This is a genomic window from Clostridium amylolyticum (genome assembly GCF_900142075.1).
Taxonomy (GTDB): Bacteria; Bacillota; Clostridia; order Clostridiales; family Clostridiaceae; genus Clostridium_AA; species Clostridium_AA amylolyticum.
The window spans coordinates 1-230,686 of sequence record NZ_FQZO01000006.1; the positions used below are offsets into that span (position 1 = coordinate 1).

Here is a 230,686-nt window from a genome sequence, read left to right on the forward strand (position 1 = left end):
TCATAATCTCTTTCCAAATACCAAACTCTTATTTTATCTTTATAAGCATCAATCTTTGTATAAGTTACTTTTCTTGAATACCTCGGTTCCTCCTCCTGCTTAATCAATTTCTTAACTGTATTTCTGGCTATTCCCAGTTCCCTGGCTATTTGTTTTATCGGGACCCCCTTATTATGCATGTTCTTTACTGTATACCAATCTCTCAAATCCTTCACCTTCACTTTATGCCTCCCTTGTATGATGTGTTTTGTTACCATACAAGGTTATAATTTTAAAGTGAGGGGGTCAATTTTCGTTGTAAAAAGGGGGTCAATTTTCATTGTAAATCAACATTAACTACTAAAAAAATAATAAACTAGCCTACTCAACCTTCAGCTAGTTCATTTCATCTTCTTACTGCTTTATTACAATTATGCTATCAATCTATTTTACTATTTTATTCATATTACAATGGTTTATAAAATAACATTTTTATGCAGCTACTTTTTTCATTATTATGCATTCTATCATTATTAACTCAAATTAAACTTCTTACTATATTCTTGATTTATTTTTAGTAATTCTTCAGCTGGCACTATTTTTTTATCTGCTTTTTCTAATTGTATTTCATTAGACCATAAAAATGGATATATCAATATAGCCTCATTGAATTTAACATTTTTACAATCTTCTTTCCATGTACTCCACCTCATGGTACTATAAAATTCATCTATATTTCCTTGTGCAATCCAAGCTATAAACTCTGAGTATTTCATTTCTAATGACTCCCACTCTAACGTATCTGGAGCAAAATACCATACCTCTCCTATTCCTTCAGAGAATTTTCCGGCATTTAAAGCGAAAAGCCCTCCAACAACATCATCCGCAACTATTAACATTTTATCAATCTGCGTTGCAACTCCATTTTCTCCAATTGAATTATATGACAGTATACCTCTGTTAATATTACTGTCGTGTCCAAGTATTCTAATCCAATTATCAATTACTATCCCAGATGTATTTAATATTATTGAACCTAATGCTGATTTTGATGTTATTTGTAAAGCATCAAGTGATTTTATCCCATCCTCTAATTCATCTGAATTTAATACTAATTGTCTATTAGAACTTATGAACATGTTATTTATTTCTTGCCATAAATTATTATCTATATTACTCATTTTTCCTCCTATATTTTAAAATTTAATCATCAGTTATTTTATACTTGATTTTGGTTCCATTCGGATATGGTCTCAACTTATGTCCGAAAGTTGATCCTGCCCCTCTATTATCAGAAGGATTAATAGGTCTAACACTTGCACCATTCCCACCTTCTTTGAACATAGCTGGTGGATATTCGTCTAAATCCTTTCCTGGAACTTTATCTATGCCTTTCAATGATGCCTTACGATTAGCTTTCGAACCTGCTCTATCAATTGTTAAAACTTCTGGTTGCGCCTTAACTATTGCATCCTCAATATGCTTTGCCGATTCTGGGTATTTACTTCTCGAAATTTCAACCTCTATTACATTAGGGTCTCTTACCCCCTTTGGGCAGAGTCTATCTTATTATGTTTTAGTAGTAGAGTTGAGTATTTTCAATGTCTACCACTATTTTATCACTCTAAAAAACAATGAACCAGCATACTTAAATTCAACTGGTTCATTTCATCTTTTCACTGCATTATTTAGATTATGCAGTATTAAATTTTCTTACTTTTATTGATTTAATACTATTCTGCTATTATTAATTTTTATGCAGTTAATCAACTCTTTATTATGCATTTACTTATCCCTATAAATTTATATTACTTAACCTAATTGAATCACAATTTATTTCTACCCATTCATTTAATATATCTTGCTCAATTTCTTCTATATCAATTAATACAATACTATCATAAACTTTTAATGTAGCTAAGTTATCTTCGCTATTATAATCCAACTTCGCTACTATTTTAATTCCCTCATCTTTCTGGATTATTAAATTGCCATTTTCACTTGAAAAGTATGTATTAGCTTTCCATATAAGTTCATCATCTATATCCATTTCTACGGCATAGCTTTCATTTATTTCTGGTTTATCTCCACCCCACTCAGCAATGAATTCATTATTTTCTACTTGAACGACTACCCTACGCTCATCTAATATATCTGCTATTTTAACATTCATTGTTTATCACTCCTAATTTTTATATGGAACTCTAACAACTGTATTGTCAATATTCATAACATTATTTATTGGGTCATAAGTCCATATTTTTTCATTAAGACTACTATATTCTGATTTCGTTATAGTGTCAGACACTCCCTTGGGCATACTCTGTCTTTTCTATCAACCTAGTGTTTTCAATGTTTTACACTACTATGCAAAAAACCTCTAATTCAAGTAAAGACTTAGATTCCATTCTAATTTCCTAAATTCCAGTATTCTGCAGTTAGTTATATTAAAATATTGCAGTTAGTTACATTTGACTAGATTAAGTACTTATTCTTTTGATTTGTTAGTTATATTATTTATTCCCTCAAATAACGCATCTCTTAATATCTCTGTATAATTATTATAATTTTTATTTCTTATCTTAATCAAATCCAATACTTCTTTTAACTTTCCATCAACTATTATTGTTATTCCTTCAACTTTCTCGCCTGTTTTATCATTTTCAAATTCTTCACTTAACATTGTTACAGTATTTTTATCGCTCATTCATAACACCTCTTATCTTTAATGCTTTAAAAATATATTTTCATTAGTATCATCTACCCAATATTTTTCTTTATCCGGGATTAAATTGGTAAAATCCATATATTCTCCCGTCCATCCTTCTGGGACATAATCTTCAAATGATGCAGGTTCAGGGAACATTGAACAAAGCCTTTTACTATCGAAATCCACAAATATAGTTGGGCTAAAATCTAATAAGTCATCAAACTCACCTTTACTCTCAGCTTTGTTTTTTAACATACTATTCAATTCATCTGTAGTAACTAAGTACTCCTTGATATTACACAAAAATGACTCTGCGTTCTTCCTATCTAATACTTTGATTCCTATTCTTTCATTATCATCAATAATGTCTTCGATATTAAATCCTTTATCCAAGTAGGCTTTCTCCAGTTTTTTATAGTCTAAAAACCATAAATCTTTCTCTGTTACATACCATTGCCAAGCCTTATTATATACTACTCCAACTATAATATTCTCAGCATATATCGGTTCTACTTTCATAAACTAACCTCCAGTTATATTTAGGTTAAAAGGGGTATTTTCTCTTTTAACTTAAAAAATCATTTTCTACCATTAGTCGCATATTCCTCTAGCCATTGAATCCATGGAGAAGGTATCTCATAGGATTTTCCTGGTGTAGTAGGGTCAACAATTTTAGGTGCTGTTCCTCCCTGATTCAATGGATTAGACTTGTATCCCTTTTGTGGAATTGCATATTCATTTAGCATATCATCAAACCATTTCGGAACATCAAATTCCACAACTTCAGCATTTGGTCCCCTCTTACTTAGGAAGTAATTTGCATGCTCAGCATTACCTGTACCAATATTAAGATTAGCAGACTTATTTGGAATACTTACATTTCCATTGCTATCAACATTTATACGAGTTCTACTTGCATTTAGCAGAGTCTGTCTTATTATCTTTTAGTGATAGAGTTGAGTATTTTCAAGCCTTGCCACTAATTTATCACTATAAAAATCAATGAACTAGCCTACTTATTTTTCAGCTAGTTCATTTTGTCTTTTTCTCACTGCATTATTACAATTATGCAGTATTAATTTTTATTACTTTTATTAATTTATTTATATTTTTGATTATACTTTATTATGCAGTGAAACTCTCTATTAGTTAAGCATTTAGTTATTCAAAAGTTATTACCAAATGAGAATTTTTAGTTTCATCATAAACTTTCTGTATAATTTCTTGCTTTAATTTTTCATCGATTACTTCATTTTCATATGGTGGTTCCCAATTTTTCATTGTATTTTTAAAAGCAATAAACCCCCCAATTACTTTTTCACCTTCAATTTTAACTGTTTTACCATCAATCTCAACCTTTATATATGACATTGTTCCTGTTATCTTCATACCTAATCACCTTTCAAATATAATTTTTTCTATTCCTGTTTCCGGGTCTATAATTGTTATTTTCCTTACACTAGGGTTTTGTTTTAACCTTGGTAATTCAACATTTTCCCATATGTTACCTTCTCTTAATTCTTTTCCTACAACTGCTCGAATCTCTCCCGATACTTGCTTCGCATACTCTGCTGAAGCATCTTCCCATGCTTTAATTGAATCCGGATTGTTAAAATCCCATTCTGGCATCTTAATATTCTTATCAGAAATTGTAGATTCTAACGTTACTCCACCTTTTGTTTTTGCAATTTCTGCTGCCCTATCTGCGCCACCAATTCCATTGGTTCTACCCGACCAGAAAAACGCTGTATCTGGTTCTGTTTTTAACAACTTAGATATTTCTTCAATATCTATAGCTTTACTAATCCCCTTAGTAGCAACCTCAACTGTCTCATCCACACCCTTTGCTATATCGCTTATTTCATCTGAGCTCTTTAAACTTCCCTTGATTAAGGTACTTGCTTCATCTGTATTCTTTAAAGCTCCTTTCATCAAGGCAGATGCTTCATCCGTATTTTTAAAAGCCGCCTTAGCTAATGAACTCGCTTCGTCTGTATACTTTAGGCCACCGATAATAGGAAATACTGCTAGAAGATCCATGCCAGCTTTTCCAGCGTGTTCCCAGGACCATTTCCAATGAGTAAAATCATAAAGTATATCTCTAAGATCCATAGGTAAATCTACACCTAATAGCCCTGTACCTACTTGCATAAGTGTGCCTAGTAAAGTTACATCTTCAGTATAGTTTCCTAAGATAAGCTGATTTCCAGATTTCTTTAAATAATCTATTACTCTAGAATCCATCTCTACATTGTTTGCAGAATTTATACCTTCTATATCGGCTCCTTCAAAAATGTTTAAATTCTTAATATAATTATAATCTGAGTATTGTTCATCATACAATCTATGGCTATCTTCAAAGCGTTTACTATTACTTACTATTTGTTCCTCTGCATTTCTATAGTTTTCTGCAGCTGAGTATAAGAATTTACTAATATTATACATCTTTTGCTGCGCTTCTTCTATTCTCTTTTGAAGGCTAATCATAGATTGTCCTATTCCATTTCTGCTTTTTACCTTAGGGTCAAGGGAATAATATATGCTATTAATCTCATCTACCTTTATCTTCAACTGTATAGAAAGAGATTCAGCATATTTTGCTTTGCTCTCCAGCTCTGAAATATTTACTCTAATAACCATACTTTTTCTCCTATATAATAATTATCAGGGTACAATTTATTGTGTAATTTCTTTTTTACTTTCAAAACAATCACTTAATTACATCACATAACATTTATATTTATTATATACAATTATTACATTATATTCCATAGTCAACCTATACTTTTTTATGCAGTATCTAATTTATAACTTTCTTAAAACTTTACCTACCCCACGTGGCTTTATATATTGACATTGATCCAGCATTCATAAAACTCTTTCATTATTTAATTAATCTTATCTATTCGCACTAATATAAAATTCTTCATCAAATTCAATACTAACATTAATTTGTGGAAAGTATAAATCTATTAATGCATATTTTCCATCTGTACGTTTTACATATTGTTGAGTAACTGGCTGTATATCCAATCTACCAAGTTTATGCCAAATAGCATTGATTATATAATTTTCGTAGTCCTTTCTCTTTGTTCGGGATAAAGTTTTAACCAAATATTCTCTTTTCTTATCCTATGTGATTTATACACCTCAAATTAAATTTTCTTTAGGGAACTGTTATAACTTGATTATCTTCAAAGCTTTAATAGTTCCATTAATTTTCCGCGGAGTTTTCTTTCTTCGCCACTCTCATTAGTTTTAATTCTTATTATTGGGATACTATACTTCTTTAGAATATCATCCTTCATTTTATCTCTCTGTAGCTGTTTAGGATTATTTGCATGATATGCATATCCATCAACCTCAACCACTAAAACAGGCATTTTATCAAGTTTATTGAAAATAACAAAATCTGTATGGGTTAAAATATTCATTGCGTACTTATACTCATCATGATTAAGTTTACTTGGATCTTTTATGAGCATTTTAAGTGGCTGATGCATAATTCGGTGAAGGCTTTGAAACTCTGGTGAACCTAATACTTTTTCAATAACCGTATTCATTAAATTTTCTGATTTATACTCTGAAACATTCTTACTATTTTTCATAGTAGATAATAGTTTTTCTGAATAACTGCTATAGAGTAAGTCAAATACAGAATATATCTGACTTTCTATTATTTCAAAATTGTTATACTGTATGTATCTTACTAAATCACCGATATTAGTTCCCTGCCATCCTTCACTTCCGTCGGAAACTACTACAATCAATCTATCTACAGCACGAGAAACAGCAACATTTATGAGATTTGAGTTATCAACAAAATCATTTGCAGCTACTTCATTTGCAACTGTAGTTAGGATTATTACATCTTTTTCTCTTCCTTGGTATTTGTGAACAGTATCAGCCTCGATATTACGTGTTCCTATTACTTTTTTTAGTTCATCTGTTTGAAGCCTGTAGGGTGAAATAATTCCTACGGATTGTTTATGGCAATTAATTTTTTGTTCTGGAATTATCTCTTCAAATACAACATCAATCTGCCGTTGATTTAATTTTCCCCTTGCATGATTACCTTTAGCAGTTCTATATAGAACTAGTGGCTTATCATTATCCTGTTCATTTGTTAATATTATTAACTCATTATTATAAAACTTTTGATTACAAAACCCAATTATTTTTGGATGGCATCTATAGTGCTCTTTCAATAGGGTTTTCGGGATATCTGTATATAAATTAATTATTGAAGACAGCAAGCTATTGTCTGCATAACTATATGCTCTTTCAAGATTGAAAGATTCAAATACCTGCTTTGCATATTCTGCTGCTTCAAAGGTAATAACATTAGGAAGCTGTTTTATATCTCCTACAATTACAGCATTCTTAGCGCAGGATAAGGCTAATGCTCCTGTAACTAAGTCAACTTGTGAGGCCTCATCAATTATCACATAGTCAAATAAATAGTTTTCACTTGTACAACTACGTAAGGAATGAGTAGTGCTTAAAATAACAGGATATTCCTTTATAAAAGAATCAAAATCTTTCCAAAGTGCATTGTCAGAAAATATAATTCTATTTTCAGAAGTTCCGTATCTTTCGGCTAATTTGGCCTTAAATAGCTTCATAGAATTTCTACTATACTCTTTCATTGCATTATCAAAGTTATAGCTTTCAAGTTTATTCGATAATGCTTCAATCTCACTCTTAACCTCTTTGAGTTTTTTATCATAATACGTTTTTTGTAAGAAAGAGATAACTGCTTCAGGTGTATTATTATAAAAGGATAAGTTGTATATTCCATGCACAAATAGATTATATAATTTGTATACAAATGAAATACTCCCTTTTTCAAGTTTATGTTGATAATTAATCATTAAAGATATAACTCTATCTGAGCCAACCGGGAAAAAAGAGCGCAATTTTATGGACTTGTCTTCTGTCTCAGCATAATATTTATCGAAGTACTCTATCTCCGTTTGCATAATTGATAGTTCATTCTTTAGTGCTGCCAGTCTATTACTATATTCAAGCATTTCATTTAACTTTTGCTGTGATCTATTTAAGTTAGTTTTAATTAATTGGAAGTCCTTATTTGGCAAAGTCCATGTGGTCATATTAGGATAGATGTTTTTCTGTTCATCAAAGAATTTTACTTTATTATCATAATTCCCTAAATATGCGGCTATAAAATCCACATCATACTTTTGCAATTTTTCAAGAACATTAGCTGTAGCAGAGTTATTATTTGATACTACTGCAACTGTTTTGTTGTTCACTATTGCATTAGCAATGATGTTCAATATAGTCTGAGTTTTTCCTGTACCTGGAGGACCTTCTATAACACTGACTTGTTCAGATAGAGCTTTTTCCGTTGCGGCCTTTTGGCTTAAATTGAATCCAAAGGGGAATATGGGGTCTGTATCTACGCTCTCTTTCTGAAGAGGTTTCTTCTCTAAGTAAGTTGCTAATACACTGCGGGGACTAATGGTGGTAAGTTTGCTGTATTGCTTACTCAAAAAACTTATATCATCACTGGTGGGAGTAATATGTTCTGCTAACTCTTTAAAGTACTCTAGACAATCTCTTGACTTTCTATTGCTTAAGGAAGTTTCTTCAACAATAATATTTGAACTCTTATATAATTTTTTATACCCACTCTTAAAGAAAATTCTTATATACTCACCAAAATCAAGTATTTTTATCACGCCAGATAATGGTTGATCAAATTCGTAAACAATAGAAGTTTCATGGTTTATTATTTTTGGGTTTTTGTGCCACTCTATATTATGATAATTGTAAGAATACTCTGTGCCATTATTATGATATCTAACTATCCATTTACCGTTAATATATTGACAGTATTCTATTTGTTCTGTTTTATCCTGGTCTTTTACAAGAATAAGATGTTTCTCTACATTCAATGCTACCCCACCTCTTGCTTTATAGTAATGCTTTTATATACTGCATAAGCAAAGCTTATAAATTCTATTATTACCTAATAATCTTAAAGATAAATTACTCAATTTGATTCTTTCAAAAGGATATCTGGCTCTTTCTTCCCTTCAATAAGTTCTATTGTCTTATCATATAATTCCTGTGATATCAAGTTTGGCATCTGTTTTACCACATTTGTAAGTAACTCATTATTCTTCTATAAATGAAACGCATCTCTTACTTATTAAATAAAGATAATTGTTCATTAGCCTTTATTTTATAACTCTTAACATCTTTTCGTTCTTTTACTTTCTCCTTAATGAAATTACCTGATAAAATTGGTGAATTTGGATCATGCATTTTAAAATTAGAAGCAGCTTTATTCTTATTAGTATTTGCATAACAATATATGCAATTATGTATACAAGTATTGTATACACCTATATCGATACATTTCATGCAGCCACAATCTTTCCTGTTTCCATCTAAGTGATCTTTGTTTTTAATCTCATATCCGATTATTTTTTCAATTAAATCACCATCGATGCACTTAGTATGACTTATACCAATATCCTGTAAGTCTATTTTTTCAGCACAGGTTTCTAATGCTATACCATATTGGTTCGTTATTTCTACTAATTTTAAAGATATATTTTTCATTTCTTTCTCTGTCAGTTCTTTTACACCTATATTTTTCATATTCATAGAGACTTTTCTATAATCATCTAAGAAACTAAATACTATCTTGTTTGTATATTCATGAATTATTAAACACATTTTCTCAAAAGCTTTTAGATGAAAATCCACAGAATATTTATCCGTTACAATTATTGGGTCATACCTAAGTATTACCTTATCTTTTCCTATCTTTTCTGATAATTCTATAAAGGTATTTATAATACTCCTTTTATCAATCACATCAGTCTCCACCTCTTTATCATAGGGAGTTATGGTGTAGTGAAAATAATATTTATAACCTCTATCATCTAATTCTTTCAGTCTAGGGAGTAAAGGTTTGGGGTTTTTAGTCCAAAAAACTATACAATCCACTTTATCAGGGTTAATATCTATATTAGAAATTTGATTGTAATTAAATGGATTGCGCACATAAACATAACCAGCATTTATTCTGTTCATAAACCATTCACTGTAAAATGCAGGAATATCTGTTCTTCTACTAACGCTTAATATCATAATTATTTCTCCAATAGCTAATTTTATATACTTTCATCACATAAGGAAAATACATAGCTAAAATAATTATCTAATTAGTCATTAGATAATTATCAATAATTTTATTTAAATCAGGCCTTTCTATCTCATTGTTAATTAAATATTGTATAAAAAAGTTTTCTATATCTTCACCCTTGATTTTTGCTAATAGTATAAAAATATCATGCAATATACTACCAAACAAACCATAACTACAAAAATGAAAAGCAAGTTCCTTAAATCTTGGATGTTCTAATTCAGATAATGCTGATAATAGATTTAATACTTCGGCATCTGTCATAGCCACTTGGTGATTAACTATTTTATCTAATCTTTCATCAGTAATTTCACCAGCCCAATGTATTCTTGCAAGTGTCATAGCATCTGAAGAATTGTCCGTTTCCATCTGATGGATATAACTCAACATCAACAAGCTCATAATACCCTGTTCTCAATAATCCTAATAAAGGCTTTAAATTCTCAAAAGAATTTTCTAGCGATACAAAGGGAGAATTAAATAACTGCCTCATTTCACGAATATTGTTATCATTAGCCATATCTAACCCATACCCTGCTGAAACAAGCTTTTCACAGGTAGGGCAAAAATACTCATCAGCATGAAACTTAATTAAAGGAGTATTATCATAAGTAAGTGTAAATAATGCTTTGTCCTCGTAATTGCCATACTTGTGGCATAGTAACCCTTTACCATCTTTTATATAAAAGATTATACCATTGCCATCCCATTCTTTTGGTTTTTCATTTACAGTCTTTACAGGTATAATTTCTAATCCTTCTTTTTTAAACAATCGCTTAAACATATAAGAAACTCCTTTAACTTATCTTCCAATAACTCTATAAGTCAGTATATTTCCTTTCTATCTCACTTATAACGTCTGAATAGTGGCGAACTCCACTGATCTTGTCAGTAGATAACGCTTCTGATACTACCGGAAATTCATCTATAAAATTGAGGTATTCCTGCTCTGATATATTAAACTTATTTAGTGTTTTAACTAATTCTTTACTAGCTGTAGTCCACACTTGTAAATACTTAAAGCTGGTTATAAATATTTCATTCAATGATGATTCATCATAATAGGCTATTCCAAATTTAATACATCCATCATTAGCTAATTCAAACCTATAATTATCTAAAATGTCAATAATCCTTTGTTTTTCTGTAAAGTTACTCATAGTTGGTTCTTCATCTTTAAACCCAATAATTCCGTAAGCTGTATTACCTATTAAGATATCTGACAACCCAACAAATAAATTCCAAAGGTTATCTACATCAATATTAATCTCAGCAAAATGCGTAAATTTCTCTCCATCTACTTCTACTAGCTTATAACCTTCTGTTATATTGGCTGACTCTCTTTTCCTATTAATTTCTTCAACATTGTATCCATTTGGATATTCATCAAAATCAGGTATTCTTATACCTATAGGTAATTTGTAAGTATTCATTGCTACCTCTCCTCTAATCAAGAATGAATAACTGCATTTAAAATCTTAACAATTCTTTTATTGGCACAATACATCTATTACTTGACTCTACATTTCCCATTGCTCTTAATCTAAGTACGATTCCTTTTATCATAATAATATGCTTTGACCCAGGAATAGTTTTTTTTATTATCTTTACACCATTCCAAGAAAGAAATATTTCTATTTTCACTTTTGTACTTAAACCAACTTTTATATAAGTCATTGTAATACTTTATATCTTCTAATATAGACCTTTTATTCTCAATTCTACTTTCATATTTCTCTATTAAATGATTTACCTTATTAAATAAAACATTTACTTCCTTCTCATTTATTAAAATATATTCAGGTAAATGGTGACTTCCAAACCATAATCCATCCATATATAATTCCAATAATAAATTAACAGTCTTAATATCACTAGGGTCTATTTCATTTGCATGTATAAGTATATCTTCTGAACTATAATACTCAATGTTTTCAATGTTCTTATAATTACAGCAACTATATAACTGTAATTGATATATCCATCTTAAATATGGCATTTCTTCATGCTCGACAGCCTCAACTATAACAGGTAATATTATCCCTTCTACTATCGGCTGTTGAAAGTCTTTTATACTTCCTTTTTCAAATCTTTCAATGCAAAGATAATCAACAAACCTTTGTTTATCTTCTTTAGTCTTTGTCTCCGAATATTCAACCAACTTTTTCAACTTAACATTTGCAATCTTTTTTAATCCCTTGTTTCTAGTCTCAGCATAATCATTCCAAAGACTTGATATATCAGAATCTGGATAATCTATTAAATTCATTTTATCTCTCCTACTTCATAGCACTATACAAGGTATTCTATCTGCTTAGGTTTACCCATACTTTAAATAATTGATTTTATTTTCTCTTCATCTCCACTTTGAAAAAGTTCTTTATGTTCATCCTTTAAAAAACTTATATGTGGCTAAATAGAACCACCATTAATTAAAAAATCTATTGTAATAATTCTATCATGGTCGTATATTTTCCTTCAAAAATTATTTCTTTCCCATTAGGTTTACTTACCCCCTGTGGGCATAGTCTGTTTCATTATATTTTACCGTTACAAGCTAGTATTTCCAATACTTATCACAGAAAAGAACTAGAAACTAGCCCATTTTATTTTTCAGCTAGTTTCTCTCTCTTAAACTTACTGCATTGTTAATATTATCTAGTAACTTTTTTCTATTAACTCTGTATTAATTATTGTTATTAAAAATTTTAAACATTTTAAAATGCTATTCACTTATTTTTGTAGTAAGTTTACTAAAAATTTTGCAGTAAAAATATTTTATTTACTATTTACCATATTCAACTGAACTTATAAATTTAAATTCATAGTCTTTATTATTTATACTTTTCACATTTCCATCATATTGAAAATTATAAAGCAAAATCCCTGAATTGCATTTTACTATTGAAACGCCATCAGTTATTTTCTCATATCTTGGTATTACTATATCCTCATATGAACACCCTGAAATAAGTTCAGTTATTGAAGTAACATTTTGTTCAAGACATACTCTCTCAATACAATCATCATCAAAATCGTCTATATCAATATTAAAATCTTTTAAAAATTGAGAGGGTAACCAATCTCCAGCATCTGTATAAACAAGTTCAACATATTCTAAAAGTTCATCATCAGTTTTTATGTTGCCAATCCATAAAGATACATATCCTTCTCTTTCCATTATTTCCTACACTCCTTTACTTTAAGCTAAGACTTTCTGGTAATGAAAAGATTTTAATCACCTATCAATTTCTATTAAATCAGCCTTTATTCAACACTTTTAAAATTTAATGACACACTTGTTTACAGTCTTTAAAACCTCTGTTTTCTGATGTGTTATCGTCGCTTTTTAATATAGTTCTTTTGAATGATGTGTTTACAGCATATATTAACTACTGTAGCCCACACATCCAATAAACTCCAGCTCATTATCTCCATCTTTATAATTATCTCCATTATACTGATATTCAAAGTCATATAACAATACTATTGAATTATACATTCCTCCATTATATTTTTCATTTAATCTAGGTATTATCTCATAATCATTAGAAAAGCCCTCTAATAAAACCTGCAAATCACTTGACTTTTCCTCCATATAATCTATTTCTGAAAAGTCTATATCATAATAATCTATCTTAAATTGCTTTTTAAATTTTGATGGTATTGAGTCCCCATCATCGGTATATTTAATCTCCATAAATTTTCTGAAAGTTTCTTCATCATTAAAAATTCCTAGCCATAATGATACTTCACCTTCTTTTTGCATACTCATCTCTTCTTTAATTTATTTCAATTGTAATTCCTTAGGTAAAGATTCTACGCCTCCATCTAGTCTATAATTTGCCCAATTATTCAACCTTCTTATAAACGTATCATAGTCTGCTGAACTATCAATTATCTTTAACAATTCATTATGAGCAGTTGTTGGACCTCTACCCTATGTATTCCTTTAGGATTCACGAATTTAACATCTGTTGTTAAGCTTCTTAAATTTTAGTGGTTGAGCCTACTATTTTCAACATATACTACCATATTATCACTATAAAAAGTAATGAACTAGCCTACTTATTTTTCAGCTAGTTCATTTACACTTTTCTCACTGCATTATTTAGATTATGCAGTTAATATAATCACTACTTCCATTGATTTTTCTTACTTCACATAAATAGTTTTCTTGCAGCAAGTTATAACTTGATTTTGAATTGAGATTTTAACCTACTCTCCTATAACCTCACAACTTAAATTAAACCCTGCTTCAACTATACTTTTATATGCAACATTTAAAAACTCTTCTGCCTTTTCAGTAAAATCATATTTTGTATATATTATTATTTCTATATTTTTATCTTTTGCCTTAGGATAACTTTCATATATTTCTCCACTTTCGATAAAATTCAAGTATGAATTTATCTTGTCTTGAAGCATTATTAGATGCTCATATTCATTACTCCAATCTAAATGGTCTGAAATTCCAATCATTACATTCCCATTTTCTTTATTTATTCCTATGCTATCAATTTTATCTTTATCAATTATTGACATAATTTCACCTCTATTTCTGGATGTGTTATCTTTTTATTTTTAGTTAATGGTGCTGTTGATGATGCTTTATATTCTTCAATTAATATTTCACCAGTTTCTTTATCCATTCCAATAGCATCTAACCTTGTTCTAGTTCCACTTTTACTTTTTATAGTAATTTGTTCAACAACGTCACCAGCACTTTCTTTTATTTTTCTAATGCTTTTATCTCAAAATTCCTTCCATTAACTCTATTCTGTTTTAATATGTCAGCTTTAGTCTCCCCCTTAGGGCAGAGTCTGTCTTTTAATTTTTAGTAGTAAAATTGAGTATTTTCAAGCCTTGCCACCATTTTATCACTATAAAAATCAATGAACTAGCCTACTTATTTTTCAGCTAGTTCATTTTGTCTTTTTCTCACTGCATTATTACAATTATGCAGTATTAATTTTTATTACTTTTATTAATTTATTTATATTTTTGATTATACTTTATTATGCAGTGAAACTCTCTATTAGTTAAGCATTTAGTTATTCAAAAGTTATTACCAAATGAGAATTTTTAGTTTCATCATAAACTTTCTGTATAATTTCTTGCTTTAATTTTTCATCGATTACTTCATTTTCATATGGTGGTTCCCAATTTTTCATTGTATTTTTAAAAGCAATAAACCCCCCAATTACTTTTTCACCTTCAATTTTAACTGTTTTACCATCAATCTCAACCTTTATATATGACATTGTTCCTGTTATCTTCATACCTAATCACCTTTCAAATGAAACATTAACCTTTTTAACTTCTTTCACTGCATTATTACAATTATGCAGTATTAAATTTTTCTATTTCTATTGATTTAACTACATTCTACTTTATTTATTTTTTATGCAGTTACTTAACTCTTTATTATGAATTCACTTACTACTCTTCTCCATACATTAGGTCATCTAATTCTTGATTTTGTTGTGAAATTTCTCTAAATCTGTTTATTCTACTTAATAAGTAATTTACTGTTAATTCTTCTGTTTTATGATTTTCTTCTTTTATTATTGCTAATTTTGCTTCTTGATTTATTAGTTCTTTTAATACTGCTTCAACTACTTCTTTACAGTCATCATTTTTAAATAACTCGCATTTAAGAACTGGCTTTTCATTTTCTATAGCACTCTTTATTTCCGCTATAGATTTACCAGTGAATTTTCTAACAATTACTATATATTTAGAACTATTATCATCTTTTTTAATTATAATTGAGATACTCATATATTGTTATTCCTTCCACTTTAAAAATCATCTGGATATAATGGATTTATTGGACTTCCTGGATTACTATTTCTATAATTTCTTCCATGCCATTTATTTAAATGCTCGTTAAATGTAGCTGGATAGATGACCTCACCTTTATCAGCTAAGTGTGGATATTTACTTGAACTATAACTATGATGTCCTATAATTACTTTGCTATTTATCAGAAATTAATTAAAGGAGCTTCGTGTGAGTTTATCTATGATAAAATCAGCCCTATTAGATGAATGTTCTTTATTGCACCTACATATTTCCATATATTAATTTATACTCATTAATTGCATAGTTATCAGTCATACCTGAAATATGGTCTACTATATTTCTTACAAGAATTTTTCTTTTTATTATGTATTCATTGGCTAAATCTATATCACCGTCTTCCATCTTTGGCTCACTAAAGCAAATTGAATACAATTCATCAGTAATCAGTTTAGGATCTCCATTCCTAAAATCTATAACATTTTTGCTTACTCTCCTAATATCCCTATAAATGCGGGTAAGTGTTCCATCCGGTAGAAGTTTAGGATTATTATAGTATGCTTTAAAGAGAGAAATAACAATCATTTTAGCTTTATCATCAAACCTTGCAACTTCAAAGCTATTGATAACTTTTTTTGATATTATAGTCTCAAGGTAATTCAAAATAAATTGGCCCTCATCGCTAAACTTAATTAATTCTTCATCAATTCTATGGTATTTGTTATAAAATTCATTGTCAGTGTTATATGAACTTATATTAGTACTAGACTGACTTACAATATCTTTCATAAAATAGGCCAATACTTCTGAAACTAATCGGGATCTCATCATACTATTTTCATCTATAAATACTTTATTCTCATTTTTCATCCTATTCAAATCCGATTTTATTTTATCTAAAATATCTCTAATTGGTTTCATTTTTCTTATTTCACAGCAAGACAACAATTCATCAAAAGTTAAGTCTTTAGCTGCAAAAGCATCATCTAAATCATGTCCTCTCTGCGCAATTTCGTCAGCTATACTAACTATCTGACCTTCCAAAGTAGTTGCAAATTCATATTTTAGGAATAAATATTCTTTATCAGCATTAATTAAAAATTCATCCACATCAAAGCATTTTTTTGAACACGATTTCATATTACATTTTTCACAATTCTTAACTTTACCTTTAGTATGTTTAAGAACTCCTTCTAACACCTGATACGTAATGTCCAATCCCTCGTATTCAAAATATTTTTCTTCTAGATATGTAAGCACTCTTAATCCTTGGAAATTATGTTTAAACCCACCAAAGTCTATTTTATCACCACATGGTATTACTTTAAGTTCATTGCGCAATATACTATTTAATGTTCTCTCACCTTGGTGCCCAAAAGGTGTATGTCCAATATCATGAGCTAATGCTATTGCTTCTGTTAGATCAGAGTTCAAGTTTAAACTTAAAGATAATCCTCTTGCTATCTGTGATACTTCTAAAGTATGAGTCATCCTTGTTCTAAAGTGATCTCCTTTTGATGCTGTGAAAATTTGAGCTTTATCAACTAACCTTCTTGAAGCCTTAGCATGCACGATACGTTCACGGTCTCTCTGAAATTCATTTCTATTCTTATCAATTTCATTTATCGCAATTGGTCTTTTACAGTGTTCATTCTTTTGACTTAAATCGCTTAAATTATTATCGTGAAAATTAGGTTCATATTTTTGATCTTCATATTGCATTCTATTTACAATATAACTCTCTTTTAATGCAAATTTTAGATGTTTCATCAATTCTTTAGATGTCTCAATGCTTAAATATGAGTTAAACATGAAATCATTTTTTAAATCTAACCCTGAGTTCTTAATAAAGTTATCAATAATTAATCTCGAATCTGTAAAGTTAGAAACTTTATATTCCAACCTATTAGTTCCATTAATGTTTCCATATGCTAGATACAGTTCCAAAGGATTAAACTCAGACTGCTTTTCATTAAAAACAATAAATACCACGTCAAAACCATCGTGAAGTTTCAATTCTTGAAGAATTAAATTATCGTTATTCCCTTTTATATAATAATGTCGATTGCTCTTAGTATTTAAACTCTCTCTGAGAAAGTTAATAATTTGACTTTGATCTTTTTTAAATTTAGCAATAAGATAAAAATTATTATTCACCCTTATTAATACCCCCTTAACAATTATTATCTAATCTTCTTTAATTTAATCTACCACATTATTTTTTAGATTTAAGAATGAGAAATTACAATTATAAATTCTAATCCTATATATTAAATTTACATTTTAATATAGTAAAAGATATATGAAACTAAAATAAATTAATTACACCCTCACTCTTGCATTTGCTAATATAGTCATTATGTTATTCAAGAAATAAATCACCCATTATTTAAATTTAAATTATTGAATTGCTAATTTTTTTAAAAGGAGAGCATTTTCTCTATCTAAACAGCTTGTACATAACATACAATGCCTATTACCAACTGAATTACATGAGAAAGTTAATTCTATAGGCACATTGTATCTTATTGCATCCTCAATTACTTTTTTTCTATCCATATTCGCATAAGGTGCAATTATATTGTACTTACCTAAAGAAATTTCGAGTGTTTTTTTCATCTCATCTAGGAACTCTTTTGAAGTATCGCTATAAGAATCTCCAACAACACCTATCGCAATATTTGTAGCATTTATCTTATATGCATATGCCGCTGCTAAAGATAGCAATATTAGATTTCTATTCGGGAAAAACTCATCCTTATACCAATCTTCTCTTGAAGTTACATCATTGGGATATTCACCAACAAGTGACCCACACCCAATTTTACTAACATCCTGAATATTAATTATCATTAATTTATTATTTATTAATCCTTCAATAATTTTTTCAATTGCTGCTATTTCTCCTTCATATGATGTTTGTCCATAATTAATATAGAGTGGAAATATATCGTATTTTTTTCTAATTAAATAAAATAGAAGAACTGTTGAGTCAATTCCACCTGAAAAAAGTAAAACAACTTTATTATTGTACATACTTTTCCACCTCTTCAATAAGATTATCAATATTACTAACTATTGCACTACATCCACAAGATATCATATTATTTAAACCACCAACGCTAGTTTTATAACCAATTATGGGCACTCCTTTCTTTAATGCGTAACCCATTTCAAAATATGTCCCAGGATCGTTATGGTCGATTAATGCAATTACTATATTAGCTTTTTCTAACAATTCAATGTCTAAATTGAAAACTCTTTTTCTTTCTTCATAAGTCGAGTCCAATTTAACAATCCCATTACTATGAAATGGAGATAATACTTTTATTTTTCTCAATTCTAACATTTGTTTCACATAGTTTACCCAATAAAGTTCTTGCTCACTAAAAAAAGGTCCTGCTAAATATGCAACTACTTCTTTAGTTTTATTAATACTATTTCTTTTTCTTTCTTTTAATTCCAACTTTATTGCTAGTTTATTTGGCATTCTTTCTATTTCAAATTTTTCAATAAAACTTGCTGCAAGACACGAAGCTACTTCTATGCTATAAACAATATCTTTGGTTTCTAAAAAAGTGGCAGCTAACGCTCCATCAAAAACATCTCCTGACCCCAATGTGCATATAGCATTACTTCTAAATGAAGGAATCTTAGTTATTTTTCTATCTTCGCTAATTAATATACATCCTCTGATACCTCTTTTAATAACTATATGCTTTATCCTTTCTTTAGATAATATATTAATGGCATCTTTAATATTTCGAGAATTAGATAATAACATTGCTTCATCTTCATTTACTAAAAGAATATCTGTATATTTCAATGCTTTTTTCGCCTCATTTATCGATATTTCATTAGGTTTTGGATCCAAAAACACAAGAATATTATTATTTTGAGCATACTCACACATATAAAGTGGTATAGTATGGCCTATTGGAAAAATCAAAATTGCTTGTGATTTTTTAGGAATTTCAGGATAATAATTATAATTATTCTTAAAAAAACTCATAGGCCTACTAATTTTATGCTCATAATTTCTATAACCTGTTACCAAATACTTTGGCAACTCGTACTCTTCATTCTTTAATGCATGGTCCAAAGTTACTCCTATAGAATTCCATATAAAAATTTGATAGTCCAAAATCTCTGAATTATAGACCGTTAGGAATTCAACCTTCATGTCTTGCTTAGCAGCTGCTATTGAAGCATATAGTCCTGCTCCTCCACATCTATTATAAATATCATTATTAGAATGTACTAATAAATCTAATGCTATTTCTCCATAAACTGCTAAACTCATACCTACTCACACCTCACATGTTCTAAATATCCACATCTGCCTAAAGTCCAAAGCAAATAATCCATCTTCCCCAAAGTTACTCCTATGTTGTCACACAAGTTCCTTAAAGTATCTTCAACATATAAATATGACTTTTCAGACAGATTTTTTGGCACTTCAATACCCATTTTTGAAATAAACCTTAAAATATGCACATCCAACACAGCATAATTCTCACAATAACCAATATTTCTAAGTAACCAACTTGCCGATTTCAAACCAACACCTGGACAATTACAAAGCCACTCTCTAGCTTTATTTCCTTCTGTCTGTAGCTTTTTATCAATATTCCATTGACATTCACTCCATAACCAATAACCAGCTTCAGCCACAGTTATTGATTTAGTATCAATAAATCTATACTTCCTTAACTCACTAGATTTGGTTCTAGGTTCAAATTGTTTTGTATTAAATTCATTTTTTAGCAATTCTGAAGTAATAATCAAATCTTCTTTATTAATAAATAAATTACTATTAAGTAGTTTTTTATGTTTTAACACTCTCAATGCTGATATATTTAATTCATAACTTATTCCAAATCCACCTAAAACTATAAAAAAGAACTCTTCAATTAACTTCGTATTATTTAATTTTATATTAAAGTTTAAGTTTTCTTGTACGTATCCTCCATACATTTGCCATAGGTCATCTAATACTCTTTCGGCATTCAGCGAAACCATTTTATATTACACCTTCAATCTTAACATCTATTTCTGGACTATATCTATTTCCTGAAATATTGACAATATAGCCATCATATCTCCATCCCTCTTTTATACAATTAATTAAATTTACTAATCTAATCGGTAGATATCCAATAAAAAAATTATCACTTACTCTTCTTATTTCAAGTCTTGGTAAAGTTTCCTCAATCAAAATGACTTGTATACAATCTCCTTCCCTAACTTCATTCCATATTGACTCTACTTGTTCTACACTATCATTAATTACAACGCCAAATTCATATTCCCCCCCACAATAATTTGATTGTGCTACGCCTCCACTATGAATTGGTGAATAAGGGCTAGATCCTCCCATCCTATTCTCCTCCTTGAAATATGTTCTAAAGTATTACATTATATGAATATACTACAAAAAATTCAAATTTCCTCTATATTAATAATTATTTGTAAATTATTTAAAGTAATAGCTCTCACTTTTAGATTATATAAATTTATGGACATAATACTAGAAGTTAATTAATTTCATACTAGTAATCGTTATCAAATTCTCTATGTCATCTTTTTTACATAATAATTTATACTCCCATACTCTATAACATTTTGTGTATTAAACTATTCTTCTTTTTGTTATTTAATTTAATAACACTTTATAGCTTAATTTATTATTTTTATATTCTCATTTTTTAGTTGTATATTTTCACCAATTATTTTTCCCTATAATTATCTATTCGTTTCATTAAATAATTTTCCGATTTTCAGTTATTAAATTTAATAAATATACTAACAAAAAGTTTATATGCTGGATTTTTTCTTACTTTAATCCCATTGCTAACATTAAGAAACTTTATTCGTTGAACTTAACTTATTAAAAATGATTGAAATAAATTCACTATAAGTTGCCTTACCTTTTCATTATTAATAGTGTATGCAATAGCTTATTCATAGCATCAACTTGTCAGCTACCCCAAGCAACTCAAAATTATTTTCGAGATATTTAGCTCCTTGATAGGCTGCATCTAGGTTTATACAAAATATGCAATTTCCAGCAACGCATTCCCAGTAAATAATAATCTCATTTTTTCACTTTATTAAGCACTCAAGACAATTCTTTATAAGCTTAAATGGTAAAATATTCAGATACTAAAGATATTTTTCAACCTGTCGTAATGTTGCTATTAAATTGATGCCCAATTTTTCCAAATATCTTATCATTCATTTTTTATGTTGTTCTAGATTGTAATCCACCCCATAACTACAATATTCTCCCTATTATTGTAACATTTTACGAAATAATTTTCCATGATTTATTATATAGACCATTACTTATTATAATTAGGCAAAATTTTACCACCATTTTTAATGGTGGTAAAAAACTGCGCAACAAAATTGTAAGCACCTATTTATCTATTATGTTTCCATAATGCAAAACCTTGGTTTAGCATGCAACAACAAATTCACTTTGCAAAACTTTAAGCAAAGTGTAATGGTATATTTATTGATCTGACAATTTCTTACGTTACCTCACTTCTTCCACTTAATAATACTTTTCTATAGAGCTCCATAAACCAGATTATATCTCTCAAGAATTTTTCAGGATATAACTTAAGCATTTCTATATCATAATAAATAGCTTTTATATTTCCTTCCTCATATGATTTTGGTCTCTTCAAATTTCCATGTATATTACTTGTAAGATCAATATCATCAATTATATTATTCTTATATTCAATACCATAAGTTGCTATTATATCATTAGCTTTACGCTTAAATTTATTTTTATCGTTTAATATATCAATTTTTTTCCTATTTTCTGTACCTTGATTTAAAGAAACATAAATTCCTTCATTTCTCTTTATTAATAACGCTACATATATACCTTGTGTCATATATTTTGAGAATTTAGGATCTCTTAATGCATATAATGGTATAAATGGTTTATTAGGTTTTCCTTCAATAGTATTGTACTCTACTTCATAGTCCTTCAGAAATCGAGTTAGCTTATCACATACTTTGTCAAATATAGGTTTTATACTATCTAAAGGCATACCTGCTTTAGTATATAAATCATAGTTCTCTATAATAAAGATAATATCATTACACAAATCATTCATAAAACAATACCTCCTATAAAATATTTAGCATATTTTATAGGAGGTATTATTCCCATTTTTAGTCTATACTATAACAAGCCTATTCTTCTATTAGCATAATCAGTATATTTCTTAGATAATTCAAATCCTATATAATTTCTTCCTAACTTCTTTGCAACTACACAGGTTGTACCATTTCCACTAAAAGGGTCTAAAACTATATCACCTCTATATGAGAACAATTTGATTAACCTACTTGGTATCTCCTGAGGAAATGGCGCTGGGCAATTATCCATTTCCCGACCTCTTACTTCTCCATTAATTACCCAGTGTCCGTTGACGTATTCTTTAAACTCTTTATCTATCATTTCATTCACATTTGTTCCCATTTTCTGCTTTTTCTTTGTTTGCTTATATAATATTACAATTTCTTCAAATGGTAGCAATATGTTAGGATCAGATGAAGATTCATAACTTCCCCACGCTGTTAAATTTTTTAAGTTTTGTTTATCCCAATATATTTTATCTCTATATTTAAAACCTGCATTATAAAAAACATTTTTTATTATATAGGATATATCGCATTTTATTTTAACTCTAGCATCCACTTTCATACTTCCATCACAGGGAATATTTAGACATACTCTTCCCTCTGGTTTAATAATTCTAAATAACTCTTTTGATACTTTATTAATAAAATCAGTATACTCATCAATTGTTTTATTATCATCATATTCGTCATAATCTATGCCTAAATTATAAGGTGGTGATGTTACTACTAAGTCAATACTATCAGATTATATTTTCTCTAAGCCCTTTAAGCAATCAATATTTATTATATTATTAATAAGACTATCCATTTATACCTTCCAAGCTAGTAATATAGTAATATATATTTTTAAACTTATTAAACTATGCATGCGTAATTAATATTTATGGATATCTTTAAGAAACAACATTTTTTCTTTACAGAATATTATATTGATACATTTCTATTCCCCTATACCCTATCCTAAAAAAATATATTTTCTTTAGTTCATTAAGGTCATTTAGAAAATGAATTAGGAAAACAAACTTCTAAAGTGCAAGAAATTTAACTTACCAAAAATAGGTATCCCCATTATTAGTCTTTTTAGTATATCTTTAATATTTCTATTGAAGAATTTTTAATTAATTCAGTTATCCTTTCAATATCATATACATAGTCAGCCAACATCTTTTTTCTGAGCCGTTCAGGTAGATATTTTTGATATTTTGATAAAGAAATATCTGGTACCCGTTCTACTAATTTATCGTAATTCTCCTTAAAATAATTTTCATTATTCTTTATCTCTTCAATAACTTCTAATATTTCTTTATACTTCGGCTTAAAGTCTTTATCTGCTGCTACTACCTTAAAACCATTCCATGTTATACTTTTGATATCTATCATTTTATTTATTAAAGATAAAGCCATAGCCAGTGTATAGTTCACACCATTGCCGGCATATGTGTAAAAATGATATCCGTCTTTTATTTCTTCTATAATGATTTTACCTACTTCAAGTCCAAATGCTTGCTCCTCATATCTAATATCTTTTAATACTGATTTTTCATAACTATTTAAGAAAGGATAATCTTCATTTGTACTTAGAACCTTTAATATTTCTTGAGATAACTCATAAGAATAAAAACCTTCTCCACTCATCCATCTTGGTGGCATTGCTGATTTTGCTTCTTCTACATGTATTATAGAATTATCATAATCTATTTTATCTGTTTGCCAATACTTTCCCGCTAAAATAAATTGAAAATTTTCTCCAAGTGCATTTACAAACCATCTTTCAAGGGTTCCAATAGATTTATTTCTAAACTTTACTGTAAACTCCTTATTTGTTTCAAAAACTGAATAAAGTGTCATAAAATTTTGTCTTCCAAAAACTCTCTCAGTTTCTGTATCTATGTGTATCATATTCCTATTTATCTGTATAAATTTCTTTTCAATCATATAATTGAGTAAGTATTCATACTCTGACTTACTTATATCTGAAAATGAATAAACACATTTTAAAACTTCATAAACATTATCCTTATTTACTCCAAATTCACCTATAGACATAGTTAATATTTGGTGAAACAATATGTCATAAGAAAGTTTACTCACATAAACATTTTCAACCCATCTCCTAATAGCAAGATTCAATATTGCTATAGAAAGAATTAACTTTGCTGGCTTTGTAGGAAAAAATACATAATGAGCAATAGTCCCTTTTCTTCTACCTGTTCTTCCCATCCTCTGTAAAAATGAAGACACAGTATTTGGTGAATCTAATTGAAGAACAACATCAAGATTTCCAATATCTATGCCAAGTTCTAATGTATTGGTTGCTATAATGCAATTATTAGTTCCAGTCTTAAATCTTTCTTCTGCAACCTCTCTAAATCTCTTATCTATAGAAGAATGGTGGACATATGTATCTATTCCTTTTCCTTCTATCTCTTTCTTTAATCCTTCTGCAGCACTTCTGCTGTTAGCGAAGAATAGTGCTTTTTTCCCAAATATTCTTTTACATACCTCAACACCTAACTCTTCATCTTTCTTGACCATTTTAATTTCAATAAGTTTCTGACCTGTTGGCTTTGGCGGATCAATAACAATACTTTCCCTTTTACTGCTTCCCTGCATCCAATCGCATATTTCTTTAGGATTTCCAACTGTAGCACTAAGACCAACCCTTTGAATATCATACTGGGAAAAAGCCTGTATTCTTTCTAAAATAGACATTAAATGAGAACCTCTTTCACTGTCCGCAAATGCATGTATCTCATCAATTACTATAAATTTTATATTTTTAAATATTTCTTCTTTACTAACCTTTTGGCTCATAAGCATAACTTCAAGTGACTCAGGTGTAATAATTAAAATTTGAGAAAGTTTTTTATAAAATTTAGTTTTCTCATTACTTTCAACATCTCCGTGCCACTTAAATACATCAGCATATACAAAAGAAGAAAGTAATTTTAATCTTTCTTCTTGATTATTAAGCAATGCTTTTATTGGAGAAACATATAAAACAGATATAGAACTAAGTTCTTCTTCATATATCAAAGATAAAATTGGGAAAAATGCTGCCTCAGTCTTACCACCTGCTGTTGGGGCAAGAATTACAGCATTTTTTCCACTTAAAATCTCTGGGATTGTCATTTCTTGTACTGGAGTAAGATCCTGCCAGCCTAGCTTATTGATAATTTTACTCTTAAGAGGTTCACATAACATATGAAAATTTGACATAATAATCACCTAAAAATTCACTATATGTGCAGTTTCATTTTCAATAGTTTCAACCATAGTTATTATTTCTTCATTGAACACAAATTGTTCCTGTGGTCTATAATTATCATACATTTGAGATTTATCTAAAATATCTACAAAAGTCCTTAAAAAACCTCTTGGTCCTATATTAATTTCTCCACCAAAACCTGAAGTCATATCATTCACAAGTCTTTCTATAAAACTATCTGTTACCTTATCATTAGGAATCCAAGAATAAACTTCTCCATGTATACTTCTTATCTTACAAGCAACCTCAAATAATTTTTCTTTATTAAATCCATCTAAAAACATAACAGGCTGCCTAAGGTTCTTAAATTTTTTATCTCTATCTACTTTAACTCTCTGATATAAAGGTTCAAGAGATTTAAAACCTTTTTCACTTTCCATTAAATCAGTAGTTCCAGTATACAAAAAGAAACAGTTGGGGAATGAATTCTTATCTGATTCATCTATAAAAAACCTTAAATTTTCATATGCATCACTTCTCATATCTTTTCTCAATAATTTCTGAACAGTTTCAACTTCATCTAAAATAACAGTTAAACCTTCATACCCAGCAGATTTAATCATATGTAACAATGCTCTAAAGAATTCAAAAGAGTTTTCCCTTGTCACCGATCCTGTAACTCCCAATTTCTTTTTAAGTTCTGGTCTTACACTTTCACCTTTAAGCCATGCAATAGCCCCTTGTGAAAGTACTGTATCACCTTCATATTTAGCATTATAAAAACCTCTTATAGCATTTGCAAATGAAGCAGCAATTGAACCAACTATCAATAACTCTTCGTTAATTCGGTTACTCATTTCTACTTCAAACTTCTCTCTATCTGCTTCGGGGTCTAATCCTTCAATTTCAATAACTTTATCTTCAATATTTAAAAGCCATTCTTCAAGTATTAATGTAAAAGCAGGTATCTTTTTATTTTCTGATGTTCTCATACCATCCATTATTTTACGATACAATTCTTCAAACTTGTGAAGAGGCGCTTCCTGTGAAATTACAACAGAAGATACAACAAAATTTTTATCATACGACATCTCCCTAACTGCGGTACTAAAAAAAGTCTTTCCGGAGCCATAATCGCCTATAATAAACTTGAATGAAGATTTATTGTTTTTTATACTCTCTAATCGATTTTCAATTTCTACTAACTCATCAGCAATTCCAACTGCAATATTTTCAGTACCCTCTGCTGGTACCGTTCCATTTCTCAATGAATCTATAATTTCTCTTAATGTATCACTCAATTATATCTCTCCCCTTAATCCTTTGTCATTCAATTTATAAATGATCAAGTCTCCTGCAGATGAAGTTTCTATAATATCTAGTCCATCTTTTTTTAACTTCTGTATAAGCCTTCTGATAATTCCATCTACAAGACCAGATTTTCCAATCTTATTTTTAAGTATCTTTTCAATGTCCCTGTTACTTACATTTTGATTTTTTAAATTGTACAACGAAACTAATATTATCTTTTCTTTTTCATTTGGCTTAAAACTTAACTTTAATTGAACATTATCATCTAGCACTAAATTTTCTTGTGCTAATATTACAGAAGATATTTTTTGTGTATTTACATTATTTCTTTGAGAAAGTTTAGTTTCAGATATCACAAAGGGAAGTAATATTTCTTCAATACTTGCTCCTCCGTGACTATAAAAATCTTTCTCTCCACCACCTAAGAAGTAGCCCTTATTATCATAAGGCAATAGATAATCTTTTATATTTATACAATCCTCTTTTTTAATGGTATCATCTACTATTAAGTATCTTGACTTAACTGTTTTAACATATTGCGCATCTTTCATATTAATATTTTCATCTATTCTCATTAAGCCATGATCCGAAGCAATTACTATGTTTGCATCATTTGGTATCAACTTTATAAGTTCACTTATGCTCTTTTCAAAAACCTGTCTTTGTTTCTCATAGAAAATATAAAAATCTTCTGTGGCCTTATGACCATCTCTATCAAACATATTAAATACAAAAACATTAATCTTTTTATCTTGAAGAATACTTTCTTTTAGCAGTTTCTCATTCTTCACACTTTCAGACTTTGTAATATAATTAACATCATTCTTATAATCTTTAATAATATTACTATATATTACCTCTCTTGATATAGATGTAATACTTGGCAACAATGCATAAGAACTTTTATACTTAGTATTTCTTTCACTTAAGGCTGTTTCAAAATAAGGTCTAACAATATGTTCCCACGCGTCATATCTCATACCATCAAATATGATTATAAAAGTTTTGTTGTCTTCAAGATTTAATAAACTTTCAATATCACTATTTAAAATAGGCCTAGATACTCCATACTCCGTATTCTCCCACGATTCATAGTTCTTCTCGATAAATTCAGCAAATCTTTTTCTATATTCATTTAATATCCTACTTATTCTTTTATCTATGTTTTCATATCTATTAGATTCTATAAGATTTTGACTATCTAAGTACACTATTTTACTAAATCTGTACTGTAAATCATAAAGATAATTTTTATATAGGTTCTCCCAATCTGAATAACTATTAATTACATATTTTATTTGTTTTTCAATATAATCAATATCTTTAAAAACATTTATGATTAAATTAAATAAATTCTTTGTATTATTAATGTTTTCTGTTGAGTAATTATTATTTTCGTCTATGAGTACTTTAAGTTCCGTTAAATCGTTAAAATCATATTTAAATATCTTTTTAAATCCTTCTAAATTAAATCCTTTAAGCAGAGTTTTAATACTTTCAATTACACTTATATAAGTTCCATTACCTTCCCTTATAATAGCTCTATAATCTTTTTCACTTTCATAGATGTTTATACCTGATTTATAAATAAGTTTTTCGGCTGCATCTTTCTTTTGAATGTATAGTATCTTATCTTTTTTACTTATTACTTTAGCAAATTCTACAAGTTCCATTAAATGTTCCTTAAAATTTGATAACTTATCTAAATCTTGGCCTAAAACTTTTTCTACATTTTCATTGGTCAATTTATTAAATTCATAAAGTGCAGTGCATATCCACAATAAGTTTTCAAACTCAGGAAACATGTCATTTTTTATTATATTAGCAATTAAAGAACCATTTTCATTAAAAACTTTATATATAAGTTCCTTTATATCGCATTCATACTTGAAACCCTGTAAATTGGAATAAATTTCACTAAGGTTTTTATAATATAAATAACAATCTACATCATTTTTTATTTTAGTAGCATCTAAATCAATAAATGCAGATAATACTACTTTATCAACCTCATTTTTTTCTATATTACTTTTTCTAAATAACTTTCTATAGTATAATAATTCCCTAAACCTCTTCTTAATGTCTTCACTATTAAAATTATTTATCTCTTCATTCCAATTTACATCATCTTCTATTGAATCCAGTATTGATTTAGTATCTATTTCAATAATTCTTGCTGTCTCTGAACGCTTTATAAAGTCTAATAATTTATTTTCCAATCCCTTATTCTTTAAAACCAATATATATTTTTCGTCTTTTTTATGCTTTATATCTTCATATTTAGCCCTGAATAAAACATTCTCATTAACTGATATTACTTTATGAGGATATAGATATAAATCTATATCCCCAATACCATCCATTACCCCCGTACTATCATGTAAAAAAAGTATATTGCTTTCTAAGTCAGTAATCTCCTCAAGATATCTCTTTAAACAATCCTTATATATCCCATTCATACTATCACCTAGTTATCATTTCTTAAGTTAGTAAACTTAATATAATTGTTTCTATTTAATGTATCATTTCCTTCGATCAGCGCTGTAAACTTCTCAATCATTTCTTCTTTGGAATAGGTTTTATCGTTAAATATCTCTACTAACTTATTTATATCTCTTTGAACAATATTTATATTCACCTTTAAAGCCTTATCTATGAAAAGAATAATTTCTGGGTTCACAGTTAAATACTTTTTATAATTATCTAATCTATTTTCATCTAAAGGTATTTCGTACATTTTTTCAACCAATTGGATAATGTCTTTCTTTTCCCCAATTTCTTTTAAATCTCCAATGTACTTAAACACTTTTTCTTTATTTACCTGTAGATTTAATTGATCTATATATCCTAAAACTGCATTTGTTATTGCTTCTAGATATTCTTCCTTATCATCTATAAATTTCTTCTGCCCTAGTTTAAAAGAGCACTTACACGCACTTTCATTTTCATTTAAGAACTTAATAGAAGATAGGTTACACTGAAGCCTTAATTGACTATCTATATCATTTTTTATGTTCATATAGTCATAGTCCATATTAATTCTTTCAATTTCATTCAGTAATTTTAAGAATTTAAAATTATCTTCTTCAAGAACATTTCTTAATTTATCAAATTCAGGTTTTCCATTTTCTCTATTATGTTCTTCTACATATAATGATATATAATCATTTTTAAATACGGTAAATTTCTTATTAAGTTCACTTACATAACCACTAAATATAAATTCATCTCCATTATTTAAAAGTTCTTTTATAGAGTTATATTGGTTTAAAAGTTCCTTGTATTCTTCCTTTTCTGGAATAAATTCTCTATACCCCTTAATAGTAATATTCACTTTACGAATCTCTACAGGTATTGGTGATTCTATCCATTCATAAATTTTATTTAAATTTTCATAGTATTTCTCTAATAGTCCTTCGGATATTTCTGCATTGTTTTTTTCTATAAAATACTCTAATCCGTCCTTTGAACCATTGTCTTCTGCTATATCTTCAACTAAAGTTTTCATAAAATTAATTGTTTCATATGTCTTAGATAACTTGTTATCTTCTAATTTAAGAGGTTCCTTAAATTCATTTAGTTTATTCTTAATATCACTTATTTGATTCAATTTTGCCTTTTTAAATTGAATCAGTTCTTCCCATAATTCTTCTTGGAAAGAAAGATCCTGTTTTTCAAATTTTTTATTAAAGAATAATTTTGTTATTCTTATTAGACCTTCATGATATTTTTCTTCCACAAATTCTCCCATTTTGAATTTAGTAACCGAAGAATTAAGCGGCGCTTTTACATTAGCAATACTTACAGGCATATCGTTCTTTATAGGTAATAAAAATCCCTTTTTAATCATCATTGCAAGTAGTATATCTGTAATGTTTTTATCTGGACCAAAAGTAGATTTTCTTACTTTATTATATATATTCTTATATATAACTTCTCCTTTTCCATTAACTTCATCAATAATTAGTTTAACTAAATTATTATTTTTAGCATCAATATTAAATTTAAATGAATCGAACTTAATTTGTGTTTCTCCAAATTTCTTCACTATATTTTTTGCTATACTCAAATCAATGCCTGATAGATCTGTTTGAGTTCCTGTGATGTAGTTGTTCATAAATTTATTTGTAACTTTATCTGTAAGACCTATATTTTCATCTGGAGAAATAAATTTATTATCTTTATAAACTTTACTTAAAACAGTGCCTACTACTGTATTCATAATTTTAGTAAAAGAATCTTTTCCATAAGCAGATATATCTATATCAATATCTCCATCAATATTATAAAAACTACCATTTAAATAAAGCCCTTTAAGTATTTCAAATACTTCATCTTGTAAATTTAATATTTTTTCTTCAACTTTTCCTAATAATTCTCTATTTTCATTTGAATTTGTTTCTTGATAATTTTTTTCATATTCCTTGTATAGTTCTGTATAAGCAAAATATTCTTTTAGTCTATAAAGTTTTTCCTTACCTTCTTCTCTTTCTAATTCATTAGAAGGTAACCAATATATTATTGATTTAATCATTCTCTTTTCTATCTCTTTTGAGGAATCATCTTCATGATTTCCCCACAATGAGAATGTCTGGTTACTACCTGCACTACTAACTTCCTTTAAAGCCTTTTCTATGTATTCTTTCTGTTTTTCTGTATTTAAAAATGTGCCAATATACATATAAAAGTCATTTTCAGAGTCTTTTAGATTAGTAAGTGACTTAGATAAGCCTTCCTTTGTTCCCGTCTTGGTTAAATTATTAAATAAAACAACACCTTCACGACTTATATTATTCCAATTCACTCTTATACTGGATGGTTCATTATAATACCCGTTTATACTTAACGGTTCTTGCGATAGTGTAGTTACTATTTCATCAACAATAGATACTATACTTTCCCCTTCAACTAAAGCAAGTTTCTTCTTCATATCTTGTATAATCTTCGTTGCAAGACTTACATCTTTATTTATAAAGTATATATTTGCTCCAACACTATTTTCATCCTCTTCAAACTCTATAAATCTACCTTTATCATACATTTTGAAAAGAATTTTATTTACCTTTTCTTCTGCAAAATCTCCTTCCATCTTAGGATATTGAATCATATAAGTTAAATCTCTTACAGTATATTCCTTTTCTAAGTCTAATATTTTTAGAAGTGTCATAACATCTATAAGTTTACACGCTGTCTCTTTATCAGATTGATTTTCTTTAAACAACTCTTTGATTTTACCGTTTCCTAAGCCTTCTGGTCCCATATAATAAGCGTATATACTTTCAAAGTATTCTCTCTTATCACTAAGTTCTCTTATTCTTTCTTGGAAATGGTTTAATATTCTATCAGGAGTTACAAGGTTTAGAAAATCCTCATCTAAAATGCCCTTGCTATCTCCTTGTTCGTCTACATTTCCTTTTACTTCACTTAAAACAAAATCCACTATAGATCTTTGTCTTGATAAGAAACGAACAGACTTAGATAATATATCTAAACTTTCAGGATGAAGAGGATATATCTTCATAAAAGTATCCTTTTCTACTTTATCAAAAGCATTATATTTCTTTTTTAATGTAATATACGCTTCTTCAATTTTTTCAGGTTTCTTTTTTATTATAAGTCTTTGATCTATAATATCTTCTACATCATCAACTTTTAAAGTAAATTGATTTTCACTTGGAAATCTATCTTTCATTAAATCGTATACTTCTGGTACTTTAATATCATTTAATGAAGATAAAAAGGCTCCTACTATCCATGCAGGTATAACTTTGCCATTTCGTTCTTGCTGAGCATTTTCTAAAAATGTTTTTAAAAACAATGCATCAGTTCTTGCTCGTCCACCTCTATCATTTAAATACTCAGAAAGTTCATCAACTAAGACAAGTACTGCATCATAATTTTCTTCAGCAAGCCATTTATATAAATTATCTAGTCTCTCTTTTCTGCCCCTATTAGGTTTAAAGAAAGTTATTTCATATTTATCTACAAAAGATTTTATTAATCTAGTTATTCCTTCTTCACTTTTTATTTTTGCTCTAAAATCAGCCCAAGTTAAAAATTTTCCTTTTGAATCTTCTTGAACGAAATTATTTACTTTCTGTTCATAGTTACTATTAGCCACTATTGCTTCTTCAAATTGTTTTATATAAAAACTAGCATCACTAAAAGGAAAACCAGTTATATTTTCTGCTGCATCAAAAAACATCTCTTCTAAAGATATTTCTGGACCACCTTCTTCTGCCATAAGAGGTACTACAAATATCTTTTTATCTTGAAAAAACTTCTTTGATTTATCAATTGATTCACTTTTCCCACCCATAATATCAAAGGCTTCACTGTTTTTAGCCAAAAGCCCCAATACAGACATAAAATGAGATTTACCACAACCCGGAAGACCGGAGATTAAAAAACCATGTCCTTTGTCTTTAAAACTTGTTACCTTATAAAAGAAGTTAGAAAGATTTTTTTCAACACTTTCTGTAATTACATAGCCTTTTAATAATCCTCTTAATTTTTCAGCGTCTGCCTTGTCAGACATATTATCTGTAAGTCTAACTATCTTATCTATACGCGGTACTTCAACAACCTCTCTTATCTTCATTGCCATTTACCCTCCATTACATTTCTATATACTTATATGCTCTCAGCGGTAAACTATCTTTATACTCACTTGGAACAATTACTATTGCTGTATTTTCTTCCATGGCCTTTTTATCTAATATCCTAATCCATCCTGTATATTTTTCTGATAGTAAAAACTCCATGTGATCAAATACAATAATATTAGAATCGTTATATTTTTCATCTACAAGTTCTTTGAAAAAAACTTCTGCATCAGCCTTAAATTCCTCTGGGTAAATTTCATAGGTATCTAGGTATCCTTTATTTACCCTATCCTTTATATAAATTCCAACGTCTATGTAATGTTTATGAATATTTTCTTCTCCATAATTATTTTTTAAAAATTCCTTTATCAGTTTTGTCTTTCCGATTAAATGATCTCCTATAATAAATAAAACTTTCCTCTGCCCCATACTTTTCAATGCATTTTCTATCGCTTTAATCATTACTTATCACCTTCTCCACCAAAAGATCTAGTGTATCATAAGCAAACTGATATTTTGAATTTCCACCCATAACATAATGTTCAATATAACCTTTATCCATAATCCATTTAAGATATCTCTTTTTCATTAAATTGCTCATTAAAAAGTACTTAAATGTATCACAATCTAATACTGCTTCTTCTTCAGGCATTTTATTTCCTTTTATCTTTATAAACTCATAATACAAATTAAAAAGTATAGCCTCATTATTAGGTCTTAAATTTGTATTAAGAATATACTTCTTATTTTTTGTATCTTCATCTTTCTTGCTGCTTAAAATATTAAAATCAGTTAATATAGTAGTTGAAACACTATATGTTTTCTTAATAGAGCTTTCTTTAGCATCTTTCATACTTTTAGTAAATGCCTCCAATAACTCTTCCGAATCAACAATTTCAGGTATCTTTTTATCATTAAAAGCCTTTACTATCTCCCCAACAGCACTAGATGTTGAACATACTATAAAATAAATAATATCTTTTTTAGTTTGGAAGTTATCTATCTCATTAATAAATCGAAGTAAAGGGGAATATATAATCTCTTCCCCTGTTACCTCTATAAATCTTTGGATAAATTTATTTCTATATTTAACCGTTGTCTTTTCTCCAAAAGGCATAATATCATCTACATAGGATTTAAGTTTTTCTATGTTTCTTTCATATTTTACATATTCAATTGCTCTTATAGTTTCTTCTATTGGTATTCTTTCTGGTAATGATTCTATATTCACTTTTTCACCCCTTAATTAAAGGCCCTTTTTATCTTGCCTTCAATAACATCTATATAGTCTTCTTTATCTTCTATATCTAAATCTAAAAATAACTTTAATATATCTTTGGCTTTCTTTTCATTAGGATTATTTACTGTGTATTCATCTATAGCATCCATAAAGTATTGCTTGTGTATTTCATCAGACCATTCTGATAACCCATAATAGTTGTTATCATAATATTTTACAAAAGTTTTACTAACTTTATCTTTGGCCTTATCTTTTCTGTATGCATTCCAAGTATATGTCTCTTTACTAAGAGAATCTTTTATTATGTCTTGTGTTTTTCTAATTGCACTAGTTCTATTTCTTAAAACATCAATATACTCATAATAATTAGAAATTTTTTCATCTAATAATTTTATAAATTCTGCTATCCTCATGTATTTTTTATTGTTATTTGCTAAGAACTTACTTATTATTTCTATAAAAAACGTGTCAATAGATTTATAAAGATTTGCTAAACTGTATAAATCTAATACTTCATAATACTTATTTTTAATATGTGAATTCCTCATTTCGATAATTTTATCTAATTTAACCCCAAACTTCTTAGAAACTTCCATTAAACTCAAATTATTTTTTACATGTTCATTTTTCAAAAAATCAATTTCTAACACTTGATTTGTTAATGGCTTGATATTGTATCTTTTATTATAGTATTCTTCAATTAATTCAATTGCCTCTTCATCCATCCCAAATAATTTATATATTTCATTATTTAATTTTTGATCTAATTCAATAATTTTGCAGTTATTTTTTTCTATCATATCAGTATTTTTAATGTAATTATTTAATATATCTTTTTCTACAAGAAATTGATTATATTTTTCTTTATTTTGTAAATTAAGATCCATTATTTTTAAAACTAGTTCATTTATATTTTCAATTTGAAATTTATCAATATACGGTATAGGTAATTCTTTAACTACTACTGGCTTAACTTCTGCAAACAATTTCCCATTTTCTTGTACAAGCAATTGATAATATACATTCATTAATTTTGAATTTAAAATTGCACATATATATTCTTCTGTTATATCAACACTTTTCTTTAATACAATATCTATTATACTATTTAACGTATAATATTTATCCTTATCTACAGTAGCAATTAATTCATCTCCTGTCTGCCTACATATTACTTTTTTTGACTCAAACAATTCTGAATTTCTTGGCCAATGTAATTCATACCATCTCATAATTCCTTTTTTGGCTTCTCTCCTAGAACTTAACTGTTCTTTAAATGTTGAAAGATGCTCTATAGTATTATTTAAGTTATCCATATCAGTTTCTCGATTTATATACAAAATATATTTATCTGAATAATTTATATAATATCTATTTATATCACCACCAACTAGTAATTTTTTTAACAATATATTATCTACCTTATCAAATTCATTACTTTTAATGACAAAAGCCTTATCATTTCCACTTGCTATTCCAACTGAAACATTATCACAAAAATCTATAAGTTTTTTATGTTTTGACTTAATCTTAACCATTAAATTTATAAATTTTTCATCAATAATTAAAAACTTATAATTATCTACATGTTCATAATTTTTTTGATTCATTTCTTTATATAACTTAATATCATTTATCATTTTTTCTTTTTCTTCATTATTTAAACTATTACTTATATCTAATATTTTAATTTTTTCATTATCATTATATCTACTTAAAATAATAATAATAGTAGGGTATGAGTTATCATCAAAAACATTTTCCCCCAAGTTTATAATTCTTTTAATATTATAATTATCCATCATATATTTTCTACATTGTGTATATTCATATTGAGTTAATAATGTACTTGGAATTATATACCCCAGTTGTTTGATTATTTTTTTTGTTGCCCTTGAGTTAAAATAATTATATACGTCAATTGTTCTCATATGAACATCACTGTAATTTCTCATATAATAATCTTTTAATATAGAACTTTTAACTTCAGATCCATATGGCGGATTTCCTACCACATAGTCAAATCTATTCTCCCAAAATTCACATAAATCCAATATTTCTTGCGCTTTTTCTCTACTGATTACGTCTAATCGTCCAGTTCCTGATAAATCTCTATACTTTAATTTATAATTTTCTTTTCTTTGCTTGATTTCAATTTTTTCTTCTTCTCCAAATAAATTAGATTGAGTAGTACCTATGACTTCAAATTCTTCTTCTAATTGTTCTTTTAATCCTTTCCAATCATAATCCTCTTCCCATTTAATCAAACTATCACATTCAATAATGTTTAATTCATCAGTAAAGTTATCTAAATCCTTAAGAAGTAAGTTTATAGTGGTTAATTGCACAGCAAAACTATCTATATCTGCACCATATATGCAATGCTTTAATATATGGTAGTGAACATGTTCTTTCACCCAATATTCGTTTCCTGTTAGTTGTATCTCTTTTCCATATTTCTTTATTGTATAAATTTTATCAGCATATTTTTCTTTTAATATATCAAGGTTACCTAAGAACTTTTCTCTTAAAATATCATAAGCCATTATTAAAAAGTGTCCAGAACCACAAGATATATCTGCAACAGTTACAAATGGATTTTCTACTACATCTGCTTCTGCTACTGTATTTTTTAATATATATTCTATTACAAATCCTGGAGTATAAAATTGCCCTATTGCCTTACGGGTCTCCCTGTCCATAAATTTTTCATAAACATCACCCAAAATATTTCCATCTGTGTACTTAAAATTAAAGTTGTTAGTATCTAGTTTTTCTATAATATCATTTAATACCTTTTCAAATTCTAAAACTAACTCCTTAGTATCCTTATCTCCCTCTATATACTTTAAATTAAATTCTTCATCTTTGGGATTAAGTATTTCATACTTATCTTGTTTATATAGAACTATATTACTATAGGATTGCTTCATATCATCAAAAGCAAATTTAATTAGTTCACCTAATGTATAATTAGTAACTAATGCACCCCACTTTTGAAGTCCTACTTTAGATAACTTTTCTCCTATATGGGGATCTTTTACTTCTCCTGCTATATAATCCTCAGCGTTTCGCATAAAGCCTTTATCTTCACATATTCTTACAAATAATATCTTGTTTAATAAAGTATAAGATGCTCTATGACAAAAATTATCATTCCACACTTTTTTTTCTTTGCTTACTACGCCATTTTCTTTATATTCATTATCTATAAATAACTTAAACGCTTCATCATGCTTATATTTAAAATCAAATAGTTTTTTATATACTTGAAATAATTCACTATGAATATCTTTTAATTCCGAGATTAATTTCACTTTATCAACTGTATTCTCAGCCCTCATTTTTTCACTCCTTATATTAATCCTAAAGATTTCATAAGATATGTCGTAACTTTTGAATCCTCTAAAAATCCTTGTAGATTTTCTCTATCTCCACTTGGGTATAATTTATCAAATAAACTTACTGCAGTATTTGGATCTAATGTTTTGAAGTCATATTCTTTTAATATTTCAATATGATTATTTTCTTTTTTATTAAATACACTGTACTCTAATTCCTCTATATAATTATCATAGATACAAGGTGTAAATATATCTCCTAATTCTTTTGTTCTTCTAATATCTTCTGATGCTATGCTAAAAAGCCTATGGTAATCATTACGATAGTTTTTGCTTATCTCATTCCAATTTATTATCCCTTCTTTATTAAATTTGGGATTTACGATTTTTTGCAAATCTTCACTAATTCTTATAAGAATATATTTAAATATTATATGTAAAGTAGTCTTTTTTACAAAATATTCTTTAAACCTTTCTTTACTGTACTTTCCTTGATAATTATTTCTTTCTTCTTCTAATTGTGTTGAATTTATATGGCTATCTAATGATTCATGTATATCATTTCTAAAATTTAAAATATCATCTATGAATTTAGGCTTATTTTCATTAATCTGCATTTTCTATCCCCCTCACAATCTTTGAAAAATCTATATTTAGAATAGTCCTACCCACTATTCATGATATCATATTTTTACAAACTTTTCATTTGTTGAATTAACACAAGTAAAGCAAAAAAATGAAAATAGTAAAATAAATGATATAAAAAGTTTAATTATCTGTTTCTACATATTGACATAAATCAAAAACAGCAATAATACTTTATTAAGTACTATTGCTGTCTTATCTGTCCTATTGAATATACACTGCAAATATAATTTCGATATTAACTGTAACATTTGTATGTGCCCACCATTTAGTATCTTAACCTTACAAATTCCACTTAAACTCTGTCCAATATCCACCATTTGCTATACTATACTTTTATTAGCCCCTTTCATCATCCCTGCTGGAAGCTCCTCTTGTAATCGCCACACAAAGCTGATAGGCATATTTCCATTATGGCTTACATATTCTCCTTCTCCCACATAAACATAAGGAGCTGTTATCCCATCCTGCTTCTTATTTTCTCTTATAAATAGAACAATCTTATTTTTAGCTTTTATATGATTAATATATCTCTGCCCTGTTTCACTTTCCACGGAAGTCCTGCTTTGGCTTTGCCAGTGAAAGAGTTTTTCATTTATTGCATAATCCTCGTATAAAGTTGAAGGTGAATAATCCTTCTCTGATTTATTTAAAGTTATAAAGAAGGCATCTAACTTCTTTTCCTTAAAATATTTTACCCCTTCCCTGAAAGATGGCTTTTTATCCTCATTAAAATAACCAAAGGCAGCCATAATTTGATCCGTACTGTAGGAACAATGCAAGTCCAGTGGACAAACAAATCCTAAATCCAACTGCTTATCAATAAAATCGATGTGCATATAATTATATTTAAGTATCTCCAAGGCTTCTTCCATAAGCTCATTATTATTAATATAAAGAGAAGTTAATCCTTCTTCAAAAGAATCAAAGCCTAATTTTGATGGTAAATCCAAGTAAAAACTATAGTATAACATCCCTACCATTAGTTTTTCTTCTTCATTAAGATTTTTAATTTTCTCTCCTGAAGTTAATATATTTAAAGAAAATTCAATGAGTTTTCTAGAATTTATGTGAAATAAGTTTTTAAATCTCTTACATATGGTTTCTTCATCTTTATTGTGGAAATCATCTATTAATCCAGCTTCAACCTTCATTCTAGTAAAGCTTCTATCTCCATTTTTACCATAGATATCAATTAAAGTATATCCATAATGGTTCATAAAGTTGCTTAAGGTAAGGCTTTGTCCTGTATCACTTTCAAAGTGCTTAAGCTTACTTATAAGTGCAGCTTTTGTTAACTTTGCACTTTTAATATTTCTAAGGATATAATCCTTAGCCTGCTTTTCTAAGTGAATATAGCACCCCTTTGGAAGATTCAAAAAGCCATTTTCAATGTTGTATTGCACAGAATGCTTTGACTTTCCCATAAGTACCTTAAACTTTTGCTCAAAATCATAATTTTCATGTGCCTGACCCACAAAGTCTAATACCGTTAAACATTCTTTACCTTCACTAAGTCTAAGCCCTCTACCCAGCTGCTGCAAAAATATAGTTAAGCTTTCTGTAGGTCTTAAAAATAATACGGTGTTTATTTCAGGTATATCTACCCCTTCATTATAAAGATCTACGGTAAAAATAAATTTAACATCTCCGTTTACCAGCATTCTTTTAGCATTGCTTCTTTCTTCATGGCTGCTCTCACCAAGTACAGCCATGGAAGGTATACCATTTTTATTAAATTTATCAGCCATATATTTTGCGTGCTCAACACTGACACAAAATCCAAGGCCTATAACCTCCTCCATATCAGTGACATACTTATAAAGACTAGCTATAATTTGATTTACTCTAATATCATTACCGGTATAGATCTTTTCAAGTTCTTCCTTATCATAGCCTCCCCTAGTCCATTTTAACTTAGATAAGTCTGTGAGATCAGGAACTCCAAAGTATTGAAATGGGCTTAATAGCTTTCTATCAATAGCTTCCGGAAGTCTCATCTCCGCTGCAATTCTATCATCAAAATGTTCTAATACGTTTTTTCCATCCATTCTTTCCGGAGTAGCTGTAAGCCCTAACAATATTTTAGGCTTATAATAATCTAAAAGCCTTTGGTAGGAGGGTGCTTCTGCGTGATGAAACTCATCTACTATGATAAAATCATAAAAATCTTCTGTGGTCTTTTCATAGAGCTTAGTTGAATTAAAACTCTGTATGCTCATAAATAAATTATCTATAGAATCCGGAACCTTGCCTCCCACATATAAATCTCCAAAATTTCCATCCTTTAAAATGGCTCTAAAGGTATCCCTGCTTTGTTTAAGAATTTCTTCCCTATGGGCAATAAATAACAATCTGTTTTTGTGTTTTCTATGTTCCTTCACAAAATCCTTATAGTCAAAAGCCGCTATTACTGTCTTTCCTACTCCTGTAGCTGCCACTATAAGATTTTTATTTCTATGGAATAGAGTTCTTTCAGCTTTAAGCTTTTCTAATATCTCCTTTTGATAGTAGTATGGCTTTATATCAAAATTAAATATAAATTCATCTTCAGAATTCCCTTTACCTTCCTTATTTAATGAAACCTTAAGTCTTTCCTTGTGTGCTTTTTCTTCTCCATTGAAGGTTATAAATTCATCATCATTCCAATAGCTTTCAAAGGTTGCCTCAAACTTTTTTATAATATCAAAGGAAGCCTTCTCCGTTACCTTTAAGTTCCACTCAAGACCTGAGGTTAAGGCAGCATTTGATAAATTTGAAGATCCTATGTACGCTGTGGTAAAGCCTGTTTCTCTTTTAAAGAGATAAGCCTTTGCATGGAGCCTTGTTCTCTCTGTATCGTAGGATATCTTTATTGCTGTATTCTTTAATTTACTCAATTCCTCTACGGCTTTAAGATCTGTGGCTCCCATATAAGATGTGGTTATTATCCTAAGGTTGTGATTGTCATGGTCAGTAAACTCTCTAAGCTCATCAATAATGCATCTCAGTCCGCTCCACTTTACAAAGGACACAAGCATGTCTATTGAGTCTGAGCAAAGTATCTCTTTCTTCAATTCGCTCATCATATTTGGCTCCTGTGATGAACCGGTAAAAAGGGAGCTTTGAGAAAGAGGGGTTACTGGCCTTGTGGACTTCTTTTCTTTTACTGCCCTAGAATTATTTATCTTAGAATATAAAGCCCGGAGCATCTCCCCTTCTTCATCAATTTTAAACCCTTCAATATTTCTTTCCACCGCAAGCTTACCTAGGCTATTTATAAGTTCATTGCAGGCTTTTATCTGTGAAAGCAGAGCCTCCTTATCATTTTGCTTGTTATCTTCTCTTATAAATCTTAAAGCCTTTTTTACTACTGAAGATATATAAGCTGACAAAATTGTCTTTGCTTCTTCCACATCCAAATTTTCTTTTTCAATTAAGTATTTATCTAAATTTAATTCTTTCAATCTCTCTTTTAATTCCTTATTAATAAGCTGCTCATATACCCCTTCTCTAATCACTTGTTCATACACTCCCATCCTACCCTATGTCTTTATATATAATATTTTACCATAGGCACATTAAATATCATAAGCTTTGAAAATTTCAAATTTTAAATTATCAGTGGCTTTCTATTATCCATTAGTATAACAAAAGAACCCCCTCAAGAATATCATCCCCAAGGAGGTCCTAAACTTATCATTTTATTAAATTACTTCATTGACTCTATAATGCTGTCTGCAAGACCAGCTAGGGAGTCTCCGTCTTCTTCTCTCATAGAGGAGTTTATGGATATCTCTGGATCTAAGATATTCATATCCTTCATTTGTCCTAAAAGTTCACGCATTAACTTGCCGGACTGTGGAGCCCAGGATCCGTTTTCTAGTAGGGCTACAGTACGTTTTTGTAGGTTCAATGCTTTCATATCTACTAGATAGTCGTGCATTGGTGGGAATATGTTTAAGTTGTAAGTTACGCTGGCAAGTACTAGGTGGCTGTATTTGAAGGTTTCTGAGATCAAGTAGGATACATGAGTCTTGGAAACGTCATATACTGCTACGTTGGTCATGCCTTTTTCCACTAATTGTGTTGCTAAATAGTTAGCAGCAGTCTCAGTGTTGCCATACATGGAAGCGTAAACTATAAGTACACCCTTTTCCTCTGGCTCATATGTACTCCATTTTTGATATTTGTCTATGAAGTATCCTAAGTTATTACGCCATACTGGTCCATGTAATGGGCAGATATATTTAATATCCAAACCGCCAGCCTTTTTAAGTAAAGACTGTACATGAGGGCCATATTTACCTACTATGTTTGTATAATATCTTCTTGCTTCCTCTAACCAACCACGGTCAAAGTCCATTTCATCATTAAATAGTTTACCACCTAATGCTCCAAAAGTTCCGAAGGCATCAGCAGCAAATAATACACCGTCAGTGGTATCAAAAGTTACCATAACCTCTGGCCAGTGCACCATAGGAGCAGTTACGTATACCACGTTATGTTTTCCAAAGGACATGGTATCTCCTTCTTTAACCACTACAGCTCTGCCATCTATATTAAATCCGAACTGCTGCATAAATAATACAGCTTTTTCAGTACATACTACCTTAACCTCTGGATATCTAATTAAAATCTCTTCAATACTCGCTGCATGGTCTGGTTCCACATGATTTATAACCATATAATCTAAAGGTCTATCTCCTAATACACCTTTAATATTATCTAAAAACTGACGGCATATAGACCAGTCTACAGTATCAAAAAGTACAGTTTTCTCATCCACTAATAAATAGGAGTTATAAGAAACACCTTTTGGAATAGGATGAATGTTTTCAAATAGTGCTAAACGATTATCGTTGCCACCAACCCAATAAAGATCATCTGTAATTTTTCTAACGCAATGCATGGATTTTATCCTCCTTTATCAAAAGCTGAATATTAATGTTCACTTTATTATACCAGTTATGCCTCTATAAATATAGCTTTTTCTTCACCGCAAGCAGGGCATGTCCACTCTTCTGGCACCTTATCAAAGAGTGTACCAGGAGCGATTTCTCCTTCAGCATCACCCACGCCAGGATCATATTCGTAACCACAACCTCCACACACATAGTGCTTCCATGTTGGTGCTACTTTCTGAGGAGCTGCCTTCTTCATTTTCTTCATTGGTGGAGCATCTTTCTTTGCTTCTCCATTATCTAAGGCTGCAGTAAGAAGAGGTAAAATTTCTTCCAAATCTCCAACTATACCATAGTCTGCATTCTTGAAAATCTTGGCATTAGCATTATTATTTATAGCCACAATGGTAGTAGCATCCTTTATACCTTTTAAATGTTGACCTGCTCCAGAAATACCACAGGCAAAATAAAGATTTCCATTAAACTTTTGTCCTGACATACCAACATATCTATTTAGTGGTACATATTTTAAAGTTTCAGCTACAGGACGTGAAGAACCTATGGCTGCACCAGCTTGTACTGCCAAGTCTTCTATTAGGTGCATATTTTCTTTCTTACCTATACCCATTCCTGCACTAACCACTCTATCTGCCTTACTGATAGGTGTATCTAAAGGAATTCCCACAGTAAAGTCATATCCATCTTCTTTAAGAGCTTTTACAAGTTCATCAACTTTTTCTTTAGCGCTGCCTTTCTTAAATATCATCTTTTTACGATATCCGGTAGCTGGTCCTTGTGGAGCAGCCTTTGCTGCGCTTTGACTCTTTGGCATCTTGCCTATTATGTGAGCTGAAATAACTAAACGTTGAATTTCGTTAGTTCCTTCGTATATAGTACAAATCTTAGCATCTCTATAAGCACGTTCTACTTCCATACCCTTTAGATATCCGCTTCCTCCAAAGATTTGAAGAGCATCATTTACAATCTCAAGACAAACGTCAGAAGCATATTGTTTTGCCATAGCTGCTTCCATGCTATAATTTTCATGGTGTTCCTTAAGCTCTGCTGCGCTATAAACTAAGAATCTAGCTGCTCTAAGCTTTGTAGCCATATCAGCTAACTTAAAGGCTATAACTTGATTTTGGCAGATAGGCTTTCCAAATTGAACTCTTTCCTTTGAATAGGCTAGAGCATTTTCATAAGCTCCTTGAGCTATACCTAGGGCTTGGGCTGCAATACCTATACGGCCTCCGTCTAGGGTAGCCATAGCTATTTTGAAGCCTTCCCCTTCTTTACCTAAAAGATTTTCCTTTGGAACTTTAACTTCGTTGAAGATAAGTTCTGCAGTGGCAGAGGAACGAATACCCATCTTATCATAATGCTTTCCAAAGGTGAAACCTTCCCAGCCCTTTTCTACTATAAAGGCACTGATTCCACGAGTTCCAATGTTTGGTGTAGTAACAGCAAAGATAACATATATATCAGCTTCACCACCATTAGTGATGAAAATCTTCTCTCCATTTAATATATAATGGTCACCTTCTAATACCGCAGTAGTCTCTGTACCACCAGCGTCGCTGCCTGCATTTTCCTCTGTAAGACCAAAGGCTCCTATTTTTTCTCCTTTAGCTAGTGGAACCAAGTATTTTTTCTTCTGCTTTTCAGTTCCAAAAGCAGATATAGGATATGCACCTAGAGAGGTATGGGCGGAAAGAATTACTCCTGTTCCTCCATCTACTCTTGATAATTCTTCTACAGCTATAGCATAGCTGATTACATCTGCACCAGCTCCACCGTATTCTTTCCCATAGGGAAGCCCCATTATGTCCAATTTACCTAATTTATGAATGGCTTCTGTTGGGAACTTATTTTCCTGATCCAACATAAATGCTATAGGCTTAATTTCCTCTTCAGCAAACTGTCTGACCTTCATTCTTAAATTTTCATGTTGCTCAGTAGTCTTAAAAAACATATTCCTGCCTCCTCCTGTAATACGTTTACACTAATATCCTACCGTGAAATATATAGACAAAAATAATAAGGTTAAGAGTCGCTAGCAAAACCTCTTAACCTTATAGAACTTCTAGTGACTTTTCTATTATGTAAAAATTTAATATACTTCACAGTATTATCATATTTAAAACTTTTTCTTTAAATGTATACCTTTATTATCTACTTTTATTATATTCCTTAAAATTTTACAATGCAAACCTATTTCCAGCCAATTTCCCCCAATATCTCTCATAAAAGGGTAAATATATCCTTTAATAACTATTTCATTGCTTGTACATCTTTTTTTAGCTGTTTCTTTGCATATTCTTGCATTACCTTTTTATTTCTTCCAATGGTATTTACAGGATATACTTCTTACAGGCTATTTATAAATTAGTTAAGACAGAGACCATCACTTAGTTACATAAGCCATATACGTATACATATTAACTCCATTATGTTTACCAAAATAACCTCCAGAAACTGCACATGATTTATCTGGAAAATCTTTTTTCATCAACTCTATTAATTGTTTAGAATATTTTGTACTTTTACTATTATCCAAATAATTGCTAGAATCTAAAATAATATTCCATGTTTTATTATAGTTATCAAAGAAAGGGGTAAATGGCTCTTTAGACTGAATATTTATACCATGTCTACTCCACCAAGCCTCTTTCTCTTCAGTAAGCTCATATCTCTTGCTAGGTGAAGTCGGTTTAGTAGGTGTAGTTGGTTTAGTGTTAGGTGTTTCAGTAGGCTTTGATGCTGGTGTACTAGGCTTAGAACTAGTGCCGCTTGTACTTCCTGAGCTTGTCCCTTTACTAGATTGAGAACTAGTGTTGTTTGCACTTCCCGAACTTGTCCCTTTACTAGGTTGTGATGTTTTATTTGATGAGTTTCCACTAGCTATATCTTTTTCAGCTGTGCCTTCTTCAACGTTCTCTTTTTCTGCTATCTCCTTTTGTACTAATGCCAAGGATGTCATTGTTTCATCTATAACTTTTTGTGCATCTGTAAACTTATTTTCAGATATATGAGTGTTACAAGATTTTTTAGTGTCTTCAACTTTAGCTTCCCACTCTTTAGGCAGTTTGTTAAAATCTATTTCATCTAATTGTTTTAGATTCTTTTCTATCAACTCTCTATTATATTTAACTAAAGTTTCTATTTGTTTATCTGCTTCCTGTTTTATTTCTTCATATTTACCAAAATCTTTATTCTGTATGGCAGAATCTAACTGAACTATAAAATCCTCTAAACTCTTCTTTGCGTCACATCCTAAAGAGTTCTTTACATAAGGCTCCAAGGTTTGTGCATATTCTTCAATAGTCTTAATTTTCTTTCCTAATACTTGTTGTTCTTCTAATTCAAGCTTAGCAATATTTTTTTGCTTATAGTTATTATATATAGTAACACCACCTACAATACCGGTTCCCACAATAATAACGCTAATACCTCCTATTAATACTCTTGCTTTTGAGCTCGTTTTAATTAGCTTTAATAAATTACTTATTCTCAATTAATACATCCCCTTTTATGTGAAAAATTAAACACCTACACTATAATATCATGTTTGTAACATTATGTAAAATTATGCGATAGTTGCCTGATAACAAAAAAAGGAGCTGACACCCATGAACTAATATAGTCCATTAAGCATCAGCTCCTTTTATTCTAACTATCTACAGAAAAGCAATAGCAGCCATATCAAAGATGAATCATTACATCCAGAACCAAAACCAGAACCAAAGCCATTGCCACAACTGTTGTTACAGCAGCAATCACGTCTTCTTCTGCAGCATCTTCTTGACATTATAGTATCCCCCTTTCTCTTCTTATGTTAAAGTTGCTTATATTAAGGGTTGAGCTAAGATATCATTTAGATTTAATTTTTTCACTCTATTTTTTATTTCCTCTACATCAGTACTATATAATCCTAATTTATTCATTCTCTCAAAGTATTCTGCCCCTGCAAAGGTGTATCTGTTTTTCCTTCCTTTTCTGGTGAGAAGTTTATGATTAGCATAGGATATAATATCTCCTATGGCAGTGCTGCTAGGCAGTATAAGCAGTGGTATGCCTAGATGATATCTTACTGCATTATGACCTGCTAAGGCACCAGTGCACATAGCTTCAGTATGCCCTACAAAAAGCCCGGATTTTTCTCCTGCGCAAAACATGTTGTCTATGCCTTTAATCTTCATATCGTCAGTTCTTGGAGCCATGGAAAGGTATCTAACGGAGTTTCCTTTGCCTCCTGCATAGGGGTCTATATATTTTGCTTTTTCTAGTCCTTTTATTTTTCTTAATTTCTCTAAGAGGTAGTAGGTGGTCATTAGCTTGGCACTACCTGTATCTAACAAAATTATATTTTCAGCAAATTCTTTTAAGGCATATTGCTGACACACCTTAGATTTTAGCTTTTCTAAATTTACATCCTCAGGTGGTATATCTATAATCATAACTCCGTCTTTATTCAGCTTTTCTCTAACCTCTTCAGAAAGGCTTTCTTTATCTAATTTGCAGGATCCGCTAAAGGCTCCTAGGGAACCATCTTCTCTTTCCCCTTGAAAATCCTCTATACCTGCTCTGGCGCTTAAGCTTACCCTGGGACCAAAGGCTGGACATCTTAAAATGCACATGGCACAGCCGTTGCCGTACTTTAAGCAATTTCCCATGGGTCCTGTGGAGCCTGTGGTCTCTATAAACACATCCCCTTCTACAAACTCTTCATTTTCTATGAATATTCCCTTTATTTTGCGGTTTTCTATGGAAACATCCGTAACTCTAGCTATTAAGTGAATATTGATGCCTAAATCCTCTAAATGCTTTTTTACCGCAGGTTCTATTTCATTTACATCATAGAGCCATGCATGTTTATGGCCAGGAAAACTGATGTTTTTATGCCTGCTTAAAGCATCTGTAATATTTATTAAATCTCCGGCTCCCATTTCAATTAGTTCTTCTGCCGCAGTAAACCTACCGTTATTTCTCATAATTCCGCCTACATTACCTAAGCCTAAAAGAAGATCTGTCCTTTCATAGATATGCACCTCAGCCCCAGCTTTTCTAGCTGATATTGCTGCTGCGCATCCTGCCCAACCTCCACCTATAATAATCACTTTCATATAAGTCTTCTCCCCTCAAATAAATTACTAGGCTCACACTGAACCTTGCATAGCCTTTTAACTATATGACCGCTGTATCTGCTGCTGCAGCTTCCGCATACTCCCTCACCGCAACACATTTTAGCGTTATTACAACAAGATAATTTAATGCTATCTTGAAACTTTTTTGTGATCTTATAGGATAATATGTCTGCCGCTGAGCAGTGAAGCAATTTAAATTCTTTATTCTTAATAAGATCCTCTACATAATTTATAAACTCTTCTGTAAGCTCACCTTTCTCTAGCATTTCAATATCATGAATTTCAATATTATATTTCTTAAGATATTCTTCTGATATAAAACTATTAAAAGGTGTCTTATCCAGTAATAAAACTACTTGGTTATTATTAGCTATTAATTTGTCTATTACCGGTACCATAGGAGCCGCTCCTATGCCCCTAGCTGCAATGATGGCTTTGGAGTTTTTTAAAGTATATATATTCTTCAACCCAAATATTCCATTCCAAAAGGGTCCTCTTACAAGGATTTTTTCTCCCTTTCCTAGAGCTAGGATGTTTTTAGTTTTAATCCCTCTTATTTCGATAGCTACTGTGATTATATTTTCATCTAAGTCTACATGCATTATGGATATGGGAGTATCATAAAATTGCATGGTATTTGGCTTTCTTATAAAAATATAGCTTCCTGGGTAGGATAAATCTTGAGCTAATTTTCTAGGAACCTTTATTTTTAGTTTAAGCACCTCTTCCTCTAGCATAATCCTATCCTCTATTTGAGCATTATAAGACTTTCTTTGAGCTTTAGGATTACTTCCATTAGATGAATACTCCTGTAAAATGCATGTACCTTTCCAGTTAATACAATCACAAAAGGATTTTCCTGATAATTGAGAACATATAATACATTCATTGGCTGCTGCAAGATGGCATGGGCAAAACTCTGTGCCTGCATCTATACAGTCTCGCACTTCATATTTCAATTTATAACCACCCCTCTGATGGATATGATGTTTACTGCTTAATAATAGGGTATTTTAAATATTTTATTTTGTTACACATAAAATAAAAAAGCTCTTAATAAGAGCTTTTTAAGGTAAATCTATAACTTTTAAGGTTTCAGAATAAAGGCATATATCCCCTTGGATAAAATCTACTTTACCTAGAGGCAGGTTTATATCAAATTTTTTCACAGGTATATTATTAACACTAATTTTCACCTCTATATCACTGCCTTTTTTAATGGGTAAAATTATATCTTTATCAAAGCCTAAATTATATACCTTATTGCCTACTTTTATATCTTTTACCACTTCTCCTTTAGTAAAGAATTTTTTGTATTCATATTCTTCATTGATGTGCTTATAAATCTTCATGGTTTCATCAAATCTATTATTACTGTTTAAAGTAACTATTATGGTTTCTCTATCTCCTTGTTTAAAAGAACTCACCAAGCACTTTCCAGCTTTCCCAGTATATCCTGTTTTAACACCGTCTGCATCCTCGCTCCTCCAAAGGATCTTATTTATATTGTGATAATCCCTGGTAAAACCCATCTCTTCTTTTTTAACATCCTTAGCGGAAGCTATTTTATTAAATTCAGGGATTTCTTTGGCTTTTATAGTGGCTAATGCTAAATCATAGGAGGTGGAGAAATGGTTATCTCTATCTAAGCCATGAGGGGTTTCAAAAGAGGTATTTAAAAGCCCTATCTCTTTACCATATTCGTTCATAAGCTTTGCAAAGTTTTCCACACTGCCGCTGATGCCTTCTGCCAGGGTTATGGCAGCATCATTTCCAGACCTCATCATAAGTCCGTAGGTAAGCTCTCTTACGGTGATTTCCTCGGACACCCTATAGCCCACCTTAGAGCCTTTAATGGATGCGGCATTTTTGCTCACTTTAAACTTCTCCTCTAAATCACTGTAATTTAACGCTACTAAGGCTGTAACAATTTTAGTGGTACTAGCCATGGGTACCAGCATGTGAGGATTTTTTTCATATAAAACCATTTTAGTCTTACCGTCTATGGCTATAGCTGACACGGCATTGGCATTAAGGGGTGCCGCAGGAATGATTTTCATAGTGAATAAAATAAACATTAGCGTGGTAATTACTATTTTTCTTTTCATAAAGTCACCTCATCTTAAGAAAATATAATTCATTAGAATATTAAAGGATTATTATGGTTATAATATCAATGTTGTGGTTAAGGAGGAATTATATGACTATCTTTGCTATTATTATTTTTTTCATATTAGTAATTTTATTTATTCCTCTAAAGATAAGAATAACCTTATCTTTTGATAAATGCTCCGGCCTACAAATATTTATCTACAACTACAATGTTAAAACCAGTAAAATATATAAAAATTTAACCTCCAAAAAGAAAAAGACAAAAAAAGCAAAAGAGCCTAAAAAGAATATAAATCTAAACACCTTATGGCTGTTATTAAAAAAATTAGATAATAATTCTTATAAATCTAAGCTATATCTAAATTCAAATATAGATTTTCAGGTGGAAGATGCAGCATATACAGCTATGATTTATGGTATTTCCAATGCTTTAATCCCTTTTATAGAAAGATTCATAAATGTATTTTTCTCTATATCCTCATTTAAAATACATGTAAACCCTTTGTTTAAAAATGAGAACTCAGTAAGCTTTAATATTAAAAGTATAATTAAGGTTAATTTAGCTAAACTTATATATATGGCTATTATTATCTATAAATATGGAGGTGAAGCTCTTAAAAGAGCATAAGTATGGGAGAAAATCATCCAATAGAAAAATTAATGAAAAGTACCCTAGAGAGCATGAAAGAAATCATCGATGTTAACACTATAGTAGGAGAAGCTATTGAATGTAAAGATGGAAGCACCATAGTACCTATATCCAAGGTATCTTTTGGTTTTGCTTCTGGAGGCAGCGAGTTTTCTAACAAAGATTGTGACATGGAAGATAAGGATTTTCCTTTTGGCGGAGGTTCTGGTGCTGGAATAACCATAAGACCTGTAGCATTTTTAGTGATAAAAGATGATAGTATAAGGTTATTTCCAGTAGATCAAGCAAACACCTATGATAGAATCGTAGATAGCATTCCTCAAATTATGGATATGTTCAAAAATAAAGTTACCCCATAGAAAAAATCCTATAGTTATTCTATAGGATTTTCTTCATCATTATTTATTCCACTTATGGCAACTTCCTTATTACCCTCTTCCCTTAATAAACTTTCTAAAGGAGGAAGTCCATTAATACTATCTAGTCCAAACTGTCTTAAAAACTCCTCCGTAGTAATATATAAAATTGGTCTTCCAGGCACTTCAAGACGACCTCTTTCTTTAATAAGACCTTTTTCCATAAGATTTTGCACGGCGCTGTCGCTTTTTACTCCCCTTATTTCATCTATATCTATCCTTGTTATAGGCTGCTTATAAGCTATTATAGACAAGGTTTCTAAAGAAGCTTGAGAAAGGTATTGTCTAGTGCTTGTCTTTAATAATTCCTGTATATAATCGCTATTTTGAGGTTTTGTAACTAACTGATAGTTATTATTTATATTAATAAGCTTAATACCCCTTTTTGAACTTTCATATTCTTCAGATAAAGCATTTAAAAGTTCCTTTGCATATTGAGGAGAACACTGTAATATAGAATGTATTTCTTTAAGAGACAAGGGTTCACCGCTTACAAATAATAAGGATTCAATTATAGACATAAAGTTTTCTTTATTGGAAACCTCTTGAAATTCATATTGTTCAAAGTTAAAATTATTCATCGATGGCTATCCTTTCAATCAATATCTTATTAAAATTTGTTTCTTGGGTAACTAATATCTCTCTTTGTTTAATAAGTTCTAATAGTGCTAAAAAGGTTACTACCACTTCTAATTTACAACTGCAGCTATTCATTAACACATGAAAATCCACTATTTTCTTGTCTCTAGTAAAAGCTTTTATCTCATTTACCTTATCTTCAATCTTATAAAGGTCTACAGCTATTTTATCACTAATTAAATCATCTTTATTTTGTTTACTATTATACTTTTCTAATAAACTCATATAAAGATTATATAAATCCAGCATGGTTATATTAATAAGAAAATCTTTATGCTCCTTCCTATCTTCAATAACCTCTGGTTTCTTTGTAAAAACCGTACCTGAATATTGTTTTATACCCTTTAAATATTCTGCAGCAGCTTTTATCTTTTTGTATTCCATAAGACGCTTTTTTAATAATACTCCTGGATCTTCTTCCTCTTCTTCCTCTTTTACTATCTTAGGCAACAGCTCTCTGGATTTAATTTCAATCAAAGTGGCAGCAATAACTATAAATTCTGAGGTAATTTCTAAATCCAGCTCTTTCATTTCATCTAAATAAGCTAAGTACTGTCCAGTTATTTCCGATATATTAATCTCGTAAATTTCCATTTCATTTTTTTGTATTAAATGTAATAACAGATCAAAAGGCCCTTGAAAGTTATTAATTTTAAAATTTAATTGAGTCATTTAATCACCTAATTTCTTTTACTCACACTTAATAATATCAGTTTATTTTTTTATTATCAATAAAAAAGGTGTCAGGCACGTGACAAGTGGAATGAAACTCTCCACTTGTCACGTGCCTGGCACACTAGCACCCTAAATTCCCCCCTTAAATAGTCCTTTTAGATTATCCTTCATGTTATTTAAAATGCCTGATTTCTTTACGTCTCTATCGCAGTAGATATCTACGGTGCCTACTTTAACGTCTTTTAAAAAGAATTCGCAATAACCTATTACATCACCTTTTTTATAGGATTTTTGCTCATTGGTTATAACTATTTTTTTAGTGATAGATTTTTCATCCCCTCTATCAATGGTTATGGATAGGTCTTCCTTAGCCTTTGCCATGAAAAATTTATCCCCTTGCTTATTTAACACTATTTTTTCCACATCTTCATCCTTAGATAGCACTTTTTTGCTTTCAAATTTGGAAAATCCAAAATTCATAAGCATGCTGGCATCCCTATTTCTTATTTTATAGGTAGGAGCTCCCATTATAACGGTTAAAACTCTTACACCATCCCTTACTGCTGTAGCGGATATACAGTATTTTGCCTCGTCGGTAAATCCTGTTTTTAATCCATCACACCCTTTAAAAAATCTTACCAGCTTATTATGATTAACTAATCCTATAGGGCTTTTTCTTCCTTCAGAAATAGTTTCCATATATGTACCTGTATATTTTAGTACTTGTGTATGCTTTAATAACTCTTTTGACATTAAGGCTATGTCATAAGCTGTACTTAAATGCCCTTCACTAGGGAGTCCAGTGCTGTTTTTAAAGGTGGTATTTTTCATACCTAGCTCTTGAGCTCTGTCATTCATTAGTTTTACAAAGGCATCTTCAGTTCCAGCTAAGTATTCTGCCATAGCTACTGCAGCGTCATTCCCTGAGGCAATGGCGATACCTTTTAATATTTCTTCTACTGTTCTTATCTCTCCAGTATCTAGGAGCATAGTACTTCCACCCATTTTTTTGGCATTCTCACTGGCTGTGACTTTATCTGTTAATTTTATTTTGCCGCTGTCTACTGCTTCCATGGCCAGGAGCATCGTCATTATTTTAGTTACAGATGCAGGCGCAAACTTTTCATGAGGATTTTTTTCAAAAACTATTTTACCGCTGCCCGCTTCCATTAATATAGCAGATTTTGCCTCTACATTAATATTCTCTCCCTGCACCTTAGCCTGGGTGGCTATTAATGGGGTTAATAAAAAAGCTATCATGAGACTTGACAAAAATTTCTTAATTTTCATAGTAAAATTCCTCCCTTCCCATGTATTTTTACCAATAAAAAATTTTTTATCCCATGTTTACCCCAGATAAAAATCACTTAATTAAAGCAAAAAACCTTGGATAAACCAAGGTTATTCTACTACTCCATATATAAGAGGTATTTCTTCTAACTTTTCATTTTTTATTATATAATTTTCAATTATTCTTTCACTGCACTTTTGAATATTACCTTCATCATTGGAATGAATATAAGCTATTACATCACCTTTTTTAACGCTGTCTCCACGCTTTTTGTTTAGTACAATACCCACAGCTAAATCTATGATGCTTTCTTTAGTAGCACGGCCTGCACCCAGCTCCATGGCAGCGAGTCCAATGTTCTCAGCATGTATTTTATGAACTATACCTTCTTCACGGGAAACTACTGGAACAACATATTTTGCTTTAGGCAGCTTATCTGTGTCATCTATGGAAGCTATATTGCCTCCTTGAGCTTTTATAAATTCTTTTAATTTTTCTAAGGCTTTACCAGAGGTAATGGTGTTCATAAGCATGGCTTTAGCTTCTTCTTTGGTGTTAGCTTTTTTAGCTAAGACAACCATGTTAGCTCCTAATTCTAGGCAAAGATTTAATAGATCTTCCGGTCCATTTCCTTTTAAGGTATCTATGGCTTCTTTAACCTCTAAGCCGTTACCAATGGCTAGTCCTAGTGGCTGATCCATATCTGATATTACCCCTATGGTATTTCTTCCGATATGCTTACCTATTTCCACCATTTCATTGGCTAGTAAAAAAGCATCTTCTTTATTTTTCATGAAAGCTCCACTGCCCACTTTAACGTCTAAAACGATGGCATCTGCCCCTGCAGCTATCTTTTTACTCATGATGCTGGAAGCTATAAGAGAAACGTTATCTACTGTACCAGTTACATCCCTAAGAGCATATAATTTTTTGTCAGCTGGAGCTAAATCACCAGTCTGACCTACTACAGCTAGTTTAATTTTATTAACGTTATCTATAAACTTATCTTCTGACATTTCCACAGAAAAACCTTCAAAGGATTCTAATTTGTCTATAGTACCTCCGGTGTGTCCTAAACCTCTTCCAGACATTTTAGCCACAGGAATGCCTAAGCTTGCTACCATAGGTCCAAGTACTAAGGTGGTAGTGTCACCTACGCCGCCGGTACTATGTTTATCCACTTTTATCCCTTGGATATTTGATAAGTCTAATATGTCCCCGGAATTTACCATAGCCATGGTTAAATCAGAAGTTTCTCTTCTAGACATCTTATTAAAATAAATAGCCATTAATAAAGCGGAAACCTGATAATCAGGTATTTCACCTTTTGTATATCCATTTACGAAATAATTTATCTCTTCAGTGGATAGTTCTTTATTATTTCTTTTTTTCAATATAATATCGTACATTCTCATAATTTATTTCACCCTATTCTACATTTTATTTATGATACCAGCAACTAATTTAACAAATTTATCCGTTGCTTTATTGGCGGTTTCCATAACTCTTGTATGATCTAAGGGCTCCAAGTTATCAGCAAGGGCCATATCTGTGATAACTGAAATGCCAAGAACTTTCATAGACATGTGGTTTGCTACTATCACTTCAGGAACCGTAGACATACCCACAGCATCCCCTCCAATGAGCCTTAAGTACCTAAGCTCAGCAGGAGTCTCGTAGGTAGGGCCACTTACAGGGGCATAAATTCCATTTCTTACCTTTATATTTAATTCTTCTGCCACAGTATTAGCTAAACTTATGTACTCCTTGCAATAAGCTTTTGACATATCTGGAAACCTAGGTCCTAGTTCATCATAGTTTTTACCTATAAGAGGACTGTCTCCCATGACATTTATATGATCATTTATAATCATTAAATCCCCTGCTTCAAAATTAGGATTCATGCCACCAGCTGCATTGGTTATAATTAGCTTTTCTATGCCAAGATTTTTAATAACCCTTATAGGAAAGGTTATAGTATTTAATGAGTAACCTTCATAATAGTGAAATCTCCCATTCATAGCTAGGATATTCTTTCCGTTAATTTTACCTATAATCATTTCACCAGCGTGACCTTTAACTGTAGATTTAGGAAAACCTGGTATATTAGAATACTTTATCTTTATAGGTTCCTCTATAAACTCCACAAGCTTTCCTAGACCTGAGCCTAAAACCACAGCTATATCTATATTATCTTTAAATATATCTTTAATATACAGAGAAGCGGATTCTATATCCTTTATGCTTTTCATGTGCTACCCTCCTACTACATTTTGCTAATGATATTAGATACTAAATCGATAAAGCTTGCTTTTACCTTATTTGATGTCTCTATAACCTCTTTATGATTTAATGGCTGATCTAATATACCTGCTGCCATGTTAGTAATACAAGATATTCCTAGCACCTTTAACCCGCAATGATTAGCTGCTATAACCTCTGGTACAGTGGACATTCCTACAGCATCAGCGCCTAAGGTTCTTGCCATCTTAACTTCTGCAGGTGTTTCATAAGTAGGACCTGAGAACATCATATAAACGCCTCTTCTTAGTTTTAGTGATAATTCTTCTGCACAGCTAAAAGCTGTTTTTATTAATTCTTTATTATAAGCTTCAGACATATCTGGGAATCTAGGTCCTATTTCCTCATAGTTTTCACCTATAAGAGGGTTGTCACCTGAAAAATTAATATGATCTGTGATTATCATAAGATCTCCTGGGTTAAAGGATGTATTGGATCCTCCAGCAGCATTGGTAACTATAAGCTTTTCCACTCCAAGAAATTTCATAACATATACAGGCATAACTATAGTCTGCATAGGATTTCCTTCATAGTAATGGAATCTTCCCTGCATCATTATAACCTTTTTGTTTTTATAGTCACCAATGACAAATTGTCCTGCATGACCTTGTACAGTAGATACAGGAAAATTAGGGATATCATTATACTTAATAATAATCTTATTTTCTACTTCCTCTGCCATATCCCCTAAACCAGAACCTAATATTACCCCTATTTCAGGGCTATAGTTTACTTTACTCTTTATAAACTCCACCGCTTCTTTAATTTTATTTAATTCCATTTCTTGTTCCTCCTTTGATAGTAAATATTTTAATTTATCTCATAGCTAAAAACTCTTAGTATCCCACTTCTTCAAGTAGGAATAATGAGAGCCAAGCTTCTGGATAAGTTCTTTTAAGCTTCACTTAATGCTACTTGGATATAAAAGGCGTGCTTTCCACGGAATATTAAGCTCTTGGATGAGTATTATTATATATTTCTCTAAGCTTTTTCTTAGGAAGCACATCAAGATATACCTGCAATACATTGACACCCTTTAGTCCCAATAGCTCTTGAATGATATTAACATCTGCACCGTTAAGAAGAAGATGTAGAGCAAAGGAATGTCTAAAGGAGTTTAAATTTATTTCTTTATTTATACCTGCTTTTGAAATATAGTATTTAACTATTTTCCATATGCCTTGCCTTGTTAGTATATCATAATTGTTGTTTAAAAATAAATTATTAACTTTTGTATTTATCTTTTTTCTTTCTTCTAAATATGTCTTTAAGCTATCTATAGACTTGGTGCCTAAAGGTATAACCCTTTGATTTTTACCCTTATTTCTCTTTAAAAATTTAAAATCTATATCTATGTCATTAACCTTTATATCTATAACTTCATTAACCTTTAACCCTGTGCCATATAAAACTTCTAATAAGGCTTTATCTCTAATTCCCTTAAAGGTGGAGGTATCCGGCAGATTAATTATTCTATCTATTTCCTCCTCCGTTAAAAAATCAGGAGTTTTTCTTTTAGGGCTGGGTGCATTATAAAGCAAAATACCTTTGTCTATCTTGTAGTTCTTATGGAGCAAAAACCTATAGAATTTTTTAATGGTGTTGATTTTTCTAGTGATGGTAGCCTGAGACTTATTAATTAAGGAACTATGCACATAATTATATATATCATCAGTACCTACTCTTAAATAATTTATATTATTTTGTTCCATATACACCTTAAAATCAGTAATATCACTTACATAAGCCTTTATTGAGTTTTCGCTTAATCTTTTCTTAGTTAAATACTCATAGAATTCATCTAACAAATCATCCATATTAACCACCACAATATAATATATTTTACTTAATATAGTTCTACATTTAAAGTAAATATCCTTTTATCTAGCAATGATATATCTAATTAGATTAGGAGTAAATAACCCTTCTATAAAAAAACCTAGAAACATAAATACTGATATTATAATAAAACAATATAAATACTGTACTACATTTTTATTATTAGCATAAGGTGAAGATTTAATAAATTTATTTTTAAGTTTTTCTAAGGAGAGTTTAAAAGATACCACAGAAATTATAAACATACAGGCCACATATATTATATTTTGAGGTATTAAAGATAGTATGGCAATCCCTAAGGATTTATAGCCCATGGTGGCAATAATAAAAGAAAATGCAAAGCCTAAAGTATATCCTTTAATAGTATTTACAATTAATATAAAAGGCACTCCCAAAATAGTAAATCCAGAACACCATATTACAAGTATGATAATAGCGTTGTTCTTTACTGCTTCCATGATTAATTCCCTGCTATTAAAGTTTTTTTCTTTTATACTCTGTAAAAATAAAGAAAAATAATCATTTAGATTATTCATGTCATAGTTATTCATATATTTTACCGTATAAACCCCTAATACCATGCCGATGGTAAAGAACAAGATAAATAACATTATCATCCATAAGTTCTCTTCCATTAACTTTAAAATACTATTTTTCTTAAATACGTTTTCCATTTTTACCCCCTGTATAAAATATTTTTATCCGATAGCTAACCGCTCCTAATACCCCACTTCTTCAAGTGGCGGAATAATGAGCGCTAAGCTCCTGGATAAGTTCTTCTAAGCTTCAAATGGAGAAAGTATTTCTTTTAAGAAAACTCCATCTGAAGCTAAGAATCACTTTATATATAATATGTCAATGGAAAACTATATATGATAATATGCCTTGAGTTTATAAGTAAAAAACAATGGTACTATGAAAATCCCCCATTTAAAATAATAGACTTTCTCCGCTAGCTTTGTATTCATAAACGAAGAAAGTCTATTAGTATTTTTTAATAAATTAACACATTTTTTCTTATAGAAACTGTATTTTCATGACTCTTTTTATACAGTTTATTGCTTTATAAAATCTACAAGCCCTTGATATTTAAGCTATATTAGCTTACCTTATTTTTAAGTCTAAGCTTATCAGCTACCATGGCGATAAACTCTGAATTTGTTGGCTTGCCTTTATCATTATGAACGGTGTAACCAAATAATTTATTAATAGCATCCACTTGTCCTCTGCCCCAAGCCACTTCTATGGCGTGCCTTATGGCTCTTTCCACCCTGCTGGCTGTAGTGTTGTACTTTTTAGCTATGGAAGGATATAATTCTTTAGTTACTGCGGATAAAAGCTCCATGTCGTTAACTACCATAGTAATAGCTTCTCTTAGATACATATAACCTTTAATATGAGCAGGAACTCCTATTTCATGTATAATTGTGGTTATTTCTGTTTCTAGGTCCATAGGTTCTTTTTTCGTTGGTCTAACTTCCGTTGTGTCAATAAGAGATATGGATTTTTTAGAAGTATCGCTAGATATGGTGTTGTTGAACATCTGTCTTATTCTTTTTGTAAAAACATCCATATCAAAGGGCTTAACCACATAATAATCCGCCCCTAGAGTTATTGCTCTTTGAGTAATTTTATCCTGGCCCACCGCAGATAATACTATTATTCTTGGCATAGGATCTATGTCCATGGTGCTTAGTCTCTCCAATACACCTAATCCATCTAAATGTGGCATTATTATATCTAAAACTACTAGATCTGGTTTTCTTTCTTCAATGAGTTTTAAAGCTTCTAATCCGTCTTTTTCGATACCTGTAACCATGATATCTCTTTGGTTTAATAAATAATCATTTAAGATATTACAGAATTCTTTGTTATCATCAGCAATTAGCACTGAAATTCTATTTTCTTGCATAAGATTATCTCTCCCTTTTATATTATTCCATTAATTAACAATTACTAATTCGACAAAAGTAAAATAATTCCTTCTATATTAACAAAAATATTATTAAAAAATTATAAAATATAAAAAGATATCATAATGATATCTTTTTATACTATATATACTATTCTACTATTAAATTGAAAACATTTAAACTCATTTTGATAAAATATTTCCATCTTTTATCATCCAATGTATATAAATGCCATATCCTGTATCAGGTTTGTTAATAAGAACATGAGTTACCGCACCAACGATTTTATTATTTTGTATTATGGGACTTCCACTCATGCCTTGAACTATACCTCCTGTTTTCTTTAAGAGCTCGCTATCTGTGACCTTTATTATCATACTTTTAGAACTAGGAGCATCTTGAGGTAAAAGCTTTACTATTTCTATATCGTAATATTTGGGGCCATTTTCATCAATGGTAGTAATTATTTGAGCCTTACCTTCTTTAATTTCATTCTGACTGGCAACTTTTAATGGTTTGGTGTTTCTACCATCAATTAATTTTTCATCACTAACACCAAATATACCGCATTCTGTATTTTTAGTAACCTTAGCTAAAGGAACATCTTCATTAATAAATATCCCTTTAAGCTCTCCAGGATTTCCTTTTTCGCCCTTTTTAACGCTTATTATGGAAGAGTTTATCAGCACACCTTTACTTATTTTTAATATGGAATTAGTATCTACGTCTGTTATAGGGTGGCCAAGAGCACCGAACTTTTTACTTTTTGGTTCATAAAAGGTTAAGGTTCCTACTCCTGCTGTAGAATCTCTTACCCATAAACCTATTTTATATTTACTATCCTCTGAGGATTTAATAGGGGATAATTTTTTTATAATATTTTCACCATCTCTATCTATTAATATGTTTAACTCTTTTCCATCGCTTTTATTTATGATATTCATCAAATTACTTGAACTTTCTATGTTTATTTCATCCACCTTTAATATGGAATCTCCTACCTGTATTCCCGCTGTAGAACCTGGGCTTTCAACATTACCTCTTTCAGTGCTAACTTCAGCATAACCTACTACCAAAACACCTTTTGTAGAGATCTTAACTCCAACACTTTTACCTCCTGGAATAAGCTCTAAATCATTATAAAAGGTTTGCATGGCAGCTTGAGCTTCATAATTTTTGTTTAATTTATTTATAAAACTAAAAAGTTTTTTATTACCTTTATTATTTTGGTAATTTATAGCATGATTATTATCTTCTATGTTTTTTGTTATAGTGGCATTAAAGGGCAAAATAGTGAACAATATTGCTATAATAGGAGTTATGATGCTTTTAACCCTAGATTTATTTAATTTATTCATCTTTCCTCCTCCTTTTTTCTTTTCTCTATTTAAGTTGCCCTTATTATTTGCTACTTATGCTGTAGTAAAGCTGCTATTATATACAAAGATAATTGTAACTAGTAGGTTTATGAAAAATTGAAAAATAAAGACCATAGACATTAATAAAATTAAGCCCATAGTCTTATAATTCCATATATAATGGTTAATTATGTATTTTTAACATTAATTTTTTTGATTCAGCTAAGCGTATCATTTCTTTTGAGTTTTCTAAAGTTACTTTTGTAACTTCTACTCCACCTATCATCCTAGCTATTTCTTTTTCCTTCTCTTCAGACTTTAAATAAGATATTTCAGTAAAGGTCTTATTATCAATACTATATTTAGAAACTAAAAAATGATTATCCGACATGGCTGCAATTTGGGGTAAATGAGTAACGCATAAAACTTGATGAGTTCTAGAAATTAAAAACATCTTTTCAGCGACACTTTGAGCTATCCTTCCGCTTATGCCAGTATCCACCTCATCAAATATTATGGAAGGTATTTCATCATTATGCACAAATACGGTTTTTAAAGCCAGCATAATCCTTGAAAGCTCGCCACCAGATACAACTTTTTCTAAGGGTTTCAAAGGCTCTCCAGGATTGGTAGATATTAAAAATTGAACTTTATCCTTACCGTTAAAGTATAACTTCTCCTCTAGCTTTACCTCCACCTTAAAGGTGCTTTTTTCTAATCCTATCTGTTGCAATTCATTCATGATACTCTTTTCAAGCTTAACTGAATTTTCTTGTCTTATTTCATGTATTTCTAAAGCCAGCTTTTCTAATTTTTTTGTTAAAATAACCTTTTCTTTTTCAAGACTTTCTAAAATCTCTTCACTATTAGTGAGATTTTCATACTGATCAATAAGTTCTTCTTTGTATAGCAAAATTTCCTTTACAGACTTACCATACTTTTGTTTATAGCTGGAAATCTCAAATATTCTATTATTTATTTTTTCTAGCCTATCTTCATCATAAACTATATTCTCTTTTAAATTTCTTATATCATTTATTATTTCTTCTAAAGAATAGCTTATGGAAGTAAGATTTTTATTTAATTCCTCTACTTTAGTTAAATGCTTTTCTATAGAAGACAGCTCTTTAACGGATAGAGAGATAAGATCATAAGCAGATTGTCCTTCTGAAAGCTCATTTAATAAGGAATAGGAATTATTTAAAGCTAAATTAATTTTTTCTGAATGGCTTAAAGTTTTATATTCTTCATTTAGCTCCTCTTCTTCATTTTCCTTTAACTTACCAGCTTCTATATCTTCTATTTGGTATTTAAGAAAATTAATTACATTTTGTAAGTCCTTGCTGCCTTTTAGTTCATTTATTTTATTCTTAATATTAGTATACTCTTCAAATAAGTTTCCATACCTTTTAAAAACATCCTGAAGTTCTTTTTCAGCAAAACCATCAAGATAACTTATATGGTTGTTAATATCTAATAAATTTTGATTTTCATGTTGTCCATGAATATCTAATAAGGTTTTAGATACTTCTCTTAATGCAGATAAAATAGTTGCCTTTCCGTTGATTTTACTTATACTTCTTCCATTTTGAAAGGTTTCTCTACTTAATATAACTATATTATCTTTTTCTATATTAAGCTCCTCTAATAAAGCTGAGGTCTTTTCCGATTCTAATGTAAATACAGCTTCTACATAGGTTTTATCTTCCCCAGTTCTAATAAGATCTTTATTAAATTTACTTCCCATGACAAAGTTAATAGCGTCAATAAGTATGGATTTTCCGGCACCTGTTTCTCCAGATAATACATTAAAACCTTCAAAAAAGGAAATAGTAATATTATCTATTAAGGCAAAATTATTAATAGTAATTTGTAATAACATAAATAATCACCTGTACTCTAAGAGATTAATTTTTTAATTTTACTAACCAATTCTTCTGCACTTTCTAAAGTCCTAGTTAATATAAAAATAGTATTATCCCCGGCAATACTTCCAGCAATGCCTTGAATTTTCAAAGAATCTATGGCTTCTGCCGCTGCGGAAGCTGACCCGGAAATAGTTCTAACTACAACAAACTTATCTATATTTTCAATGCTAATAGTAGTGTTAGAAAGTATATTTACCAATTTATGAGATATATCGTCCTCTTCTGGAGCTATGGCAACATACTTATAACTGCCTCTAGGAGTTAAAACTTTAATTAATTTTAACATTTTAATATCCCTAGACACCGTGGCTTGTGTTACATTAAAACCTGAATTTTTTAATTCTTCTGCCAGCTCTTCTTGAGTTTCTATCTCTTTTTTATTTATTATTTCAAGAATTTTAGAATGCCTATTAGACTTCATCATTCTCACCTGCACACTCTCTCGTTTTATTAATTAATTTTGTTCTTAAAATAGTAAAATAATCAATTTCTTTAAAATTAATTAGATTTATCTTCTCTTGAGACTTAGATATTATCACTTCGTCACTTTCCTGCAGCTTAATAAAATTTTGTCCATCTATACTTAAGAAAATATTTTGTTCTAATTTTTCAAATTTGATAGTAATCTTCTTATTACTATCAAGAACTATTGACCTTAAAAGCTGTGTATGAGGACAAATAGGTGTAATGCATATATTATCTAAATCAGGATATATAATTGGTCCACCAGCTGAAAAAGAGTAGGCTGTAGATCCAGTAGGAGTACTTACAATAATACCATCTGCTGTATATGAAGTATAAAATTTATCATCGATGAATATTTTATACTTTAAAATCCTAGATAGGGTTTCTCGTGCAATAACCACATCATTAAGAGCAAAATTACCTTGCTTTCCATTAATGCTGCATTTTAGCATCATTCTTTGGTTAATGATAAAATCTCCTAATACCCACTTCTTAAAATAATAATTAAAATTTTTCAAGTCACAGCTGCTTAAAAAACCCAAATTACCGATATTTACACCAAAAATAGAAACCTCTGAGCCATATATACTTCTAGCGGTATTAAGTATGGTGCCATCTCCACCTAGGGCTAAAAGTAAATTAAGCTTTTGGGAAACATCTTTAGTAAGACCCTTAGAATTCCTAAAAATCATTATGTTTGCTTCAGGCAAAATCTCTTTAATACTGTTTTGGATTCTATTTAATACAATTTCTTCAGGGTCCTTAGAAAGATTAACATTAATTCCTATATTATATTCTTTCATGCAACCTCCATTAATTGTTCAGGCCCTCATGAGATGCTCTAACGAGATTATCTATTATATCTCTAGAAAATATCTTAAGAGGATCATATATTTTGGAAAAATATATTAAATATTCAATATTTCCTTCTGGACCTTTTATTGGTGAATAATCAATACCTTTTATAGTCAAATTGTTTTTTTCTAAGAAATCCACTATTTTATTTATTACTTCCACATGAGTTTTTTCTTCTCTTACTACTCCTTTTTTGCCCACCTTTTCTCTTCCTGCTTCAAATTGAGGCTTTATTAAAGCCACAATCTCCCCTTCTGGTTCTAATAATTCCAGTATAGGTGGTATTACCGTAGTAAGGGATATAAAGGACACATCTATGCTGGCAAACTGTGCCAGTTCCTCTATATCATTAGGGGTTACATATCTTATATTGGTTCTTTCCATACAAACCACTCTAGGATCAATCCTCAGCTTCCAAGCTAACTGTCCATAGCCTACATCTATAGAGTAAACTTTAGAAGCACCATTTTGCAGCATACAATCTGTAAAGCCTCCCGTAGAGGAGCCTATATCCATGGATACCTTGTTATTTAATGATATATCAAAAGAATTTATAGCCTTTTCTAATTTAAAGCCGCCTCGGCTAACATAGGGCATTTGCTCCCCTCTATATTCTACCTTAGCATCTTCATGTACCTTTTCTCCGCATTTGTCCACTTTAATGTCATCTACATAAACTTTACCTGACATTACCGCTGCTTTAGCTCTTTCTCTAGATTGGAAAAGGCCTTTTTCTACCAGTAATTGATCTAGTCTAATTTTCTTAGAAGTCATAAACTCCTCCTTGTAAGTACTAATACAGTTTCACAACTTCCTCACAGATAGAATCCGCATCTAAATGATACAATTTATATAGTATACCTAGCTCTCCATGAGGAATAAATTTATCTTTAAAACCCATAATAGTAATTTTAGATGAATAATTCATAGTGTTAGCAAACTCTAACACTAAGGTTCCTAATCCACCATGAACCATATTATCTTCTACGGTTATTATTTTATAACCTTCTTCTATAAGCTTTGCTATTAAATCCTTATCAATAGGCTTTATAAAGCATGCATTGATTATTAAAGGATTTATACCCATTTTAATGAGTTTTTCCTTTGCCATAATGGAATGCTGCACCATTTTTCCAGTGGCTATGATAGCAATTTTCTCTCCTTTGCTTACCACTTCCCATACCCCTAGTTTCACTGTTTCTATGCTTTCCATATCTATAATATCACAGCCCCTGGGGTATCTTATAGCCACTGGAGAATTTTGATTTAAGGCCCATCTTAACAGTGTCTTTAATTCCTCCATGGATTTTGGTGCCACAATGGTGATATTGGGTATATGTGAAAGATATGATAGGTCAAAAACCCCTTGATGAGTCTCCCCATCTTCTCCTACAATACCTGCTCTATCTATGGCAAAAACCACAGGGAGCTTTTGTATACAAACATCATGTAGTATCTGGTCATAGGCTCTTTGAAGAAAGGTGGAGTAAACTGCAAATACCGGTTTTAATCCTTCCTTTGCCATGCCTGCTGCAAGGGTAACAGCATGTTGTTCTGCTATACCTACATCAAAAAACCTATCTGGAAATTTCTTAGAAAAGCCTTTTAAGCCAGTACCATCAGGCATTGCTGCAGTTATAGCTACCACCTTATCATCTTTTTCCGCAATATCTTCCAGTTCCTTTCCAAAGGTCTTTGAATAGTTTTTTCCACTACCGCTGACACACAATTCTCCACTGGCTAAATCGAAGGGTCCTATTCCATGGAACTTATTAGGATTTTCTTCAGCAAAATTATAACCTTTCCCTTTTTGAGTTCTAGCATGAATTAATACAGGACCTTCTAAGTTTTTGGCAAGGGATAACATTTTAGATACTTCTTTAATATTATGCCCATCTATGGGACCTAGATATTTAATGCCCATTTCTTCAAAAAGCATGCCTGGTACCACAAACTGTTTTATACTACCCTTTAGCTTCTCTATGGAACTAACAACATTTTTTCCAATGGTAGTTCTCTCCAGGGTACTATTAAAATCCTTCTTAAGCTTGTTATAACTAGGGTCTATCCTTAGTTTGCTTAAATATGAAGATAAACCACCTACATTTTTTGAAATGGACATCTGATTATCATTAAGAATAACAATTAATTTTGTCTTATGAAAACCAGCATCGTTAAGCGCTTCTAAAGCCATACCACCGGTAAGAGCTCCATCACCTATAACCGCCACCACGTTATGATTTTTCTTCATTATGTCCCTAGCTCTTGCCATACCTAAGGCTGCAGAAATAGAGGTGCTGCTGTGGCCGGTATCAAAATGATCATAAGAACTTTCCATTATTTTGGGGAATCCACTCATTCCACCATACTTTCTCAGCTTTTCAAACTGTTTTTTTCTCCCAGTGAGGATTTTATGTACATAGGACTGATGTCCTACATCCCATACTATTTTATCCTTACTAAAATCAAATACGTTAAATAAACTTATGGTTAGCTCCACTACTCCTAGATTAGAAGCCAAGTGGCCACCGGTTTTAGACACCTTGTCAATTAAAAAGCTTCTGATATCCTTAGCTAATAGATTTAGCTCTTCTATGGACATATCCTTGATTTCTTCAGGAGAATTATATTTATCTAATAATGTATACATAAGATTACCTCTATTTTAATAGTTTCTTTCTAATAAATAATTTGTAAGATTTAATAATGATGATGTATCATACTTCAGTGAGGTTAAGTCTTCAATACATTGATTTGTTAGATCTACACATTTTGCCTTACATTTTTCCATTCCAAATAAACTAATATATGTATACTTGTGGTTGTTTAAATCACTGTTAGTATTTTTTCCTAATAATAAAGCATTACCTTCTACATCTAAAATATCATCTTTTATTTGAAAGGCTAGCCCTAAATTCTCCCCAAATCTCTCTAAAATGGCAATTTCCTGTGAAGATGCACCAGAGAGAATGGCTCCTGCTAATATAGAAGCTTTTATTAATTCACCGGTCTTTTTGCTGTGAATATAATTTAGCTCCTCAAAGGTGGATTTTTTATTTTCATTTAATATATCTACTACCTGACCGCCTATCATGCCTTGGCATCCAGCGCTTATGCCCACTACCTGCATAGCCTTAAGGGCGTTAATACCTTCTTTCAATGCATATAGAGTCATAAGGTTAAAGGCTTCATTTAATAAACCATCCCCAGAAAGTACTGCCATAGCTTCTCCAAAAACCTTGTGATTAGTAGGTTTACCTCTTCTTAAATCATCATTATCCATACAAGGCAAATCATCGTGAATTAATGAATAAGTATGGATCATTTCTATGGCACAGGCAAAAGGTATCACTTTCTTCCACTCTTTTGGGTTAAATAATTCATAAGTTAATACCGTTAATATAGGTCTTATTCTTTTACCTCCTACATTTAAGCTATAACTTATAGAGTCATATATAACTTTATTATAGGTACCTTTATCTTGAAAGTATTCTTTTAAATAATTATCAATTGCTAATTTTATTTCTTCAATATTTATCATTGTTCTAATTCCTCTATAGAATCTCCCTTTAGGATTTTAATTTTTGCCTCTGAATCTTTTAACATAGCATAAAGTTTATTGGTAAGCATAATGCCCTCTTCATAAAGCTTCATAGAATCCTCTAATCCTAAACTTCCTGCTTCCATCTTTTCTATTATAGCTTTTAGCTTATTTACTAAATCATTATAGCTTTCACTTTTTCTAGGCATTACTTATCTCCTTTTTATCTACATTAAATTTTCCTTCCACACTGCCGTCATAAAATTTTAATAGGGTATTTTTGCTATTTACGAAATCTTTAGCAGACTTTACAACGGTATTATCCTGATAAACCACAGTATATCCTTTATTGAGTACATTCAATGGATTATAAGCGTCTAAAAGGTTTTTATACCCTGATAACTCCTGAACCTTTCCTTGAATGTGGCTTTCTATAATATGGTGTAGCCTAAGGGCATAACCATCTATTTCTTCATACTTATGAACTATAAAATTAATAGGATTATAATTTTCTAAAGTTCTCTTGTAAATCTCAAGAGCATTGCTTTCACTGTTAACCCTATCTAAAATATATCTAGTTAACTCTTCTTTAGATATATTAATGAAGTTTATGAGTTCATCATAAAGCTCTACTGCAATTTCCGCTGCTTGGGAAGGAGTGGCAGCTCTTCTGTCTGCTACCATATCACAAATAGTAAAATCTGATTCGTGACCTACTCCAGAAATTACTGGTATACTGCAATTATAAATAGCATAAGCTAATTTTTCTTCATTAAAGGACCAGAGTTCTTCAATGGAGCCTCCACCTCTAGCTATGATTATTACATCTACATCTTTTTTCTTATTAAAAAAGTCTATACCTTTAATTAAACTCTCTACAGAGCCATTGCCTTGAACTAATGCAGGGTATATAACTATCTCTACATAGGGGTTTCTTCGCTTTGATACATTAATAATATCTTTAATGGCAGCACCTGTAGGTGAGGTAATAACCCCTATTTTAAATCTATAGGGTGGTAATGCTTTTTTAACTTCTTCATCAAATAAGCCTTCTTTGCCAAGCCTTTCCTTTAGCTGGTTGAATTTTACATAAAGTTCCCCCAGGCCAATATCATTGACTTCACTGCAATATAGTTGATAAGAGCCGTCTTTTATATAAACGGATATCTTACCTGCAGCTTCCACCTTCATGCCCTCTTTTAAAGGGGTATTCAGCATCAAAGCATAGGTTTTAAACATTACGCAGTTTATTTTACTATTTTCATCTTTTAATGAAAAATATATATGTCCACTGCTATGATATTTTAAGTTAGACACTTCACCTTTTACCCTAATATTGTTAAGGATAAAATCATTGTCCATTACCTTCTTTAAATATCCATTTAATTCAGATACGCTTAAACTTTTAATATACATGGTTCTTGTAAGCCTCACAAACATTATATAATAGCAATGTGGTGGTAAGAGCTCCTACTCCCCCTGGTACAGGAGTTATAAAGGAAGCTTCATCAATTACATCTTCATAATCTACATCTCCTGTAATCTTACCATTTACACTGGAGGTTCCCACATCTATGACTATAGCATCTTTTTTTATAAATTCTCTATTTACAAATTTTGGTTTTCCTATGGCAGAAACCAATATATCCGCTTCTCTGCAAACAGCTTTTAAATCTTGGGTTCTAGAGTGACATATGGTAACCGTAGCATTTTCTCTTAATAAGAGGTGTGCCACAGGCTTACCTACTATGGTGCTCCTTCCAATTACCACCGCTCTTTTGCCTTGAATATTGCTATTAGCGGTTTTAATTAAGGTTAAAACACTTTCTGCAGTACAAGGCACAAAGCTTTTTTCATCTTTATATAATTTGCTTATATTAATTTCTGATTGACCATCTACATCTTTTTTATAGGATATAGCGGATATAACATTATTTACATTCATGGACTTAGGAAGAGGCAGCTGCACAATAATACCATGGATATCATTGTTTTCATTAGCTTGCTTAATTCTTTCTATAAGCTCTTCTTCCATTATGGTTTCTGGATAATTTGCAGATACAAAATTAATACCTAACTTTTCAGATAATTTCTTTTGATTATTTATATAAAAATCTGAGCCTTCATCTTCACCAACTTTAATAGATAATAAAGATGGTGTGGGTTTTCCCTTAGCTTTTAAATCTTCAGTAAACTCCTGTATGCTCTTTCTTATACCTTCTGCAACTTCCTTACCATTTAAATTCTTACCCATAAATTCTCACTCCTATTTAAATATTCTTTGACTTAGGCATCTTTGACTGTTTATTTTTACGATGCCTTAAATATCCTATCTAAGATTCCATTTACGAAAGATACTGACTTCTCATCTGAATATTTTTTACATAATTCTATAGCTTCGTTTATAGATACTCTTGCGGGTACTTCTTCATCAAATAGCATTTCATAAATAGAAATTCTTAATATTGCCAGATTAATTTTGGATATTCTGCCAATCCTCCAATTTTCTGAATTCTCTTCAATTATATCATTAATTTTTGTAATATTACTATTTACACCTATTACAATTTTTTTAACAAACTCCCTATCCAATTCCTTTAAATCTGCGTCTTCAAAATACATCTCAATATCTTCAAAAATATCTTCTATAGAGGTATCGTTAATGGAGTTTTGAAATAATATTTTCATAGCGGCTTCTCTAGATTTTTTTCTATTCATAGCATCCTCCTGTAGGGCGAAATTTAAAACTTATCATTATTATCAACATAATACATTAATTTAAAACACAAGGAAACACCCTCTGGAATTCAGAGGGTGTAAAATTACTCAGCTGTTATTTCTTGATTTGCTGTCTTAGGAACAACTATGTTTTGTACAAATACATTTACAGAAGCAACGGTAAGACCTGTCATGGCTTCTACAGTCTTTTTAACATTTTCTTGTACTTGAAGCACAACTTCCGGTATTTTAATTCCGTATTCTACTGCTATAGTAAGTTCTATACTTGTAGAATCTTCTTCTACTGCAACTTTAACTCCTTTAGCAAGGTTTTTCTTGCCTGTAAACATTTGAGTTATTCCACCTGTAACTCCTTGATTTATTTCCACAATCCCATTTATTTCTGCAGCCGCAATACCTGCTATTACGCATACTACCTCGTCAGAAATCTTTACAATACCAAGGTTTGCGTCATTATTTAAGGTTTCGTTCATTTCAGTTAACCCTCCTATTTTGCTTAGCAAAACTTGTTAATCTTAGGTACATTATATCAAAAGAATTAAGGTTTTACAATTATTCTTTTGCTTCTATTATAACATCTTTAATTTGAGAAATTCCAACTATCACTTCTTGTATTTGGTTTGTCTGTTTTTGAGTTAATTTTTCCTTTGATTTAACAAATACTCTAGCTTGATTGTTCTCAATTAAGCATATGGCATCATCATAGCCCTTGCCTTTTAAAGATAGCTCAATGGAGTTTGCGTGTTTTTGGTCAGTGGTTAGCTTTGTAAATTCTGCAGTAGCTTTATCTTTATTTTCTTTAGAGGTATTCTTATCATCTATTATCCCTTTTAATGTTTGTATAGCTCTGGTTTGAGTTTGCTCTTTTTCAGCCTTTGCGTAAGTAAAGTAATCGCTTTTACTAGTTTGCTTTGTATCTTTTAAATTTTTTAATGCAGAAAGATCTGTAGTGCCCACATCACCTATAGGTCCATTTACTTTGGCTGCCAATATGCCTGTACATATTATTAATGCCATGAGTGTTAATATTATACCTGCCTGTTTTTTGTTCATATTAAGATTCCTCCCATCTTATATTCTAATGAATTATATGCTACTTTTTCATTGGATATACATAAACTTTCTCTAGTTCAATATCATAAAGTTTTGAAACCGCCTTACAAATATTGAACTTTATAATTTCATCTCCTGCACCTTCAGCTATGACCACTACCCCTGTAATCTTTGGCTTATTCACTTTAAGCACAAAGGGTTCGTTTTTCATACCACTGTTTGTCATAACTACTTTACTTCCGTCATTATTTTGATTATTTACTCTCTTCCCCCCTTCATTATCAGTTTCTTCTGTGATATTTGCGCTTTTGGTTATATCAATGGCTGGCACTTGTTCTTCTCCACTTTGGAAATATAACATAACATCTACCCTTCCCACTCCATCCATCTGAGTGAGGATATATTTTAAGTCATTTTTTTGATTCTGTTCATAATTTAATAATGCATTTACCACCTTGGTTTCCTCTTCCTTAACGGCATTGGCTTTAACATTTTTACTGGTGTTAAAAAAGTCCATTACAATATAGCAAAGTACTAGTAGCAGTAATATTATTAAGTAGTTCCAATTCATTTTTTTCTTATCAAATTTAACCATATCTAACAGCTTTTTAATGTCCACAATCTACACTCCTCACTTTTTATAATTTGTATACATTAATTTTATCTAAGGGAATCTTAGTTTTTGTTTCTATAGAAGCCTTTATTTTTTCACTTTTTATATCTTTTGTATTATTGGATTTTAAGGCAGAGGTGGATTTTCCACCTATTTTAACCTTTTCTATGCTGCTTATGGATTTATCAGAATATCCTATATTTATCTCTTTTATTTCCACCATTTCTTTTTTTTCATTGTAAGCAGAAGATACTTCTATATTAAACCTGCAATCACCAAATTCATCCTTTAATAGCTCTATTAAGCTTAACTTAAGACTTTCATTAAACTTTTTTTCTGTTACTTCCACATTCTTAAGCTTATAATCCTTTTGAGTTTTTGAAGTATATTCTAAATTCACATATTTTTCTAGAGCCCTATCGATGTTAATATCTTTATTTAATAGAGATAATAATGGATTTATAACCACTATCATAAGTATTAAGCCTAAAACTAACTTAGAGTATTTTTTTAAGTTATTATCCGGGAGTATCAGCTCCACAGCAGTTAAAAAAATTAGTGCAGCGCATATATTACCAATCCAGCTTTTAATCATTACCATTAACATCACCTCATCCCGAAATAACGAACTTTCCAGCAGAAGACATTATAGAAATCATTATGAAAAACATCACGGATACGCTGATAACACAAGACATAATAAGTATTAATGAATCCCCTGCAGAAGCGATGCATCTTACTATTCTTGAGTCACTGATAGGTTCTATAAAAGCAGCTGTAAGCTTGTACACTAAAGCACATAAAAACAACTTCAAAATTGGCACTAAAACTATAAATATTATAACTATTAACCCTAAAGTACCCGTAGCGCTTTTTAATATTAAAGAGTACCCTGCTACAGAGCTTATAGCGTCGGACATAGCTTTTCCTACAATAGGAATAAAGTTATCTACTGCAAACTTAGCTGTTTTTAGAGTTACAGCATCTATGGTACTAGAAGTTACCCCTCGTATGGTAACTACAGCAATAAATATGGTAATCATTATTCCTTGTATCCATATAACACTTTGTTTTATAAGCTTACTTAATCCGTCAAGCTTAAAGCCTTCTGATATATTATTGGCAAATTGCAGCATAAATCCCATCAATATTAGGGGAATTATTATATCCATATATATTTTGGGACATAAGTTTACTGCTATTATAATAACGGGATCCATAGCTGCTGCTTGAGCAATCCCTCCCACCGTAGCCAGCAAAGTAATTAATACTGGAATTAAAGCCATCATAAAGTTAGATATTTTTTCTATGGTGCTCTTTGCAATTTCTACAGAAATTATAAAACTCTTACTCAAAATTATTATAAGGAGAGCATAACAAGCAAAATAAGCTATATTACTTAAGGAATCATTAGAGAAGGCATTTTGTACATTCTTAAGTAGGGCTGCTATAAGAGCCAAGATAATTATTAAAATTGAAAGCTTAACAAAGGATATCAATTCTCTAATCATTATGCTAGAAACCGTTGCTATGATCTTTTTAACGGATAAATTACCTTGTCCATTTTTTAAATAAAAATCTAAATAATCTTTTATATTTAATGAATTTAACAATTCTTCCTGGAGCTTAATATTATTTATGTAGTTATATAAGTCATCCATTTTTTCCACTTCTACTGTTTCCTGGACTTCTGTTTCCTGGATTTCTGATTCCTCAGCTCTAACCCCAATCCCCATAGGTAATAATAAAATCAGTAATACTAGAACTATTAGCTTTTTCATGTGTTCACCCCTTACATTATTTTAAGTATAGAATCCAAAAGCGACATTAAAATAGGTATAGCTAAGGTAAGGATTAAAATCTTACCAGACAATTCTATTTTATTGGCTATGGTATTAGCCCCTGCGTCTTTACATACTTCACTGCCTAAAGAGGAAATAAAAGCTATGCCTATTATCTTTAATACAATGTTTAAATAAACAGTGTCTATATTTGCTTTAACAGCTATCTCCTGCATAAAATGAAATATCATAGATATCTTATCTAAGATAAACAAAAAAATTACGATGCTGGCTATTAAAGCGATTAGCACTGAAAGGTCACTGCGCTTATCCTTGAAAAGCAAGAATAGGAATACCGCTACTAGTCCAAAAGAAACTATTTTGAATATCTCCATTTTCTCACCTAAAACACAAACATTGTCTTCACTGCAGAAAACAACTGACTTATAAGATTTATAACCATAAGTAATATGATTACCACACCAGCTATATTGGTTATAGCAGCTATTTCACTTTTACCACTAGTGGTTAAAACCTTATCTAATATAACTAGCAGTATTCCCGCGCCACCTATTTTAAATAACAACCCCACATCCAGCATTGCTTTCACTCCTTACAATATTATAATTACGATTCCTATACCTAGGCATACGCCTAAGTATCTATACATCTTTAAATTCTTTTTCATGGAATCCTCTGACTCTTCTATATTTTTCTTTATACTTTCAGAAACTAGTGAAAATAACTTTTCATGACCAACAATATCCACTTCTCCTAAACTCTTAGATAAATCTCCTATTAGGTTTATATCGTCATCATTAAAGTATAATTTTTCTTTATATCTTTCATAAGAAAAGGAAAAAGCGTCATACACCGTATCAAACTTGTTTTCACTTAAATTTTCAGAAACTTCTTTTAAAAAATTTTTAATTTCCCCTTTGCTCTTTTTGCTGATGTTATCCACTGCTATGGGCAAAGAGGTGTAAGAGAATAATATTTCATTTTCTAATTGTAGCAATGCCCTCTGAAGTTCCTTTAAGTTATAATATCTTTTTCTATATCTTTCGCCGTACATAAAGCCTAAATATGAACAAGTGAGCACTATTAAAACACAAAGTACAGACTTAATCATTATTATCCCTCCACAAAATGCATTCTTTGCTCAAGTCATATATTTCTGATATCTTCCCTGGCTTCTTTCTATTAAAAAGTAATACTGCTATTTTAAATATATTATTAGTTACCAACTCGTGGAAAACTAATCTTTCCTTATAATCATTTAACGATTCTCCATGAAGGGAGCATATTAAGTTAACTCCGCAGTTATATGCCATCATAATACTTTCAGTATCCCTCTGGGTTCCAATTTCATCACAAACGATGACTTCTGGTGACATGCTCCTTATGGCCATCATAATTCCTTGGCTCTTTATGCAGTTATCAAAGACATCCGTCCTGCTTCCTATATCCATTTGAGGTATGCCCATGGAGCATCCTGCTATTTCACTTCTTTCATCTATTAAGGATATCTTTTTACCATTATTTTTATATCCGTTGGAAAGGTTTCTAGTTAAATCCCTTAACAAGGTGGTTTTACCACATTTAGGGGGAGATATAATTATGGTATTCATTATTTTATTGCCTCTTTGAACAAAAGGTAAAATCATATTTGAGCATCCTATAAATTCTTTGCTTATCCTTATATTCAAAGAAGAAATATTTTTTATAGTTTTAACTTTTTTATCATCCATGACACATTCTCCGGAAATTCCTATTCTATGTCCTCCTTTAAATGTAATAAATCCTTGCCTTATATCTTCTTCAAAGGCATACATAGAATAATTGCTTATCTTTTGAACCACTGAATTCAAATCTTCCCTGCTGCTTACAAAGGAAGATATGTGTTCTTTATCATCTGTTTCAATAATAATTGGCCTATTTACTCTCATGCGTATTTCTTGAATCTTTTCCTGATTTCCTATACTAGATATTAAGCTTATAACTTTTCCTGGTAATAATCTGAATATTTCTCCCTGGTTTATCATTTTTATCTCCTCTTCAAGAGGATAGTCACCTCTCTTTCTTTATATAAATCTTATTTATAATCTCTTAAATTTATTACAAAAAAAAAAAAATAGAACTCAGAATTAATTCTGAGTTCTATTTAAAATAACTTATTTTCACAATTAGGGCAAAACAGATGTTCCTTCATCAAATCATTTTCTACGTATATATTTTCCCCGCAATTATTGCATTTTACTTCAACATAAGTAAATTCTTCCTCTTCATCAAAGGTATCAAATATTTCTTCTCCAAACATCTCTTCTTTAATATTATCCATATCCTGTTCTAAAAGCTCTGCATATTCTAAGGTTTCACTAAGTCGTTTTTGCAGATCCGTTATCTCATTGGACATATCATTTATGTGAATCAATAAACTATTTAATATTGTTTTGGTATCTTGGTCCATGCTGTCATTATCACTAATTTTATTCTTTATGTCTTCTAGTGAATAACAATCTTTCATAATCATCACTTCCCCATATAAAATAAGCTAAGTCCAAGACTTAGCAGTATTTTAATTATTAAACTCTTTCCATGTATTCTCCGGTTCTTGTATCTATTCTTATAGCGTCTCCTTCATTTACAAATAAAGGCACGTTTATTACTGATCCAGTTTCTAAGGTAGCTGGTTTGGTAACATTAGTAGCTGTGTTTCCTTTAACTCCTGGTTCAGTGGCAGTAACCACTAATTCTACGAAGTTTGGTGCTTCTACTGAGAATGCTTCACCTTTATAGAATTTAATTATTGCAAACATATTTTCCTTTAAAAATCTTATGGCATCTTCAACTTTTTCATGGTTAAGTGGTATTTGTTCAAAAGTTTCCTGATCCATGAAATAGTATAATTCTCCATCAGAATATAGGTATTGCATTTCTTTTCTTTCTATTACAGCTTCTTGAAGCTTTTCAGTTGGGTTAAAAGTTCTATCTGTAACTCCACCAGAAATTACGTTTCTTATCTTTGTTCTAACAAAGGCAGCTCCCTTTCCAGGCTTAACATGCATAAAATCTACTACTGTAAACACTTGTCCATCAAATTCAAAAGTTGTACCTTTTCTTAAATCACCTGCTGATATCATCAGTATCCCTCCAAAATCAATTAATTCATTTATATTATAACCCTTTCAGGTAAATTAATACCAAACTTTATTTGTTCTCAATGTAATTAATTATTGCTAAAGCTCCTAGATAATAGGAATATGCTCCAAAGCCGCTGATACAGCCAATACATCCTGCTGCGGTTATCATATTCTTTCTGTAGTCTTCCCTATTACTGATGTTAGTAAGATGAACTTCCACCACTGGAACACTCACTGCCCTTATACTATCCAATATAGCTATGCTATAATGAGCATAAGCTCCAGGGTTTAATATTATACCATGATATTTATCTACACTGTTTAAGATTTCGGTTATAATATCTCCTTCATAATTAGTAGTAACAAAATCAAAAGTCACAATGCCTTGAAACTTAGATTCTAAATTGCTATTAATATGTTCTAAATCAGCATCTCCATATATTTCAGGTTCTCTTTTACCTAGGGCACACAAGTTTGGTCCATTAATAACTAATATTCTCATAATCATCATCCTAACAATTATTTGCAAAATTATACAAGAATACAACAATGTTATTTTATCAAATGTATTTTGTTTTTGCAATTACAAATATAATTTTAACTATAATTCTTAATTTTTTCTTTTATCAACTCTGCTATGAATTCAGGTGATTCTTCCATAAGGTCAATATGAATGTGGCACTTAGAATAATAGGATTTTCTAGAATTATAAAGGTCACTAATAACATTATTTTTATTTCCATTTCCTTTGATTAGAGGTCTATTAATATCATTTTCCAACCTCTTTTTAATTACTTTTAAGTCTACATCTATAAATACTGTAATACCTATTTTCTTTAGTATTTCAATATTATTAAAATAAGCTGCCATACCTCCGCCAGTGGCTATTACCGTTTTTTTAATATTATAATTTTTTAATATCCACTCTCTTTCTTTTTCCCTAAAAAAGGTTTCCCCATATTTTTTAAATATATCCTGAATAGATAGTTGTGTATCTTTTTCTATGACCTTATCCGTATCTATAAACTTTAAGTTTAGCTTTTGTGATAATATTTCCCCTATGCTGCTCTTTCCACTGCCTGGCATACCCACAAGTATTATGTTGTTAAACACTTTTTTTCCCCTCTTTTCTTTGAAATATTAAATCTAATTTCAAATTATATAAATCCTCACGAACTAATACGATATTGTATGTATTTAAGTTACACTTATTATTTTCTTTTACATAGTTTAAAATACTTATTATTTCATTAAAATCTCCAGTATACTCTAATAATACTTCATAATTTTCTTCACGAAATAGTATTTTTTTAAGCTTAATGTCTTTAAAAACCTTTAATTCATTAATATAACTATTTACGTCAACTACGGAATATGTTGAAATGCTTTCTTTGTTATCTTGTTTTTTTGTAGCCTTAATACTACTCTTATTATTCTTATGGTTTGTGGTGACAGTTATTTCATAAGCAATAATCATAGATATAATTATCATAATTATTAAAAGCTGATTTTTTTTCATTTTATCTCCTTGTAATTACCAATGATATTATATCCTGAGAAGCTTCCTGAAATTCAACATCCACTATTTTTAATCTAGTACTCTTTTCTACTTTACTTATGAAATTACTTATATTTACATTACTGGACACCTTAATATCAGCATTACCGTTATTTATGTTTACAGCCTTAACGCTGCTTTTTTCCAAGTTAAGTATAACTTCAAAAATTTCTTTATTAAAATTATACGCCTCTTCTTTTAATTTACTTTTGTTATTAATTTCTTTATTCTCATTATCATGAGCTATTACATGATCCTTGACACTTTTTTCACTTAAGTCCTCTTTATAAGAACTTAAATAATCTGGCAGCAAAAAACCGCAAATAATAATTTGAAAAAGAATTATTAATTGTACATTTTTTAAAGTGACAATGGTTTTTTTATCATATTTTGTTAGAGGAAGAAAGTTCTTATATTTGCTTTTTGACATAATCTCTTATTAACTCACTTTCTGAAACTTCTAAAAATATAATTTTATCTATTGCTTCGTGATAAGTTTCTTCATTTAAATTATTTTCCATATTAATGTTTATAAGTATCATAGAATTTTTACTGCATTCCATAGATAAAGTGTTCTTTCCTTCTATAATGGCTTCATTAATGTAGTCATTCATATTAAAAGCCTTAAAGTCTTTAATAATAGAAGTATAGATAAGTAAATTTTTAAATATCATCAATAGCATTACTACACTTTTATATTTATAAAAAACTACCTTTTGTTTATCTGAAGGAACTTTGGTTTTAACATATTTAGTAATTATGTTTTGTATGGGAACAATACTAAATTTATTATAATTTTGTAGAAAGTTAAATAAAGTATCATTATAATTTAAACAGTATAAAATTATAGCATTTTCTTTTTCATTTATACTTATTATTTCATGGTGAAAAAGCATAGATTTATAGTTATAAAAATTTTGAGCTATAAAGCTTTCTATAATGCTATCTACATTTTTATTTTTCCCTTTTAAAATCACAATACTTTTTATAATCATATCTTCACTATGAAGAATAACCTTTGCATGGATGATTTTTAACATTCTACTGAGCCTATTATTACATTGTGTTAAATATTCCATATGGTTTTTATAAACTTTAATAATATCCCTTTGCATTTTATCCCCTTAGAAAAAAAATTCATTTAAAGTAATCTTATTGTTTAAATATATAGGTTTATAATATTTTGTATCCTTCTTACCTATTATATCTTCTAGATAAAACATCTCTGAATATATGTCATATCTAAGCCTGAAATCCGGTAAATATATGGTACTATACTTTTCTTTTAAGTACTTTTTCAAATCTTCTTGGGAGGTTATTTTTTCCTTTATCATTAAAGCAGTTAACTGTTTTTCCCCATATAATATATTTTTATTATATAAGGCATAGTTAATTATTTTTTGTTTTTTTAAGCTTATTAATTCATGATTAAATTTAATAATATAAAACCAAAATCCAGAAATAATTATAACTATGGATAGTAACAAAGCTACTTCGATTATGGAAGAGCCTCTTTTTATTCTTTTATGAGTTAAATTATAGAAACACCCTTTAATGACTCTATGCCCCCTTTAGTTTTAACTTCAATATACAATAACTTATTCTTCACTGAGAAGTTTATAGATGTAACATTATCCAGCAGCAACTTTGAAGTAACTAATCTATCCTTGCCATCATATTTAATAAAATACTCTATTATAATTTTATCTTCTTTTTTTCTAATAATGCTCTTATCATATACCAAATCTGAAGGCACATCATTTTTTAAAAGTACTATTTGGTTATTTTGTATATCAAAGGACTTAATTTCATTTTCTTTTATCCTTACATCTACAAACCTTATAAACTCATCTATTAAAAACCTTTCTTTATTGTATTTTATATACTCATTATTAAATCTAACTAAGTAGATAAGGGTCATGGTTATCATTGATGAAACTAAAAGCATTATGGCTAAAGCGGTGATATTTTCAATAAGCAGGTATCCTTTTTTCTTAATTTTTTTCATTTACTATTCCTTAAATAATTGAATTTTAAATATTTCTTTATGGTTATCTATAATGCTCACATATATTTCATTAACTTCTTTTTTAAAAAATTCCAGTTGGATGTCATATTCTTCATCAACTTGGCTATTATCAATTAAAAAACCCACAATATCTGAACTAAGCAGCCTTTCCAGGTTAATAGTTTTAGAATTGAGCTTAATAATAGTATTGTTAAGATTATTAACATCGCTGGAATTGGCATTCATAGTAAGTTCTTTACTTACTGTATCCACTATTTCTAACCTTCTGTGCATGGTTTTTAAACTGTGCATATCTTTAATTGCAAATACCACCATAGTGGTTATTAAAGAGCCTATAATCATTAAAATGCTCATAGATAATAATATTTCAATAAGAGTATTTCCTTTATTCTTGGTCATTTATATATCCACTACCAATCTGAATAGCAATCCTATGAATATTCCTTTTCTCGTCTCTAAAATATAAGGATCCGCTAGTTGTAATCTTTCCCGAGGATTTTATCTGTATTTTATTGCTGGCAAAATTAGTCATGTATAAGGTTTTCTTTTCTAGGTCATAAGTATCTATTTCAGCTATTTTAGAGCTGAATACTAACTTATTTTTATCCATATCTATGAATATAAACCCCTCCATATTATTAGAGTAACAGTAAAATTTAGCTTTAGAGATAAACATTTCAATGCCATTAATACAGATTTTATTGGTAAGATTGGATTTATATTTTAGATAACCATTTATGGAAGCATATATAGCTGCAGTGATAACTGCTGTTATAGCTAAAGATAAAGTAAGTTCAATTAAGGTAAATCCTTTTTTCATTTTATTCCATTCCTATATGTTGTACATACTATTTAGAAGAGGCATGAATATAGTATATATAAGTGTAAGTATTATGCATCCCATTAACATTATCAGCACAGGTTGTATTATGGATATGATCTTATTAATCTTTTCGTAGTATCTTTTTTCCAAAATACTGCAGCATAAATTAATATATTTTTCCACATTTCCACTTTCCTCCCCTAAAGAGATGAATATAGGTATTATTGGTTCTATATACTTGTTTTGCTTTAAAGAAAAGGAAAGTAGATTTCCATAAGCAAGGCTCTTTAATATACTTTCTAAGATGCTTTTATTTATGGGATTCTTTTCGCTTTTAATAAGTATATTAAAACTATTTTGTATAGAGCAGCCTGAAGCTAATAATAGTTCCAATAGCTTTAATATATTTATCTGCCATAGTTTTGAAAGAATTTTAGTATTAATAACAGAGATAAGTTTAAAGTTATTGCTTATAAAGGCAAATATAATATACAATAATAATCCTAGTAAAAATACTCTATAAAATACCGCATATATATTGTTTTTAATATATAGGGTGGTATTGAATATAATCTTTGTATACCAAGGCGCATTGTTTAACGAGTTATCCATAATGGAAAAAAGATTTGGCAATAGGAAAAATAATATGAAAATGGTTATTAGCATGGTGGTTACAAGTACTACTATTGGATATATAAGGGCTTTTATTATCTTCTTTTTAATCTCTTCTTTTTCTTTATAATAAGCAGAAAGCTTATAAAGTACATTTTCTAAACTCCCTGTTTCTTCACCTATTTTTATTAAATTGACATAAAAATCACTTTTTTCCTCCTGGGAAAGGGCTTCGCTTAAGCTGCTGCCCAAATTAATGGAGTGATGTATATTATATAATAATTTTTTGATTTTAGTGTTATCTACAGTTTCTGTTAATATTTCTACCCCTCTTAATAAGGTCACCCCGGAGGAAGTTAACAAGGCTATATTATAAAACAAAAAATCTAAATCTACATTGCTTAATCTATTCCATCTATTAATAGTGAGTTTAAAACTTAACTTTTTTATCATCATTTCTCCTAAAACTCTGCAGCGTTCTTCTTAGCTTCCAGGGTATCTATAGTGCCTTTCTTAAGTAATAAATCAATATTTTCCTCTAACATCTTTCCATATTTGCTTTTATGCTTTTCTTTTAATTCATTAAAATCAATGTTTTCCTCTAATAAATAAAACTCAGGAAAGTATATGGTTTCGCTAATTAATGCCCTTCCTTTATATCCTGTATAATTGCATTCAGAACATCCTACCGCACTGTAATATTCTTCCTTATTCTTCTTGGCTTTACATTTTGGGCATAGCTTTTTTACAAGGCGTTGTGAAATACATCCCACCAGAGCATCTTTTATTAAATATCTTTCCACCTGCATATCTAAGAGCCTGGTAACTACCCCAAAGGCACTGTTGGTGTGTATGGTAGATAGCACTAAATGTCCCGTTATGGCTGCTCTTATGGCTATTTCAGCAGTTTCTTCATCCCTAATTTCTCCTATCATAATTATGTCAGGATCTTGTCTTAGTAAGCTTCTTAGACCAGCTGAAAAGGTTATTCCTGCTTTTGTGTTGACGCTGGTTTGGTTTATACCTTTTATGTTTATTTCTACTGGGTCTTCCACGGTACATATATTAATATCACTTTTATTAAGCTTGTTTAGTATTGAGTATAAAGTTGTGGATTTACCTGAGCCAGTAGGTCCATTAACCAGTATTATGCCACAATTATGCTTTAACATTTTTTCTATGAGTTTAAGTTGAATTTTCTCAAAGCATAAACTTTCCAGGTCTATAACTAAATTCTCATTATATAAAAGCCTAAGCACCATTTTTTCCCCCAGTATGGTAGGCATGGTAGCTACTCTAATATTGATGCTATTATTATAAAAATGAACCATTTTACCATCTTGAGGCACTCTTTTTTCAGCTATATTCATGCCAGAAAGTATCTTAAACCTGGATATTATATTTAAGTAATTGGTCATTTCAATGATGCTGCATACCATCAGACTTCCATTAACCCTGCATCGTATGATAAAGTCTTCTTCTCTTGGCTCAATATGTATATCACTAGCCTTCATATCTATTGCCTTGTTTATTATATAATCACAGATAATACTAATATCTTTATCTTGAAGCCTTAATGAATTTGACTGTTTTTCCTCTTTATGTATTTTTTCTATCATATATTCTATATGTCCAAAATATATGGATATAAGTCTTTTTATAATATTTTCTGGCATGGATTTAATAACTACATCTTTTCCATATAAAAATTCCAGATACTGAATTACCTCAGTTTGACTCTTCCCCACTGCCCCCACTTCAATATAATTATTATCTTCATATAAAGGGATAATCTTATTTCTTTTTATATAATCCATAGGAACATTCATAATTCTATTAATTGAAATATCTCTTAAATCCATGGTTTAAAATACCTCCTATTATTTTATAGACAACTTTTAAGACTTTTAATCAAATTTTTTCCTATTATTTTCATTTATGTACTTATGCCACAAAGTTTGTTATTATAAATTATGATAGTTCCATATAAAAGGAGAAGTGAGATCATGGCCTTAGACGGTATATTCCTTAGTACCATCACTAGTGAAATAAGAAATGAAATAATAGATTGTAAAATTGATAAGATTAACCAGCCTGAAAAAGATGAATTATTAATATCCATAAGGGGTAAAAAAAATATAAAGCTTTTAATCTCTGCCAATGCAACTTATCCCAGGATTCATTTAACGGATATATCCAAGGTTAACCCCATGCAGCCTCCAATGTTTTGCATGGTTTTAAGAAAATATCTTACCAATGGTAGAATTAAAAATATATACCAATTGGACAGCGACAGGATTTTATGTATGGATATATCCAATACTGATGAGCTAGGCTTTGATTCGGTATATACTTTAATAGTAGAAATCATGGGAAGGCATAGTAACATAACCCTAATAAGGGCAAGGGACCATAAGATAATGGATTGTATAAAACACATAACTCCAGAAATCAACAGCTTCAGAACGCTGCTACCTGGAATGGAGTATAAATATCCTCCTAAAAGCGAAAAATTAAATCCCTTTAATTTTTCTTATGATGAAGTAACTGCCAGAGCAAAAGAAAATAACTTTATTTTAGATAAGAATTTTTTATTTAATGTATTCACTGGTTTCAGTAAAATTATATCTAAAGATTTGTTTATAAGAGCTTCTTTTAAGGAGCCCGTAACCATCCCTAGCCTCCTCCATGAAGTGGAAGAACTTTTAAATAGTTTAGGTAATAATAAATTTCATTTCGTAATTTATTATGATGGTAATAAACCTATAGATTTTTACTGCTATCCCTTAATAAATTATGAAGATAGCATAAATAAAGAATTTCCTACAGCCTCAAAACTTTTAGATAGTTTTTACTCAGAAAAGGATAAGCAAGATAGAATTAAGGGAAGGACTCAGGATATTGAAAAATTAATATCCACTAATCTAGATAGATGCTATAAGAAAGTAGAGATATTAAATAGCATTTTAGAAGAAGCTAAAGAAAAAGATACTTATAAAATATTTGGTGAATTACTAACTGCAAATATCTACTCTATAAAACTTGGAGATAAAAATGTAAAACTATGGAACTATTATAGTGAAGATAATGAGTATTTAGATATTAAGTTAGAGGAAAATTTAACCCCTTCTGAAAATATACAAAAGTATTTTAAGAAATATAATAAGCTGAAAAAATCTGAAATATCTGCCTTAGAACAGATAAAACACGCTGAGGAGGAAATTAACTACCTTACTTCAGTGTTAAATAGTATTTCTCATATAAATAGTTATGATGAAATCCATGAAATAAGGGAAGAGCTAATTGAAGCAGGTTATATAAAATTTAAGAAGACTAAAATAAAAAACAAACCTACCAAACCTCACCATTATATTTCTTCTAATGGTTTAGATATATATGTAGGTAAGAATAATATTCAAAATGATTATTTAACCTTAAAATTTGCTAATAAAAATGACCTTTGGTTCCATACTAAAAACATTCCTGGTTCTCATGTAATAATTAGAGGGAAAAACATCTCAGAAAGCGACATTATGGAAGCTGCCATACTGGCTGCTACCTTTAGTAAAGCACAGAATTCTTCCAATGTCCCTGTAGATTATACCGAAATAAGAAATGTTAAAAAGCCTTCCGGGGCAAAACCCGGCATGGTTATATACTCCACTAATAAAACCATTTACGTGAATCCAGGTGAAATTAAAATAAAGAGAGCGGAATAATAAAGTGCACCTCAGAGGTTACACGCATATAACCTTTGGGGTGCACTTTTACTAATAGCTCTTATTTTAAATCATATATTTTTACTGAGTCTTCATTATCTATATCGGAGATATTTACTGAAACAAGTTCATCTTTTGATGTGGGTATGTTTTTGCCTACATAGTCGGCTCTTATGGGAAGCTCCTTATGGCCTCTGTCGATTAACACAGCCAGCTGGATACATAATGGTCTTCCGGCATCTATAACTGCATCTATAGCAGCTCTAGCTGTTCTACAGGTATATAATACATCGTCTACAAGTATTACATTTTTATCTTGCACCTCTACCCCAAGATGCTTATCTTTTAATAAAGGCTTATCTCCTAAGGTGGTTAAGTCATCACGGTACAAGGTTATATCTACACTTCCTACAGGAACCTGAACTCCTTCAAATTGCTTTATATTTTCAGCAATTTTTTCAGCGATAGGATATCCTCTTCGTTTAATACCAATTAAAACTATATCTTCCACGCCTTTATTTTTTTCGATTATCTCATGGGATATTCTCCTAAGGGTTCTTTTTATTGCATCTTCATCTAATAAAGTGGCTTTATACTTCATAATATCTACTCCTCATTAATAAGGCATCTCCAAAAAATAACTAGTCAGTGTACTACTCTATTTTTTTACCATGCCTAAAATAAAAGTCTTATTCCTAGAATAAGACATGATATATTAACTAAATTTTAACATGAAAGCTTATAGGTTTCAACTTTGCCTTAATTTATTAAGTACTGCTGTAAAATCTTCTGGCAAAGGAGAGGTAAACTCCATATACTCATTTTTAGTAGGGTGAATAAATCCCAATAATCTTGCATGTAAGAGTTGTCCTTTGGTCTTAAAGTTCTGCTTTTTAAACCCATACAAAGGATCTCCTACCAAAGGATGTCCTATAGAGGCCATATGAACTCTAATCTGATGGGTTCTTCCTGTTTCCAGTTTACATAATACCAAAGTATATCCTGAAAAACATTCCATAACCTTATAATGGGTAACAGCCCTCTTCCCATCTTTCACTACAGCATATTTTAATCTATCCTTAGGGTTTCTTCCTAAATTAGCATCAATAGTGCCCATTTCATTTTTTAATCTGCCTTCTACTAAAGCTAAATATTCTCTATTCATGGTATGATTTTTAAATTGTTCAGCCAATATGTTATGTGACTTATCATTTTTTGCTATAACCAGTACTCCAGAAGTATCTTTATCTATTCTATGTACAATACCAGGTCTCATAACTCCATTAATCCCTGATAAATCATGACAATGAAAAAGAAGAGCATTTACTAAAGTTTCATCTTTATTACCTGCTGCTGGATGAACTACCATACCTTGTGGCTTATCCACTACTACCACATCACTATCTTCATATAATATTTTAATAGGAATATCCTGGGGAACCACTTGAAGCTTTTCAGGCTCTGGTATAGAAATCTCCACCTCATCTGAAGCTTTAAGCTTATAATTACTTTTAACTTTTTTGCTATTTACCCTTACTAAATCTTTATTAATTAAGTTTTGTATAAAAGATCTAGAACTATCCTGAAGCATAGAAGCAAGGTACTTATCAATCCTCTCCCCAGAATATTCTAGCTGAACAGTGTATTTTTTTATATCCATTTACTCAACGCCTTTTACTACGTATAATATCATAAGTGCTGTACCTATAACCACAAAGGTATCAGCCATATTGAAAGTGGGAAAATAGTAGACATCCTTATAATGGAACTGAAGAAAATCCACCACAAAGCCTAACCTTACTCTATCTATTAAATTTCCTATGGCTCCCGATATGATTAAATAAAAACTATATTTTAATATTTTTGATTCAGGCTTATATTTAATTAAGTAAACCACCATAATTAAAATTACTATAGAGGTTATTAAAGCTAAAAATATAACTTTATTTTGTAATATTCCAAAAGCCGCACCTCTGTTTTCAAGATAAGCTAAATCAAAAAATCCTTTTATCACTGTAATATCATTACCCTTTGCTAAAACATTAATAGCCCACTGCTTTGTTAATATATCTATGGCTAATAAAATTAAAATAACTATAAAACCCATTTACATCCCCCTTGTTTCATTAATCTGGCAATTGATTCTTATATTGCTCATTGCTTATTTTTTCAATTGGCTCTACACATGATTCTTCTTCATCATCATAATCATACTCTTCTATATATCTACGGTCTTCAAACCGTCCTACGGCTTGGTAAGAATCTTCCGCATCAAACCCCACCTCATCATGAATGGAAAAATCGTTATATCCATATCCAAAGGGTTTTCTCATGAGTGTATCTTCTTGTCCCATATCAAGATTATTATTCCATTGAGATTTCTTTGCAATTTCTTCTTGACATTTTACACAAAACTTTGAATAGGGTAAAAACTCTAACCTTTCCCTATTTATAGAAGTACCGCAACTTTGACACACTCCATACTTTCCTTCGTCTATTAAGGATAAAGCTTCGTCTATTTTGTTAACTAAACTCATTTCATTTCTTTTTAGTGCCCTTCCCTTTTCCATTTCAGTAAGTTCATCTCCAATATCTGCTGGATGATTATCATAATAGGAAAGCTCACTAGATATCGCTGCTATAGAATCACTAAATTCATTATCCTTCATTTTAGTTATAATATTATTTAGCTTCTTTTTTTCAGCTAATAATTTTAATTTAAAATGCTTTAAATCCTTTTCATCCATACAAACCTCTCCTTTGTCATTGAAAATAATATATTATTCATTTATATTACTATTCTTTCAATGAAGAGATTTTTTATTACTTACTTTTAAAAATATTTAATTTTGACACTATTTTTTCTAGTTCTTCCATAGAAATAGTTTGACGAGCATCGGATATAGCTTTGTCAGGAGAAATATGGGACTCTATAATTAATCCATCTGCTCCAGAGGCAAGCGACGCTAAGGACATAGGATACACAAGCTCGCTAAGTCCAGTACCATGGCTGGGATCTACTATAACCGGTAGTGAAGTATTGTGCTTTAGATAAGCTACTGCATTTAAATCTAAGGTGTTTCTAGTGGCATCTTCAAAAGTTCTTATTCCACGTTCACACATTATAATTTTATCATTTCCTTGTTTGGCAATATATTCTGCAGCAAATATCCACTCTTTAATGGTGGCTCCCATACCTCTTTTTAGAATTATAGGTATATTGGTTTTTCCCACCTCACTTAAAAGGGTATAGTTATACATATTTCTAGAACCTATCTGTAGAGCATCTATATAATCTAAAGCTTTCTCTACGTGCCTAGGATCCATAATTTCAGTGGAAACCGGCATATCCACTAATTTCCCTACTTCTTTAATCACTTCTAATCCCTGAAATCCCATGCCTTGAAAATCATAGGGTGAGGTTCTAGGTTTAAAAACTCCTCCCCTAAGCATATGTACACCTAAATCTTTTAATTTCTTAGCTATAGCTAGCATGATATCATAGCTCTCTACAGCACAAGGACCAGATATGAGGATTTTTTCATTCCCCCCTATTTCAACATTCTTTATCTTTATTAAGTTAGTAATTTTAGCATTTTTTTCAGATATATCTATGTTCATTTCTATATTTCACCTATACCTTCGTTAATAGCTTTAAGGAGATCTACCTCCGTAACCTTGGTTTTTATTTTACACTTCCCAAAATCTTCTAACAAAACAAATCTAATTTCTTCATCATTTTTTTTATCTCTTTTCATTATGGAAATAAATTCTTCTATATTGTTTATATTATAATTATAATCAATTCCTAGTGTAAAATACATTTTTAAAAGCCTATTATAAATATCCTTTGAAAGGGACAACTTATATTCAGATAATTTAACAGCTATTAACATTCCCAGTGCTACTGCTTCTCCATGCATTATATTAAAATTTGATATTATCTCTAAGGCATGGCCTGCTGTATGTCCAAAATTTAAAACATTTCTTTTGTTTTCATCTTTAAAATCTTCATTAACTATATGCATTTTAATCTCTAAACATTTTTGTATTATGTATAGCAATGTTTCTTTGTCCCTATTAATTATACTTTGAATATTCTTCTCTAAAAACGCAAAAAAATCTTTACTATATATTAATGAATACTTTATAACCTCACATATTCCATTAATGTAATTTCTATTATCCAATGAATTTAATGTTTCCAAAGGGATAAAAACTGCTGTAGGATTATAAAAACTTCCCAGGATGTTTTTAATTTTACCATAATTATACCCTACTTTTCCACCTACAGAGCTATCAGTTTGCGAAATAAGGGTAGTTGGTACATTAATATATTTCACCCCCCTCATGTAAGTAGAAGCTGCAAAGCCTACAATATCGCCCAGGACTCCACCACCCATGGCTACAAGGGTGCTATCTCTATGAATATTCTTTTCTATTAGAAAATCATATATAAGAGTAATAGTTTCATAATTCTTATTTTCTTCTTTTATATCTATGGCCAATATTTCACAGCGGCTTTCCTCCACAAACACATGAATAAATTCACTATAAATATCATAAACATTTCTATCCACTATTAGTACATTGCGTTTTTCTTTAACTATTAATTTATTAATGTCACTTAATACATCTTTTAAATAATATTTAATGGTTATATCATAATTACCTGAGATTTCTTTTAACTTACATTGAATCATAATAATCAACTCCAATGTATATAATATTTAATTACGAGAGAATAATCAAGTAAACAAAAAAAAATCTCACTGGGAGAGTGAGATTATTTGTTTGCAAAAAAACTTTTTATAGTATTAAGATCATCATTATGCAAATTATCTTCTTCTATGTACTCATTTTTATCTTGTTCTTGTATTTCTTTCTCTTCAATATCCTCTTGAACTAATTCACCTATGTTATAATTTTTTACAAGGTCTTTTTCTAAGTCTTCGAAAGTCTCCATTTGAGCATTAATAAAGTTTCTATACTTTGCTCTAAACTTAATAAACTCTTGTCTTACCTTATCATACTCATCATTAATAGATACCACATCATTATGAGCTTTATCTATAATCTTTTGGGCAGTTTCATTGGCATTTTTTATCACCATATCAGCTTCTTTTTGCGCGTTGGCCCTTGCTTGCTCTGAAGCATTTTGAGCTAATAATAGAGTGTTTTGAATAGTGTTTTCTATTTTAGTATAATGATCTACTTTCTCATTAATTGATGACACCTTTTCTTTAAGCAAGGAATTTTCCTTATAGATAGCTTCGTACTCCTCCACTATCTTATCAAGGAACTCATCCACCTCGTCAGGATTATAACCTCTTAAACCTCTTTTAAATTCTTTGTTATTTATATCCATTGGAGTTAATCTCATTACTACCACCCCTTATATGTATTTCTGAATTTTTACAACCTGTCTATCACTTTTAGTGTTTTTAATGGTATCTTCAATGTAAAACTTGCCATAGCCTCTAACAGTTATAGTAGAATTGCTTTTTATAAATTCACTCTTTTCTCTGGTTTCCATATAATCCACTAAGACTTTTCCTTGATCTATAAGTCTTATAGCCTCCGACCTTGAAATGTTGCACATAGAACTTAAAAAGTTATCCAGCCTTCTAGATGTTACAATTATGTCCATGCTTTTCTTATTAACCTTTGGTAAAACAGTTAAATCATCCAAAAGTTCAACTTTGCAAGGATTTTTTCCAACTGTTTCAAGATTATAAAGCAAATAATCAGAAATATCCTCCACCACTGCAACATACGCTTTATCATTATCTACAATAATATCGCCTATTACATCTCGCTCTATTCCCAAGGATAATAATGCTCCAAGATAGTCCCTATGATTCAAGGTCTTAAACTTGGACTTATTGGTTATCCTTAAAACCACTGCTGGTATCTTTTCTCCCTTTTCATAATTAAATATAAATATTCTACGCTCCGCTTCCTGAAAGAAGCCTTCTGCAATATAAGGAACATTATTATTCACACAGTACTTTTCCAGGGAATGCCAGTACTGTGGTGTCAAAAATATTCTCAAAGGAGAAATGTTGTTTGTTTTTTCAGATATTAAAAACTTTTCATATATTCTAGAGATAATATCTTCTTCAGCTTTAAATGGGAATATTTTTATAAAATTTTCTTTTATTATCATAATGCTATATCAATGATAAAACTATTCTTTTTATAAAATCTAAAAGTATTATTGCAAAAATTGGTGAAAGATCAAACATCAAATTTGGAAATAGAGATCTTTGAATCTTTTGAAAAGGCATTAATATAGGCGCCGTCAAACTATTTATAAAGCTTTTTACTCCAGATAAAGTACCTGGAGGCACATATGACAATATCACATCTATGATAATTGCATATTGGATTACATCAAACAACATTCGTATTATATTAAAAAGTAAAATAATATTCTCCTCCTAACTTATTTATTCCAGTTAAACATACCTTTTGAGCTAAGTTCACTCTTTAACTCTTTAGTAACCTCAACATTGGAAGGAGATAAGATGTAAACACCTTTTTCTATTTCTTGGAACTCTCCGCCTAGTGCATAACAAGCACCACTAACAAAGTCTAATAATCTTTGTGCAATTTTTATATCAAGGCTTGTTGTATTGATTACTACTATTTTTCTATTCTTAAGATCATCGCATACTTCAGTAGCCTCAGCAAAATCTAAAGGTCTTATTATGGAGACTTTTGCTGAAGTAGCTGTATGAATATTAACTACCTTACTTTGGCCCCTTTTACTAGAAGGTATAACAGGTTCAAAATCATCTTGTTCTTCTGTTTCTTCTTCATATGCGTCTTCATAATCTTCCATCTCATCATATTCGTCAAGTCCTAAGAACTCTTTCATTTTATTTATCATTTTCGCAGCCATTTATATTCCCTCCTATTTATTTCTTTTTCCAAAGATACCTTCGCCTACTCTTATTATATTAGAGCCTTCTTCAATAGCTATATTATAATCATTTGTCATACCCATTGATAGATATTTCATGTTAATATTCTGGTAATTCTCTACAGAAAATTCATCCCAAAGCTTTTTCATCCTCTTAAAATAGTATCGGCACATTTTCTCATCACCTTTAGGGATAATAGCCATAAATCCATTAATTTTAACAAATTTGCACTTTTCTATAGCCTTTACAAGCTCCTCCAGATCATTAAGCATTATACCAGCTTTAGAAGTTTCTTCTCCAATGTTTATTTCAATAAGCATATTAGCAATTTTATTTTTCTTGCCATACTGCTTTTCTACTTCTTCCAGCAATGAAACACTATCTAATGAATGAATAAGGTATGCTTTATCTACTAGATATTTAACTTTATTCTTTTGTAACTTTCCTATAAAATGCCATCTTACATCTGGAAACTCATCATACTTTTCCATTAGTTCTTGAACCTTGTTTTCTCCAAAGTCTCTAATTCCAAAATTATACGCTTCTTGCATTTCAGATATACTTCTAGTTTTAGTTACAACCACTAAAGTTACTGAAGGAGTTAAGTTATGTATTATACTATTTATGTTATCACTTATGTTCAAGATATCCTCTCCTCTTTCAGCTATCATTTGCTTTATCTATTATTAATGATATTCTCCGTAAAGTGAAAATTTCCTTCAACAATTACAAAGTTTTTGTATTATGAAGGAAATTATTTTACTCTTTTAATATAATTGGTTTTTATAGCTCCTCCTATGGAAGGCATGACAATTTCATTGGACGGTTCTATATAAACATTTATTCCTCTATTAATTAATTGTTTGGTATAACTTTCTGACCTATTAAGATAGTTTTCTAAAACATCTTTATCTCCTATGGCAGTAACCTTGAAAGGTGATGGCAGTTTTACTTTATTTATGCTTATAAAAGCCCAACTGCAGTATATTTCGGAATTAGGAAGTATTCTTTGATCGTTAATAGATATAGCTTCAGCACCAGCTAGCTTTAGTTCATTAATAATCTGAATCATATCATAATTATGCACGGTTCTTAATTCTTGAAGATAAGGATCGTCTATACCTAATGTAAATTCCACACTACCATCAGCTATAGTGACCTTTACCCCCTGACCTTTTACCGAGGAATAACCAAGAAGCATTTCATTTCTCTGTATTTCACCCTTTATATCCTCTAACACCTTTTCATTGGTAGCTGTAGAGGCTCTATACTTTTCTATTTTTCTAACGTTATTTTCATACTCATCCCTTAATCCTCCGATTTCTTGATACAACTTATTACGAGTATTAAAAGCTTCTTGATACTGTTTTGCGGTTAATACAATCCTGGTAGTATCAGTGTCCTCGTAATTTAAATTTATGGCCACTAATACTCCAACAATTAATGTAGCAATAAATATAAAGAATGTAGATGCATTTTTTTTCATTTATTCACCTCTTTGACGAGACTTTGCCTTTTCAATAATTAATCTTCTTATTATAGCAAAATTATCAAATATTCTTCCTCCAAAAACTATTACCGCTGCTATGTATATAGGTATACCTAATTTATCTCCAAGATAAGCTAGTGCCGCAGCTAAGGCAGCATTACCAAAGAATCCAGAAATAAAAATATCCGCTTGAAAATTTTTTGATAAGGATGCTCTAATTGCTCCAAACACCGAGTCCACACAAGCTAATATAGCTACAGACATATAAGGAGAAAACTTTTCTGGTATATTTATTTTTGCCATAAGGCCTATTGCAATTCCTATAAGTAAACCTATGAAAGCTATCATTTAATCACCTCTATTATTTAACTGGTTTCATGAATTCATATTTTGGTATTTTATTATATTTTAATATTTTTATTTCATCTACTTTTTCATATTTTTTATCATAACTGGATAATGCTTGAAAATCTAGTGCACCATTAAAGGTTAAAGCACTATAAAGATTTGTTTTATCACCTATGGCTTTTATTACTATCTTTTCCTTAGGGGATATTCTTTCATCATTAATCAAAATATAGTTATTGTTAGATGAACTCTTTATGCCTGTTTGAAGTGATATCCTTTTATCGTTTATAGAAATAGCTTCCGCTCCAGAAAAGTTCAGCTCATTTATTATATAAACTAGTTCTGTATCTGTAAGGTAGTGCATATCATTACTAAATACTTGGGATTTTGGTGTAAGATTTAAGACAATTCCTGGTCCTACCACGTCATCAGTACCTATTATCATCCTGGTTTCATCTAATTCTTTTTTTATTTCTTTTGTAGCAGTTCCTTCGGTGGTAGCAGCTTCTTCGTATTTTTTTAATTGTTTAGAAAGCTCATCATTCTTTTTTTGAATATCCTCTTTCTGCTTTTTTAATTGATCTACTTCTGCAACTATATCAGTTCTATCATAGTTATTGGTTACTATTTCTTGGTCTTTACTATTAAGAATTCTAAATTGATAGGAAAGTAAAAATCCTAAAATTGCACAAACAAAGGCTAAAGAAATCTGTGATTTAATTTTTATCATGTATTTACCCCCTTTTTGTTTATTTTTGAATATAAATTACTGGATTACCACTAAAGCTTACGTCAATATAACCTTTAGATTGGGCATAAGAAGGATTCATCTCAAGAATATTAATAACTTTGTTAATCTTTTGTTTAAGTTCTTCTTCGTCGCCAACTTTTATAGTGATATTTGCCATATGTATTTGTATGTTTAAAGTATCTGTTAAATCTATGGCATTAACATTTAGAGGCTTTATAGCTGTATTCATTAAATCTATAAAGTTACTGGTGAAAAACACCATTCTATCATTATCTATAGCTATTTTCCCCGCCTCTTTTTCAGATAACTTAATGCCCTTCAATTCTATTAAATTTAATCCTGAATCTGTTCTTTTTTCTAGTATATTTAAGTTTTTATCTAATATATAAAAATTATTATCTTCCGAGATAAAATATTTAGCTTCCCTCTCAGTTACATTAATTATTAATGTGGATGGCAGCTGCCTCTTAATATTTACCTTTTCTATATAAGCATTATTTTGTATTCTTTCTTTAGTGTCCTTGGTATTAATATATAGTATGTTAGAGGTTTCACTAAGACCTGAACTCTCCACTATATCTTCTGCTGATACTATTTTATTATTCTCCACCACTATCTTTTTTACCAGAAAATAATCCGTTTTTAAAGTTAATAAAATCATTATGGCTATAATGAAAATTAAAAACAATATTAACCTTCTTCTAAGAATAGCTTTTTTTCTTTTTCTAATAAGTTCATTGCTTTTATTAGTGACAATCTTATTCATAGGTCCCCCATTTTGTTAATATATAATTTAATGATAACATTTTGTTAACAAAAATTCATTACATTTTAATGACAACTTTATTATAATAATAAAATAAACTCCAAACAAATATTTGGAGCTTATTTTATTAAATATTAACATTAGTTTGTCTAGATATATTCAACAAAACACCCATAGCCATCATATTAAGTAGTAGTGAAGAGCCCCCGTAACTTATAAAAGGAAGGGGAACGCCTGTTACTGGCATAGAGCCGGTTACCACAGCAATATTTATAATAGCTTGTATGGCAATTATGGAAGTAATACCTGTAGCAAGTAATGTTCCAAAGGTATCTTTAGCTTTATAGGCTATGCTAATGCCTCTCCACACAAATATTACAAATAAGGTTATAATAAACAAGCAGCCTATAAATCCTAACTCTTCTCCAATTATGGAAAATATAAAGTCATTATGAGGTTCCGGCATGTAATGAGCTTTTTGTCTTGAATTGCCTATGCCTAATCCTATTAGCCCTCCAGAACCTAAAGCATACCAGGATTGAATCAGCTGATATCCTTTCCCTGCTGGATCTTTAAAGGGATTAAGAAAATTCAGCACTCTTTCTCTTCTATAATCAGCAGAAAAAGCAAAGAATACTCCTGCTGCTGCCACTAAAGGCGTTACTATACCAAATAATTGAGAGGCCTTTACCCCTCCTACAAATAGCACTATTAGTGTCACTATCATAATTACCGATGCAATACTTAAGTTCTTTTCTTTTAATATCAGTGCCGCATAAAACCCTGAAACCAAAAGATAGGGCAATACCCCATAGGTAAAAGTTTTGATTTTTTCTCCTTTATTGTCAATGCTATCTGCTAAGTATAAAACCACCACGTATTTAACTAGTTCTGAAGGTTGGAAGCTAAGAGGACCAAGTCTTATCCATCTATGTGCTCCATTAGTATCAGGAAATAAAAATACAGCTAATAACAAAGGGATACTTAATATCATAAACCATACAGTGTATTTTCTTATTTTATGATAGTCTATAGCCATGGTAAATATCATGGCAGTTACAGATAAAAACGCCCACATCAATTGCTTTTTTAGATATAACATAGAGTCATGTTCTTTACCGTAGAGAGCCACGTAGGAACTAGCAGAATATACCATGACAACCCCCACTGCCAGAAGCAGAAGCATAGTTGAAAATAGCACGAAATCTACCTGTCCCATCTTCTTTCCTTTTTTCATTAATTAACCTCCATCAATTAATTAAAGAGACAAAAAGCCTAATAGGCAAAGTATAACAGTTATAATGGAAAATGTAGAAACAATTTTTGTTTCACTCCATCCTAGCTGCTCAAAGTGATGATGCAGTGGAGCCATTTTAAAAACTCTTTTACCTGTAAGTTTAAAGGATCCCACTTGAATTATCACGGATAAGGTTTCTATAACATATATACCTCCAACTATAACAACTGTTAAAGGCATTTTAAGTAACATGGCTACAGCTCCCACAGCTCCGCCTAAAGCTAAAGAACCTGTATCCCCCATAAAAACTCTAGCAGGAAAAGCATTAAACCTTAAAAAACCTAGTAATGACCCTGCTACTATGACACAAAAAATAGATAAGGTATAATGTGTAAGATTAAAACTCACAATAGCAAAGAAAGTCATAACCAAAACCGTTATAGAAGATGCTAAACCATCTAACCCATCCGTTAGATTTACTGCATTGGTGGTGGCTGCAAAATATATTATAATTAATGGAATATAAAATATTCCAAAATCCCAAGTATATTTAGTAAAAGGCACAGCTATGGAAGTTCCAAGGGTTTTGTAGGAATAATAAGCTAACGCACTGGACATTAGCAATAAAAGAATCATTTTTTGCCATGCTCTTAACCCTAAATTATTTTTTCTTATAATTTTTAGTATATCGTCTAAAAAGCCTATTATCCCAAAAGCTATTAAAGCATATAATGCCACCATAGCTTCATCGTTGGGTTTTTGAATCATAATAACCATGGCAATGGCAGTGGAAAATATAAAGATAACCCCTCCCATGGTAGGTGTTCCTGCTTTTTTCAAGTGAGTTTTAGGTCCATCTTCTCTAATATTTTGTCCAAATTTCATTTTGTGAAGTAAAGGAATAAATAAAGGAGCTAAAACAGAAGATATTAAAAATCCCAACGCTACTCCTAATATTAACTTTGGATTTAAAATTGATTGTAAATTATTCATATAATGCTACTCTAATGGAGTAGTTCACCTCCTTAGTTTAATTGCTCCAATAGTCCATGAACTATTCTTTCAAATTTTTCACTTCTAGATGCTTTAATAAGAATGCTATCTTGTGGTTTTACCATATTATTTATTCTTTCAATGATTTCTTCTATGGAATCACATATTATAATATCTTCTCCATATCCTTCTTTATATAAGGAAGAATACTCACCTAAGGTTATAAGCACATCTATCTTATTTTCTTTAGCATATTTTCCAATTTCCCTATGAGATTTAGGGGCATAATCTCCTAATTCCTTCATGGTGCCCAGTACCGCTATCCTTCTTTGCACTTTTAAAGATTTTTCCACATCTATGGCAGCTTTCATAGAAGTAGGACTAGCGTTGTAGCAATCGTTAATTATTACCACTCCATTTTTTTCCACTATTTCTAACCTCATAGAGGTGGACTCTAAGTTGCTTATGCCTCTTTGCATATCTTCAATGCTTAATCCTAAACTCTCTCCTACCCCTATAGCCAGCAGAGTATTTTCAATATTATGTTTCCCTATTAATGGAATAAAAAATTCATCTACTTTGTTATTAATAATAACATTGAATTTCATTCCATGTTCTAAGTTCTTTATATCTTTGCCTATTATGTTATTTTGTGATGCAAATCCTGTTTTAACTACCTTATAAGGTGTTTCCCCTATGGTTTTAAGTAAGTCATCCTCTCCATTAACAATAAGTACATTAGAATCTTTAAAAAAATCAGTAATTTCCATCTTAGCTTTAAAAATATTTTCCCTGGTCTTTAAATTTTCTATATGTGTTATCCCTATATTTGTAATAACAGCTAAATCAGGAAGGGAAGTTTCAGCTAATTTATGAATTTCATTTAAATTGCTCATGCCCATTTCTAATACTGCAATATCAATGCCCTGCTGCATATTTAATATAGTTAATGGCATTCCTATTTCATTATTATAATTACCCTTGGTCTTATACACTTTAAACTTAGAGCTTAAAATAGCTGCTATAATGTCTTTAGTAGAGGTTTTACCAGTAGAACCAGTAACCCCTACTACTTTAATATTTAATTTTTTCCTATAATAAGCGGCTAATTTTAATAATGCCTCTCTAGTGTTATCTACTTTTATGATATTTTTATTATAAAGATAGTTAATATTATCATAAACTTCATCTACTATGCACACTGATGCTTCTCTTTTTAAGGCATCTTCTACAAATAAATTACCATTATGATTTTCCCCTTTAATAGCTATAAATAAACTATCTTTGCTTAGGGTTCTGGTGTCTGTAGATACTCCGCTAATGGGAAGTTTGTTTGAGGCTTGAGAAATCAATTTACCTTCTACAGCGCTTAAAATTTCTTCTAAAGTTAAATTCAACAAATTTATCACCACTTTCTAGTAAAAGTTTATTAATAAGTAAATTTAATAGTATAATCGTAATATTATTTAAAACCATATAACCCTATAAATAATTATGCAAACACCTCATTAATAATTACTTATTAATAGCCTGTCATAATATTAGCATGTAGTATCACAAAACTGTGAACTACATGCTAAATTAAATTAGTCACCAACTTCATGATCTAAAATCAGTTCGATAGTAGTTCCCTTTTTTACAAACTCATTGGGTTTGATATTTTGTTCTGTAACCATGCCTTCTCCCGTTATGGAAGCTTTTAAATTTATCTTACTTAATAAATCCAAGGCACCTTGTTTACTATAGCCTTTAAGATCAGGAACAACCACCTCTTTATTATAGTTTGAGCTATTTCCCAAGTAAAGGTTTATTTTACTTCCTTCTTTAACTGAATACCCTGGTTTAGGACTTATATCTACAATAATTTCTCCTGTACCATCAATATCATAATTTAAGTTATCCTTTTTTAAATTCTTAACAGCTTCGTCTTTTTTCATACCTCTAACATCTGGTATAACAACATCTTTTAGTAAACTATTAGCAGTTCCTTCTGCTGTGCTGTCAGATTTTATAGATAAATAGTTAAATATATCGTTAAAAACGATCTTTGCTACGGGTGCTGCTATTTGTCCTGCATAATACTCTCCAGAATTAGGCTCATCTATGGTTACCATCATGGTAATCTTAGGGTCATCTATAGGAGCCATGCCTACAAAGGAGGAAATATACTTCCCTGGCGCATATCTACCATCTATAACCTTCTGAGCTGTACCTGTTTTTCCACCTATATGATAGCCCTCAATAAGAGCTTTTTTAGCTGAACCTTCTGTCACAACCCTTTCAAGATAAGTTCTAAGGAGTTTAGTGTTATTTTCATCCACTAATTGCTTTTTACCATAATCCTCAAACTTTTTATCTATTATTCTAGTACCATTTTCATCTGTATGGATTATTTCCTTCATTAAATGAGGTTTTATCCATACACCATTATTTGCCACTGCGTTAAAAGCAGCCATAAATTGCATAGTACTTACGGTGTTCGCTTGTCCAAAAGATATAGTAGCCAAGTCAACCTCTGACATTTTCTCCAAGGGTCTAATAATTCCAGTGGCTTCTCCTGGTAAATCTACTCCAGATTTTTGTCCGAATCCAAATAGTTTTATATACTTACTAAGATTTTCTTTTCCTAGTTTTTGTCCTAGCTGTATAAATCCTATATTACAAGAATTTTTAATTATATCGGAAAAATGTTGACTTCCATGCCCCCCTGCTTTCCAGCACTTTATAGTCCTGTTGGCTATAGTCGTACTACCTCCACAGGTAAAAACATCTTTATCACTGACTACCCCTTCCTGCATAGCGCCTGCAGCAGTAATGACCTTAAATATGGATCCTGGTTCAAAAGTATCACTTACAGCCCTATTTCTCCAAATCTTTTGAAGCTCATTATAGTCAGCTGCTCCTTGCCTGGGATTATTAGGATCATAATCCGGCTTATTCACTAAAGCTAATACTTCTCCAGTCTTAGGATCCATAACCACCACAGTAACCGCTTTTGCTTTATTATCTATTAAAGCTTGATTTGCTGCTTTTTCTGCAAAAAACTGTATTTGTTCGTCTATAGTAGTAACTAAATCCTTACCTTCCACAGGTTTTGTATATTCTGAAATTGTATAAGGAAGTTCCTCACTTCTTCTATCTATTTCAGCCAGCCTTACTCCAGGGGTTCCTTTAAGTACATCTTGATACATATATTCTAATCCTGTAAGCCCTTTGCCATCATTATCTGTAACTCCCAGCACGTGAGCTAAAAAGTTCTTATTAGGATAGAATCTCATAGTATCTGGAGATATTAAAATTCCATTTATCTTTAAAGCCTTTAGCTTATCCGCTTGGGGTTTTTCAATTCTTCTAGCAAGTATAGCAGATTGCATAGGTAGTCCACTAGGAAGCTTGCTTTCCAGCTTCTTTAACACTTCAAATTTATCCATCCCCACTGCTTCACCTATTGAAGAAGCTATATTCTCATTAGAAATTTTTTTATCTTTATTTTTTTCATTATAATTAGCAATATAATTTTTTATAGCATTTAAATCTAAGTCTACTCTATATACATTGCCACTAACCGCCAATTCATTGTAGTTAGTATCTAAAATACGACCTCTTTTTGCGTCAATTATTACACGGCTTGTCCATTGCTCTTGAGCCATAGCTTTATATTTAGGTCCTGCAATGAGCATAAGATACATTAGCCTTACAATAAGAAATATAAAAAGTACTGTAATTCCCATTAGCGATATCATCATCCTGCGACGTGTAATTCCTTTGTCTTTATGTTGTTTCCCTGCCACTACTTCTACCTCCAATCTTCCATCCATGCTTATACAATTTCTTTAGGTTTCACTTGATACTTATTTATATTATAAAACTGCCATATCTATTCTCTTTAATTAAAATATGGATGCACTAAAATAGCGCATCCTTTATTTTTGATAATAATGTTTTATTTATATTAGGCTCTGTTTGTTCTGTAAAATTATTTTTTGAAATATCATGGCGTATTATAGTAGATTTATCAGGGTTTACCATCTTTAATTTTTTTTCAGCATAATTTTTAATATTTTCTAAACTGGAAACTTTAAGAAGTTCAATCTTTAAAGATTCATTATCGTTTTTAACTTCTTTTATCTCTGAATTAATACTTACCAACTGTTTTTGCATAGAATATATGGTTGCATTTCTTCCGATGATAATTATACCAAAAACAAATACCAATGCTACTATCTGCATTATATTTTTCTTTTGCTGCCTTTGTTTAGTAAGTTCTCTTAATCTTCTTTCCTTTTTTGCCTTTTCTAACTTTTCGTTTTTTTCCAATTCACGTTTTTCTATTTTTCTTTCCGTAACTACCGCGCTGCTACCAAAGACTTTATATTCATTATATTTATCATCTCTCATATATCTACACCTCAACTCTCTAATTATAGTTTTTCAATGATTCTAAGTTTTGCACTTCTACTTCTTGGATTTGTTTCTACCTCTTCTTTAGAGGGTTCTATTGGTTTTCTAGTTATTATCTTAATAATAGGTTTCTTATTGCACACGCAAATAGGAAAATCCGGTGGACACTCACAAGGGGACTCAAGTTTTTTAAATTTATTTTTAACAATTCTATCCTCTAGGGAGTGAAAAGTAATAATAGCCATTCTCCCACCTTGGTTCAATCTGTTTATGCCATCTTCAATGCTTTTATTTAATATTCCTAATTCATTATTAACTTCAATTCTTATAGCTTGAAAAATTCTTTTGGCTGGGTGAGGTCCTTCCCTTCTTGCTTTTGCTGGAATTGCCGCTTTAATAATGTCCACAAGTTCTAAGGTGGTATCAATAGGTTTTTCTTTTCTATTATTTACTATAAAATTTGCAATTCTCTTAGAAAATTTTTCTTCACCAAATTCATAAAATATTTTTGTAAGCTCTTCCTCTGAGTAGTCATTTACTATATCATAAGCAGTTAAACTGCTTTCTCTATTCATTCTCATATCCAGGGGCGCATCATTCATATAACTAAAACCTCTTTCAGAATTGTCTAATTGATAAGAAGATACACCTAAGTCCATTAATATACCATCTACTTTAGGAACATCAATATTTGTTAAAACATTATCTATATTATTAAAATTATCGTGTACATATTTAATATTGTTATAGGTTTGTAATTTATTTTTTGCTGCGTTTAGAGCTTCAGTATCTTGATCTATGCCTATAAGCATTCCTTCACTGCTTAATCTCTTTATTATTTCCGAGGAGTGACCTGCTCCTCCCATGGTACAATCCACATAGATACCATTTTCTTTAATATTTAAAGCTTCTATACATTCTTGCAGCAAAACTGAAATATGTTTAAATTCCATAATTATTTCTCCTTATATTCCAAGTTCGCTCATTTTTTCAGCTAATTCATTATAATCAATGTTATCGTCATTATAATCTTCCCATTTTTCCTTGCTCCAAATTTCAACCTTAGTAAGCACTCCTATACTTATTATCTCCTTACTAATCCCTGCATATTCTAATAAATTCTGAGGAATTAACCCTCTTCCTTGCTTATCTACCTCAATTTCAGAGGCACCTGAGAAAAAAAACCTTACAAAGGCTCTGGCGTCTTTATTGGTTAATGGAAGGGATTTTAGCTTTTCTTCTAATATTTTCCATTCTTCAATAGGATATGCATATAGGCAACCATCTAAACCTTTAGTGATTATAAATTTCCCGCCTAGCTCTTCTCTTAGTTTTGCTGGTATTATCATTCTGTTTTTGTTATCTAAGGAATGGCTATATTCACCTATAAACATATTCTACTATTCACCTCCACTTTCAACCACTTTCAACCACTTTACATAATAATTCTCCACATAATTAAAAAATCCTTCTTATTTATTAAGAAATATTTCATCCTTTACAATTTGTTTAAAGAAATTGACAAAGATATTAAGATATTGTAAAATACAGTTGTTGTACATGGGGGTAGATAGGTGCTGGTGTGCCTGCCGGTCTTCAAAACCGTGTTGTGGTGCTAAGACCACCATGGGTGGGTTCGATTCCCACATACTCCCGCCAAATAAAAATGAGCTCTAGCATTTGCTAAAGCTCATTTTTTTATTATTTATTATACGTTAAATCTAAAATTAACTACATCTCCATCTTTCATGATATATTCCTTACCCTCTAATCGATAAAGACCCTTTTCTTTTGCAGCTGCTTCGGATCCACATTCAATAAGATCATTATAAGAAATTATCTCTGCCCTTATAAATCCTCTCTCAATATCTGAATGTATTTTACCTGCAGCCTGTGGTGCCTTAGTTCCTATTTTTATTGTCCAAGCTCTTACTTCCTGAACCCCTGCTGTTAAAAAGCTCATAAGGCCTAATAACTTATAGCTAGAATGAATAAGTTTATCCAAGCCAGACTCACTTAAACCATATTCGGATAGCATTTCAGCTTTTTCTTCATCACTTAATGTAGATAGCTCTTCTTCTAACTTAGCGCAAATAACCACCACTTCTGAGTTTTCCTTGGCTGCATGTGCTTTTACTATATCTACATATTTATTGTCCTTACCTCCATCAGCTATATCATCTTCTGATACATTACAAGCATATAGCACTGGTTTTGAAGTAAGTAAGAATAAAGATTTTACAAATTCACTTTCATCTTCTGTAACTTCCATAGTTCTTACAGGTTGTTCTCCTTCAAGATGACTTTTAATTCTTTCTAGAAGATCATACTCTGCCTTAGCTTTCTTATCACCAGATCTTGCAGTTTTTACTGTTTTTTCTATTCTTCTTTCAAGAACTTCTAAATCTGATAATATAAGTTCAAGATTTATAGTTTCTATATCTCTAATAGGGTCTACGCTACCTTCCACATGTACCACATTCTCATCATCAAAGCATCGAACCACATGGACTATAGACGCTACTTCCCTTATATGTGAAAGAAACTTATTTCCTAAGCCTTCACCTTTACTAGCACCTTTTACAAGGCCTGCAATATCATAAAACTCTATAGCTGTATAAACCTTTTTTCTTGAATTATACATTTTTTCTAATACATCTAATCTGCTATCCGGTACATTAACTACACCAACATTAGGTTCTATAGTACAAAAAGGATAATTTGCAGATTCAGCGCCGGCTTGTGTAATGGCATTAAACAAAGTACTTTTACCTACGTTAGGTAACCCAACTATTCCTAATTTCATTGCGTACATTCCTTTCTACATTTGTAACTCTATAAAATTATACTCTAGGAAGTAGGTTATTTCAATATTAGATGTATATTTATTGCCCCTTGCCTATTTCACTGTTATAATAGTTGCAGACATAAAAATATATTTTGTGAGGTGGTTATACCATGGAAATGTGGTTAGGGGAAGCCCAAATCAAAGATGCAGTGATGACATATAAGGTAAAGGAAACTCTTGTCACAAAAAAGACGCCTTATCAAGAGCTAGCAATAGTGGATACATATGCTTTAGGAAGAATGCTGCTTTTAGACGGCATAGTTCAAACTTCCATTGAAGACGAATATGTTTATCATGAGATGATTGCTCACATTCCTCTTTTTACTCATCCAAACCCTAAAAAGGTTTTAGTAGTAGGTGGCGGGGATGGAGGTTCTATAAGAGAAATATTAAAACACCCTTCCGTTGAAAAAGCTGTACTATGCGAAATTGACCAGGTGGTTATAGATGAATGTAAAAGATACCTTCCTGAAATAAGCTGTGCATTAGATGATGAAAGATGCGAGATTTTCATAGGTGATGGAATAAAATATGTTCATGAACATAAAAATGAATTTGACGTAATTATAGTGGACTCCACTGATCCTTTTGGAGCTGCTGAAGGTCTATTCGGAGGAAGCTTTTATAAAGAAATATCTGAATGCTTAACAGAAGATGGAATCTTTGTAGCACAGACCGAAAGCCCATTCTACCTTCCTGAAGTAGTTAAGAGGGTATACAATGATGCAAAAGCTGTATTTCCTGTAACTAAGCTATTTATGGCTGGTATTCCTACATATCCTAGCGGATACTGGAGCTTTACTGTAGGCTCTAAAAAGCTTGACCCTGAATATGCTGAAATAGATAACAAATATGATATTGAAAATTTAAAGTACTATAATAAAAGGCTTCATAAAGCAAGCTTCGTACTTCCTCAATTCATAGAGAAGCTTACCAGGGATGGGAAGTAATTGAGAATTTAAAATGAATGATGAAACTCCTGGCGGAGTTTCTAAAAATTAATATTTATTAAAAAACTCTTTTAGGAGTTTTTTGATTTAAACAGAAGCTTCAGCTGAAGCTTCTGTTTTTTAATATAAATTTTAAGTTTTTCTCATGCTTTTTCAAAAAAACATCCTTCATTCTTAATTCTAAATTCTCAATTCTCAATTAAAAAACCTGGTTTTTTCCTCCAACATTGGTGATATTTTTATTGATATTTATATTGATGCTACAAATACTAAGTACATATTAAGGAGGTGTTATTTTGAAAGTAAAGCTTTTTAGTTTCGCTGCTGCCATTTTTATAGCTTTTACACCCTTTAAGGATTTAATAAATAAGTATCTTCCTATTTATAATAATTCTTATGAAGGATTAAGCAGTAAAGAGTTAGATTGGTATTATGAAAGCAGAAAAAACGGAGAAGTACCCCTTCCTCCAAAAGAAAGCAAAAATTTCATTTCAAATTATGATGTTTATTATACTGGAGATACATCTAAAAAAGAAATCTATCTTACTTTTGATGAAGGATATGAGAATGGGTATACAGAAAAAATTTTAGATATTTTAAAAAAACATAATGTGAAAGCGGCTTTTTTTGTAGTAAAACCCTACATAAAAACCCAGCCTGAATTAATTAAAAGAATGACAGAGGAAGGCCATTTAGTATGCAACCATAGTTCACATCATCCCTCCATGGCAAAGGTTACTAATAAAGAAAAATTCAAATCTGAATTCACAGAAGTAGAAGATATATATAAAGAAGTTACAGGAAAAGAAATGGTTAAATTCTTTAGACCACCCATGGGTAAATACAGTGAGCTCTCACTAAAAATGACTCAAGATTTAGGCTACAAAACAATTTTTTGGAGCTTTGCCTATAATGATTGGATTCCGGAAAAACAGCCTTCCAAAGAGTACGCCTTCAACAAAATAATATCCAAAACCCACAACGGAGCTATTATCCTCCTCCACGCCGTATCCAAAACCAACACAGAAATCCTAGAAGACCTCATCCTCAAATGGAAAGAAGAAGGCTACGAAATAAAGAGCATAGAAGAGCTGGGGAGTAATTGATAATTTAAAATTAAGAATTTAGAATGATGGTGAAAACTCCTAACGGAGTTTCTGTGAATTTATGTAAATAGCCCAAAGGATTGAAGCCTTTGGGCTATTTACTTAAAAAAGCTAAAGACTCCTGAAGGAGTTTTTAGCTTTTCAATTATATTTGTAAGTTTTTCTGATGCTTTTTCAGAAAAACTTTCCTTCATTTTAAATTTTAAATTCTAAATTCTAAATTGAATTAACAATTCTAAATTTAAAAGAAGGTTATATAAATTAAGTGTGCTGATATTCCGGCGCATAGTCCGCCGATGGTGTGACTTAGAATGGCTTTTCCTGTTAGTTTTCTGCAGTCTAAAGCATCCATCATGGCTACATGTGTGCTTAAATAACCGCTCCAGCACATGCCCATGGCTGTGAATACAGCTATATCGTTACCAGAAATAAGACCTTTTTGAAGAAAATTAGGGACTAAGCTTATGGCTGCCCCTACTGCTCCCAAAGAAGTTATAGGGAAAGCAATGGCTTCTGGACTAGTAAATCCAAATAGAGGTTTTAATATAAAGGATAATTTTTCTCCAACTAAAGGTAATAAAGGAACGCCTTCATTGGCAGCACCTGTATAAACTCCATTACTTCCAGGTCCATTAGTTAACATTAATACTAAAGTACAAATAATAATTACACCAGGTATAATCGCCATCCCCATATCTACACCACTTTTTCCACCCTCTAGCATAGAGGCTAAAAGTCTTTCTCCAAAGCGTCCTTCACGAATTTCTCTATAATTCATCACATCAAAATCTTTAGATTCTTCTACAATAGCAGATACTTTTATACCAAATTCTTTTTTAGTAAAATGCAGCATTATTCTTACGCTGATAATACTTCCAATAACAGCTCCCAAATTGCCAATAATAGCAGCTGGTATAAAATTTTCTCCTGTTATCTTGGACTGACCAATCATAAAAGTAGTTACTATTAAACCCATGCCATAAGCTGTGCCTAGGTTTGTTAAGGCTGGTACCTGATACTTCTTAAAATATCTCAAAAACCCTTTATCTTTAGACAAAGTTATTATTGCAGGGTTATCTGATAAATAAGTTGTAATTATACCTAGGGTAGCAGCACCAGGTAAATCATAAAGAGGTTTCATAAGGGGTGATAGTAGCTTATTTATTATTGCTATTACTCCAAATTCAGAAAGAATCCCAGCTATAGCACCAGTAATAACAGCTATAGCTAGAATATAAAACACAATGTTTAATAGAAGGTAATGCCCTGTATTCATCAGGGTATTAAACATATTAACAAGGCCCATTTTACTACCAAGGCCATAAAAAAACACTAGAAAAAATACTATACAAAAAATCCCCTCAAAACTAATAGCCTTTTTCATTCTTCTATTTTCCATTTTAATCCCCACTTATTAGTACATCATAGCTTTTCAGAAACAATTTTACTAATTTTCTCTTTCCACTGTAAGCTTTGTTTTCTTGTAGCTTCTATAAATGCGTTAATGTTATCAACATATTCACCATCTTTAATAGAACCTAAATTTATAATAACATTTAATAACGCACTTTCAATGGAAGCATGAGCCATTATAACTGCTACTCCTACGTCAGAAATAGCATTCTTGTTACCGTAATTAGCTAATTCTCCTAATATAGGATATACTTTTAATGTTTCTTCACACAATCTTTTAGGAACCTCTAATGCCACCTTGTATCCTTCTTGAAGAGCTTTGCTTCTTACTAATTTTTCCTCTTCGGTTTCTTTGGGAAGCTTAAAAATATCCATAACCTTCAAAAAGCTTTGTGCATCTTCTTCAATAAAGTTAACATATTCTTCTTTATATGATAGGCATTTTTTTAATGACTCATCTACTTTTATCTTGTTTTCTTCACTAAGTTCATTATAGCTTTTTTTACCTATGGTAAGATTAGCCACCATGCTACCTAATGAAGCAGCCAAGGCAGAAGATAAAGCAGCCACACTGCCTCCTCCTGGAGCTGGAGAGTTGGAAGATAAATCATCAAGGAACTCATTTAATGGTAAATTTTTAAACATTATTATTCCTCCTATACAGTTATTTTTATTTTTTCTTCTATAGAATTTAAAAACTTCTCACTTTTAATTGCTTCTAGACATTTATCAATTTCTTTGTACATTATAGTATCTTTCTCAATAAACTTGTTATTCTCTCTAATGATATTATAAGCTATGGCTGTCCCTTGTCCAAGTTTTAATTCTTCTCTAAAATCAATAGCCTGACAAGAAGCTAAAATTTCTGTAGCTATAACCCTATACACATTGTCTAATATTCTTCTAGATTTCACAGCTGCAATGGTCCCCATGCTTACATGATCCTCCTGATTAGCAGAAGAAGGTATAGAATCCACAGATGCAGGATGAGCTAGAATTTTATTTTCTGATACTAAAGACGCTGCTGCATATTGAGTTATCATAAATCCAGAATTTAACCCACCATGCTTAGTTAAAAATGCAGGAAGATCATTTAATTGATAATTTACTAATCTTTCTAATCTTCTTTCAGAAACATTAGCCATTTCAGAAAGAGCAATGCCTAAAAAGTCTAAGGCTAGGGCCATAGGTTGTCCATGGAAATTACCTCCAGAAATAACATCACCTTCTAATGTCACTATAGGATTGTCTGTAACAGAATTTACTTCTGTTAAAATCTTATCCTTAACATAATTAACAGCATCTTTGCTGGCCCCGTGAATTTGAGGTATGCATCTTAAGGTGTAAGCATCTTGAACTCTTAACTCACCTTGTGTTGTTATATATTCACTTCCTTCTACCATATTTAATACATTTAAAGCCGTGTTAATTTGGCCATCATGAGGTCTTAATTTATGGATTCTTATATCAAAAGCATCCCTAATGCCTCTTAATGCTTCCATAGTTAATGAGGCAGCTATATCGCTTATTTTAAGCAATTTTATTGCATCATATAAAACCAAGGCTCCAATGGCTGTCATTACTTGAGTACCATTAATAAGGGCAAGACCTTCTTTATATGTTAAATCAATAACTTCAATTCCTGCTAAATTCATAGCTTCCTTGCTAGGAAGAATCTTTCCATTATATTCTGCTTCACCTTCTCCCAGCATTGGTAGAACCATGTGAGCTAAAGGAGCTAAATCTCCAGATGCTCCTAAAGATCCTTTTTCTGGTATGCAGGGATGCACACCTTTGTTTAGCATACTTATTAAGGTATTGAGAGTCTTAATACTTATACCTGAATACCCTTTTGATAATGCGTTTATCCTAAGGAGCATTATAGTTCTAACTTCTTCTCTTGAAAGTAAAGGTCCTGAACCACAAGCATGAGATAATATTAAATTCCTTTGTAATTCTTTACAATCCTCTGGTGATATCTTTATGTCCGAAAACTTACCAAAGCCAGTATTTATACCATAAACAGTCTTCTCTTTATCCACTATTTCTTCTACGATGGCCCTAGATCTATTTATGTTTTGTACTGCTTCTTTGGAAAGCTCCATAGGCATATTATGCCTAGCTACCTGTATTATTTCATTTAAATTTAAATCATTACCTGATATTAATACTTTATTTTTCATTTTCACTACTCCTAATCATCGATTTGTTCATATCCATTAGTATTCTTTAATTATCACTTAATTCCTCTATTTTTAATCATTTTAAATTGTCAGAATTTATTTATAAATTTATCATGATAAAACAAAAAACAGACTTACGCCTGTTTCAAATTCAGATTTTAATTTTTCTATCTTTTAATACTTTCAAGATAAAAAATGGTATTACACTTAGTCTTTTTATTCTCCATGGCTCTTTTACAATCCTATATAACCATTCTAAGCCTATGTTAATCATCCATTTTGGCGCCCTCTTTGTTCTACCTGATATAACATCAAAGCTTCCCCCTACGCCCATCATAATCTTACATTCAATTCTATCCATTGTATTAATAATAAACTCTTCTTGCCTAGGACAACCCATAGCAACAAATAAGGCAAAAGGTTTTTTTTTAATAATATCGTTTATTACTTCATCCTCTTGACTTTTATTGAAATAACCATTTCTTATACCACAAATATTTATTCCTTTGTATATTATATTAAGCTTTTGTTTTAAAGCTTCAACAGTGTCTTGGGTAGCTCCTAACAAATAAACCGATTTACTATTTCTATTGCTATAATCTAATATATCTTGCATTACTTCGATACCAGCAATTTTTTCTTTAACTGTGTTTCTAACCATTTTTGATGCTATTACAACTCCTACTCCATCAGGAATAATAATTGTATTCTCACTCTTAAAGTTACTTAAAAGTTTAGAGTTATTCAAGGCTATAGATAATACTTCAGGATTGCCAGATACTATATGATACTTTTTATTATCACTAAAAATAGAGTGAAGCAACTGTTTCTTGCTACCATTAAAAATATTAAAATCTAATATTTTTGTGTTCATAAAATGTAAATTTTCCCCGTTGATAAAGCCTAAGTTTTTGGTATTCATTTCATTTACTCCCATAATTAATCCCTATCAATAGTTATTTCTTTATTGTACTTTTGTAAAATATTATTTAGTGATTCATCTCTTTTTATACCTTCAGAACTTTCTTTAATAAACATTATTTTAATTGTTTGAAGAATTACTTTAAGATCTAAAAGCATAGAATAATTTTTTATATATAAAAGATCATATCTTAGTTTATCTCTTGCTTCAGTATTATACTTTCCTAACACTTGAGCTAATCCTGTTAAACCCGCTTTTACTAAGGTCCTATACTTATACTCTTCTATTTCTTTATTATATTTTTCAACAAAATATGGTCGCTCTGGTCTTGGCCCAACTACACTCATATCACCTAAAAGTATATTGAAAAACTGTGGAATCTCATCTATTCTTGTAGCTCTCATAAACTTACCCACTTTTGTAATTCTAGGATCTTCTTCCCCTGCCAGCACTGGTCCTGTTAATTTTTCTGCATTCATAACCATAGTTCTAAACTTTAATACATTAAATATTTTATTATCTATGGTTAGCCTTTCCTGTTTATATAATACATTCCCTTTATCCGTAACTTTTATAGTTATAGACATTATTATCATAATAGGAGAGAAAACAATGATACCAATAATTGATACAACAATATCTAATACCCTCTTAAAGAATCTTTCTTCTATAGTCATTCCTATTCGAGGCACCTTTAAAAGTGGTATGTCATCCACCCTAGTGAGCCTAGAGTTTAATAAAGCAATATCGTACATATCAGGTATTATATATATACTTTTATTTAAAGATATGGTTCTTTCTATTATTTTATTTTTAGTTGCTGCATTTACATCGCTACAAATAAATATTATGTCCACATTATCTACAAAATAGAATAGGTTATATGAATTTGATGAACAAACAAATTTAATATTGTATATATCTTTATATTTACATAAAATCTTTTTTAACAAATCTTCAATAGAAAGATCACCAACTATTAGGCAATTTTTTACCCCATGCTTTAATCTACTAATTTTCCATGCTACTATTCTCCAGAAGGAAAGAAAAGCTAATTGAATAATTGTACTTATTAACAAAACACTCCTAGGGTAAGAAAAATTTCTTAAAAAGAAGGATATAAAAGAAGTTGTAATAAGTAATGAAATAACAGTTAATGATATAGAATAAATCATCTCAAAAGCGGTGTTCTTTAATATATCATTTAACCCAAAAACGTACATAAATATTAAATATGAAATACTTATAAAAGGTATCATATCTAAAAATGGTTTAAAATTGAATTCAGGTGGATTAAAGCCAAACTTAATTATAAAAGAAACATATATTGATAAGTTAACAATAATTATGTCAATAAAGTATAATAAAAAAGAAAAAAAATCAGTAGAACCCCTTTTATTTCTCATATTCCCCACCCCTATGGTAAATCTCTCCATAAATTTAATATTAATTAAACATATACCCCATTTTAAATCTTTGTTTTTAATTATTCTTTTTACATTATTTTTTTCTATTAAATAAATTTAATATATTAAACTTCTTTTCTTTATCTTCAACTATTTTAAGTGGTGTAATATCAATATCCTTTACTATTTTATTAGTATTCTCTTCCATCCACTGATATAGGTCCTTATTAAGTTTACCCACGGTTTCATAGGCTGATAGCATGTCCGTTTTTCTACTTCTATTATTATGTCCATCGCTACCTATCATATGGATTCTATTGGTTCTAATGAGTTTTTCAGCAAATTCTTTTACATGATTTCCAAACATTCCTGTTAAACTTCCAGCATTCATTTGAGCTAAAGCTCCCTCATCTAAAAGATCAGTTAGCAGATTCATGTTTTGCTGTATTTTTAAATTTCTTTCTGGATGGGCGATGATAGGTTTCGCACCTAATATAATCAATTCATAAAATACATCTTTGGTATATATGGGGTAATCTCTCATAGGCAGTTCAATAAGTACATACCTGCTATCATTTATACCCCATATCTTTTTTTCTTTATAGTATTTGGGTATATTAGGATTAATATATACCTCAATACCTGAAAGGATATTTATCTTATTTGAATAACTTTCTTTTAAAGCATTAAGCTTTTCATGGTAAACCGTTTTGTCTATTTCTTGTTCATCAATTATAAAATGCGGTGTTGCACAGATACACTGAACATTTTGACATATTGAATTTTCAATCATGTCACTAGACATTCTAAAATCTTTTGAACCATCATCTATATCCCATATTATATGGCTATGAAAATCTATCATTTGTATTTTACTCACTCTCTCCATAGTAATTGTAGTATTTGCTATAATAATAAGAATCTTCTTTTTCAGGAATCTTATTTAAAACAACTCCTAAGAGTTTTGCTCCTACCTTATCTAATAGATCCTTACTCTTAACAACAGCATTTTTTTCAGTTTGACCAAAGGATGATATTAAAATTACTCCATCTGAAATAGTAGATAACACTTGAGCATCTGTTACTGCTAATAAAGGTGGTGCGTCTATTAATATATAATCAAAAATCTGCTCAAATTCACCTATGATATTTTTCATTTTTTTAGATCCAAGTAATTCAGATGGATTAGGCGGAGTAGGTCCACTGGTTAAAACAAAAAGATTTTGCTGTTCAGTTACTTTCAAGCATTCTTCTATCTTTTTACTTTGAACCAGTATATTGGTTAAACCTTCCGAATTAGATAATGCTAGTTTTTTGTGTATTGATGGTTTTCTAAGATCACAATCTATTATTAGAACTTTACTTCCACTTTGAGCAAAGGTCACAGCGAGATTGGTTAGAACTGTAGTCTTTCCTTCTGCTGGCGTACTGGAAGTAATAACTATAGTTTTTAAAGTATCATCAAAAGATGAAAACTGTATATTTGTTCTTAAAGTCCTAAAAGCTTCCGCTGCCCTAGATTTAGGATTATCAAAAGAAATAACGTCTTTTATCATTATGATCACCTCTACTTATTCTGGTCTACTAATGGGATAGATCCTATTACTGGCACCCCAAGCAGCTTTTCTATTTCTTCTTGACCTTTAACGGTATTGTCTAAATACTCTATTAAGAAAATCACTCCCACAGATACCATTAAACCAAGAAAAAATGCTATGGCCATGTTTAATAATGGCTTTGGGCTATCAGGTGAAGTAGGTAAAATCGCCTCATCCATAAGTTGCACATTGTCCACATTTCTTTTTTCTGCACCAATCTTTTTCAAAGATTTTGCATATGCATTAGCGATATCTTTGGCATTATTTGGGTCTTTAGATTTCACTGTGATGGTTATAAATTCTGTATCACCTTTTGGAGCCACTGAAACCATAGCTATAAGTTGAGAAGGTTTAATATCTAAATTAAGTGAATTAATAACATCTTCTGCAACAACCCTAGTTTTTACAATCTCACTGTAGGATTTAACCATTCTTTGATACATAAGCACATCATTGTAATTTTGCTTGTTTACTTCATCTTTATTTTGTACGTTACCAATAATCACAGATATATCTGCCTTATAAATAGGTTTTATCACAAAATAGCTAGCTATGGCACTGATTAATGTGGTAGTTAAGGTTATAAGCACAATAATTAGCCATCTTTTCTTTATAATCTGAAAGTATTCACGTAATTCCATTGATTAATTATCCTCCTTAAGCATTTCATCTTTAATTTGTTTTAATATTTCATCATCTTTATTTATAGCTTCTGCAATTTTAATATGTTTTTTAGCATTTTCTATCTCATTATTATAGTAATAACTCAATATCAAATTAGTGCATATATCAATACTTTTTGTTGCATCAAAAGCTGCTCTAAAATACTTAATGGAGTTATGATAATCTCCTAAAGCTGCATAGTTTATCCCTAATTCATTTATAACATCAATATACGAGTTATCCATCTCTAATGCCTCGTAAAGATAATAAATAGCTTTTTCATAAAGTTCAATATTTCTATAAGCTATGGCTAAATAATATAGGATTGAAGGATTATTCTCTCCCTCATCCAACTTTTGTAACAATATTTTAATAGCCTCTTCTGGCTTATCTTCTAAATTGTTAGTAACTTTGCTATAGTCTAGTCTATCTTCTAATTCTTTTATGAAATCTTGTATTTCCTGTGTGCTTTCTCCGCCTTTGGCAAGATAATTATGAATTTTAACATTGGCATTGTCAAAGGAACCCTTAGAAAAATCTATTAATGCTTCAATTAAATAAGGATAAGCATCTTGATAAAATTCTTTATATTCATTTAAAAGTTCCAGCTGTACATCATTAAAATCAGCATTTTGTTCTCGTAATATTTCTCCTACAGCTAAGGCATTATGAAAAATGTCCTTCTCCTTAGTAACTTTAAGAAGTCCTCTTAAATAAATAAATGCATCTTCATAATTTCCTTTTTGATATTCTTTGGATATTACGCTTTTAATATAGTTGATAGAATCCTTCAAATAACCTAAAATGGCCAGATAAATACTATTGTATTTAAAATTAGAATCTGCACCTAAGACATAATACATTCCTTGAACTATATATTGTGTTTTAATATACTCACTAATATTTTTATCTTCCACAATATACTTTGTATTAATAGGAATTGAAACTACATCTCCTAATTCTTTTTCATTATATAAAGATGAAATATTCTTTGTTAAAAATTCAGTTTTTAATTCAATAAACAAATAATTTTTAAGCTTTTCCCTGAACTTTACGTTGTAATCCATTTATTCCTCCCCATGCTGTTAAATAACATAAATAACTTTTTATATAAAAAATTCACTATTTAATTATTTCATTAATAAGGCTCATCATATAGTCTTTAAGAACTTCTGTCTTAATATCTGCTTCTTTTTCGTCCCTACCTTTAACAGAAAGATAAATTTTCATTTTAGGTTCAGTGCCGGAAGGCCTTATTACCACCCATGAGCTATCCTCTAAAATAAATTTAATCACATTGGATTTTGGAAGAAAAATATTTTCTTCTGTTTCATTAATTATATTTTTATTAATACTTAATTTATAATCTAGTTTATTTTTAATATTTACTTTATTAATTTCTTTCATATTTGAATTTCTAAGGGTTTCTATACATCTTGATATCTTATCCTGTCCATCTTTTCCTGGAAGCTCCAAAGATAAAAGTTTTTCTTTAAAATAACCATAGCTTTCATATAATTCCTTTAATGCATCATAAAGGGTTTTTCCTAAAAGTTTATAGTATAAGACCATTTCACAAATAAGCATGGAGGCAATAACAGCATCCTTATCTCTTACAAAATCTCCTGCTAAATATCCATAACTTTCTTCAAATCCAAAAACAAAGGACTTTTCTTTATTTTTTTCATATTCCTTTATCTTTTCTCCAATATATTTAAACCCTGTTAAGACCTCAAAAAGTTCCACCTTATTTTCTTCACATATTTGTTTTACCGCATCACTGGTAACTATGGTTTTAATTATTACACTATTTTCAGGAAGCTTATCCCTCTCTCTTAAAGAAGTAATAATATAATTAGTAAGGAGCATTCCTGTTTCATTACCTGTTAACACCCTATACTCATTAGAGCTATCTTTTACAACAACTCCTATTCTATCACAATCCGGGTCAGTTCCAAATATTAAATCTGGGTGAATATCTTTTGCCATAGCGAGAGCTAATTTAAAAACACTAGGTTCTTCTGGGTTTGGATAAGGAGCTGTAGGAAAATTACCGTTAGGTAATTCTTGTTCTTTAACTACCTTTAAGTTTTTGTATCCTAATTCCCCAAGTACCCTTCTTACAGGCATATTCCCTGAGCCATGAATAGGTGTATATATAATTTTTAGGTTTTCGGCTGAGGTTTTTACAAGCTCTTCTCTTATAGTTAGGCTTTTTACTTTTTCAATATATATTTTATCTATATCTTCTCCTATATAAACAAGAAGATTTTTTTCTAAGGCTTCTTTTTCCGAAATAGTTTTAATTATAGAAAAATCTTCTATTTTATTTATATATGACAATATTTCCTTAGCAGAAGCATCGGTTACTTGTCCACCATCATCTCCGTAAACCTTATATCCATTATATTCTTTTGGGTTATGGGAAGCAGTAATAACAATACCTGCCCTGCAATTTAAATGTTTAACAGTAAAAGAAAGCATAGGTGTAGGCCTCAGATCATTAAATAAATAAACTTTAATATTATTTGCACACAATGTTAATGCGGCAGCTTTAGCAAATTCCACTGATTTGTTTCTAGAATCATAAGCTATAGCCACACATTTATTTTTATCATAATTATTATTTATATAATGAGATAATCCCTGGGTAGCTTTACTTACGGTATATACATTCATCCTATTGTTACCAGCGCCAATAATACCTCTTAACCCGCCAGTGCCAAATTCTAGATCTTTATAAAATCTATCTTCTATATCTTTTTCATCTTTAATATTTCTTAATTCTTCTTTAAATTCTTCATCTATAATATCACTGTTTAACCAATAATTATATTTATCCTTATAAGTCATTTATTTGCCTCCTTGAAATATACACCAAATTAATTATACTATATTTTAAAATAAATAAAATAAAAATAATAATTAAAAACTTAAACAAAGAAAATCTCATTATATAGTAATGAAAATAGAGAAATATTGTGCTTAATTTGGCACAATATTTCTCTATTATATTTTTGTAGGTTAATCAATAATCTCTTCTACTTTTTGTTCAAAGCTAACGGATGCAACAATGGAGTTTAAGTCATCTAGTATGGAGATTTCTTCAGCTACTTCTATGTCAGATAATTTAAATATACTGCCAATTTTAGCATTGCTTAAATCTAAAGTTATATATTTGGGTAGTTTATCTGGTATACAGCTGACCTTTATATTGCTTTTTTCCTTTTGTACTACAGCTCCTCTTTCATTAAGATGTCTTTCTCCAGTATAATTAATGGGAATATTGGCAGTTATGATTTTATTGCCTTTAAGTTCTTCTAGGTCAATGTGAATTAACTTGTGGGTAACAGGTTCCCTTTGCACCTCTTTAATTAATGCTTCATGGATATCTCCGTTAATTTTTATCTTAATAATACCATGCTGTCCGTTTTCATAGATTTCTCTATTTAATTCCATTTCACTAATTTCAAACATGCAATTTCTCATATTATTTCCATATAATATACCAGGTACATTACCGTTCCTTCTAATCTTTTTAGCACTTTTTCCAGCAGAACTTTCTCTAATACTTGCAGTTAAAATTTCCATATAAATCCCTCCTAGAAAGTATTATGGTCAAGACTTAATAATATTATTCAGCTGTTTTGTGTTTTTCTATTGCATTGTAAAAATAATTAACTTATAATTAAGTTGTTTTTTCAAGTAACGACAAAATATTTCTAGCATTAACTGAAAAACTTATAATAAATGAAGGAAGGTGCCGTATAAAGTTGTATAAACTCGATCAAGATGAAACTCCTCTTTTTGATGCTTTAATGGAATATGTTAATAGAGAAACCATTCCCTTTCATGTACCTGGTCATAAAAAAGGTGTAGGGATGGATGAAGAATTTAAAGATTTTATAGGTGTGAACCCTTTTAAAATCGATGTAACTGTCTTCAAACTAGTAGATAGTTTACACCATCCTACTGGCCCTATTAAAAAGGCGCAGCTACTTGCAGCCGATGCCTACGGTTCAGATGCAGCATTCTTTTCAATCCATGGCACCTCTGGTGCAATACAGGCTATGATTATGTCTGTAGTAAGTTCTGGAGATAAGATTTTGGTACCAAGAAATGTTCATAAATCCGTTACTGCGGGAATAATTTTGAGCGGGGCTCTTCCAGTATATATGCAGCCGGAACTTGATAAAAAAGTAGGTATTGCTCAAGGAGTAACACCAGAAACCGTAGAAGCAACATTAAAAGACAATCCTGATGCAAAAGCAGTGCTCATAATAAATCCAACTTACTATGGCGTTGCTACAGACATAAAAAAAATCGCAGATATTGTTCATAGCTACGATATTCCACTTATAGTAGATGAAGCCCATGGTCCTCATTTGGGTTTTAATGATAAATTACCTATTTCAGCTATGGAGGCTGGAGCAGATATATGTGCTCAAAGCACTCATAAAATAATTGGTGCTTTAACACAATGCTCTTTGCTTCAAGTTAAAAGCAAATATGTGGATACACATAGAGTACAGCAAATATTAAACCTTCTTCAAACCACATCCCCATCATATATATTGATGGCTTCATTGGATTGTGCTAGAAGACAGATTGCCCTTCATGGTAAAGAACTTTTAGACAGCACCATAGAGCTAGCTAACTATGCAAGAAAAGAGATAAATACTATACCTGGCTTTTACTGTTTTGGAGAAGAAATTTTAGGTGAACCAGGGGTATATGCTGTAGATCCTACTAAAATAACCGTAACCTGTAGAGATTTAGGTATAACAGGATATGAATTAGATACCATATTGGCAGAAAAATACCATATACAAGTAGAATTATCTGATTTATATAATGTTTTAGCGGTAGGTTCCTTTGGAGATACTAAAGAAAGCATAGATGGCTTAATAAATGCCCTAAGAGAAATAAGTGAAGATTATAGCAATAGAAAAAATAAAAAGCCAGACTTTCTAGATATACCTGCTATTCCTGAAAGTGCACTGATTCCTAGGGAAGCCTTTAATAGTAAAAAGGTTTCAATACCTATAAAGGAAAGTGTAGGAATGATAAGCGGAGAATTTTTACTAGCTTATCCTCCTGGTATACCTGTATTATGTCCTGGCGAGATAATCACTCAAGAGATTATAGATTACGTTTATGAACTTAAAGAAGCTGGATTGTATGTTCAAGGAACAGAAGATCCTCAGGTGGAGCATATAAAAATAGTAAAAAGATAGAGTACCTAGGTACTCTATCTTTTTTTACTTTAAATTAACACCTAAATTAAAGGCTTTTGAATTGAGATCAAAAAATTTAGCATTTACGTTTCTTTTAATAATTTCACTCCAGTTTATTTTTTCTAAATCACAAGCTCTTACTAAGGCTCCTAGTAGTATGCTATTTTGTACTTTAAAGTTTCCAATACTTTTTGCTGTTTCATAAGCGTTAATAGTTTTAAGGTGTATATTTTTTTCCATAAGCTCATTTATTATATTTTCTGGATAGGTTTCCCCTCCAATTAAAACTGTTACAGGTCTTATTTCATAATCATTTACTATTATTGTGCCATCCTCTTTTAAATAATCCAGCCATCTAGCAGCCTCTATTTTTTCAAAGGATACAATTACATCTACAGTTCCCTTTTCAATAAGGGGAGAATATACCTTTTCTCCATATCTTACCTGTGTTACTACGCTGCCACCTCTTTGAGCCATTCCATGCACTTCAGACATTTTAACATCGTAACCATATTCCATCAAACCCTCGGTAAAAATCTTAGACGCTAATATGGTGCCTTGTCCTCCTACCCCTACAAACAGAATATTTTTTATATTACCCATTATTGTCCCACCTTTTCTATAGCATTAAATTTGCATACTTGTTTACAGATGCCACAACCATTACACTGAGATTCATCTATAAAAACAGTATTGTTCTTATAGCTAAGCGCTGGGCATCCTGTTCTCAAACAAGCTTTACATCTTTTACATGCTTCTTTATTTATTCTGCACTTAGAATTTTCTCTAAGCTTTAGAACTTCCTTTTTAAGTGCACAAGGCTGCTTGGTTATAATAACAAAAGGTTCTGTAGATAATTTTGCTTCTTTTACCGCTTCTTCGGTTTCAGCGATATTATACGGATCTATAACTCTAAGATTCTCCTCTTTAACCCCTAAGGATAAAACTATTTTTTCTATGTCTAAAATAGGTGCTTCTTTCCCTTGTAGCGTAAACCCTGTTCCGGGATTTTCATTATGACCTGTCATGGCTGTGGTCCTATTATCCAATATACAAGTCACTATAGGCTCCTGATTATAAATAGAGTTAATCAACCCTGTTATGCCGGAATGGAAAAATGTAGAATCCCCTATAAAAGCAAATATCTTTCTCTTATCTCCAGAAATTTTTCTAGCTTTACTTAATCCTATACCTGCAGAAACAGAAGCTCCCATACATATAACAGTATCAGTAACATTAATAGGAGGCATCATTCCCAAGGTATAGCAGCCTATATCACCTGTAGCTATTATATCTTTATGTTTTGAAACCGCATAAAATATTCCTCTATGTGGGCAACCTGCACAAAGAACTGGTGGCCTATTAGGAAGCACCCCTTCATATTTTAAATTAGAAGTAAATTCCTCTTCTTTAATAGCTTTTCTTATTATAGAAGGGTTTAATTCTCCGCAAATAGGAAGAATGTCCTTTCCACTACATTTTATCCCTAAGGACTTAACATAATTTTCTATATAAGACTCGTTTTCTTCCACCACTATGAGTTTTTTAACTTTAGAAGCAAACTCCCTTATAAGCTTGTCTGGTAATGGATGAGTAAATCCTAATTTCAAATAAGAAACGCTGTCTCCAAAAACTTCTCTGCAGTATTCATAGCTAATACCACTGGTTATAATACCAATGTCTTCCTTTCCCATTTCAATTTTATTCATAGAGCAGGAGTTAGAATATTCCTGTAAGTCCATTAACCTTTTTTCTACCTCTACATGCTTGGCTCTAGCATTAGCAGGAATCATTATATACTTCTTTGTATCTTTTACATAATCTTTTATATCTACTGGTATTTTCTCCCCTAATTCCACAATTCCTTTGGAATGAGACACCCTGGTGGTCAATCTAAAAAGCACCAAAGTATCAAACTTTTCACTTATCTCAAAGGCCTTAATAAAAAACTCTCTACATTCCTGTGAGTTAGAAGGCTCCACCATAGCAACTTTAGCATGAGGTGCATATAGCCTATTGTCTTGTTCATTTTGAGAGGAGTGCATTCCAGGATCATCTGCAGTAATAACCACAAAGCCACCATTTACTCCTTCATAGGCCATAGTAAAAAGAGGATCCGCAGCTACATTAAGTCCCACATGTTTCATGGCGGTTAAACTTCTTGCTCCTCCTATAGATGCTCCAGAAGCTACCTCAAAAGCTACCTTTTCATTAGGCGCCCACTCACCATATACCCCTTCATATTTACTGAAGTTTTCTAAAATCTCTGTACTTGGTGTTCCGGGATAAGCAGAAGCAATGGTACAGCCAGCTTCATAAGCTCCTCTTGCACAAGCTTCATTACCAGACATTATAACCTTCATATAATTAGTCCCCCTTAAATTTATTTTTTATATAAAAATCTATTAATGATAATACAGATTTTATCCGATGGCTGCCCCTAAAGCTATAGAATATAACTTAGATTTTGCAGTATCCGCTCTAGACACTAAAACAATAGGACATTTCGCTCCTACTATCACTCCTGCACTGACAGAACCAGCAAAATACGTTAAACATTTTCCTACCATATTTCCACATTCAATATTAGGTACAAGAAGCACATCAGCATCCCCTGCAACTTGGCTTACAACCCCTTTATGCTTCGCTGCTTCTAAGTTTATAGCATTATCAAAAGCTAAAGGACCATCAATGATACAACCTTTAATTTGTCCTCTTTTATTCATCATAGCTAAAGATGCTGCGTCTACGGTGGATTGCATTTTAGTATTTACATTTTCTATAGCTGCTAAAGCGGCAACTTTAGGAGTTTCTATATTAAATGCCTTACATACTGACAGCGCATTATTTATTATACCTACCTTATCCTTTAATTCTGGAAAAGTTACCATACCTCCATCTGTTAAAAATAATAATTTATGGTAATTAGGTACCTGGTAAACCATTACATGAGATAATGTATCATTTTTTCTTATGCCATATTCTTTATGCAGCACAGCTCTTAAAAGATCCGCTGTATTTAACTTTCCTTTCATTAAAAAGTCATTTTCACCATCTCTAATGGATTTTACCGCTTCTAGAGCGCACTGTGCTTCATCTTCTACATTTTTTATTTCCATATGCTTTAAATCAATATTGTTTTTTTCAGCAACTTTCCTTATGTTAACTTCATTGCCATAAATTTTAGCAGTAATTATTCCTAAATTTACTGCTTCATAAACGGCCTTTAAAACTTCACTATCTTCTGCTACTGCCACCGCTAGCCTTTTCTTCTCCAAGCTATTTGCTTTTTTTAACAAAATATCTAATGTGTTCATAGTACACCTCTACAAATTTATTTAATATTCTCTAAGCTTAGTATAAGAACTTTATCATATATATGTCAATTTATTCTAATAAAGCTTTATTAAATTAAAGGGCACATGAATAGACCATGCACCCTAATACAAGTTAAATTATTTATTTTTTTAAAGCATATCTCATCCTACTTTAATGTTACTACGGTTACCCCAGAACCGCCTTCACCGTATTCTCCTAATCTAAAGGATTTTACGTGAGGATGGCCTTTTAGCATATCTTGAATGGCTTTTCTTAAAATTCCTGTGCCTTTACCATGTATTACAGTAACTTCATTATAGCCTGCTATATAAGCTTCATCCAGATACTTATCAGTGCTGTATAGGGCCTCTTCTGCATCCATACCTCTTAAATCTACTGAGGTAGCAGTGGTTTTCATATTTAAATTAATCTTCTTTTTTGATATAACTTGTTTTTCTTCTTTATCCGTAGCTTCATTTAACTCAGCAGCTTTAACATTTATTTTCATTATCCCAGCTTGTACTTGTACCTCTCCTTTACTATCTGGAAGGGTTAATATAATAACTTTTTGATTTAACTTTGGAAGAAAGGCACTTTTCCCTATGGTGATTTTTTTTATCGGCAGACCTTCTGTTTTCTTTTCAATCTTTTCAGTAACTTCCATCTTTTCTAAGTTATCTTTTATCTTCTTTCTTTCCTCTTCCAGCATTTGTCGCGCTTCTGAAGAGTATCCCATCTTTTCCAATTCCCTTATATTTTTAAGTATATCATCCGCTTCTTCTTTGGCTTCTCTTAGGAGACTTTTCGCTTCTCTTTTTGCTTCTAGTTGAATATTTTCTCTTATCCTATCTATACCAGAAAGCTTAGCCTCATACTTTTCTTTAATTTTGCTCACTTCTGCCTTAAGAGCAGCTGCCATACGAGCATCATTTTCTGCTTTAATGCTCTTTTCTTGAAGGCTTTGAATAAGGTCTTCAAACTTAAGAGTTTCATTAGAAATTAACTCTTTAGAAGATTCTATAATGTAATCTGGTAGCCCCAACCTTCTTGATATTTCAAAGGCATTAGATTTTCCTGGTATACCAATAAGTAATCTATAGGTTGGCCTTAGAGTTTCTACATCAAACTCTACAGAGGCATTTTCCACTCCCATGGTTCTTAAAGCATAGGCCTTTAACTCGCTATAGTGGGTAGTAGCTAGTATCTTGCAGGATTTATTTCTTAAATATTCCAATATGGCTACTGCTAAAGCAGCCCCTTCAGTGGGGTCTGTACCTGCTCCTAATTCGTCTAATAAAACCAAGGAGTCTTTCTCAGCATTATTTATTATCTTAACGATATTGGTCATATGTGAGGAGAAGGTGGATAAACTTTGTTCTATGCTTTGCTCATCACCAATATCTGCAAATACTTCTTTAAAGAATCCTACGGTAGAATTCTTTCTTACAGGTATAAGCACACCGCTTAAGGCCATAATATGAAGCAGCCCTACGGTTTTTAGTGTTACAGTCTTTCCTCCAGTGTTAGGACCGGTTATTATAATAGAATTAAAATCCTTTCCTAAATATACGCTGCAAGGCACAACTTTACTTTCATCTATCAAAGGATGTCTTGCTTCAATGATATCAATATTTCCATCATAATCGATGGAAGGCATTTCACACCTAAGCTCACTAGCATATTTAGCTTTGGCAAATATGAAATCAAGTTCATAAAGAACTCTTTCATTATTCATCACCGCTTCAATATTATTGTAAACATCCTGTGAAAGCTCTTCTAGTATTCTTTCTATTTCTGCTTTTTCTTTAAGCATTAATTCTTTTATTTCATTATTTAAATTGACTAAGCTCATAGGCTCTATAAACAGCGTAGCTCCTGAAGAACTTTGGTCATGAACTAATCCAGGTACTGCTGACTTATATTCAGCCCTTACAGGGAGCACATATCTATCTCCCCTGACAGTATATAAATTATCCTGAAGATATTTAGCATTGCTTCTGACTAATGAATTTATTTTATCCCTTACTGAAGCATTTTTATCTTTTAAGCTTCGTCTAATATTATATAATGCGGCACTGGCATGATCCGATATCTCTTCTTCACCCACCACAGCCTTTAAAATTTTGTCCTCTAAGCTTCTTAAAGGGATAATTAAATCACATATGTCTTCAATGCTATAAAATGCTTCCTCCCCTTCTTTTCTCTGTAAAAAATCTTTAAATTTTCTAGAACATCTCATGGCATTGGCAATCTTTAAAAGTTGAGAGATGTTTAACACTCCTCCCTTTTCTGCCCTTACCACCGCTTCACTTATATCAAATAAGCCTTCAAAAGGAGGAGAACCCTTTTTGTATAGTAAATTAAGAGCCTCTTGAGTTTCTTTAAGCTTCTTTTCTACTTCCACTGGAGTTTCCAGTGGCTCTAAAGAAAGTACCAATGAAGACGCGGTATCCGTTATAGCATATTCTGCAATTTTATCCTTTATCTTATTAAATTCTAGGACCTTTAAAGCCTTAGTATTCATACTATCACCCTTTCCAGCACTATTATTCTACCCCTCGTTTATAGTGGCCTCTGGTAAAATCCTCATTACTTATATTATTATTTTTTTCACTTAATGAATTAATAATATTTAAACTTGTATCATAACCTTCATCTGTTAGATCTATTCTAAAAGCATTGATTCCCATATCTTTAAACTCACTTCTTTTATCTATTAGATTTAAAGGAACAGTATTTAATATAACGCTTCTACAAAATAAATCCGTATACACAGGAAACTCTTTATTTAATCTATCCTTTAATACATAAGTTCCCTTTTCACATTGGTTTTTACAACCTTTTCCATTACATTTTCCTCCTGCCACACTTCCAATAGGACAATATTCCATAGCCATCATTTCAATTTTACCATATATTACAGCTTGAAGTGGAATTTTGCTTTTAATTCCTATGTCATTTATTTCTTTTTTATTAAGCTCTACGCTTAATGCACATGCCTTTAAATCCTTATTATAGAAATTTGTACTGTGAAAATTGAATATATTTAACTTATAATCCCCTATTATGGCAGTTTTATTTTTAAATATATTAATTATACCTAAGTTGGCAGTTACTAGTCCTTTAATATTTTGTATATTTCTTTCTACTAAATTAGCAATAGAGTGAAACTCTTCTCTTATGATATTAGGAATTTTAAAGTAGATATCTTTGTCAGCACCACCTTTTAAATCTTCCTCTCTTATGCCATTATTTCTCCAAAATAAGTTTACTGCAGCTGTTTTTACATCACTTTGTAAAAAAGCCTTCCATTGTTCTTTTGTATTTATAACAATCATGTATTCTGGTAGCACTGAAGGAACAAAATTTATGCTTTCATAAGCATTATTAATTTTAGATTCTCTTGAATAACTTTCAATTATATCCTTTTCTATATTTTCTATAAGTATCCTTCTAGCTTTATTTATTTCTGATATTGGAAGAAATCCCTCTTCATAATAATTAGTGTGTATGTTTTCAACATAAAAGGTAGAACTTCCTGTTTTACTGATATTTTCTATTAGTTTTTCCATAGTAGTAGGTTTATTTATAGCCTTCTGTACTATTCCTTCTGATACCTGATAAAATTCATCATTATATTTGCAAGAGAGTGTAAAAGGTTTATCTACTGCAAAGGAAAAAGATATATTAATACTATTTTTTACCGATAAATTTGTATTTGTATAGGACTTATATTTATTATTAATCTTTTCACTGGAGGTTTTATAAAGGGTATCTCCTTTTTTGTAAGACAAAGGGAATAACTTTACCTTTTCTCCTTTTTGAGCATTATTAACCGAAAGATTTTCTTTGGTGATTTTACTCACTACAAATCCTTTATCTCCCATGCTTACACCATCATTAACCCCTATGTAGCTTTGTAAATTTATAGTTAAATCCTTATTAATCTTTCCCAAGAGAACTCCAGTATTTTTAGGGTTATTTATAGCCATAAGGTCTATACCTGGATTTCCATAAAGATAAGCTTTATTAAAGCCTTCTCTGTTAAAAAGCTGCAATAATTCCTCTTTGGATTCTTGAATATCAGTTCTTTCAGAATTAACTCCTTGTAATTGGTCTATTATTTTTCTATAGTTGCTCACCACACCTGCCACATACTCAGGTTTTTTCATACGCCCTTCGATTTTTAAAGATTTAGTACCGCTGTTTATAATATCTTGCACTATATCAATGGTACACATATCTTTTGGGCTCAATAAATACCCTTCTTTACTTTCATTAGTATCCTTATTTATTAGGGTATAGGGCATCCTACAAGCCTGGGCACATCTTCCCCTATTTCCGCTTCTTCCTCCTATTAAACTGCTCATTAAGCACTGTCCTGAATAGCTTACACAAAGAGCACCATGAACAAACATTTCCGTTTCAATGTTTAAGTCTTTTGATATGTATTCTATTTCTTTTAAGCTTAACTCCCTGGATAGCACTATTCTTTTAAAGCCCCTATCCACTAAATACCTTGCTGCTTCTCCATTATGAACAGTCATTTGAGTAGAAGCATGTATTTCAAAATCAGGATAGACTTGAGATAAATAGTAGGCAAGACCTGCATCTTGAATAATTAAAGCATCCACTCCCATAATATATAAACTATCAATATACTCTTTAGCTTCATTAAACTCTCTTTCCTTTATTAGGGTATTCAAGGTAACATATACCTTAACCCCTCTTAAATGAGCATATTCCAATGCCTTTTGTATGTTACTAAAATCGAAATTTCCAGCATAGGCTCTAGCAGAAAATTTATCTCCTCCTATATAAACCGCATCAGCACCAGCATTAATCGCTGCAATGAAGCACTCCATATTCCCTGCCGGTGCTAAAAGTTCTATATTTTCTTTCATAACTCATCTCTCCTATTCAAAGAATATTATATACAAATTATGCCTCATTTCACAATAAATCAATTAAATATTAATTTAAAATAAAAATAAGAACCATATAGGCTCTTATTTTTCATGATTAATCAGTACATTTTTACTTTTTCTCTCTTTTGCCAGCATTATCTGATTTTCTATGAGCTTATTTTGAAGATCCATAATCTTATACTTAGAGGATTGAACATTAAACTTTAAATCTTTATTTTCTTTCTTTAATGAAGCATTTTGTGTTCCGTATTTACTGATGGTATCCTTCATTATGTCTAATTCCTCATTTAAAGAATTAATTTTATTATTCTTTTCCTCAATTTCTTTTTCTGTTTCTACAGAAGTAGTTCTGCTTTGAAGTTCATCATTATATTTTTCTACTCTCTCAATATGCTTCTTTAATGTCTCAATCTCAGCAGAGTAATTACTTTCCTTCTCCTTTAAGCTCTTAACTTCTTTTTCCAGCTTATTGTATTCTTCGTAGGATTTAAATAATTCATCGGTGATGTTTACTGCGGAAAGCACCGCTGCAGAGGAAGTACTTAGCTTTTTATTAACATCCAGTATTCCTTTGATTTTCTTATCTGCATAAATGGCAACTTTATGTAGATATTCCTCGCTTTCCTCTCCTTTTAAATTGTACTCTAAACCATTTATCTTAACTGTAATCATATTCATAAAAGCACCCTCTTAGATAATAAAAGTATTCTCTATTTTATTTTATCATAATTACTCAGTTAAGAAAACAAGCAATCACCTTAATTGTGCACCTAATTTGTATTCTAGTGATCTAACTATCTTATCATGAACCTTATTGATATCATTATCTGTAAGAGTCCTATTTTCAGCTCTATAAACTATAGAATAAGCGATACTCTTCTTTCCATCTGGAATTTGCTTTCCTTTATAAACATCAAATAGTTTAATGGATTCTACTAAATTTCCACCTTGCTTTCCAATAGTATCTTCAATATCTTGAACCAATACAGCATCATCTACTATTAGTGCTAAATCTCTTGTCACTGCAGGATACTTAGGAAGAGGTTTATAACTTTTCTTTAAATTACTAAAGTTATAAAGTTCATCAAGATCAATTTCCGCAACATAACAAGGTAACTCTATTTCATACTTGTCACATACATCAGGATGTACTTCCCCTAATAGTCCAATTAGATTTTTGCCGCAATAAAGATCTGCGGTTTTTCCTGGGTGGAAGGCCGTATTAGAACTTTGTCTCTTAAAGGTAAAGTTATTTACCCCTAGTGAATCCAGTAGGTTTTCTATTATTCCTTTCAAGTGATAGTAGTCCACTCTTCCATATAGTCCTACACACAGCACATTTTTTTCATTAGGCAACACATCTTCTCTTTCTTTTGGAAGATATATCTTACCTATTTCAAATAATCTTGTACTTTCAATATTCCTTGAATAGTTTCGTGATAAGGACTCCATCATAGAAGGAATGGTAGTTGTTCTCATTATACTAAAATCTTCACCTAAAGGATTTTTAATTTTTATATTATTTCTTAAATAACTATCTTCTGGTGCATTTATCTTATCCAAGGTTTTAGGGCTTACAAAGGAATAGGATATAGATTGATATAATCCACTAGAAATCATGGTGGATATAACTAAATCATCTGTTCTTTGTTTTAAATTCTTTGTTTCCTTTTCCGCCACAGTTTTAGTAATAGTAATTGGAATATTATTATATCCATATATTCTAGCAATTTCTTCTGCAATATCTTGTTTTATATTAACATCAATTCTAAAACTAGGTACCTTTATTAATAATATATCCTTTTGTATTTCAGTTTTTAATTCTAGCCTATCAAGATACTCTTTCATCTCTTCAGCAGAAAGAGCAGTTCCTAAAAACTCATTTACCCAAGGCCATTGCACTGATATTTCTTTGGCAGGTACAGGATTAGTATATATATCTATAGTTCCTTCTACAATGTCTCCGGCCTGTAACTCCTCCACTAAGCTGCATGCTCTATCCATAGCAATCTCAGCTAAATCCGCATGGATTTCTTTCTCAAATCTTGAGGAAGATTCAGTTCTTAGACCTAACTTTTTAGAGTTCACCCTTATATTTATTCCGTTAAAGTTTGCACTTTCAAATATTACTTCTGTGGTATCTTCTTTTATCTCTGAATCTAATCCACCCATTATTCCTGCTAACCCTATTATTTTATCACTATCTTTTATACAGAGCATATCACTGTTTAGTTGTCTTTCCACTTCATCTAAAGTAGTAAACTTTTCACCTTCTTTGGCAGTGTCTACTACAATTTTACCAGAGTTAATTTCTCTTTTGTCAAAAGCATGCATAGGCTGACCTAATTCAATCATAACAAAATTTGTTATATCTACTATATTATTAATAGGCCTTACCCCTGCTGCCAAAAGCCTTTCTTGCATCCACTCAGGTGAGGGTGCAATCTTCACATTCTTTATAGCTCTAGCCATATATCTGTTACATTTTTCTTTATCTAATATCTCCACTTGTATCTCGTCTTGTATATTTCCCTTAAGAGAGGTTTCATAGTGGGTATTAGGCATGGAATAGTGAATACCTAGTGTAGCTGCTGTCTCTCTTGCAATTCCTATAACGCTTAAGCAATCAGGCCTATTAGAGGTAATTTCAAAATCTATTACTTCATTATTTAACCCTAGAACTCCCTTGATATCCTTTCCCATAGGAGTATCTTTTGGAAGAATCATAAGACCATGTACAGGCTCTTCTGTAGGAATGCCTAGTTCTTCTTCTGAACACATCATGCCGTTAGACACTATGCCTCTTAATTTTCCTTTTTTTATTTTCATGCCATTAGGTAAGGAAGCGCCATGTAAAGCTACTGGAACTATGTCACCCTCCACCATATTATTGGCACCAGTCACTATCTGAACTAGTTCTTTTTCCCCTACATTAAGCTGACAAATAACTAGTTTATCAGCATCTGGATGTGGCGCTATACTTTCTATTTTGCCAGTAACCACATTGGTTATTTCATCTCCTGCAGATATTACTTCTTCTACTTTTGAACCTGACAAAGTCAATCTATCAGCTAATTCTTTTGCGTCTATATCTATTTGGACATAATCTTTAAGCCATTTATATGGAACTTTCATGTTAAATACCTCCTAAAATTGATTAAGAAATCTCATATCGCTTTCGTAAAGCAGTCTAATGTCATCAATGCCATATTTAAGCATAACCATCCTATCCACTCCAAAACCAAAAGCAAATCCGCTATACACCTCTGGGTCTATGCCACAGTTTCTGAGAACATCAGGGTGAACCATACCACAGCCTAAAAGCTCTATAAAACCGCTGCCTTTACATACTCTGCAGCCTTCTCCTTGACATACAAAGCAAGTGGCATCCATTTCCGCTGAAGGTTCTGTAAAAGGGAAATGATGTGGCCTAAACTTTGTCTCAATTTTATCGCCAAACATCTTTTTAGCAAATAGTTCTAAAGTCCCTTTTAAATCCGCAAAGGTTATACCTTTATCTATTACCAAACCTTCTAGTTGATAAAATATTGGAGAATGAGTTGCATCCGCAGCATCTGATCTAAAAACCTTTCCTGGAGAGATCATCTTTATTGGAGGTTTTTGTTTCTCCATGGTTCTAACTTGCACAGGTGAAGTTTGAGTTCTTAGAACTAATTTATCATTTATATAGAAGGTATCTTGCTCACTTCTAGCTGGATGATTCTTTGGTATATTTAATGCTTCAAAATTATAATAATCCAGTTCTACTTCTGGTCCTTCTTCAATGGCAAAACCCATGGACATAAATATTTCCTTCATATGTTCTAAGGTTAAATCTAAAGGATGTCTTTTGCCTATTATATTTTTTTTACCAGGCATGGAAATATCAATAACTTCTTTCTGAAGTTTATTAGCCTTTTCTTTTTCCTTTATTTCCCTGGAAATGCTTTCAATGGATTTTTCTATTTCTTCTCTTACTTCATTTGCTATTTTACCAATTAAAGGCCTTTCCTCCGGTGACAAAGCTCCCATACCTCTTAATATGGAAGTTAATTCTCCTTTTTTTCCTAAATACTTTACTCTAACTGCTTCTAAATCTGAATTACTTATTATACTTTTTAATTCAAACAATGCCTGTTCACTGATTTGTGTAAGCTTTTCTCTCATTATTTTTCTCCTTTCAAGTATTTTTTAAAATAAAAAAACTGCTGAAAAAGGGACGGATTATCCGCGGTACCACCCTAATTAGCAGTTGTTGCTCTCTCAATAAAAATAACGGTTTTTACCGCTAACCACTACTATAAATTCGCAGTTAGAACTCCTGAGTGAACTTCAATATAAGTACCTTTAAGAAAGCTCTCAATCTTTGGCTTTCATTCCCTGTTTAAATTAACTTATATCTACTCTCTCATTCACAGTCTTTATATTTTAGTAATATGATATAACTAAAACTCAATAAAATCAAGAATGTTTTTTTAATCTTTGTCTCAATGCTTCAAACATAACTACAGATGCTGCTACAGAAGCATTAAGGGACTCTAAATTTCCCATCATAGGTATTATCACCCCATAATCGCAAAAAGTCAATATTTTCTTCGTAAGACCAGAGGCTTCATTTCCTATGCAAAAAACTACATTATTAGATAAATCTAAATCATAGATACTTTTATTTGCTTGCAGTGAAGTACCAATAAATTCATAGAAATTATCCTTTAAGCTTTTAGAAAAACTCAAATTTTCATCTTCTAATATCACTGGTACCCTAAATATGGAGCCCATGGTAGCTCTAAGTACCTTTTCATTTAGAAAATCTACAGTTCCTTTGGTACAAATAACCCCTGAAGCGCCTACTGCATCAGCAGTTCTTATGATAGTTCCCAAATTACCTGGGTCTTGAATTTGATCTACTAAAACATAGATTCCTTCTTTGATATTTGGATCTGGAAATTGGAATTCTACCACTGCCAATATACCCTGAGGGCTTTCAGTATCACATAGTTCTTTAAAGAAATTTTCTTTAACAATAATTTCCAGAGGATCATTACCTGATAACAAAGTTTGCATTTCTTCATAATGCTTATCTATAAAGTCTTGGGTGTATATTATATATTCAATTTTAACCTTAGACTTAAGTGCCTCTTCAACAAATCTATATCCTTCTATGATATATCTTTTTTGTTCATATCTATATTTCTTGTTTTTTAATTTTTTTACTTCTTTAAAGATTTTGTTGTCTTTGCTCTCAATGTGTATCAAGTAATTCCCCCCATTATTATTTGTTTAAAATTAATTCCAGCTTTCCTAAATCATCAGCAGAACCAATAGCTACTATTATGTCATTAGGATATACTATATCCTCTGCCTTAGGTGAAACATTAATCTCATTTTCATTTTTTATTGCCATGACATTGATTCCATAATTGGTTCTCATGCCTATTTCTCTCAACGTCTTATTATGCCACTCTTTTGGGGTCTCTATTTCCATTATGCTATAATCAGGAGAAAGTTCAATATAATCTAATATACTAGAGGAAACCAAATTGTGTGCTACTCTTACTCCCATATCCTTTTCTGGTAGTATAACTCTATCCACCCCTATTTTATATAGAACCTTAGCATGTAAATCGCTTTGACCTTTTGCAATAATATACTTTACTCCTAGCTCTTTTACTAATAACGCCACCATTACGCTAGCTTGTATGTTAGAACCTATAGTAACTACGGCTACATCAAAATTTCTTATACCTAGAGTTCTTAACGCTGCCTCATCTGTAGCGTCCATTTGTATAGCATGAGTAACAGAATCTGACACTTCCTGTACTAAATCTTCATCCATATCGATAGCCAAAACATCATTACCTAATGCATATAGTGTCTTTGCTACTGAAGTTCCAAATCTTCCTAAACCTATAACCACAAATTGTTTATTAGACATATTAAACACCCCTAACCAACTATAATTTTATCTTCAGGATATCTTATTCCTGAGTTGCTTTTATTTCTAGTTAAAGCCAACACTACTGTCAAAGGTCCCACTCTTCCGCAATACATAGTTAAAGCCAGCAGTATCTTGCCAATAGAAGTAAGCTTTGTAGTTAACCCTAAAGTTAATCCTACTGTACCAAAAGCAGAAGTAACCTCGTATAATAAATACTCAAAAGATGCTCCTATTTCAGTTATAGAAAGAAGCATTGTTACTGTGATTACTAATAGAAGACCTACAATTATAACCGCCAGTGACTTATATACTATATCTCTTGGTATTCTCTTTTTGAAAATCTCAGTGTCTTCTCTTCCTTTTATAACAGAAATAACTGTCATCACCAATACTCCAAAGGTAGATGTTTTAATACCACCTGCTGTGGATCCTGGAGAACCTCCAATAAACATCAATATTATAGTAAGGAATTTACCTGCAGTGGTCATACCATCTGTAGGAATAGAATTAAAACCTGCTGTCCTAGGTGTAACAGAAGTAAACCAAGCATTTATAATCTTTCCTTTAATGCTTAATGGTTGTAATGTAGAAGGATTTTTAAATTCAAATAAGAACATTAATAGCGCACCACCAAATATCAATATGGTGGTCATAAGAATTACAAGCTTAGAATGAGTGGACATTTTTTTTAGGCCTTTATAATTATATATTTCTGACCAAACTATGAAACCTAATCCACCCACAGCTATTAATGAGCCTATGGTAAGTATAATAACAATATTTTCAGAATAACCTGTAAGACTGCTAAATCCACCAATCAAATCAAATCCAGCATTACAAAAAGCAGATATGGAATGCCAAATACTGTAGTAAATACCTTTTGCCAAACCAAACTCTGGTATAAATTGAGTAGATAGTAAAAGACCTCCCATAAGCTCTACAGAAAAAGTAAAAATAAGCACATACTTTGCAAGCTTTACAAGGCCTTGAAGATTAAATGTATTCATCGACTCTTGCATTATTAATCTTTCTCTCAATGTTATCTTTTTACCTAATATAAGCGATAGTAAAGTAGCAAAGGACATAAATCCTAAGCCCCCTATCTGAATTAGGGTAATAATAACGGTTTTACCAAAATAATTCCAATGTGTTCCAGTATCTAAAGTTACTAAACCTGTTACACACACCGCAGAAGTAGCTGTAAATATACAATCTATAAAACTTGTATTAGTACCATCTGCAGAGGATATGGGTAAAGTAAGCAGTATAGCCCCCGTTAATATCACTATTGCAAATCCTATGGCTAATATCTGCACAGGATTTAAGCGAATTTTTTTTAACAGTTTCCTTTCCATTTTATCACCTCTAAGACTATAGGTAATTTCAATTTTAACTCTAAATATATCACTAATATATTAAATTTATCATAAAATTATACGAGAGAAATATTGAGTATAATTAAATATCTATTAAAAATAATTGTAATATAATAAAAATGCGACATTAGTCGCATTTAATTATTAAGCATTTATTTGTTTTTTTGCAATTTCTACTAATTCAGCAAAGGCTTTTGGATCATTAATTGCTATTTCAGAAAGCATCTTTCTGTTAACATTAACCCCTGCAAGTTTCATACCGTTCATAAATCTGGAATATGATAATCCATTCATTCTTGTAGCAGCATTTATTCTTGCTATCCATAGTTTTCTGAAATCTCTTTTCTTTAACTTTCTTCCAACATATGCATTTCTTAATGCTCTAATAACAGATTCATTAGCAGTTTTGAAAAGCTTACTTTTTCCACCATAATAGCCCTTTGCAAGCTTTAATACTTTTTTATGATTTTTACGAGCATTAACAGCTCTTTTAACTCTTGCCATTTTGCAAACCTCCTACTCCGTAGTTCTTATAGATATGGTAATAATTTCTTCATGTTCTTTTCTTGTGTAGGTGAAACATAAGAAGCTTTTCTTAAATTTCTTTTTCTCTTAGAACTCTTCTTAGTTAATATATGGCTTTTGAAAGCTTTTGCTCTCTTAAGCTTTCCGCTACCTGTTTTCTTAAATCTTTTTGCTGCACCTCTATGAGTCTTCATTTTTGGCATGATAAAATCCTCCTCTCAAGTTATGCTTTCTTTGGAGCCAAAATCATTATCATATTTTTACCTTCTAGTTTAGCAGGTTTTTCAATGACACCTACGTCATCTAATTTAGAAGCAAAATTCACAAGTATTTTTTGTCCTATATGTGCATAGTCTGCTTCTCTTCCTCTAAACCTTATGGTTACTTTAACTTTGTCTCCATCATTTAAAAATTTTCTAGCATTATTTGCCTTAATGCTAATATCATGTTCTTCTATTGATGGGCTAAATCTAATTTCTTTGATGTTTATAACTTTTTGTTTTTTCTTTGCTTCTTTGTCTTTTTTAGATTGCTCGTAGATAAACTTACCATAATCCATAAGCTTACATACAGGTGGATTTGCTCCAGGAGATATCATTACTAAATCTGTTTCTTTCTCTTCGGAAAGTTTTAAGGCATCTCTAGATGACATAATTCCTAGCATTGAACCATCAATGTCAATAACTCTTATCTCTTTTTCTCTAATCTCTTCATTAAGCAAATAATTTTTATTATTAATACTTTTCACCTCCGGTAATGTATGGGCAAGATAAAATATAAAAAGGACGGCATAAGCCGTCCTCTATATATCACCAAAAAAAATTCAAGTAATATTTAAACCTAACTAGCAGTGCTGTAAGGTGAGAAACGGCTGTTTCTGCTTGACATAGAAAGTTTATCATCATGAAATATATTTGTCAAGTACTTTTTTAAATTATCCATTTAAATACTTTAATACTTTATAAACTAATATTAATTTACATCAAATCTTAATTTTATTTGTTGTACATAGTTTGCAGTTATGGCAAAGTGTAACCCTGTCCGTAAATACATTTTTTATGGTTTCCAATAGTTCTTTATTTCTACAATTATCCTTACCATGAATGATTACTTTTCTAGGTGAATTAGTAATTAATCCACTTATTATTATATCTTCAATGTTAATAGCTCCACCGAATTTGCTCTCCGAAAGATCGCTTATAAAATCCTCAAATATATCATTACCATAACCATCCATAACTTTATAGTTTCCCGATGTATCAATTATTATATTTACCTCATATATCTTGCTTTCTTGGATATCTACAAAGTATTTTAATAATTTTATAAATTCGTTATATTCTTTTTCAATCATATATTTTTCCACGACTTTATCTACTATACTCTCTAAATCATTAATTAAATCCTTCATTCTAAAAGTTATAAAACCATTAATGTTAATCTCCCTTTTTTCTTCAATGCACAATTTTATTTTATCAATTATATCGTTTATTCTGTTCATATAAAATACGTAACTGTCGTCTGATCCTTCAATTTTTCCCAATAAAATTTTCATGGATTTATCTTCAACTGTTAATATTTCATCATGTTTAAGGAAAAAGTAGGTGTCCGTTATCAATTCGTACATTTCTCTTTTTTTAAAAAAATCCACCACTATTTTATATAAAATATTGCTTATATATAAATACACCATATTCTGCAACTTGTCACTATAATCACTATCTTCACATAGAATTTTTATGAAGTGGGTGTTTCCTTCTATACTTTCAGATATTCCTAAGATAACATTTTTAGATTTAAAACTATGACGCATACTTTGTATATCTTCTATGATGTTTATCTCGCCTTCGTAGGCAAGCTTGATGAGCAGCATACTTACCTCACTCCCTTCTTAAATATAGTATGTATTTAAAAGAAATGTATATACAAATTTCTTGAAACAATTATCGACATTCAAAAAATATTTATTATATGTGATAATTAAATTAAAATAGATACTATAATGCAATAATTTAATAAGGAGTATGAGTTTATGAAATATGCTGTAGTGGATTATAGAATTTCACTGGAAGAAATTTATAATTTAGAAAATTTAGGTTATAAGATTTTAAAATGTCCTAAAAGCAGTGAGGTATATGAAGCAATTAATGGTCATCCGGATATTCAAATGCATGTAGTGGATGAAAAAAATATAATACTTCAAAGAAATGCTGACAATTTTTTTATGGAGTCCTTGGCATCCTGTGGATATAACCTTATTAAAAGCAGTCATTCCCTTAAAGATAAATATCCAAGAGATATTATATTAAATTCCTATAGTACAGAAAGTTTTTTTATACATAATACACTTTATACAGACCCGCAATTATTGTGCAGAGTTCAAGATAAAATAATCATTAATGTTAAGCAAGGTTACACTAAATGCTCCATATTGCCTGTGGATAATAAAGCTGTAATAACCAATGACCCCTCCATTGAAAGGTCACTAAAAAAATATGATTTTGATGTTTTACTTTTACCTTATGGTGATATATCCTTACCAGGTTTTAACTATGGATTTATAGGCGGATGTGGCGGAAAAACTTCTCTTGGCGAGATGTGTTTTTTTGGCCATCTAAAATATTATAAGTATAAAAATGAAATCATCAATTTTCTAAATAGATATAATATCAAACCAATTTATCTATATAATGGTCCCCTAATAGATAGAGGAAGTTTATTTGTAATATAAAATAGGAAAGTATTGTATGTTTCATATTCATCTCCAGGTGCCTAATAAATAATTTGTCGAATTATTTTGCGCGGTAAATTTCACCCTTTGTACTATAAAATCATACTTTATTATTGTAGGTAAATTACTTGGAGGTTTGTAATGTATTATAGAAACAACTTAGATATTAGTGCAGAGAATATGGATGAGCGTAAAAAACACCATGAGGATCATGAAAAAGAGGATAATAAATTTATGCCTTTTATGTATTATCCCATGATGCATAATCCAATGATGCATTGTAATCCCATGATGCATACAATGGAGCATCATCTAATGATGCATTGTTGCCCAATGGCTCAACCCTATAGCATGATGCAAGGTAATTCAATGATGCAAAGCCCGCAAATGATGCAATCTAATCCCATGATGCCCCATTGTGGAATGCATGGCCATATGAAGAATGAAAGAGATGACATCAGTGATATGGATTTAAATTATCGTTCTCCTAACTATGATTATTATCATCACCATGGTTATCCATATCATCAACATCATCATAACTATTACCCTTATTATCACCACCATTATCCATACTATAATTATTTCTATTTTCCTTATCCCATGCCTTATCATTTCTATAGACCTTAAAACTTTTAAAATATTTACTCGCAGCAGAGATACTACTGCTTATAATATTAATATCTATTTAACTTAAGATATAAAAAAAGCTACCAGAAATACAAAAAGAAAACCCTGGAATATCCAGGGCTATTTTTATTTCTTTAATTGCAATTTAATTTCAAACTCCTTGCGTTCACCATCAAACTTATTGTCAGCACCTTTCCTAGCATTCCATTTAAGTTTAATCCATTTTATATCCTTAGATGTTCCAGCTTTTTAAGGAGAGATAATCAGTTTAAACTACAATCTTTTTTAAAACAAAACCCTTCGGGAAATCTCATTCCCAAAGGGTTTGTATATGGAGGCGCCACCCAGATTTGAACTGGGGAATAAAGGTGTTGCAGACCTTTGCCTTACCGCTTGGCTATAGCGCCGTGTATGGAGCGGAAAACGAGATTCGAACTCGCAACTTTCACCTTGGCAAGGTGACACTCTACCGTTGAGTCATTTCCGCAACTGGTGGCCAGACCAGGAATCGAACCAGGGACACGAGGATTTTCAGTCCTCTGCTCTACCGACTGAGCTATCTGGCCCTTGGCGACTCAGAAGGGGCTCGAACCCTCGACCTCCGGCGTGACAGGCCGGCACTCTAACCAACTGAGCTACTGAGCCCTATGGTGGGAACAACAGGGATCGAACCTGTGACCCTCTGCTTGTAAGGCAGATGCTCTCCCAGCTGAGCTATGCTCCCAAACATCATCGCACAATAAAATTATAATATATGTAATTATTAAAGTCAATAATGTAAACCTTACAAAGATAGGTAAAAAGTAAGAAGTAAGAGGTAAGATAGAATAGTTAAGAAATTTGAAAATTCCGTGAGTTTTATCCATAACCCTTACCTCTTAGCTCTTACCTTTAACTTATATTTACCTCTTCACTCTTACCTCTTACCTATTACTTATATATTTTTTATCAATTCTCCAATATCCTCATGGGTAAATATATACTTTTTATTGCAAAAGTGACATAGTAATTCTTCATCTTTACCTTCTTCATAAATAGCATTTAATTCTTTTTTCCCAATGCTTAATAGTGCTCTCTCTACCTTTTCTTTAGAACAGTCGCAAACATATTTAGGAACAACGCTTTCAGATATCTTTAAATCCATATCTTCAAAAATTATTTCTAAGATCTCATCTATACTATGTCCAGAGGAAAGCATTTCTGATACTGATTTAGCTTCTTGAAGCCTATAGGAAACCAAATCAGCTAAAAGATCGTCAGCACCTGGCATCATTTGAATAATAAATCCACCAGCTGCTTTAATAGAATAATCTACATCCACCAACACTCCTAAAGATACTGCAGATGGTGTCTGCTCTGAAACAGTAAAGTAATATGCAAAATCTTCAGCTATTTCCCCTGTATATATAGGTACTTGTCCTACATATGGTTCTTTTAAGCCCATATCTCTAATAACAACCAGGTTACCTTGTTTTCCTATGGCTCCTCCTACGTCTAATTTGCCCTTGTTATTTAAGGGAATATCTACATTAGGATTCCCAATGTACCCTTTAACGGATGCATCGCTATGAGCGGTAACTACTACCCCCTTAGCTTCCCCACCTCCATTAATTTGAAGGGTTATGGAATCACTTTCATTTTTAAGCATGGAACCTAAAAGGCTTCCTGCAGTAAGCATTCTGCCTAATGCAGCTGCAGCGGTAGGTGTGCAGCTATGTATCTTAACTCCTTCATTAACCAATTCTTTAGTAGAAGCAGCTATAATTCTAATCATGCCTTCTTTTGCTGTTGCTTTAATTAATCTATCCATATAAATAAACCTCCAGTTTTATTCTTTTCTTAAAACATAAACAATTCTTTCTGTGGTACTATGTACCTTAGAATCTATAGTGTAATCATCAAACTTATTTAGAATAGTAAAATTAAGTTCTTTTAAAATTCCTTCAATATAACTTTCACTATAAGCTCTTTCTATGTGTTCCTCTTCAAATCTCTTATAGTACTCCCCTTCCTGAATAAAAAAGGTTAAGTACATGTACAAATTATCCTCTTCAAAGTCATTTTCCCAAGTGTAAAAAAGTTCTGGGGTATTATAGGTAAAGGTATTATTGCCTAATATACTACTTAGTTTATAATAGGAATTTATATCAAAAATAAATATTCCACCACTTGCTAAATGGTGATAAACTTTAGAAAAAAAGCTTTTTAATTTACTAGGGTCATGTATATAATTAACCGCATCTAATACGCAGGTAATAACATTAAACTCTCTATATAAGTTTAATTCTGTCATGTCCTGATATATTAAATTAGCTTTTATATTATTTTCTCTAAGTTTATTATCTGCTTCCATAAGCATATCTTGAGAATAGTCCACAGCCCAAACCTCTGTAAAGCTTCTGCTTAGTAGTGCAGTAACAGTACCTGTACCACAAGCAATATCTAAATATTTATCCTTATGTATTTGATACTTATTAATAACATCCATTATAAATGAGGATATTTTATCATAATCGATATCTTCATAAATTAAATCATCGTATACATGTGCTAAATTTTCATAACATTTTATCATTAAGCATACCTCCTATAGGGATGTATTACTTAATAATATTATAGTTAAAACTATTTATCGTCAATACACCTTTTATTTACCACTTGTCTTTAGAATCTCGTTATTGCTGGGAATGTTTAGAGTTTTCTTTCTTTTAGTCATTATTCCTCCAATTCTTCCTGTTTCTTCCGCTGTTAATCCACTCCACCCCAATTCATCTACTTTATCTCTAAGACCTAACTCTTCTGCTATTTCATACTTCATTTTTTCTCTTAACTTTTCTGCCTCGGTTAATTCCCTATTAGATTGAAGTTTAGATTTTATAACCTTTTTTAATGGTGTTTTGCTCATTATTCTTCACCACCTAATAAATTTTAATGTAATACTCTATATTTTAACCTAGGAGAAATAAATTATTCTTAATAAACAGTGTATATAATGATAAAATATAAATTAATATAACTGTTATATATTTTTCACTATCATAGTTATATAATATAATATAATTACTTAAGGAGGGATTTACGTGTCATACAATTTAGCAATAGTAGGAGCAACAGGAATGGTTGGAAGGCAATTTATAGATATTTTAGTGGAAAGAAATTTTCCAATAAAGGAAGTTTATATGTTCGCCTCAAAAAAATCAGCCAATAGCATTATAAAATTTGATAACAAAGAAATAACCGTAGAAGAACTTAATGAAGATAATATTAAATCTAAAAAAATAGATATAGCTTTATTTTCTGCAGGAGGTGATATCAGCCTTAAATACGCTCCAATTTTTGCAGCTCAAGGTGCTGTGGTTATTGATAATAGTTCCGCTTGGAGAATGGACCCCTCTGTACCTTTAGTGGTACCAGAAGTTAATGCTGAAGATATACTATGGAATAAAGGTATAATTGCAAACCCTAACTGTTCTACTATACAAGCTATGGTGGCTTTAAAACCTTTATATGATAATTTTGGCATAAAGAGAGTTATTTATTCCACTTACCAAGCAGTATCTGGAGCTGGTGTACAAGGTTTAAAGGACCTAGAAGATGGTTTGAAAGGTGAAAAACCAAAAAAGTTTCCTCGTGCCATTACTAACAATCTAATACCTCATATCGATGTATTCTTAGAAAATGGATATACCAAAGAAGAGATGAAAATGATAGAAGAAACAAAAAAAATATTGCATGATGATAAGCTAAAAGTCACCGCTACCACTGTTAGGGTTCCAGTTTTTTATGGCCATAGCGAGAGCATAAATGTTGAATTAAACGAGGCTTTCCAATTAGACCATTTAAAAGATGTTCTTAAAAACTTTCCGGGTATAGTGGTTCAAGACAATCTAGAAGAGTTGGAGTATCCTACCCCTCTTGAGTGCCAAGGAAAAGATGAAGTTTTTATTGGCAGAATACGTAGGGATTTCAGTGTAGAAAATGGTGTTAATCTTTGGGTAGTAGCAGATAACATAAGAAAAGGCGCAGCACTAAATGCTGTTCAAATAGCAGAATATTTAATAAAAAATAAATAATTTTAAGGAGAGATTTATATGGCTATTTTTAAAGGTTCCGGCGTAGCAATAGTAACCCCTTTTAATAAAGATGGGGTTGATCTAAAAAAATTAGAAGAGTTAATTGAATGGCATATTTCTAAAGATACTGATGCCATAATAATTTGTGGCACCACTGGTGAAGCTTCTACCATGACAGAAGCTGAAAGAAAAGAAACCATTAAATTTACCGTGGAAAAGGTTAATAAGAGAATTCCCGTAATAGCTGGTACCGGCACTAACAATACCGCCGCTTCTATAGCTATGAGTAAATGGGCTGAATCTATAGGTGTGGATGCCTTGCTAATTATAACTCCTTATTATAATAAAACTACTCAAAAAGGGTTAATAGAGCACTTTAAAGCTATAGATGATGAAGTGAATATCCCCATAATAGTTTATAATGTTCCTGGAAGAACAGGCATGAATATTACCGCTAGTACTTTAAAAGAATTATGTAAGCTTAAAAATATAAAAGCAATAAAAGAAGCTAGTGGTAACATTAGTCAAATAGCAGAATTTAAAGCTCTATGTGGAGATGAAATAGATATTTATTCCGGAAATGACGACCAAATTATACCTATCCTATCCCTAGGTGGTATCGGTGTTATATCAGTACTTGCCAATATAATTCCTAAAGAAGTTCATGATATGTGCAATCTATATTTAGAGGGAAAGGTTAAGGAAGCTTTAAAGATTCAACTAGATACTCTAAGCTTAACCAATGCATTATTTATAGAAACCAATCCAATTCCAGTTAAAACAGCATTGAATTTAATGGGCTTTGAAGTAGGTCGCCTAAGACTTCCTCTTTGTGATATGGTAGAAGGAAATTTAGAAACTCTAAAAAAAGAATTGATTAAAAATAACTTAATAAAATAGATAGGAGGCTATTATGACCAATATAATTCTAAATGGATGTAATGGAAAAATGGGGCAGACTATTTCTTCAATAATAAGCAAATTTGAAGATTTAAATATTGTAGCAGGTATAGATAAGAATTTAGAATCAAAATTCGGTTATCCTATATTTCAAGATATAGCCTCAGTAAATATTCAGTATGATGTGTTACTAGACTTTTCAAGACCAGATGCTTTAGAATCTTTAATAGATTATTCTATTAAAAATTCTAAACCTTTAATACTATGCACCACAGGTTATACTCCAGAGCAACTTAAATATATAGAATACTCCAGCAAAAAGATACCTATATTCCGCTCAGCAAACATGAGCATGGGGGTAAATGTAGTTTCTCAAATCCTTAAAGCTGTTACTCCTTTGTTATATGAGGATTTTGATATAGAAATAATAGAAAAGCATCACAATGAAAAAGTTGATGCTCCTAGCGGCACCGCATTACTTCTTGCAGATTCTATTAGAAGCTCTATTAAAGAAGATACTAAAATAGTTAATGGCAGAAGCGGTTCCAGCAAAAGAAACCATAATGATATAGGAATACATGCCATTAGAGGCGGAAATATCGTAGGAGATCATGAAACCATATTTGCAGGCAGCGGAGAGATTATAGAAATTACCCACAAGGCTTTATCTAGAGAAGTTTTTGCTTTTGGAGCATTAAAAGCTTGTAAGTTTATTAAAGATAAAACTCCTGGATTATACGATATGTCTAATATGATAAAATTAAATATATAAAAAAGTCAGGAGCTGCGGCTCCTGACTTTTTTATATATTAGTGTTTTTCTACTACAGCTTTATCGAAGAATACAAAGCCTAAAGGTGACTTTCTAACATTCTTTACATATTCTTTTGTACACATAATATTTGTATAATAGTATACTGGAATTATTGGCATATCATCCATCAAAACCTCTTCTGCTTGATGTAGATACTCTGTTCTCTTTGCTAGGTCTCTTTCCTTTTTAGCAGAATCTATTAAGTTATCATATTTTGGATTACTATAACCCGCATCATTATTACCAGAACTTGTAGTCCACATATCTAAAAAGGTCATAGGATCTACATAGTCAGCTATCCAAGCATGTCTAGCTACTACATAGTTTTTAGTATTTCTAGTCTTTTGGAATACCTTCCACTCTTCATTTCTAAGTTCAATTTCTATATTAAGATTCTTTTTCCACATATCTTGAACAGCTTGTGCTATATTTTGATGAGCTTCATTAGTATTATAACTCAAAACTATCTTAGGGAATCCTTTACCATCTGGATATCCTGCTTCTTGTAAAAGCTTCTTTGCAGCATCAACATCTCCATTAGCTTTATAATACTCCTTAGAGGTAAAATCTTTATTTTCATGATCTGGAATACCTTTAGGTACAAAACTAAATGCAGGTATCTGTCCACCTTTGGTTACATTTTCTACTATTAATTGTCTATTTATAGCTAAAGCTAAAGCTTTTCTAACTTTTGGATCTTTTATAACTTTTGCAGCTGCCGGATCCACTTTTTCCACATTAGGGCTTAAGTTTAAACAATAGAAATAGGTTCCTAAATAAGGATATAACTTTGCAGTTCCATCCTTTAACAATTGAGGAGTTTCTTGAGCTGGTGGTTGTTCTATAATATCTACTTCTCCAGATCTAAAAGTAGCCAAAGCTGAAGTAGCTTCTTCTATCATCTTATACTCTATAGTATCTAAAGTTACATTTTTAGTATTCCAATAATTTTCATTCTTAACAAATACAAGTGTATCTTTAGGTTTCCATTCTTTCATTTTAAATGGACCATTACATATATAACTTTCTGGTTTTGTTGCCCAAGCTTCTGGATCTTTCTCAACAATATCCTTCCTTACAGGGAAATAAGTGGGGAAAGCCATTAAAGATAAAAAGTAGGTAGTTGCATATTCAAGATTTACTTTTAAGGTAGTTTCATCTACAGCCTTAACACCTACATCCTCTGCCTTAGCCTCACCTTTATTAAATTTTTCTCCATTTTTAAGGTAATAAAGTTGATATGCATATTCTGCTGCTACTTTAGGTTCTAATGCTCTTTTCCAAGCATACTCAAAATCTTGCGCCTTAACTTGTTGGCCATCAGACCATTTTGCATCTTTTCTAAGTTTAAAAGTGTACTCCAATCCATCAGATGAAACTTCCCATTTTTCAGCGACTCCAGCAATAGGTTTATCATTTTCATCTAGTTTCATAAGTCCTTCAAAAGCATTTGAAAGTACAGTTGCCCCATCTACTGCAGCATTCAAAGCAGGATCTAAAGTTTTTGGATCTACTCCCAGATTATATTTTATAATTTGAGGAACGTTTTCTTTAGCAGTATTATCTTGTCCATTATTCTTCCCGCAACCCGCTAAAGCTGATGTGCTAATGGCTAATGCCAAAAACACAACGGATAATTTAGATAATCTTTTTAACATTAAATTTCCCCCTTTAATTTATATATTTAAACTTGGCTAAGCCAAAATTTATGCTAGGAATACAAGTGACAAGCAACAAAATGCCTAGGTTCCACCTCTATAAGTTCTGGATCGACTTCATTACAGATAGGTTTAGCATATCTGCATCTGCCCTTAAACTTGCAACCTGGAGGTGGGTCTATAGGAGAAGGTATTTCTCCTTCTAGCACTATTCTTTTTTTTGAAGCAGATATATCTGGATCTGGTATAGGTATAGCAGACAACAACGCTTTAGTATATGGATGCAATGGGTTCTTATAGAGTTCATTACTATTAGTTATTTCTACAAGGTTACCTAAATACATAACCCCTACTCTATTAGAAATATGTTTAACCATAGAAAGATCATGAGCAATAAACAAATAGGTTAATCCTAAATCTCTTTGTAAATCTTCCAACATATTAACTATCTGAGCTTGTATAGAAACATCCAATGCTGATATCGGTTCATCACAAATTATACACTCCGGCTCTACGGCTAAAGCTCTTGCAATTCCTATTCTCTGTCTTTGACCTCCTGAAAACTCATGAGGATATCTATTTATATGATCACTGTTTAGTCCTACTTTTCTAAGTAAATACTGTATCTTTTCAGTTCTCTCTTTACCTTTTGCAAGCTTATGAATATCTATAGCTTCTCCTACAATATCACCCACAGTCATTCTAGGGTCAAGAGACGCATATGGATCTTGAAATATCATCTGAATTTTTCTTCTAAAAGGAAGAACTTTATTATAATCATAATTTGTTATATCTTCGCCATTATACAATATCTTTCCAGCAGTAGGCTCATAAAGCTTAACAATGGTTCTTCCTGTGGTGGTTTTCCCGCAACCAGATTCTCCTACTAACCCTAATGTCTCACCCTTATTTATGGTAAAAGAAACTCCATCCACCGCTTTAACATAGCTTTTAGGAGCAAATAAGCCTTTTTTAGCTCTAAAATACTTTTTTAAGTTTTTTACTTCTAAAAGAACTTCGTTACCCATTATGCATTACCTCCTTGTGCATCTGCATTAATCTTAGGTGCTAAGCCATGATTCAACCAGCAGGCAGCATTATGCTCATTATTTATCTCGAACATGGGTGGCTTACTATTCATACATATTTTCATCGCATAATCACACCTATCAGTAAAAGGACATCCTACAGGTGGTTTCAATAAATCTGGAGGCTGACCATCAATTGGATTTAATCTCTCTTTTGCTATATTTTTAGGGTTTGGAACACTCTTTAATAATCCCCAAGTATATGGGTGTTTAGGATTGTAAAATATATCTCTGGTAGTTCCTGATTCTACAATCATTCCACCATACATTACATTTATTCTAGAACACATATCTGCCACTACACCTAAGTCATGTGTGATAAGTATTATAGAAGTATTGAGTTTATCTTTTAAATCCTTCATTAATTCTAATATTTGCGCTTGAATAGTAACATCTAAAGCAGTAGTTGGCTCATCAGCTATTATCAGTTTAGGATTGCAAACAATAGCCATAGCTATCATTGCTCTTTGTCTCATTCCTCCTGAAAACTCATGAGGATATTGCTTCATTCTTTTTTCTGCACTAGGAATCCCTACCAGTTGTAGCATTTTTACCGCAGTGTCAAAAGCATCCTTTTTACTCATATTTTTATGCTTCATCAGCGGTTCTATAAGCTGATTTCCAATAGTATAAACTGGGTTTAATGATGTCATAGGATCTTGAAATATCATCCCAATATCATTTCCTCTTATTTTTTGCATTTGCTTTTCACTTAGTTTTGTCAGATCAGAGCCTTCAAAAATAATTTGTCCGTCTAATATTTTTCCATTTTCTTCAAGTAAACGCATCATAGACATCATAGTTATACTTTTACCAGAACCAGATTCCCCTACTATTCCTAAAGCTTCACCTCTTTTTAAATATAAAGAGACTCCTCTTACAGCTTGAACTTCTCCTACATGAGTAAAAAAAGATGTTTTAAGATTATTTATACTTAATAATGTATCCATATATATTTCCCCCTTCTATCTCCTCATTCTAGGATCTAAAGAATCTCTTAACCCATCACCTAATAGATTGAAGGCTAAAATAGTTAAACAAATTGCCAAAGAAGGAAATAATAGCTGATAAGGATATACATATAATCCCTGCATAGCATCACTGGCTAAAGTTCCCCAGGAAGCTTTTGGTGCTGAAAGCCCTAAACCTATAAAGCTTAAGAATGATTCAGTAAATATTGCTTGAGGTATTAATAAGGTTAATGTTACTATTATAGGCCCTATGCAGTTAGGTATAAGGTGCCTTAATAGTATTCTTCTGTTGGAGGCTCCAAGTACTTTAGCTGCCAAAACAAATTCTTGACTTTTTAATTGAAGCACTTCCCCTCTAACAATTCTGGCCATGGATAGCCAATAGGAAATAGCTAAGGCTATAATTATGCTAGACAATCCGGCTCCTAAAATAGACATTATTATGATTACATATATCATCATAGGAATAGAATAAAGGATATCAACTATTCTCATCATTATATTATCTGCCGCACCTCCTACATATCCAGAAATGCCGCCATACAAAATACCAATAATAAAATTTAAAATTGAAGCTACAAATGCTATAATAAGTGAATATCTAGCACCAAACATTACCCTAACAAACATATCTCTTCCCAATTGATCTGTTCCAAACCAATGCTTTGAGCTTGGCCATTGATTTGATGCTACGAGGTCATTAGTAGCATAATCGTATTTAGAAAAAGCTGGAATTGCTATTGCTAATAAAGTTATTATTACAATAAAAATTAAAGAAATAATAGCTAGTTTATTCTTCTTTAATCTCCTCCAAGCATCTTGCCAATAGCTTATACTTGGCCTTACTATTTCATTTCGATTTTTTTCTTCTGCAGGCAGAAATTCAAACATATTACTATTAATATCCATTTAATCCCCCCCTAAGCTTCAGTACTCTCTAGTTTTATTCTAGGATCTATTACTACATACAAAATATCTACCACAAAGTTACATAATATTAAAAACGTACTGTAAAATATAGTAACACCTAACAGTGTAGTATAATCTCTATTATTTACAGAGGTAACAAATTCTCTACCTAATCCAGGGATGGCAAATATTTTTTCTACTACAAAACTTCCAGTAAGTACTCCAGCTATAAGAGGTCCAAGATATGTCACTATAGGAATTAAAGAGTTCCTTAAAGCATGTTTAAATATAACAGTTTTTCTGCTTAACCCTTTAGCCTTAGCAGTTCTTATATAATCTTGTCTTAAAACATCCAAAAGCCTTGATCTTGTAAGTCTAGTGATAAAAGCCAAGGAATATCCCGCCAATGCTATAGATGGCATTATATAATATCTCCAATCTTTAAAACCTGTAGCAGGAAGTAATTTAGCTTTAACTGCAAAAACATAAATAAGCAGAGAAGCTATAACAAAGCTAGGCACCGTAACACCTATGGTAGCTAAAAGCATACATAGAGAGTCTGGCCACTTTCCTTGTTTTAAAGCAGATATAATACCTAACAGTATTCCTACTACTAAAGATAAGGTTACAGCTACCACCCCAAGCTTAGCTGATGCCGGAAAAGAGTAGCTAATTACCCAATCAACAGTTCTACCTTCATATTTCATAGAAGGACCTAATTCTCCCTTTGTAAGGTTAACCAAATAAATCTTATATTGTTCTAGAATAGGCTTGTCTAATCCAAATTTTGCCTCTAAGTTAGCTTTTATAGCTGGCGGAAGAGTTTTCTCACCATCAAAAGGTCCCCCAGGCATAAAACGCATTAAAAAGAAAGTAAGCGTAATTACAATCCAAATGGTAACCACACTAGCAAAGAGTCTTTTTATTACATACTTAATCATACGATCCCCCCAAATTTTTAATTTAGCCCCCTAATTAATAAATCTGTAAATAAAAGTAATAAATTTATATCTAATTCTATTACAAATAACATTCCCACACAATACAATTTTCAAAAAAATGCAATATTATCATTGTTAACTATCAATTTTTGCAAAACAATTATTTTTTATTATTATAGTATATGCTAAATTACCATATGAATATTTCTTAAATAGTTAACAAATAAGAAATATTTTTTACTCTGTAAAAAAAGTAAAAAACTGTCTGAATAAATATACAGACAGTTTTTGTAAATTACTAAAGTTATACCATATTAACCCATGTTTCTATTCTATTTAATGCTTCTTCTAATTCACCAAAAGAATAACTATACGAAATTCTTATAAATCCCTCCCCATATTTTCCAAATGCACTTCCAGGAACACAGGCAACTTTTCCCTGATATAATAAGGATTCACAGAATTTTTCACTGTTCGTATTAAACTTTTCTATGGAAGGGAAAATATAAAATGCTCCTTGAGGCAAGTTACAATTGAATCCTATACCCTTTAATCTTTCATATGTATAATCTCTTCTCTTCATAAATTCCTCTTTCATATGAAGAACTTCCTGCATGGAGGTTCTCAAACCCTCTAACGCCCCATATTGAGCCACTGAATTAGCACAAGATACATTATATTGATGAACTTTCATAATCTCATCAAGTAAATTCTTAGAAGCGCACACATATCCAATCCTTAATCCAGTCATGGAGAACATTTTTGAAAAACCACTTACATAAACAACTTTTTCTTTTATATCTTTAAATGCTGCAATAGAATGATATTTTTCATAGCATAAAGCTGCATATATCTCGTCAGTAATAACCATTATATTATTTTGTAAAATAACTTTATGAAGTTCTTCTAACTGCTCTTTTGTTATTATTCCTCCTGTAGGATTTGATGGAAAAGAAAGAACTAAATAATTATTTTTTTCGGTGTGAATTAAATCTTTAATACTGTCTACATTAAATGTAAAGTCAGAGTTTAAAGGATATTCCTTTATTTCAGCCCCTAAAAGAGCTCCTATACTCTTATAAGCCGGATATCCAGGACTGGGTATTAGAAGATTATCTCCTTGATTAATCAGTGCAGTTAGGGTGGAGTACAAGGCTTCGCTCCCCCCTGCTGTAATACATACCTCCTCTGGATTATAATCTATCTCCATGGAGGATAAATAATGACATATCTCTTTTCTTAGTTCATATATTCCTGCATTAGGTGTATATGTGGTTTTATCCATGTTAATGGCATTAATCATAGCTTCCTTAATTTTTATAGGCATTGGAAAATCTGGTTGTCCTAAGGTTAATGAAATAGCCTCTGGTACTTCTATAACCTTATTAAAAAACTTCCTTATACCAGATATTTCTATGTTCTGTACATATTTATTCATATAAATTACCTCCTGTTAATTATATTATAATTGTCTTACCCCTTTTAATAAATGCGTTTATTTATTATAATAATTATTAACGTTACTTTTCAAGTATTAACTAAACATTAGGAGTGATGATGTAATGAGTTACAATTTTACAGATCCTTATGAAATTGCTAGATTTATAAAGGAATCTAAGAAATCTACACCGGTAAAGGTATATGTTAATGGAGCTCTTTCCAATTGTGATATGGGGACATTAGAATGGTTTGGAAATGATAATTTTTACATACTTTTTGGTGAAAGCGATGAAATAAGAAAATTTATTTTAGATAATAAAGAAAAAATTCATCATTTTAGAATTGAAAATGATAGAAGAAATTCTGCTATTCCATTAATGGATTTAACAGGAATAGATGCTAGAATAGAACCTGGCGCTATTATTCGTGATAAGGTTACTATTGGTAAAAATGCTGTAATAATGATGGGTGCAGTGATTAATATCGGTGCCGAAATCGGAGAAGGAACCATGATAGATATGAATGCTGTAGTGGGTGCTAGAGCTAATATCGGAAACAGAGTTCATATAGGAGCCGGAGCGGTGGTGGCAGGAGTTTTAGAACCACCTAGCAAAAATCCATGTATTATAGAAGATGATGTCTTAGTTGGAGCCAACGCAGTAATCCTTGAAGGGGTTCACATAGGAAGAGGTTCTGTAGTAGCTGCTGGTTCCGTGGTAGTGGAAGACATTCCAGAATCTGTAGTAGTGGCTGGTACCCCAGCTAAGATCATCAAATCCGTAGATGACAAAACCAAAGATAAAACCAAATTACTAGATGATCTAAGAAAATAATCATTTAATAAATTAAAAGGCGCTCCCCAAAAAGCACCTTTCACACCTTGTTAAAAAACACCCTGTTTTTTAACAAGGTGTTTTTTCTTAAATCTTTTTTACATTTAAAGAAACTCCGCCAGGAGTTTCCTCCTCCATTCTAAATTCTAAATTTTAATTAAACCACACCAATTTCTTCATCTATTATTGTGTTATCTTTATTAACTCTTTCCATCTTTGATATAGATACCTCATAGGCAACCTTTCTAATCACTTCTGTATCAGACACCTTCTTTTGATACTCCCTACTCTGTAACCTTCCCCAAACTCTAATGTTATCCCCAACACTTAAAGTTTGACAAAATCTTGAATTTCTTCCCCAAGCTATTGTAGGTATATAATCCGATTTGTTATATGCTCTATTCACCGCTAATAAGACATCAGAAATTTCTCTTCCAAAAGGTGTAGTCCTGTAAACAGGTTCTTTACATATATATCCGTCTAAAAATATTTCATTAGGGTTCTTACTCTTTTCTAAACATGGCTCTATATTTCTAGCAAATACAGTAAGTATAAGTTTATTAGCGCCATCTACAAATTTGTTATAAGACCTTAATTGACCCTCTACGATGATATCATTACCAATGGTCAAATCCACATCAGTGATAATTCTTTCAGATACGGTAATGTTTAGCATATCTTTAGTATCACTTAATCTCATGACCTCCATATCAAAAGTATAAAAGCCCTCCCCATACATTTCGTGACTAAATGATAATTTAGAAACAACAGTTCCTTCTAGATAGATCTTATTGTTTAACATCAAATTGTCCATCTTAACCCCTCTCTCCCTTGGTTTTTTAATCTTTAAAATAAAATATGTTAGTTAATTTGAAAATATAACCATACTTTGAAAAAACAAATATAATATCTGTTGTTTCCATTATAATACATTTAATCTATAGATTTCAATAGGATTAATTTTTATGTTGTTTTCCATTAATATCTATATAATAATCATCTTTATATATAAGCTCTGAAATAACAACAAACTCATAGCCCTTATCCTTTAAATTATCGATGATCTTTTCTAAATTCTTAGGTGTATACTTGGCATCATTGTGAAATAGTATTATAGAGCCTGGACTTGCTTTCTTCATTACTCTCTCATATTCTATTGCTTCTCCCTGTTCTCTCCAGTCAATAGAATCCACATCCCATTGAATGCAAAAATGTTTAGTAGACTCTACGGTTTCTATAACATTATCATTATAAGCTCCACTAGGGCATCTAAATAAATCTGTTGTAATTCCCGTATGCTTTTTTATAATAGAATCCGTTACTTCAATTTCTTTAATCATTCTATCCTTAGTAATTTTAGTCATATCAGGATGCATATTGCTATGATTTCCAATTTCATGCCCTTCATCATAAATTCTTTTTAGTTTAGCTGCATTTTCCTCATTATACTCTATCCATCCACCCATTACAAAAAAAGTAGCCTTAACATTTTTATTTTTTAAAATATCTAGAATTTCATATAAATGATCTTTCTCCGCCCAATTCACATCGAAAGTTATAGCAATATCTTGCTTTTTAGTTTCTACTGAGTAAATTGGGAGTTTCTTATTAGTAGCAAAGGTTTTAATATCTAATTTTGATAGTAATATTGATGATAAACCTGTTAAAAACAGCAGTAAAAGTGAAAATATAACTTTATGATAAAGTTTTTTATTCATACAAAATCCTCTTTTCTTTATAATCCTCATAATGATATATATTCTTTTACAATAAACAATAATACAAAAAAGCACCCTTAAAGTGCTTTTTATGATATAATAATAAATATACTCTTGCCTTAATGGAGGGTGGATACTCATGTATGAGAATACTATAGAATTAGCAGAAAACAAATTAATACTACTTTATATAATAAAAAAGATTAAATATCCCATCTCTAATACTCAACTTACAGAGATAGTATTAGAAAATAATTTAATGAATTATTTTATTTTACAGCAATATATAACGGAACTTATATCTTCAGAGTTCTTAATTACCAACGATGGGGACGTTAAGAAAAACATTGCTATTTCTCCAAAAGGAAACAAGGTTTTAGAATTATTTAATCAAAGGATATCCCCATTTAAGATTCAAGTTATAGATGAATATATTAATAATAAACTAGAAAAAATCAAAAAAGAACAAAGCATTACCTCAGACTATACTATAACTGAAAGCAATAATTTTATAGTAAATTTAAAAGCTACAGAAGATAATTACATTATTATTGATTTAAAAATCTCTGTGGCATCAAAAAAACAGGCTCAAGAACTATGCAAAAAGTGGCAAGACAATTCATCAGAAATATATAATAAGATAATTAAGTCCCTTATAGAATAAAGCTAATTTATAATCATACCGTTGGGTTCTTTACCTACAGGTATGATTTTTATTTCTTTACTGCTAAGTTTATAATTAATAAGTAGATTGTTATAATTATCCCCAATGAATAAATCATAGTTATTTTTCACAATTCCCCTAGGCATTCCACCTATGAATATTTTATATAACTCCTTCATAGAGTTATAATTTACTATGCTTATACTTCCATCGTTAAAATTGGTGATATAGCTATACCCATACTGGTCACAGCATATATCCACAGGAGACCTTCCCACCATTACTTCCCCTACTACAGTTAAGCTTTCTAAATCTAACAGCTTTATGCCGCCAGGTTTATCAGCCCCCATATTGCTTGAACATATTAATATTCCTTTTCCCTCAGGGGTGAATATGGATTTAGTAGGATAATGACCAACTTTTATATTTCCTATTACTTCATTGGATATACAATCTAACAATATTATATTTTCACTTAGCATATTAGTTATCACAGCTAAAGCCAATTCTTCACAAATTTCTATACTATGAGGATAGATACCAGTAGGTATATATTCCATGACTCTATTATTTATTAAGTCGAAAGTTATTAATGAATTTGTTTCACCACATATTATATAAGCAGTATCCTTATATACCCTTACATCGTTTAAATGCACTCCAATAAAAAAATCTTCAGTATCATTATGCATTATATCAATCTTTGTTATGGAATTGCTATAATTATTTGCTACTATCAAATTATCATTATAGGAACAAATGCCATGAGGCCCTATTCTATTTGCATACTTTGTCAGATTGATTTTTCTTTCTTTTAAAGTTATAATATCCACTTCTGAAATATAATCCGAGGCTGTATTACATACATAAAGCTTACTCATATTTACCTTCTTATATAGAAGTTTCACCCCCTGCAATAGTACTTGTATTTATAATATATGTTTAAAATTAATTAAGGACATTACTTTTTGTTAATTAACATAATTTATATTTTATAGTATAATAATCTTTGTGCAGTTAGGGGGTGCAAAATGATAGTATATAAAACTGAAGGTGTCTGTGCAAAACAAATTGAAATTAATTTGCAAGGGGAAATAGTTAAAGAAGTAAAATTTACATCTGGCTGCCCTGGAAATCTCATGGGTATTTCCAGCCTGGTAAAAGGTATGCCAATCCAAGAAGTTATCAATAGACTAAAAGGGATAAAATGTGGAAATAAGGATACATCTTGTCCTGATCAATTATCCAAAGCCTTGGAAAATTATCTCCTAGAAAAATAATAAGTCAACCATTTTGGTTGACTTATTATTTATTATAAGATATTTATTTTAAGCTATCTATTCTATTAATCACAGCCAATAGCATAGCTTCATATTTTTTACCCTTTTCTTTTTCTTCGTTAACCACTGCTTCTGGAGCTTTTGCTACAAAACCATTATTGGAAAGTTTCTTATTTACTCTTTCAATTTCTAGAGTTAATTTTTCCTTTTCTTTATTTAATCTTTCTAATTCTTTATCCTTGTCTATAAGATCTAATAATGGCATAAAGAATTCTCCTCCCTTAGATAGGGCTGATACTAGGTTATTAGGTAACCCCTCCTTGGATTCTAAGAAAACAACTTCATTAGCAAAGGCTAATTTTTCAATATAAGCTTTTCCCTTAATAAAGGCACCTTTTGATTCTTCTGTAACGTAAGCCATAAGTTTAGCTTTCTTGGAAGGAGGTACATTTATTTCTGCTCTAACATTTCTGATAGCCTTAATTGCTTCAATAACATAATTCATCTCATCTTCTATTTTAGAATCAATAAGATCATCATCTGATTCTGGCCATTTTGAAATGGTTATGGATTCATATTCCTCTGCCAAATGAGTATATATCTCTTCTGTTATAAAAGGCATTACTGGATGTAGAAGCTGCAAAGAAGTCGTTAAAACTTTATATAGTACATTGAATACTATACCTTTACTTTCTTCTCCTTCACCATAAAGTACAGGTTTTACAAGCTCTATATACCAGTCACAGAATTCAGTCCAAATAAAGTCATAGATCTTTTGCAACGCAATGCCTATTTCAAATTTATCTAAATTATAAGTTACTTCTTTAATTAAATTATTTAATTTTGAAAGAATCCATCTATCCGCTAAAGAGTAATTTGTATTATTTTTATACTTGTTCATTAACTCTTTATCTAAATTCATCATAACAAATCTAGAGGCATTCCAAGTTTTATTAGCAAAGTTTCTTGCAGCTTCTACCCTTTCAGGATAAAATCTAATATCATTACCTGGGGCATTACCAGTTACCAGCATAAATCTTAAAGCATCCGCTCCATAATTATCAATAACTTCTAGTGGGTCTACACCATTTCCTAGGGACTTTGACATTTTTTTACCCTCAGAATCTCTTACAATTCCATGCATTAGGACATTTTCAAAAGGTACTTCTCCCATGTTATGAATTCCTGAAAAAATCATTCTAGCTACCCAGAAGAATATTATATCGTAACCTGTAACCAAGGTGCTGGTAGGATAAAAATACTCCAGGTCCTCTGTAGAATCTGGCCATCCTAAAGTGGAAAAAGGCCATAAAGCAGAGCTAAACCATGTGTCTAAAACATCCTTATCCTGTGTTAATTTGCTGCTTCCACATTTATTACAGCTATGTGGTTCTTGTTCTGTTACTATTATCTCACCGCAATCATCGCAGTACCAAACAGGAATTCTGTGTCCCCACCATAATTGTCTTGAGATACACCAATCTTGAATATTATCCATCCAGTTAAAATAAATTTTTTCAAATCTTTCAGGAATAAACTTGGTTTTCTTTTCTTTCACAGCCTTTATAGCTGGCTCAGCTAAGCTTTCCATCTTAACATACCATTGTTTTGATATTATAGGCTCTACCACAGTGCTACATCTATCGTGGGTTCCTACATTGTGTACATGAGGTTTTATCTTAACTAGAAGCCCTTGCTCCTCTAAATCTTTAACTATAGCCTTTCTAGCTTCATATCTGTCTAAACCAGCATATTTTCCACCTAAATTATTTATGGTTCCCTTGTCATCCATAACCCTGATTATAGGTAAGTCATGTCTATTACCCACTAAGAAGTCATTAGGGTCATGGGCAGGTGTTATCTTAACAGCTCCTGTACCAAACTCCATATCTACATATTCGTCAGCTATAATAGGTATCTCTCTATTCATAAGAGGCAGTATAAGCTTTTTACCCACAAGATGAGAGTATTTTGGATCATTAGGGTTCACCGCTACTGCAGTATCTCCTAACATGGTCTCTGGCCTTGTAGTAGCTATCTCCAAATATTCAACACTGCCTACTAAAGGATATTTAATATGCCAAAAGCTTCCTTCTTTTTCTTCATATTCAATCTCAGCATCTGAAAGTGCTGTCTGACATTTAGGACACCAGTTTGTTATTCTATTTCCTTGATATATTAGTCCTTCATTGTATAGTTTAACGAATACGTGTCTTACTGCTTTACTTAAATTTTCATCCATAGTAAAGCTTTCACGGGTAAAATCAGCGGACACTCCCATTTTTTTAAGTTGAGTTCTTATTCTTTCTCTATAGGTATCAGTCCATTCCCAAACCTTTTCTAGGAAGGCATCTCTACCCATTTCTTTTTTCTTTAAACCTTGTTTTAAAAGTTCATTTTCTACTTTAACCTCTGTAGCGATACTTGCATGGTCTTCCCCTGGAAGCCATAATGCAGCATACCCTTGCATCCTTTTAAATCTTATAAGTATATCTTGAAGTGTATTATCTAGCGCATGCCCTAGGTGAAGCTGCCCTGTGATATTAGGCGGTGGCATAATAATAGTATAAGGTTTTTTATTCTTATCAATAATAGGTGTAAAATACTTTTTGCCTTCCCAGGTTTTATAAATTCTTTCTTCAAATTCTTTTGGATTATAGGTCGTAGAAAGGTTTTTATTTTCTTCCATTAAATCTCCTCCTAATAATTTATTAAAAATAGAAAAGAGCCTTCATCCTAAAAGGACGAAGACTCGCGGTACCACCTTTTTTCCCACTACCATGGGCTCTCATATACATAACGGCATGGCTGCCGTCTTTACTTACTAAATTTCAGTAAAGAAGCTCAAAAGCTACCTTCAAGATTTCCGATAAAAAAGGTTTTTCAGCCAAGAACCCTTATCTCTGATTATCTTATAATCTTTACTCCTCTTTCTCAAAGCTTGTAAATTTTAAATTAAAATATTCTTCATTGATTTAGATACCTAATATTATAATACTTTAATCTTAATTGTCAACCACTATCTTTCTTTAAAACTAGCTACTTCATCTAAGGTTTCTTTTACCATATCCTGAGCATTTAGATTTTTCATAGCTACAGAAAGCATTAATTTTATTCTATTTAACTGATTTACCTCACTGGCACCTGGATCATAGTCTACAGCTGTTATATTAGCGTAAGGGTACCTATGTCTTAAAGCTTTTATCATTCCTTTGCCTGTAACATGGTTTGGTAAACATGCAAAGGGTTGAACACAAAGTATGTTATCTACTCCACTATCTAAAAGTTCCATCATTTCAGCGGTTAAAAACCATCCTTCCCCGGTTTGATTCCCTAAAGATAAAACCTTAGATGCTTTATTAGCTAGCTCCTGTATACTAACGGGTGTATTAAATCTTTTACTTTTATTTAATTCATTCTTTAAGGTATTTCTATAAAATTCTATAGCTTTTATTATAACTTTAGATTGAACCATAGAAAGCCATGTTCCATCCAGGCTTCTATACTTGAAATCAGCATCGTAAGAGGTATACAAGAAAAAGTCTATGAGGTCGGGCATTACTGCCTCCCCTCCTTCTTTTTCTATTATATCCACCACATTATTATTTGCCATAGGGTGAAATTTAACCAATATTTCTCCTACAATTCCCACTCTTGGCTTTTTTATATCCTTTAATTTCAAGTTATCAAAATCTTTAATAATAGCTTTAATATTTTCATTAAATTCTTTTAGGCTGCCATTACATACATTATGTTTTGCCACTTCAGCCCAATGTCTGTATAGCTTATTAGCAGATCCATTTTCCTCTTCATAGGGCCTTACCTTATAAAGCACTCTCATAAATAGATCTCCGTAAACCAGAGCCATCATAGCCTTATTTAAAAGTTCCAGTGAGATTTTAAAACCAGATTGTTTTTCTAAGCCTACTGCATTTAAAGATATCACTGGAATACTCTCAAAGCCTGCTTCTCTTAAAGCTTTCTTTAAGAAGCCGATGTAATTTGTGGCTCTACATCCTCCTCCGGTTTGGGTAATAATTACTGAGGTATTATTTAAATCATATTTTCCTGATTTAAGGGCATGAATCATCTGTCCAATAACTATTATAGAAGGATAGCAAGCATCATTATTCACATATTTTAGCCCTTCTTCTATGGCCTCATTATCCACTGTGGGAAGTATTTCAACGTTGTATCCACTAGCTTTAAACGCCTCTTCTACCAGCTCAAAATGAATGGGTGACATTTGAGGTGCCAATATGGTATGAGCTTTTTTCATACTCTTATTAAAAATAACATCATCATACTTATAATTATTATTTTTAGGATTATATAGGGATTTTTCTCTTTCCATTAATGCAGCTTTTAATGAACGTATCCTTATTTTAATGGCTCCTAAGTTATTTACTTCATCGATTTTTAATAAGGTAAATATTTTATCTTTTGCTTGTAATATTTCTTGAACCTGATCTGAAGTTACCGCGTCAAGACCACATCCAAAAGAGTTTAACTGAATCAACTCCAGATTACTTTTCTTAGTAACATATTCTGCTGCATTATATAGTCTTGTATGATACATCCATTGGTCTACCACCCTTAAATCTCTATCCAGATTTCCCAGGTGGGAAATAGAATCCTCCGTTAATACAGCCATATCAAAGCCGGTAATTATATTGGGCAGCCCATGATTTATCTCCGGGTCTATATGATAGGGTCTGCCGCACAAAACCACACCTTTTTTCCCCGTATTATCTAGATATTTAATTACTTCTTCACCTTTTTTTCTTATATCTTCCTTAAATTTATCATATTCTTCCCATGCTGCATCTGCAGCATACTTTACTTCCTTCAAGGTAATATTAAAATCTTTAAGTTCCTGAAATATTCGTTTTGTTAATATCTTTCTATTATTTAGGGAAAAGAATGGATTCATAAACCTAATTTCTTTAGTTTTTAATTCCTCTACATTATTTTTAATAACCTCTGGATAAGAAGTGACAATAGGACAATTGTAGCAGTTGTTAGCACACTTATCTTCCTTTTGCTCATAAGGTATACAAGGATAGAAAATAGTTTTAACATTTTTATTAATTAAATCCATAATATGACCATGTACAAGCTTCGCAGGGTAACAAGCAGATTCAGATGGTATGGTTTCAATGCCCATCTCATAAACTTTTCTTGAAGACTGGGCTGATAATACTACCCTAAACCCTAGCTTGGTTAATAATGTAAACCAAAAAGGATAATTTTCATATATATTTAATACCCTGGGAATACCTATGGTACCTCTAAAAGCTTCTTTTTCACTTAAAGCTTTATAAGAAAATATTTTTTTGTACTTGTAATCATATAAGTTAGGTATTTCATTCTTTGTTTTTGTTTTCCCTAAAGGCCTTTCACATCGATTTCCCGATATAAATTCTTCTTGAGAGTTAAATTTATTTATGGTAAGAAGACAATTATTATTACACAAACCGCATCTTCTTAAGGTTATATCTGAAGAAAACTCTTGTAAGCTTTTCTTTGATAAAATTGAAGAAGTTTCATTTTCTTTGCATCTTTCCTTTGCTATTAAAGCTGCTCCAAAAGCTCCCATTAATCCTGCTATATCAGGTCTTATTACTTCTTTGCCAAGTATTTGCTCAAAACATCTTAATACAGCATCATTATAAAAGGTACCACCTTGAACAATAATCTTCTCTCCTATTTCTTCAGGCTTTCGTATTTTAATAACCTTGTATAATGCATTTTTTATAACTGAATAGGAAAGCCCTGCGGATATATCGCCTACAGAAGCTCCTTCTTTTTGAGCTTGTTTAACTCTAGAGTTCATAAATACAGTGCATCTTGAGCCTAGGTCTACGGGATTCTCTGCAAATAAGGCTTCTTTAGCAAAATCCTTTACATCATAGTTTAATGATTGAGCAAAACTTTCTATAAAAGAGCCACATCCAGAAGAACAAGCTTCATTTAAAAGAATGCTCTCAATGACATCATTCTTAATCCTTAAACATTTCATGTCTTGCCCACCTATATCAAGGATAAACTCAACCCCGGGCAAAAAGTATTTTGCTGCTTTATAATGGGCTATGGTCTCAATTTCTCCCTCATCCACCTTCAATGCTGTTTTAATCATAGCTTCACCATAACCAGTTACTACAGCCTTGGCTATATATGCCTCCTTAGGCATGTTTAAATACATATCCTCCAAAGAACGTATAACCTGATCTAGAGGGGTTCCTTTATTACTTCCGTAATAGCTATATAAAATACTGTTTTCATCATCTATAAGCACTAGCTTAGTAGTGGTAGAACCTGCATCTATTCCAAGATAACAAGCTCCTTCTTGCTTATTAAATTCTTTATACTTTGCTTTATTTTTTTGGTGTCTTTCACTAAATTTCTCTAATTCTTTAGTGTTTTTGAAAAGAGGGGACAATCTTTGTATTTCTATATCTTTAATTTCACTCATATTTTGAACCTTAGACATTAATGAGTTAAAGCTTATACTTTCTGATTGTCTTGCATTTAGTGCTGCTCCTAAAGCTACAAAAAGCTGTGAATTTTCCGGAAAAATAATTTGAGAATCCTCAAGGTTTAAGGTTTCGATAAATCTCTTTCTTAATTCAGATAGAAAATAAAGTGGTCCACCTAGAAAAGCAACGTTACCCCTTATAGGTCTTCCACAGGCTAGTCCACTTATTGTTTGATTCACCACTGCTTGAAATATTGACACTGCTATATCTTCTTTCCTGGCACCTTCATTTAAAAGTGGCTGAATATCGGTTTTAGCAAATACCCCACACCTTGCTGCTATAGGGTATATAACCTTATAATCTTTAGCGAGTTCATTTAATCCTGCAGCATCGGTTTGCAATAAAACCGCCATTTGATCTATAAAGGCACCTGTCCCACCAGCACAAGTTCCGTTCATTCTCTGTTCTAAAGTAGTATCAAAAAAAGTTATTTTAGCATCTTCTCCTCCAAGTTCAAGAGCTACATCAGTATCTGGAATAAGCTCCTCTACTGTGGTACTTGAAGCGATTACCTCTTGAACAAAGGGTATATCTAACCATTTGGATACAGATAAGCCACCTGAGCCAGTGACATTTATTTTAATAGAACTTTTTTTCAAAATACTTGAAGATTCAAATAGTAATTTCCTTATGGTACTCCTAATATCGGAGAAATGCCTTTCATATCTTTTAAAAATCAAGTTATTATTTTCATCTAGTACTATAATCTTCACTGTAGTAGATCCTACATCTAGACCCACATTATACATTTCCCACATTTTAATCTCTCCTAAAAGTTATATAACAATAATTAATTATGTATATATTTTTCTTTTTTGTCAAAAATTATAATGAATATCCCCTTATTAATATAAATATTTATAGTTAAAGCAATAATTAAGGAGACTATTATGGATTATTTTGATGAAGCAAACCATTGTTATAATGTAAAAGAATATGAGAAAGCTCTAAAGTTTTACAAAAAAGCTATTGAAAACAAAACCTATGAAGCTTGTTCATATTATAACTCCGCAGTTTGCTGTATAAAATTAAAGGAATACCAAAGAGGCATTGAGCTGCTTAAATCTGCAATTTCACTTAAAGTAGATTCAAAATACTTTTTTAATTTAGCTTATTGCTATGCTATGATTAAAAATAATAAAAAAGCTTTAGTATACTTTAATACAGCTTGGTCATTAGATAATAATGATGATGAATGCGAAAAAGCCATAAATTTAATAATTAAAGGCTTACCTAAGCATCCTTAATTAAGGATGCTTTTTTACCATTCACCAATTATCTTAGGATTTTTATGATCTAGTTCAAACCTTCTGCTATTAAAATAGTTCCCACCTTTATAAAAAGTTGGATCTACATTTATCCATTTGTCTTCATCCTCTAAGTATACCTGATTCCAAGCATGGCTTACCCAGGATATCCCATTATAGCCTTCTCCCGTTACCATTCTAACTTTAAGCCCCACTGCCTTACTCATAGAAACATATAAACATGCATAATCAAAGCAAATGCCTTTTTTAGTATTAAAGGTGATAATGGATCCTGACTTTGATGAAAAGTCGTTGTTTAATATTTGCTGAGCTTTATCATCGTCATAATTTATATTACTACCAATCCAGGCATATAGTGTTCTCGCTTTAGCCCTATCAGTGTTTTGACCTGCTGTTATATGTTTCGCATAATTATTAATCTCTTCATTGCTCCTAATGCCCTCTTCCAAGGTTATTCCATTGTAATATACTATTTGTTTATTTTTATTTAATGATATATTTTTATATTTCTTTATATCTTCCCAAGTACCTATTCCATTATCATCTTGTATCTTCACTTTAAAAGAGTTATCAACGATATTAGGTAGAGCTTTTGCCAATTTGGAATTTGTTACTGGTATAACAATTTGCTTACATAAATTAGTATATATGTTTGATTCCTCAAGTAAAGTGTTTAATTTTGGGCTTATGTTCAATATGGAAGCGAAATTCAATATAAATATAAAGAATACAACATTGCACATAGATTTAGGAAGTTCTGCAATGGCTCCGGTTATTCTCTTAAAAAGAATACTCCTATTCTTTAAAAACCTCTCAACAATATCCAATAAGGGAAATAAAATTATTGAGTTAACAAGCAAAAAAGTTAAATGGAATATCTGATAAAAAAATAATCCCAAGATAGGTAAAACTATCACATATAAAAGCCAAGGATACGCATCCAAAACTAAAATTACTTTTTGTGGAATATAAGTAAATATTCCATTTTCTCTAACTAAAAAATAGTTTTTAAATACTAAAAAACCAAAAATCAAGGCTAATAAAGCAGATACACTTTTTTCAAACTCACTAAGCTCCCACTTTATATCCTTAGTATTATATTTTTTTATAAAGCCTTTTAGTATTGGATAAATAAAAAGGAAAATTAAAAACAAAGATATAGGGTTTTTGTTATTCATCACATTCACCTTATTCATATTCAGAAATATTAGTAATCTTACGCACAATAGCCTTTACCATTTCATATTCATATCCTTTAGAAAGCAAAAATGAAGTTAGTTTATTGGAAAGTTTCCACGTGTCATTTTCTCTTTTAATGAGCTGAGAATATTTCTTTTCTGCTATTACTGTAGCATATTTTTCCATATCCTCCTTATTAATCTTACCTAATTCTCTTTTAATTAAACTCTCTGATACACCTTTTTTACTTAAATTATATTGTATTTTCTTATTTCCTTGATTTTTTATATTGTCTTTTATAAATGCTTGAGTATATTTAACGTCATTCATAAAATCATATTCTCTTAATAGTTTTTTTATTCTTTCTACTATATTTTTGTCAAAACCTTTTTGTATAAGCTTATCTTCTATTTCTTTTTCAGTTTTATAAGATCTTTCAATAATTCTAAAGGCTGCAGCCTTAGCTTTCAAATAGTTGTCTTCATTAATTATCTCTTCTAAATCCTTTAAATCAATGTGTTGTCCTTTAGAAAGATTATACTTATATATGATTTCAGTATCACAAGAAAATTTGTATTCCTCATCAATATATATATTAACCCTCTTTTTATTTCTCTTTTGCACTTCTATGTTAGTAATTTTGTTTTCCATGGTATCACCCTTATTATATAGGTTTTAGTATATGAATGGTAGGATCATTAAGCACTACATTAGCAACATCATAAATATGGGAACCCTGCAGGTTTTCTAATCTGTGCATATCTTGTATAAACTCGTAAATATTCTCATCTTCTAGGCATTGATGTAACACATAATTACCTAGGTCAGTAGAATCTTCCAAGGTGGAAACTACAGCAGTCTTATGAACCTTCTTCATTAAATTTACAGTAGTTGTGTTAAATAGTATCTTTTTATTCTTTATACCATCTATACATTTATTTATGGCATTCATAGTTTCTTCAATGTTTTCTTCTGATACTGCAGTATAAATATATAAAGTTTTAACATTTTTACTCATATCTAAAAAGGTATATATGTCATATGCAAGTCCCCTATTTTCTCTCAGCTCTCTAAATAAAATTGAATTTGAACTTTCCCCTAATTTTAAGTTTAGTATCTTCAAAGGTAACTCCATAGACTTAGGAAGCTCATTAAAAGTAAATAAATAGGTTATAGTACTTTGTTCCATATCATTTTTATAGGAAGTTTTAAGTAAACTATTGTTTTTTTCTTTTATAAATTTCTTTTCATCTATGTGTTTTTCTTCCCATTTAGAAAGATACTTACTTAATATATCTATTACCTCTTCATGGTCTAAGGATGATACCACAGTTATAACGCAATTATTGGGACAATAATATTTATTATAAAAATTCAAAAGCATTTCTCTGCTTATACTTAAAACACTTTCTTCTGTCCCTGCCACATCATTTTTTAAGGCACTTACATTAAAGGCTGCTTCATGAGCCTTTTTAAAACTATAATCTTCAATATCATCATTATTGGCTCTTATCTCAGCTACTATAACATTTTTCTCTTTTTCTAGCTCTTCTTTTGTAAAGGTTGAGTTAATAAGCATGTCGGATAATAATTCCACGGATTTTTCTAATTCCTCTTCTAGTGCTGTAACACCATAAACAGTACAAGTATAGTCCGTATACGCATTATAATCTCCCCCTAAAAACTCCAGCTCTTCATTAAGCCTTTCATTATTTCTAGACTTTGTTCCTTTAAACAGCATATGTTCAATTAGGTGACTTACTCCCTTTTCATGTTTATCTTCAAACATCGCCCCTACTTTTAATCCCACATGTATAGAGGCTAGTTTTGTTTCTTTTTTAATAGTTACTACTTTTAAACCATTATTCATGCTGTGATTACACGAGTTAAACATCAATTTATTCATTAACAATCTCCTTTTGAATACAAAAATTATCTATAATATTATATAATTATATAATAACTAATTATAATATAATTAATAGTTTTGGGAAGGGCTTGATAACATGAAAGAAACTATTATGATAGTAGAAGATGAAATTAGAATGAGAATATTATTAAGGGATTATTTAAAAAAAGAAGGTTATAACATAATAGAAGCCACCAATGGTAAGGATGCAGTGGAGTTTTTTGCAAAAAGCCCTGTAGATTTAATTATACTAGATATAATGATGCCTTTACTAGATGGATTTCAAGTATGTGAAAAGATTAGAGAAGTTTCTCTAGTTCCTATTATTTTATTAACCGCTCGCAGCGAAGAAGATGATAAACTATTAGGTTATGAATTAGGAGCTGATGATTATATAACAAAACCTTTTAGTCCTAAAATACTCATGGCAAAGATAAAAGTTATTCTCAAAAGATCCTATAGCTCTAATGCTATCCCTAATATATTAGATATAAAAGGCTTGAAAATAAATAAAACAGCAAAATGTGTGTATGTAGATGATACTTTAATAAATCTTACCCCTAAAGAGTATGAGCTGCTTATATACCTAGTAGATAATAAAGGTATAGCTTTAACTCGTGATTCAATCTTAGATAACGTATGGGGATATGAGTTTTACGGAGACTTAAGAGTAGTGGATACCACCATTAAAAGACTTAGAGAAAAGCTTAAAGATAAAGCTAGTTTAATATCCACCGTAAGGGGCAGCGGATATAGATTTGAGGTGAACAATGAAGAATAGTATAACTAAAAGATTATTTATTATAACCTCCATATCACTTTTAATCTTAATATCTGGAACTATGATATTTCAATCTCTCTACTTTACGCAGTTCTATACGGATAGAAAAATTAAAAATTTGAGAAATAACCTTAATAAATTTAGGGCCTCCTACTCCTTTGATATATCAAATGATTTAGTGCTCTATAAAGCCTTAGAAAACTTTGAAGAGGTAAATAATTCAAAAATTGCTATATATGATTACTCTGGTAAGATTAAATATGTTTCTAACCAGCAAAAAGAAAACACCAAAGTAATTAATTTACTAAATGCATTATTTAATCAGCTTTTTACAAATAAGGCCTATATAGAGTCTATAAAGTCTTCAGATAAAGCTGTGGTTTCTATGCTGCCTTCTAACAGTAATGATGCAGATTATATAGTGGGTATAGCTCCTTTTTCCTTTAATTCAAAAAATGATAGTATAATTGTTACAGTGGCTTCCGTTCAGCCCATAAACGAGGCTTCTGCAGTTATTAAGGAACTATTTATATACATATTTGCTGCAGCTCTGGTTTTAGTAATTATATTATCCCTTATATATAGCAATATGATATCAAAACCATTAGTTAAACTAAATAATCAAGCAAAGGAGCTCAGCTCTTTAAATTTTGATGTAAAATGCGACGATAGTAGAGACGATGAAATTGGCAGTCTAGCTGCTACTCTTAACTTTTTATCAGGAAACTTAAGCGAAGCTTTAATAGAATTAAGACAAAAAAATCAAAACCTTCAGGAAGATATAGAAAAAGAGAGAGCTTTAGAAAAAATGAGGAAAGAATTTATCGCAGCAATATCTCATGACCTTAAAACTCCTATAAGTATAATAAGAGGTTATGCAGAAGGATTAAAGGATAATATTGCCGATGAAAGCAGCAAGAATTTTTATCTAGAAGTTATTTTAGATGAAACACAAAACATTGAAAATTTAATAAAAGATATGTTAGATTTATCCTATCTTGAATCTGGTTATTATAAGCTTAACTATACAAATTTTCAGCTAAATACCTTAATAAATAATTCCATTAACAAATTTAATGATATATTTAAAGAAAAAGAACTTAAAACCCTAGTAAAACTTTGTGGTGATTCTAATATTTATGGTGATAGATTTAGAATAGAACAAGTTATAAATAACTTGCTTTCCAATGCATATAAATATACCCCCACAGGTAATGTGATAAATATAGAAACCTTAGATAAAAATGATAAAATAGAGTTTTCCATAGAAAATCACGGGGTATCTATACCTATAGAAGAAATCAACAGTATCTGGGAGAGATTTTATAAGCTTAATAAATCCAGAAGCCGTTCTGAAGAAAGTGGCACTGGTTTGGGCTTAGCTATAGTTAAAAACATATTACAGCTTCATAACAGTAACTTTGGAGTATATAATACCGAAAAGGGCGTTAAATTTTATTTTGATCTAGAAAAAGAAAAGTAAAGGACTTAGGTTTAATCTAAGCCCTTTACTTCTTATATCATGGCTCCATCTACAGTTATTATCTGTCCGCTTATATAGTTTGCATAATCACTGCACAGAAATAAAACTGCATTAGCTATATCTTTAGTGGTTCCAAACCTACCTAAAGGTATATCTTCCATAAGTTCAGCTTTTTCTTCTTCTGAAAGCCATCCATTCATTTCTGTATCTATTACCCCGGGAGCAATAGCATTCACCCTGATATTAGAAGGACCTAGCTCCTTGGCTAAAGCCTTTGTAAAGCCATTTACTGCAGATTTTGCTCCAGAATAAACCGCTTCACAGGAAGCTCCACAGTTACCCCAAATGGAAGAAATATTTACTATTATTCCTGATTTTCTATAAATCATTTCATTCATTACAGCATGGGTGGTGTTCATAATACCTAATACATCAGTATCTAAAATCTTTTTGATATTTATAATATCCATATCCATAAATAGTCCATTATGAGATACCCCTGCATTATTAATTAAAATATCAATCTTACCGTAGTGCTGTTTTGACTTTTCCATTAGCTCTTTTGCTTGTTGAAAATCTGAAACATCCGCTTTAATGGCTATGGCCGATCTTCCTAGGGCTGTTATTTCCTTTACCACTTCTTCTGCCATTTTTTCATTAGAAACATAATTTATTACCACACTAGCCCCAGCATTAGAAAGTTCTAAGGCTATACCTCTGCCTATTCCTCTAGAGGCTCCTGTTATCACTGCTACTTTATTTTTAAGGTTCATAATTTTCTCCTATTTATCTTCAATAATACAGATTATAGCACTATAAAATATGTACATCAACAAAAAAGACGGCTTACACCGTCTTTTTACTAACTCATTAAGTTCTTTATCGCTTTGGTAGGGCATTTAACCACACAATTTCCGCACTGGGTACATTTATCATAATCTACCTTGGCTATGTTATTCACTACATGTACAGCATCATGAGGGCAGTTCTTTTCACAGATCTTACAGCCTATACATCCCACTGCACAATTTTCTCTAACCTCTTTACCCTTATCTTCTGAATTACAAGCTACTCTAACCTGTTTATCAGCAGGCACTAATTCAATAAGATTTTTAGGACATATGTCCACACAGGCACCACAGGCAGTACATTTACTTTCATCAACTTTTGCTATGCCGTTCACGATATAAAGAGCATCAAATTGACAAACCTTAACACAAGAGCCTAATCCTAAGCATCCATAGGTACATGCCTTCGCACCAGCACCTGGAAGCTTTGAGGCTTCAATACAGTCTAAATTTGAAGAATACTCATATTTATTTTTACTGCTTTGACAATCACCATTGCATTTTACAAAAGCAGATCTTTTTGCTGAAGCTTCTACGCTTATTCCTAGAATTTCTCCTATTTTTTCTGCTACCCCTGCTCCTCCTACGGAACAAGCATTAGCTGGTGCCACTCTATCCACTACTGCTTGAGCATAAGCGTCGCAACCGGCAAATCCACAGCCACCGCAGTTAGCACCAGGCAAAGCTTCTCTCACTAATGGTACTTGTGGGTCCACTTCCACTTCAAACTTTTTGGAAGCATAACCTAAAAGCACTCCAAAAACTAATCCTAATCCTCCTAAACTTAAAGCTGGAAATACTAAAGTAGAAAAATCCATGTTCTTTCCCTCCTAATGTATAAGACCCTGAAAGCCTAAAAATGCAATGGACATAAGCCCTGCGGTAAATAAAGTTATTGGCAGCCCTTTTAGTGGCTGAGGAATAGCATCATTATTATCTGTTTTTTCTCTGATAAATGCTAAAAGTAATATTCCTAAGGTGTATCCTAAAGCTGCACCTACTCCGTTGGTTACAGACTCTAAAAAGGAATAACCTTCCTTCATGTTTAATACCGCCATACCTAATACAGCACAGTTAGTGGTAATAAGAGGCAGGTATATACCTAGTGCTTTATATAGTGCTGGGCTTGTCTTTTTTATTACCATTTCCACAAATTGAACCAAGGCTGCAATAACAAGTACAAAGGCTATTGTTGACATGTATTCAATATGAAGCTTAACTAGTATTCCGTTATAAACTAACCATGACATCATTGAAGCTAGAGTCATAACAAAGGTAACCGCAAGTCCCATTCCTAGCGCTGCATCTTTCTTTTTAGAAACCCCTAAGAATGAACAAATTCCAAGAAATCTTGAAAGTACAAAGTTATTAATAAGCATGGAGCTTATAAATATCGTAAATAATCTCATCCCATTCACCTTCTATGATAAATTTATTTTGCTAAATCAATATTTCCGCATCTGCCGGCACAACCCATGCTGCATTTGCTGCAATCATGATCTAATGTAACATTGGATGCATTACCTTTATTTTTCTTAATGTTAATATAGTTTATTAAAGTCATAAGTGCACCTAAAGTGAAGAATGCACCAGGAGCTAACACCATTATAGAAACTGGTTTATAGGCAGCTGGCATAATTTGTCTTCCTAGTATAGTACCTGCACCTATTATTTCACGAAAAATCCCTACGGAAAATAATGCAGCAGTGAATCCTAAACCCATTCCTATAGCATCAAAGATGGAAGAAACTATGCCATTTTTACTTGCATAAGCTTCTGCTCTTCCTAGGATTACACAGTTAACTACTATAAGTGGTATAAATATTCCTAAAGACTTATATAATGCTGGGACATATCCATGCATAAGCATATCTACCACTGTAACAAAGGCAGCGATAACCACTATATAACCTGGTATTCTTATTTTATCTGGAATTACCTTTCTAAGCGCTGATATTAGAAAGTTTGAAAATATCAAAACCACTGTAGTGGCTAAACCCATACCTAAAGCATTTTTAGCACTAGAAGTTACAGCTAGTGTAGGACACATTGCTAAAACCTGTACAAAAATCGGATTTTCAGTAACTATTCCGTTCTTTATTCTTTCAAAGTTTTTATTCATGTTTTTCACCTAGCCTTTTAAATTTGATTTAAAGTACTCTAAAGCTTTATTTACTGCTTCCATAACCCCTTTAGAACTTAAGGTGGAACCGGAAATAGCTTCTACAGATACTTTATCCTCGGCAGATTTATTAGAGAATCTGCTAGTGAAATCTTCTTCTATTACTACATCTCCAATACCTGGAGTTTCATTGTGATCTAATACCTGAATGCCTGTTACAACTTTCTTATCTATATCAATAGCTGTTGCTACTGTTAAATCGCTGTAAGCACCCTTGCCTTTTGCAGTAATAACATATCCTGATACCTTATCACCTTTCATTACCTTATTTACAGCAATTACAGTATCATTCTTTAACGCTTCAGCTTCCCCTAACTTATCTCCATCTATCTTTAAAGCTTTTAAATTTATAGTTTTGTTATCTTCTTCTGCAGCTTCGCCTTTGATGTTAGTTTTATAAAACTTAATAGCTTCATTAGCACCAGTAGCTACAGCATTAGATGAAATAGTGGCACCGGATATACCTTCCACTTCATTAGGTTGTGCCGCTGAGGTCTTTACTACCTTTAAAGGTTTATCTATAGCTTTATCTTTAAATTTATCTTGGAAAATAGGTTGTTCTATTTTAGATCCTACCCCAGGGGTCTCAGATTGAGCTATAACCTTTATCCCTGTTTGCTTACCTTCTTTGTTAATAGCTACCATCATATCTATATCACCATGAAAGCCTTTAGGTGTAACCTTTAAAACATAGCCAACTAATTCACTTCCGCTATATGCTTCTAATATCTGTTTCACAATGCCTGAAGGTTCCTTAGGGGAATCCTTTATAGTGTCTGCACCAGGCAATATAACCTTTAAATCTTCTTTATTTATTTTTGAATTTTGTGCTATAGACTCCGCTGTAGCATTATTAGCAAGTCCTAAAGTAAGTCCAGCAATAGAAGTTATAATTAATAATATTAAACCGAGCTTAATATTTTCTTTCATTTTTATATTGCCTCCTTAGTCACTTTTGGTATGGTTAAGGATTCAATCATAGGAGCAAATAAATTCATTACAAGTACTGCATAGTAAGCTCCATCAGAATTGTTTCCTATCACCTGAAATACTACTGTAAGTAATCCACAAAATACTCCGAAAATAATTTTCCCTATATTATTTATTGGTGTAGTTGCAAAATCATTAACCATGAAAATTGCCACTAAAAATATGCTACCTGACATTAATCCTCTAATGGCATCTCCAGTGAAAAGACCATCTTTTCCTACTATAAAACTAAACAGTGCCACAGAAGCTAAATAGCTAAGGGTAGCTTTACCGTCTATGATTCCTCTAAATATTAGATACACTCCACCTATTAATAGGGCTAGTATGGAGGCTTCACCAATAGAACCACTAGCATATCCAATAAAAAGGTCTTTTATAGGTGGCACATACTCCGTAGCACTAGCTCCAGACACTGCATCTGCCACTGGCTTAACCATTAATCCTGCCCAAGAAGCAATAATAAATGCTTTTGCTGTAGCAGCTGGATTAACGAAATTTTGTCCTAACCCTCCAAAGAATTGTTTAACTACTATTACTGCAAAGATAGAGCCTACTGCAGGTATCCATATAGGAACAAAGCTTGGCATTATTAAAGCTATAAGTATAGAAGTTATTATGGCGCTGCAATCTTCTAAAGCAAACTTTCCTCTTATGGTCTTATTCCATACAAGTTCAGCTAACACTCCTGCAATAACTGAGGCTAATAATAGCTTAACCGCATCTAATTTATAATAGTAAATTCCTACCCCCACTGCTGGAAGCAATGAAATTAAAACATCCCTCATAATTGATTTTACATCTCTTTTTTTATGAATATGAGGAAAGGATGAAACCTTAAACAACTTATTATCCATTTTCTTTTCCCCCTGATGATTAAGATTATTTAACTATTAGGTTCTTACCTAAGATTATTTTACTAGCTAAATTAATTCTTGAAGGACATACATAAGAGCAAAGTCCACACTCTACGCATAGTTCTCCCTTATATTTCTTAAACTCTTCTGAGTCTTTTAGCTGTGCATATTTTGCCAATTTAACTGGATATAAATTTACTGGACACACCCTTGCACACTCTCCACACCTTATACAGCCTCTTTCTGCTTGGCCTTTTTCATACTTAATAAATGCTATGCTGTCAGTGCCTTGAATTACTGGTACATCAGAACTTATAACTGCTTGTCCAGTTATAACACCATTTTTAACTATTTTATCTACATCTGCTTCATTAATTTTTAAAGCATCTAATATATCTGATACTTTTGTACCTGTTAAAACTTTATAATTGTTTGTGTTCATACTGCAGTCAGTTATAGATATTATTTCTTCTATTACTGGCTCCTTAGATTTAAAACAGTGGTAGATACTTATTAGATCCTTTAAATCTTCTATTATCACTTTATCCTTTTCACAATTACCTAAAGTATCTTGAATCAATAAATTATTCATAAAATTGCTGTAAGCTTGTGATATTACTTTAAAGTTAATATCCTTTTCTATGGATTTTAACTTACTATAATCATAGTTATCTTGCTTATTAAACACAAAAAAAATAGAGGCATTAACAAATATACTTTTTATCATGTTAATAGCTTCCATTATCTCCATGGACTTTTCATTTAGAAGATAAGGTATAACCAATGAGTTTTTATCCCATTTAGCTGCATTTATTATTATATTAGTTATGTTTTCCGGTTTATTAAGCTCATACTTCTTATAAAGCATTTTGCCTTCACCATCTAAAAGTGCATATTTTTTTATAACATCTACGAAATCTTGGTTTAACTCTTTTGGAATATCTTTTTCTAATTTACTATACTGCTTGTCATTTTCCACTACAATAGTAGGAACTTTGAGTCCTTCATTATTAAAGCTGTCCATTACTTTTATTACTTTTCCAGAAACCGTGCTAATAACTGGAGTAGATTTTTCATCTTTTGGTTCTCCTATTACTTGAAAAACCTTAACTTCATCCCCTATCTTAACCGCCGGTGTACAAACGTTTCCATGAGAAGAAACCAAATTGTAGTACATTTCATTTCCTGGTTTAATCTCATAAAGACTGTCTGATATCAGCCTAAATTTTTTTGGTGATTTTATATTACTGAATAGTTCCATAATAGCCATGACAACCTCCTAATCTATTTAAAAAGTTATTAATTACCCTATTCCAATAGTTATATTAACACAGGTGAGTGATTTTTACAATATATTACATAATTTTTAACAAAGTTTCTCCTTATTATTAAGCTTTTAATTATTACATTTAATATTTTACCCATTTGCGGGCTTTACAGAAGGTATATGTAAATAAATGGTGTTAAAAAAATAACCAAATCAATGGTTTTGATTCGGCTTCTCTTTATTTAAATATTTTACTTTTAAAGTTTATTTCTTTTTGATTGAGTATAAAACCAAGCAATCAGCAATAATATCAGTATCACCCATTTAACTACAGTAGGGTTCATTTAAATTCCCTCCTCCACTAAAATACATTTAATTTGTATTTAAATTTAAAATAATAGCACTTTATGGTTTAATTATATTATACTCAAATTATATATTAAATAAATGTTATTACTATAAATTACAGAGGTGATAAAATGAGTTTTATAAGAGTTTCATCTGCCTGTCCAGTAACTAGGGTAGCAGACATAGATTTCAACTTAAATAGTATAAAAGAATGTATTGATATTGCGGAAAAATCAAATTCAAAGGCCATAGTATTTCCCGAGCTTTCTATAACTTCTTATAGCTGCGGAGACTTATTTTCTCAAAGGCAGTTACTGAATAAATCCAAGGATGCTATTAAGTCTCTATGCGAATATAGCCAAGAAAAAGACATACTTATTGCTGTGGGAGCACCTTTTGAACATAATTATGCTTTATATAACTGTGCTTATATTATATTTAACGGCTCCCTGTTAGGTATAATACCTAAGATATATGTTCCTAATTATAGTGAGTTTTATGAAAAAAGATGGTTTGCTCAAGGAAAACCTTTCTACTTTGAAAAAGTTGATTTAGATTTTCAAAAAGGTATCCCCTTTGGAACTAATCTTATTTTTAAATGCAATGAAATTAAACTAGCCTTTGAAGTATGTGAGGATTTATGGGTAACCATTCCTCCTAGCTCATTTTTAGCCCTTATGGGTGCCAATATAATAGGAAACCTTTCAGCCTCCAACGAATTAGTAAGTAAAAGCGACTATAGAAGGAATCTAGTCTCTTCACAAAGCGCTAAAAATTTATCTGCCTACATTTACTCCTCCAGCGGAGTCTACGAATCCACTACAGATTTGGTATTTAGCGGTCATTTGCTAATAGCTGAAAATGGCACTATTCTAGAAGAAAATCATAGGTTTCAAAGAAATAATGAGATTTTAAACTCCATTATAGATATAGATAAATTAAATGCTGAAAGAACTAAAAATGTTAGTTTTAGAGATAGCACTACAATGTTTAATTTAACTCCAGAAATAATAGAGTTTAATTTTAATGATATAACCATAGGAAATTTTGATAGAAAAATTAATAAACATCCTTTTGTACCTTCTAGAGAAGAGGAAAGAAAAAAGAGATGTGAAGAAATATTAAATATACAAAGCTCTGCTTTGGCTAAAAGATTGGAGCATACGGGATTAAAAAAGGTAGTATTAGGAATCTCTGGGGGCCTTGACTCCACCTTAGCTTTGATCGTTGCTGTTAAAACCTTTGAACTCTTGAAGCTTCCTAATGAAAATATATTAACCATAACCATGCCAGGTTTCGGCACTACTGACAGAACCTATAATAATGCCGTGAACCTATGCAAAGAACTAGGTACTGACTTTAGAGAAATAAACATCGTAGATGCCTGTGTACAACACTTTAAGGATATTAACCACGATGCAGATATCCATGATGTAACCTACGAAAATGTTCAGGCTCGTGAAAGAACCCAAATATTAATGGATGTAGCTAATAAAGAAAGTGCTCTTCTCATAGGTACCGGGGATCTTTCTGAACTCGCCTTAGGTTGGTGCACTTATAACGGAGATCATATGTCCATGTATTCAGTTAATTGCTCTGTGCCTAAAACCTTGGTAAGGTACCTAGTTAATTATGCTGCAAAATATACTATGACTCCAGTTATTAGTGATATTTTATTGGATATATTAAATACCCCAGTTAGCCCAGAACTTCTTCCTAAAGATAGTGAGGGAAAAATATCACAAAAAACAGAAGATATAGTGGGTCCCTATGAATTACACGATTTCTTCCTATATTATTTTATCAGACATGGAGCCAGCAACGAAAAAATATTATTCTTGGCAAAACAAGCTTTTAAAGGTGAATATTCCCAGGAAACCATTGAAAAATGGTTTAATAGTTTTATAAAGAGATTCTTCACTCAACAGTTCAAAAGATCAGCCCTGCCTGACGGTCCTAAGATAGGAACCATAAGCCTTTCCCCTAGAGGAGATTGGCGAATGCCTTCCGATGCAAGCTACGAGAGCTTTAAATAATTAAAAATTTAGAATTGAGAATGAAGGAAGAAACTCGAAGAGTTTCGAAGAATATATATACAAATGCCAAAGGCCTCAGCCTTTGGCATTTTTATTTTGCTATATTTGCTATATTGGTAAGTTTTTCTGATGCTTTTTCAGAAAAACTATCCTTCATTTTAAATTCTAAATTCTAAATTCTCAATTATCTATATATATCTACTATCAACCCTTGTATTTCATCAATGGTAGAGGCTATGTTCAAATTTTCTTTTTCTTCTTGTAAAAGGTTTTCCGTAAGTTCTTTTAATTTATTGTCTATGGTTTCTACGGTGATGAAATACTGGGTTTGCCAAAAGCTTATGTCTTTTTTAACATTATACATAAAGGCTAATACATCTTGAAGGTATTCTTTTATAAGATTTTTATATGCTTTTACATCAGCATAGCATTTGGTAATCACCAATCTATTGCCTTTTTTCTTAATTTCCTCTAAAGTCTTTTTTAATTGCTCTTCGTTTTTTCTATCCCTAGCAAAATTAAAGTTTTGAGAGAAATCTTTTTTTGAATCTACCTTTTTTCTATCTGGAATCACAGATGTACCTTTACGTAATGGTGAAATCTCCATTTTACCCCTCCATATTATAAAAAACTTAGGTTTTTAAATTGTATATTTTTATTATCACTTTATCTTCACTAGAGCTGCCATTTTCTATTTTTATAGAACCTAATTTATCTGTTCTTAATATATTTACTCCATGCTTCGTTAATCTTTGACTCACGTTATAACTTGGGCTTCCTATTCCATCGCTAAATATAACAGCAAAATCTGGCTTGGTTGCATTTAAAAGCCTGTTGGTGGTGCCAGTAATAAGTCCATGATGACCTACCTTTAATATATTCACTCTTGGTATATTATAATTTTTAATCAACTCATCTTCCAGCTTTTTTTCTGCATCCGCCATAAATAAATAGCTGATGTCATCTATTTGCCCTAGGATAACTAAGGAATTATTGTTTTCTATGTTTTTATCCCTTTGAGGAGGCACCAAAATTTTTAAGTTCACTTTAGGGCTTTCTAAAAGTGTATTTTTATCTAGTAAAGTATAATTGAAGTCCATCTTTTTTACATAGCTTATAATGTCTTCTTTATGTTCTACATAAGGCAGTATTATTTCTTTTACCTTTACATTTTGTAATATCCTTTTTAATCCACCATAATGATCCTCATGATAATGAGTAATTATAATATTTTCTAATTCTTCAATTCCCTCCATCTTTAGGTGTTTAACAACACTTTCAGATGTCTCTCCGCTTCCAGTATCTATTAAATAATTTTTACTGCCTTTTATCAAGATACAGTCCGCTTGACCTACATCAATAAATTGAACTTCAGGTTTTAGTTCATAACTATAACCATTAAAAAATTTAATAATAATTATTGCTAAGCTCATAACAAAAATTTTCATTATATTTTTTTTCATTTTTATCCCTCCTGCATCAATATATATTATTATCCATGCAGGTGAGAATTATTTGTGTATTTTAGGTTAATAATTTTTAGAGTGCTCACTATAATGATCAGCAGATAGCTGAAGTTTCATAATCTCTTCTTCAGTTAATTCCCTTATTACCTTGGCAGGAGAGCCCATACAAAGCACCCCTGAAGGTATTATCTTGTTCTCAGGCACTAAGGCTCCTGCAGCTATAATGGTGTTACTTCCAATTACTGCTCCATTTAATATAATTGCTCCCATGCCTATTAAAACATTATCTTCTAAGGTACAGCCATGTATTATGGCTCCATGGCCTATGGTTACATTCCTTCCAATTATGGTTTTTCTATCACTATCTACGTGAACCACACAATTATCTTGTATATTTGAATTTTCTCCTATTATTATATCATTTTCGTCACCTCTAAGAACAGCCCCAAACCATATGCTACATTTATTTCCTAAATGTACTCTTCCTATTACCTCTGAATTAGGGGCTATGAAACACTCATTACCAATTTTCGGTTCATAATCTAAAAACTTTCTTAACATATTTTTTCTCCTTTTATAAATTTTGTACCATATAGGCTTAAGAATGAATAAATTAAATCTATATTTAAAATTTTGATATTTTTTATTGTTGAATAAAACTTATAAATACTATATAATTTTTATTACCAATATATAGTGTGTTTTCGAAAACGTCCATACTATATGTAGTGATAATAATTTGTTTGGAGGTAAATAAATGGCCGATATAAATCAGTTGTTTAAAAGATATTATACTAAAGAATTAGAAAAAAACAATTCAAAAACGGTTTATGACTTATTTAAGTGGAAAAAAGTAGATGTACTTCTTAAGGATTATAAAACAGGCAAAGTATTGGTAGATATGAAAGATTTAGAGTTTCCCTCTCATTACTCTCAGAACTCCTGTGATATTATAGCTTCTAAATATTTTAGACGTGCTGGAGTGCCTAGCGCAACAGGTTCTGAAACCAGCATGAAGATGGTAGCTCATCGTTTAGTTAATTTTTGGTGCGAAGCATTAAAGGATGAAGGGCTAATAAAAACAGATGAACAAGCTTCTATTTTCTATGATGAAATGGTGTACGGGCTTTTGGCTCAACTATATGCTCCAAACTCTCCTCAATGGTTTAATACGGGGTTAGCACTTTCTTATGGAATTAAAGGCTCTCCTCAAGGTAATTTTTATTTTGATGAAACCTTAGGCAAAGTAGTTAAATCAGAGGATAATTATAGTAGAACTCAGGCTTCTGCTTGCTTTATAGTTTCAGTAGAAGATAAACTTTTAGGAAATCATTCTATTTCAGAGCAGTTTGTTACTGAAACAAAACTTTTTAAAGGTGGTTCAGGTACTGGTACAAACTTCTCCACTCTAAGAGCAGAAGGTGAAAAGCTTTCTGGTGGTGGAGTTTCCTCTGGATTAATGAGTTTTCTTAAAGGATTTGACAGAAATGCTGGTGCTATAAAATCTGGCGGCACTACTAGAAGAGCTGCAAAAATGGTATGTATAGACATTGATCATCCTGAAATAGAAGAATTTATCACTTGGAAGGCCAATGAAGAAGATAAGGTTAGAGCTTTAATAAAGATGGGTTATGACTCTGATTTTAACGGGGAAGCTTATGCTACGGTTTCTGGGCAAAACAGCAATAACTCCATAAGAATATATGATGATTTTATGCAAAAGGTTTGTGATTTAGGTATAAATCCTGATGCTGAAATAGAGTTAAAAGGTAGAGTGGATGACAAGGTTAATAGAAAGATTAAAGTAAAAGAACTTTGGGATTTAATGAATGTATCTTCCTGGAAGTGTGCAGATCCAGCCCCTCAATTTGATGACACCTTTAATGCATGGCATACATGCCCAGCAGGAGAAGATGGAGTTTTAGGAGCAAAGCATAATAAACTTAACTCTACAAATCCTTGTGGAGAATATGCATTCCTTGATGATACTTCCTGTAACCTATCTTCCATAAATGTATATAACTTTTATGATAATGATAAAAACACCTTTGACATAGAGGGTTTCTTACATATGATTTCTTTAAATCAATTAATGCTGGAAGCTTCTATACAATGGGGTCAATATCCTACTGAGGATATTGCTCGTAAAACTTATTATTTTAGAACCACAGGATTAGGGGTTGCTAATCTTTCTTCCCTTTTAATGGTTATGGGTCATCCCTATGACTCTGATGAGGCTAGAGCCGTAGCAAACTCCTTAACAGGAATATTAACTGGACAATCTTATTATGTTTCATCATTAATGGCTGAAAGCGTAGGTACTTTTGCTAAATATGAAATAAATAAAGAATCTATGTTGAAAGTTATTAGAAACCATTCCAGAGCTGCTGGTTCACTACATTCAAACTTTGAAGGGCTAAATTATAAACCTTATATAGCAGATCATAGCCTTTTAAAAGCTTTGAGTTTAGATGATTTAAGCTCTACCTTAAAATCTGTATGGAAAAAAGCTTTAGACAATGGAACTAAACACGGTTATAGAAACGCTCAAGTATCCGTAATCGCTCCTACAGGAACTATATCCTTCGCTATGGATTGCGGTGCTACTTCCATTGAGCCTTTCTTTAGCCACATAGTTTACAAAAAGCTTGCTGGCGGTGGATTTATGACTTTGGTTAATCCAGTTATTGAATCCTCATTAAAGAATTTAGGTTATAGTGATGAAGAAATATCTGACATAGTAAAATATATAACAAGAACTGAAAAAGTAACAAAAGATGGCTACGAGTTCGAAAAACTAGCTGATGGTAAGCTAGAAGGTGCTCCTCATTTAAAACCAGAGCATTACAGTGTGTTTGATACCGCAAACACTTGCGGAACCGGTAAAAGATATATAGCTCCAGAAGGACATGTTAAAATGGTGGCAGCTATATCCCCTGTTATTTCAGGAGCAATATCAAAGACAGTAAACCTTCCAAAGGAAGCATCCGTGGATGACATTAAGAATATTACCATATTATCTTGGAAGCTAGGCGTAAAAGGTATAACAATTTACAGAGATGGTTGTAAGGCAAGCCAACCATTAAATACCTCTATGGATGAAGCTTCAGAAATGCAGCTAGAAGACTTATCCTATAGTGACTTACTTGGAGCAGCTAAAGAGCTTCAATCAAACCTTACAAACTATAAGAGAAGAGCTAAACCACAAGGTGTAAGATATGGTAATACTCATCCAGCACAAATAGATGATGTTAAAATCTACACCACTGTAAATAGAAATCCTAATGGAGAAATATGCGAAATTTATATCACTACAGATAGAGAAGGTACCATAATAACTGGGCTTCTAAACTCATTGTCCAAATCTATTTCAGTGATGCTTCAGTACCATGTACCTGCTCAAGATATATCTAGAATGCTGAGAGGACAAATGTATGAACCTTATGGTTTTGTGCAAAAGCATCCTTATATAAAATATGTAACTTCAATTTCTGACTTAATAAGTAAGATAATAGACATTGAACTAGGTGACTTTTCAAAGTGCCAGGTAAAGCCTGATGATTATGATATGCAGCAAAAAAGCAAAACTATTGAAACTTCCCTAGTTAATGCAAATACCGCTCCTTCCTCATCACCTATCTTAAAAGAAGATGATGAAACTCAAAAAGGTGAAAGAGTATACGGAAGTGTTTGCCCAACCTGCTCCAGCACTAAAATGGTTCGTAACGGAACCTGTATGCTCTGCCAAGACTGCGGCTCCACCACTGGATGCAGTTAGTTAATTGAGAATTTAGAATCGAGAATTTAAAATTAAGCAGGAAACTCCTAGCGGAGTTTCTAGGAATTTATAAGAAATGCCCAAAGGCTGAAGCCTTTGGGCATTTCTCTTTTTATAAATTATAAGTTTTTCTGATGCTTTTTCGGAAAAACTGTCCTTCATTTTAAATTTTAAATTCTAAATTTTTAATTTGAATTCTATTAGCGTTCAAATTAAATAACCTAAACTAATATAAGAGTTTAATCATATAATGTTATTAATAGCAATTTTAATGAGGTTAAGAGTGGGTAAGCAAAAAACAAAAAATAGAGAAGGAATTAAAATAGAAAATCTAAAACACTTCTATGGTATACCCCATTGTCACACTAATTACTCTACGGGGAAAAGCTCTCCCTTAGAAGCACTGGAATATGCAAAGAATAAAGGCTTGGATTTTATTATAATCACGGATCATAATGATTATCTTGAAGATAAGGTTTATTATAAATCTAATGTATTAACCAAATGGGAAACCTTAAGAAAGTATATAAACTATTATAACAAAAAAAATAAAAACTTCTTAGCCCTGCAAGGCTTTGAAGTTCACACTAATAATCATGGACATATAAATATAATAAATTCTAATTTCTATTTTAAAGGTACCTTAAAAAAAATGCAAAATCTTTTGTTTTGGTTTGTTGCCAATAACGAAAGTTTAGGCGGCTTTAATCACCCAGATAAAAGCATAATAAATACTCAGTATTCAGAAGATGTAAATAACTATATAAAGTATGTTGAAGTAGGCAATGGGATGTTTCCTCAAAAATACAAAAGATATGATAAACTTTATTTTGAATTATTAGATAAAGGCTGGAAATTAGGTGCGATAAATAGCCAAGACAATCATAAATTAAATTATGGAGATAGTGAAAATCTTACTGTGGTGCTTTGTGATGAATTAAATAAGAAAAGTATCCTTGAGGCTTTTAAGCTTTTAAGGGTCTATTCTACGGAATCAAAAAGCTTAAAACTTACTTTTAGCATAAATAATCATATTATGGGAAGTTCTATTCCCTATGATGAAAAGACGGAACTAAATTTTACCATAATAGCTGAAGATAAAATAAATAAAATCGATAAAATTGAAATTATAACTAATGGTAACACTATAATAAAATCCTTAAAGGATATGCATCAAGAGAGAATAAGATATATTTTCAAATTTCCTATTAATAAATCAGAGAAATATTATGTAGTTAAAGTTTATATGAAGGATAAAATTGCATTGACTTCCCCTATTTTTATAGATTAAAACCCCCTATATAGGGGGCTTTTGCTATTTATCTTTGTTTTTAACTCTATTAGGCTTAGCCTTTGGTTTTATCTTTATTTGCTTGTCTTTAATTTTTTGAATTTTAGTAAGGTCTACAAACCACAAAAATAAAAGAACAAAGAACCCTGACTGTATGGATACCCATAAAAGTCCTTGTAATTTTAATAATGAGGGTACTAAAAATACGATAATAGCAAGAGTAAATATTATCCATCTATTAACTTTTAATTTATGTAATACATACACTCTTAAAATAGTATAAAGAATGAATAAAACCACTGAGAACACTATAGTATAAATAACCCACTGCGCTGTACTCAATATTATCTTCCTTTCTTAATAAATTTTATCTATATTAATATTATTTTAATACACACTATTTTTCAAGACAAAGAACTATATAATTAATATTCAAACAATAATTAATTACTGAAGCTTTATAATCCATTATTGAAAAAAAACAAATAAATTAAAAAAATATTATTATTTTGCTAGTAAATCATCATTATTTTTGATAAAATAAAATTATGTAGTGTGAACTTATAATTTATATATTTAAATTAATGAGGTGATATTGTGTCAATAACTCACATTAATCAACTTGACGAACTAGATTTACAGATACTTGATATACTAATTAAAGATTGCAGAACTCCTTACCTAGAAATCGCTAGAATATGCCATGTGAGTGGTGGAACCATTCATGTTAGAATGAAAAAAATGGAGGACTTAGGCATTATTAAAGGTACTAGAATACTTCTAGATTTACCTAAGTTAGGTTATGATGTATGCTGTTTTGTAGGCATATATGTAGATAAGACCTCTTCATTTTCCTATGTAATTGAAGAAATGAAAAACATAAAAGAAATAGTAGAACTTCATTTAACCACAGGCGACTATTCAATTTTTGCAAAAGTAGTATGTAAGAGTATTTCTCATCTTCAAGAGATTCTTATGAATAGTATAAATAATATACAAGGGATTCAAAGAACAGATACCTTTATATCCTTATCACAACCTATAGATAGAAATATTCATCTTTAAAGTATGTACTTTTCAACCTAATTATACTTTACCACTAAGTTTATGTCACGGACATAAACTTTTTTATTTTTAATTATAACATTCCAAAACATACAACTTATAGAAATTACAAGCGCATATTTTTTTTAAAACAGTAAATAATACATCTATAAACCCTTAGATTTAGTTGAATTTTCAAATCAACTTAACAATCTAAAATTATAGGAGGTAGTATAATGAGAACTTTAGATGTAACCGCTTTATTACTTGTGGTAATAGGAGCTATAAACTGGGGACTTATAGGATTTTTTCAATTTGATTTGGTAGCTGCAATTTTTGGAAATATGTCTGCTATCACCAGAGTTGTATATGCTCTTGTAGGAATTGCAGGATTATATGCTATATCCTTCTTTGCAAAAGATCGTTATAGAGATATTGATTAGCCACTAACACAAGCCCTCTTTTTAGAGGGCTTGTTTATTTTTAATAGTAATATTAGAATGTATATAATAGTTACGCTAAGTATATAAAAATTAATTATCAAAGGTGAGTAAGATGTTTTTATCTATAAGTGGATTTTATGTATTTGAACTAATATTACTATTAATGATATATTCTATTTTTGGTTGGATGCTGGAAGTAACTTATGCTTTTTCCAAAAAAGGCACTTTCGTTAATAGAGGCTTTCTCTATGGACCACTGTGCCCTATATATGGTTTTGGAATGTTGTCTTTACTTGTGACCATTCCTTCTGAAAGTAGCATATTATATATTTTTATAGTAGGCATGATGGTAACCTCCTTAGTAGAATATATTACAGGTGCTATATTGGAACACTTCTTTAATACAAAATGGTGGGATTATACCAATAACTTTTTAAATGTTAAGGGCAGAATATGCCTTTCTTTTTCTTTAGCTTGGGGAATTATATCTATTATTGCAATAAAAGTTATACAACCTTTTGTGTATTCAAAAGTAAATATTATTCCTGATAAATATAAAATTATCATTAGCTATACTTTTTTATTTTGTTTCATTATAGATCTTATTCTTACTATAATTTCTTTAAATAAATTTAATGAAATATTTACAGAATTAAGCGAAGTAGAATTAGAACTTAAGAATAAATATGCTTCTTTAGTGGGTAAAGCTATAAATAAATCAGAGGAAATAGAAATAAGTCTTAAAGAACTTAAAGAAAAATACAATAGAATTTTAAATAAGCTTAGCTTTAATCATAGAAGATTAATTAAGGCCTTCCCTGGCATTAAATCCAAAAAATTTAACGCTGTTATAAAAGATATTCAAAATAGAGTTCAGAAAAATAAGAGAGCTTAAGTTAACTTTATAACTTAAGCTCTGTTTTCTTATAAGTTTTTAATAAGCTCAAAGAGCTCTACCGCTGCATTTCTTGGTCCTTCTTTTTCCATATTCTCTAGAGCTAAGCAAGTCATTATCTCTCCTACTTTTATTCCTTTTTCAAAAAACTTATTAAAATATAAATCTAATAGCTTATCTGTTTCTTCTTGCTTCTGATAAGGCCCAAAGGGATTAGCAAAATATGATTTTACCAGGCCTTTTTCAGTGGTGGTGCCTTTTGCTAACCTAGCCCCTTCTCTAAAGGTATTAATAGCCTCCACTGAATTATCAAAGAATCTAATAGCTTTCTCCCCTGGTTTAACCTCTTGAAAATTGTTAGCATATAAAAATAAATCAACATTATATCCCTTAATTATATCTTTATAGGAAGCTACAGGCATTACTAATCTAGCATTGGTCTTATCTGGATTCATAAATATACTCTTGTCAATCTCTTTAAAAGCATAGCCTTGGTCTAAATCATCTAATCTAACAAAAGCGCCTATTTCAGTACCATAGCCTTTAATATTCTCATCTATAACTTTAAGTGTGCCCATGTCGTCAAATACTATGGTCATATCACTGACATATTCTTCACTTAAACTTCTAAAGGCTTCCAGACTTTCTGATTTACCTGCACCACTATCTCCTACTATTACTACATTTGCAGATTTACCATTTTTAAGAATTATATTGACCATAGCTCCGTGTATTGGTAAATGACCCCTTTTAATCATTATCAAATTGTGCAAGGTAAGAGTCATTTTTTTCATGTATCCAAAATAATCTATTTCTTGGCTGTGACTTACATATCCTACCATAATATCATTTTTAACATCATCATAAAATATTGTTTTTAACTCCTCACTATTATCCTTCGCTCCAAAAACATATATAATATCTGGCTTTCTCCCCCTGTACTCCTCTTCTCTTGCTACTTCAAAGAGATTGCATAAGGAAACCCCATGATCCATAAAATCTCTATGAAAATATATATAAGCTAATAATTCTCCTACTTTAATAGGAAAACAAAACCAATGTTCTTTATTTAAAGAACATTCTTTTACAGGATTGTAATTAACTTCGTTAAAATACCCATCTCTTTTGTTCTTTTTTGGATATGTGATGAAAGGTGTTTCTAGGGATATGGTATCAATAAATGGGATACCTTCTAGTATGGAATATTCCATAGGACAAGGCCACACTAGCCTATTTAATAATAAGCTGGCATTACCACCTGCGGGTACCTGTCTATATACTTTAGGTGCATATCCCAGCACATGCTCTTCTATTTTTCTATAAAGATCTAATACCAAAGATGAAAAATTAGTATTAGCTTCTTCAAATCTTACTGAAGTTATGCCTTCTGTTATTTTTGCATTTTCTACAATAGTATATCTCTCTAACTTTCTCCAAAAACTATATACATCTTCTATAAGAACAATTAAGGAATCCTTATTGATTAGTATATTTTTATATTTTTCCTCCATATCCATAATTTCTTCTGCAGTCATTACGGTTAAAAGGTGAAATAATCTAATAATATTTTGAAGCTTTTCACTGTCATCCTTTCCAGGAAACTCTTCAGTAATATATTTATAAACATTAGAATTTCTCTTTTTCCTTTTGTTAATATAAACTGTCATAAGTCTTTGAAAACCTTGAGATCTTAATATTTTTTCCTGACTATCGCAATATTTAGCTGTAAAATTTATCATGGCCTTGTCATTACTAAATGAAAATTCTTTAATCATGAATACCTCCTGATGCAATTTTTGCATTTAAATAATTTCATTATTTATAGTTTTAAGGGTTAATAAATTTATTATATCATATTTTTTGCAATTTCTTTATATGTTTTTAATCAATATCCTCTGTATTTCGTGAATTCTTAATCTTGTAAAGCATAGTATTTCTTCTAAATACATCTCCATAAAAAAATCCTGAGATATTTATATTCTATCTCAGGAACTTCTTTTTTATAGATATTTAATTATTTCCTCTTTTACTATTTCTGAAAGATTATTTTGTTTTTCTTTATCTAAGCTTTCAGGATATATGGGTTTACCAAAGTGTATAATCACTTCTGTATCTTGAAGCTTTTTATTAAGTTCAAAGGCTTTATAGGTGCCTTGTATGGTAACAGGTACTACTGGTACACCTGATTTTGTGGCAAGCTTTAGACTGCCTTTCTTAAAGGCTTTAATTTTACCATCCTTAGCCCTTGTCCCCTCTGGGAAAATAGCCATAGATATTCCTTGCTGCAAAAATTGTATACCTTCATTTATTGATTTAATAGCTTCCCTAACGTTTTCTCTATCTATATAAACGCAATTTATTTCTTTTGTCCAAGAATGTAATATAGGAACTTTCTTTAACTCTTTTTTTGCTATAAACCCTAAAGGCTTCTTAGCAGCATCTAAAAGTACTGGAATATCAAAAAGGCTCTGATGATTTGCTACAAACAAGCAGCTTTCATCTGGTATATTTTCTGTACCAAAAGCTTTATAGCTCATTCCTGTAACCTTTAGAGTATGTTTGCTCCATTTCATAACAACTTTTGTTTTATAACTTTCTGCTACATCATTTCCCCTTACCTTGCGCAGTATTTTTATTATTAATAGTCTAAAGGCCATAAATATCATATAAAAGCCATAATACAACATTATAATATAAGTTCTCATTAAATCACTCTCCATTTGTATATAACATTTTTATTATACAAGATAACCATAAGTGCTTCAATATAAATAAAACTGGTTATAATCTAAATGTAAACATCATAATAAGGGGTTATTTATGAAAATAATTAAAAGACTATTCCATATAATGCTCTGCATTTTAATTATGCTTCAAACCAGTTGTTATCCAAGTAATAAAAAAAATTCAAATTCACAAATATTAAATGTTTACTTCATTAATGTAGGACAAGGAGATAGCATCCTTATACAGTATAAGGATATAAATATGCTAATAGATGCAGGACCTAGCTATAATAGCAAAAAATTAGTAAGCTTTCTTAAAGCTCATAATGTAAAAAAACTCGATTATGTTATTGCAACTCATCCTCACGAAGATCATATAGGTTCTATGGATAGTATAATAAAAAAGTTTAAAATACTTAAGTTTTATGCTCCCAAGGTGGTAACGGATACAACTACCTTTAAAAGTATGATTACAGAACTTAAAAAAAAGAATTTAAAGATAAATGTGGCTAAACATGGTGTTATTATAAATTTTGATAACTTTACATCCCTGGAGTTTCTATCTCCCATAAAGGATAATTACCAAAACCTAAATAACTATTCTACAGTGGTACTCCTTAAACACAGGGATACTTCTTTTTTGTTCACCGGGGATGCAGAAAAACTTATAGAAATGGAGTTACTATCTAATAACGTAAATGTAAGAGCAGATGTGATAAAAGTCTCACATCATGGGAGTAACACTTCTACCTCTGGGGATTTTATAGACAAAGTAAAAGCAAAGTTTGCTGTAATAAGTTGTGGTTTAGGAAATGATTTTGGTCATCCTCATGAACAGGTTTTAAAAACACTAAGGTCTAGGGATATAATATGTTATAGAACAGACACTCATGGAAATTTACTACTTCAAAGTGATGGAAAGAACATCTCTAGGCGTTGATGGCTTATATTGACATAAAAAATAGGCTGGTTTATGATAATTAGTAGTAAATGTGTTAAGTTATACTTTAAAATTATAAAATAAATAAATGAAGTTTTTAGGAGTGAACGAAATGGAATATAGCAAGATTAGAACAAGATTTGCACCAAGCCCTACAGGTTATATGCACGTAGGAAATCTTAGAACCGCCCTTTATGCCTATTTAATATCAAAACATGAAGATGGAGATTTTATATTAAGAATTGAAGACACTGACCAGGAAAGATATGTGGAAGGCGCTGTAGACATAATTAATAATACTTTAAAAGCTACAGGACTCATACATGACGAAGGTCCTGATTTAGGTGGAGATTATGGTCCTTATGTTCAAAGTGAGAGAAAAGGTATATATCTTCAATATGCTAAAGAACTAGTAGATAAAGGAGAAGCTTATTATTGTTTCTGCGATAAAGATAGATTAGAAAACTTAAGAAAAGATTTAGAATCTAAGAATGAAACCTTTAGATACGATAAGCACTGCCTTCACCTATCCAAAGAAGAAATTCAAGAAAACATAGAAAAAGGAATACCTTATGTTATACGTCAAAATAACCCTGTAGAAGGTACCACTTCCTTTGAAGATGTCATTTATGGACATATATCTGTAGATAACTCCGAACTGGAAGATATGATATTAATAAAATCTGATGGACTGCCTACATATAATTTTGCCAATGTGGTAGACGACCATTTAATGAAAATAACTCACGTGGTAAGAGGCAGCGAATACCTATCCTCTTCACCTAAATACAACAGATTATATGATGCCTTTGGATGGGAAGTACCTGTATATGTTCATTGTCCTCCTATAATGAAAGATGCTCACAACAAATTAAGTAAAAGAAATGGAGATGCTTCTTTCCAAGATCTAGTTGCTAAAGGTTATTTAAAGGAAGCGGTGTTAAACTACATAGCCCTTTTAGGATGGAATCCAGGAGGAAATGAAGAAATATTTTCTTTAGAAGACTTAGTGAAAATTTTTGATTATAAAAATATCAACAAGTCCCCTGCAATCTTCGATAGTCAAAAATTAAAGTGGATGAACGGAGAATATATTAAAAGGCTTCCTTTAGATACTTTCCATGACCTTGCGCTTCCTTACTATGAAGGTATACTTCCAAAGGAAATGGATTCTAAGAAGGTTTCTGAGCTTATGCAAACTAGAGTTGAAGTATTAAGTGAAATACCTGAAAAAATAGGTTTCTTCGCAGAACTACCAGAATATTCTATAGAAATATTCCTTCATAAAAAAATGAAGACTACCATAGAAAACTCTTTAGAAAACTTAACAAAGATCCTACCTGCTTTAGAAGCTCTAGAACCTTGGAATAGCGATACCATATCTGGACTAATTAGTGAATTTGTAAGCAAGGAAGGAATAAAGAATGGTCAGATTATGTGGCCTATAAGGTCTGCCTTATCCGGCCTTCAAAGCTCCCCAGGAGGATATTTAGAACTAGCGGATATCTTAGGAAAAGATGAAAGTATAAGTAGAATAAAAATAGCTATAAATAATTTACAATCTCATCTATAAAAACAAAACCTGTATCGTAGATACAGGTTTTGTTTTTAGTTCCCATTAGAAACCAAAAATATTATATTGTCCTTTCCCAATTTAACAAGATATGAAATAAATTAACTACATCTTGCTCATTATATAAAAGTATTTTTGTAATTTTTTCTGCTGGCATCCTTATGATATAATCCTTATCCTTTATAACCTTACTAAAGGTCTTTGCAAGATTTGATCCGCTTATAAGCTCTCCTTCTCTAATGATTCCAAACTTTTTTTCTAATGCTTTTAATCCGGTGCTTTCCTTAAACTGTTTCTCGTATTCTTTTTGTAAATCTAAAGGCTTAAAATGCTCTGTTATGGTGAAATCTATGTTGTATTTTTCAAAAAGATAATTAATAACATGAAAGTCATTATTTCCGGAAAAGGTAACTATATATTTTTTATTTTTCATTTCAATTTCTTTAAAATACCTTTCCGCTAAATGCAATATTTCTACTATTTCATTCCTATTTTCAATCATATACTGAGTAACCACTAGAGCCTCTTGAGCTTCATCATAATAACAACAACCAAATACTCCTATACATATGGGCTTTTTATATACATAATGTTCTAAATCAAAATACACCGCATCTTTATATATATCCTTTCTTTCCTCAAACTTTAAAGAGTAACTTTCTTCAAGTTCTTCTATTTCTATTAAATTTTCTCGTACAATCACTATATCACTCTTTTCTAATGTGTTTCTTATGGTTTATTATCTCATATTTTATAATTTATTTAAATAAAAGTTTTATTGATAACTATTAAACATTATTAATAACTTATTGACATTTTTTTAACCACGTGATAATATTTGTATTGAGAATGAATTTCATTGCGAGGTGGATTTAATGAGCATTACTGATTTAAAGCTTGGTGAAAAAGCTATAATAACTGAAATCCAAGGAAATGATAAATTAGCAAAACGTCTTATGGCTCTCGGTTGTATAGAAGGTACAGAAATACAATTAAAGCAAAAGGCTCCCCTAGGTGATCCCCTAGTGGTGAACTTTAGAGGCTTTGATTTAGCCATAAGGAAAACTGACGCTAAAAATATTTTTATTAAATAAGGAGGACATCGATGTTAATTGCAGGTTTAGTAGGAAATCCTAACGTGGGTAAAACTACCCTATTTAATGCTTTAACTGGTTCAAATCAGTATGTTGGAAACTGGGCAGGTGTAACCGTAGAAAAAAAGGAAGGTTTTCTGGATAATAATATAAAAATTGTAGACCTTCCAGGAATATATGCCCTAGATACTTTCTCTAATGAAGAGAAAATATCTAAATCCTTTCTTGAAAATGATGACTTAGATGTAATAATAAATATCGTAGATGCTTCAAACTTAAATAGAAATTTGTATTTGACTACTCAGCTAAAACAATTTAAGAAACCTATTATTTTAGTACTAAACATGATAGATGCTGCTGAGTCAAAAGGATTAACCATAGATTATAAACTTTTATCAGAAGAACTTAAGGTAACCGTGATACCTATAGTAGCCTCCAAGGGTATAGGTATAGAAGAAATAAAAAACCTTCTAGTACACGGTGATTTTTTAAGGACAATAGATGATAATGATTATCATTTCCCTAGTGAAAGATCTGCCTATAATTTTATTGACACCATTATTAGTAACAGTCTTGTTAAAGCTAAAGATAATAAAATAACTTCTACAAATAAAATAGATAGAGTATTATTAAATCCTTGGCTGGCTTATCCTCTATTTATTGCTATACTATTTTTAATATTTCAATTTACTTTCACTTGGGTAGGCCAACCCCTAGCAGATAAATTAGATGAGTTGTTAAACAACGGTTTAATGCCTTGGCTTAGTAACCTATTGTCTAGTACAAGCCCTTGGTTCTCTTCATTAATAGTAGATGGCATTGTTGGTGGTGTTGGCTCTATATTAGTATTCTTCCCAATAATAATATCTTTATTTTTATGTATAACTATACTAGAAGATAGTGGTTATATGGCTAGAGTGGCTTTTATTATGGACAAACTAATGAGGAAGATGGGATTATCAGGTAAAGCATTTATACCTATGATTATAGGCTTTGGATGCTCTGTACCAGGCATTATGGCTGCAAGGACCTTGGAAAGCGAAAAGGATAGAAAGCTTACAGCGCTTTTAGTTCCATTAATGTCCTGTAATGCAAGGCTTCCAGTTTATGCTCTTTTCGCCTCTATATTTTTCCCTAAAAATACAGGGTTAGTGGTAGGTTCTCTTTACTTATTAGGTATATTAATGGCTTTTATCATGGGTTTGATATTTAAAAACACATTATTTAAAAAAGATGAAGAGCCTTTTATAATTGAGCTTCCAGAATATAAAGTTCCTATTTTTTCTAATGTGATAAAAAACACTTGGGATAAAGGAAAAGGCTTTATTAAAAAAGCTGGTACATTAATTTTTGCTATAAGCGTAGTTATATGGTTTGCTTCTAATTTCAATTTTTCAGGGGTTACTGATATTAACAACAGTATACTTGCAGTTATAGGAAAGGCAATAGCTCCAATTTTTGCTCCTCTAGGTTTTGGTAACTGGCAGTCTTCTGTATCCATATTAACTGGAATTATGGCTAAGGAAGCGGTAATTGGTACCATGGGAGTAATTTTCGGTTCCAACTTAGAGCAAGTGCTTCCTCAATATTTTACAGTGCTATCTGCTTATTCCTTTATGGTTTTTGTACTTCTGTATACCCCTTGTGTAGCTGTAGTTGGAGCCATGAAAAAAGAATATGGCTCAAAGATGACAATATTCTCTGTAACATACCAATTTTTATTAGCATGGATTGTTTCATTCCTATTTTATAATATAGGCTTACTAATATTTTAAGAAGGTGATCTTATGGAAATTATAATAGCTTTGGCTATTGCAGCCTTTGCAATATTTATAATAGTTAAAAATATAAAGAAATCCTCTAAGGGTGAATGTAATTGCGGAACTTGTTCTTCCAGTTGCCCTAAATATAATGAATTAAAGTTAGGTAATAAAAAGTAGAACCCACATTGGGTTCTACTTTATTTTTATTAAATCTTTTCTATGCTGCACATCTTTCTATGGTTTACATCTTTTCTACGGTTTCAAGCCCTATGAGGTAAAGTGCATTTTTAATAACTTGGCAGGTTGCCTCAGTTAATTTTATTCTAGCTTCTTTAAGCCCTTCATCTTCTACATTTAACACTGAATGAGTATTGTAGAACTTATTAAAGGCCTTAGCCACATCTATTACATATCTTGTAACTATGGATGGCTCTGCTTTGTCTAAAGCCTGTAAAACGCTGCTTTGAAGTCCTGAAAGTGCCTTTGCCAGTTCAAACTCTTCTGGAGAAGTTAGCTTTGAATAGTCACAGGTCCCTTGGTTTTGGGTATGTCTTCTCAAAATACTATTAGCTCTTGCATAAGTATATTGAACATAAGGTCCAGTTTCCCCATCAAAAGAAAGCATCTCTTTCCAGTCAAATACTATATCTCTCTCCCTGGAGTTTTTAAGATAGGTAAAGATCATTGCTCCTACCCCTACCTTTGTAGCTACCTCTTCTTTGTTTTCTAATTCAGGATTCTTTTCATTTATTATTTCCATGGTCTTGGATATAGATTCATTTAATAAATCTTCTAGGAAAATAACTTCACCTTTCCTTGTAGAAAGCTTTCTATCTGCAAATTTTACTAATCCAAAAGCTACATGCATACAATCCTTAGACCAGTCATATCCCATAAGCTCTAAGGTCTTGTAAACTTGTTTAAAGTGTAAGGTTTGATCTTTTCCTACTACATATATATTCTTAGCAAAATCATAAGTAGCTTTTCTATATTTTGCTGCTGCTAAGTCTCTAGTAGCATAAATAGTGGCTCCGTCAGATTTTAATATTATACATGGAGGCATATTATAATCTTCTAAAGATACAACCCTCGCCCCGTTACTTTCCACTAACAGATTTTTTTCTTTTAATTCTTCTACTACGGCATCCATCTTGTCATTGTAAAAGCTCTCTCCTGCATAAGAGTCAAATTTAACTCCTAGCATATCATAAACCTTTTGAAATTCTTTTAATGAAAGCTCTGTGAACCTCTTCCATAAAGCGATGGATTCTTGATCTCCTTCTTCTAACTTTTTAAAGTACATTCTGCCTTCATCTTCTAAAGAAGGATCCTTTTCAGCTTCTTCGTGGAATTTAACATAGATTCTTAAAAGTTCCTTTATAGGTTCACTTTCTAATTTTTCTTCATCCACCCATCTCTTATAAGCAGATATTAGCTTTCCAAATTGAGTACCCCAATCTCCTAGGTGATTAATTCCCACGGAGTTGTATCCTGCAAAGTTAAACATCCTATATAGTGAATTTCCAATGGAAGTAGAAACTAAATGTCCCACATGGAAGGGTTTAGCTATATTAGGTGAAGAAAAGTCTATAGTAACATTTCTTCCCTGTCCTATGGATGAAGAACCATACTTTTCCCCTTCATTTTCAACCTTTTCAATGATCTCCTTAATAAATGAAGCCTTATCTAGAAAGAAGTTTAAATAAGGTCCTAGATTTTCCACTCTTTCAAAGCCTTCTTTGTTTATCTTTTCACTTAATTCTATGGCTATAGCATTAGGTGCTTTTCTCATTACTTTAGCTAGTTGAAAACATGGGAAAGCAAAATCACCCATTTCAGGTCTTGGGGGGATTTCAATAAGTTTTTCAATGTTTTCAATTTCCATATCTACATAAGGTTTAATCCTTTGAGCTATCAAATTTTTGTAATCCATAGTATTCTCCTCCTATTTATAATTAAAAATAAAAAAACGCCTCTTAATTAAAGAGACGGATTATCCGCGGTACCACTCTGTTTGACTAAATAAAAGTCCACTCAGCACTTTAACGCAGTTAACGCCTTTATTTACTATCATCATTACTAATGATTTCAAAAAAGGATCTCCAAGACTCTTTTCTTCTAATTTATCTTACTGATCTCTCACCCTCATCAGTTCGCTTTAAAGCATCAAATAGAATACTCTTCTTATCATAAATTCAAATTTTTAGTTTCTATATATTATAAACTTGAATGCATAACTATGTCAATACATTATTAATATCTATATTTATGTGTATATATTGAAATCTACCCAACATTAAACTAATATAAATAGTATCACTATTTAATAAATTGAGAGGTGTTTTTATGGAAAGAATTGGAGTTATAGATATTGCTTCTAACTCAGTTAGATTGATATTAGCAGAAGTACAAGGTAAAAATTTTAGGCTTATAGATGAATTAAAGGAATCTGTAAGATTAGGAGAAGATTTAGTTCACGGTGATAGTTTTTCAGAGGAAAAAATATCCTACACTTTAAAAACCTTATCTTCCTTTAAGACCCTATGCAGTTCAACAAATGCAACTACCATTATCGCAGTGGCTACAGATGCTCTTAAAATTGCTAAAAATGGTTCTTATCTAATAGATAAAATAAAGGAACAAACAGGCATAGAGGTGAAAATTTTATCTACTGAGGAAGTTGCACATTATGATTCTTTGGGTGTTTCCAAAAGCCTGTATGCTACAAATTCATTAATGATTGATATGGGTGGTTCTACTACCATACTAGCTTGGATAAAGGATAATAAGCTGGTAAAATCATTTAAATTGCCTTTTGGTAGCGTTAACCTTACTAAACAATTTAATTTATCTGACAGAATTTTATATGAAAATCTAGAAAGCCTTAATTCTTATATAGATGAAAGTTTATCTACTATTCCTTGGCTTAAAGAAACTACTTTTCATAACATAATAGGTGTGGGTGGAAGTATAAGAACTTTAGGTAAAATCGATAGAAGAAGGAAAAGATATCCTATAGACATATCTCACAACTATATCTTTTATGATTATGATCTTCATGATATAAATAATGCTTTAAGAAGCAAGGATTTAAAACAGAGAAATAAAATTGAAGGCTTATCCAAGGATAGAGCTGATATCATAGTTGGAGCCTCTTCCTTTTTAGTAAAACTTACAGAAAGTTTGGAAATCAGTGAAATCAAAATCTCTGGAAAAGGATTAAGAGAAGGAATATTATTTAATTACATTGAAGAAAAATATGGTGATATAGGTGATATACTAGACTATAGCATCCAAGGAGTTTTAGAAAATCATAATATAGATAAAGCTCACGCCACCCAGGTTTATAAACTGGCTTTAAAGCTGTATGAAGGACTAAAACCACTTCATCACCTTAAGGATGATTATAAAGATATTTTAAAAACCGCTTCTTACCTCCATGACTCTGGTATAAGCATAAGATATTACGATCATCATATACATTCATTTTATATAATACTTAATTCTATGATAACTGGCTTAAGCCACAAAGAGACCTTACTCAGCGCTTTTGTAGCGGCTTATCATAGAAACAACAACTTTGAATTCCCCTTTGCTCATTTTTGCAGCATAATAAATAGGCTGGATATTTCTAATGCTGAATATGTTGCCATACTAATACGTATAGCAGAAAGCCTAGATAGAAGTTTAAGCGGCTCTGTAGAGGACATCCATGTATCCTTTGACGAAGAAAATGTTCTTTTAGAAATAGTGGCTAAAAGAAATGTAGAATTAGAAATCAATGAAGCTTTAAAGTCTAAAGAAGTCTTCGAAAAAATCTATGACAAAAACCTTGTAATTAGGACAATATAGTTTTAAGGCTTAAAGGCTGAGTAATTTATATATTACTCAGCCTTTACTTCCTGTTTAGTATATTATTTAATAGAATTACATTCTTCTCATGCAATCTGAAACTTTTATTTCCTCTACAATTTATCATTTTATTACCCAATCTAAAATTGGAATTTGTAGTTAAGTAAGAGGTAAGAGCTAAGAAGTAATAGTTGTGGTGAAAATTCAGCCTTGCTGAATTTCTTCATTAACTCTTACTTTTTATCTATTAGTTCTTACCTAACTAATAAATTATTATTTATTATTCTCAACCTTAAATTGAAATTTGTCTGATTCAAATTTTGCTTATAATCTCACAGACAAACCGGAAACTATCTAATAATTATCAAAATATTTCATTATCAAATCTGATGCAAAACTATTTCCTGGAGCTGACTGCATCTTTTCTTTTACTTTTTTTGTATTTTGAGCAATGGTATTATCGTTTAAAAGAGATGTTACAACAGTTTTGAGTAATTCACTTGTAACTTTCTTTCGATCAAGTCTTTTCCCAACGCCTAATCTTTCGATGCATTTAGCGTTCAAAGGCTGATCCGTTTCATATGGAAAGACAACCATGGGAACTCCAAAGTACATTGCTTCCGAAACACTGTTCAACCCTCCGTGTGTAATAAATACATCTGATTTTTCCAGCACTTCCAACTGAGGAACTGAAGAGTAAATATAAAAATTATCTGGTATATGTCCCAAGCTGTTCCTTTTTACTAAATTACCAATGGACATAATTACCATAACATCTTCTTTTTCAAAAGCTTTCATACATTTCTTATAAAAACTCTTTGCATTATTTACAATAGTTCCTAAAGAGATGTAGATTATCTTTTTATTAGTTACAGGCATTTGAAATTCTGACTGGATATCACGTTTATAAATTGAGGCACCTATGAATTTAAAGTGCTCATCCGGGAATTCTTCCTCATACGGTTGAAACTCTCTGATCGTATACACAAAGTTTAAATTCGGTGGATTCTGAATAATCTCTTTGAGCCATGAATCTGTCATCAGCGGAATTCCTTTTGATACGTTCTTTGTAAACTTACGACAGACCCATTGTGAACGAAATATAGTTAAAGCCCCACCTGCATTAATAAACTCTTTCATAATTTCCTTATTTGATGCTATTGAAGTAAAAATTCGAATTGCAGGTTTATTCCATTTTTCCGCTACATGCTTACCCAAAAAGAAGAATTGTTCATATAAAATCAAATCATATTCCTTTGCAATTTCATCGGCAGCATCATATGCATTTTTAAGCTGATCTGATAACTTTTTTGCATTTTTGTAACCCATAAACTCAGCACCTGTCTGTAAAATATGATTTTTCCATTCATATGCTAATAAATAAGTAACTTGATTTTCTCTTTTCAGTAACTCCTTAACCAGCCCTAATGTCGGTATAATGTGTCCTGAAAAGGGAAGATTTATAAATAAAATTTTCATTATAGCCACCTACAAATTTACTATTTATAATACTTAACCCAAAATTGGAACTTATATTTCTAGTTTGTATCTTAAAATTATTTCTATAGTGCTATCCTCAAACTTGCTAGCATTATCTGGTTTAAATCCATATTTTTCATAAAATTTCCTTGCAGTATAGTTTTTTTCTAATACCCAAAGAAATAATTGTCTGATATTTTGCTTTTTGGCATGTTCAATGCAATCTTTTATTAGAATGCTTCCAATGCCTTGTCCTTGAAAAAAAGTATCAATGTAAAGCTCAAAAATTTCAACATTATTCTCAGTACCTTTATTATCTGCCTTTCCCCATTTAATCAATCCTTTTACAATTCCATCATCATATACATATAAATCATCTAACTGGGATTCTATATCACGAAACTCTAATGCTAAATCTAAAACCTGCATTTCATTAAATGAAACATTGTCATTATTAAATATTTGTCTGTAAGCAGTTCTTTTTGCAAATATTAATATTTCTGCTAATCTTGATGCATCTTTTACTTCTGCCTTTCTTATCATATCAGTACCTCTTTAAATTACTAAACTTAAAATTTGAATTTATCTAATTATATTTAAATATTCACTCATTCTTTCTTTATAACTCTGCATATACATATCCGATTCAATAAATTTAAAGAACTCTTCTTTTGTCAGCCACAAATAAGATATTGTTTCACCTTCTTGGAGCATAATTGAATCTTTATCACAATTAGTTTTACATAGATAGCCATAATATATAGTATCCTTGCTCATGCATCTGTATATTTGCTCTAATTTTGGTGTTTCAACACCTGTTTCTTCTCTGAGTTCCCTGATTGCTGCATCATAAGGACTCTCGCCTACCACTGCACTACCACCTGCGCTTGCTACATAGAGACCCGGGGAATTAGGCTTTTTTAAATCTCTTTGCGTAAGTAAAAACATACCATCTTTATGCCTAACTATTATTTCACTTACCAAATGAAACAAACCATCAGGGATTACTTCACCCCTAACTAAATTGCAACCCGCAAGTGTGCTATCTTCTCTATATGCATCCCATAATTCCATTAATTGTCCCCTCTTTAAATTTACTATTTACATTTATGCAAATTATAAAAATCTTTTAGTTCTGCTTTCCGTTCCTGTGGTAAAGCTGTTTTCTTAACACCTTTAATCGCACCTTCCAATGCTAACAATCTATGAATACACGCAGAAGCATCAATTTTTTGTATTTTCAGCCAAGCCTGTTCTGCACCAATATCTTTTAATTCATCATAAGTAAATATGCCTACTTTATTTAATTGCCTTTCAACTTCTTTTCCTATATTAGGTAGCTTTGATAATTCTCCCATAATAAAATTCCCCTTCAAATTACTGCTTATATTACTAAACCTTTAATCGGAACTTATAGGTCATTAAAGCGAAACTCTCTATATTAATTTAAACTGCTTAATAATTTGATTGTATCTATTCTCTAAATTGGAATTTGAACTAAAATATATATTGCATGAAGTTCTGGTTTTTCTTGAAACCATAATCTGTATATAGAAGGACTCCCATATTGGAAGCCGTAATTTGCACTGCACCACAACCATAATTTTTCGCTTCATTCACTACTCTGTCCAATAATTCTCTAGCGATACCTCGTCGTCTATATTCTTTCAAAGTATACATACTTGATAAAAGACCAATTTTACCATATGGATTGCTATAATATGGTGGCTTTTCAACAAAGGACATTCCGCTTGTTCCCACTATTTTTCCATCATCTACTGCCAACCATGAAACAAAAGTACAATCCTCTAAATGCTTTGTATAATACTCATACAACCGTGGCTTCAAATCCAAGGTTGGTTCTGCACCTTCTTCTTGTAACTGCTTAATCCTCATTTTTATAAATACATCCAAATCATTCTGTATTAGCTTTCTAAATATTATTCCCATAATTTTTCACCCTGCTAAATATTTAACTAACACTTGATATTTATTTTCCTCTTTTATTATAACATATTTTGTAAACTCATCATTGCTTATGATAAAGGTATTTTTATCTATAAAAGCATCCTTAAGCTGTTGTATCAATATCTAAGGCTATAAACCTCATTTATTTGTGAACGTTTTACTTTATCATAATTAAAAATTGTATTTCTTAATATCCAATATAGTTAATAAATTTTCATATAAAAAAAGTAGTAAAATTTACATTCTACTACTTATTAATCAAAGTCATATTTAACTGGAGATTACTATCTTTCAATTGTCCAACTCTTACTACCATTTCATCAGTGTTTATTATTTTTCCGTCTTTATTTTTATCTTATTATTGTAAAATTCATCTAATGCTTTCACAAAAAAATCTGTAATGCCAATTCCATATTTCTCATCTAATACTGTTTTCATACTTTCACAATTTTTATAAGAAGCCGCCATATCTAACATTAATGGCTTTTCATCCTTCAGCTGATAAAGTTGCTTAAAGATAAAACCACATTCTCCAATTACTTCCTTAACCTCAAAGGATGAAACATCTTTTCCTATGTTTTCTGCTAGTTTTTTCATGACCACATCATATAGTTTTTCATATGATTGTATAATCTGTGAATCAAGTGGATTATTGGCAGCATTCAATGCACTTTCCTTATCTCCATACCACTCTATCATTTTCTTATAACTCTTCTGTCCATTCTCACCGGATGCATATTCTATATAATGGTCATGAAATTCATCCATCCCACCATATTCCCGTTCTACTGCCTGTTTTATTTCCTCAGTCATATGGGAAACCATTGTCTGATACAACTCCTCAATCTCTGCCTTACTGAATACTTGAAAATCCATCCTGTTCTCTCCTTTCAGAATATCATCGATACTGGATATTAATCGTTCTAAACGTTCTTTTTTAATTCCAGCATTTTCTTCTGATTTTGTAACATCTGATTTGTGTCAAGAATTGGATTTCCTATAATAGCTTTGATTTCCTTTAAGGGCATATCAAATTCGCGAAAAAATAAAATCTGCTGTAAAGTTACCAGTGCGTTATCATCATAAAGCCGGTATCCAATTTGGTTGCATTCCGTTGGTTTTAATAGATTGATTTCATCGTAGTAATGAAGTGTGCGTATACTGATACCTGTTAACTCAGATACTTCCTTTACTGTTCTCATTTTATGACCTCCTGTTCTTCATATGAACAGCATATCCTATAACGTTCCGTGAGGGTCAAGAGAATTTTCCAATTATTTTTCTCAATAAACCAATTACTATTTTATAAAGAAAGTAAGAGTGAAGGGATAAGAGCTATGAATAAAAATCATTGAGTAAATTTTCACTTGCACCTCTTAACCCTTACTTCTTACTTCTTATCTATTACTTCTTACCTCTTACCTATTCACGTATTTTCCAATTAAAAACATAGTTTTCATTCCTAAAGAGGTGAATTTTGATTCATATTCTGTCATTATGTTCTCTAAAAAGTCTGAGTTATGGAGGTCATAAGTTAAGTATTCTAAGGTAAAGCCGCTTTCTTTGAAATATTCTTGTGACTCATCAAAGAGCTCCCTGTCATCGGTTTTGAACCAAATCTCTGTGTTTGTTTTAATGAATTTCTTGTACTCATTTAAGAATCTTGTATGGGTTAATCTCCTTTTTTTATGCCTGTCCTTAGGCCATGGATTGCAGAAGTTTATATATATTCTGCTTATCTCATCCTCTTCGAATAAATCTCCTATAAAGCTTATATTTAGAGGTACTATCCTCACATTAGAAATATCATTTTCTTCTAACTTTTTAAGTACATAGATAAGCACTTCATCCTTTAAATCCACAGCGATATAGTTCTTATCTGGATTTTTTAAGGCTAATTCTGTAACAAACTTACCTCTTCCACAACCTAATTCTAAATGTATTTCATTATTATTTTTAAATTCTTCTTTCCATTTTCCTTTTTTCTCTGTAGGTCTAATTATTACCTTAGGGCTTGCTTCCAGCTCGGGTCTAGCCCACCATTTTTTCCTTAGTCTCATAATTTTCCTCCATTATCTAAACAGCAATACTAAAAGCTAATTTTAGTAAAGATTGAAATATCATTTTAGCTGGTGTTCCTATTATAAATCCTATGACGTTTGTACCTACTACTAATAATAAAATTAGCATCTGATATTTATACATTACCTCTCCATACTTATAAAAAGATCTAGGGAATAAATCTTCTAAAATATGAAAACCATCTAACCCTGGTAATGGTAGTAGATTAAATAAAAATAAATTTACATTTATAAGTATAGTAAAATTAAAAAGTAAATCTATTATTTGGCTTAATCTTGGTATATATAAATAGTAATGAAATTTTAACAATAAGCCATATATTATGGCAGTGATAAAAGCAACAATAAGATTAGCTATAGGCCCTGCTATAGAAACCTTAAGGTCATCTTTATAATAATTCTTAAATGCTCTGGAATTTACCTGTACTGGCTTTGCCCATCCAAAACCAAACAAAAGTATCATTATAAACCCTATGGGATCTATGTGAGCAAAAGGATTAAGGGTAAGCCTTCCTTGAAATCTAGGTGTCTTATCTCCCAGCTTATCAGCAACTAAAGCATGAGCATACTCATGAAAGGTGAATCCGATTAAAATCGCTGGTATGGTAAGTACAATCTGTAATAATGATTTTTGAAAAAACATATATTTTCCTCCTAAAATGTTAAGTGCCTTATAATTAAGTATAGTAAAGATTATAATATATACACCAGCTATATACAATAATTAAGCATGTGGTGCATTAATTTACTTTTTTGCTATAATAAATCTATGGATAAGTAAGAAGTAAGAAGTAAAAAGTAAGAAATATGAATAAGTAAGAGTTAAAAAGTAAGAAGTAAGAAGTATAAATAATTTTTAAAAAAACTCTTCGAGTTTTATCCATAACTCTTACCTCTTAGTTCTTACTTCTTACCTAAACTCTTACCTAATATTTGTAAGGAAGTGTAACTTTGAAAGATAAAATACTTAAATACCTGATAAAAAATAAAGATAATGGCTATATATCTGGAGAGAAGATAAGTAATGAACTGGATGTAAGCCGTGTGGCTGTATGGAAGTATATCTCACAATTAAAGGAGGAAGGCTTCATAATAGAATCCCTGCGTAATAAGGGTTATAAGCTTATAAAAAATCCTATAGATATTCATCCTTTAGAGATAAAAGAGTCCCTTAACACTTCATTTATAGGGAAAAACATATATTATTTTGACACCTTAGATTCTACTAATACCATGGCAAAACAGCATTCCAAGGAAAATGGTGCCGTTATTATCAGCGAAGAGCAAACCTCAGGAAGAGGTCGTTTAGGAAGGGATTGGACTTCTCCTAAGTATAAAGGCTTATGGTTTTCTATAGTATTAACCCCTGATATGGAACCCCAATATGCTCCTATGATCTCCCATGTGGCTGCTGCTGCCTTGATAAAAAGTTTTGTAAACCTTGGTTTTAGTGATGTAAAATGCAAATGGCCTAACGATATTATAATTAATGGTAAAAAAGTATGTGGTATACTCACGGAGCTTAGCGCTGAACTTAGCAGGATAAATCATATAGTTGTAGGCATAGGGATAAATGTTAACTTAGAGGAAAGTGATTTTCCTATGGAATTACTAGATAAAGCTAGTTCTTTAAAATTAATAAGGGGTAAAGACATAGAAAGAAAAGCCCTATTGGTGGATATACTTCAAAACTTTGAAGCTTTATATGAAAAATTTGAAAAAGAACTGGATATTAAAACTTCCATAAATATCTGTAAAGAATATTCAGCAGTTTTAGGAAAAGAGGTTTATTTAATAAATAAAACTGAGAAAGAAAAGGTTACAGCTATAGATATAGATGATAAAGGTCAACTTATTGTAAGAGATGCCCAAGGTAATTTTAAAAAAATTATATCTGGTGAAATATCTGTAAGAGGAATAAATGGATATATATAAAAAAATCGCCCTAGGGCGATTTTTATTATCAAGTGATTTTTAGCTTCAGATGGACTTACTTAAAAGAAAGGCTTACTCCAGGTGAAGCTTAGAAGAGCTTATCCATGAGCTGTTAGCTATCGGATAAATTAGACTCTTTTATTATGCTTTTTAAAATCTCGGCGGATTCATGTAACTTGCTTTGTTCTTCCTGTGATAGAGGTACAGATAATATGCTTTCCACCCCTCCGCTGCCTACTATACTAGGTATAGCTAGGTAAACATCCTCAATACCATACTCTCCGGTAAATAAGCTAGATACCGTTAGTATAGAATTCTCATCTCTAAGTATAGCTTCTACAATTCTCCTCACTGCTAAAGCTACAGCATAATTTGTGTATCCTTTTTTATTTATAATTTCATAGGCAGCATTTTTAACTTGTTCAGGAATATCATACTTAAAGTTTTTATCGCAGCCTTTGCATACATTTTGGCAATACTCATCAGCATTCATACCTGCTATGTTAGTTAAGCTCCAGGCAGCAATTTCCGAATCCCCATGCTCACCAATAATATATGTATGCACATTTCTTGCATCCACATTAAAATGCTCTGATAGCATATATCTAAATCTTGATGTATCCAGTACCGTACCTGAACCAATTACCCTATTAGCTGGGAAACCTGATAACTTATATGTAATATATGTAAGAACATCCACAGGGTTAGATACTACCAAAAGCAATGAATTTGGGCTGTACTTTACTATCTCTGGTATTATTTGTTTAAATATATTTAAATTTTTATTAATTATATCTAATCTGGTTTCTCCTGGTTTTGGACCTGCTCCTGCTGTAATAATAACTATATCAGAATCTGCAGTGTCAGCATAATCTCCTGCTTTAATATCTACTGCCTTTACAAAGGAAGCTCCATGAGATAAGTCCATAGCCTCTGCTTCTGCCTTATCTCTATTTACATCTACAATGACAATATCAGAAGCTAAACCCTCCAGCATCAGTGCATAAGCCGTAGTGGAACCTACAAAGCCAGCTCCTATTATAGAAATTTTATTAGTTTTTATGTCCACTTAAAACACCTCCAACATTAGGATTTGCAATAATCCTAAATATATTATATATTATTTAATAATCATTATCAACTTATAAAACTTCGCTATATTAAACTTACTATTTTAATTTTCCCCTAAAAGGATTAAAATAATATAGTTGAATAAAATATTTAAAATTCCATAACTTTAGTATATAATGATAACTTGATAAACCATGGAGGTACAAGAGATGAACATAAATTTAATAGGTGTTCCTTTATTTCTTGGTTGTGACAAACCAGGAGTAGAAAAAGGTCCTGATGTATTAAGAGAAAATAACATTTTATCAATTTTTAAAAGTCATGGTCATGATATATATGATTTAGGAAATTTATATGTTCCCTCTTTTGAAATTAATAACAAATTTTGCGATCATAATAACATGAAGTATTTATCCCAAATAGTGGGGGTAAACACCAATCTTGCACACTTAGTATATAGCTCCTTAAAAAGCGACAGTTTCCCATTGGTTATTGGAGGAGACCACTCCTTAGGCCTTGGCAGCTTATCTGGAGTAAGCAGGCAATTTGGTGATGATTTAGGGGTGATATGGGTAGATGCTCATGGAGATATTAACACCTTTGAAACCTCTCCCACAGGTAATGTACATGGTATGCCGCTTTCTGCAGCCATGGGACTTGGACATGAAGACTTAACCAATCTATATTTTCACGGCATCAAGGTTAAACCAGAAAATGTTTTTATCCTAGGTGCTAGAGATTTAGATGAAGGAGAATTAGAAATCATAGAAAACCACTCCTTAAATGTATGGACAACAAATGATATAAAAGAAAAAGGCATTAATAATGTTTGTAGTGAACTTAAAGATGCTATTAAAAAATCAAGTATAAAAAATATGCATCTCAGCTTTGATATAGATTCACTAGACTCAGATTTAGTTCCTGGTACTGGTACCCCTGTGGATCAAGGCTTAGATATTGAAGAAGTAAAAAAAATACTGCAGGATATATTTTCTTTAAATATCATTAAATCCATGGATTTTGTTGAATTTAACCCTATAATAGATAAGGATGATACTACCTTAAAGAATTGTATGAATATGCTTGATTTTATTGCATTGAATCTTAAATCAAGTAATGATAAGCTTTAATTGAGGATATATTAGGAGGTCAGTAATGAAATTATTATTTTTTGATACAGAAACTACTGGTATAAAGCCGGGAAGCATATGCCAGTTAAGCTACATTGTCGTAGATTCTTCTGTAAAACCACAACAAACCATAGGTAAGAACTATTTCTTCACCGTAGAACATATGGAACCAGAGGCTGAGGCAGTGCACGGCTTTTCTTTAGAAAAACTATACGAATTAAGCAACGGTGAATATTTCGAAGATAGATTTGAAGATTTTATTAAAGATTTTTACCAGGCAGATGTGGTTATAGGTCATAATGTAAGCTTTGATATTAAATTTTTAAAACATGAGTTAGAGGGTATAGGAGAGCTTTTCGAACCTAAAAGACTGTTTTGTACTATGTCCTATTATAAAAACATTTGCAAAATTCTAAATCCTAGAGGAGATTTTAAAAACCCTAGATTAGAAGAGGTAATAAAACATCTAAACATTCAAAAGAGTGATATTGAGAATACAGCTTCCAGATTATTTGAAGCTATGGGCAATTATCATGATGCACGCTTTGATACGGCTGCAACTTACTTAGTAGTTACTGAAGGCATTAAAAAAGGTGCTATTCCAAAAGGATATTTTAGTAAGCTTTGTGGAATACTTTAATTAGAATTAATATTAATATAAAGTACTTAATAACTTTATACAAATTTAACTTGTTTTTTAAGTATACAACTTGAAATTTTTTCATGTGATGATATAATATTTATATCTAATAGAAATTGTTATTTAATAAACATGTAATTACAACTATAAGGAGGAACTAAAAATGAAAAGTTATATATGTGATGTATGCGGTTATGTTTATGATCCAGCAGTAGGTGACGAGGATAATGGAGTAGCTCCAGGAACTTCTTTTGAAGCTATACCAGAAGATTGGGTTTGCCCACTATGCGGTGTTGGTAAAGATCAATTTTCACCTGTAGAATAGTTTAAAAAGCATAAGGCTCTAATTAGAGCCTTATTTTTTTATTTAATTAAACTATAAAGATGTTCTTCAAGTTTCTTATTTTTATCTTTATCCATTGCTGGGACTCCATCTAATGCATACTTCTTTCCTAAGGCTTCATACTTTGAAACCCCCAGTAAATGATAAGGAAGCAGCTCAACCTTCGTCACATTATCTAATTTGTTAATAAAGTCAGCTAAAGACTCTATATATTCTATATTATCATTCACTCCAGGAATTATTACCTGCCTTATCCACATCTTATTTTTATGTTTTTGAATCTCATTTAAAAACCTTAGACTTTCATGGATTTTATTTCTTGTTATCTCTTTATATCCTTCAGGCTTCACATGCTTAACATCAAAGATCACCAGGTCTGTATACTTTAAGATTTCATCATATCTTCCTAGCCCACAACCTGCAGTATCAATGGCGGTGTGAATACCATTAACTTTGCAAAGCCTTAGCATTTCTATTAAAAAATCTGGCTGAAGCAACGGCTCTCCTCCTGAAAAGGTCACGCCTCCACCTGAAGCTTTAAAATAAGTCTTGTATCTTAAAATATTTTTAATTAATTCTTCTGAAGATATACTATTTCCTTCATTAACTCCCCAAGTATCAGGGTTGTGGCAAAAGGAACATCTTAAGGAACAACCTTGAAAAAATACAATTAGCCTAACTCCTGGTCCATCTACTAGTCCCATGGTTTCTATAGAGTGAATTTTACCTATCACAATAACACCTTCTTATATAGAAAAGGGAGATATTACCTCCCCCTTCTCAAAATTTTATAAGCTATTATGGAATGTTCTGCTAATAACTTCTAATTGTTGTTCTCTAGATAATCTGTTAAACATAACAGCATATCCTGAAACTCTGATAGTAAGCTGAGGATACTTTTCTGGATGATCCATAGCATCTAGCAGCGTTTCTCTATTTAATACATTAACGTTTAAATGGTGAGCTCCTTGGTTAAAATAGCCGTCCATTATGGATGCTAGATTATTAATTCTAGTATCCTCTTCTTTTCCTAAGGCTTGAGGCACTATAGAGAAAGTGTTGGATACTCCATCTTCACAAACATTAGCATAAGGTATTTTAGCTACTGAATTAAGTGAAGCTAAGGCTCCCATTGTATCTCTTCCGTGCATTGGATTTGCTCCTGGGGCAAAAGGCACTCCAGCCTTTCTTCCGTCTGGGGTAGCTCCAGTTTTCTTACCATATACTACATTGGATGTAATAGTTAATATGGATAATGTATGTTTTGCATTTCTATATAAAGGATGTTTTTTAAGCTCTGAGGAGAACTTATTAACTACTTCCACCGCTATATCATCCACTCTGTCATCATCATTACCATACTTAGGGAAGTCCCCTTGAATTTCAAAATCCACCGCTATGCCAGCTTCATTTCTTATGGGTTTTACCTTTGCATATTTTATGGCGCTTAATGAATCTGCTACTACGGATAACCCTGCAGCTCCAAAAGCCATAAGCCTTTGTACCTCAGTGTCATGAAGTGCCATTTGTCCTGCTTCATAAGCATATTTATCATGCATATAATGTATTACATTCATGGTATCTACATATAACTTGGCCACTTTTTCTAAAACCTTATAGAAGCTTTCTTTTACCTTTTGGTAATCTAAAACCTCATCCACCATAGGCTCTATTCCACTTAATACTAACTTGCCTTTCTTCTCATCCACCCCACCATTGATGGAATATAATAAAGCTTTACCTAAGTTGCATCTAGCTCCGAAATATTGCATTTGTTTTCCTACAGTCATTGCAGAAACACAACAAGCAATAGCATAATCATCGCCATATATGGGTCTCATTATCTCATCATTTTCATACTGAATAGAATCAGTAAGTATGGACATTTCAGCACAAAACTTTTTAAAGTTCTCTGGAAGGTTATCTGACCATAGTACTGTCATATTGGGTTCTGGTGCTGGTCCTAAATTAATCAATGTATGGAGATATCTATAGGAGTTCTTAGTTACTAAAGGCCTTCCATTAATACTTACCCCTGCCAAAGACTCTGTTACCCATGTAGGGTCTCCTGCAAACAAATCATCATACTCTGGGGTTCTAAGATGCCTTACAATTCTTAATTTAATAATAAATTGATCTATTAATTCTTGAGCCTCTATCTCGGTTATTAAACCTGCTTTTAAGTCTCTTTCTATATAAATATCTAAGAAGGTACTAGTTCTTCCTAAAGACATAGCTGCTCCATTGTTTTCTTTCACTCCAGAAAGATAAGCCAAGTACAAGAATTGAACCGCTTCCTTAGCATTTTCAGCTGGCTTTGATATGTCTATACCATATTTCATTGCCATAGATTTCATTTCCTCTAAGGCTCTTATTTGCTCATTAACTTCTTCTCTCTTTCTTATTAGTTCATCTAACATGTCACCTTTTAATTGTTCTAGGTCTTCTTTCTTTTTATTTAAAAGAAAATCTATTCCATAAAGAGGTACCCTTCTATAATCCCCAATAATTCTTCCTCTGCCATAAGCATCTGGTAAGCCTGTTAGCAACCCTGCAGACCTTGCTCTTCTAGTATCTTCGGTATAAGCATGAAATACCCCCTCATTATGGCTCTTTCTGTATTTAGGGAAGTATGTTTCTATGTCTTCATTCATTTTGTAATTATAAGCTTCTAAGGATTGCTGAACCATTCTCCAACCCCCATAAGGATTTACAATCCTTTTTAAAGGTGCATCTGTTTGAAGTCCAACTATAACTTCATTTTCTTTATCAATATATCCAGCATCATAATTATCTATTCCAGATATTTTGTTTACCTCTATATCTAAAACGCCTTTTTCTCTTTCCTGTTCTAAAAGGCTCAATATCTTATCCCAAACCTTGTTTGTTCTATCTGTTGCCCCTTGAAGAAAACTCTTATCTCCCTCATAAGGTGTATAGTTTTTCTGAATAAAGTTTCTTACATCCACTTCTTGCTGCCAAGATCCTGGAGTAAACTCATGCCATTGTTTAAACATATTATTCCGCCTCCTTTGTAATAAGGTGATACTTAAGTATACCTTGTAAATATTATATCCTAATATCACTAATTATGTAATAGCCTTTATCTATTTATTCACAAAAAAATAAGCCGTTAATACGGCTTAACTCCAATAATTAGTTATATTATCCCACATCATCTTACCTGCTTTTGCTATGGTTACTATACCATAAACGCTGTTTGGAATCTCATTACTCATAACAGAAAAAGCAAAAGTACCCTTTTCAATGTTTATAAACATAGTGTCATTTTCCACTGCTTTTTTGTCTCCTGTTTTATTAGATATATTGCTCTTTAAGTCATCCGGGATATATAATGCACTCTTGTTTTTAAGTTGCTGTCTCTTTAAAATATCAATAAGCATATCGCTTAATTCTTGGTTTAAATATTTCTTTTCAAATAATATCTTCCAGCACTTACACAAATCATAACTAGTGGTGATATTCTCATCATTATTGTCATCATATATTTCATCAGAAGTTCTTCTATTAAGCACTGTGTTTTTAAGTCCCATCTCTCTGATACTTTCATTAATTTTCTCTTTACCCACTAGATTAATTATTTTATTAGAAGCGGTGTTATCACTTTGAATAAGCATAGCTACCATAAGTTCATATAGGGTGTATTCTCTTTCTAAAAATTCGTGTAAAATACCCGTACCATAAACCTTATCTTCTTGACCTATTAAAATTTTATCATTAAGATTAAAGTTTAAGTTTTCTACCTCTTTTAAAAGGGCTATGGCTATAGGAAGTTTCATACATCCTGCTGCAGTCATTTTAACGTTTTCATTATATCCATATACAAATCCGCTATTAAGGTCTTCAAAATAGAAACTATAATTTCCAATTCTTGATTCAAAATATTTTTTAATCTCTTTCATAATATCCTCCAGACTAAATAATCTATTGCTAATTATAGCATATATGAAAAGAAAATTAAAGAATTAAGGCATCAGATTTCTCTGATGCCTCTTTATTATTCTCCAAAAGAAATCCCAATCTTTTTAGCCATGGAAACTAATTCTCCATTTGGATCAACATTCTTATCTTTTCCGATTACATCTTCAAGACTTACATAAGATATGTCATCGCCTTTTAAACATACCATATTTCCAAACTTACCTTCATTAATAAGCTCTGCAGCAGCAACGCCATATCTTGTAGAAAGGATTCTGTCATAAGTAGAGGTAGTTCCTCCTCTTTGTACGTGTCCTAATATTGTAGCTCTTATTTCATGTCCTTCAATTATGTCTTCAAGATCATTAGCTAGCTTATTTCCAATTCCACCTAATCTTATTGGGTCTGGACTGTCTTTTACAATCTTACTTACTACTACTTCTCCATCTTTAGCTTTAGCTCCTTCAGCTACAACAATTATGCTAAATGGTCTTCCTGCATCTTGTCTTTGGTGAATTTTTTCTGCTATCTTATTGATATCATAAGGTACTTCTGGAATCAAAATAACATCTGCAGAACCAGCTATGCCTGAATGAAGAGCTATCCATCCAGCGTTTCTTCCCATAACCTCACAGATCATAATTCTATGATGAGATTCTGCTGTTGTATGTAATCTATCTAAGGCTTCAGTAGCTATATCAATAGCAGTGTTAAATCCAAAAGTAACATCTGTAGCAGCTAAATCGTTGTCTATGGTTTTTGGAACTCCAATTACATTAACACCTTTTCTTGAAAAGTCCCTAGCACTGGTTAATGTACCGTCTCCACCAATAACAACTAAAGCATCTATGCCTGCTTTTTTCATGTTTTCTATAGCTACATCAGATACATCTTTCTTTACCATTTTACCATCTTCTTCAACTTGGTAATCAAAAAGATTATCCTTGTTAGAACTGTAAAGTATAGTTCCACCTCTATGAAGAATACCTGATACAGTATCAAGAGTTAAAGGGATGTAGTCATTGTTATATAGGCCTCTGTATCCATATCTATAACCAACAACTTCATATCCATATTGTAGAATTGCAGTTCTTGTTACGGCTCTTATTACTGCATTTAATCCTGGACAATCCCCGCCACCTGTAAGCAAAGCTATCCTTTTTATTTTTTGTGTCATATTTTTTCCCCCTCTACCTATAATGTTTTTAATTATACAACAATTGTTTTTAAAAATAAACAAAATACACTAATATCTTACTGTATTTTAATTATGTTATGTACTTTTTTATGTACTTTTGTTGTTAAAATTGTGATATTGTACAAATTTAATGTTTTATCATGTAAACATTTCATTATGTATAATAACATATACAAAATACATTTAAAAGTACATTTTTATTATTTGTAACTTTCTGCAGTTTTAATCAGTGATTTTTTAACATTTTACACAATGGCAGCCATATGAGTTATGAGTTGTTATTTAAAAAATAATAACTCATAACTCATATGGCTGCCATTGTCTTGTCTACATTATAACTTTAGTAAATGCAAGAATTCCTAATATTATTCCCATGAAAATACGATATAAAGCAAATACTCGCATAGGATGCTTTTTAAGGAAATTCATAAAAGCATCTACTACTATTAAAGCTACTAAAAAAGCTACAATAAAACCTATAATCAAAGCGGTTACTTGAGTTTTGCTTATGTTGGAATATGCATCATACTTAATAAGTTTAAGAGCTGAAGCTCCTACCATGGTAGGAATGGCTAAGAAGAAGGAAAATTCTGCTGCTGCAGTATTATTTAAACCTGCTATCCAGCCGCCCATAATAGTGGAAGCGGATCTAGACATTCCTGGCCACATGGCAATGCACTGAAATAGTCCTATTTTTATAGCTTGTTTATAATTAACCTTATCTATAGAAGTTGTAACTTTTTTTCTTCTGCTTTTTCTTCTAAAATTATTTTCTATTATGATAAGTAAAATACCACCAACTATAAAGCCTATAGTTACCGTCTTAGAATTAAATAGATGATTTTCTATAAAGTCATCTAATAAAAATCCAATTACCGCAGCAGGTAAAAAAGCTACCAATATAGTGGTCCAAAACTTTAAACCATAAGGCTCTAATTTAAAGAAAGATATTAAGCTATCTTTAAACCTATGCCAGTACAAAACAACTATTGCTAATATAGCACCTAACTGAATAACAATCTCAAACATGATGGTAAACTTACCATCATTAAAATTAATTAAATCCCCCACCAAAATCATATGTCCTGAAGATGAAATTGGAAGAAATTCTGTTATTCCTTCAACTATGGAAATAATTATAGCCTTAAAAATAAAAACAAAGTCCATCCTACTACCAACCTTTCTTTGCCACTGTACTATCTTATTATAAAATTCCCCTAGAAACTTGTCCACTTATGTATACGTAATTTATAAATAAAAATGCATTATTTAATTTAGAATGTAGAATGAAGGAAAAAACTCCTAACGGAGTTTCTTTGAATATATATTGTATTTGTGCCAAACAAAAAACTCCCTCAGGAGTTTCTTTGCCTGCACCACTTCCCCGAAACTCCTCCAGGAGTCTAATCTTTTTTAATTATGTTGTAAGTTTTTCTGGTTCTTTCTCAGAAAAACTATCCTTCATTTTAAATTCTAAATTATCTTAACCTATTTCTATATGAGAATATTTTTTATAATTTTGTTCAAATTTTTCTTTTAATAAAATTGATGTACTTTTATAATCTTCTTTATTTGCCCAAGTCTCCTGAGGCTTTAATATTTCAGAAGGTACTCCAGGGCAGTTAACAGGAATCATAAGATTAAAGTATTCATCTTCTACCCAATGTTCTTTTTCTAACTCGCCATTTATAGCTGCCTTTACCAATGTCCTTGTATATTTTAGAGCTATTCTGTTGCCTACTCCATAGGAACCGCCTATCCATCCTGTATTAACCATATATACTCTAACATTATATTCCTCAATTTTATCCCCTAAAAGCTCAGCATACACTTTTGGGTTCATAGGCATAAATGGTGCACCAAAACAGGTGGAAAAAGTGGCTTGAGGTTCTTTTAATCCTCGCTCTGTTCCTGCTACCTTACTGGTATAACCGGATAAAAAGTAATACATGGCTTGTTCCTTATTTAACCTGGCGATAGGAGGCAATACCCCAAAAGCGTCAGCGGTTAAGAATAAAATCACCTTAGGTACTCCACCATTTCCTGTACTCTTTACATTATTTATATGATATATAGGATAGCTTCCTCTAGTATTTTCTGTTATGGAGCCCTTATCATATATAGGATTATTATCGCTATCCAAAACTACATTTTCTAAGATGCTGCCAAACCTTATAGCATCATAGATATCCCTTTCTTTCTCTCTGCTTAAATCAATAGTTTTAGCGTAACAGCCACCTTCAAAGTTAAATATTCCAGTTTTACTCCATCCATGTTCATCATCACCTATAAGAGCTCTCTCAGGATCCGCTGATAAAGTGGTTTTCCCTGTGCCTGAAAGGCCAAATAATATAGCTACATCTCCATCTTTTCCTTCATTTGCAGAACAGTGCATAGGCAAAACTCCTTTAAATGGAAGGAAATAATTCATAGCTGTAAACATGGCCTTTTTTATTTCTCCACTATATTGAGTGCCTCCTATAAGTACAATTCTTTGTGTAAAATTAATTATTATAAAGACTTCAGAGTTTAATGAATATTTTTTAGCATCTGCCTTAAAACCAGGTGCGGATAACACAGTAAACCCTTCTTCTTTATTATTGGACTTTTCTCTAATAAATAATTGGCGGCAAAATAGGGATTGAGAAGCATATTCACAAATACTTTGAACACCTATACTATAATCTTCTGAAGCTCCCACTCTACCATTAAAAACAAACAAATCTTTTTCTTTTAAATAATCTTTAACCTCATTTAGTAGTCCATCAAACTTACTCTGTTCTATAGGTAGATTTACATCTCCCCAGTTTATATTATCCTTTGTTGTTTCGTCACATACTATATATCTGTCTTTTGGAGATCTGCCTGTACACTTTCCAGTATGAATACTTAAAGCTCCATTTGAACACAGTATCCCTTCTCCTCTTTTAACAGCTTCTGTTATAAGCTTTGCAGGTGATAAATCCTCATAAATAGTAGCAGTATTTAATTTTAACTTTTCTAAAATATCCAATACAATCCCCTCCAAACGTTTTCACTTATAATTATTACATTTTTAAATATTTTTTGCAAGAAAAAAATTCTTTTTAAGCCTATGTAAAAATATTTTTGCAAGTTTTATTGCACTATACTGTCAATTTAGTTGTAAAAGGAAGTTATTTATTAACTCTTTACCGTAAAAAAGGAAGCCCTTATGAAAAGACTTCCTAAATATTTTATCGGATAAAACTCATTATTTCTTCTTCTACTTTTTTTATATCTGGCACATAGCTTTTTAAAAGCTTCATTTTTCCAGTTAATTTATATTCCCCTAATGTAGCTGGTATAAGTATGCTATCTCCTTTTTTTAGGGTTTCACTGGCATTATAATAATTAATGGCACCTTCCCCTTCTACGCAGGTAAAGATAAAGAACCTTTCTTTATCACTATTTTCATTAGCCTCTGTTATAATATCATATTCTTCCAAAGAGAAATAAGGGCATAGCGCATAATAGGTTTTTGAATAACAATCATAGTTAACTTTTATACCTTTTCTTCTTTCCCCTTTAAGATTAAAGTTTATAACATCTAAAGCTTTCTCCACGTGGATTTCTCTTCCTCTATCATAATCATATACCCTATAGGTAGTATCACTATTTTGCTGAATTTCAGCAATGATAACCCCTTCACCAATGGCATGCACTAATCCACTTTTTATAAAAAATACATCACCTTTGTTAACAGGGATCTTATTTAAATACTTTTCTGTGTTACCTTCTTTAATAGCCTTAGCAAATTGTTCTTTGGTACAATTATTAGTACCTATAATTAAATTTGCATTTTCAAAGGCCTCAACAACATACCAAATTTCTGTTTTACCTGGTTCTCCTTCGTGCTTAAATCCATATTCATCCTCTGGATGCACTTGAACTGAAAGCTTATCCTTGGCATTAATTAATTTAACTAAAAGAGGAAATCTTTCTTTGGAAATCTCTGTACCTAAAAGCTCATTACCCTTTATTTTAATTAACTCATCCAGCTTCAATCCTTTATATATACCATTAATAATTTTACCTGTTCCATGAGGATGGCATGCCACATCCCAGCTTTCTCCAATATCGCCTTCTGGAAGGTTATCTCTAAAAATCTCTAGATCTCTACCTCCCCAGATCTTATCATAATATAAATTTTCTAATTTTATAGGATACATAATTAGTCCTCCGCTTCATGAAATTAAACTTGTACTCTTATACTTAATAGAATAACACAAAATCAGGTACAGTCAAAAGCTCTTCCGAGGGAGAAGATTGATATTTTTCATAAAGTTCTTTAGCTTTATTATAATTTTCTTTTATAGTATCAGATACATATTTTTCAGTTTTATTATTTATTTTTTCATAAGCTGCTTTCAGATTATATAGCCCTCTTTCAATGTTTTCCTCCACAGTTATATAATATATTCCTGCATTATTTAAATTTAATATATCTTTTTTATCTGATTCATAAGCAATTCTTATTTCTTTTATTCCCTCATCATGGTTTCCTTGCGTCATGTATATGGTTCCTATGCTCCTATGGTATTTGGATATAGAACTATCAAGTAAAATACATTGTTTTAATATTTTTAAAGCTTCATCATACCTCTTTTTATTAATATTTATAAAAGCCATTTTGTATTTAATCTCTCCATTATTAGGGAGTAACTTTTCAGCGAAACAATAATACTCTAAAGCTTTACCATCATTATTCTCGGTATTCCAAAAATAACTCCCCAAATTTATAAATATATTATAATTATAGGGTTCATTATATATAGCCTTTCTAAAATAGGGTTCTGCCTTTCTCCCTTTTCCTTGGCTTTTATATATTTCAGGAATAAGAAATGCATAATTATCAGTATAATTCTTATTCTGCTCCATGGATTTATTAGCATAATATAAAGCCTCATCATACTGATGTTTATTATAAAAATACCATCCTGCCGTGTGGGAGGTTCTATAGTCCTCACCAGTGGCAGTGATAATGGTACTTATCAGGCCATGGCTTTCTTCCTCATTTCCTGCATTTTGAAGGGCATTTGCCTTTATCAAATTATATTGTAATTTACCATCAAAATCACCTTTTATTTCACTTAATAATTTCAAAGCGTTATCTGCTGTTTCTTCTCTCATGGAATATATCTTTGCAAGCCATAATTTATAAGAATTATCCACAGGGTGACTTGCTATTAAAGTAGATATTTTTTGTATGAGAACATTGCTATTATCAGCTGATATCTGTGCAATAACATCAAAGACCTTATGCTCATCATTATCTATTGCCCATGCATTTCTAAGTATGTTTAATCCTTGCTCCCAGTCATCTAAAATCATATAAAGGCATGCATACTCAGCTAGGTCATAAGAAGATTTATAATCTACTGGATAATTTTTTAGTATTGCTTTTGCTGCTTCTATATCTTGATTTACCAAACACAAAGTAAAAACGGTTTTTATTAAAGGCTTATATTCGTCATAAATATTAATATATTTTTTCCCATCATCTATAGCTTTTTGAAAATCTTTATTCATTAATTGTAAAAAAACCATGTAATTTAAAACTTCCGCGTCCTTTTCCATAATCTTTGAATTCATGGCATCTTTTAGTTTTTCTTTATTATCTTCTTTTTTTAATTTTGCATCTTCAATTAACTCTCTAGACTTTTCATAGTCTTCTAATATGGAATATATCTCAGCTTGTTTTAGTAACCAAATTTCCTCATGACTTTCTTCATAAAGACTTATATATATTTCTAAAGCTTCATTGTATTTATTTTCGTAATAATGCTTTTCTGCCAGGGCTGCCTTTTCATAATAGTATTTATCCTCTAAAGATTCCTGCGTGAGTTTTATATCTTTAATAAAAACAATATCTTTGAATCTTTTGTTTTTATTAACAATAATTGCAGTAGTAAAAATAAAAGCCAAAATTACAGAAAGAATAGTATATATATGGCTTTTCTTCATGAATATTTTCATTTTTTTATTACCCCCATACTGCACCTCTACTAAATTTTTAAATTATCAAATGAGAAATTTAATTTTATCAAGTAACTTTATTGCTGTCCTTAAACTACCAATGATTTTTTATTTATGGTATACTTTGATTAGTTTTTTATTGTATTATATTTTTTATTTAAGGTGGTGTTAACATTAAAACGAATACTTTTACTGCAATAATTGCATCAAAAATTACACAATTTTTATCAAAATATATTCTAAAAGGTGGCAGCAATTTTCCTGGAAGGGTAGCTCTAAAACTAGACCCAAAAATATTAAAGCATATAACCAAAAATTATAAAGTTATCTTAGTAACAGGAACTAATGGTAAAACCACCACCACAAGTATGATAACCAATGTTCTCATGGAAAAAGGCTTTAATGTTATTACTAACAGTACAGGAGCAAATATGCTTCCAGGTATAGTATCTTGTTTTATATCAAACTATAAATTCAATAATAAAACACAAGAAAAATACGCTGTTATTGAAGTAGATGAAGCTAATGTTAAATTTATTACTGAATATATCACTCCTGAAGTTATTACCATTACAAATCTTTTTAGAGATCAATTAGATAGATACGGAGAAGTATATACTACATTAAACAAAATAATGGAAGGTATTGTAAAAGTTCCTGAAAGCACCCTGGTTCTAAATGGTGATGAATCTTTATTAGGCAATTTAGATATAAAAAACCCTATAGTATATTATGGTTTTACCACGTCAAATATTACAAATAAAGAAATTGATATCAATGCTGATGCAAAGTTTTGTAAGGTATGTAAGTCTCCTTATAAATATAACTTTATTACCTATAATCATTTAGGGGATTTTTACTGTGATAATTGCGGTTATTCAAGGCCTCTATTAACCTATAGGGTGGAGTCTATAATATCTGCCTCCTCAGAATCATCTAGTTTTAAAATAAACAATACTGTATTTAACATAAATCAAGGAGGCGTTTATAACATATATAATGCCTTATGTGCTTATGCTGTATGTAAGGAACTGAATATAGAAGATGAGTACATCCAATCCTCCTTTAGTAATCAAAGCAGCAGTTTTGGAAGGCAGGAAATAATTAATATTGGCAGTAAAAAAGTTAAAATTATATTGGTTAAAAACCCTGCAGGTTATAATCAAGCTATAGATACTGTGATGTTAAATGACTCCAGCGCCTCTGCAGCCTTTTTACTCAATGATAATTATGCAGATGGTACAGATATATCTTGGATTTGGGATGTAAATTTTGAAAAGCTCACTTCCCTTAATTTAAAAGAAATATTTATAGGTGGAGATAGATTATATGATATGGCTGTAAGATTAAAAATTGCTGGATTAGATAAAGATACCCTTCAATTAAAGGATAGCTATGAACAGCTCACAGAAGGTTTATCTAAATCCACAGCGGATATTACCTACATTTTTGCTACCTATACAGCTATGATTAATTACAGAAAATATCTTCATTCAAAAGGATATATAGAAAAGTTATGGTAAGGAGGAATAATCGTGGAAATTAATATTTGTCATCTTTACCCTGATCTTCTTAATGTTTATGGTGACTTAGGAAATATTTTAATATTGAAATATAGATGTGAACAAAGGGGAATAAAGGTTAACATTAAAAACTTGTCCTTGGGGGAACCCTTTAACAAAGAGGATTACGATATAGTGTTTTTTGGCGGTGGACAGGACTATGAACAATCTATAGTAGCTAAGGATTTATCGGGTTCTAAAAAAGAAGCTTTACAAGAATACATAGAAAGCGGTAAAGTTTTGCTGGCTATATGTGGAGGCTATCAACTTTTAGGAAAATATTACACTACCCCTACTGGAGAAAAACTTGAAGGTCTGTCTATTTTGGACATATATACTGAAGCTGGTGACAACAGATTTATTGGAAACACCCTAATTAAAAATGAAGAGTTTAATGAAACCTATGTAGGCTTTGAGAATCATTCAGGTAGAACTTATATAGGAAATCTTAAGCCCTTAGGAACGGTTATTAAAGGTTATGGCAATAACGGAAAGGACGGCTATGAAGGTTGTATTTATAAAAATACCTTTTGCTCCTATCTTCATGGCTCCTTATTATCAAAAAATCCAGAACTAGCAGATAGGCTTATTATTAGCGCTTTAACATTTAAATATGGGCCTATTGAGCTGTCATCCTTAGAAGATAGCTATGAAATAGCTGCAAAAGAAGGAATGATAAGTAAATTGAAAATTTAGAATGGTAAAATAATTTAAAGTTTAGAATTCAAAATTTAAAATGAAGGATAACTTTTCTGAAAAAGAATCAGAAAAACTTACAATTTATAGAAAGAGAAATGTCCAAAGGCCTGAAGCCTTTGGGCATTTCTAATAAATTCTTAGAAACTCTTCGAGTTTCCTCCTTCATTTTAAATTCTCAATTCTAAATTGTAATCCTATCTATTTATTATCAAAGAATCTTTCATTCTTTTCTTTTCTTGCAATGTTATTTGGTTTAAAGTTTTAAATTCATATCCATGGGTTTTATAAAAATCTATTATATACTGAAGCGCTTCCACAGTATTAATTTTTATTTCTGAATCATGAAATAGAAGCACCGAAATTCTCATGTTTTGACTTTCTTTAATCACATTTCTTTTAATGGTATCCACGGAAACTTTTTTGGTATAAGCATCCATGGAATCTACATTCCAATCTATGTAATTATAACCACTATTAAGTATTTCATTTTTGATATCCTTAATAACTTTTTTATCTACATTGGAGTTGTTAGAACCTCCAGGCATCCTTACATATTTTTCATTATTAGATATACCACTTTCATTTATTATACCAATGCATCTTTTTAAATCTTCCATATAGCTTTCTTTATTTTTATATAACTCTTTATAGTTATGATTGTAGCAATGAGGATATATTGCCATACCATTTTCATCTAGTTTTTTAAGTACACTTTTATTACGCTGCGCATTTTCACCAATGATAAAAAAACTAGCTTTAACATTATTTTTTTTTAAAATATCCAGTATCTTTTCTGTATTATGACGGGAGGGTCCATCATCAAAGGTTAAAAACACTACCTTACTCTTCTTATCCATAAGATTATCTCTAGATATTTCATTTATTCCTTCATTATCCTTTATAGATAGATAAAATGGAGCAGCAAAAGCATTTATTATATTAAAATTATTAATTAAAATAAAAGCAAAGGTAATCAAAAATATTTTAATATTTTTATTAATCATATATATAACCTTCTCTCATACATCATATTACTATTGTGCTTAGAGAAGGTTATTTTATTTGTGTTAATTTATAGAAAATAAAAAAATATAAAGTAAGAACTAAGAAATAAGAGTTATTGATAAAACTAATAGAGTTTTTTAGAATTAATTTGTGGATAAGTAAGAGGTAATAGCTAAGAAGTAATAGTTGTGCTGAAAATGCAGCTTTGCTGAATTTTTTCAAAAGCTCTTACTTCTTACCTATTATCTACTACTTCTTACTTTTTACCTCTTACTTCTTACCTATTCACTGCACTTCTTACTTTTTACCTGTTTTTACTATGTCACAGAAAGTTTTAGTTATTAATGCGGTGAAACCCCATATATTATGATTATAATAAGAATAAAAATATTGCACCATCTTACCTCTGGCAAACTTGTATTCTCTACCGCCATAAATCATATGAAATGGGAAATCATCTTTTATTTCCGGATTTATATTTATTTCATGCACTTCCGGCGGATTATTTTCAAAATAATCTAAAGGCACCATAAAAATATGATCTACCTCATCCTTATTGGGATTAATATCTGAAGTATGAAGTCTTGCTACAAAGGGATACATAATGGCTCCATAGGGACTAATAAAAAAGTCCATTTCACCTAAAAATTCTATGTCCTCTTCCTTTACTCCTAATTCTTCAACTACTTCTCTTATAGCTGTTTCCTTTGGACTTTCATCCTCTTCCATCTTACCTCCTGGAAAGCATATATCTCCTGGCTGATGATTTAAAGTAAAGGCTCTTTGTTCATATATTATATGGTCTTTTCCATCCTTCTCATAAAGTAATATCATTACAGCACTTTTCTTATATTTACCTATAAGGTTTCCCTTTCTGTTTCTAAAAATATTATCAATAGACTCTAAATTCAACAAATATCACCTCTCAGTAATTATATATATAAATTATTACATTATAATTCTGTTAACTCAACACCAAAATGTTGTACATACTTAGTATATTTGTTATACTATCTATGTTAAAAATTAATTTAATTGCATAAATAATAAATTTAAGATAATTGGAGAGATTAAATTGAGATATAAAAAAATAATTGGAACCTTAGTTTTAGCACTTTCTATAAATATTTTATCACCAAATTTAGTAAAGAAGGCTCATGCGGAAGTAAAGCCACCTAATATACAAGGTAAATTTGCCATAACTATGGATTTGAAAACTGGAGAAATAATTTACACTAAAGCACCAGATTCAAAAGCTTATCCTGCTAGTACCACAAAACTGTTAACAGCACTTTTATTGGCAGAAAATAAAAGTAAAGAAGATACCCTTAAATTTACTCCTGATGCATTAAAGCAACCGGATTATGCTATTTATAGAAGTTTCGGCCCAATACCTCTTGGCACTACCATGTCTGCAGGGGATGCTATGAAAGGATTAATGCTTTTTTCCGGTAATGATATAGCTTATGTAATTGCAGATAATGTAGCTGGTAGTAATGCAAAGTTCTCTGAGATGATGAATAGTAAACTAAAAGAATGGAATTTAAAAGACACTCATTTTGTTAATCCTAACGGTCTTCCAGATGCTAATCATTATACCACTCCCTATGAACTAGCTATAATCACTAAAAAAGCTTATGAAAACCCTTGGGTTAAAGAAACTATGAATACCAAAAACGCCACTATTAAAACTTCTAACAACTTAATTATCAATGTGGAAAATAGAAATAAAAATGTAGGCGTTGATGGCTGCGTAGCTGGTAAAACCGGCTATACTAAGGATGCTGGCAGATGTTTGGCTACAGTTTATGAAAGAGATGGAAGAACTTTAATAGGAATAGTTATGAATTCTGTTTATGACCTAAATGACACCGCAGTATTTGAAGATATGAAAAAGGTAATAGATTATAGCTATGCTGCAGAAAAAACTTCATTTATGAAAGCGGATACCACTGTAGGCACTTACCCTATAAAGTATAAGCTGTTTAAATTCTTTGGTCCTGAAAAAACCATAGATGTACCTTTTATCCTTACAGAAGATGTAAATATCTATGATAATGAAATAAATAAAAATGAAACTAAAGGAATTGTAGAAATAAAAGAAACAGATGGATGGAACCTCGCTAAAAACCCTAAAGCTTCTATTTTTAAGGTTAGTCAAAGGGTTTCCTCCCATGAGTATGCTGTTAAAGCCAATATAACTACCCAAGATTTATTAAAACAAAATATAGTTATCTATGGCATAACCCTTGCTGCTATTATTTTTATACTTGTATTAATAATATTAATTATAAGAATTTTTTCTAAAAGAAGCAGAAAAAGAGGCAGAAGAAGATATTAAACTTAAAGGCTGTGGTTATTATACCCAGCCTTTAATTATAACCATTTAAATACTTATAAAAGAGGTTATTTCTTATGGAAAGAAGATTTATAAAGATAAATGGAATTGTTCAAGGAGTTGGTTTTAGACCCTTTGTATTTAACTTAGCAATGAAATATGGTGTTAAAGGCTGGGTAAATAATAACTCTCAAGGTGTTTATATAGATGCAGAGGCTTCTCATTATAATCTAGATGATTTCATAGAAAAAATTAAGCATAACCCTCCCCCTTTAGCAAAAATTGATAGTATTACTTGGGAGGATTTAGAGATTTATGGATTTAATGATTTTACTATAAAGGAAAGCCAAATTGAATCTGGGAAAATAACTCTTATTTCTCCAGACACCGCTTTATGCAGTGAATGCCTTGAGGATATACTTAATGTTAAAAATAGAAGATACTTTTATCCTTTTACTAACTGCACTAACTGTGGTCCTAGATTTTCTATAATAGAAAGTATTCCTTATGATAGGGATAAAACCACTATGAAATCCTTTAAAATGTGCAACCTTTGTAATGAAGAATATAAGAATCCTAGAAATAGAAGGTTTCACGCCCAACCTAATGCCTGTGATAACTGCGGTCCTCATATATATTTAACAGACAGTAAAGGTGAAGTTATATTAGCTAGCAAAGAAGATTTAAATTCTAGCCAGTATAATTATGAAACCCTAAAATGGGTATCGGAAAAATTAAAAGAGGGTTTTATATTTGCTATAAAAGGATTAACTGGTTTTCATTTAGTTTGTGATGGTAAAAATGAAGTTGCTATAAAAAATCTAAGAAAAAGGAAAAATCGCCCTCATAAACCTTTTGCTTTAATGGCTAAAAACATAGATATTGTAAAAAAGTATTGTGAAATAAACCAGATGGAAGAAACAATAATTACTGGCAGCAAAAAGCCTATTGTACTATTAGATAAAAAACAGAATTGCTCCTTACCTTCAAATATTGCTCCTTTCCAAAAGAGTCTAGGTATAATGCTGCCCTATACACCTTTACATGCTTTGATTTTTAACTTTGATATTGAATTATTGGTAATGACTAGTGCAAATCTATCCTCATTACCATTAGAATATGATAATGATACAGCCATTCGTGATTTAAGTAGTATTGTGGATTATTTCTTGTTACATAATAGAGATATTTTTATTCCTGTAGATGATTCAGTAACTAAAATAGAACTTAACGGTGAGTATATAGTAAGACGCGCTCGTGGTTATGCCCCCTCTCCCTTTAACTTTCAAAGTGATAAATGCATACTAGCCTTGGGTCCTCATATGAAAAACACCTTTTCCATATCAAAACAAAAATTTATTTTTATGAGTCAGCATATAGGGGATCTCCAAAATGTTGAAACCTTTAATCATTATATAAATAATATTAATCAATTTAAAAAAATATTTGATATAACTCCTACCCTAGCAGTTTGCGATATGCATCCTGGCTATTTAAGCACTAAG

224 protein-coding genes, 6 tRNA genes and 4 other annotated features (1 of these 234 cut by a window edge) are annotated in these 230,686 nt (G+C 31.1%); of the genes, 38 read left to right on the top strand and 192 right to left on the bottom strand.

The features are described 5' to 3' along the window. From BUA82_RS13405 to BUA82_RS13615, 44 genes are all read right to left on the bottom strand, one after another. Positions 1-221 (bottom strand): helix-turn-helix domain-containing protein (locus BUA82_RS13405; protein WP_242948903.1); only part of this gene is annotated, 221 nt, incomplete at its 3' end. 291 nt (positions 222-512) lie between these two features. Beyond that, positions 513-1,160, bottom strand: a complete 648-nt coding sequence (locus BUA82_RS13410; protein ID WP_073009172.1) for a DUF2625 family protein — start codon at positions 1,158-1,160, stop codon at positions 513-515. Positions 1,161-1,182: 22 nt separating this feature from the next. Next, on the bottom strand, positions 1,183-1,506 hold the full coding sequence (locus BUA82_RS20340; RefSeq protein ID WP_083599940.1) for a NucA/NucB deoxyribonuclease domain-containing protein: 324 nt from the start codon (positions 1,504-1,506) through the stop codon (positions 1,183-1,185). Between the two features lie 268 nt (positions 1,507-1,774). After that, the gene (locus BUA82_RS13420; RefSeq protein WP_073009179.1) at positions 1,775-2,152 is read right to left on the bottom strand and encodes a hypothetical protein; all 378 of its coding nucleotides are present in this window, start codon (positions 2,150-2,152) and stop codon (positions 1,775-1,777) included. Between the two features lie 315 nt (positions 2,153-2,467). Continuing rightward, the gene (locus BUA82_RS13425) at positions 2,468-2,686 is read right to left on the bottom strand and encodes a hypothetical protein (RefSeq protein ID WP_073009182.1); all 219 of its coding nucleotides are present in this window, start codon (positions 2,684-2,686) and stop codon (positions 2,468-2,470) included. A gap of 18 nt (positions 2,687-2,704) precedes the next feature. Next, positions 2,705-3,208 (bottom strand): hypothetical protein, encoded by a 504-nt coding sequence (locus BUA82_RS13430; protein WP_073009184.1) that lies wholly within the window; start codon positions 3,206-3,208, stop codon positions 2,705-2,707. A 59-nt stretch (positions 3,209-3,267) separates the two neighbouring features. Then, a complete protein-coding gene (locus BUA82_RS20910; protein WP_207650308.1) occupies positions 3,268-3,435 on the bottom strand; it encodes a hypothetical protein in 168 nt (55 codons plus the stop codon). A 415-nt stretch (positions 3,436-3,850) separates the two neighbouring features. Beyond that, the gene (locus tag BUA82_RS13440) at positions 3,851-4,078 is read right to left on the bottom strand and encodes an Imm74 family immunity protein (RefSeq protein ID WP_073009192.1); all 228 of its coding nucleotides are present in this window, start codon (positions 4,076-4,078) and stop codon (positions 3,851-3,853) included. A 6-nt stretch (positions 4,079-4,084) separates the two neighbouring features. Continuing rightward, positions 4,085-5,329, bottom strand: coding sequence for a hypothetical protein (locus tag BUA82_RS21005; protein ID WP_242948977.1), 1,245 nt, complete (start codon positions 5,327-5,329; stop codon positions 4,085-4,087). Positions 5,330-5,587: 258 nt separating this feature from the next. After that, the gene (locus BUA82_RS21245; protein WP_073009195.1) at positions 5,588-5,803 is read right to left on the bottom strand and encodes an AbaSI family restriction endonuclease; all 216 of its coding nucleotides are present in this window, start codon (positions 5,801-5,803) and stop codon (positions 5,588-5,590) included. A gap of 80 nt (positions 5,804-5,883) precedes the next feature. After that, on the bottom strand, positions 5,884-8,610 hold the full coding sequence (locus BUA82_RS13455) for an AAA domain-containing protein (protein WP_073009198.1): 2,727 nt from the start codon (positions 8,608-8,610) through the stop codon (positions 5,884-5,886). Positions 8,611-8,860: 250 nt separating this feature from the next. After that, positions 8,861-9,817 (bottom strand): DUF1848 domain-containing protein, encoded by a 957-nt coding sequence (locus BUA82_RS13460; RefSeq protein WP_073009201.1) that lies wholly within the window; start codon positions 9,815-9,817, stop codon positions 8,861-8,863. A 70-nt stretch (positions 9,818-9,887) separates the two neighbouring features. Beyond that, entirely contained in the window at positions 9,888-10,241 is a 354-nt protein-coding gene (locus BUA82_RS13465) for a hypothetical protein (protein WP_143148630.1), read from the bottom strand. Further along, positions 10,183-10,656 carry a hypothetical protein gene (locus BUA82_RS13470; RefSeq protein WP_073009207.1) on the bottom strand — a complete coding sequence of 158 codons (474 nt, stop codon included), beginning with the start codon at positions 10,654-10,656 and terminating at the stop codon, positions 10,183-10,185. Before BUA82_RS13470 ends, BUA82_RS13465 begins: the two co-directional genes overlap by 59 nt. Before the next feature lie 34 nt (positions 10,657-10,690). Beyond that, entirely contained in the window at positions 10,691-11,305 is a 615-nt protein-coding gene (locus BUA82_RS13475) for a hypothetical protein (protein ID WP_073009209.1), read from the bottom strand. 110 nt (positions 11,306-11,415) lie between these two features. Then, the gene (locus BUA82_RS13480) at positions 11,416-12,141 is read right to left on the bottom strand and encodes a hypothetical protein (RefSeq protein WP_073009212.1); all 726 of its coding nucleotides are present in this window, start codon (positions 12,139-12,141) and stop codon (positions 11,416-11,418) included. 516 nt (positions 12,142-12,657) lie between these two features. Continuing rightward, positions 12,658-13,053, bottom strand: a complete 396-nt coding sequence (locus tag BUA82_RS13485) for an immunity 22 family protein (protein WP_073009215.1) — start codon at positions 13,051-13,053, stop codon at positions 12,658-12,660. A 207-nt stretch (positions 13,054-13,260) separates the two neighbouring features. Beyond that, positions 13,261-13,641: an immunity 22 family protein gene (locus BUA82_RS13490; protein ID WP_073009218.1), complete on the bottom strand. Its 381-nt coding sequence runs from the start codon at positions 13,639-13,641 to the stop codon at positions 13,261-13,263. Positions 13,642-14,090: 449 nt separating this feature from the next. Further along, entirely contained in the window at positions 14,091-14,417 is a 327-nt protein-coding gene (locus tag BUA82_RS13495; protein ID WP_073009221.1) for a DUF6572 domain-containing protein, read from the bottom strand. Positions 14,418-14,926: 509 nt separating this feature from the next. Continuing rightward, positions 14,927-15,154, bottom strand: coding sequence for an Imm74 family immunity protein (locus BUA82_RS13500; RefSeq protein WP_073009192.1), 228 nt, complete (start codon positions 15,152-15,154; stop codon positions 14,927-14,929). Positions 15,155-15,314: 160 nt separating this feature from the next. Beyond that, on the bottom strand, positions 15,315-15,656 hold the full coding sequence (locus BUA82_RS13505) for a hypothetical protein (RefSeq protein ID WP_073009224.1): 342 nt from the start codon (positions 15,654-15,656) through the stop codon (positions 15,315-15,317). Between the two features lie 285 nt (positions 15,657-15,941). Further along, the gene (locus BUA82_RS13510) at positions 15,942-17,669 is read right to left on the bottom strand and encodes a deoxyguanosinetriphosphate triphosphohydrolase family protein (RefSeq protein WP_143148631.1); all 1,728 of its coding nucleotides are present in this window, start codon (positions 17,667-17,669) and stop codon (positions 15,942-15,944) included. Between the two features lie 408 nt (positions 17,670-18,077). Continuing rightward, positions 18,078-18,713 (bottom strand): 7-cyano-7-deazaguanine synthase, encoded by a 636-nt coding sequence (locus BUA82_RS13515; protein WP_073009230.1) that lies wholly within the window; start codon positions 18,711-18,713, stop codon positions 18,078-18,080. After that, positions 18,703-19,980, bottom strand: a complete 1,278-nt coding sequence (locus BUA82_RS13520; RefSeq protein ID WP_073009233.1) for a PfkB family carbohydrate kinase — start codon at positions 19,978-19,980, stop codon at positions 18,703-18,705. Before BUA82_RS13520 ends, BUA82_RS13515 begins: the two co-directional genes overlap by 11 nt. Positions 19,981-19,982: 2 nt before the next feature. Further along, the gene (locus BUA82_RS13525; RefSeq protein ID WP_073009236.1) at positions 19,983-20,699 is read right to left on the bottom strand and encodes an 8-oxoguanine DNA glycosylase; all 717 of its coding nucleotides are present in this window, start codon (positions 20,697-20,699) and stop codon (positions 19,983-19,985) included. Between the two features lies 1 nt (position 20,700). Beyond that, positions 20,701-21,057 (bottom strand): hypothetical protein, encoded by a 357-nt coding sequence (locus tag BUA82_RS13530; RefSeq protein ID WP_073009239.1) that lies wholly within the window; start codon positions 21,055-21,057, stop codon positions 20,701-20,703. Positions 21,058-22,213: 1,156 nt separating this feature from the next. Next, positions 22,214-22,813 (bottom strand): MrcB family domain-containing protein, encoded by a 600-nt coding sequence (locus tag BUA82_RS13535; RefSeq protein WP_073009241.1) that lies wholly within the window; start codon positions 22,811-22,813, stop codon positions 22,214-22,216. 68 nt (positions 22,814-22,881) lie between these two features. Next, the gene (locus BUA82_RS13540; RefSeq protein WP_083599943.1) at positions 22,882-23,580 is read right to left on the bottom strand and encodes a DNA-methyltransferase; all 699 of its coding nucleotides are present in this window, start codon (positions 23,578-23,580) and stop codon (positions 22,882-22,884) included. Between the two features lie 344 nt (positions 23,581-23,924). Beyond that, complete coding sequence (locus BUA82_RS13545) at positions 23,925-26,063, bottom strand: DEAD/DEAH box helicase (RefSeq protein ID WP_073009244.1); 2,139 nt, start codon at positions 26,061-26,063, stop codon at positions 23,925-23,927. 9 nt (positions 26,064-26,072) lie between these two features. Further along, positions 26,073-27,353 carry a BREX system ATP-binding protein BrxD gene (brxD, locus tag BUA82_RS13550; protein WP_073009247.1) on the bottom strand — a complete coding sequence of 427 codons (1,281 nt, stop codon included), beginning with the start codon at positions 27,351-27,353 and terminating at the stop codon, positions 26,073-26,075. Next, the gene (locus tag BUA82_RS13555) at positions 27,354-29,822 is read right to left on the bottom strand and encodes a PglZ domain-containing protein (protein ID WP_073009250.1); all 2,469 of its coding nucleotides are present in this window, start codon (positions 29,820-29,822) and stop codon (positions 27,354-27,356) included. An 8-nt stretch (positions 29,823-29,830) separates the two neighbouring features. Beyond that, complete coding sequence (locus BUA82_RS13560) at positions 29,831-33,964, bottom strand: hypothetical protein (RefSeq protein WP_143148632.1); 4,134 nt, start codon at positions 33,962-33,964, stop codon at positions 29,831-29,833. 16 nt (positions 33,965-33,980) lie between these two features. Continuing rightward, complete coding sequence (locus BUA82_RS13565; protein ID WP_073009256.1) at positions 33,981-34,430, bottom strand: P-loop NTPase family protein; 450 nt, start codon at positions 34,428-34,430, stop codon at positions 33,981-33,983. Next, the gene (locus tag BUA82_RS13570; protein WP_073009259.1) at positions 34,423-35,199 is read right to left on the bottom strand and encodes a hypothetical protein; all 777 of its coding nucleotides are present in this window, start codon (positions 35,197-35,199) and stop codon (positions 34,423-34,425) included. Before BUA82_RS13570 ends, BUA82_RS13565 begins: the two co-directional genes overlap by 8 nt. A gap of 11 nt (positions 35,200-35,210) precedes the next feature. Next, entirely contained in the window at positions 35,211-38,552 is a 3,342-nt protein-coding gene (locus BUA82_RS13575) for an N-6 DNA methylase family protein (RefSeq protein WP_073009262.1), read from the bottom strand. A gap of 11 nt (positions 38,553-38,563) precedes the next feature. Beyond that, the gene (locus tag BUA82_RS13580; protein WP_073009265.1) at positions 38,564-39,166 is read right to left on the bottom strand and encodes a hypothetical protein; all 603 of its coding nucleotides are present in this window, start codon (positions 39,164-39,166) and stop codon (positions 38,564-38,566) included. A 351-nt stretch (positions 39,167-39,517) separates the two neighbouring features. Next, the gene (locus tag BUA82_RS13585; protein ID WP_073009912.1) at positions 39,518-42,691 is read right to left on the bottom strand and encodes a DUF3427 domain-containing protein; all 3,174 of its coding nucleotides are present in this window, start codon (positions 42,689-42,691) and stop codon (positions 39,518-39,520) included. 194 nt (positions 42,692-42,885) lie between these two features. Continuing rightward, complete coding sequence (locus BUA82_RS13590; RefSeq protein ID WP_073009268.1) at positions 42,886-44,085, bottom strand: FprA family A-type flavoprotein; 1,200 nt, start codon at positions 44,083-44,085, stop codon at positions 42,886-42,888. 56 nt (positions 44,086-44,141) lie between these two features. Further along, positions 44,142-46,049: an acyl-CoA dehydrogenase family protein gene (locus tag BUA82_RS13595; RefSeq protein WP_073009271.1), complete on the bottom strand. Its 1,908-nt coding sequence runs from the start codon at positions 46,047-46,049 to the stop codon at positions 44,142-44,144. 432 nt (positions 46,050-46,481) lie between these two features. Continuing rightward, on the bottom strand, positions 46,482-47,591 hold the full coding sequence (locus tag BUA82_RS13600; protein ID WP_073009274.1) for a hypothetical protein: 1,110 nt from the start codon (positions 47,589-47,591) through the stop codon (positions 46,482-46,484). Positions 47,592-47,750: 159 nt separating this feature from the next. Next, on the bottom strand, positions 47,751-47,885 hold the full coding sequence (locus BUA82_RS21145) for a hypothetical protein (protein ID WP_278321589.1): 135 nt from the start codon (positions 47,883-47,885) through the stop codon (positions 47,751-47,753). 37 nt (positions 47,886-47,922) lie between these two features. Further along, positions 47,923-49,200 carry an FAD-dependent oxidoreductase gene (locus tag BUA82_RS13605; protein WP_073009277.1) on the bottom strand — a complete coding sequence of 426 codons (1,278 nt, stop codon included), beginning with the start codon at positions 49,198-49,200 and terminating at the stop codon, positions 47,923-47,925. After that, positions 49,197-50,180, bottom strand: coding sequence for a sulfide/dihydroorotate dehydrogenase-like FAD/NAD-binding protein (locus BUA82_RS13610; RefSeq protein ID WP_073009280.1), 984 nt, complete (start codon positions 50,178-50,180; stop codon positions 49,197-49,199). The genes BUA82_RS13605 and BUA82_RS13610 overlap by 4 nt, the downstream gene beginning before the upstream one ends. Before the next feature lie 108 nt (positions 50,181-50,288). Then, positions 50,289-51,329, bottom strand: a complete 1,041-nt coding sequence (locus BUA82_RS13615) for a D-alanyl-D-alanine carboxypeptidase family protein (protein WP_073009282.1) — start codon at positions 51,327-51,329, stop codon at positions 50,289-50,291. 92 nt (positions 51,330-51,421) lie between these two features. On the opposite strand from BUA82_RS13615, the gene BUA82_RS13620 reads away from it, so the two are divergent. Both BUA82_RS13620 and ytfJ read left to right on the top strand, forming a co-directional pair. Then, positions 51,422-51,961 carry a DUF2953 domain-containing protein gene (locus BUA82_RS13620; RefSeq protein ID WP_073009286.1) on the top strand — a complete coding sequence of 180 codons (540 nt, stop codon included), beginning with the start codon at positions 51,422-51,424 and terminating at the stop codon, positions 51,959-51,961. 2 nt (positions 51,962-51,963) lie between these two features. Further along, complete coding sequence (gene ytfJ, locus BUA82_RS13625; RefSeq protein ID WP_073009291.1) at positions 51,964-52,341, top strand: GerW family sporulation protein; 378 nt, start codon at positions 51,964-51,966, stop codon at positions 52,339-52,341. A gap of 14 nt (positions 52,342-52,355) precedes the next feature. Here ytfJ and scpB read toward each other — a convergent pair whose 3' ends face one another. The 42 genes from scpB to BUA82_RS13835 all read right to left on the bottom strand — a co-directional run bounded on the left by scpB (position 52,356) and on the right by BUA82_RS13835 (position 85,416). Continuing rightward, on the bottom strand, positions 52,356-52,979 hold the full coding sequence (gene scpB, locus BUA82_RS13630) for an SMC-Scp complex subunit ScpB (RefSeq protein WP_073009294.1): 624 nt from the start codon (positions 52,977-52,979) through the stop codon (positions 52,356-52,358). Then, entirely contained in the window at positions 52,972-53,709 is a 738-nt protein-coding gene (locus BUA82_RS13635) for a segregation/condensation protein A (protein WP_073009297.1), read from the bottom strand. Before BUA82_RS13635 ends, scpB begins: the two co-directional genes overlap by 8 nt. A gap of 132 nt (positions 53,710-53,841) precedes the next feature. Further along, on the bottom strand, positions 53,842-55,002 hold the full coding sequence (locus BUA82_RS13640) for a D-alanyl-D-alanine carboxypeptidase family protein (protein ID WP_073009300.1): 1,161 nt from the start codon (positions 55,000-55,002) through the stop codon (positions 53,842-53,844). 111 nt (positions 55,003-55,113) lie between these two features. Further along, positions 55,114-56,418: a pyrimidine-nucleoside phosphorylase gene (locus tag BUA82_RS13645; protein ID WP_073009303.1), complete on the bottom strand. Its 1,305-nt coding sequence runs from the start codon at positions 56,416-56,418 to the stop codon at positions 55,114-55,116. A gap of 18 nt (positions 56,419-56,436) precedes the next feature. Then, a complete protein-coding gene (locus BUA82_RS13650) occupies positions 56,437-57,255 on the bottom strand; it encodes a purine-nucleoside phosphorylase (protein WP_073009306.1) in 819 nt (272 codons plus the stop codon). Positions 57,256-57,269: 14 nt separating this feature from the next. After that, complete coding sequence (locus tag BUA82_RS13655) at positions 57,270-58,085, bottom strand: purine-nucleoside phosphorylase (protein WP_073009309.1); 816 nt, start codon at positions 58,083-58,085, stop codon at positions 57,270-57,272. A gap of 166 nt (positions 58,086-58,251) precedes the next feature. After that, positions 58,252-59,121: a tyrosine-type recombinase/integrase gene (locus BUA82_RS13660; RefSeq protein ID WP_073009312.1), complete on the bottom strand. Its 870-nt coding sequence runs from the start codon at positions 59,119-59,121 to the stop codon at positions 58,252-58,254. Positions 59,122-59,184: 63 nt separating this feature from the next. Next, positions 59,185-59,817 carry a stage II sporulation protein M gene (gene spoIIM, locus BUA82_RS13665; protein WP_073009315.1) on the bottom strand — a complete coding sequence of 211 codons (633 nt, stop codon included), beginning with the start codon at positions 59,815-59,817 and terminating at the stop codon, positions 59,185-59,187. A 425-nt stretch (positions 59,818-60,242) separates the two neighbouring features. Beyond that, positions 60,243-61,055, bottom strand: coding sequence for a sporulation transcription factor Spo0A (gene spo0A, locus BUA82_RS13670; protein ID WP_073009318.1), 813 nt, complete (start codon positions 61,053-61,055; stop codon positions 60,243-60,245). A 183-nt stretch (positions 61,056-61,238) separates the two neighbouring features. Then, positions 61,239-62,414 (bottom strand): SpoIVB peptidase, encoded by a 1,176-nt coding sequence (gene spoIVB, locus BUA82_RS13675; RefSeq protein WP_073009321.1) that lies wholly within the window; start codon positions 62,412-62,414, stop codon positions 61,239-61,241. Between the two features lie 184 nt (positions 62,415-62,598). Next, positions 62,599-64,296: a DNA repair protein RecN gene (gene recN, locus BUA82_RS13680; protein ID WP_073009324.1), complete on the bottom strand. Its 1,698-nt coding sequence runs from the start codon at positions 64,294-64,296 to the stop codon at positions 62,599-62,601. 17 nt (positions 64,297-64,313) lie between these two features. Further along, entirely contained in the window at positions 64,314-64,763 is a 450-nt protein-coding gene (locus BUA82_RS13685; protein WP_073009327.1) for an arginine repressor, read from the bottom strand. Continuing rightward, positions 64,753-65,610 carry an NAD(+)/NADH kinase gene (locus BUA82_RS13690; RefSeq protein WP_073009329.1) on the bottom strand — a complete coding sequence of 286 codons (858 nt, stop codon included), beginning with the start codon at positions 65,608-65,610 and terminating at the stop codon, positions 64,753-64,755. Before BUA82_RS13690 ends, BUA82_RS13685 begins: the two co-directional genes overlap by 11 nt. 10 nt (positions 65,611-65,620) lie before the next feature. Beyond that, on the bottom strand, positions 65,621-66,436 hold the full coding sequence (locus tag BUA82_RS13695) for a TlyA family RNA methyltransferase (RefSeq protein WP_073009331.1): 816 nt from the start codon (positions 66,434-66,436) through the stop codon (positions 65,621-65,623). 19 nt (positions 66,437-66,455) lie between these two features. Then, positions 66,456-68,312: a 1-deoxy-D-xylulose-5-phosphate synthase gene (gene dxs / locus BUA82_RS13700; RefSeq protein ID WP_073009334.1), complete on the bottom strand. Its 1,857-nt coding sequence runs from the start codon at positions 68,310-68,312 to the stop codon at positions 66,456-66,458. Between the two features lie 15 nt (positions 68,313-68,327). Further along, entirely contained in the window at positions 68,328-69,203 is an 876-nt protein-coding gene (locus tag BUA82_RS13705; RefSeq protein WP_178140733.1) for a polyprenyl synthetase family protein, read from the bottom strand. Further along, a complete protein-coding gene (locus tag BUA82_RS13710) occupies positions 69,200-69,412 on the bottom strand; it encodes an exodeoxyribonuclease VII small subunit (RefSeq protein WP_073009337.1) in 213 nt (70 codons plus the stop codon). The genes BUA82_RS13705 and BUA82_RS13710 overlap by 4 nt, the downstream gene beginning before the upstream one ends. Then, the gene (gene xseA, locus BUA82_RS13715; protein ID WP_073009340.1) at positions 69,405-70,619 is read right to left on the bottom strand and encodes an exodeoxyribonuclease VII large subunit; all 1,215 of its coding nucleotides are present in this window, start codon (positions 70,617-70,619) and stop codon (positions 69,405-69,407) included. Before xseA ends, BUA82_RS13710 begins: the two co-directional genes overlap by 8 nt. Then, complete coding sequence (locus BUA82_RS13720; protein WP_073009342.1) at positions 70,609-71,457, bottom strand: bifunctional 5,10-methylenetetrahydrofolate dehydrogenase/5,10-methenyltetrahydrofolate cyclohydrolase; 849 nt, start codon at positions 71,455-71,457, stop codon at positions 70,609-70,611. The genes xseA and BUA82_RS13720 overlap by 11 nt, the downstream gene beginning before the upstream one ends. A gap of 56 nt (positions 71,458-71,513) precedes the next feature. After that, the gene (gene nusB / locus BUA82_RS13725; protein WP_073009344.1) at positions 71,514-71,921 is read right to left on the bottom strand and encodes a transcription antitermination factor NusB; all 408 of its coding nucleotides are present in this window, start codon (positions 71,919-71,921) and stop codon (positions 71,514-71,516) included. A 104-nt stretch (positions 71,922-72,025) separates the two neighbouring features. Next, positions 72,026-72,415 (bottom strand): Asp23/Gls24 family envelope stress response protein, encoded by a 390-nt coding sequence (locus tag BUA82_RS13730; protein WP_073009347.1) that lies wholly within the window; start codon positions 72,413-72,415, stop codon positions 72,026-72,028. Positions 72,416-72,494: 79 nt separating this feature from the next. Continuing rightward, on the bottom strand, positions 72,495-72,995 hold the full coding sequence (locus BUA82_RS13735) for a SpoIIIAH-like family protein (protein ID WP_073009350.1): 501 nt from the start codon (positions 72,993-72,995) through the stop codon (positions 72,495-72,497). A gap of 40 nt (positions 72,996-73,035) precedes the next feature. Beyond that, positions 73,036-73,614, bottom strand: a complete 579-nt coding sequence (gene spoIIIAG / locus BUA82_RS13740) for a stage III sporulation protein AG (protein WP_242948978.1) — start codon at positions 73,612-73,614, stop codon at positions 73,036-73,038. A 19-nt stretch (positions 73,615-73,633) separates the two neighbouring features. Beyond that, entirely contained in the window at positions 73,634-74,209 is a 576-nt protein-coding gene (spoIIIAF, locus tag BUA82_RS13745) for a stage III sporulation protein AF (RefSeq protein ID WP_073009353.1), read from the bottom strand. 10 nt (positions 74,210-74,219) lie between these two features. After that, complete coding sequence (spoIIIAE, locus tag BUA82_RS13750) at positions 74,220-75,389, bottom strand: stage III sporulation protein AE (RefSeq protein WP_073009355.1); 1,170 nt, start codon at positions 75,387-75,389, stop codon at positions 74,220-74,222. An 11-nt stretch (positions 75,390-75,400) separates the two neighbouring features. Then, positions 75,401-75,784 (bottom strand): stage III sporulation protein AD, encoded by a 384-nt coding sequence (spoIIIAD, locus tag BUA82_RS13755; protein WP_073009358.1) that lies wholly within the window; start codon positions 75,782-75,784, stop codon positions 75,401-75,403. An 8-nt stretch (positions 75,785-75,792) separates the two neighbouring features. Further along, positions 75,793-75,990, bottom strand: a complete 198-nt coding sequence (gene spoIIIAC, locus BUA82_RS13760; RefSeq protein WP_073009361.1) for a stage III sporulation protein AC — start codon at positions 75,988-75,990, stop codon at positions 75,793-75,795. Between the two features lie 12 nt (positions 75,991-76,002). After that, complete coding sequence (spoIIIAB, locus tag BUA82_RS13765) at positions 76,003-76,521, bottom strand: stage III sporulation protein SpoIIIAB (RefSeq protein WP_073009364.1); 519 nt, start codon at positions 76,519-76,521, stop codon at positions 76,003-76,005. Then, positions 76,514-77,434, bottom strand: coding sequence for a stage III sporulation protein AA (spoIIIAA, locus tag BUA82_RS13770; RefSeq protein ID WP_073009366.1), 921 nt, complete (start codon positions 77,432-77,434; stop codon positions 76,514-76,516). The genes spoIIIAB and spoIIIAA overlap by 8 nt, the downstream gene beginning before the upstream one ends. A gap of 119 nt (positions 77,435-77,553) precedes the next feature. Further along, positions 77,554-77,916 (bottom strand): hypothetical protein, encoded by a 363-nt coding sequence (locus tag BUA82_RS13775; RefSeq protein ID WP_073009369.1) that lies wholly within the window; start codon positions 77,914-77,916, stop codon positions 77,554-77,556. A gap of 58 nt (positions 77,917-77,974) precedes the next feature. Further along, positions 77,975-78,532, bottom strand: coding sequence for an elongation factor P (efp, locus tag BUA82_RS13780; protein ID WP_073009371.1), 558 nt, complete (start codon positions 78,530-78,532; stop codon positions 77,975-77,977). A gap of 67 nt (positions 78,533-78,599) precedes the next feature. Further along, positions 78,600-79,034 (bottom strand): type II 3-dehydroquinate dehydratase, encoded by a 435-nt coding sequence (locus tag BUA82_RS13785; RefSeq protein WP_073009374.1) that lies wholly within the window; start codon positions 79,032-79,034, stop codon positions 78,600-78,602. A 95-nt stretch (positions 79,035-79,129) separates the two neighbouring features. Continuing rightward, positions 79,130-79,645, bottom strand: coding sequence for a shikimate kinase (locus BUA82_RS13790; RefSeq protein ID WP_083599947.1), 516 nt, complete (start codon positions 79,643-79,645; stop codon positions 79,130-79,132). Continuing rightward, positions 79,638-80,051, bottom strand: a complete 414-nt coding sequence (locus tag BUA82_RS13795) for a hypothetical protein (RefSeq protein WP_073009376.1) — start codon at positions 80,049-80,051, stop codon at positions 79,638-79,640. The genes BUA82_RS13790 and BUA82_RS13795 overlap by 8 nt, the downstream gene beginning before the upstream one ends. A gap of 1 nt (position 80,052) precedes the next feature. Further along, the gene (locus BUA82_RS13800; protein ID WP_073009379.1) at positions 80,053-80,520 is read right to left on the bottom strand and encodes a hypothetical protein; all 468 of its coding nucleotides are present in this window, start codon (positions 80,518-80,520) and stop codon (positions 80,053-80,055) included. Next, positions 80,501-81,205 (bottom strand): hypothetical protein, encoded by a 705-nt coding sequence (locus tag BUA82_RS13805; RefSeq protein ID WP_073009382.1) that lies wholly within the window; start codon positions 81,203-81,205, stop codon positions 80,501-80,503. Before BUA82_RS13805 ends, BUA82_RS13800 begins: the two co-directional genes overlap by 20 nt. A gap of 9 nt (positions 81,206-81,214) precedes the next feature. Then, positions 81,215-81,577: a hypothetical protein gene (locus tag BUA82_RS13810; RefSeq protein ID WP_073009385.1), complete on the bottom strand. Its 363-nt coding sequence runs from the start codon at positions 81,575-81,577 to the stop codon at positions 81,215-81,217. A gap of 44 nt (positions 81,578-81,621) precedes the next feature. Further along, positions 81,622-82,098 (bottom strand): hypothetical protein, encoded by a 477-nt coding sequence (locus BUA82_RS13815; protein WP_073009388.1) that lies wholly within the window; start codon positions 82,096-82,098, stop codon positions 81,622-81,624. Positions 82,099-82,101: 3 nt separating this feature from the next. Beyond that, on the bottom strand, positions 82,102-82,518 hold the full coding sequence (locus BUA82_RS13820) for a PulJ/GspJ family protein (RefSeq protein WP_073009391.1): 417 nt from the start codon (positions 82,516-82,518) through the stop codon (positions 82,102-82,104). Further along, complete coding sequence (locus BUA82_RS13825) at positions 82,505-82,939, bottom strand: type II secretion system protein (protein ID WP_073009394.1); 435 nt, start codon at positions 82,937-82,939, stop codon at positions 82,505-82,507. Before BUA82_RS13825 ends, BUA82_RS13820 begins: the two co-directional genes overlap by 14 nt. Positions 82,940-82,951: 12 nt before the next feature. Next, positions 82,952-84,007, bottom strand: a complete 1,056-nt coding sequence (locus BUA82_RS13830) for a type II secretion system F family protein (RefSeq protein ID WP_073009397.1) — start codon at positions 84,005-84,007, stop codon at positions 82,952-82,954. A gap of 8 nt (positions 84,008-84,015) precedes the next feature. After that, on the bottom strand, positions 84,016-85,416 hold the full coding sequence (locus tag BUA82_RS13835) for a GspE/PulE family protein (protein WP_073009401.1): 1,401 nt from the start codon (positions 85,414-85,416) through the stop codon (positions 84,016-84,018). Positions 85,417-85,560: 144 nt separating this feature from the next. Between BUA82_RS13835 and BUA82_RS13840 the strand changes: the two genes are divergently transcribed. Further along, positions 85,561-87,273: an Rqc2 family fibronectin-binding protein gene (locus BUA82_RS13840; RefSeq protein ID WP_073009403.1), complete on the top strand. Its 1,713-nt coding sequence runs from the start codon at positions 85,561-85,563 to the stop codon at positions 87,271-87,273. Between the two features lie 61 nt (positions 87,274-87,334). Here BUA82_RS13840 and pyrR read toward each other — a convergent pair whose 3' ends face one another. The 22 genes from pyrR to mraZ all read right to left on the bottom strand — a co-directional run bounded on the left by pyrR (position 87,335) and on the right by mraZ (position 105,581). After that, on the bottom strand, positions 87,335-87,874 hold the full coding sequence (gene pyrR, locus BUA82_RS13845; RefSeq protein WP_073009405.1) for a bifunctional pyr operon transcriptional regulator/uracil phosphoribosyltransferase PyrR: 540 nt from the start codon (positions 87,872-87,874) through the stop codon (positions 87,335-87,337). Between the two features lie 147 nt (positions 87,875-88,021). Continuing rightward, the gene (locus tag BUA82_RS13850) at positions 88,022-88,933 is read right to left on the bottom strand and encodes an RluA family pseudouridine synthase (RefSeq protein WP_073009408.1); all 912 of its coding nucleotides are present in this window, start codon (positions 88,931-88,933) and stop codon (positions 88,022-88,024) included. Further along, positions 88,934-89,380, bottom strand: a complete 447-nt coding sequence (lspA, locus tag BUA82_RS13855; RefSeq protein WP_073009410.1) for a signal peptidase II — start codon at positions 89,378-89,380, stop codon at positions 88,934-88,936. It lies immediately after the preceding gene. 19 nt (positions 89,381-89,399) lie between these two features. Continuing rightward, complete coding sequence (locus tag BUA82_RS13860; protein ID WP_073009412.1) at positions 89,400-90,020, bottom strand: TraR/DksA C4-type zinc finger protein; 621 nt, start codon at positions 90,018-90,020, stop codon at positions 89,400-89,402. A gap of 76 nt (positions 90,021-90,096) precedes the next feature. Then, positions 90,097-90,894 carry a 3-deoxy-7-phosphoheptulonate synthase gene (gene aroF / locus BUA82_RS13865; RefSeq protein WP_073009414.1) on the bottom strand — a complete coding sequence of 266 codons (798 nt, stop codon included), beginning with the start codon at positions 90,892-90,894 and terminating at the stop codon, positions 90,097-90,099. Between the two features lie 2 nt (positions 90,895-90,896). Next, on the bottom strand, positions 90,897-91,976 hold the full coding sequence (aroB, locus tag BUA82_RS13870; protein ID WP_073009416.1) for a 3-dehydroquinate synthase: 1,080 nt from the start codon (positions 91,974-91,976) through the stop codon (positions 90,897-90,899). Between the two features lie 83 nt (positions 91,977-92,059). Then, positions 92,060-92,656, bottom strand: a complete 597-nt coding sequence (locus BUA82_RS13875) for a DivIVA domain-containing protein (protein ID WP_073009418.1) — start codon at positions 92,654-92,656, stop codon at positions 92,060-92,062. Positions 92,657-92,668: 12 nt separating this feature from the next. After that, a complete protein-coding gene (locus BUA82_RS13880; protein WP_083599949.1) occupies positions 92,669-93,442 on the bottom strand; it encodes a YlmH/Sll1252 family protein in 774 nt (257 codons plus the stop codon). A 4-nt stretch (positions 93,443-93,446) separates the two neighbouring features. Next, the gene (locus tag BUA82_RS21250) at positions 93,447-93,680 is read right to left on the bottom strand and encodes a YggT family protein (RefSeq protein WP_073009420.1); all 234 of its coding nucleotides are present in this window, start codon (positions 93,678-93,680) and stop codon (positions 93,447-93,449) included. A 41-nt stretch (positions 93,681-93,721) separates the two neighbouring features. Further along, on the bottom strand, positions 93,722-94,180 hold the full coding sequence (locus BUA82_RS13890) for a cell division protein SepF (RefSeq protein WP_073009423.1): 459 nt from the start codon (positions 94,178-94,180) through the stop codon (positions 93,722-93,724). 12 nt (positions 94,181-94,192) lie between these two features. Beyond that, on the bottom strand, positions 94,193-94,846 hold the full coding sequence (locus tag BUA82_RS13895) for a YggS family pyridoxal phosphate-dependent enzyme (RefSeq protein WP_073009426.1): 654 nt from the start codon (positions 94,844-94,846) through the stop codon (positions 94,193-94,195). A gap of 110 nt (positions 94,847-94,956) precedes the next feature. Beyond that, positions 94,957-95,688, bottom strand: a complete 732-nt coding sequence (locus BUA82_RS13900; RefSeq protein ID WP_073009429.1) for a DUF881 domain-containing protein — start codon at positions 95,686-95,688, stop codon at positions 94,957-94,959. Then, positions 95,689-96,039, bottom strand: coding sequence for a small basic family protein (locus tag BUA82_RS13905; protein WP_073009432.1), 351 nt, complete (start codon positions 96,037-96,039; stop codon positions 95,689-95,691). Between the two features lie 13 nt (positions 96,040-96,052). Then, positions 96,053-96,769, bottom strand: a complete 717-nt coding sequence (locus tag BUA82_RS13910) for a DUF881 domain-containing protein (RefSeq protein ID WP_073009435.1) — start codon at positions 96,767-96,769, stop codon at positions 96,053-96,055. 19 nt (positions 96,770-96,788) lie between these two features. After that, positions 96,789-97,556 (bottom strand): cell division protein FtsQ/DivIB, encoded by a 768-nt coding sequence (locus tag BUA82_RS13915; RefSeq protein WP_073009438.1) that lies wholly within the window; start codon positions 97,554-97,556, stop codon positions 96,789-96,791. A gap of 127 nt (positions 97,557-97,683) precedes the next feature. Beyond that, positions 97,684-98,793 (bottom strand): stage V sporulation protein E, encoded by a 1,110-nt coding sequence (spoVE, locus tag BUA82_RS13920; RefSeq protein WP_073009441.1) that lies wholly within the window; start codon positions 98,791-98,793, stop codon positions 97,684-97,686. A gap of 21 nt (positions 98,794-98,814) precedes the next feature. Continuing rightward, a complete protein-coding gene (gene mraY, locus BUA82_RS13925) occupies positions 98,815-99,786 on the bottom strand; it encodes a phospho-N-acetylmuramoyl-pentapeptide-transferase (RefSeq protein ID WP_073009443.1) in 972 nt (323 codons plus the stop codon). Between the two features lie 32 nt (positions 99,787-99,818). Beyond that, positions 99,819-101,186: a UDP-N-acetylmuramoyl-tripeptide--D-alanyl-D-alanine ligase gene (locus BUA82_RS13930; RefSeq protein ID WP_178140734.1), complete on the bottom strand. Its 1,368-nt coding sequence runs from the start codon at positions 101,184-101,186 to the stop codon at positions 99,819-99,821. A 186-nt stretch (positions 101,187-101,372) separates the two neighbouring features. Beyond that, positions 101,373-103,577 carry a stage V sporulation protein D gene (locus tag BUA82_RS13935; protein WP_143148633.1) on the bottom strand — a complete coding sequence of 735 codons (2,205 nt, stop codon included), beginning with the start codon at positions 103,575-103,577 and terminating at the stop codon, positions 101,373-101,375. Between the two features lie 115 nt (positions 103,578-103,692). After that, a complete protein-coding gene (locus BUA82_RS13940) occupies positions 103,693-104,184 on the bottom strand; it encodes a septum formation initiator family protein (RefSeq protein WP_073009453.1) in 492 nt (163 codons plus the stop codon). 23 nt (positions 104,185-104,207) lie between these two features. Then, on the bottom strand, positions 104,208-105,140 hold the full coding sequence (gene rsmH / locus BUA82_RS13945; protein WP_073009456.1) for a 16S rRNA (cytosine(1402)-N(4))-methyltransferase RsmH: 933 nt from the start codon (positions 105,138-105,140) through the stop codon (positions 104,208-104,210). A gap of 12 nt (positions 105,141-105,152) precedes the next feature. Continuing rightward, positions 105,153-105,581 (bottom strand): division/cell wall cluster transcriptional repressor MraZ, encoded by a 429-nt coding sequence (gene mraZ, locus BUA82_RS13950; RefSeq protein ID WP_073009459.1) that lies wholly within the window; start codon positions 105,579-105,581, stop codon positions 105,153-105,155. Between the two features lie 168 nt (positions 105,582-105,749). Between mraZ and BUA82_RS13955 the strand changes: the two genes are divergently transcribed. Next, positions 105,750-105,846 (top strand) — tRNA-Sec (locus BUA82_RS13955). 49 nt (positions 105,847-105,895) lie between these two features. Here BUA82_RS13955 and ychF read toward each other — a convergent pair. Beyond that, on the bottom strand, positions 105,896-106,993 hold the full coding sequence (gene ychF / locus BUA82_RS13960; protein WP_073009462.1) for a redox-regulated ATPase YchF: 1,098 nt from the start codon (positions 106,991-106,993) through the stop codon (positions 105,896-105,898). A 152-nt stretch (positions 106,994-107,145) separates the two neighbouring features. On the opposite strand from ychF, the gene speE reads away from it, so the two are divergent. Beyond that, entirely contained in the window at positions 107,146-107,985 is an 840-nt protein-coding gene (gene speE / locus BUA82_RS13965) for a polyamine aminopropyltransferase (RefSeq protein ID WP_073009465.1), read from the top strand. A gap of 362 nt (positions 107,986-108,347) precedes the next feature. Then, positions 108,348-109,091, top strand: coding sequence for a delta-lactam-biosynthetic de-N-acetylase (pdaA, locus tag BUA82_RS13970; protein WP_242948986.1), 744 nt, complete (start codon positions 108,348-108,350; stop codon positions 109,089-109,091). A gap of 241 nt (positions 109,092-109,332) precedes the next feature. Here the strand turns inward: pdaA and BUA82_RS13975 are convergent, their stop codons facing one another. The 11 genes from BUA82_RS13975 to BUA82_RS14025 all read right to left on the bottom strand — a co-directional run bounded on the left by BUA82_RS13975 (position 109,333) and on the right by BUA82_RS14025 (position 120,867). Beyond that, entirely contained in the window at positions 109,333-110,490 is a 1,158-nt protein-coding gene (locus BUA82_RS13975) for a CD0519/CD1768 family membrane protein (protein WP_073009467.1), read from the bottom strand. 23 nt (positions 110,491-110,513) lie between these two features. Beyond that, positions 110,514-111,149, bottom strand: coding sequence for a cyclodeaminase/cyclohydrolase family protein (locus tag BUA82_RS13980; protein WP_073009470.1), 636 nt, complete (start codon positions 111,147-111,149; stop codon positions 110,514-110,516). 11 nt (positions 111,150-111,160) lie between these two features. Next, positions 111,161-112,687 (bottom strand): histidine ammonia-lyase, encoded by a 1,527-nt coding sequence (gene hutH / locus BUA82_RS13985; RefSeq protein WP_073009473.1) that lies wholly within the window; start codon positions 112,685-112,687, stop codon positions 111,161-111,163. 151 nt (positions 112,688-112,838) lie between these two features. Beyond that, positions 112,839-113,561, bottom strand: coding sequence for a WecB/TagA/CpsF family glycosyltransferase (locus BUA82_RS13990; RefSeq protein ID WP_073009921.1), 723 nt, complete (start codon positions 113,559-113,561; stop codon positions 112,839-112,841). 65 nt (positions 113,562-113,626) lie between these two features. Then, positions 113,627-115,015: a sugar transferase gene (locus tag BUA82_RS13995; RefSeq protein WP_073009476.1), complete on the bottom strand. Its 1,389-nt coding sequence runs from the start codon at positions 115,013-115,015 to the stop codon at positions 113,627-113,629. A gap of 94 nt (positions 115,016-115,109) precedes the next feature. Beyond that, on the bottom strand, positions 115,110-115,895 hold the full coding sequence (locus tag BUA82_RS14000; protein WP_143148634.1) for a tyrosine-protein phosphatase: 786 nt from the start codon (positions 115,893-115,895) through the stop codon (positions 115,110-115,112). Further along, complete coding sequence (locus BUA82_RS14005) at positions 115,888-116,571, bottom strand: CpsD/CapB family tyrosine-protein kinase (RefSeq protein ID WP_073009482.1); 684 nt, start codon at positions 116,569-116,571, stop codon at positions 115,888-115,890. The genes BUA82_RS14000 and BUA82_RS14005 overlap by 8 nt, the downstream gene beginning before the upstream one ends. An 11-nt stretch (positions 116,572-116,582) precedes the next feature. Next, positions 116,583-117,254: a YveK family protein gene (locus BUA82_RS14010; protein WP_073009486.1), complete on the bottom strand. Its 672-nt coding sequence runs from the start codon at positions 117,252-117,254 to the stop codon at positions 116,583-116,585. A 3-nt stretch (positions 117,255-117,257) separates the two neighbouring features. Beyond that, complete coding sequence (locus tag BUA82_RS14015) at positions 117,258-118,343, bottom strand: tetratricopeptide repeat protein (RefSeq protein ID WP_073009489.1); 1,086 nt, start codon at positions 118,341-118,343, stop codon at positions 117,258-117,260. A 55-nt stretch (positions 118,344-118,398) separates the two neighbouring features. Continuing rightward, positions 118,399-120,129, bottom strand: coding sequence for a phospho-sugar mutase (locus BUA82_RS14020; protein WP_073009492.1), 1,731 nt, complete (start codon positions 120,127-120,129; stop codon positions 118,399-118,401). Between the two features lie 171 nt (positions 120,130-120,300). Further along, positions 120,301-120,867: a 50S ribosomal protein L25 gene (locus BUA82_RS14025; protein ID WP_073009494.1), complete on the bottom strand. Its 567-nt coding sequence runs from the start codon at positions 120,865-120,867 to the stop codon at positions 120,301-120,303. 182 nt (positions 120,868-121,049) lie between these two features. Here BUA82_RS14025 and BUA82_RS14030 point away from each other — a divergent pair, with 182 nt between their 5' ends. After that, entirely contained in the window at positions 121,050-122,513 is a 1,464-nt protein-coding gene (locus tag BUA82_RS14030; protein WP_073009496.1) for an aminotransferase class I/II-fold pyridoxal phosphate-dependent enzyme, read from the top strand. A 24-nt stretch (positions 122,514-122,537) separates the two neighbouring features. Here the strand turns inward: BUA82_RS14030 and BUA82_RS14035 are convergent, their stop codons facing one another. The 15 genes from BUA82_RS14035 to ytxC form a co-directional block, all read right to left on the bottom strand. After that, positions 122,538-123,116: an indolepyruvate oxidoreductase subunit beta gene (locus tag BUA82_RS14035; RefSeq protein ID WP_073009498.1), complete on the bottom strand. Its 579-nt coding sequence runs from the start codon at positions 123,114-123,116 to the stop codon at positions 122,538-122,540. Beyond that, entirely contained in the window at positions 123,116-124,876 is a 1,761-nt protein-coding gene (gene iorA / locus BUA82_RS14040) for an indolepyruvate ferredoxin oxidoreductase subunit alpha (RefSeq protein WP_073009500.1), read from the bottom strand. The genes BUA82_RS14035 and iorA overlap by 1 nt, the downstream gene beginning before the upstream one ends. Before the next feature lie 60 nt (positions 124,877-124,936). Next, positions 124,937-125,830 (bottom strand): bifunctional enoyl-CoA hydratase/phosphate acetyltransferase, encoded by an 894-nt coding sequence (locus BUA82_RS14045; protein ID WP_073009502.1) that lies wholly within the window; start codon positions 125,828-125,830, stop codon positions 124,937-124,939. Between the two features lie 167 nt (positions 125,831-125,997). After that, positions 125,998-128,355: an endonuclease MutS2 gene (locus BUA82_RS14050; protein ID WP_073009505.1), complete on the bottom strand. Its 2,358-nt coding sequence runs from the start codon at positions 128,353-128,355 to the stop codon at positions 125,998-126,000. Between the two features lie 22 nt (positions 128,356-128,377). Then, on the bottom strand, positions 128,378-130,735 hold the full coding sequence (locus BUA82_RS14055) for a U32 family peptidase (protein WP_073009508.1): 2,358 nt from the start codon (positions 130,733-130,735) through the stop codon (positions 128,378-128,380). Positions 130,736-130,840: 105 nt separating this feature from the next. Beyond that, on the bottom strand, positions 130,841-131,437 hold the full coding sequence (locus BUA82_RS14060; RefSeq protein WP_073009511.1) for a cell division protein ZapA: 597 nt from the start codon (positions 131,435-131,437) through the stop codon (positions 130,841-130,843). Between the two features lie 75 nt (positions 131,438-131,512). Then, the gene (gene pheT, locus BUA82_RS14065; protein ID WP_073009514.1) at positions 131,513-133,894 is read right to left on the bottom strand and encodes a phenylalanine--tRNA ligase subunit beta; all 2,382 of its coding nucleotides are present in this window, start codon (positions 133,892-133,894) and stop codon (positions 131,513-131,515) included. 12 nt (positions 133,895-133,906) lie between these two features. After that, positions 133,907-134,926 carry a phenylalanine--tRNA ligase subunit alpha gene (gene pheS / locus BUA82_RS14070; RefSeq protein WP_073009517.1) on the bottom strand — a complete coding sequence of 340 codons (1,020 nt, stop codon included), beginning with the start codon at positions 134,924-134,926 and terminating at the stop codon, positions 133,907-133,909. Between the two features lie 45 nt (positions 134,927-134,971). Then, positions 134,972-135,184 (bottom strand) — a binding site (T-box leader). A 36-nt stretch (positions 135,185-135,220) separates the two neighbouring features. Further along, entirely contained in the window at positions 135,221-136,015 is a 795-nt protein-coding gene (locus tag BUA82_RS14075) for a TrmH family RNA methyltransferase (protein WP_073009520.1), read from the bottom strand. A gap of 16 nt (positions 136,016-136,031) precedes the next feature. Further along, entirely contained in the window at positions 136,032-136,694 is a 663-nt protein-coding gene (locus BUA82_RS14080) for a potassium channel family protein (protein WP_073009523.1), read from the bottom strand. An 11-nt stretch (positions 136,695-136,705) separates the two neighbouring features. Continuing rightward, a complete protein-coding gene (locus tag BUA82_RS14085; RefSeq protein ID WP_073009526.1) occupies positions 136,706-138,052 on the bottom strand; it encodes a TrkH family potassium uptake protein in 1,347 nt (448 codons plus the stop codon). A gap of 165 nt (positions 138,053-138,217) precedes the next feature. After that, positions 138,218-138,577: a 50S ribosomal protein L20 gene (rplT, locus tag BUA82_RS14090; RefSeq protein WP_073009528.1), complete on the bottom strand. Its 360-nt coding sequence runs from the start codon at positions 138,575-138,577 to the stop codon at positions 138,218-138,220. Positions 138,578-138,603: 26 nt separating this feature from the next. Then, entirely contained in the window at positions 138,604-138,801 is a 198-nt protein-coding gene (gene rpmI / locus BUA82_RS14095; RefSeq protein ID WP_073009531.1) for a 50S ribosomal protein L35, read from the bottom strand. A 20-nt stretch (positions 138,802-138,821) separates the two neighbouring features. Continuing rightward, positions 138,822-139,346, bottom strand: a complete 525-nt coding sequence (infC, locus tag BUA82_RS14100; protein ID WP_073009534.1) for a translation initiation factor IF-3 — start codon at positions 139,344-139,346, stop codon at positions 138,822-138,824. Positions 139,347-139,369: 23 nt separating this feature from the next. Further along, positions 139,370-139,487, bottom strand: a sequence feature (ribosomal protein L20 leader region). 93 nt (positions 139,488-139,580) lie between these two features. After that, a complete protein-coding gene (gene ytxC / locus BUA82_RS14105) occupies positions 139,581-140,471 on the bottom strand; it encodes a putative sporulation protein YtxC (RefSeq protein ID WP_073009537.1) in 891 nt (296 codons plus the stop codon). Between the two features lie 159 nt (positions 140,472-140,630). On the opposite strand from ytxC, the gene BUA82_RS14110 reads away from it, so the two are divergent. Then, entirely contained in the window at positions 140,631-141,329 is a 699-nt protein-coding gene (locus tag BUA82_RS14110) for a DUF6873 family GME fold protein (protein ID WP_073009540.1), read from the top strand. 141 nt (positions 141,330-141,470) lie between these two features. Continuing rightward, positions 141,471-141,959, top strand: a complete 489-nt coding sequence (locus BUA82_RS14115) for a hypothetical protein (protein ID WP_073009543.1) — start codon at positions 141,471-141,473, stop codon at positions 141,957-141,959. Between the two features lie 332 nt (positions 141,960-142,291). Here the strand turns inward: BUA82_RS14115 and BUA82_RS14120 are convergent. From BUA82_RS14120 to BUA82_RS14155, 8 genes are all read right to left on the bottom strand, one after another. Beyond that, a tRNA-Cys gene (locus BUA82_RS14120) sits at positions 142,292-142,366 on the bottom strand. A 5-nt stretch (positions 142,367-142,371) separates the two neighbouring features. After that, positions 142,372-142,446, bottom strand: a tRNA-Gly gene (locus BUA82_RS14125). Positions 142,447-142,449: 3 nt separating this feature from the next. After that, positions 142,450-142,525, bottom strand: a tRNA-Phe gene (locus BUA82_RS14130). A 2-nt stretch (positions 142,526-142,527) separates the two neighbouring features. Next, positions 142,528-142,604, bottom strand: a tRNA-Asp gene (locus tag BUA82_RS14135). Between the two features lie 3 nt (positions 142,605-142,607). Continuing rightward, positions 142,608-142,683 (bottom strand) — tRNA-Val (locus BUA82_RS14140). A gap of 210 nt (positions 142,684-142,893) precedes the next feature. Beyond that, positions 142,894-143,769: an Hsp33 family molecular chaperone HslO gene (gene hslO, locus BUA82_RS14145; RefSeq protein ID WP_073009546.1), complete on the bottom strand. Its 876-nt coding sequence runs from the start codon at positions 143,767-143,769 to the stop codon at positions 142,894-142,896. An 18-nt stretch (positions 143,770-143,787) separates the two neighbouring features. Next, positions 143,788-144,534 carry a class I SAM-dependent DNA methyltransferase gene (locus tag BUA82_RS14150; protein ID WP_073009549.1) on the bottom strand — a complete coding sequence of 249 codons (747 nt, stop codon included), beginning with the start codon at positions 144,532-144,534 and terminating at the stop codon, positions 143,788-143,790. A gap of 72 nt (positions 144,535-144,606) precedes the next feature. Then, positions 144,607-144,864, bottom strand: a complete 258-nt coding sequence (locus BUA82_RS14155) for an alpha/beta-type small acid-soluble spore protein (protein ID WP_073009552.1) — start codon at positions 144,862-144,864, stop codon at positions 144,607-144,609. 175 nt (positions 144,865-145,039) lie between these two features. Here BUA82_RS14155 and BUA82_RS14160 point away from each other — a divergent pair, with 175 nt between their 5' ends. Genes BUA82_RS14160 through dapB form a run of 3 tightly spaced genes read left to right on the top strand, consistent with a single transcriptional unit; the run spans position 145,040 to position 147,704 of the window. Further along, positions 145,040-146,032 (top strand): aspartate-semialdehyde dehydrogenase, encoded by a 993-nt coding sequence (locus BUA82_RS14160; RefSeq protein ID WP_073009555.1) that lies wholly within the window; start codon positions 145,040-145,042, stop codon positions 146,030-146,032. A gap of 18 nt (positions 146,033-146,050) precedes the next feature. Next, on the top strand, positions 146,051-146,932 hold the full coding sequence (gene dapA / locus BUA82_RS14165) for a 4-hydroxy-tetrahydrodipicolinate synthase (protein ID WP_073009557.1): 882 nt from the start codon (positions 146,051-146,053) through the stop codon (positions 146,930-146,932). Between the two features lie 13 nt (positions 146,933-146,945). Beyond that, positions 146,946-147,704, top strand: coding sequence for a 4-hydroxy-tetrahydrodipicolinate reductase (gene dapB / locus BUA82_RS14170; protein ID WP_073009562.1), 759 nt, complete (start codon positions 146,946-146,948; stop codon positions 147,702-147,704). Between the two features lie 37 nt (positions 147,705-147,741). On the opposite strand, the gene BUA82_RS14175 is transcribed toward dapB, so the two are convergent. From BUA82_RS14175 to BUA82_RS14200, 6 genes are all read right to left on the bottom strand, one after another. Next, on the bottom strand, positions 147,742-149,403 hold the full coding sequence (locus BUA82_RS14175; protein ID WP_073009565.1) for a peptide ABC transporter substrate-binding protein: 1,662 nt from the start codon (positions 149,401-149,403) through the stop codon (positions 147,742-147,744). Between the two features lie 53 nt (positions 149,404-149,456). Further along, on the bottom strand, positions 149,457-150,431 hold the full coding sequence (locus tag BUA82_RS14180; protein WP_073009568.1) for an ABC transporter ATP-binding protein: 975 nt from the start codon (positions 150,429-150,431) through the stop codon (positions 149,457-149,459). Continuing rightward, entirely contained in the window at positions 150,431-151,441 is a 1,011-nt protein-coding gene (locus tag BUA82_RS14185; protein ID WP_073009571.1) for an ABC transporter ATP-binding protein, read from the bottom strand. The genes BUA82_RS14180 and BUA82_RS14185 overlap by 1 nt, the downstream gene beginning before the upstream one ends. A gap of 15 nt (positions 151,442-151,456) precedes the next feature. After that, entirely contained in the window at positions 151,457-152,371 is a 915-nt protein-coding gene (locus BUA82_RS14190; protein WP_073009573.1) for an ABC transporter permease, read from the bottom strand. A gap of 11 nt (positions 152,372-152,382) precedes the next feature. After that, positions 152,383-153,312: an ABC transporter permease gene (locus BUA82_RS14195; protein WP_073009576.1), complete on the bottom strand. Its 930-nt coding sequence runs from the start codon at positions 153,310-153,312 to the stop codon at positions 152,383-152,385. 304 nt (positions 153,313-153,616) lie between these two features. Then, a complete protein-coding gene (locus tag BUA82_RS14200; protein ID WP_073009578.1) occupies positions 153,617-154,750 on the bottom strand; it encodes a pyridoxal phosphate-dependent aminotransferase in 1,134 nt (377 codons plus the stop codon). 124 nt (positions 154,751-154,874) lie between these two features. Here BUA82_RS14200 and dapD point away from each other — a divergent pair, with 124 nt between their 5' ends. Continuing rightward, positions 154,875-155,585: a 2,3,4,5-tetrahydropyridine-2,6-dicarboxylate N-acetyltransferase gene (dapD, locus tag BUA82_RS14205; RefSeq protein ID WP_073009581.1), complete on the top strand. Its 711-nt coding sequence runs from the start codon at positions 154,875-154,877 to the stop codon at positions 155,583-155,585. 157 nt (positions 155,586-155,742) lie between these two features. On the opposite strand, the gene BUA82_RS14210 is transcribed toward dapD, so the two are convergent. Both BUA82_RS14210 and BUA82_RS14215 read right to left on the bottom strand, forming a co-directional pair. Next, positions 155,743-156,399 (bottom strand): single-stranded DNA-binding protein, encoded by a 657-nt coding sequence (locus BUA82_RS14210; RefSeq protein WP_073009584.1) that lies wholly within the window; start codon positions 156,397-156,399, stop codon positions 155,743-155,745. Positions 156,400-156,541: 142 nt separating this feature from the next. Then, on the bottom strand, positions 156,542-157,303 hold the full coding sequence (locus tag BUA82_RS14215; protein WP_073009587.1) for a polysaccharide deacetylase family protein: 762 nt from the start codon (positions 157,301-157,303) through the stop codon (positions 156,542-156,544). A gap of 139 nt (positions 157,304-157,442) precedes the next feature. Between BUA82_RS14215 and BUA82_RS14220 the strand changes: the two genes are divergently transcribed. Further along, on the top strand, positions 157,443-157,967 hold the full coding sequence (locus BUA82_RS14220) for a DUF4364 family protein (RefSeq protein WP_073009590.1): 525 nt from the start codon (positions 157,443-157,445) through the stop codon (positions 157,965-157,967). A gap of 2 nt (positions 157,968-157,969) precedes the next feature. On the opposite strand, the gene BUA82_RS14225 is transcribed toward BUA82_RS14220, so the two are convergent. Beyond that, complete coding sequence (locus BUA82_RS14225) at positions 157,970-158,848, bottom strand: YncE family protein (RefSeq protein WP_073009593.1); 879 nt, start codon at positions 158,846-158,848, stop codon at positions 157,970-157,972. 150 nt (positions 158,849-158,998) lie between these two features. Here BUA82_RS14225 and BUA82_RS14230 point away from each other — a divergent pair, with 150 nt between their 5' ends. Continuing rightward, complete coding sequence (locus BUA82_RS14230) at positions 158,999-159,247, top strand: TIGR03905 family TSCPD domain-containing protein (RefSeq protein WP_073009596.1); 249 nt, start codon at positions 158,999-159,001, stop codon at positions 159,245-159,247. Positions 159,248-159,290: 43 nt separating this feature from the next. Here BUA82_RS14230 and BUA82_RS14235 read toward each other — a convergent pair whose 3' ends face one another. Beyond that, positions 159,291-161,936, bottom strand: coding sequence for a valine--tRNA ligase (locus BUA82_RS14235; RefSeq protein ID WP_073009599.1), 2,646 nt, complete (start codon positions 161,934-161,936; stop codon positions 159,291-159,293). Positions 161,937-161,984: 48 nt separating this feature from the next. Next, positions 161,985-162,194 (bottom strand) — a binding site (T-box leader). Between the two features lie 72 nt (positions 162,195-162,266). Continuing rightward, on the bottom strand, positions 162,267-166,544 hold the full coding sequence (locus BUA82_RS14240; protein WP_073009602.1) for a 2-hydroxyacyl-CoA dehydratase: 4,278 nt from the start codon (positions 166,542-166,544) through the stop codon (positions 162,267-162,269). A gap of 132 nt (positions 166,545-166,676) precedes the next feature. Between BUA82_RS14240 and BUA82_RS14245 the strand changes: the two genes are divergently transcribed. Next, positions 166,677-167,033: a tetratricopeptide repeat protein gene (locus BUA82_RS14245; RefSeq protein ID WP_073009605.1), complete on the top strand. Its 357-nt coding sequence runs from the start codon at positions 166,677-166,679 to the stop codon at positions 167,031-167,033. Positions 167,034-167,047: 14 nt separating this feature from the next. Here the strand turns inward: BUA82_RS14245 and BUA82_RS14250 are convergent, their stop codons facing one another. Genes BUA82_RS14250 through BUA82_RS14260 form a run of 3 tightly spaced genes read right to left on the bottom strand, consistent with a single transcriptional unit; the run spans position 167,048 to position 170,139 of the window. Continuing rightward, the gene (locus BUA82_RS14250; RefSeq protein ID WP_073009608.1) at positions 167,048-168,232 is read right to left on the bottom strand and encodes a transglutaminase-like domain-containing protein; all 1,185 of its coding nucleotides are present in this window, start codon (positions 168,230-168,232) and stop codon (positions 167,048-167,050) included. Between the two features lie 10 nt (positions 168,233-168,242). Continuing rightward, positions 168,243-168,884, bottom strand: coding sequence for a recombination regulator RecX (recX, locus tag BUA82_RS14255; protein ID WP_073009611.1), 642 nt, complete (start codon positions 168,882-168,884; stop codon positions 168,243-168,245). Between the two features lie 13 nt (positions 168,885-168,897). Continuing rightward, positions 168,898-170,139 (bottom strand): M16 family metallopeptidase, encoded by a 1,242-nt coding sequence (locus BUA82_RS14260; protein ID WP_073009613.1) that lies wholly within the window; start codon positions 170,137-170,139, stop codon positions 168,898-168,900. Between the two features lie 100 nt (positions 170,140-170,239). Here BUA82_RS14260 and BUA82_RS14265 point away from each other — a divergent pair, with 100 nt between their 5' ends. Continuing rightward, positions 170,240-170,923 carry a response regulator transcription factor gene (locus BUA82_RS14265; protein ID WP_073009616.1) on the top strand — a complete coding sequence of 228 codons (684 nt, stop codon included), beginning with the start codon at positions 170,240-170,242 and terminating at the stop codon, positions 170,921-170,923. Then, complete coding sequence (locus tag BUA82_RS14270; RefSeq protein ID WP_073009618.1) at positions 170,913-172,406, top strand: sensor histidine kinase; 1,494 nt, start codon at positions 170,913-170,915, stop codon at positions 172,404-172,406. Before BUA82_RS14265 ends, BUA82_RS14270 begins: the two co-directional genes overlap by 11 nt. 32 nt (positions 172,407-172,438) lie before the next feature. Here BUA82_RS14270 and ymfI read toward each other — a convergent pair whose 3' ends face one another. From ymfI to BUA82_RS14305, 7 genes are all read right to left on the bottom strand, one after another. Next, entirely contained in the window at positions 172,439-173,179 is a 741-nt protein-coding gene (ymfI, locus tag BUA82_RS14275; protein ID WP_073009620.1) for an elongation factor P 5-aminopentanone reductase, read from the bottom strand. Positions 173,180-173,268: 89 nt separating this feature from the next. Continuing rightward, complete coding sequence (locus tag BUA82_RS14280; protein ID WP_073009622.1) at positions 173,269-174,072, bottom strand: RnfABCDGE type electron transport complex subunit B; 804 nt, start codon at positions 174,070-174,072, stop codon at positions 173,269-173,271. A gap of 12 nt (positions 174,073-174,084) precedes the next feature. Next, positions 174,085-174,663, bottom strand: coding sequence for an electron transport complex subunit RsxA (gene rsxA, locus BUA82_RS14285; protein ID WP_073009624.1), 579 nt, complete (start codon positions 174,661-174,663; stop codon positions 174,085-174,087). Positions 174,664-174,686: 23 nt separating this feature from the next. After that, positions 174,687-175,376, bottom strand: a complete 690-nt coding sequence (gene rsxE / locus BUA82_RS14290) for an electron transport complex subunit RsxE (protein WP_073009626.1) — start codon at positions 175,374-175,376, stop codon at positions 174,687-174,689. Positions 175,377-175,385: 9 nt separating this feature from the next. Continuing rightward, positions 175,386-176,366, bottom strand: a complete 981-nt coding sequence (locus BUA82_RS14295) for an RnfABCDGE type electron transport complex subunit G (RefSeq protein WP_073009628.1) — start codon at positions 176,364-176,366, stop codon at positions 175,386-175,388. A gap of 2 nt (positions 176,367-176,368) precedes the next feature. Then, entirely contained in the window at positions 176,369-177,280 is a 912-nt protein-coding gene (locus BUA82_RS14300; protein ID WP_073009630.1) for an RnfABCDGE type electron transport complex subunit D, read from the bottom strand. A gap of 25 nt (positions 177,281-177,305) precedes the next feature. Continuing rightward, positions 177,306-178,550: a 4Fe-4S dicluster domain-containing protein gene (locus BUA82_RS14305; protein WP_073009632.1), complete on the bottom strand. Its 1,245-nt coding sequence runs from the start codon at positions 178,548-178,550 to the stop codon at positions 177,306-177,308. 476 nt (positions 178,551-179,026) lie between these two features. Between BUA82_RS14305 and BUA82_RS14310 the strand changes: the two genes are divergently transcribed. Then, on the top strand, positions 179,027-180,931 hold the full coding sequence (locus BUA82_RS14310) for an NAD(+) synthase (RefSeq protein WP_073009634.1): 1,905 nt from the start codon (positions 179,027-179,029) through the stop codon (positions 180,929-180,931). Positions 180,932-181,115: 184 nt separating this feature from the next. Here the strand turns inward: BUA82_RS14310 and BUA82_RS14315 are convergent, their stop codons facing one another. From BUA82_RS14315 to BUA82_RS14325, 3 genes are all read right to left on the bottom strand, one after another. Next, on the bottom strand, positions 181,116-181,538 hold the full coding sequence (locus BUA82_RS14315) for a YaaR family protein (protein WP_073009636.1): 423 nt from the start codon (positions 181,536-181,538) through the stop codon (positions 181,116-181,118). Positions 181,539-181,563: 25 nt separating this feature from the next. Further along, the gene (locus BUA82_RS14320) at positions 181,564-182,394 is read right to left on the bottom strand and encodes a ComEC/Rec2 family competence protein (RefSeq protein WP_073009638.1); all 831 of its coding nucleotides are present in this window, start codon (positions 182,392-182,394) and stop codon (positions 181,564-181,566) included. Between the two features lie 66 nt (positions 182,395-182,460). Further along, the gene (locus tag BUA82_RS14325; protein WP_073009641.1) at positions 182,461-182,958 is read right to left on the bottom strand and encodes a gamma carbonic anhydrase family protein; all 498 of its coding nucleotides are present in this window, start codon (positions 182,956-182,958) and stop codon (positions 182,461-182,463) included. 196 nt (positions 182,959-183,154) lie between these two features. On the opposite strand from BUA82_RS14325, the gene BUA82_RS14330 reads away from it, so the two are divergent. Both BUA82_RS14330 and BUA82_RS14335 read left to right on the top strand, forming a co-directional pair. After that, the gene (locus BUA82_RS14330; protein ID WP_073009644.1) at positions 183,155-186,175 is read left to right on the top strand and encodes a vitamin B12-dependent ribonucleotide reductase; all 3,021 of its coding nucleotides are present in this window, start codon (positions 183,155-183,157) and stop codon (positions 186,173-186,175) included. 283 nt (positions 186,176-186,458) lie between these two features. Beyond that, the gene (locus BUA82_RS14335) at positions 186,459-187,466 is read left to right on the top strand and encodes a CehA/McbA family metallohydrolase (RefSeq protein WP_073009646.1); all 1,008 of its coding nucleotides are present in this window, start codon (positions 186,459-186,461) and stop codon (positions 187,464-187,466) included. Positions 187,467-187,490: 24 nt separating this feature from the next. Here the strand turns inward: BUA82_RS14335 and BUA82_RS14340 are convergent, their stop codons facing one another. Then, positions 187,491-187,808 (bottom strand): hypothetical protein, encoded by a 318-nt coding sequence (locus BUA82_RS14340; protein ID WP_083599953.1) that lies wholly within the window; start codon positions 187,806-187,808, stop codon positions 187,491-187,493. Between the two features lie 255 nt (positions 187,809-188,063). Between BUA82_RS14340 and BUA82_RS14345 the strand changes: the two genes are divergently transcribed. The 3 genes from BUA82_RS14345 to BUA82_RS14355 all read left to right on the top strand — a co-directional run bounded on the left by BUA82_RS14345 (position 188,064) and on the right by BUA82_RS14355 (position 189,848). Continuing rightward, on the top strand, positions 188,064-188,531 hold the full coding sequence (locus tag BUA82_RS14345; RefSeq protein WP_073009651.1) for an Lrp/AsnC ligand binding domain-containing protein: 468 nt from the start codon (positions 188,064-188,066) through the stop codon (positions 188,529-188,531). A 215-nt stretch (positions 188,532-188,746) separates the two neighbouring features. Then, positions 188,747-188,953, top strand: a complete 207-nt coding sequence (locus BUA82_RS14350) for a DUF378 domain-containing protein (protein WP_073009654.1) — start codon at positions 188,747-188,749, stop codon at positions 188,951-188,953. Between the two features lie 112 nt (positions 188,954-189,065). Beyond that, positions 189,066-189,848, top strand: a complete 783-nt coding sequence (locus BUA82_RS14355; protein ID WP_073009657.1) for a putative ABC transporter permease — start codon at positions 189,066-189,068, stop codon at positions 189,846-189,848. A 29-nt stretch (positions 189,849-189,877) separates the two neighbouring features. Here BUA82_RS14355 and BUA82_RS14360 read toward each other — a convergent pair whose 3' ends face one another. Then, positions 189,878-191,623 carry a phosphoenolpyruvate carboxykinase gene (locus BUA82_RS14360; protein WP_073009661.1) on the bottom strand — a complete coding sequence of 582 codons (1,746 nt, stop codon included), beginning with the start codon at positions 191,621-191,623 and terminating at the stop codon, positions 189,878-189,880. A gap of 225 nt (positions 191,624-191,848) precedes the next feature. After that, entirely contained in the window at positions 191,849-192,553 is a 705-nt protein-coding gene (locus BUA82_RS14365; protein ID WP_073009664.1) for a lysophospholipid acyltransferase family protein, read from the bottom strand. 115 nt (positions 192,554-192,668) lie between these two features. Here BUA82_RS14365 and BUA82_RS14370 point away from each other — a divergent pair, with 115 nt between their 5' ends. Both BUA82_RS14370 and gltX read left to right on the top strand, forming a co-directional pair. Then, positions 192,669-193,514 (top strand): ComEC/Rec2 family competence protein, encoded by an 846-nt coding sequence (locus BUA82_RS14370; RefSeq protein ID WP_073009667.1) that lies wholly within the window; start codon positions 192,669-192,671, stop codon positions 193,512-193,514. A 112-nt stretch (positions 193,515-193,626) separates the two neighbouring features. Further along, positions 193,627-195,087: a glutamate--tRNA ligase gene (gltX, locus tag BUA82_RS14375; RefSeq protein ID WP_073009670.1), complete on the top strand. Its 1,461-nt coding sequence runs from the start codon at positions 193,627-193,629 to the stop codon at positions 195,085-195,087. A gap of 61 nt (positions 195,088-195,148) precedes the next feature. Here gltX and BUA82_RS14380 read toward each other — a convergent pair whose 3' ends face one another. Next, positions 195,149-195,790 (bottom strand): ribonuclease H-like domain-containing protein, encoded by a 642-nt coding sequence (locus tag BUA82_RS14380; protein WP_073009673.1) that lies wholly within the window; start codon positions 195,788-195,790, stop codon positions 195,149-195,151. 172 nt (positions 195,791-195,962) lie between these two features. Here BUA82_RS14380 and BUA82_RS14385 point away from each other — a divergent pair, with 172 nt between their 5' ends. From BUA82_RS14385 to BUA82_RS14395, 3 genes are read left to right on the top strand one after another with little or no spacing between them, the layout of a single operon-like run. Then, a complete protein-coding gene (locus tag BUA82_RS14385) occupies positions 195,963-196,181 on the top strand; it encodes a FeoA family protein (protein ID WP_073009676.1) in 219 nt (72 codons plus the stop codon). Positions 196,182-196,192: 11 nt separating this feature from the next. Then, positions 196,193-197,956, top strand: a complete 1,764-nt coding sequence (gene feoB, locus BUA82_RS14390) for a ferrous iron transport protein B (protein ID WP_073009679.1) — start codon at positions 196,193-196,195, stop codon at positions 197,954-197,956. Positions 197,957-197,968: 12 nt separating this feature from the next. After that, on the top strand, positions 197,969-198,121 hold the full coding sequence (locus BUA82_RS14395) for a FeoB-associated Cys-rich membrane protein (RefSeq protein WP_073009682.1): 153 nt from the start codon (positions 197,969-197,971) through the stop codon (positions 198,119-198,121). Positions 198,122-198,185: 64 nt separating this feature from the next. Here the strand turns inward: BUA82_RS14395 and argS are convergent, their stop codons facing one another. Beyond that, positions 198,186-199,877, bottom strand: a complete 1,692-nt coding sequence (gene argS, locus BUA82_RS14400; RefSeq protein ID WP_073009685.1) for an arginine--tRNA ligase — start codon at positions 199,875-199,877, stop codon at positions 198,186-198,188. Positions 199,878-199,925: 48 nt separating this feature from the next. Further along, positions 199,926-200,144, bottom strand: a binding site (T-box leader). A 146-nt stretch (positions 200,145-200,290) separates the two neighbouring features. On the opposite strand from argS, the gene BUA82_RS14405 reads away from it, so the two are divergent. Beyond that, a complete protein-coding gene (locus BUA82_RS14405) occupies positions 200,291-201,796 on the top strand; it encodes a Ppx/GppA phosphatase family protein (protein WP_073009688.1) in 1,506 nt (501 codons plus the stop codon). Positions 201,797-202,150: 354 nt separating this feature from the next. Here the strand turns inward: BUA82_RS14405 and BUA82_RS14410 are convergent, their stop codons facing one another. The 9 genes from BUA82_RS14410 to BUA82_RS14445 form a co-directional block, all read right to left on the bottom strand. After that, positions 202,151-203,275 (bottom strand): macrolide family glycosyltransferase, encoded by a 1,125-nt coding sequence (locus BUA82_RS14410; protein ID WP_083599955.1) that lies wholly within the window; start codon positions 203,273-203,275, stop codon positions 202,151-202,153. A gap of 51 nt (positions 203,276-203,326) precedes the next feature. Then, entirely contained in the window at positions 203,327-203,818 is a 492-nt protein-coding gene (locus BUA82_RS14415; RefSeq protein ID WP_073009691.1) for a GNAT family N-acetyltransferase, read from the bottom strand. Between the two features lie 39 nt (positions 203,819-203,857). Further along, on the bottom strand, positions 203,858-204,349 hold the full coding sequence (locus BUA82_RS14420; RefSeq protein ID WP_073009694.1) for an NUDIX hydrolase: 492 nt from the start codon (positions 204,347-204,349) through the stop codon (positions 203,858-203,860). A 23-nt stretch (positions 204,350-204,372) separates the two neighbouring features. Continuing rightward, positions 204,373-204,633: a TfoX/Sxy family protein gene (locus BUA82_RS14425; protein WP_073009697.1), complete on the bottom strand. Its 261-nt coding sequence runs from the start codon at positions 204,631-204,633 to the stop codon at positions 204,373-204,375. A gap of 139 nt (positions 204,634-204,772) precedes the next feature. Beyond that, on the bottom strand, positions 204,773-205,225 hold the full coding sequence (locus BUA82_RS14430) for a GNAT family N-acetyltransferase (protein ID WP_073009700.1): 453 nt from the start codon (positions 205,223-205,225) through the stop codon (positions 204,773-204,775). A gap of 348 nt (positions 205,226-205,573) precedes the next feature. After that, complete coding sequence (locus BUA82_RS21185; RefSeq protein WP_341430494.1) at positions 205,574-206,119, bottom strand: hypothetical protein; 546 nt, start codon at positions 206,117-206,119, stop codon at positions 205,574-205,576. A 47-nt stretch (positions 206,120-206,166) separates the two neighbouring features. Further along, positions 206,167-206,445: a MerR family transcriptional regulator gene (locus tag BUA82_RS21190; protein ID WP_341430495.1), complete on the bottom strand. Its 279-nt coding sequence runs from the start codon at positions 206,443-206,445 to the stop codon at positions 206,167-206,169. Between the two features lie 216 nt (positions 206,446-206,661). After that, a complete protein-coding gene (gene trmB, locus BUA82_RS14440) occupies positions 206,662-207,303 on the bottom strand; it encodes a tRNA (guanosine(46)-N7)-methyltransferase TrmB (RefSeq protein ID WP_073009703.1) in 642 nt (213 codons plus the stop codon). 16 nt (positions 207,304-207,319) lie between these two features. Further along, the gene (locus BUA82_RS14445) at positions 207,320-207,967 is read right to left on the bottom strand and encodes a site-2 protease family protein (RefSeq protein WP_073009706.1); all 648 of its coding nucleotides are present in this window, start codon (positions 207,965-207,967) and stop codon (positions 207,320-207,322) included. A 308-nt stretch (positions 207,968-208,275) separates the two neighbouring features. Between BUA82_RS14445 and BUA82_RS14450 the strand changes: the two genes are divergently transcribed. Beyond that, positions 208,276-209,259, top strand: a complete 984-nt coding sequence (locus BUA82_RS14450; RefSeq protein ID WP_073009709.1) for a biotin--[acetyl-CoA-carboxylase] ligase — start codon at positions 208,276-208,278, stop codon at positions 209,257-209,259. 112 nt (positions 209,260-209,371) lie between these two features. Here BUA82_RS14450 and BUA82_RS14455 read toward each other — a convergent pair whose 3' ends face one another. Beyond that, positions 209,372-210,328, bottom strand: a complete 957-nt coding sequence (locus BUA82_RS14455) for an L-lactate dehydrogenase (RefSeq protein WP_423230457.1) — start codon at positions 210,326-210,328, stop codon at positions 209,372-209,374. Positions 210,329-210,539: 211 nt separating this feature from the next. Between BUA82_RS14455 and rocF the strand changes: the two genes are divergently transcribed. The 3 genes from rocF to rd all read left to right on the top strand — a co-directional run bounded on the left by rocF (position 210,540) and on the right by rd (position 212,425). Further along, entirely contained in the window at positions 210,540-211,460 is a 921-nt protein-coding gene (rocF, locus tag BUA82_RS14460) for an arginase (RefSeq protein ID WP_073009712.1), read from the top strand. Between the two features lie 25 nt (positions 211,461-211,485). Next, the gene (locus BUA82_RS14465) at positions 211,486-212,100 is read left to right on the top strand and encodes a 3'-5' exonuclease (RefSeq protein WP_073009715.1); all 615 of its coding nucleotides are present in this window, start codon (positions 211,486-211,488) and stop codon (positions 212,098-212,100) included. A gap of 163 nt (positions 212,101-212,263) precedes the next feature. Then, positions 212,264-212,425, top strand: a complete 162-nt coding sequence (gene rd / locus BUA82_RS14470; RefSeq protein WP_073009718.1) for a rubredoxin — start codon at positions 212,264-212,266, stop codon at positions 212,423-212,425. A gap of 38 nt (positions 212,426-212,463) precedes the next feature. Here the strand turns inward: rd and pflA are convergent, their stop codons facing one another. The 8 genes from pflA to BUA82_RS14510 form a co-directional block, all read right to left on the bottom strand. Next, entirely contained in the window at positions 212,464-213,180 is a 717-nt protein-coding gene (pflA, locus tag BUA82_RS14475) for a pyruvate formate-lyase-activating protein (protein WP_073009720.1), read from the bottom strand. A 51-nt stretch (positions 213,181-213,231) separates the two neighbouring features. After that, positions 213,232-215,460, bottom strand: a complete 2,229-nt coding sequence (gene pflB / locus BUA82_RS14480) for a formate C-acetyltransferase (protein ID WP_073009723.1) — start codon at positions 215,458-215,460, stop codon at positions 213,232-213,234. 126 nt (positions 215,461-215,586) lie between these two features. Further along, positions 215,587-216,366, bottom strand: coding sequence for a serine hydrolase (locus BUA82_RS14485; protein ID WP_073009726.1), 780 nt, complete (start codon positions 216,364-216,366; stop codon positions 215,587-215,589). A gap of 95 nt (positions 216,367-216,461) precedes the next feature. Continuing rightward, positions 216,462-217,559, bottom strand: coding sequence for a 6-phosphofructokinase (locus tag BUA82_RS14490; protein ID WP_073009729.1), 1,098 nt, complete (start codon positions 217,557-217,559; stop codon positions 216,462-216,464). 348 nt (positions 217,560-217,907) lie between these two features. Further along, on the bottom strand, positions 217,908-218,747 hold the full coding sequence (locus BUA82_RS14495; RefSeq protein WP_073009732.1) for an undecaprenyl-diphosphate phosphatase: 840 nt from the start codon (positions 218,745-218,747) through the stop codon (positions 217,908-217,910). Between the two features lie 316 nt (positions 218,748-219,063). Continuing rightward, on the bottom strand, positions 219,064-220,593 hold the full coding sequence (gene pckA, locus BUA82_RS14500) for a phosphoenolpyruvate carboxykinase (ATP) (protein ID WP_073009735.1): 1,530 nt from the start codon (positions 220,591-220,593) through the stop codon (positions 219,064-219,066). A gap of 202 nt (positions 220,594-220,795) precedes the next feature. Then, positions 220,796-221,770 (bottom strand): mannose-6-phosphate isomerase, class I, encoded by a 975-nt coding sequence (gene manA, locus BUA82_RS14505; RefSeq protein WP_073009737.1) that lies wholly within the window; start codon positions 221,768-221,770, stop codon positions 220,796-220,798. A 43-nt stretch (positions 221,771-221,813) separates the two neighbouring features. Further along, entirely contained in the window at positions 221,814-223,577 is a 1,764-nt protein-coding gene (locus tag BUA82_RS14510) for a tetratricopeptide repeat protein (protein WP_073009740.1), read from the bottom strand. A gap of 173 nt (positions 223,578-223,750) precedes the next feature. On the opposite strand from BUA82_RS14510, the gene BUA82_RS14515 reads away from it, so the two are divergent. Continuing rightward, on the top strand, positions 223,751-225,100 hold the full coding sequence (locus BUA82_RS14515) for a Mur ligase family protein (RefSeq protein WP_073009743.1): 1,350 nt from the start codon (positions 223,751-223,753) through the stop codon (positions 225,098-225,100). 12 nt (positions 225,101-225,112) lie between these two features. Continuing rightward, positions 225,113-225,835 carry a type 1 glutamine amidotransferase gene (locus tag BUA82_RS14520; protein WP_073009746.1) on the top strand — a complete coding sequence of 241 codons (723 nt, stop codon included), beginning with the start codon at positions 225,113-225,115 and terminating at the stop codon, positions 225,833-225,835. A 197-nt stretch (positions 225,836-226,032) separates the two neighbouring features. Here the strand turns inward: BUA82_RS14520 and BUA82_RS14525 are convergent, their stop codons facing one another. Continuing rightward, complete coding sequence (locus BUA82_RS14525; RefSeq protein WP_073009749.1) at positions 226,033-226,842, bottom strand: polysaccharide deacetylase family protein; 810 nt, start codon at positions 226,840-226,842, stop codon at positions 226,033-226,035. 298 nt (positions 226,843-227,140) lie between these two features. Beyond that, positions 227,141-227,758: an NUDIX hydrolase gene (locus BUA82_RS14530; RefSeq protein ID WP_242948980.1), complete on the bottom strand. Its 618-nt coding sequence runs from the start codon at positions 227,756-227,758 to the stop codon at positions 227,141-227,143. A gap of 160 nt (positions 227,759-227,918) precedes the next feature. On the opposite strand from BUA82_RS14530, the gene BUA82_RS14535 reads away from it, so the two are divergent. Continuing rightward, complete coding sequence (locus tag BUA82_RS14535; RefSeq protein WP_073009755.1) at positions 227,919-229,184, top strand: D-alanyl-D-alanine carboxypeptidase family protein; 1,266 nt, start codon at positions 227,919-227,921, stop codon at positions 229,182-229,184. 74 nt (positions 229,185-229,258) lie between these two features. After that, a protein-coding gene (hypF, locus tag BUA82_RS14540; protein ID WP_073009758.1) for a carbamoyltransferase HypF crosses the window boundary here: on the top strand, positions 229,259-230,686 show its 5' portion. It continues 882 nt past the right edge of the window; the window shows 1,428 of its 2,310 coding nt (coding positions 1-1,428); the start codon lies at positions 229,259-229,261; its stop codon lies off the right edge, out of view.

Excerpts from the sequence above, each read along its gene's own strand:
- BUA82_RS13645 (WP_073009303.1), bottom strand. The coding sequence starts at position 56,418 with ATGAGAATGTACGATATTATATTGAAAAAAAGAAATAATAAAGAACTA.
- BUA82_RS14055 (WP_073009508.1), bottom strand. The coding sequence starts at position 130,735 with ATGAAAGAAAATATAGAACTTTTAGCACCGGCAGGGAATATGGAGTGC.
- spoIVB (WP_073009321.1), bottom strand. The coding sequence starts at position 62,414 with ATGAATAAATTAAATAAATCTAGGGTTAAAAGCATCATAACTCCTATT.
- BUA82_RS13705 (WP_178140733.1), bottom strand. The coding sequence starts at position 69,203 with ATGATAAATATTGAAGAAATAAAATTAGCAATTGATAATTATTTAAAA.
- manA (WP_073009737.1), bottom strand. The coding sequence starts at position 221,770 with ATGTATCCTATAAAATTAGAAAATTTATATTATGATAAGATCTGGGGA.
- hslO (WP_073009546.1), bottom strand. The coding sequence starts at position 143,769 with ATGGATAGATTAATTAAAGCAACAGCAAAAGAAGGCATGATTAGAATT.
- BUA82_RS13490 (WP_073009218.1), bottom strand. The coding sequence starts at position 13,641 with ATGCAAAAAGAAGGTGAAGTATCATTATGGCTAGGAATTTTTAATGAT.
- BUA82_RS13640 (WP_073009300.1), bottom strand. The coding sequence starts at position 55,002 with ATGAAAATTAAGAAATTTTTGTCAAGTCTCATGATAGCTTTTTTATTA.
- BUA82_RS13875 (WP_073009418.1), bottom strand. The coding sequence starts at position 92,656 with ATGAGATTAACTCCAATGGATATAAATAACAAAGAATTTAAAAGAGGT.
- rpmI (WP_073009531.1), bottom strand. The coding sequence starts at position 138,801 with ATGCCAAAAATGAAGACTCATAGAGGTGCAGCAAAAAGATTTAAGAAA.
- efp (WP_073009371.1), bottom strand. The coding sequence starts at position 78,532 with ATGATATCAGCAGGTGATTTAAGAAAAGGTACAACTTTTGAATTTGAT.
- BUA82_RS13980 (WP_073009470.1), bottom strand. The coding sequence starts at position 111,149 with ATGTTTAAAAATTTACCATTAAATGAGTTCCTTGATGATTTATCTTCC.
- BUA82_RS13830 (WP_073009397.1), bottom strand. The coding sequence starts at position 84,007 with ATGATAAAAAAGTTAAGTTTTAAACTCACTATTAATAGATGGAATAGA.
- BUA82_RS13560 (WP_143148632.1), bottom strand. The coding sequence starts at position 33,964 with ATGAAGATAAGAGAGGTTGTTGAAGTACCGCGTATAGATAAGATAGTT.
- BUA82_RS13420 (WP_073009179.1), bottom strand. The coding sequence starts at position 2,152 with ATGAATGTTAAAATAGCAGATATATTAGATGAGCGTAGGGTAGTCGTT.
- BUA82_RS14365 (WP_073009664.1), bottom strand. The coding sequence starts at position 192,553 with ATGAGAACTTATATTATAATGTTGTATTATGGCTTTTATATGATATTT.
- BUA82_RS13880 (WP_083599949.1), bottom strand. The coding sequence starts at position 93,442 with ATGATAATAAAAGAAAATTTTATAAAAATATTCCCATTTAAAGCTGAA.
- feoB (WP_073009679.1), top strand. The coding sequence starts at position 196,193 with ATGTTAATTGCAGGTTTAGTAGGAAATCCTAACGTGGGTAAAACTACC.
- BUA82_RS13635 (WP_073009297.1), bottom strand. The coding sequence starts at position 53,709 with ATGACTCAATTAAATTTTAAAATTAATAACTTTCAAGGGCCTTTTGAT.
- BUA82_RS13995 (WP_073009476.1), bottom strand. The coding sequence starts at position 115,015 with ATGAGAAATAAAAGGGGTTCTACTGATTTTTTTTCTTTTTTATTATAC.
- BUA82_RS13860 (WP_073009412.1), bottom strand. The coding sequence starts at position 90,020 with ATGGATGAAAAGGATTTAAAGCATTTTAAATTAAAATTATTAGCTGAA.
- rsxA (WP_073009624.1), bottom strand. The coding sequence starts at position 174,663 with ATGAGATTATTTACGATATTTATAAGCTCCATGCTTATTAATAACTTT.
- BUA82_RS14060 (WP_073009511.1), bottom strand. The coding sequence starts at position 131,437 with ATGAATATGATTACAGTTAAGATAAATGGTTTAGAGTACAATTTAAAA.
- spoIIIAE (WP_073009355.1), bottom strand. The coding sequence starts at position 75,389 with ATGAAAAAGCTAATAGTTCTAGTATTACTGATTTTATTATTACCTATG.
- BUA82_RS14250 (WP_073009608.1), bottom strand. The coding sequence starts at position 168,232 with ATGAATAACAAAAACCCTATATCTTTGTTTTTAATTTTCCTTTTTATT.
- BUA82_RS20910 (WP_207650308.1), bottom strand. The coding sequence starts at position 3,435 with ATGCTAAATGAATATGCAATTCCACAAAAGGGATACAAGTCTAATCCA.
- BUA82_RS14310 (WP_073009634.1), top strand. The coding sequence starts at position 179,027 with ATGAGTTTTATAAGAGTTTCATCTGCCTGTCCAGTAACTAGGGTAGCA.
- BUA82_RS13730 (WP_073009347.1), bottom strand. The coding sequence starts at position 72,415 with ATGAACGAAACCTTAAATAATGACGCAAACCTTGGTATTGTAAAGATT.
- spoVE (WP_073009441.1), bottom strand. The coding sequence starts at position 98,793 with ATGAAAAAAGGAAAGAAGATGGGACAGGTAGATTTCGTGCTATTTTCA.
- BUA82_RS14280 (WP_073009622.1), bottom strand. The coding sequence starts at position 174,072 with ATGGATTTTTCTACTTTAGTATTTCCAGCTTTAAGTTTAGGAGGATTA.
- BUA82_RS14200 (WP_073009578.1), bottom strand. The coding sequence starts at position 154,750 with ATGAATAAATATGTACAGAACATAGAAATATCTGGTATAAGGAAGTTT.
- BUA82_RS21250 (WP_073009420.1), bottom strand. The coding sequence starts at position 93,680 with ATGTTGTTTGATGTAATCCAATATGCAATTATCATAGATGTGATATTG.
- BUA82_RS13485 (WP_073009215.1), bottom strand. The coding sequence starts at position 13,053 with ATGGAAAGAGAAGGATATGTATCTTTATGGATTGGCAACATAAAAACT.
- BUA82_RS14325 (WP_073009641.1), bottom strand. The coding sequence starts at position 182,958 with ATGTTAAGAAAGTTTTTAGATTATGAACCGAAAATTGGTAATGAGTGT.
- BUA82_RS13590 (WP_073009268.1), bottom strand. The coding sequence starts at position 44,085 with ATGCATTGCGTTAGAAAAATTACAGATGATCTTTATTGGGTTGGTGGC.
- recN (WP_073009324.1), bottom strand. The coding sequence starts at position 64,296 with ATGTTATTACAAATTACTATTAATAATTTTGCCTTAATAGATAATATT.
- BUA82_RS13520 (WP_073009233.1), bottom strand. The coding sequence starts at position 19,980 with ATGAGTTTAGCAGTTTATGGAGAAATAGCATTAGATTTATTAGTACAT.
- BUA82_RS13530 (WP_073009239.1), bottom strand. The coding sequence starts at position 21,057 with ATGGGAGGATCTAGCCCTTATTCACCAATTCATAGTGGAGGCGTAGCA.
- BUA82_RS13555 (WP_073009250.1), bottom strand. The coding sequence starts at position 29,822 with ATGAATGGGATATATAAGGATTGTTTAAAGAGATATCTTGAGGAGATT.
- BUA82_RS14420 (WP_073009694.1), bottom strand. The coding sequence starts at position 204,349 with ATGGAATTATGGGATGCATATAGAGAAGATAGCACACTTGCGGGTTGC.
- BUA82_RS13580 (WP_073009265.1), bottom strand. The coding sequence starts at position 39,166 with ATGCAGATTAATGAAAATAAGCCTAAATTCATAGATGATATTTTAAAT.
- BUA82_RS13470 (WP_073009207.1), bottom strand. The coding sequence starts at position 10,656 with ATGTTTAAGCGATTGTTTAAAAAAGAAGGATTAGAAATTATACCTGTA.
- rocF (WP_073009712.1), top strand. The coding sequence starts at position 210,540 with ATGAACATAAATTTAATAGGTGTTCCTTTATTTCTTGGTTGTGACAAA.
- BUA82_RS13940 (WP_073009453.1), bottom strand. The coding sequence starts at position 104,184 with ATGAGAGATGATAAATATAATGAATATAAAGTCTTTGGTAGCAGCGCG.
- BUA82_RS13990 (WP_073009921.1), bottom strand. The coding sequence starts at position 113,561 with ATGAACACAAAAATATTAGATTTTAATATTTTTAATGGTAGCAAGAAA.
- BUA82_RS13775 (WP_073009369.1), bottom strand. The coding sequence starts at position 77,916 with ATGAAAGATTGTTATTCACTAGAAGACATAAAGAATAAAATTAGTGAT.
- BUA82_RS13545 (WP_073009244.1), bottom strand. The coding sequence starts at position 26,063 with ATGTCAAATTTTCATATGTTATGTGAACCTCTTAAGAGTAAAATTATC.
- nusB (WP_073009344.1), bottom strand. The coding sequence starts at position 71,921 with ATGAATAGAAAAAAATCTAGAGAAGCCGCTATGAAAATATTATTTCAA.
- BUA82_RS13440 (WP_073009192.1), bottom strand. The coding sequence starts at position 4,078 with ATGAAGATAACAGGAACAATGTCATATATAAAGGTTGAGATTGATGGT.
- BUA82_RS13820 (WP_073009391.1), bottom strand. The coding sequence starts at position 82,518 with ATGACCAAGAATAAAGGAAATACTCTTATTGAAATATTATTATCTATG.
- BUA82_RS13825 (WP_073009394.1), bottom strand. The coding sequence starts at position 82,939 with ATGAAAAAAGGATTTACCTTAATTGAACTTACTTTATCTTTAGCTATA.
- BUA82_RS14270 (WP_073009618.1), top strand. The coding sequence starts at position 170,913 with ATGAAGAATAGTATAACTAAAAGATTATTTATTATAACCTCCATATCA.
- BUA82_RS14180 (WP_073009568.1), bottom strand. The coding sequence starts at position 150,431 with ATGGGTAACGAAGTTCTTTTAGAAGTAAAAAACTTAAAAAAGTATTTT.
- spoIIIAF (WP_073009353.1), bottom strand. The coding sequence starts at position 74,209 with ATGGTAATGATTAAAAGCTGGATTGGTAATATATGCGCTGCACTAATT.
- BUA82_RS13815 (WP_073009388.1), bottom strand. The coding sequence starts at position 82,098 with ATGAAAAAAATTAAGAAAAAAGGATACCTGCTTATTGAAAATATCACC.
- BUA82_RS14225 (WP_073009593.1), bottom strand. The coding sequence starts at position 158,848 with ATGAGTAAGCTTTATGTATGTAATACAGCCTCGGATTATATTTCAGAA.
- BUA82_RS14495 (WP_073009732.1), bottom strand. The coding sequence starts at position 218,747 with ATGGACTTTGTTTTTATTTTTAAGGCTATAATTATTTCCATAGTTGAA.
- BUA82_RS21190 (WP_341430495.1), bottom strand. The coding sequence starts at position 206,445 with ATGAGAACAGTAAAGGAAGTATCTGAGTTAACAGGTATCAGTATACGC.
- BUA82_RS14175 (WP_073009565.1), bottom strand. The coding sequence starts at position 149,403 with ATGTTAAAAAGATTATCTAAATTATCCGTTGTGTTTTTGGCATTAGCC.
- dapD (WP_073009581.1), top strand. The coding sequence starts at position 154,875 with ATGAGTTACAATTTTACAGATCCTTATGAAATTGCTAGATTTATAAAG.
- BUA82_RS13605 (WP_073009277.1), bottom strand. The coding sequence starts at position 49,200 with ATGAAAGTGATTATTATAGGTGGAGGTTGGGCAGGATGCGCAGCAGCA.
- BUA82_RS13850 (WP_073009408.1), bottom strand. The coding sequence starts at position 88,933 with ATGGATATAAAAAAATACACTGTTCAGCTAGAATATTCTGGGGAGAGG.
- BUA82_RS14005 (WP_073009482.1), bottom strand. The coding sequence starts at position 116,571 with ATGATAAAAGACGTTATTTCTTTTGATAATCCTAAATCTAGGGCAGCG.
- aroB (WP_073009416.1), bottom strand. The coding sequence starts at position 91,976 with ATGATTCAATGTAAGTTAAAAGAAATCTCAGGTAATTATGATATAACC.
- BUA82_RS13500 (WP_073009192.1), bottom strand. The coding sequence starts at position 15,154 with ATGAAGATAACAGGAACAATGTCATATATAAAGGTTGAGATTGATGGT.
- BUA82_RS13575 (WP_073009262.1), bottom strand. The coding sequence starts at position 38,552 with ATGAGGGCTGAGAATACAGTTGATAAAGTGAAATTAATCTCGGAATTA.
- BUA82_RS13615 (WP_073009282.1), bottom strand. The coding sequence starts at position 51,329 with ATGAAAAGAAAAATAGTAATTACCACGCTAATGTTTATTTTATTCACT.
- spoIIIAA (WP_073009366.1), bottom strand. The coding sequence starts at position 77,434 with ATGATAAACCAGGGAGAAATATTCAGATTATTACCAGGAAAAGTTATA.
- BUA82_RS14240 (WP_073009602.1), bottom strand. The coding sequence starts at position 166,544 with ATGTGGGAAATGTATAATGTGGGTCTAGATGTAGGATCTACTACAGTG.
- BUA82_RS13735 (WP_073009350.1), bottom strand. The coding sequence starts at position 72,995 with ATGAACAAAAAACAGGCAGGTATAATATTAACACTCATGGCATTAATA.
- BUA82_RS14260 (WP_073009613.1), bottom strand. The coding sequence starts at position 170,139 with ATGAATAAATTGATGTTTAACTCGTGTAATCACAGCATGAATAATGGT.
- trmB (WP_073009703.1), bottom strand. The coding sequence starts at position 207,303 with ATGAGACTAAGGAAAAAATGGTGGGCTAGACCCGAGCTGGAAGCAAGC.
- BUA82_RS13525 (WP_073009236.1), bottom strand. The coding sequence starts at position 20,699 with ATGGTTTCGCTGAATGCCGAAAGAGTATTAGATGACCTATGGCAAATG.
- lspA (WP_073009410.1), bottom strand. The coding sequence starts at position 89,380 with ATGGGTTTTATAGTTATTTTAATTTTATTAGCCATAGATATATTAACA.
- BUA82_RS14430 (WP_073009700.1), bottom strand. The coding sequence starts at position 205,225 with ATGGGAATAATATTTAGAAAGCTAATACAGAATGATTTGGATGTATTT.
- mraY (WP_073009443.1), bottom strand. The coding sequence starts at position 99,786 with ATGAATAATTTACAATCAATTTTAAATCCAAAGTTAATATTAGGAGTA.
- BUA82_RS14425 (WP_073009697.1), bottom strand. The coding sequence starts at position 204,633 with ATGGGAGAATTATCAAAGCTACCTAATATAGGAAAAGAAGTTGAAAGG.
- pheS (WP_073009517.1), bottom strand. The coding sequence starts at position 134,926 with ATGAGAGAAAAGCTTACACAAATCAGTGAACAGGCATTGTTTGAATTA.
- BUA82_RS13430 (WP_073009184.1), bottom strand. The coding sequence starts at position 3,208 with ATGAAAGTAGAACCGATATATGCTGAGAATATTATAGTTGGAGTAGTA.
- BUA82_RS13800 (WP_073009379.1), bottom strand. The coding sequence starts at position 80,520 with ATGTCAAAAAGCAAATATAAGAACTTTCTTCCTCTAACAAAATATGAT.
- BUA82_RS14305 (WP_073009632.1), bottom strand. The coding sequence starts at position 178,550 with ATGGCTATTATGGAACTATTCAGTAATATAAAATCACCAAAAAAATTT.
- spoIIM (WP_073009315.1), bottom strand. The coding sequence starts at position 59,817 with ATGGAAAACGTATTTAAGAAAAATAGTATTTTAAAGTTAATGGAAGAG.
- ychF (WP_073009462.1), bottom strand. The coding sequence starts at position 106,993 with ATGAAATTAGGAATAGTTGGGTTACCTAACGTAGGTAAAAGTACTTTG.
- iorA (WP_073009500.1), bottom strand. The coding sequence starts at position 124,876 with ATGAAGGTTATAATGTCTGGTAATGAAGCTTGTGCAAGAGGAGCTTAT.
- dxs (WP_073009334.1), bottom strand. The coding sequence starts at position 68,312 with ATGTATACATTATTAGATAAATATAATTCTCCTGAAGAAATCAAGGAT.
- BUA82_RS14415 (WP_073009691.1), bottom strand. The coding sequence starts at position 203,818 with ATGATAAGAAAGGCAGAAGTAAAAGATGCATCAAGATTAGCAGAAATA.
- spoIIIAC (WP_073009361.1), bottom strand. The coding sequence starts at position 75,990 with ATGCTGGATGTGGGGTTGTTATTTAAAATAGGTGGCGCGGGAATACTG.
- BUA82_RS13805 (WP_073009382.1), bottom strand. The coding sequence starts at position 81,205 with ATGCAAAGGGATATTATTAAAGTTTATAAAAACCATATGGAATATTTA.
- BUA82_RS13905 (WP_073009432.1), bottom strand. The coding sequence starts at position 96,039 with ATGATAGCTTTCATAGGTTTACTTATAGGAATTGCAATAGGCCTTATG.
- BUA82_RS13655 (WP_073009309.1), bottom strand. The coding sequence starts at position 58,085 with ATGGAATTAAATAAAATTAAAGAAGCGGTGGAGTTTATAAAGAGTAAA.
- BUA82_RS14490 (WP_073009729.1), bottom strand. The coding sequence starts at position 217,559 with ATGACACAAAAAATAAAAAGGATAGCTTTGCTTACAGGTGGCGGGGAT.
- BUA82_RS13795 (WP_073009376.1), bottom strand. The coding sequence starts at position 80,051 with ATGAAAAAAAATCAGCTTTTAATAATTATGATAATTATATCTATGATT.
- BUA82_RS21145 (WP_278321589.1), bottom strand. The coding sequence starts at position 47,885 with ATGTCAAGAAGATGCTGCAGAAGAAGACGTGATTGCTGCTGTAACAAC.
- BUA82_RS13890 (WP_073009423.1), bottom strand. The coding sequence starts at position 94,180 with ATGGCTGCGAAAATGATAAATAAAATGAAAGAGTTCTTAGGACTTGAC.
- spo0A (WP_073009318.1), bottom strand. The coding sequence starts at position 61,055 with ATGCAAGAAAATAGAATTTCAGTGCTAATTGCTGATGATAACAAAGAA.
- rplT (WP_073009528.1), bottom strand. The coding sequence starts at position 138,577 with ATGGCAAGAGTTAAAAGAGCTGTTAATGCTCGTAAAAATCATAAAAAA.
- BUA82_RS13410 (WP_073009172.1), bottom strand. The coding sequence starts at position 1,160 with ATGAGTAATATAGATAATAATTTATGGCAAGAAATAAATAACATGTTC.
- BUA82_RS14485 (WP_073009726.1), bottom strand. The coding sequence starts at position 216,366 with ATGAAAGAGATTAAAAAATATTTTGAATCAAGAATTGGAAATTATAGT.
- BUA82_RS13975 (WP_073009467.1), bottom strand. The coding sequence starts at position 110,490 with ATGGAAAATAGAAGAATGAAAAAGGCTATTAGTTTTGAGGGGATTTTT.
- BUA82_RS14300 (WP_073009630.1), bottom strand. The coding sequence starts at position 177,280 with ATGGATAATAAGTTGTTTAAGGTTTCATCCTTTCCTCATATTCATAAA.
- BUA82_RS13900 (WP_073009429.1), bottom strand. The coding sequence starts at position 95,688 with ATGAAAAAAAATGCATCTACATTCTTTATATTTATTGCTACATTAATT.
- BUA82_RS14370 (WP_073009667.1), top strand. The coding sequence starts at position 192,669 with ATGAAAATAATTAAAAGACTATTCCATATAATGCTCTGCATTTTAATT.
- scpB (WP_073009294.1), bottom strand. The coding sequence starts at position 52,979 with ATGAATAATTTTAACTTTGAACAATATGAATTTCAAGAGGTTTCCAAT.
- BUA82_RS13650 (WP_073009306.1), bottom strand. The coding sequence starts at position 57,255 with ATGAAAAGCATAAAGGATATAGAATCCGCTTCTCTGTATATTAAAGAT.
- BUA82_RS14510 (WP_073009740.1), bottom strand. The coding sequence starts at position 223,577 with ATGAAAATATTCATGAAGAAAAGCCATATATATACTATTCTTTCTGTA.
- rd (WP_073009718.1), top strand. The coding sequence starts at position 212,264 with ATGAAAAGTTATATATGTGATGTATGCGGTTATGTTTATGATCCAGCA.
- BUA82_RS14235 (WP_073009599.1), bottom strand. The coding sequence starts at position 161,936 with ATGGAAGAAAATAAAAACCTTTCTACGACCTATAATCCAAAAGAATTT.
- BUA82_RS14320 (WP_073009638.1), bottom strand. The coding sequence starts at position 182,394 with ATGAAAAAAAATATAATGAAAATTTTTGTTATGAGCTTAGCAATAATT.
- ytfJ (WP_073009291.1), top strand. The coding sequence starts at position 51,964 with ATGGGAGAAAATCATCCAATAGAAAAATTAATGAAAAGTACCCTAGAG.
- pflB (WP_073009723.1), bottom strand. The coding sequence starts at position 215,460 with ATGTTTAAACAATGGCATGAGTTTACTCCAGGATCTTGGCAGCAAGAA.
- BUA82_RS13915 (WP_073009438.1), bottom strand. The coding sequence starts at position 97,556 with ATGAATAAGATTGTCACTAATAAAAGCAATGAACTTATTAGAAAAAGA.
- BUA82_RS14195 (WP_073009576.1), bottom strand. The coding sequence starts at position 153,312 with ATGATTAAGTATGTAATAAAAAGACTCTTTGCTAGTGTGGTTACCATT.
- pheT (WP_073009514.1), bottom strand. The coding sequence starts at position 133,894 with ATGAAAGTTCCATATAAATGGCTTAAAGATTATGTCCAAATAGATATA.
- BUA82_RS14385 (WP_073009676.1), top strand. The coding sequence starts at position 195,963 with ATGAGCATTACTGATTTAAAGCTTGGTGAAAAAGCTATAATAACTGAA.
- BUA82_RS14210 (WP_073009584.1), bottom strand. The coding sequence starts at position 156,399 with ATGGACAATTTGATGTTAAACAATAAGATCTATCTAGAAGGAACTGTT.
- ymfI (WP_073009620.1), bottom strand. The coding sequence starts at position 173,179 with ATGAACCTTAAAAATAAAGTAGCAGTGATAACAGGAGCCTCTAGAGGA.
- BUA82_RS14215 (WP_073009587.1), bottom strand. The coding sequence starts at position 157,303 with ATGAATAAAAAACTTTATCATAAAGTTATATTTTCACTTTTACTGCTG.
- BUA82_RS13620 (WP_073009286.1), top strand. The coding sequence starts at position 51,422 with ATGACTATCTTTGCTATTATTATTTTTTTCATATTAGTAATTTTATTT.
- BUA82_RS14405 (WP_073009688.1), top strand. The coding sequence starts at position 200,291 with ATGGAAAGAATTGGAGTTATAGATATTGCTTCTAACTCAGTTAGATTG.
- BUA82_RS13595 (WP_073009271.1), bottom strand. The coding sequence starts at position 46,049 with ATGTTTTTTAAGACTACTGAGCAACATGAAAATTTAAGAATGAAGGTC.
- BUA82_RS14350 (WP_073009654.1), top strand. The coding sequence starts at position 188,747 with ATGAGAACTTTAGATGTAACCGCTTTATTACTTGTGGTAATAGGAGCT.
- BUA82_RS21185 (WP_341430494.1), bottom strand. The coding sequence starts at position 206,119 with ATGGATTTTCAAGTATTCAGTAAGGCAGAGATTGAGGAGTTGTATCAG.
- BUA82_RS14025 (WP_073009494.1), bottom strand. The coding sequence starts at position 120,867 with ATGGAAATTTTAACTGCAAGTATTAGAGAAAGTTCTGCTGGAAAAAGT.
- BUA82_RS13785 (WP_073009374.1), bottom strand. The coding sequence starts at position 79,034 with ATGAGAATATTAGTTATTAATGGACCAAACTTGTGTGCCCTAGGTAAA.
- BUA82_RS13535 (WP_073009241.1), bottom strand. The coding sequence starts at position 22,813 with ATGAATGATTTGTGTAATGATATTATCTTTATTATAGAGAACTATGAT.
- BUA82_RS13840 (WP_073009403.1), top strand. The coding sequence starts at position 85,561 with ATGGCCTTAGACGGTATATTCCTTAGTACCATCACTAGTGAAATAAGA.
- BUA82_RS13460 (WP_073009201.1), bottom strand. The coding sequence starts at position 9,817 with ATGATATTAAGCGTTAGTAGAAGAACAGATATTCCTGCATTTTACAGT.
- BUA82_RS14015 (WP_073009489.1), bottom strand. The coding sequence starts at position 118,343 with ATGGATTACAACGTAAAGTTCAGGGAAAAGCTTAAAAATTATTTGTTT.
- BUA82_RS13910 (WP_073009435.1), bottom strand. The coding sequence starts at position 96,769 with ATGATAAAAATTAAATCACAGATTTCTTTAGCCTTTGTTTGTGCAATT.
- rsxE (WP_073009626.1), bottom strand. The coding sequence starts at position 175,376 with ATGAATAAAAACTTTGAAAGAATAAAGAACGGAATAGTTACTGAAAAT.
- BUA82_RS14185 (WP_073009571.1), bottom strand. The coding sequence starts at position 151,441 with ATGGATACATTATTAAGTATAAATAATCTTAAAACATCTTTTTTTACT.
- BUA82_RS13690 (WP_073009329.1), bottom strand. The coding sequence starts at position 65,610 with ATGAAAGAATATAATATAGGAATTAATGTTAATCTTTCTAAGGACCCT.
- BUA82_RS14525 (WP_073009749.1), bottom strand. The coding sequence starts at position 226,842 with ATGATTAATAAAAATATTAAAATATTTTTGATTACCTTTGCTTTTATT.
- BUA82_RS14465 (WP_073009715.1), top strand. The coding sequence starts at position 211,486 with ATGAAATTATTATTTTTTGATACAGAAACTACTGGTATAAAGCCGGGA.
- argS (WP_073009685.1), bottom strand. The coding sequence starts at position 199,877 with ATGGATTACAAAAATTTGATAGCTCAAAGGATTAAACCTTATGTAGAT.
- BUA82_RS13685 (WP_073009327.1), bottom strand. The coding sequence starts at position 64,763 with ATGAAGTCTAATAGGCATTCTAAAATTCTTGAAATAATAAATAAAAAA.
- BUA82_RS14115 (WP_073009543.1), top strand. The coding sequence starts at position 141,471 with ATGTATTATAGAAACAACTTAGATATTAGTGCAGAGAATATGGATGAG.
- BUA82_RS14190 (WP_073009573.1), bottom strand. The coding sequence starts at position 152,371 with ATGGATATTAATAGTAATATGTTTGAATTTCTGCCTGCAGAAGAAAAA.
- aroF (WP_073009414.1), bottom strand. The coding sequence starts at position 90,894 with ATGAACATAGATATATCTGAAAAAAATGCTAAAATTACTAACTTAATA.
- BUA82_RS14155 (WP_073009552.1), bottom strand. The coding sequence starts at position 144,864 with ATGAGCAAAACACCATTAAAAAAGGTTATAAAATCTAAACTTCAATCT.
- spoIIIAB (WP_073009364.1), bottom strand. The coding sequence starts at position 76,521 with ATGATTAAGTCTGTACTTTGTGTTTTAATAGTGCTCACTTGTTCATAT.
- BUA82_RS14445 (WP_073009706.1), bottom strand. The coding sequence starts at position 207,967 with ATGTTTTTTCAAAAATCATTATTACAGATTGTACTTACCATACCAGCG.
- BUA82_RS13710 (WP_073009337.1), bottom strand. The coding sequence starts at position 69,412 with ATGCCTAGAAAAAGTGAAAGCTATAATGATTTAGTAAATAAGCTAAAA.
- rsmH (WP_073009456.1), bottom strand. The coding sequence starts at position 105,140 with ATGGAATTTAAACATATTTCAGTTTTGCTGCAAGAATGTATAGAAGCT.
- BUA82_RS14035 (WP_073009498.1), bottom strand. The coding sequence starts at position 123,116 with ATGGGTAATATAAAAAATATTCTGTTTGTAGGGGTAGGAGGACAAGGC.
- BUA82_RS14110 (WP_073009540.1), top strand. The coding sequence starts at position 140,631 with ATGAAATATGCTGTAGTGGATTATAGAATTTCACTGGAAGAAATTTAT.
- BUA82_RS14010 (WP_073009486.1), bottom strand. The coding sequence starts at position 117,254 with ATGGAATTACGTGAATACTTTCAGATTATAAAGAAAAGATGGCTAATT.
- BUA82_RS14355 (WP_073009657.1), top strand. The coding sequence starts at position 189,066 with ATGTTTTTATCTATAAGTGGATTTTATGTATTTGAACTAATATTACTA.
- BUA82_RS13695 (WP_073009331.1), bottom strand. The coding sequence starts at position 66,436 with ATGACTTCTAAGAAAATTAGACTAGATCAATTACTGGTAGAAAAAGGC.
- gltX (WP_073009670.1), top strand. The coding sequence starts at position 193,627 with ATGGAATATAGCAAGATTAGAACAAGATTTGCACCAAGCCCTACAGGT.
- BUA82_RS13720 (WP_073009342.1), bottom strand. The coding sequence starts at position 71,457 with ATGGGTAAGAATTTAAATGGTAAGGAAGTTGCAGAAGGTATAAGAAAG.
- BUA82_RS13465 (WP_143148630.1), bottom strand. The coding sequence starts at position 10,241 with ATGGAAACGGACAATTCTTCAGATGCTATGACACTTGCAAGAATACAT.
- BUA82_RS14050 (WP_073009505.1), bottom strand. The coding sequence starts at position 128,355 with ATGAATACTAAGGCTTTAAAGGTCCTAGAATTTAATAAGATAAAGGAT.
- BUA82_RS14360 (WP_073009661.1), bottom strand. The coding sequence starts at position 191,623 with ATGATTAAAGAATTTTCATTTAGTAATGACAAGGCCATGATAAATTTT.
- BUA82_RS13475 (WP_073009209.1), bottom strand. The coding sequence starts at position 11,305 with ATGAATACTTACAAATTACCTATAGGTATAAGAATACCTGATTTTGAT.
- BUA82_RS14330 (WP_073009644.1), top strand. The coding sequence starts at position 183,155 with ATGGCCGATATAAATCAGTTGTTTAAAAGATATTATACTAAAGAATTA.
- BUA82_RS14395 (WP_073009682.1), top strand. The coding sequence starts at position 197,969 with ATGGAAATTATAATAGCTTTGGCTATTGCAGCCTTTGCAATATTTATA.
- BUA82_RS14150 (WP_073009549.1), bottom strand. The coding sequence starts at position 144,534 with ATGATAAAATGTTATGAAAATTTAGCACATGTATACGATGATTTAATT.
- BUA82_RS14265 (WP_073009616.1), top strand. The coding sequence starts at position 170,240 with ATGAAAGAAACTATTATGATAGTAGAAGATGAAATTAGAATGAGAATA.
- BUA82_RS14245 (WP_073009605.1), top strand. The coding sequence starts at position 166,677 with ATGGATTATTTTGATGAAGCAAACCATTGTTATAATGTAAAAGAATAT.
- dapA (WP_073009557.1), top strand. The coding sequence starts at position 146,051 with ATGGCTATTTTTAAAGGTTCCGGCGTAGCAATAGTAACCCCTTTTAAT.
- xseA (WP_073009340.1), bottom strand. The coding sequence starts at position 70,619 with ATGTATATTAAAAGTTTAAGCGTATCTGAATTAAATGGATATTTAAAG.
- BUA82_RS13660 (WP_073009312.1), bottom strand. The coding sequence starts at position 59,121 with ATGGATGATTTGTTAGATGAATTCTATGAGTATTTAACTAAGAAAAGA.
- BUA82_RS14410 (WP_083599955.1), bottom strand. The coding sequence starts at position 203,275 with ATGAAAATTTTATTTATAAATCTTCCCTTTTCAGGACACATTATACCG.
- BUA82_RS14315 (WP_073009636.1), bottom strand. The coding sequence starts at position 181,538 with ATGGAGATTTCACCATTACGTAAAGGTACATCTGTGATTCCAGATAGA.
- BUA82_RS14045 (WP_073009502.1), bottom strand. The coding sequence starts at position 125,830 with ATGAACACATTAGATATTTTGTTAAAAAAAGCAAATAGCTTGGAGAAG.
- BUA82_RS14230 (WP_073009596.1), top strand. The coding sequence starts at position 158,999 with ATGATAGTATATAAAACTGAAGGTGTCTGTGCAAAACAAATTGAAATT.
- BUA82_RS13495 (WP_073009221.1), bottom strand. The coding sequence starts at position 14,417 with ATGTCAATAATTGATAAAGATAAAATTGATAGCATAGGAATAAATAAA.
- recX (WP_073009611.1), bottom strand. The coding sequence starts at position 168,884 with ATGGAAAACAAAATTACTAACATAGAAGTGCAAAAGAGAAATAAAAAG.
- BUA82_RS14295 (WP_073009628.1), bottom strand. The coding sequence starts at position 176,366 with ATGAAAGAAAATATTAAGCTCGGTTTAATATTATTAATTATAACTTCT.
- BUA82_RS14220 (WP_073009590.1), top strand. The coding sequence starts at position 157,443 with ATGTATGAGAATACTATAGAATTAGCAGAAAACAAATTAATACTACTT.
- BUA82_RS13835 (WP_073009401.1), bottom strand. The coding sequence starts at position 85,416 with ATGGATTTAAGAGATATTTCAATTAATAGAATTATGAATGTTCCTATG.
- BUA82_RS13565 (WP_073009256.1), bottom strand. The coding sequence starts at position 34,430 with ATGATTAAAGCGATAGAAAATGCATTGAAAAGTATGGGGCAGAGGAAA.
- dapB (WP_073009562.1), top strand. The coding sequence starts at position 146,946 with ATGACCAATATAATTCTAAATGGATGTAATGGAAAAATGGGGCAGACT.
- speE (WP_073009465.1), top strand. The coding sequence starts at position 107,146 with ATGGAAATGTGGTTAGGGGAAGCCCAAATCAAAGATGCAGTGATGACA.
- BUA82_RS13515 (WP_073009230.1), bottom strand. The coding sequence starts at position 18,713 with ATGTACAATAATAAAGTTGTTTTACTTTTTTCAGGTGGAATTGACTCA.
- BUA82_RS13480 (WP_073009212.1), bottom strand. The coding sequence starts at position 12,141 with ATGAATTTAATAGATTATCCAGATTCTGATATATCAAGTCTTTGGAAT.
- BUA82_RS21005 (WP_242948977.1), bottom strand. The coding sequence starts at position 5,329 with ATGGTTATTAGAGTAAATATTTCAGAGCTGGAGAGCAAAGCAAAATAT.
- BUA82_RS14080 (WP_073009523.1), bottom strand. The coding sequence starts at position 136,694 with ATGTCTAATAAACAATTTGTGGTTATAGGTTTAGGAAGATTTGGAACT.
- BUA82_RS13505 (WP_073009224.1), bottom strand. The coding sequence starts at position 15,656 with ATGAGTATCTCAATTATAATTAAAAAAGATGATAATAGTTCTAAATAT.
- spoIIIAD (WP_073009358.1), bottom strand. The coding sequence starts at position 75,784 with ATGGAGATATTCAAAATAGTTTCTTTTGGACTAGTAGCGGTATTCCTA.
- pyrR (WP_073009405.1), bottom strand. The coding sequence starts at position 87,874 with ATGAAGTATAAAGCCACTTTATTAGATGAAGATGCAATAAAAAGAACC.
- BUA82_RS14020 (WP_073009492.1), bottom strand. The coding sequence starts at position 120,129 with ATGACTTATAAGGATAAATATAATTATTGGTTAAACAGTGATATTATA.
- hutH (WP_073009473.1), bottom strand. The coding sequence starts at position 112,687 with ATGAAAAATAAAGTATTAATATCAGGTAATGATTTAAATTTAAATGAA.
- BUA82_RS13425 (WP_073009182.1), bottom strand. The coding sequence starts at position 2,686 with ATGAGCGATAAAAATACTGTAACAATGTTAAGTGAAGAATTTGAAAAT.
- mraZ (WP_073009459.1), bottom strand. The coding sequence starts at position 105,581 with ATGTTTATAGGTGAATATAGCCATTCCTTAGATAACAAAAACAGAATG.
- ytxC (WP_073009537.1), bottom strand. The coding sequence starts at position 140,471 with ATGCTGCTCATCAAGCTTGCCTACGAAGGCGAGATAAACATCATAGAA.
- BUA82_RS14085 (WP_073009526.1), bottom strand. The coding sequence starts at position 138,052 with ATGGAAAGGAAACTGTTAAAAAAAATTCGCTTAAATCCTGTGCAGATA.